Annotated in this window: 151 protein-coding genes, 2 tRNA genes, 2 rRNA genes, 2 pseudogenes and 2 riboswitches (2 of these 159 only partly in view); of the genes and pseudogenes, 82 read left to right on the plus strand and 75 right to left on the minus strand. The window is 64.8% G+C overall.

All coding sequences use genetic code 11. From position 1 onward, the window contains the following. On the minus strand, positions 1-16 hold the 5' end (the start) of the coding sequence (locus tag S58_RS13155) for a hypothetical protein (protein WP_015665812.1). 209 nt of this gene lie to the left of the window's left edge; the window shows 16 of its 225 coding nt (coding positions 1-16); its start codon is at positions 14-16; the stop codon falls past the left edge of the window. Between the two features lie 102 nt (positions 17-118). On the opposite strand from S58_RS13155, the gene S58_RS13160 reads away from it, so the two are divergent. After that, positions 119-934, plus strand: coding sequence for a helix-turn-helix domain-containing protein (locus tag S58_RS13160; RefSeq protein ID WP_042340727.1), 816 nt, complete (start codon positions 119-121; stop codon positions 932-934). A 67-nt stretch (positions 935-1,001) separates the two neighbouring features. Continuing rightward, the gene (locus S58_RS13165; RefSeq protein WP_015665814.1) at positions 1,002-1,667 is read left to right on the plus strand and encodes a DsbA family oxidoreductase; all 666 of its coding nucleotides are present in this window, start codon (positions 1,002-1,004) and stop codon (positions 1,665-1,667) included. On the opposite strand, the gene S58_RS13170 is transcribed toward S58_RS13165, so the two are convergent. From S58_RS13170 to S58_RS13185, 4 genes are all read right to left on the minus strand, one after another. Continuing rightward, positions 1,645-2,868: a GNAT family N-acetyltransferase gene (locus S58_RS13170; RefSeq protein ID WP_377812871.1), complete on the minus strand. Its 1,224-nt coding sequence runs from the start codon at positions 2,866-2,868 to the stop codon at positions 1,645-1,647. The two genes, S58_RS13165 and S58_RS13170, sit on opposite strands and share 23 nt — an antisense overlap. A gap of 146 nt (positions 2,869-3,014) precedes the next feature. Then, positions 3,015-4,061 (minus strand): HD-GYP domain-containing protein, encoded by a 1,047-nt coding sequence (locus S58_RS13175; protein WP_042340728.1) that lies wholly within the window; start codon positions 4,059-4,061, stop codon positions 3,015-3,017. 210 nt (positions 4,062-4,271) lie between these two features. Beyond that, positions 4,272-4,679, minus strand: coding sequence for a hypothetical protein (locus S58_RS13180; protein WP_015665817.1), 408 nt, complete (start codon positions 4,677-4,679; stop codon positions 4,272-4,274). 29 nt (positions 4,680-4,708) lie between these two features. Next, the gene (locus tag S58_RS13185; protein WP_042339378.1) at positions 4,709-4,897 is read right to left on the minus strand and encodes a hypothetical protein; all 189 of its coding nucleotides are present in this window, start codon (positions 4,895-4,897) and stop codon (positions 4,709-4,711) included. On the opposite strand from S58_RS13185, the gene S58_RS13190 reads away from it, so the two are divergent. The 3 genes from S58_RS13190 (at position 4,886) to S58_RS13200 (ending at position 8,977) form a co-directional block, all read left to right on the plus strand. After that, complete coding sequence (locus S58_RS13190; protein WP_015665818.1) at positions 4,886-6,400, plus strand: caspase family protein; 1,515 nt, start codon at positions 4,886-4,888, stop codon at positions 6,398-6,400. The two genes, S58_RS13185 and S58_RS13190, sit on opposite strands and share 12 nt — an antisense overlap. Before the next feature lie 147 nt (positions 6,401-6,547). Next, entirely contained in the window at positions 6,548-6,775 is a 228-nt protein-coding gene (locus S58_RS13195; protein ID WP_015665819.1) for a hypothetical protein, read from the plus strand. A 225-nt stretch (positions 6,776-7,000) separates the two neighbouring features. Further along, a complete protein-coding gene (locus S58_RS13200) occupies positions 7,001-8,977 on the plus strand; it encodes a pyrroloquinoline quinone-dependent dehydrogenase (protein WP_015665820.1) in 1,977 nt (658 codons plus the stop codon). A 10-nt stretch (positions 8,978-8,987) separates the two neighbouring features. Here S58_RS13200 and S58_RS13205 read toward each other — a convergent pair whose 3' ends face one another. Then, positions 8,988-9,242, minus strand: a complete 255-nt coding sequence (locus S58_RS13205) for a PilZ domain-containing protein (RefSeq protein ID WP_015665821.1) — start codon at positions 9,240-9,242, stop codon at positions 8,988-8,990. Positions 9,243-9,388: 146 nt separating this feature from the next. Further along, positions 9,389-9,844 (minus strand): PaaI family thioesterase, encoded by a 456-nt coding sequence (locus S58_RS13210; RefSeq protein WP_015665822.1) that lies wholly within the window; start codon positions 9,842-9,844, stop codon positions 9,389-9,391. A 234-nt stretch (positions 9,845-10,078) separates the two neighbouring features. Between S58_RS13210 and S58_RS13215 the strand changes: the two genes are divergently transcribed. Together S58_RS13215 and S58_RS13220 are read left to right on the plus strand one after the other, a co-directional pair. After that, positions 10,079-10,375 (plus strand): hypothetical protein, encoded by a 297-nt coding sequence (locus S58_RS13215; protein ID WP_015665823.1) that lies wholly within the window; start codon positions 10,079-10,081, stop codon positions 10,373-10,375. Between the two features lie 114 nt (positions 10,376-10,489). After that, positions 10,490-10,720, plus strand: a complete 231-nt coding sequence (locus S58_RS13220) for a hypothetical protein (protein ID WP_015665824.1) — start codon at positions 10,490-10,492, stop codon at positions 10,718-10,720. Positions 10,721-10,735: 15 nt separating this feature from the next. Here the strand turns inward: S58_RS13220 and S58_RS38295 are convergent, their stop codons facing one another. The 3 genes from S58_RS38295 to S58_RS13230 all read right to left on the minus strand — a co-directional run bounded on the left by S58_RS38295 (position 10,736) and on the right by S58_RS13230 (position 13,042). Further along, positions 10,736-10,873 (minus strand): hypothetical protein, encoded by a 138-nt coding sequence (locus S58_RS38295; RefSeq protein WP_162472343.1) that lies wholly within the window; start codon positions 10,871-10,873, stop codon positions 10,736-10,738. A gap of 182 nt (positions 10,874-11,055) precedes the next feature. Continuing rightward, positions 11,056-11,295 carry a DUF6894 family protein gene (locus S58_RS13225; RefSeq protein ID WP_015665825.1) on the minus strand — a complete coding sequence of 80 codons (240 nt, stop codon included), beginning with the start codon at positions 11,293-11,295 and terminating at the stop codon, positions 11,056-11,058. 1,453 nt (positions 11,296-12,748) lie between these two features. Continuing rightward, on the minus strand, positions 12,749-13,042 hold the full coding sequence (locus tag S58_RS13230) for a hypothetical protein (RefSeq protein ID WP_083938806.1): 294 nt from the start codon (positions 13,040-13,042) through the stop codon (positions 12,749-12,751). Positions 13,043-13,619: 577 nt separating this feature from the next. Between S58_RS13230 and recA the strand changes: the two genes are divergently transcribed. Both recA and S58_RS13240 read left to right on the plus strand, forming a co-directional pair. After that, the gene (recA, locus tag S58_RS13235) at positions 13,620-14,708 is read left to right on the plus strand and encodes a recombinase RecA (protein ID WP_042339383.1); all 1,089 of its coding nucleotides are present in this window, start codon (positions 13,620-13,622) and stop codon (positions 14,706-14,708) included. Between the two features lie 284 nt (positions 14,709-14,992). Beyond that, complete coding sequence (locus S58_RS13240) at positions 14,993-16,117, plus strand: DUF1835 domain-containing protein (RefSeq protein ID WP_244440758.1); 1,125 nt, start codon at positions 14,993-14,995, stop codon at positions 16,115-16,117. Here the strand turns inward: S58_RS13240 and gcvP are convergent. The 3 genes from gcvP to gcvT form a co-directional block, all read right to left on the minus strand. Continuing rightward, a complete protein-coding gene (gcvP, locus tag S58_RS13245; RefSeq protein WP_015665829.1) occupies positions 16,096-18,984 on the minus strand; it encodes an aminomethyl-transferring glycine dehydrogenase in 2,889 nt (962 codons plus the stop codon). The genes S58_RS13240 and gcvP overlap by 22 nt on opposite strands. Before the next feature lie 147 nt (positions 18,985-19,131). Continuing rightward, entirely contained in the window at positions 19,132-19,497 is a 366-nt protein-coding gene (gene gcvH / locus S58_RS13250) for a glycine cleavage system protein GcvH (RefSeq protein ID WP_015665830.1), read from the minus strand. 25 nt (positions 19,498-19,522) lie between these two features. Further along, the gene (gene gcvT, locus S58_RS13255) at positions 19,523-20,680 is read right to left on the minus strand and encodes a glycine cleavage system aminomethyltransferase GcvT (protein ID WP_015665831.1); all 1,158 of its coding nucleotides are present in this window, start codon (positions 20,678-20,680) and stop codon (positions 19,523-19,525) included. A gap of 145 nt (positions 20,681-20,825) precedes the next feature. Further along, positions 20,826-20,936, minus strand: a riboswitch (glycine riboswitch). A 181-nt stretch (positions 20,937-21,117) separates the two neighbouring features. Between gcvT and alaS the strand changes: the two genes are divergently transcribed. Together alaS and S58_RS13265 are read left to right on the plus strand one after the other, a co-directional pair. Further along, positions 21,118-23,793, plus strand: coding sequence for an alanine--tRNA ligase (alaS, locus tag S58_RS13260; RefSeq protein ID WP_042339386.1), 2,676 nt, complete (start codon positions 21,118-21,120; stop codon positions 23,791-23,793). 2 nt (positions 23,794-23,795) lie between these two features. Next, entirely contained in the window at positions 23,796-25,025 is a 1,230-nt protein-coding gene (locus S58_RS13265; RefSeq protein WP_015665833.1) for a cyclic nucleotide-gated ion channel, read from the plus strand. 162 nt (positions 25,026-25,187) lie between these two features. On the opposite strand, the gene S58_RS13270 is transcribed toward S58_RS13265, so the two are convergent. Genes S58_RS13270 through S58_RS13290 form a run of 5 tightly spaced genes read right to left on the minus strand, consistent with a single transcriptional unit; the run spans position 25,188 to position 31,204 of the window. Further along, a complete protein-coding gene (locus tag S58_RS13270) occupies positions 25,188-25,430 on the minus strand; it encodes a formate dehydrogenase subunit delta (RefSeq protein WP_015665834.1) in 243 nt (80 codons plus the stop codon). Further along, positions 25,420-26,268 carry a formate dehydrogenase accessory sulfurtransferase FdhD gene (gene fdhD / locus S58_RS13275; RefSeq protein ID WP_173424425.1) on the minus strand — a complete coding sequence of 283 codons (849 nt, stop codon included), beginning with the start codon at positions 26,266-26,268 and terminating at the stop codon, positions 25,420-25,422. The genes S58_RS13270 and fdhD overlap by 11 nt, the downstream gene beginning before the upstream one ends. A 1-nt stretch (position 26,269) precedes the next feature. Further along, positions 26,270-29,149, minus strand: coding sequence for a formate dehydrogenase subunit alpha (gene fdhF, locus S58_RS13280; protein ID WP_015665836.1), 2,880 nt, complete (start codon positions 29,147-29,149; stop codon positions 26,270-26,272). A gap of 25 nt (positions 29,150-29,174) precedes the next feature. Continuing rightward, on the minus strand, positions 29,175-30,731 hold the full coding sequence (locus tag S58_RS13285; protein WP_015665837.1) for a formate dehydrogenase beta subunit: 1,557 nt from the start codon (positions 30,729-30,731) through the stop codon (positions 29,175-29,177). Further along, the gene (locus tag S58_RS13290) at positions 30,728-31,204 is read right to left on the minus strand and encodes a formate dehydrogenase subunit gamma (protein ID WP_042339388.1); all 477 of its coding nucleotides are present in this window, start codon (positions 31,202-31,204) and stop codon (positions 30,728-30,730) included. Before S58_RS13290 ends, S58_RS13285 begins: the two co-directional genes overlap by 4 nt. A 262-nt stretch (positions 31,205-31,466) precedes the next feature. Here S58_RS13290 and S58_RS13295 point away from each other — a divergent pair, with 262 nt between their 5' ends. Next, positions 31,467-32,360: a LysR family transcriptional regulator gene (locus S58_RS13295; RefSeq protein WP_015665839.1), complete on the plus strand. Its 894-nt coding sequence runs from the start codon at positions 31,467-31,469 to the stop codon at positions 32,358-32,360. Positions 32,361-32,596: 236 nt separating this feature from the next. Here the strand turns inward: S58_RS13295 and S58_RS13300 are convergent, their stop codons facing one another. The 14 genes and pseudogenes from S58_RS13300 to S58_RS13355 form a co-directional block, all read right to left on the minus strand. Then, positions 32,597-32,920 (minus strand): hypothetical protein, encoded by a 324-nt coding sequence (locus tag S58_RS13300; RefSeq protein ID WP_015665840.1) that lies wholly within the window; start codon positions 32,918-32,920, stop codon positions 32,597-32,599. 112 nt (positions 32,921-33,032) lie between these two features. Then, a complete protein-coding gene (locus S58_RS13305; protein WP_015665841.1) occupies positions 33,033-33,545 on the minus strand; it encodes an isoprenylcysteine carboxyl methyltransferase family protein in 513 nt (170 codons plus the stop codon). 343 nt (positions 33,546-33,888) lie between these two features. Next, positions 33,889-36,213 (minus strand): sensor histidine kinase, encoded by a 2,325-nt coding sequence (locus S58_RS13310; protein ID WP_015665842.1) that lies wholly within the window; start codon positions 36,211-36,213, stop codon positions 33,889-33,891. 207 nt (positions 36,214-36,420) lie between these two features. Further along, positions 36,421-37,809 (minus strand): cation diffusion facilitator family transporter, encoded by a 1,389-nt coding sequence (locus S58_RS13315; RefSeq protein ID WP_015665843.1) that lies wholly within the window; start codon positions 37,807-37,809, stop codon positions 36,421-36,423. A gap of 108 nt (positions 37,810-37,917) precedes the next feature. Next, positions 37,918-38,886 carry a quinone oxidoreductase family protein gene (locus S58_RS13320; RefSeq protein WP_015665844.1) on the minus strand — a complete coding sequence of 323 codons (969 nt, stop codon included), beginning with the start codon at positions 38,884-38,886 and terminating at the stop codon, positions 37,918-37,920. 137 nt (positions 38,887-39,023) lie between these two features. After that, positions 39,024-39,443 carry a CBS domain-containing protein gene (locus S58_RS13325; protein ID WP_015665845.1) on the minus strand — a complete coding sequence of 140 codons (420 nt, stop codon included), beginning with the start codon at positions 39,441-39,443 and terminating at the stop codon, positions 39,024-39,026. 207 nt (positions 39,444-39,650) lie between these two features. Beyond that, the gene (gene oxlT / locus S58_RS13330) at positions 39,651-40,967 is read right to left on the minus strand and encodes an oxalate/formate MFS antiporter (RefSeq protein ID WP_015665846.1); all 1,317 of its coding nucleotides are present in this window, start codon (positions 40,965-40,967) and stop codon (positions 39,651-39,653) included. 249 nt (positions 40,968-41,216) lie between these two features. Then, the gene (gene oxlT / locus S58_RS13335; RefSeq protein ID WP_015665847.1) at positions 41,217-42,503 is read right to left on the minus strand and encodes an oxalate/formate MFS antiporter; all 1,287 of its coding nucleotides are present in this window, start codon (positions 42,501-42,503) and stop codon (positions 41,217-41,219) included. A gap of 205 nt (positions 42,504-42,708) precedes the next feature. After that, entirely contained in the window at positions 42,709-44,208 is a 1,500-nt protein-coding gene (locus S58_RS13340; protein ID WP_015665848.1) for a tripartite tricarboxylate transporter permease, read from the minus strand. Positions 44,209-44,241: 33 nt separating this feature from the next. Further along, on the minus strand, positions 44,242-44,736 hold the full coding sequence (locus S58_RS13345; protein WP_015665849.1) for a tripartite tricarboxylate transporter TctB family protein: 495 nt from the start codon (positions 44,734-44,736) through the stop codon (positions 44,242-44,244). Between the two features lie 9 nt (positions 44,737-44,745). Beyond that, a complete protein-coding gene (locus tag S58_RS13350) occupies positions 44,746-45,744 on the minus strand; it encodes a Bug family tripartite tricarboxylate transporter substrate binding protein (protein ID WP_015665850.1) in 999 nt (332 codons plus the stop codon). Positions 45,745-46,139: 395 nt separating this feature from the next. Further along, entirely contained in the window at positions 46,140-46,277 is a 138-nt protein-coding gene (locus S58_RS38130; RefSeq protein ID WP_015665851.1) for a hypothetical protein, read from the minus strand. A gap of 359 nt (positions 46,278-46,636) precedes the next feature. Continuing rightward, a pseudogene (locus tag S58_RS36405) lies at positions 46,637-46,820 on the minus strand (formyl-CoA transferase); the annotation flags it as partial. 33 nt (positions 46,821-46,853) lie between these two features. Beyond that, the gene (locus S58_RS13355; RefSeq protein WP_244440759.1) at positions 46,854-47,939 is read right to left on the minus strand and encodes an alpha/beta fold hydrolase; all 1,086 of its coding nucleotides are present in this window, start codon (positions 47,937-47,939) and stop codon (positions 46,854-46,856) included. A gap of 164 nt (positions 47,940-48,103) precedes the next feature. Here S58_RS13355 and S58_RS13360 point away from each other — a divergent pair, with 164 nt between their 5' ends. Both S58_RS13360 and S58_RS13365 read left to right on the plus strand, forming a co-directional pair. Continuing rightward, entirely contained in the window at positions 48,104-48,721 is a 618-nt protein-coding gene (locus S58_RS13360; protein WP_015665853.1) for a TetR/AcrR family transcriptional regulator, read from the plus strand. A 628-nt stretch (positions 48,722-49,349) separates the two neighbouring features. Next, positions 49,350-49,871: a protein phosphatase CheZ gene (locus S58_RS13365; RefSeq protein WP_015665854.1), complete on the plus strand. Its 522-nt coding sequence runs from the start codon at positions 49,350-49,352 to the stop codon at positions 49,869-49,871. A 210-nt stretch (positions 49,872-50,081) separates the two neighbouring features. Here the strand turns inward: S58_RS13365 and S58_RS13370 are convergent, their stop codons facing one another. Beyond that, positions 50,082-51,656, minus strand: coding sequence for a winged helix-turn-helix domain-containing tetratricopeptide repeat protein (locus S58_RS13370; protein WP_015665855.1), 1,575 nt, complete (start codon positions 51,654-51,656; stop codon positions 50,082-50,084). 138 nt (positions 51,657-51,794) lie between these two features. Between S58_RS13370 and S58_RS13375 the strand changes: the two genes are divergently transcribed. From S58_RS13375 to S58_RS13385, 4 genes are all read left to right on the plus strand, one after another. Further along, on the plus strand, positions 51,795-52,544 hold the full coding sequence (locus S58_RS13375; protein WP_015665856.1) for an SDR family oxidoreductase: 750 nt from the start codon (positions 51,795-51,797) through the stop codon (positions 52,542-52,544). Positions 52,545-52,594: 50 nt separating this feature from the next. Next, positions 52,595-53,548, plus strand: a complete 954-nt coding sequence (locus tag S58_RS13380; protein WP_015665857.1) for a helix-turn-helix domain-containing protein — start codon at positions 52,595-52,597, stop codon at positions 53,546-53,548. 91 nt (positions 53,549-53,639) lie between these two features. Then, positions 53,640-53,765, plus strand: a complete 126-nt coding sequence (locus tag S58_RS39310; protein WP_015665858.1) for a hypothetical protein — start codon at positions 53,640-53,642, stop codon at positions 53,763-53,765. 83 nt (positions 53,766-53,848) lie between these two features. Further along, positions 53,849-54,802, plus strand: a complete 954-nt coding sequence (locus S58_RS13385) for an MBL fold metallo-hydrolase (protein ID WP_015665859.1) — start codon at positions 53,849-53,851, stop codon at positions 54,800-54,802. 318 nt (positions 54,803-55,120) lie between these two features. Here the strand turns inward: S58_RS13385 and S58_RS13395 are convergent, their stop codons facing one another. The 8 genes from S58_RS13395 to S58_RS13430 are packed head-to-tail and all read right to left on the minus strand — an operon-like array spanning position 55,121 to position 62,492. After that, positions 55,121-56,038: an NAD-dependent epimerase/dehydratase family protein gene (locus tag S58_RS13395; protein WP_015665861.1), complete on the minus strand. Its 918-nt coding sequence runs from the start codon at positions 56,036-56,038 to the stop codon at positions 55,121-55,123. Positions 56,039-56,041: 3 nt separating this feature from the next. Then, a complete protein-coding gene (locus S58_RS13400) occupies positions 56,042-57,043 on the minus strand; it encodes a fumarylacetoacetate hydrolase family protein (RefSeq protein WP_015665862.1) in 1,002 nt (333 codons plus the stop codon). Further along, positions 57,043-57,618, minus strand: coding sequence for a cupin domain-containing protein (locus S58_RS13405; protein WP_015665863.1), 576 nt, complete (start codon positions 57,616-57,618; stop codon positions 57,043-57,045). The genes S58_RS13400 and S58_RS13405 overlap by 1 nt, the downstream gene beginning before the upstream one ends. Before the next feature lie 17 nt (positions 57,619-57,635). After that, positions 57,636-58,793 (minus strand): MFS transporter, encoded by a 1,158-nt coding sequence (locus S58_RS13410; RefSeq protein ID WP_042340730.1) that lies wholly within the window; start codon positions 58,791-58,793, stop codon positions 57,636-57,638. Between the two features lie 49 nt (positions 58,794-58,842). Further along, positions 58,843-59,973 (minus strand): FAD-dependent oxidoreductase, encoded by a 1,131-nt coding sequence (locus S58_RS13415; RefSeq protein WP_015665865.1) that lies wholly within the window; start codon positions 59,971-59,973, stop codon positions 58,843-58,845. A gap of 38 nt (positions 59,974-60,011) precedes the next feature. Continuing rightward, positions 60,012-60,374 (minus strand): Rieske (2Fe-2S) protein, encoded by a 363-nt coding sequence (locus tag S58_RS13420; protein ID WP_015665866.1) that lies wholly within the window; start codon positions 60,372-60,374, stop codon positions 60,012-60,014. Beyond that, positions 60,358-61,311, minus strand: coding sequence for a VOC family protein (locus tag S58_RS13425; protein ID WP_015665867.1), 954 nt, complete (start codon positions 61,309-61,311; stop codon positions 60,358-60,360). The genes S58_RS13420 and S58_RS13425 overlap by 17 nt, the downstream gene beginning before the upstream one ends. A 23-nt stretch (positions 61,312-61,334) precedes the next feature. Continuing rightward, positions 61,335-62,492: an alpha/beta hydrolase family protein gene (locus S58_RS13430; protein WP_015665868.1), complete on the minus strand. Its 1,158-nt coding sequence runs from the start codon at positions 62,490-62,492 to the stop codon at positions 61,335-61,337. 146 nt (positions 62,493-62,638) lie between these two features. On the opposite strand from S58_RS13430, the gene S58_RS13435 reads away from it, so the two are divergent. Beyond that, complete coding sequence (locus S58_RS13435) at positions 62,639-63,547, plus strand: LysR family transcriptional regulator (protein WP_015665869.1); 909 nt, start codon at positions 62,639-62,641, stop codon at positions 63,545-63,547. An 86-nt stretch (positions 63,548-63,633) separates the two neighbouring features. Here the strand turns inward: S58_RS13435 and S58_RS13440 are convergent, their stop codons facing one another. Beyond that, positions 63,634-64,617, minus strand: coding sequence for a SphA family protein (locus S58_RS13440; protein WP_015665870.1), 984 nt, complete (start codon positions 64,615-64,617; stop codon positions 63,634-63,636). 443 nt (positions 64,618-65,060) lie between these two features. Further along, positions 65,061-65,487, minus strand: a pseudogene (locus S58_RS35995) (CoA transferase); the annotation flags it as partial. Between the two features lie 72 nt (positions 65,488-65,559). Between S58_RS35995 and S58_RS13450 the strand changes: the two are divergent. Further along, the gene (locus S58_RS13450; protein WP_015665872.1) at positions 65,560-66,147 is read left to right on the plus strand and encodes a hypothetical protein; all 588 of its coding nucleotides are present in this window, start codon (positions 65,560-65,562) and stop codon (positions 66,145-66,147) included. A gap of 323 nt (positions 66,148-66,470) precedes the next feature. Here the strand turns inward: S58_RS13450 and frc are convergent, their stop codons facing one another. The 3 genes from frc to S58_RS13465 form a co-directional block, all read right to left on the minus strand. Then, on the minus strand, positions 66,471-67,748 hold the full coding sequence (gene frc / locus S58_RS13455; protein WP_015665873.1) for a formyl-CoA transferase: 1,278 nt from the start codon (positions 67,746-67,748) through the stop codon (positions 66,471-66,473). 64 nt (positions 67,749-67,812) lie between these two features. Further along, a complete protein-coding gene (gene oxc, locus S58_RS13460) occupies positions 67,813-69,546 on the minus strand; it encodes an oxalyl-CoA decarboxylase (RefSeq protein ID WP_015665874.1) in 1,734 nt (577 codons plus the stop codon). A gap of 72 nt (positions 69,547-69,618) precedes the next feature. Continuing rightward, the gene (locus S58_RS13465; RefSeq protein WP_015665875.1) at positions 69,619-70,314 is read right to left on the minus strand and encodes a GntR family transcriptional regulator; all 696 of its coding nucleotides are present in this window, start codon (positions 70,312-70,314) and stop codon (positions 69,619-69,621) included. A 221-nt stretch (positions 70,315-70,535) separates the two neighbouring features. Here S58_RS13465 and S58_RS13470 point away from each other — a divergent pair, with 221 nt between their 5' ends. The 8 genes from S58_RS13470 to S58_RS13510 all read left to right on the plus strand — a co-directional run bounded on the left by S58_RS13470 (position 70,536) and on the right by S58_RS13510 (position 81,393). Then, on the plus strand, positions 70,536-72,680 hold the full coding sequence (locus S58_RS13470) for an acetate--CoA ligase family protein (protein WP_015665876.1): 2,145 nt from the start codon (positions 70,536-70,538) through the stop codon (positions 72,678-72,680). A gap of 124 nt (positions 72,681-72,804) precedes the next feature. Further along, positions 72,805-73,638 carry an IclR family transcriptional regulator gene (locus tag S58_RS13475; protein ID WP_015665877.1) on the plus strand — a complete coding sequence of 278 codons (834 nt, stop codon included), beginning with the start codon at positions 72,805-72,807 and terminating at the stop codon, positions 73,636-73,638. 125 nt (positions 73,639-73,763) lie between these two features. Next, a complete protein-coding gene (locus S58_RS13480) occupies positions 73,764-75,566 on the plus strand; it encodes an adenine deaminase (RefSeq protein WP_015665878.1) in 1,803 nt (600 codons plus the stop codon). A 171-nt stretch (positions 75,567-75,737) separates the two neighbouring features. Continuing rightward, the gene (gene gcl, locus S58_RS13485; protein ID WP_015665879.1) at positions 75,738-77,525 is read left to right on the plus strand and encodes a glyoxylate carboligase; all 1,788 of its coding nucleotides are present in this window, start codon (positions 75,738-75,740) and stop codon (positions 77,523-77,525) included. 32 nt (positions 77,526-77,557) lie between these two features. Further along, a complete protein-coding gene (gene hyi / locus S58_RS13490; RefSeq protein WP_015665880.1) occupies positions 77,558-78,349 on the plus strand; it encodes a hydroxypyruvate isomerase in 792 nt (263 codons plus the stop codon). Between the two features lie 325 nt (positions 78,350-78,674). Then, positions 78,675-79,652, plus strand: a complete 978-nt coding sequence (gene argC, locus S58_RS13495; RefSeq protein WP_015665881.1) for an N-acetyl-gamma-glutamyl-phosphate reductase — start codon at positions 78,675-78,677, stop codon at positions 79,650-79,652. A gap of 90 nt (positions 79,653-79,742) precedes the next feature. Continuing rightward, positions 79,743-80,150 carry an NAD(+)--rifampin ADP-ribosyltransferase gene (gene arr, locus S58_RS13500; protein ID WP_015665882.1) on the plus strand — a complete coding sequence of 136 codons (408 nt, stop codon included), beginning with the start codon at positions 79,743-79,745 and terminating at the stop codon, positions 80,148-80,150. A 319-nt stretch (positions 80,151-80,469) separates the two neighbouring features. Beyond that, positions 80,470-81,393 carry a LysR substrate-binding domain-containing protein gene (locus tag S58_RS13510; protein WP_015665883.1) on the plus strand — a complete coding sequence of 308 codons (924 nt, stop codon included), beginning with the start codon at positions 80,470-80,472 and terminating at the stop codon, positions 81,391-81,393. 156 nt (positions 81,394-81,549) lie between these two features. Here the strand turns inward: S58_RS13510 and S58_RS13515 are convergent, their stop codons facing one another. Continuing rightward, a complete protein-coding gene (locus tag S58_RS13515) occupies positions 81,550-82,968 on the minus strand; it encodes an ABC transporter substrate-binding protein (RefSeq protein WP_042340731.1) in 1,419 nt (472 codons plus the stop codon). 230 nt (positions 82,969-83,198) lie between these two features. Between S58_RS13515 and S58_RS13520 the strand changes: the two genes are divergently transcribed. Further along, positions 83,199-83,453: a hypothetical protein gene (locus S58_RS13520; protein ID WP_144058310.1), complete on the plus strand. Its 255-nt coding sequence runs from the start codon at positions 83,199-83,201 to the stop codon at positions 83,451-83,453. 190 nt (positions 83,454-83,643) lie between these two features. Here S58_RS13520 and S58_RS13525 read toward each other — a convergent pair whose 3' ends face one another. Next, positions 83,644-84,462: an alpha/beta fold hydrolase gene (locus tag S58_RS13525; RefSeq protein ID WP_015665885.1), complete on the minus strand. Its 819-nt coding sequence runs from the start codon at positions 84,460-84,462 to the stop codon at positions 83,644-83,646. Positions 84,463-85,198: 736 nt separating this feature from the next. Between S58_RS13525 and S58_RS13530 the strand changes: the two genes are divergently transcribed. Beyond that, entirely contained in the window at positions 85,199-85,555 is a 357-nt protein-coding gene (locus tag S58_RS13530) for a hypothetical protein (protein WP_015665886.1), read from the plus strand. A gap of 303 nt (positions 85,556-85,858) precedes the next feature. Here S58_RS13530 and S58_RS13535 read toward each other — a convergent pair whose 3' ends face one another. Next, on the minus strand, positions 85,859-86,116 hold the full coding sequence (locus S58_RS13535; RefSeq protein ID WP_015665887.1) for a hypothetical protein: 258 nt from the start codon (positions 86,114-86,116) through the stop codon (positions 85,859-85,861). A 488-nt stretch (positions 86,117-86,604) separates the two neighbouring features. Then, complete coding sequence (locus S58_RS13540; protein WP_244440761.1) at positions 86,605-86,982, minus strand: DUF7674 family protein; 378 nt, start codon at positions 86,980-86,982, stop codon at positions 86,605-86,607. Between the two features lie 224 nt (positions 86,983-87,206). On the opposite strand from S58_RS13540, the gene S58_RS38820 reads away from it, so the two are divergent. Continuing rightward, entirely contained in the window at positions 87,207-87,515 is a 309-nt protein-coding gene (locus S58_RS38820) for a hypothetical protein (protein WP_015665889.1), read from the plus strand. Positions 87,516-87,682: 167 nt separating this feature from the next. Here the strand turns inward: S58_RS38820 and S58_RS13545 are convergent, their stop codons facing one another. The 3 genes from S58_RS13545 to S58_RS38135 all read right to left on the minus strand — a co-directional run bounded on the left by S58_RS13545 (position 87,683) and on the right by S58_RS38135 (position 89,623). Continuing rightward, on the minus strand, positions 87,683-88,078 hold the full coding sequence (locus S58_RS13545) for a hypothetical protein (protein WP_144058311.1): 396 nt from the start codon (positions 88,076-88,078) through the stop codon (positions 87,683-87,685). Positions 88,079-88,346: 268 nt separating this feature from the next. After that, positions 88,347-89,324, minus strand: a complete 978-nt coding sequence (locus tag S58_RS13550; RefSeq protein WP_042339405.1) for an alpha/beta hydrolase family protein — start codon at positions 89,322-89,324, stop codon at positions 88,347-88,349. 143 nt (positions 89,325-89,467) lie between these two features. After that, positions 89,468-89,623, minus strand: a complete 156-nt coding sequence (locus S58_RS38135; protein ID WP_160167596.1) for a hypothetical protein — start codon at positions 89,621-89,623, stop codon at positions 89,468-89,470. Positions 89,624-90,236: 613 nt separating this feature from the next. Between S58_RS38135 and S58_RS13560 the strand changes: the two genes are divergently transcribed. Next, a complete protein-coding gene (locus tag S58_RS13560) occupies positions 90,237-90,626 on the plus strand; it encodes a DUF1236 domain-containing protein (RefSeq protein ID WP_015665892.1) in 390 nt (129 codons plus the stop codon). Between the two features lie 56 nt (positions 90,627-90,682). Here S58_RS13560 and S58_RS13565 read toward each other — a convergent pair whose 3' ends face one another. From S58_RS13565 to S58_RS13575, 3 genes are all read right to left on the minus strand, one after another. Beyond that, positions 90,683-91,036 carry a VanZ family protein gene (locus S58_RS13565; protein ID WP_015665893.1) on the minus strand — a complete coding sequence of 118 codons (354 nt, stop codon included), beginning with the start codon at positions 91,034-91,036 and terminating at the stop codon, positions 90,683-90,685. Positions 91,037-91,165: 129 nt separating this feature from the next. Then, entirely contained in the window at positions 91,166-91,765 is a 600-nt protein-coding gene (locus S58_RS13570; RefSeq protein ID WP_015665894.1) for a thiamine pyrophosphate-dependent enzyme, read from the minus strand. Then, positions 91,762-92,310 carry a thiamine pyrophosphate-binding protein gene (locus tag S58_RS13575; RefSeq protein ID WP_015665895.1) on the minus strand — a complete coding sequence of 183 codons (549 nt, stop codon included), beginning with the start codon at positions 92,308-92,310 and terminating at the stop codon, positions 91,762-91,764. The genes S58_RS13570 and S58_RS13575 overlap by 4 nt, the downstream gene beginning before the upstream one ends. 124 nt (positions 92,311-92,434) lie before the next feature. Between S58_RS13575 and S58_RS13580 the strand changes: the two genes are divergently transcribed. After that, positions 92,435-93,484: a hydroxyacid dehydrogenase gene (locus S58_RS13580; protein ID WP_015665896.1), complete on the plus strand. Its 1,050-nt coding sequence runs from the start codon at positions 92,435-92,437 to the stop codon at positions 93,482-93,484. 430 nt (positions 93,485-93,914) lie between these two features. Then, the gene (locus tag S58_RS13585; RefSeq protein ID WP_015665897.1) at positions 93,915-94,127 is read left to right on the plus strand and encodes a hypothetical protein; all 213 of its coding nucleotides are present in this window, start codon (positions 93,915-93,917) and stop codon (positions 94,125-94,127) included. 8 nt (positions 94,128-94,135) lie between these two features. Here the strand turns inward: S58_RS13585 and S58_RS13590 are convergent, their stop codons facing one another. Continuing rightward, entirely contained in the window at positions 94,136-94,708 is a 573-nt protein-coding gene (locus tag S58_RS13590) for a GNAT family N-acetyltransferase (protein WP_015665898.1), read from the minus strand. A 15-nt stretch (positions 94,709-94,723) separates the two neighbouring features. Then, entirely contained in the window at positions 94,724-97,081 is a 2,358-nt protein-coding gene (locus tag S58_RS13595) for an Orn/Lys/Arg family decarboxylase (protein ID WP_015665899.1), read from the minus strand. A 205-nt stretch (positions 97,082-97,286) separates the two neighbouring features. Between S58_RS13595 and cobT the strand changes: the two genes are divergently transcribed. Genes cobT through cobS form a run of 3 tightly spaced genes read left to right on the plus strand, consistent with a single transcriptional unit; the run spans position 97,287 to position 99,651 of the window. Further along, on the plus strand, positions 97,287-98,342 hold the full coding sequence (gene cobT / locus S58_RS13600; protein ID WP_015665901.1) for a nicotinate-nucleotide--dimethylbenzimidazole phosphoribosyltransferase: 1,056 nt from the start codon (positions 97,287-97,289) through the stop codon (positions 98,340-98,342). Beyond that, positions 98,342-98,935 carry a histidine phosphatase family protein gene (locus tag S58_RS13605; protein ID WP_015665902.1) on the plus strand — a complete coding sequence of 198 codons (594 nt, stop codon included), beginning with the start codon at positions 98,342-98,344 and terminating at the stop codon, positions 98,933-98,935. The genes cobT and S58_RS13605 overlap by 1 nt, the downstream gene beginning before the upstream one ends. Then, positions 98,932-99,651, plus strand: a complete 720-nt coding sequence (gene cobS, locus S58_RS13610; protein WP_015665903.1) for an adenosylcobinamide-GDP ribazoletransferase — start codon at positions 98,932-98,934, stop codon at positions 99,649-99,651. The genes S58_RS13605 and cobS overlap by 4 nt, the downstream gene beginning before the upstream one ends. Here cobS and cobD read toward each other — a convergent pair. Further along, positions 99,648-100,679 carry a threonine-phosphate decarboxylase CobD gene (cobD, locus tag S58_RS13615; RefSeq protein WP_015665904.1) on the minus strand — a complete coding sequence of 344 codons (1,032 nt, stop codon included), beginning with the start codon at positions 100,677-100,679 and terminating at the stop codon, positions 99,648-99,650. The two genes, cobS and cobD, sit on opposite strands and share 4 nt — an antisense overlap. Before the next feature lie 39 nt (positions 100,680-100,718). Here cobD and cbiB point away from each other — a divergent pair, with 39 nt between their 5' ends. Continuing rightward, positions 100,719-101,690, plus strand: a complete 972-nt coding sequence (cbiB, locus tag S58_RS13620; RefSeq protein ID WP_015665905.1) for an adenosylcobinamide-phosphate synthase CbiB — start codon at positions 100,719-100,721, stop codon at positions 101,688-101,690. Here the strand turns inward: cbiB and S58_RS13625 are convergent. From S58_RS13625 to cobU, 3 genes are read right to left on the minus strand one after another with little or no spacing between them, the layout of a single operon-like run. Then, entirely contained in the window at positions 101,677-103,170 is a 1,494-nt protein-coding gene (locus S58_RS13625) for a cobyric acid synthase (RefSeq protein ID WP_015665906.1), read from the minus strand. The genes cbiB and S58_RS13625 overlap by 14 nt on opposite strands. Before the next feature lie 4 nt (positions 103,171-103,174). Continuing rightward, positions 103,175-103,783 carry a cob(I)yrinic acid a,c-diamide adenosyltransferase gene (gene cobO / locus S58_RS13630; RefSeq protein ID WP_042339416.1) on the minus strand — a complete coding sequence of 203 codons (609 nt, stop codon included), beginning with the start codon at positions 103,781-103,783 and terminating at the stop codon, positions 103,175-103,177. Positions 103,784-103,799: 16 nt separating this feature from the next. After that, on the minus strand, positions 103,800-104,336 hold the full coding sequence (gene cobU / locus S58_RS13635) for a bifunctional adenosylcobinamide kinase/adenosylcobinamide-phosphate guanylyltransferase (RefSeq protein WP_015665908.1): 537 nt from the start codon (positions 104,334-104,336) through the stop codon (positions 103,800-103,802). Between the two features lie 33 nt (positions 104,337-104,369). Continuing rightward, a riboswitch (cobalamin riboswitch) is annotated at positions 104,370-104,562 on the plus strand. 174 nt (positions 104,563-104,736) lie between these two features. Here cobU and S58_RS13640 point away from each other — a divergent pair. Genes S58_RS13640 through cobJ form a run of 7 tightly spaced genes read left to right on the plus strand, consistent with a single transcriptional unit; the run spans position 104,737 to position 113,054 of the window. Then, positions 104,737-105,126, plus strand: a complete 390-nt coding sequence (locus S58_RS13640; RefSeq protein ID WP_042339419.1) for a DUF1636 domain-containing protein — start codon at positions 104,737-104,739, stop codon at positions 105,124-105,126. Positions 105,127-105,152: 26 nt separating this feature from the next. After that, positions 105,153-106,190, plus strand: coding sequence for a cobalamin biosynthesis protein CobW (gene cobW / locus S58_RS13645; protein WP_015665910.1), 1,038 nt, complete (start codon positions 105,153-105,155; stop codon positions 106,188-106,190). Between the two features lie 20 nt (positions 106,191-106,210). After that, positions 106,211-109,633, plus strand: a complete 3,423-nt coding sequence (cobN, locus tag S58_RS13650) for a cobaltochelatase subunit CobN (RefSeq protein WP_015665911.1) — start codon at positions 106,211-106,213, stop codon at positions 109,631-109,633. After that, positions 109,630-110,910 (plus strand): precorrin-3B synthase, encoded by a 1,281-nt coding sequence (gene cobG / locus S58_RS13655; protein ID WP_015665912.1) that lies wholly within the window; start codon positions 109,630-109,632, stop codon positions 110,908-110,910. The genes cobN and cobG overlap by 4 nt, the downstream gene beginning before the upstream one ends. After that, a complete protein-coding gene (locus S58_RS13660; RefSeq protein WP_015665913.1) occupies positions 110,903-111,535 on the plus strand; it encodes a precorrin-8X methylmutase in 633 nt (210 codons plus the stop codon). Before cobG ends, S58_RS13660 begins: the two co-directional genes overlap by 8 nt. After that, positions 111,532-112,290 carry a precorrin-2 C(20)-methyltransferase gene (locus tag S58_RS13665; RefSeq protein ID WP_015665914.1) on the plus strand — a complete coding sequence of 253 codons (759 nt, stop codon included), beginning with the start codon at positions 111,532-111,534 and terminating at the stop codon, positions 112,288-112,290. The genes S58_RS13660 and S58_RS13665 overlap by 4 nt, the downstream gene beginning before the upstream one ends. Continuing rightward, positions 112,287-113,054: a precorrin-3B C(17)-methyltransferase gene (gene cobJ, locus S58_RS13670; protein WP_015665915.1), complete on the plus strand. Its 768-nt coding sequence runs from the start codon at positions 112,287-112,289 to the stop codon at positions 113,052-113,054. Before S58_RS13665 ends, cobJ begins: the two co-directional genes overlap by 4 nt. Here cobJ and S58_RS13675 read toward each other — a convergent pair. Further along, positions 113,018-113,791, minus strand: a complete 774-nt coding sequence (locus S58_RS13675) for a cobalt-precorrin-6A reductase (protein ID WP_015665916.1) — start codon at positions 113,789-113,791, stop codon at positions 113,018-113,020. The two genes, cobJ and S58_RS13675, sit on opposite strands and share 37 nt — an antisense overlap. Positions 113,792-113,805: 14 nt before the next feature. Here S58_RS13675 and S58_RS13680 point away from each other — a divergent pair, with 14 nt between their 5' ends. From S58_RS13680 to cobM, 3 genes are read left to right on the plus strand one after another with little or no spacing between them, the layout of a single operon-like run. Then, positions 113,806-115,041, plus strand: a complete 1,236-nt coding sequence (locus S58_RS13680) for a bifunctional cobalt-precorrin-7 (C(5))-methyltransferase/cobalt-precorrin-6B (C(15))-methyltransferase (protein ID WP_015665917.1) — start codon at positions 113,806-113,808, stop codon at positions 115,039-115,041. Then, a complete protein-coding gene (locus S58_RS13685) occupies positions 115,020-115,436 on the plus strand; it encodes a cobalamin biosynthesis protein (protein ID WP_042339423.1) in 417 nt (138 codons plus the stop codon). The genes S58_RS13680 and S58_RS13685 overlap by 22 nt, the downstream gene beginning before the upstream one ends. Then, the gene (cobM, locus tag S58_RS13690) at positions 115,433-116,194 is read left to right on the plus strand and encodes a precorrin-4 C(11)-methyltransferase (RefSeq protein ID WP_015665919.1); all 762 of its coding nucleotides are present in this window, start codon (positions 115,433-115,435) and stop codon (positions 116,192-116,194) included. The genes S58_RS13685 and cobM overlap by 4 nt, the downstream gene beginning before the upstream one ends. On the opposite strand, the gene S58_RS13695 is transcribed toward cobM, so the two are convergent. Continuing rightward, entirely contained in the window at positions 116,164-117,294 is a 1,131-nt protein-coding gene (locus S58_RS13695; RefSeq protein WP_015665920.1) for a cobalt-precorrin-5B (C(1))-methyltransferase, read from the minus strand. The two genes, cobM and S58_RS13695, sit on opposite strands and share 31 nt — an antisense overlap. Positions 117,295-117,341: 47 nt before the next feature. Between S58_RS13695 and S58_RS13700 the strand changes: the two genes are divergently transcribed. Together S58_RS13700 and bluB are read left to right on the plus strand one after the other, a co-directional pair. Next, positions 117,342-118,682, plus strand: coding sequence for a cobyrinate a,c-diamide synthase (locus S58_RS13700; protein ID WP_015665921.1), 1,341 nt, complete (start codon positions 117,342-117,344; stop codon positions 118,680-118,682). Next, a complete protein-coding gene (bluB, locus tag S58_RS13705; protein WP_015665922.1) occupies positions 118,679-119,335 on the plus strand; it encodes a 5,6-dimethylbenzimidazole synthase in 657 nt (218 codons plus the stop codon). Before S58_RS13700 ends, bluB begins: the two co-directional genes overlap by 4 nt. Before the next feature lies 1 nt (position 119,336). On the opposite strand, the gene S58_RS13710 is transcribed toward bluB, so the two are convergent. Together S58_RS13710 and S58_RS13715 are read right to left on the minus strand one after the other, a co-directional pair. Beyond that, positions 119,337-120,062, minus strand: coding sequence for a formyltransferase family protein (locus tag S58_RS13710; RefSeq protein WP_015665923.1), 726 nt, complete (start codon positions 120,060-120,062; stop codon positions 119,337-119,339). A gap of 19 nt (positions 120,063-120,081) precedes the next feature. Continuing rightward, positions 120,082-121,416 carry a hypothetical protein gene (locus tag S58_RS13715; RefSeq protein ID WP_015665924.1) on the minus strand — a complete coding sequence of 445 codons (1,335 nt, stop codon included), beginning with the start codon at positions 121,414-121,416 and terminating at the stop codon, positions 120,082-120,084. Positions 121,417-122,128: 712 nt separating this feature from the next. Between S58_RS13715 and S58_RS38140 the strand changes: the two genes are divergently transcribed. The 14 genes from S58_RS38140 to cyoB all read left to right on the plus strand — a co-directional run bounded on the left by S58_RS38140 (position 122,129) and on the right by cyoB (position 136,474). Continuing rightward, the gene (locus tag S58_RS38140; protein ID WP_160167597.1) at positions 122,129-122,338 is read left to right on the plus strand and encodes a hypothetical protein; all 210 of its coding nucleotides are present in this window, start codon (positions 122,129-122,131) and stop codon (positions 122,336-122,338) included. Further along, entirely contained in the window at positions 122,335-123,036 is a 702-nt protein-coding gene (locus tag S58_RS13720) for an RNA polymerase sigma factor (protein WP_015665925.1), read from the plus strand. The genes S58_RS38140 and S58_RS13720 overlap by 4 nt, the downstream gene beginning before the upstream one ends. A gap of 138 nt (positions 123,037-123,174) precedes the next feature. Next, a complete protein-coding gene (locus S58_RS13725; protein WP_015665926.1) occupies positions 123,175-123,999 on the plus strand; it encodes a flagellin in 825 nt (274 codons plus the stop codon). 61 nt (positions 124,000-124,060) lie between these two features. Next, complete coding sequence (fliD, locus tag S58_RS13730; RefSeq protein WP_150112232.1) at positions 124,061-125,773, plus strand: flagellar filament capping protein FliD; 1,713 nt, start codon at positions 124,061-124,063, stop codon at positions 125,771-125,773. Next, on the plus strand, positions 125,773-126,198 hold the full coding sequence (locus S58_RS13735; protein WP_015665928.1) for a flagellar export chaperone FliS: 426 nt from the start codon (positions 125,773-125,775) through the stop codon (positions 126,196-126,198). The genes fliD and S58_RS13735 overlap by 1 nt, the downstream gene beginning before the upstream one ends. 233 nt (positions 126,199-126,431) lie before the next feature. Beyond that, positions 126,432-126,704 (plus strand): hypothetical protein, encoded by a 273-nt coding sequence (locus tag S58_RS13740; RefSeq protein WP_015665929.1) that lies wholly within the window; start codon positions 126,432-126,434, stop codon positions 126,702-126,704. A gap of 448 nt (positions 126,705-127,152) precedes the next feature. After that, positions 127,153-127,818, plus strand: coding sequence for a flagellar hook assembly protein FlgD (locus S58_RS13745; RefSeq protein ID WP_042339430.1), 666 nt, complete (start codon positions 127,153-127,155; stop codon positions 127,816-127,818). Positions 127,819-127,840: 22 nt separating this feature from the next. After that, on the plus strand, positions 127,841-129,079 hold the full coding sequence (flgE, locus tag S58_RS13750) for a flagellar hook protein FlgE (protein WP_015665932.1): 1,239 nt from the start codon (positions 127,841-127,843) through the stop codon (positions 129,077-129,079). A 2-nt stretch (positions 129,080-129,081) separates the two neighbouring features. Beyond that, positions 129,082-129,351, plus strand: coding sequence for a hypothetical protein (locus tag S58_RS13755; protein ID WP_015665933.1), 270 nt, complete (start codon positions 129,082-129,084; stop codon positions 129,349-129,351). Between the two features lie 16 nt (positions 129,352-129,367). Then, positions 129,368-129,820 carry a hypothetical protein gene (locus S58_RS13760; RefSeq protein WP_015665934.1) on the plus strand — a complete coding sequence of 151 codons (453 nt, stop codon included), beginning with the start codon at positions 129,368-129,370 and terminating at the stop codon, positions 129,818-129,820. 27 nt (positions 129,821-129,847) lie between these two features. Continuing rightward, positions 129,848-131,605 (plus strand): flagellar hook-associated protein FlgK, encoded by a 1,758-nt coding sequence (gene flgK, locus S58_RS13765; protein WP_015665935.1) that lies wholly within the window; start codon positions 129,848-129,850, stop codon positions 131,603-131,605. A gap of 15 nt (positions 131,606-131,620) precedes the next feature. Further along, a complete protein-coding gene (locus tag S58_RS13770) occupies positions 131,621-132,529 on the plus strand; it encodes a flagellin (RefSeq protein WP_015665936.1) in 909 nt (302 codons plus the stop codon). Positions 132,530-132,688: 159 nt separating this feature from the next. Beyond that, positions 132,689-134,458 (plus strand): SDR family oxidoreductase, encoded by a 1,770-nt coding sequence (locus S58_RS13775; RefSeq protein WP_015665937.1) that lies wholly within the window; start codon positions 132,689-132,691, stop codon positions 134,456-134,458. Between the two features lie 15 nt (positions 134,459-134,473). After that, positions 134,474-136,474 (plus strand): cytochrome o ubiquinol oxidase subunit I, encoded by a 2,001-nt coding sequence (cyoB, locus tag S58_RS13780; protein ID WP_015665938.1) that lies wholly within the window; start codon positions 134,474-134,476, stop codon positions 136,472-136,474. A gap of 51 nt (positions 136,475-136,525) precedes the next feature. Here cyoB and S58_RS13785 read toward each other — a convergent pair whose 3' ends face one another. The 7 genes from S58_RS13785 to S58_RS13815 form a co-directional block, all read right to left on the minus strand. Then, positions 136,526-137,053 (minus strand): hypothetical protein, encoded by a 528-nt coding sequence (locus S58_RS13785; RefSeq protein WP_015665939.1) that lies wholly within the window; start codon positions 137,051-137,053, stop codon positions 136,526-136,528. A gap of 143 nt (positions 137,054-137,196) precedes the next feature. Further along, positions 137,197-137,595, minus strand: a complete 399-nt coding sequence (locus S58_RS13790) for a BA14K family protein (protein WP_015665940.1) — start codon at positions 137,593-137,595, stop codon at positions 137,197-137,199. A gap of 194 nt (positions 137,596-137,789) precedes the next feature. Beyond that, entirely contained in the window at positions 137,790-138,572 is a 783-nt protein-coding gene (locus S58_RS13795) for an alpha/beta fold hydrolase (protein WP_015665941.1), read from the minus strand. 3 nt (positions 138,573-138,575) lie between these two features. Then, positions 138,576-139,871, minus strand: coding sequence for an O-acetylhomoserine aminocarboxypropyltransferase (locus S58_RS13800; RefSeq protein WP_015665942.1), 1,296 nt, complete (start codon positions 139,869-139,871; stop codon positions 138,576-138,578). Positions 139,872-140,046: 175 nt separating this feature from the next. Next, positions 140,047-140,667, minus strand: coding sequence for a nitroreductase family protein (locus S58_RS13805; RefSeq protein WP_015665943.1), 621 nt, complete (start codon positions 140,665-140,667; stop codon positions 140,047-140,049). An 80-nt stretch (positions 140,668-140,747) separates the two neighbouring features. Then, a complete protein-coding gene (locus S58_RS13810; protein ID WP_015665944.1) occupies positions 140,748-141,704 on the minus strand; it encodes an aliphatic sulfonate ABC transporter substrate-binding protein in 957 nt (318 codons plus the stop codon). Positions 141,705-142,529: 825 nt separating this feature from the next. Further along, on the minus strand, positions 142,530-143,186 hold the full coding sequence (locus tag S58_RS13815; RefSeq protein WP_015665945.1) for a TetR family transcriptional regulator: 657 nt from the start codon (positions 143,184-143,186) through the stop codon (positions 142,530-142,532). 106 nt (positions 143,187-143,292) lie between these two features. On the opposite strand from S58_RS13815, the gene S58_RS13820 reads away from it, so the two are divergent. Both S58_RS13820 and S58_RS13825 read left to right on the plus strand, forming a co-directional pair. After that, positions 143,293-143,964, plus strand: a complete 672-nt coding sequence (locus S58_RS13820) for an O-methyltransferase (protein WP_015665946.1) — start codon at positions 143,293-143,295, stop codon at positions 143,962-143,964. Between the two features lie 240 nt (positions 143,965-144,204). After that, positions 144,205-144,855: an aspartate/glutamate racemase family protein gene (locus tag S58_RS13825; RefSeq protein ID WP_042339435.1), complete on the plus strand. Its 651-nt coding sequence runs from the start codon at positions 144,205-144,207 to the stop codon at positions 144,853-144,855. Between the two features lie 19 nt (positions 144,856-144,874). Here the strand turns inward: S58_RS13825 and S58_RS13830 are convergent, their stop codons facing one another. After that, a complete protein-coding gene (locus S58_RS13830; protein ID WP_015665948.1) occupies positions 144,875-146,233 on the minus strand; it encodes an LLM class flavin-dependent oxidoreductase in 1,359 nt (452 codons plus the stop codon). A 186-nt stretch (positions 146,234-146,419) separates the two neighbouring features. On the opposite strand from S58_RS13830, the gene S58_RS13835 reads away from it, so the two are divergent. Beyond that, positions 146,420-148,084 (plus strand): tannase/feruloyl esterase family alpha/beta hydrolase, encoded by a 1,665-nt coding sequence (locus tag S58_RS13835; protein WP_015665949.1) that lies wholly within the window; start codon positions 146,420-146,422, stop codon positions 148,082-148,084. Between the two features lie 142 nt (positions 148,085-148,226). Beyond that, entirely contained in the window at positions 148,227-148,436 is a 210-nt protein-coding gene (locus tag S58_RS13840; RefSeq protein WP_042339439.1) for a photosystem reaction center subunit H, read from the plus strand. A gap of 54 nt (positions 148,437-148,490) precedes the next feature. On the opposite strand, the gene S58_RS13845 is transcribed toward S58_RS13840, so the two are convergent. Then, entirely contained in the window at positions 148,491-148,910 is a 420-nt protein-coding gene (locus S58_RS13845) for an NUDIX hydrolase (protein ID WP_015665951.1), read from the minus strand. Between the two features lie 271 nt (positions 148,911-149,181). Between S58_RS13845 and S58_RS13850 the strand changes: the two genes are divergently transcribed. The 14 genes from S58_RS13850 to S58_RS13915 all read left to right on the plus strand — a co-directional run. Further along, positions 149,182-149,409 (plus strand): hypothetical protein, encoded by a 228-nt coding sequence (locus S58_RS13850; protein ID WP_042339444.1) that lies wholly within the window; start codon positions 149,182-149,184, stop codon positions 149,407-149,409. A 293-nt stretch (positions 149,410-149,702) separates the two neighbouring features. Continuing rightward, on the plus strand, positions 149,703-150,863 hold the full coding sequence (locus S58_RS13855; protein WP_015665953.1) for a transporter substrate-binding domain-containing protein: 1,161 nt from the start codon (positions 149,703-149,705) through the stop codon (positions 150,861-150,863). Further along, positions 150,860-151,525, plus strand: coding sequence for an ANTAR domain-containing response regulator (locus S58_RS13860; protein ID WP_015665954.1), 666 nt, complete (start codon positions 150,860-150,862; stop codon positions 151,523-151,525). The genes S58_RS13855 and S58_RS13860 overlap by 4 nt, the downstream gene beginning before the upstream one ends. A gap of 9 nt (positions 151,526-151,534) precedes the next feature. After that, on the plus strand, positions 151,535-152,773 hold the full coding sequence (locus S58_RS13865) for an urea ABC transporter substrate-binding protein (RefSeq protein WP_015665955.1): 1,239 nt from the start codon (positions 151,535-151,537) through the stop codon (positions 152,771-152,773). A 92-nt stretch (positions 152,774-152,865) separates the two neighbouring features. Further along, positions 152,866-153,738 carry an ABC transporter permease subunit gene (locus S58_RS13870; RefSeq protein ID WP_015665956.1) on the plus strand — a complete coding sequence of 291 codons (873 nt, stop codon included), beginning with the start codon at positions 152,866-152,868 and terminating at the stop codon, positions 153,736-153,738. 11 nt (positions 153,739-153,749) lie between these two features. Next, complete coding sequence (locus S58_RS13875) at positions 153,750-154,814, plus strand: branched-chain amino acid ABC transporter permease (RefSeq protein ID WP_015665957.1); 1,065 nt, start codon at positions 153,750-153,752, stop codon at positions 154,812-154,814. Beyond that, positions 154,814-155,530, plus strand: coding sequence for an ABC transporter ATP-binding protein (locus S58_RS13880; RefSeq protein WP_015665958.1), 717 nt, complete (start codon positions 154,814-154,816; stop codon positions 155,528-155,530). The genes S58_RS13875 and S58_RS13880 overlap by 1 nt, the downstream gene beginning before the upstream one ends. Next, entirely contained in the window at positions 155,523-156,239 is a 717-nt protein-coding gene (locus S58_RS13885; RefSeq protein ID WP_015665959.1) for an ABC transporter ATP-binding protein, read from the plus strand. Before S58_RS13880 ends, S58_RS13885 begins: the two co-directional genes overlap by 8 nt. Before the next feature lie 39 nt (positions 156,240-156,278). After that, positions 156,279-157,268, plus strand: coding sequence for an acetamidase/formamidase family protein (locus S58_RS13890; RefSeq protein WP_015665960.1), 990 nt, complete (start codon positions 156,279-156,281; stop codon positions 157,266-157,268). Positions 157,269-157,279: 11 nt separating this feature from the next. Beyond that, entirely contained in the window at positions 157,280-159,019 is a 1,740-nt protein-coding gene (locus S58_RS13895; protein WP_015665961.1) for a nitrilase-related carbon-nitrogen hydrolase, read from the plus strand. A 577-nt stretch (positions 159,020-159,596) separates the two neighbouring features. Further along, positions 159,597-161,085 (plus strand): 16S ribosomal RNA (locus S58_RS13900). Between the two features lie 261 nt (positions 161,086-161,346). Beyond that, positions 161,347-161,423 (plus strand) — tRNA-Ile (locus S58_RS13905). 141 nt (positions 161,424-161,564) lie between these two features. After that, positions 161,565-161,640, plus strand: a tRNA-Ala gene (locus tag S58_RS13910). Between the two features lie 520 nt (positions 161,641-162,160). Continuing rightward, a 23S ribosomal RNA gene (locus tag S58_RS13915) occupies positions 162,161-162,189 on the plus strand (it continues 2,815 nt past the right edge of the window). The 16S and 23S rRNA genes sit together here with 2 tRNA genes alongside, the layout of an rRNA operon.

Below are 162,189 nucleotides of genomic sequence, written 5' to 3' on the forward strand. Positions count from 1 at the left end.
GGGGTTGCGTGCTCATCGTCACCTCCTATGCGACGACCATGCGCGGGATCGGGAGGCAATTCGATTACCTCACACGTCATGGAGGCGCTGACGTCCGCGTGATAGGTTTTCGGTCATGATGATCCAGCTCGCTTCGGCGCGTGCCGACCGCGTCAAACCCGTTCATGTCGGCGAACATCTGCGGCAGTGGCGGCAGCGCCGGCATCTTTCCCAGCTCGATCTGGCGCTCGATGCCGAGATCTCGGCGCGCCATCTGAGTTTCGTGGAGACCGGACGGGCCGCGCCGTCCCGCGACATGGTCCTCAAACTGGCGGAGCGATTGGACGTGCCATTGCGTGAACGCAACGTGCTGCTGGTCGCCGCCGGCTATGCGCCGGCGTTCCAGCAGCGCCCGCTGGATGATCCGGCGCTGAAGCCCGCCCGCGAGGCGATGAACCTGGTGCTCAAGGCACATGAGCCCAACCCCGCGCTCGCCGTCGACCGGCACTGGAACCTGGTCGCAGCGAACCGGATGATTGCGCCGCTGCTGGCAGGCGTGCCGGAGCGGCTGCTCGCGCCGCCGCTCAACGTGCTCAGGGTGGCGCTTCATCCCGAGGGACTGGCAGCGCAGACCGTCAACCTCGCCGAATGGAGTGGACATCTGCTGGAGCGGCTGCACCGGCAGTGCGAAGCGACCGCCGATGCCGAATTGCTGAGGCTCTATGAGGAGCTGAAATCCTATCCGTTCCCGGCGCGCTCAGTGCCGCTCGCGGCCGACAGCGTCGCGATCCCGCTGCGGCTGCGGGTCGGCGGGGACGTGCTGAGTTTTTTCTCGACCACCATGGTGTTCGGAACGCCGGTCGACATCACCTTGTCGGAGCTGGCGCTGGAGACGTTCTTTCCCGCGGACGAGCTCACGGCCACCAGGCTGAAGGAGATGGTTACCTCGCTGTGACCCGGCTTGTGCTGGCCGTCGACGGGTTTATCTTGGGCGGATCCAACGCGAACCTGGAGCGACGCGCATGAGCACGTTGAAGCCGCTGACCATCGATGTCGTCTCCGACGTCGTCTGTCCCTGGTGCTACATCGGCAAGCGGCGCATCGAGGAGGCGCTGAAGCTCGCGCCGGACGTGCCGGTCGAGATCCACTTCCGGCCGTTCTTTCTCAATCCCTGGGTGCCGCGCGAGGGCATCAGCCGTGACGAGTATCTGACCACCAAGTTCGGATCGGTCGAAGCCTACAAGGGCATCGCGGGCCGCGTGGTCGCGGCCGCGGAGCAGGAGGGTCTCAGCTATCATCCGGAGCGCGTCGCGCGCCAGCCCAACACCACCGATTGTCACCGTCTGATCCATTGGGCCGGCGCGATCGGCAAGGCGCCCGAGATGAAGCAACGGCTGATGGAATTGTATTTCCGCGATGGCGGCGATCTCACCGACGTCGATGTGCTGGTCCAGGCCGCGGCGGATTGCGGCCTCGATGCCGGCGTCGTCCGCAAGATGCTTGCGAGCGACGACGATGTGGCGCTGATCTCCGCCCAGGCGCAGGAGGCGGCCGAGAAAGGCATCTCCGGCGTGCCGACCTACGTGTTCGCGCAGAAATACGCGGTGTCAGGCGCGCAGGATCCGCAGATGCTGGCGCGGGCCATTCGCCAGGTGTCGGCCGAGGTCAACGCCGAGGCTGCGGAGTAGCCGTGCGGTTCTTCGCCAAGTCGCGAATCGCGTGGACGGCGCGCCGCGCAAAGCCGAGGCCCTCGCGTCGCGCGATCAAGGCAGCGTGGATGATCTCGACGACGGGATCGCTCTTATAGAGCGGGACCAGCACGTCGCCGATCGCCAGCCGTCCGCGCCAGATCGGGTTGATCATCGGATGATCGGGCCCGGCGGTCGAATCCGCGGAGCTGATCGCGGGGTCGTTGCAGAGATGCCGCGTCAGATCGAGCGTCAATTGCACGCCCGGCGAATATTTCGCGAAGCGCTCGTCGACGCCGAGCTTGAAGAAGAAGGCGCGGCGCTGGTGGCGCAGCACGATGCCAGATGCGACTGCGGTCTCTCCGGCCAGGAGACTGACGATCTCGCAGGCATTGTCCTGCGCGAGCAAAGGCGCCGCGCGCCGGATGAAGGTTGCGTCGCCATCGTGCTGGATCAGCGCCGTGCCGCGCCGTCCTTTCCAGCCGCTCGCCTCCAAGTTCAGAAAGATCTCGAGCGCTGCGGAGACCTCTCCAGCCGCGCGCGCCACCTCGAAACGGACCTCGACGTGCTCGGCGAGCCGATGACGCTGGCGGCGCAGCTCCTTCAGCTTCTTGGCGCCAAGGGCGTCTTGCAGCACCTTCTCGCCATCGCTGGTCGCATCGAGGTAGGCGCGCTCATAGGATTGCACGACGCGTGAACGCAGGCCCTCGCGCCGGAGCACGCTGTCGAACGCCTGCATCACGGGGCCTGCGACCGACATGTCGCGCAGGAGCACGGCGCGTGCACCCGTTCGTCGGGCTTCGCCGAGCAGGCGCGCCAAAGCCGGCTCCGCACTGGCCGCATCGAGCAGGGGCGTGCACAGCGTGCCGTAAGGATGGCCGCTGGCAAGCGCAGGCAGCGGCAGCTTGCAGGCGCGCCACAGTGACGTGACCGGCATCAGGCCGATGAGGTGGGAGGGCTGAGCGTCATCCCATGCGCACAGAACCGACGTACCGGTGCGGCCGCGCGCCGAGGCGTTCACCGCGCGCTCCCACCCGGGGAGATAGTAGCCGTTTGGCTCCAGCGCGCGTTCGGCGAGATCCTGCCAGGCCTGCGGTGCTACCGTTTCAAGCGGAACCCATGGTGTCGTCCGCGCGGGCATGGGATCCGCACCCCGACGATCCGCGGTGGATGAGGCAGGTGCCATTGCACGATCGATGATCTCGGCCACGTCCCGATGGTCCCCTTGCTGCACACGGTCGCGCAACGCGGTCGAATGGTAGGGCAAAGCTGACAAGATAGGCCTTGCCGGTCAGCTAAGATTCGAAGGGCGCCGTTAAGTCGCCATTCACCACGTCGGAAGCCGGTTCAGCGGATCAGCGCAACGTCGCGGAAGGCGCCGACCAACGGCTTCTCGAGCTTGCCGTCCATGCCTTGAAGGATCTCGTAGGCCTTCTCACGTGCCATCACCGGTTTGTAGCTGCGATATTCGATCAGCGCCGAGAAGATGTCGGAGATGGTGAGGATCCGCGTCAGGTCCGGGATGTTGTCGGCCATCAGCCCGTCCGGATAGCCGCTGCCATCCAGAAATTCGTGATGGTGGCGGACCGCGTTGAGGACCTCCGCGGTGATCGCTGCGTTGTCCTTCAGCGCGTCATATCCCGCCGTCGGATGGGTCTCGACCAGCGCGCGCTCCTTGACGTCCAGCCGGCCAGGCTTGTCGAGGATGGTCAGTGGGATCCTCGCCTTGCCGATGTCGTGGAACATCGCAGCCATGTACAGCCGCTCCAGATCCGAACTGTGAACGCCGAGGCTCAGGCCGAAATCGACGGTGATGCCGGTCACCAGCAGGCAGTGCTGATAGGTGCCTTCATGATGACGGCGAACTGTTGCGAGCCAGTCGGACAAGCCGTTTTCGGCGATGCAGTCGGCAATGCGCTTGCCGGCACGTCGCGTCTCCTCGACATCGATCGCGGCGCCGCCGAGCACCGCTGCGAACATCGAGGCGATGCAGGCGGCGCCTGCAAAGGCGGCCTGGCGATCGTCGGCGGCAACGCTCTTGGTGTTGGATTGGGGCCGCGCATCGAGCAGTTTTCCAAGCAGCTGATTGCGGCTCGGCGTACTCGACAAGACGCTGGTCGCGCCGAGCGCGTAGGCCTGCACGGTCGAGAGACGCGACTTGTGATTGGTCAGAAAGATGCGGCGAGGAATGCGCGCCAGGCGGTCGGAGATTTCCTTCAGCGCCGTGATGTTGTCGACGTCGCGCAGATCTGCAGCCACGACGATCGCGTCGATGTCGCCGCCTCGGATATCGGCGTCACCGATCAGTTCAGATGTGAGCGAGCAGCGCTCAGCCAGCATGCCGCGAAGCAAAGCAAGCTTGGCCGTATCGTCGCCAACGAGGTGAACGTTCATGAATAACCAGACCCAGGTCGTCATTCCGCGTTTCGGGACCCGATGTTCCGCAGGAATCGTTAAATTTGCGCCATTCGTTCGCTCGTCGGTCGCGGGTTTGCGTTAGCTAAGAACTAACACTCTCCAGCCGAGTGGTAGCGGGTTCCAGGGTGAGGCGGCGCATGATCCGCTCCGATCGACTCTGTCGATCCGGATCAGCTCAGGGTTGAATCATTTCGTCGGCAGGATGGGTTTGAAATCTTGGGACAAACAATCGCTTGCGGTCGCACGGCGCCGGTCGATGATCTCACTTTGCTTGATCGTGAGCCGATAGGTCTGACGCCGGAGCGGAGCGCCGGCCACCGAGATGATCTGGGCGCGCACGCAGGCGGTCCATGCATCGCCGGCATCCGTGCGCTTGGGCGGCGAGGCCTCGAGGTCGCGCGGCTGTGTCGTGGGGACGAAGATCATGTCGAGATTTTTGCGCACGAGAAGCGGAACGTCGGGCGCAGCTTCCGCAGGCGGCGGCTCGGGGTCCCTGACGCGCATGAAAGCGGGAAGACGCGATTGGCTGTCCGCGGCACAGCCGGCGAGAAGCAGAGCCGCGAGCAGCCCCACGCGCGACGCCATCAGCGGCATTTTCGACCGATCCCCATGCGGCGCGGACGCTATTTCGCGATCGCGGCATTGCTGCGGGAATCTCGTGCAGCAACGATGTCGGCGTTGCGTACACGCTGCGGCAGATCCAGGTCGGGCGCCGGTTGTGCGGCATTATGCGCTTCGAAATGAACCGAGCCGAGAACCGGCTCGACCAACTGGCACATCATGAGCAGATTGGAGATGCCATGTTTCGCCACGCTCTCAGGGCCGCAGTGTTTGCAGGCGGCCTGCTCGCCGGTTTGACGCCCGCGTTGGCCGAAAGCAGCCGGCTGGCGCTGGTGATTGGCCAGTCGGCCTATCGTTCGGTGACGCCGCTGCCGAACCCCGCAAACGACGCCAAGGCGATGGCGAAATTGCTGGGCGAGGCGGGCTTCGACGTGACCACGGCCGCTGATCTGTCGCAGCGGGATCTCAACCGCGAGGTTGGTGAGTTCGCGGCCAAGGTCGCGGCCAAGGGCGCCGATACGGTGGCGCTGGTGTTCTATGCCGGCCACGGTCTGCAGATCGATGGTGAGAACTATCTGGTTCCCGTCGATGTCGATCCCCGCCGCGAAGCCGACATTCCGTTGCAGGCCGTGCGTCTCAACGATCTGCTCAACACCCTCAACTCGGTGCCGAGCCGGATGCGCATTCTGCTGCTCGACGCCTGCCGCAACAATCCGTTCCCCGCGATCAGCCCGAGCGCGGGCCGCGGTCTGGCGCTGCTCGACACCAAGAGCGGAGCGCCGGGCACCTTCCTGTCCTACTCGACCTCGCCCGGCGCGGAGGCCGAGGATGGCAGCGGCGCCAACAGCCCTTACACCACGGCATTGCTGCAGGCCGCGCGCGAGCCGGGGCTGCCGATCGAGGAGGCTTTCAAGCGCGTGCGCGTCGCCGTCAACAAGGCAACCGAGGGCCGGCAGACGCCGTGGGACTCGTCCTCGCTGACCGAGGATTTCCGCTTCGTCGGCGCCACCGATGCGAGTGCCGCCAATGCCGGGCCGCGGCCCGTGGTCGCCAAGCGCAGCGTCGAGGAATGGAAGCGCAGCCTGCAGGGCAAGCCGATCGAGGCCGCGAACGAGATCATCGTGGGGGATGGCAGCGTCGAAGCCTATGAGGCGTTCGTGACGCTCTACACCGCGCCGCCCTATGGACCGCAAGCGCGGGAATGGCTCGATCTGCACAATCGGATGGCGGCGTGGAACGAGGCGGTGCTGATCAACACCGTCGCGTCCTATCAGGGCTTTCTCGAGCGCTATCCCAGCAGCGATCTCACCCCGACCGCGCGCAAGCTGATCGAGCGGCTGCGTAACCGCCCGGTCGTGACGCCGGTGGTGGCAGCCGCCAATGCCGCGATCCCCGCCGTCAGCACTGCGCCGCCGGCAGCCCCGTCGATCGCGCCGATCAATGCCGCGGTCGGACCGACCTGCCCATGCACGCAGACGCCGCCGTCCCGGAAGTCCGAGACGCCGAAGCGGGTGGAGGAGAAGCCGGTGAGGAAGCGTGACGACGATCCGCCGAAGCGCGCCAGCCGTCCGCCGCGCCGTGATCCTGGCGACGATGTCGTAGTCTATGAACCGCCACCGCCGCGGGAGTATTATGGACCGCCGGTGCGGGTGGTGCCGCCGGTCAGCATCGGCATCGGCGGTGGCTTTGGCGGCGGTTTTGGTGGCGGCTACGGGCGGGGCCCGACGAACTATCCGACGCGGCGCGGCTACTAGGTCCGACTGTCGCCACATTCCCCGTCACGGCCGCTCCGAGAGGGCGGCCGTATCCGTTCTGAAGATCTTTGCCTTTCCGGCGCCGGGATCTTGCACTCTAATCCCGACCGCGTAACCTCGTGCGCAGAGCGGTAGGAGTGAGACATCATGCGGATCGTGATCGCCGCCATGGCGCTGGTGCTGATGGCTTGGCCGGCACAGGCGCAGATGGGGGGCCGACGGCCGCCGTCCGAAGACAAGGGCGGACAGCCGCCGAAACCGCAGGTGGATGAGAAGGCCTACAAGGCGGCGCTCGAACGCATCCCCGAGCCCAAGGACAAATACGACCCGTGGAGCGGGGCGCGCCCAACGGTGCCGGATCGCAAGTCGAAGTAGATCGGCGGCGCCGCACCGAAATCGTACGGCCCCACGCATCCGCCGCGCGCCCCATTCGAACTTCCTTCGTCCCGCCGGCGCCACCGCCTGTCCCATTCGCCTCGACCTGGTCGCCGCCGCTGCTTTCATGTCCCGGTGCGTCGTTCGGATGTACCTGGCGGGAAGGGGAAGCTCATGTCGTTGCATCGGGGTGTCGTTTGCGCGACCGTCATCTGCAGCCAATGGATGGTGGCGCCGGCCCTTTCCTGGCAGCATTGGGGCGGCGATGCCGGCGGCACGCGGTTCTCGCCCCTGGAGCAGATCACGCCGGCGAATGTCGACAATCTCGTGCGCGCCTGGACCTATCACACCGGCGACATCGAGAGCCGGCCCCCGGCTGCGTTCGCCCGCACCAAGTTCGAGGCGACGCCGCTGCTGGTCGACGACAGTCTCGTGTTCTGCACGCCGTTCAACGAGGTCGTCGCGCTCGATCCCGGCACTGGCGTGCAGAAGTGGCGCTTCGATCCCAAGGTGGACACCGGCCGGCGGCCGGCCAATCGCTACGCTTGTCGCGGCGTTGCTTATTGGGTGGACGAGCGTGCGGCGCTCGATGCGGCATGCCGCAGCCGGCTGTTCATGGGCACGGTCGATGCGCGGCTGATTGCGCTCGATGCGCGGACGGGACGACGTTGTCCGGAATTCGGGACTGATGGCGAGGTGCGCATCGAGGTCGCCAAGGCGCTGCTATGGCCCGGCGAGTTCCAGATCACCTCGGCGCCGGTTGTCGGCCGCGACGTCGTGGTGGTCGGCTCCTCGATCGGTGACAATGCGCGCGTGGATGCGCCTGAAGGCGTCGTGCGCGGCTTCGACGCCCGCACCGGGCAGCCGCGCTGGAGCTTCGATCCGCTGATCCATGACGGCATCACGGCCGGCCACGCCAATGTCTGGGCGCCGATGTCGGTCGACGAGGATCGCGGCCTGGTGTTCCTGCCGACGTCCTCGCCGAGCCCCGATTTCTTCGGCGGCGCGCGTCCGGGCGACAACCGCCATTCCGATTCCGTCGTCGCGTTGCGGATCGAGACCGGCGCGCTGGCATGGTCGTTCCAGACCACGCATCATGACGTCTGGGATTACGACCTGCCGGCGCAGCCGACCCTGGCGCGGCTCGAAACCGGGCAGGGCGCGCGCGACGTCGTGATGCAGCCGACCAAGCAGGGTTTTGTGTTCGTGCTCGACCGCAATACAGGAGCGCCGATCTGGCCGGTGGAGGAGCGCGCGGTGCCGCAGGGGGCCGTCGAGGGCGAGCAGCTGTTGCCGACGCAACCGTTCCCGACCCATGTGCCGCCGCTGCTGCCGCAGCACTTCGCATCGGAGGACATCTTCCATGCTGTGCCGCGCGTCGTCGATTCCTCCTGCGACGACCAACTCGGAGCCTTGCGCAATGATGGGCTCTACACGCCGCCGACCACCCGAGGCACGCTGCTCTATCCGATGACCGGCGGCGGCGTGAACTGGGGCGGGGCGGCGTTCGATCCCGTCCGTCAGATCCTCTACGCCAATGTCAGCCGCGCCGTTCACATCGTCAGGCTGATCCCGCGCGACGAGGCCGACCGGATGACGCCGCCGCGCGGCGTCGATTTCGGATTGCAGCGCGGCGCGCCGTTCGCGGTGACGCGGGTGGTCGCGATGTCGAGGCTCGGCCTGTTGTGCAACCGGCCGCCCTGGGGCGAGATGGTCGCGGTCGATCTCAAGGCCGGCAAGATCCTTTGGCGCGCAACGGTCGGTACCACCGAGGACCGGGCGCCGCTGGGGCTCGCGTTCAAATGGGGCACACCACTGGTCAACGGCGTCGTCGTCACCGGCGGGCTCGTCTTCACCGGCGCGATGGACGCCTATCTCCGCGCCCTCGATGCCGGCACGGGAGAGGAGCTGTGGCAGGGCCGGCTGCCCGCACCGGGCGTTGCCAATCCGATGACCTATGAATGGAAGGGCGAGCAATATCTGGTGATCGCCGCCGGCGGCCATTCCGAGGCCGGCACGTCGCTCGGCGACAGTGTCGTGGCGTTCCGGCTGGCGCGGGCCGGCGAGGCGCCGTCGTGGTGGTCACGGACGATCGATCGTCCGGGCGGGCGGCTGAGCGGCGGTGCCTTGGTGGTAACTCTCGTGCTGGCCGCGCTGGCGTTCTCAGGGTGGCAATGGCGCGTGCGGGGGCGGCGGGTCTAGCCGCCGCATCTCAGTCGAATGCGACGCCGATCCGCTTGTCGTGGCTCCACACCGCGTGGCAGCGCCGCGTGAACTTGTCGGCGGGAATCACGAGCGTGAATGCCTCGGGAAGGCCGACGGGGTTGACCACCTCGACCCGCGCTCCGGTGTCCGACATGTTACGGACCATGCAGTCGACCGCGCCGCCGCCGTCGAACGCCAGCCTGCCCTGCTTGAGCACCCGGTGTCGGGGTGCAATACGCTTGTCGTCTGATGTGTCGCTCATTGCCCGTAACCCGATGCTCTGTGGCGTCACCTTTCGCGTCAAAAGCGCGTAAAATAAATCATGCCCGGGTTTCATTGAGATGAATCCGGCCCGCGAAGGCCGGAGCAATATGTTCACCTTTCATTAAAGTTCCGTAGTCTTGCGGGTCAGAGCATCGCGAACGCGCTCGATACCATCGCCACCGGCTTGGCGTCGGCGGCGCTGGTCAGCGTGACCCGGCCAAAGCTCATGGTCCGGCCGAGCCGGATGACGCGCGCATCCGCAACGACATCGGAGGAGGCGACGGCGCGCATGAAATGCGTGGTCTGGTCGACCGTGGTCATCGGCCGGTAGCCGCCGCTCGCCGTGACCATCGCGATCACCATCGCGGTATCGGCAAACGCCATCAGCGCTTGGCCGCACACGACGCCATTGTCGCGGCACAGTCGGGGAGAGAACGGCATGCGCAGGATCGCGCCGGGCTCGCCTTGCGGTGCTGGTGAGATGTCCTCGACGATCAGAGCGAGATCCCTGATCCAGGGCGCGAACACGTCATCGAGGATGCGCCGGGCCTGATCGATGGTGAACTCCGGAGTGTCATTCACGAACGAGATTCCTCCCATGTCTTGTTATTGGCTTATTGGCGCGCTCCTGGCGGGGCGGCCGGCCTATCGCCGCAGGCTTGAAAAGGCCGGAGTTGGAATCCTATGATGAATGCCGGTTCGGCGACAGCCCGACGCCGCGGCCGAGGCCCGGCGGTGAGCGATGTCGCGTTGCGGCCGCGCTGCGCGGCGGCGCGCCCCACTTGGCGCATGGCGAAGCAATGGTATAAGGCGGCCGATACCGGGGAGTAACCAATGAAGAAGCTGATCGTGACGATGGCGGTCGCCATGCTGACCGGCTGGGCCGTTCCGGCGCTGGCGCAGATGCCCAACATCAACCTTCTCGCCGATGGTCCTTCCAAGACCCCCGAGGAGAAGGAGGCCGAGGCGGCGCGCGACAAGGCCTACAAAGATACCATGCGCAAGATCCCGGACGCCAAGTCGAGCTCCGATCCCTGGGGCAATGTGCGCACCGTGGAACAGCCGAAGGCGACGCCCCCGGTGAAGACGACGGCGGCCAAGAAGTCGAAATCAGGCGCCAGCACCAACTGAGCGCGCGCGGTCGCGCTTCTTGCGCGGCCGGGATGCCCGAGCCCCGGTGGCCGGACTCGGATTCCTCGCGGCCTCGTCTATATTGACGGGGTGGCAACGCGTTGGAGTTCGTCGATGGGGTCGCGCCCGCGGGACATAGCCGACCGGATGGCGGCCCGTCGCCGAAAGGGCGACGGCTATGTGCGCGACACGTTCACGCTGCCGCGCGAGGATGCGCGGGCCAAGGCCCGTGACTATCTCACTCGCTATCCCAAGGCTGGCTATATGAGCGCCGTCGAAAGCTGGCGTGAGCTTCCCGATGGCGCCATCGAGTTTACGATGCGGCGATTGCCGAGCGCGGACTGAGCCGGCGCCAGCTGCTCATTCCTTCTCGCCGAGAAGCTTGCGTGTGTTGCGGTTGATGAAGTGAAGCCGGGTGCATGCCTTGCACACCACGGTTTCATACGCGGATGTCGGATCGGCGGCCTTCGGCTCTTCAAGCCAGTGCTGCACGTTCATCCCGGTTCGCGGACATTTGAAGATCAGATTACCCATACAAATTTAAGTATTGGCCAGAACGGGAACCCGCCCTTTGATCTGAATCAAGGGCGCTCGCCCAAATGACAGGCAATCGCAGCTTCTGACGCAATCAATGGTTGAGGTGATTGCGTATGATTTATTCAGGGTAGCGAAGGCAGGCGTCAGGCCTGATCCAGCGACTCGGCGACGATGCGGATGCGGAAGACCGGCTGGCGCGTCTCATCGAGCAACTCCATCTGCCATTCGGAGTTCTCGGCGAGCTTGCGGGAGATGCTGCTGGCCATGTCGGCGCAGACCGTGGTCATCTCTTTCCAGGCTGCATTGCGGTCGGCGCATTCTGTCCCATACTCGGACGCGCCTGAGAAGTGGCCGTTACGGATACGAAAGAAATAGAGCGGCATTGCCAAAACCGGTGAGCCCTGACCGCCCCAGGCCGCTGGGTTTGATGAACGCAGCGTAAATGGATGCGCAAACGCGAATGGGATCAATTCCGGTAAAATACGGTCGGTCGTTCGGCCGTCCCCAAGGGCTCCTCGTTGCCGACGTTCAAGCAGGACCGCGCGTCACCTGCGCAGCGCAACGGACGTCTGGAGAAAACCAGTGAGCCCCGGACCGCCGCAGTCCGAGGCTCTGGGTCAACGTCGTAGCTTCCCGCCAGGGGCAGTTCGGCAATGACAAACATGATCCTATTGCAGAGGTTGCGCCCATGCCTTGCGGCAAGTCAAAGGTCTAGGCAATTCGCTTGTCGCGGCGTCGCGCTGTCGCGCGCGTCGACGTCGTTGCGCTGCCGAGCCTGCGATCAACGATCGAAGATCCGCTCCGGCGCGACCGTGAGGCGGTAGGCTACCGCGGTCGAGCCGTCCAAGGTTTCGAGCAGCGCGTCGCACAGCGGACAGCGGAGGTCTCCTGGTGGACAAGGGGGCAGCCGCAATTCGAGGCGCCGCAAACCGGCCTTGCAGGAGGAGCATGTCACATCATCTCGTTTCATCCTCTCATGATGCACAACGGGTCTGATCCGTTCCGCCGCCGTCGTGCCGAGGGGATGACAACACCGTGCGCGCGCCGGCGACGACGCCGACGTCAAAAGCCCCGGACATCGTCCGGGGCTTTCTTTCGGCGCGGATGGTTTCAGGGCCGTGCGCCTACAGGTGACGGAGCCCGCAGCCGGAGCCTGCAGGCAGCATCGAGAGGTAACGGCACATCATCTGCTGATATGAGCCAGATGCAAATATGAGCCAGCTGATGTGAGCCGACCATCATCGCAACGAACAAACAAATTCGGGGCTGGTCAAAATTTGGTTTGGCGTCCGACAACCTTAGATTTATATCGCAACCCAAAGTCTATCACAAGCCTCGTGGTTGGCGACAGCACCACGGCCGCGTTCCGTGACCCGCATCACGCGGGGACTTCGCCGAACTGATTTCATCCTTAAGACTATCGGCACGTGCGATGTGCGATGTCATCGATACCGCCTCGGCGGTCCCGCCGCGGTCCTGTTTATCTGTCGACCATCATATCGGCGCAATTGAACGGCTCGCTGATCGTCTGCGGTGGGCCCGTATTGCAGCGGCCGGATGTTGATGCGTGGATGATCTCGCTTGTCCTCGCACCCTCAGGGTGTTCCCGCATTCGTGGCATTGCATGCCATGACGATCGCGCCACCAGAGTGCGGTCGCGGAACTCGCGCGCATCCTGCCAAGGTCGGAGCGGCTTCATGCCCGGACCGTTGCCCGAAAGGCGTGCGCCTGCACTTCCGATGAGCCGAACAAAAGCAGAAGAGCGCAGGGAACTTCGTTCCTGTCAGGAGAACCACGGAGGTGCGGTCTCCGCACTCGTGTAGGAGTTTGGTAGTTTCAAGGAAAAGTTTTGACGAGCACGATCGGGCCGACGATGGCGGCGTTGAGATCCGCGAGATGCTCGCTCGGAATCCAGTACTCCAGATGTTCGCGTCCGCCCGCCTCGTGCACGTCGTAGCGGTCGATGAAACGCCGAAACACCTCGAAGCGCAGCACATGGCCGCAGCCGCTGGCCGGCACGTTCCAATCTCGTGCGATCTTCACTGCGTAGTCTTCGGTCAGCACGGGATAGAATATCGGCTGCTCCGGCAGGCGCGGCGGAAATGCGCGCATGCCCGACGCCTCGATCAAGGCGAGTTCTGTCGGGCCCACCGGGCGCCACAGGGTGATCGTCTGTTCGGCGTTCGAGGTCGACATGGGGTTTCATGCACAAGCGGCAGCGGCGGAATTCAGGAAGCAAAATCAGGGCGGCTTTGCAAGGTCCTGAAGGTCTCTACAATTTCTGATTGAAGGAAACGGGCCGCAGCGAGGAAGGCGACGTTGGAGAGCCTGAATGGTCTCGGCGCGATCGGTGCCGATCGCCGGCGGGCCGCTTCGCCGTTTTCGAATATGGTTCGACCGCCGGCCGGATTGATCCTGCACGGCCGCGGCCCGCGCGAGAAACGGGGCGGCTGGCGCCTGGTCAGGGTGTCCAGCTGCTGATCCTGGCATTCCCCCCGGTGGGGCCCATGCGCGACGAGACCCAGCGGTGCCCGCATGTATCCGTCCAGGGCTCACGCGGACGCTGTGAAGAGAAGCTGCAAACGTCCGAAGGGCACAAAGAACATATTGCGAACAAAGAACGGATCGAGTACATTCATCTCAAGATTGCTGACCGCCCTCGTTAACCGTTTGTCCATCCCGCGAATCCCCGTCATAAGGAGCGCCAATGTCCGCCACTGCCCTGCGTATCGTCGAAGGTTCCTCAATGGATAAGAGTAAGGCGCTCTCCGCTGCGCTGTCCCAGATCGAGCGTCAGTTCGGCAAGGGCTCGGTGATGAGGCTGGGCAAGAACGACCGCTCGATGGACGTGGAGACGGTCTCGACCGGCTCGCTCGGTCTCGACATTGCGCTCGGCATCGGCGGCCTGCCCAAGGGGCGGGTTGTCGAGATCTACGGACCGGAATCGTCGGGCAAGACCACCCTGGCGCTGCACACCGTGGCCGAGGCGCAGAAGAAGGGCGGCATCTGCGCCTTCATCGATGCCGAGCATGCGCTGGATCCGGTCTATGCGCGCAAGCTGGGCGTCAACATCGACGAGCTCCTCATCTCGCAGCCTGACACGGGCGAGCAGGCGCTGGAGATCTGCGACACGCTGGTGCGTTCGGGGGCGGTCGATGTGCTGGTGGTCGACTCGGTGGCGGCGCTGGTGCCGAAGGCCGAGCTCGAAGGCGAGATGGGCGAGTCGCTGCCGGGCCTGCAGGCCCGCTTGATGAGCCAGGCGCTGCGCAAACTGACCGCCTCGATCAACAAATCCCACACGATGGTGATCTTCATCAACCAGATCCGCATGAAGATCGGCGTGATGTATGGTTCGCCGGAGACGACGACCGGCGGCAACGCGCTCAAGTTCTATGCTTCGGTGCGCCTCGACATCCGCCGTATCGGCGCCATCAAGGAACGCGACGAGGTGATCGGCAACTCGACCCGTGTCAAGGTCGTGAAGAACAAGCTGGCGCCGCCGTTCAAGCAGGTGGAATTCGACATCATGTACGGCGAGGGCGTGTCCAAGATGGGCGAAATCCTCGATCTCGGCGTCAAGGCCGGCATCGTCGAGAAGTCCGGCGCCTGGTTCTCCTATGACAGCCAGCGGCTCGGGCAGGGCCGTGAGAACTCGAAGTCCTTCCTGAAGGCCAATCCCGACATGACCGCGAAGATCGAGGCCGCGATCCGCCAGAACTCCGGCCTGATCGCCGAGCAGATCCTGGCCGGCAATCCGGAGCGCGACGCTGACGGCGAGGAGCCGGCGGAAGAATAGGGATTACCACGGCAGCGGGGCGCCGTGGACGTTGAGTTGCCGACGTCCGGCGCCCGCTTGCAGATGTAGTCTGCTCCGCGAAGATCTGTGGGTCTAACCTCCGCGTCTTGAGCTGCTGCATTCCCGAATGCAGCGAGCATGATTTTCCGAGCGCCGGATACGGTGTTCAACTCGAATAGCTGAAAACGCATGCGCGGATGTGCGGGCCTGGAGCCAGGCGTCGGCGCGCGTTCCATCGCCGATCCCTTGCGCCGTGATCCGATCGCGAACGTGTCGATGGAGCCGTGAGCCAATCGGGCTGTGCGGGAGCGAACAGCATGACGCGTTTGATTCTAGCGGCCGATGATCCCACCGCCGGAGCGCTTCGGAGGGGCGGCTTTGCCGACCTGGTGGTGCCAATCCTGCACCGTTTCGTATGGGGACCGCTGCCATCCGATGCCGGGCTGTCCGCCTATCTCGCCCAGCGCACCGGGCTGCAGACGAGGGGGCACTGGCTGGATTTTGCGTCGCGTCGCGACTTCATGGTAGTCGGCGGGCGGAGCCACGGTTTTCTCGAACTTGTCGACCGCTGCGATAGCGTCGAGCTGTGGATGGGGACCCGTCCGAACGACCAGTTGGTCCTGATCTGGCTCTTGGACTATCTGCGCTCTCACGCGGAGATCGCGACCAAGATCATCTTGCGGCATGTCGATGTACCGCTATTCGAGGTCCCGGCGGGGCACTTCGCCGGCCGGACCATTGCCGGCGTTGCGCTCGCACGTGAGCACCTCGACCTGGGTCATCTGGCGTGGCAGGCGTTTCGCGCGCCGACGCCCCAAGCCTGGTTCGATCTGTTGAAGCAGGATCTCAGTCCACTGCCGCAGCTTCGCCGCTGCGTGCAGGAGATGCTCGATGAGCTTCCCGGTGCAGCCACGGGCATCGGAGCTTCGGAGCTGAGACTCCTCGAATTGCTGTCAGCCGGCTACCAGCACCCATTCGATCTGCTGCCACATCATCGGGAGCGCTTTCAACGCCGCGTCTATGACTATTGGGAAGGCGGCTCGTTGCTCGACGGTCTCGCACTGGCGCCGCTGCCTGCAATTTCGGGCCTCGCCGAATGGCCATTCTCGGTTGAGATGCACGACAGCCGTGAACGCCGCGAACGCTACAAGGCGAGCACGCTGTTGCTGACGCCGTTCGGCAGGGCGATCCTGGCCGGCGAGGAGGATTTCAGCAGCCAAAATCCGATCCAGCGTTGGTGGGGCGGCACCAGATTGGCCAACGCCAATCTCTGGCGCTGGCATGCGGTGCTCATTGCTCCGGACCTGGACACGGCTCACGACATTGAATGTCGCGAGGAATGTTGCGAGCCATGGCGCCCGATCGATTGGAGCATGCGCGAGGCGGCTTACTCCGCCGCCTGCGCGTAGTCCGCGACCGGTGGGCACGAGCACACCAGATTGCGATCGCCATAGACATTGTCGACGCGCCCCACCGGGCACCAGTATTTGTCGGTGCGCGAGGTGCCCGCGGGGAAGCAGCCCTCGCTGCGGCGATAGGCCCGGTTCCAGTCGTCATCGGCGATGTCGTGCACGGTATGCGGCGCGTGGCGCAGCGGCGAGGCCTCGATTGTGAAGCGGCCCTGTTCGACCTCGGCGATCTCCTTGCGGATCGCGATCATGGCGTCGCAGAAGCGGTCGAGCTCCGCCTTGGATTCCGATTCGGTCGGCTCGATCATCAGCGTGCCCGCGACCGGGAAGCTCATCGTCGGCGCGTGGAAGCCGTAGTCGATCAGCCGCTTGGCGATGTCGTCGACGGTGACGCCGCTGGTTGGCTTGAGCGGCCTGGGATCGATGATGCATTCATGCGCGACACGGCCGCGCTCGTTGCGGTAAAGCACAGGGAAATGCGGATCGAGCCGAGCCGCGACGTAGTTGGCGTTGAGAATCGCAATCTCGGTGGCGCGCGTCAGGCCGTCGCCGCCCATCAGCAGCATGTAGATGTAGGAGATGGTCAGGATCGAGGCCGAGCCGTAGGGCGCCGCCGAGACCGGGCCGACCGGGTGCGCGCTCGCGCGATCGGTCGCGGGATGACCATTCGTTCGATGGCTTGGCAGGAACGGCGCCAGATGCGCCTTGACCCCGATCGGGCCCATGCCCGGGCCGCCGCCGCCATGCGGAATGCAGAACGTCTTGTGCAGGTTGAAATGGCTGACGTCGGCGCCGTAATCGCCGGGGCGGGAGAGGCCGACCTGCGCGTTGAGATTGGCGCCGTCGAGATAGACCTGGCCGCCATGAGCATGGACGACGTCGCAGATGTCGCGGATGTGCTCCTCGAACACGCCATGTGTCGAGGGATAGGTGATCATGATGGCGGCGAGCTTGGCGCTGTGCGCTTTCGCCTTGGCCTCGAGATCGGCGAGGTCGACATTGCCGCCGGCGTCGCAGCCGACCACGACCACCTCCATGCCGACCATGTGTGCGGACGCCGGATTGGTGCCGTGGGCGGAGGAGGGGATCAGGCAGATGGTGCGGTGGCCCTCGCCGCGCGCCGCGTGATAGCCGCGGATCGCCAGCAGGCCCGCATATTCGCCCTGCGCGCCCGAGTTCGGCTGCAGCGATACGGCGTCGTAGCCGGAGATCCGGCATAGCCAATCCTCGAGATCAGCAAACATCGTCTCATAGCCGGCCGCCTGCGCGCGCGGAACGAACGGGTGCAGACTGCCGAATTCCTGCCAGGTCAGCGGGATCATCTCGGTCGTCGCGTTCAGCTTCATCGTGCACGAGCCAAGCGGGATCATCGCGCGGTCGAGCGCAAGATCACGGTCGGCGAGCTTGCGCAGATAGCGCAGCATTTCGGTCTCGGAGCGATGCGCGTGGAACACCGGATGGGCGAGATACGGCCGCTGCCGCTTGAGCTCCGCCGGCAGCGCCTCGCGCGCCTCGGCCTCGATCGTCGCATAGGAGAGCTCGCCGCCGAAGGCGCGCCAGACCGCTTCGACGACATCGGCCGTCGTGGTCTCGTCGAGCGCGATCCGCAGCCGGCTGCCATCACGCCCGAGATTGATCCGCTCGCCTTCCGCGCGGGCGATGATCGACTCGGCCTTGGCGCCGGCTTCGATCGTGACCGTGTCGAAGAAGGTCTCGCTTTCCGGCGCAAAGCCGAGCTTGCGCAATCCAGCCGCCAGCATCGCCGTCCGGCGATGAACAGTGCGCGCGATCGCCTTGAGCCCCTCGGGACCATGATAGACCGCGTACATCGCAGCGATCACCGCCAGCAGCACCTGCGCGGTGCAGATGTTCGAGGTCGCCTTCTCGCGCCTGATGTGCTGCTCGCGGGTCTGCAGCGCCAGCCGATAGGCGGGAGCCCCGCGCGAATCGACGGACAGGCCGACGATGCGGCCGGGCAGCGAGCGCTTCAGCGCATCGCGCACCGCCATGTAGGCGGCATGCGGCCCGCCATAGCCCATCGGCACGCCAAAGCGCTGCGCCGAGCCGATCGCGATATCGGCCCCGAGCTCGCCTGGTGAGGCGATCAATGTCAGCGCCAGCAAATCGGCGGCCAGGATCGCCAGCGCACCCTTGTCGTGCAGTTTGGCGATGGCGGCGCGCGGATCGCGCACGGCGCCGGTCGTGTCGGGATATTGCAGCAGGCCGCCGAACACCTCGGCGCCGTCCAGATCTTTGGCCGGATCGCCGACGATCAGCTGCCAGCCGAGCGGCTCGGCCCGGGTGCGCAGCACGGCGAGCGTCTGCGGGTGGACGTTCTGATCAACGAAGAACGCCTTGGTCTTGGCCCGCGCCGAGCGCTCGGCCAGTGCCATCGCCTCCGCCGCCGCGGTCGCCTCGTCGAGCAGCGATGCGTTGGCGACGTCAAGGCCGGTAAGATCGCAGATCATGGTCTGGAAGTTGAACAGTGCTTCCAGCCGGCCTTGGCTGATCTCGGGCTGATACGGCGTATAGGCCGTGTACCACGCCGGGTTCTCCAGGATGTTGCGCTGAATCACCGCCGGCATGATCGTGCCGGAATAGCCTTGGCCGATCAGCGAGGTGAAGACCTGGTTCTGCGCAGCGAGCGCGCGCATGTGCGACAGCGCTTCGGTCTCGCTCAAGGCCGGACCGATGTCGAGCGGCGCGGCCTGACGGATCGTGCCGGGCAGCGTTTGCGCCATCAGCTCGGCGACGCTCTTGGCGCCCACTGTCTCCAGCATCGCCGCGACGTCACGCGGCGAGGGACCGATATGGCGGCGGGCGAAACTGGTGGCGGCATCATCGAGCGGCTTGAGCGGCGTGGTCATGAGCAATCCTCTATGCCTCGTCATGCCCCGCGAAGGCGGGGCATCCAGTAAACATTGCTGTGGAGATCAGACCGAGAGAGCGCGGCGTACTGGATCGCCCGGTCGAGCCGGGCGATGATAGCGGTGGATATCGCCGCACTGCGCATCTCACGCCGTATGCGCCTTGTAGGCGGCCTCATCCATCAGCCCGCCGAGCTCGCCCTTGTCGGCGATCTTGAGCTTGAAGAACCACGCCTTCCCGCCGGCGTCGGTGTTGACCAGCGCCGGCTCGTCGACGATCGCCTGGTTGACCTCGACCACCTCGCCGGTGATCGGAGCGTAGACGTCGGACGCCGCCTTGACCGATTCGACCACGGCGGCGGCCTCCGCCTTCTTCAGCGCGCGGCCGACCTGCGGCAGCTCCACGAACACGACGTCGCCGAGCTGGGCCTGGGCATAGTCGGTGATGCCGATGGTGGCGACGTCACCATCGATGCTGAGCCATTCATGGTCCGAGGTATAGAGCGTGGTCATGGACGTCCTTCAGCGCTTGTGAGGGTCAACGTTTGTAGGTGTTGGGAACGAACGGCATCGCCGCGACGCGCAGCGGCAGTCGCTGGCCGCGCACATCGGCGAACAGCTTTGTGTCGAGGGCTGCCAGCGCCATCGGCACGTAGCCCATCGCGACCGGCGCATTCAGCGTCGGCCCGAAGCCGCCCGAGGTGACCTTGCCGACCGGCTCGGCCGCATCGGCAGTGGCGAACAACGTGGCCCCCTCGCGCACCGGCGCGCGGCCCTCGGGCCTCAAGCCGACGCGGCGGCGTGCCGCACCATGGTCGAACTGTGCCAGGATCCTGTCGGCGCCAGGGAAGCCGCCGGCGCGCGCACCGCCGTTACGGCGGACCTTCTGCACCGACCATTCCAGCGCGCCCTCGACCGGCGTCGTCGTGGTGTCGATGTCGTGGCCGTAGAGGCAGAGCCCGGCCTCCAGCCGCAGGCTGTCGCGCGCGCCGAGCCCGATCGGAAGGACGTCCTTGTCATCGGACAACAGCGCGTCCGCCAACTGCTCGGCCTGGTTGGCGGGAACCGAGATCTCAAAACCGTCTTCGCCGGTATAGCCCGAGCGCGAGACGTAGCAGGCGAGCCCGTCGACCGTGCGCGGGCCGGCATCCATGAAGCGCATGCCCTCGGCCTCTGCACAGAATTTCGCCAGCACGGCTGCCGCCTTCGGACCCTGCAGCGCCAGCAGGGCGCGGTCGTTCAGCGGTTGCACCTCGCAGGCGTCCGACAGCGCGTCCTGGAGGAGCTTGATGTCGGCGTCCTTGCAGGCGGCGTTGACCACCAGCACGAGGTGCTCGCCAAAATTCGCCACCATCAGGTCGTCGAGGATGCCGCCGTCGGGGTTGGTGAACTGGGCATAGCGCTGGCGGCCCGGCGGAATGCCGATGATGTCCTGCGGCACCAGCCGCTCCAGCGCCGCCGCGGCGTCAGCGACCTTCCCGGATTTCGGCACCAGCGCGACCTGACCCATGTGGGAGACGTCGAACAGTCCGGCCGCGCTGCGGGTATGGAGGTGCTCCTTGAGCACGCCGGGCGCGTATTGCACCGGCATCTCATAGCCGGCGAACGGCACCATCTTGCCGCCAAGGCTGACATGCAGCGCATGCAGCGGCGTTCGCTTGAGTGAAACAGAGGGAGCAGCAGCGGGTTCAGCCATCGATCAGGGGTCCTCGCGCGGTTCCTCGGGACCAGTCCCGAAAAACGCCACCGAAGCCCCATCTGTCGCTGTGCCTGAGAGTATTATCCCGTCGGCGGACGCGTCCCGGTCAAAGCCGGACGTGCGTCTCTTTCCAGATGCAGTTGCAGTCGCGAGGGTCCTTTTGCCTGAGAGTTTCCGGGGCGGTTGCTCCTTCGGCGCCGACCCTTGAAGTTCAACCAGAACCTCAAGAGACGGTCTCTCCCGACGCGACTGTCGTCTATGACCCGGACAAAACACCAGCCGGTGGGTGCTGTCAACGCGTCACGCGGGCTTTCAACCAGCTTTAGGAGCCGTGCAGCAAGCCCATGATGTTTCTGCACAGTTTCTGGACACGCGAAGTCCCCTTGTCTAAAAGCGTTTCCGCCGAATTCCCGGACTTCTTCGATTGGATTGCTATGAGCGGCGTCAACGAGATCAGGTCGACCTTCCTCAACTTCTTCGCCGCGAACGGCCACGAGATCGTGCCGTCCTCGCCGCTCGTGCCGCGCAACGACCCGACTTTGATGTTCACGAACGCTGGCATGGTGCAGTTCAAGAACGTCTTCACCGGCGTCGAGAAGCGGCCCTACAGCCGCGCCACCACCTCGCAGAAATGCGTGCGCGCCGGCGGCAAGCACAACGACCTCGACAATGTCGGCTACACCGCCCGGCATCACACCTTCTTCGAGATGCTCGGCAACTTCTCCTTCGGCGACTACTTCAAGGAGAACGCCATCGAGCTCGCCTGGAAGCTGGTGACGAAGGAGTTCGGGCTGCCGAAGGACAAGCTGACGGCGACCGTCTATGTCGACGACGACGAGGCGTTCGGGCTGTGGAAGAAGATCGCCGGCCTCCCGGAATCGCGCATCATCCGCATCGCGGGCTCGGATAATTTCTGGCAGATGGGCGACACCGGCCCGTGCGGCCCATGCTCGGAGATCTTCTACGACCACGGCGACAAGATCTGGGGCGGCCCTCCGGGCTCGCCGGAGCAGGACGGCGACCGTTTCATCGAGATCTGGAACCTCGTGTTCATGCAGTATGAGCAGCACGAGGGGGGAGGGCGCGTCAGCCTGCCGAAGCCGTCGATCGACACCGGCGCAGGCCTCGAGCGCGTCGCCGCCGTGCTGCAGGGCAAGCACGACAATTACGACATCGACCTGTTCGTCGCGCTGATCCGCACCATTGCCGACCTCACCAATGCCGATCCCGGGGGGCCGCAGAAGGCAAGCCTGCGCGTCATCGCCGACCACCTGCGCGCCTCGTCGTTCCTGATCTCGGACGGCGTGCTGCCGTCCAACGAAGGCCGCGGCTACGTGCTGCGCCGGATCATGCGCCGCGCCATGCGCCACGCCCAGCTGCTCGGTGCCCGCGAGCCGCTGATGCACAAGCTCGTCGGCACGCTCTCGCGCGAGATGGGCCAAGCCTATCCGGAGCTGATCCGCGCCGAGGCGCTGATCAAGGAGACGCTGCGGCTGGAAGAGACCCGCTTCCGCAAGACCCTGGAGCGCGGCCTCACCATCCTCGACGAGAAGTCGGCCGGCTTGCAGAAGGGCGACATGTTCGACGGCGATGTCGCCTTTACCCTGTACGACACCTATGGCTTCCCGCTCGACCTGACCCAGGACGCGCTGAAGTCGCGCGGCATCAGCGTCGACCAGGCCTCCTTCACCGACGCCATGGACCGCCAGCGGGCCAAGGCGCGGGCGGCGTGGGCGGGAAGCGGCGAGGCGGCGACGGAGACCATCTGGTTCCCGCTGCGCGAGAAGCTCGGCGCCACCGAATTCCTCGGCTATGACACCGAGATCGCCGAGGGCGCGGTCACGGCCTTGATCAAGGACGGCGCCGAGGTCGACAGCCTCAAGGCCGGCGAGAGCGGCGCCATTGTGCTCAACCAGACACCGTTCTACGGCGAGTCCGGTGGTCAGGTCGGCGATACCGGTGTGCTCTCCGGCGACGGCATCAAATTCCGCGTCACCGACACCCAGAAGAAGGCCGGCGACCTGTTCGTGCATATCGGCACGGTGGAGCAGGGCACGCTCAAGCTCGGCTCTGCGCTGCAGCTCGACGTCGATCACGGCAGGCGCTCGGCGATCCGCGCCAATCATTCCGCGACCCACATCCTGCACGAGGCGCTGCGCCAGGTGCTCGGCGACCACATCGCCCAGCGCGGCTCGCTGGTGTCTCCCGACCGGCTGCGCTTCGACTTCGTCCATCCGAAGCCGATCTCTCCCGAAGAGCTCGCCCGCGTCGAGGACATCGCCAATGACGTCGTGCTGGAGAACGCCGAGGTTACGACCCGACTGATGGGGCTCGACGACGCCCGCGAGGCCGGCGCGCGCGCGCTGTTCGGCGAGAAGTATGGCGACGAGGTCCGCGTCGTCTCGATGGGCCATGCGGCGCGCGAGCTGGGCTCGAATGCAATGGGCTGGTCGGTCGAGCTGTGCGGCGGCACGCACGTCAAGCGCACCGGCGACATCGGCCTGATCGCGGTCACCTCCGAAAGTGCGGTCGCGTCGGGTGTCCGCCGCATCGAGGCGCTGACCGCGCGCGGCGCGCGCGCCCATGCCAACCACAATCTCTCGCTCGCCAAGGCCGCCGCGGCCGAGCTGCGCACCACGGTCGAGGACGTGCCGGCGCGCATCACCGCGTTGATGGAGGAACGCAAGAAGCTCGAGCGCGAGCTGTCGGATGCGCGCAAGAAGCTCGCGATGGGTGGCGGTGCCGCGGCCGGCGGAGCCACCTCCGGCATTCGCGAGGTCGCCGGCATCAAGCTGATGGCCCGTGCAGTCGATGGCGTCGAGGTGAAGGACCTCAAGTCGCTCGTCGACGAGGCCAAGAAGCAGCTCGGCTCCGGCGTCGTCGCCATCGTCGGCCGCGCCGAGGACGGCAAGGCGGGCGTGGTGGTCGGCGTCACCGCCGACCTCACCGCGCGCTTCAACGCGGTCGACCTCGTGCGCGCGGCCTCCGAGGCGCTTGGCGGCAAGGGCGGAGGCGGCCGTCCCGACATGGCCCAGGCCGGCGGCCCCGACGGCACCAAGGCGGAGGCAGCGCTGGCCGCGATCGAGAGCGCGATCGGCAAGGCAGGCTGATCGTGCCCGCGCTCGGGCCGGGCGAGAGCGTTCGCGATCCCGATCTGCGCGACCGGTTGTACGAGCTGCTCGAGCACGATCATCTGCCGAGCACGCACGGCTCGCGCTTGGTCCAGCTGATCGTGCTCGTCATCACGCTCGACGTGCTGGCGGTGGTGCTGGCCTCGGACCCGGACATCGCGGCCGCCTTCGGCCTGCCGCTACGGGCGATCAAGGTCGGCGCGCTGATCGTGTTCGCCGCCGAGTACGTCGCGCGGCTGTGGAGTGTGGCCGGGCACATGCCGCGGCGCCAGTCGCCGCGCCAGGACCGCGTTGCCTACGCGCTCTCCGCGCTCGGATTGGTCGACCTCCTGTCCTTCGTGCCGGCGGCGATCGCGCTGGCGCTCGGCGATCGCACCTTGGAAGCGCTGTGCATCGTGCTGCCCTTCCTCAAGCTGGTGCGCTATTCGCCGGCGCTGCGCTCGCTGCTGTCGGCGGTGCAGGCCGAGCGGCGTACCTTGATCGGCTGCCTCGTGATCCTGGCCGGCGCGGTGCTGCTGTTCGCCTCGCTGCTCTACGCGGTCGAGCACGACGTCCAGCCCGACAAGTTCGGCACCATCCCGCACGCGATGTGGTGGGCGATCGTGACGCTCGGCACCGTCGGCTATGGCGACGTCGTGCCGGTGACGGCGCTCGGCCGCGTCATCACGGTGTTCGCGATCATCTGGGGTTTTGCCATGATTGCGTTGCCGGTTGCGATCATCTCGACTGCGTTCGCTGAGGAGATCAAGCGGCGCGATTTCGTCGTCACCTGGGGCATGCTCGCCAAGGTGCCGCTGTTCGCCCATCTCAACGCCTCTGAGATCGCCGACATCATGCGGCTGTTGCGCGCGCGCACGATCGAATCCGGCGAGGTGCTGGTGCGGCGCGGCGACGCGGCGTCATCGATGTATTTCATCACCGCGGGCGAGGTCGAGATCGAACTGCCGACGCAATGCGTGAGGCTCGCCGACGGCACTTTCTTCGGCGAGATCGCGCTTCTGCACCGGACCAAGCGCTCCGGGACGGTGAAGGCGACGCGCAAGACCCGGCTGCTGGTGCTCGATGCGCAGGATTTCCACGCCTTGATTGCGCGCATGCCGGCGCTCGCCGCGCATGTCACTACCATCGCGAAAGCGCGCATGGCCGATTCCGGCGACCTTGCCCTCGCCGAGCTGTCACAGGCCGAGCACGACGATCAGCCCGGCGGGTAGGGCGAAAGTAGCCCGGATGAGTTCGTAGCCCGGATGAGCGAAGCGACATCCGGGTTCAAGTATGCGCTCGGTGTGTGGTGACGGCGGCCCCGCATGTCGCGCCGGCCTACGCCCTTCGGGCTACGGCGACCGCTCATGCGGGCTACGAGAGACGGTGCCTCGTTACGCCTTTTCCTTCGCCACCGCGGCGTCCTTCAGCTTGCCGATCGCTTCCTTCACGGCCGGGTCGAGGCCGGCGCCGCCGGCATCGTGATGCGCATAGATCGTCTTGAGCATGCGCGGGTCCCAGAACTTCTTGATGTGCTCGGCGACGCCGGCGACCTCTTTTTCCTGGCCCTGGCTCTGGAAGAACTTGCCGATCTGGTTGGCCATGTAGACGAGGCGATCTTGGGGGTTATGCGACATGGGTGTTGTCCGTCTGTGTTGATCGCGCGCCGGTGTCGGCGCTCGCGACGATCCGTTCGGGATGGGTGAAGATTTCGAAGCCGTCGTTGCGGGCGACGGCAATGAGCGTGATGCCGGCGGCTTCCGCCATGCGGATGGCGAGCGCGGTCGGCGCTGACACCGCGACCATGACGGGCGCGCCCATCGCCGCCGCCTTCTGCACAAGCTCGACCGAGACGCGGCTCGTCAGGATCACGATTCCCTCGTTGGCCGCGCAGCGCGCCTGGGCCAAGTGGCCGGCGAGCTTGTCGAGCGCGTTGTGGCGGCCGACATCCTCGCGCAAGCCAACGATGCCGCGCGCCGGCGTCCAGAACGCCGCGGCGTGCACGGCGCGGGTCTCGTGATTGAGCTTCTGCAGCGGCTCGATCGCCGCCAGCGCCGCCATGATGTCGCGCGGCGCGAAGCGCCGGCCGTCGGGGACATGCGCCGCCGGCCGCACCGCTTCGCTGATGGAATCGATGCCGCACAGGCCGCAGCCGGTGGGGCCGGCGATGTTGCGGCGGCGCTCCGCCATGCGTTCGGCGAGCGCATCGGGCAGCCACATCCTGAGCTCGATGCCGTCATCCAGCTCGACGACATCGAGCGAGATGATGTCGTCGCGGCTTTTGATGACACCCTCGTTGAGGCTGAAGCCGATGGCGAAGTCCGCGAGGTCCTGCGGCGTCGCCATCATGACGGCCTGGGTGCCGCCATTATAGGTCAGCGCGACCGCGGTCTCCTCCGGGACGCGGCGGGTGCCCTCGGAGAGGGCCCCGTCGCGCCAGACCAGACGATCCGCGATGCGCACTGCATCTCGCATGCTACTCCGCCGCCTCCACGATCGGGGCGATGCGGCGCGAGTTGCGGGCCTGCTCGTCATAGGCCTTCTGCCAGTCCGACGGGCCGTTGGACTGCGACACCTGCACCGCCGTGACCTTGTACTCCGGACAATTGGTCGCCCAGTCGGAGTAGTCGGTGGTGATGACGTTGGCCTGCGTCAGCGGATGGTGGAACGTGGTGTAGACCACGCCCGGTGCCACGCGCTCCGAGATCAGCGCATGCAAGGTGGTCTCGCCGGCACGGCTGGTCAGCCGCACCCAGTCGCCGTCACGGATGCCGCGCTGCTCGGCGTCATGAGGATGGATCTCCAGCACGTCCTCGCCATGCCACACCACGTTGTCGGTGCGCCGCGTCTGGGCCCCGACATTGTACTGCGACAGGATGCGCCCCGTCGTGAGCAGGAGCGGGAAGCGCGGGCCGGTGCGCTCGTCGGTCGCGACGTATTCGGTGACCACGAACTTGCCCTTGCCGCGGACGAAGCCGTCGACATGCATGATCGGCGAGCCCTCCGGATACTTCTCGTTGCAGGGCCACTGCACCGAGCCCATCTCGTCGAGCTTCTGATACGACACGCCGGTGAAGGTCGGCGTCAGCGCCGCAATCTCGTCCATGATCTCGGACGGGTGGCTGTACTTCATCTCGAAGCCCATCGCCTTGGCGAGCCCGATCGTGACCTCCCAGTCGGCGAGGCCGTTGCGCGGCGTCATCACCTTACGCACGCGCTGGATGCGGCGCTCGGCGTTGGTGAAGGTGCCGTCCTTCTCCAGGAAGGTCGAGCCGGGCAGGAACACGTGGGCGTAGTTGGCGGTCTCGTTCAGGAACAGGTCCTGCACGATGACGCATTCCATCGACGACAGCGCCTGCACCACATGAGTGGTGTTGGGATCCGACTGCAGGATGTCCTCGCCCTGCACGTACAGGCCCATGAAGGTGCCTTCGATCGCCGAGTCGAACATGTTCGGGATGCGCAGGCCCGGCTCAGGGTTGAGCTTGACGTTCCACATCGCCTCGAACTGGTCGCGCACCGCGTCGCCCGAGATGTGCCGGTAGCCCGGCAGCTCGTGCGGGAACGAGCCCATGTCGCACGAGCCCTGCACGTTGTTCTGGCCGCGCAGCGGATTCACGCCGACGCCGCGGCGGCCGATATTGCCGGTCGCCATCGCGAGGTTGGCGATCGCGATCACCGTGGTCGAGCCCTGGCTGTGCTCGGTGACGCCAAGGCCGTAATAGATCGCGCCATTGCCGCCGGTGGCGTAGAGCCGGGCGGCGCCGCGGATCGCTTCCGCATCGACGCCGGAGATCTTGGCAATCGCTTCGGGGCTGTTCTTCTCCAGCGAAACGAACTCGGCCCAATCCTGGAATTCACTCCAGTCGCAACGCTCGCGCACGAAGGTCTCATCGACCAGGCCTTCGGTGACGATGACATGCGCCATCGCGGTCAGGATCGCGACGTTGGTGCCGGGCAGCAGCGGCAAATGATAGTCGGCCGCGACATGCGCCGACTTCACGAGGTCGATCTTGCGCGGATCGACCACGATCAGCCTGGCGCCTTCGCGCAGCCGCTTCTTCATGCGCGAGCCGAACACCGGATGCGCATCGGTCGGGTTGGCGCCGATCACCATGATGACGTCAGAGTCCTCGACCGAGTCGAAGTCCTGCGTACCGGCCGAGGTGCCGAAGGTGGTGGCGAGGCCATAACCGGTCGGCGAGTGGCAGACGCGGGCGCAGGTGTCGACGTTGTTGTTGCCGAAGCCGGCGCGGATCAGCTTCTGCACCAGATAGGTCTCTTCGTTGGTGCAGCGTGAGGAGGTGATGCCGCCGATCGAGTCGCGACCGTATTTGGCCTGGATGCCGCGCATCTTCTGCGCCGCGAACGTGAACGCCTCGTCATAGGAGACCTCGCGCCAGGGCTGGTCGATGGTCTCGCGGATCATCGGCTTGAGGATGCGCTCCTTGTGGGTGGCATAGCCCCAGGCGAAGCGGCCCTTGACGCAAGAATGGCCGCGATTGGCCTTGCCGTCCTTGTAGGGCATCATGCGCACGACTTCCTCGCCGCGCATCTCCGCCTTGAAGGTGCAGCCGACGCCGCAATAGGCGCAGGTGGTGACAGCCGAGTGCTCGGGCTGGCCGATCTCGATCACGCTCTTCTCGGTCAGGGTGGCGGTCGGGCAGGCCTGCACGCAGGCGCCGCAGGACACGCACTCCGAGCCCAGGAAGCTCTCGCTCATGCCCGGCGACACCCGGCTGTCGAAGCCGCGGCCGGAGATGGTCAGCGCGAACGTGCCCTGGACTTCCTCGCAGGCGCGGACGCAGCGCGAGCAGACGATGCACTTGGAAGGATCATAGGTGAAATAGGGGTTCGACTCGTCCTTCGGCAGCCAAGCCGGATTGGCCTCGCCGCAGGCGTCGGCGAACACGTGGTTCTCACCCTGGTTGCCGTAGCGCACGTCGCGCAGGCCGACGGCGCCGGCCATGTCCTGCAGCTCGCAATCGCCATTGGCGGCACAGGTCAGACAGTCGAGCGGGTGGTCGGAGATGTAGAGCTCCATCACGCCCTTGCGCAGCTTCTTCAGCCGCTCGGTCTGGGTGTGGACGACGAGGCCAGGGGCCACCGGCGTGGTGCACGACGCCGGCGTGCCGGCGCGGCCTTCGACCTCGACGAGGCAGAGGCGGCAGGAGCCGAACGCGTCGACCATGTCGGTCGCGCACAGCTTCGGGATCTGCGTGCCGGCCTCCATGGCCGCGCGCATGATCGAGGTGCCCTCGGGAACGGTGATGCTCTCGCCGTCGATGGTGAGCGTCACCATCTTTTCGGACTTGGAGAGCGGCGTGCCGTAATCGGTTTCGTGGATGAGCGACATGGTCGGTGTCCTTGTTCCCGATATCTTATTCCGCAGCCTGCAGGCGCGGCTGCTGAGGTCCGAAATCTTCGCGGAAATGCTTGAGTGCCGAGAGCACGGGGTAGGGCGTGAAGCCGCCGAGTGCACACAGCGAGCCGAGTTTCATGGTGCCGCAGAGGTCCTCGACCAATGCGATGTTCTCCGCGACGCGCTCGCCGCGGCGGATCTTGTCGATGGTCTCGGCGCCGCGGGTCGAGCCGATGCGGCAGGGCGTGCACTTGCCGCAGGACTCGATGGCGCAGAACTCCATCGCGAAGCGCGCCTGCTTCGACATGTCGACGGTGTCGTCGAACACGACGATGCCGCCATGGCCGATCAGGCCGTCGCGCGCGGCAAACGCCTCGTAGTCGAATGGCGTGTCGAACAGGGCGCGCGGGAAGTAGGCGCCGAGCGGCCCGCCGACCTGTACCGCCCGCACCGGACGGCCGGTGAAGGTGCCGCCGCCGATGTCGTCGACGAGATCGCCGAGCGTGACGCCGAACGCGGTTTCGAACAGGCCGCCGAACTTGATGTTGCCGGCGAGCTGGATCGGCATCGTACCGCGCGAGCGGCCCATGCCGAAATCGGCATAGGCCTTGGCGCCCCCGTCGAGAATGAAGGGGATCGCCGCGAACGACAGCAGGTTGTTGACCACGGTCGGCTTGTCGAACAGGCCATGATGCGCCGGCAGCGGCGGCTTGGCACGAACGATGCCGCGCTTGCCCTCGAGGCTCTCCATCAGCGCGGTCTCTTCGCCGCAGACATAGGCGCCGGCGCCGGTGCGGACCTCGAGATCGAACGTATAGTTGGAGCCCGCGATCTTGTCGCCGAGCAGGCCGGCTTTCTTGGCGATGTCGATCGCCTTGGTCATGGCCGCGATCGCGTGCGGATATTCCGAGCGCGTGTAGATGTAGCCCTTGGTGGCGCCCACCGCGAGGCCGCAGATGGTCATGCCTTCGATCAGCACGAAGGGATCGCCTTCCATCAGCATGCGGTCGGCGAAGGTGCCGCTGTCGCCCTCGTCGGCGTTGCAGATGACGTATTTGCGGTCGGCGGCCGTCTGCGCCACCGTCTTCCACTTGATGCCGGTCGGGAAGCCGGCGCCGCCGCGGCCGCGCAGGCCCGACGTCGTGACCTCGGCGATCACGGCATCGGGCGTCAGCGTCAGGGCGCGGGTCAGGCCCTTGTAGCCGCCATGGGCGCGGTAGTCGTCGAGCGACAGCGGATCGACGATGCCGCAGCGGGCGAAGGTGAGGCGGGTCTGCCGCTTCAGCCACGGGATCTCCTCGGTCAGGCCGAGCGAGAGCTTGTGCGGCTTGTCGGCGATGATGGCGTCGAGCAGCGACGGCACGTCATCAGTGGTCACCGGGCCGAACGCGAACCGGCCCTGCGCCGTTTCCAGCTCGACCAGCGGCTCCAGCCAGTACAACCCACGCGAGCCGTTGCGGACGATCTCGATGGCGACATTGCGCTCCAGCGCCGCGCTGTGCAGCGCCTGCGCGACCTCATCGGCGCCGACGGCGAGCGCGCCGGCATCACACGGGACAAAAAGACGCATGCTCATCGCTGTGCCTCCGAGACGAGGGCATCGATCCGGGCTTCGTCGAGACGGCCGACCAGGCGTCCATCCAGCATTGCCGACGGTGCGGTGGCGCACAGGCCGAGGCAGTAGATCGGCTCAAGAGTAACGCGCTCATCGGCGGTTGTGTTTCCAATGGAGATGCCGAGCTTCGCTTCGGCGCGCGCGGCAAGCGCATCACCGCCGGCAGCCTGGCAGGCCTCGGCGCGGCACAGCTTCAGCACGTGGCGTCCGGCCGGTTTGGCGCGGAAATCATGATAAAACGTGAAGACGCCATACACCTCGGCGCGCGACAGGTTCAGCGCGGAGGCGATCATCGGAATTGCCTCTTCGGGCACATGGCCGAACGTCTCCTGCAACGCGTGCATGATCGGCAATGTCGCGCCCTCCATCTTGGAGTGCTCCGCGATGATCTCGGCGCCGCGCGCCGTCTCCCAAGTCTCGTACACCGGCGTCATCCTGATCCCGATTGATGCGTTGCGATCGTTTCGCACATCAGAATTGGAATTGCTCGAAATATCAATAAAGCAGTCCCGTGCTGCGATAGCGAAACGCAATCGTCGAATAGCTAAAAAGAGACGAAAAACAGGCCTTCACGCGACGGGGATGCGGCGCGTTTTACCATGTCGGGGACCCCCTCGTCATGGTAGAGTTTCGCTATCGCCGGTTACCCCGGAAACGTGCGGAACCAGGCTGTTCAACTGCTGGAAGGCCTACCTCTTGATCGACAAGCTCGAACTGCTGCTGGCCCTGGCCAAGGAGCGCCATTTCGGCCGCGCCGCGGAGACCTGCGGGGTCACCCAGCCGACGATGTCGACCAGCATCAAGCAGCTCGAGGAGATTCTCGGGGTCATGCTGGTGCAGCGCGGCTCGCGGTTCCAGGGGTTCACGCCCGAGGGCGAGCGCACGCTGGACTGGGCGCGCCGGATCGTTGGCGACTTCCGGGCCATGCGCCAGGAGATCAACGGCCTCAAGGACAAGCTGTCGGGCGAGATCCGCATTGCGGCGGTTCCGACCGTGCTCGGCATGGTGGCGTCGTTGACGACGCCGTTCCGCGCCAAGCATCCGGAGGTGCGGTTCCGGATCATGTCGTGCACCTCGGCCGACGTGCTCGGCCTGCTGGAGAACCTCGAGGTCGATGCCGGGCTGACCTACATCGAGAACGAGCCGATCGGCCGTGTCCGCACCATCCCGCTCTACAACGAGAGCTACCGGCTGCTGACGGCGCCGGATGCGATGTTCGGCGATCGCGAGCAGGTGACCTGGAAGGAAGTCGGGCAGGTGCCGCTATGCCTGCTGACGCCGGACATGCAGAACCGCCGCATCATCGACCGGGCGCTGCGTGCCGCCGGCAACGAGGTGACGCCGACGCTCACCTCGAACTCGCTGCTGGTGCTCTACACCCACGTCAAGACCGGCCGCTGGGCCAGCGTCATGCCGGCCAAGCTCGCCGAGACGCTGGGGCTCGCCGACAAGGTACGCTCGATCCCGATCATCGATCCCGTGATCAACTACCAGATCGGCCTCGTCATCCCGCAGCGCGACCCGATGACGCCGCTGATTGCAGCGCTGGTACAGGTCGCCCGCGAGGTCGCGCCCAGCCTGCAGGCGTGAGGCGCATATCCGCGGGCTGAGTTGCCGTTTGCGAGGTCACTCACAACCTGCTGAAAGCCATAGCCCTGGATTGCTTCGCTGCGCTCGCAATGACGGCGCGCAACTATTTCCATACGTGATTGCGAGCGCAGCGAAGCAATCCAGGCTGGCACCTCGGAGGCGGTCGACATTGTATGTCCACAAGTCGGATGAGCGTGGCATCCGCCCGAGCCGGGGGGCGGCGTCTTCCCGGATCCTCAACTTTGGGTCCGGCAGGGGATCCGAACCTCGTAGTGTGTCGACTGCGCGTCGTAGCGACTGAGCAGCACCTGCGCCGCCGGCGGCACGACGGCCGTGTCATGCGCCGGCCCTGCGAAGCGCGCGACTGCGTCCAGGTTGGCGAATGTCATGATGGTCATGAACTCGACCTCCGCGGCAACGGGTCTGCGCAGCAATGCGATGTCCAGAAATCCGTCGATGTTCCGAGCCTCGATACCGGGAAAGATGGTCGACCGCAGCAGGTCCTCATAGGCATCCGCATTCGCGGGGCTGGTCCAGCCGCGCCAAAGCCGCTTCAGCATCACAATGCTCCTTCGGGTACGATGATGGTCACCGAACCCTTGCACGGGCGTCGCGCGCCGGACTTGGTCAAAGTTGCGGTCCGCGCACCAGCTCGCGGAGCGGCAGCGCCGTTCAGTAGGTCGCAAACCGATCCCGCATGATCTTCTCCTCCTGCCGGATGCGCAGGGTCAGCGGCACGGCATAGGTGATCAGGCCGACCACGAGCGTGACATAGGCGTGCAGGGTCAGGGCGTAGCCGATCAGCTCGGGCAGGATGTTGAGGAAATAGTTGGGATGGCGGACCATTCGGAACAGCGGATGTGTTACGAGCGCGTGGTCGCGCGCGATCATCAGCTTGACGGTCCAGAAGCGGCCGAGCAGTTGTGACACCACCAGCAGCATCGCCGCGCCGAACAGATAGATCACGAAGCCGGTGAGGCTGACGGCGTCGACCGGCGCGTCGCGGACGAGACCCTCTACCGTCGCGGCGAGATAGAAGGCGACATGAGCGATCGCGAGCCAGCGCGACACCGAGGCGCCGTATTCGGTCGCGCCGTCGGCGCGCAGCCGCTTCTCGTTGCGGATCGAGACGGCGAGCATGGCGAAACGATAGGCAAAGGCTGCGACGATGAAGGCGATGATCACGCTCGGCACTCCAGATTTCGGAGCGATTGCCTTAGTTGCTGATGCGCAGGTGCGTCAATACCACGTTCCGCCGATGTTGCATTTCTGAAAGGACAAACTGATCGCAGACTCGGGCGTCATGTGCCGCGAGAGTTTGCTGGGGGGACAGCGGCGCTTGTCGATGCAGGCGTGCACGACGACTTTTTTGTAGCTGCCGTAGGGTGGGCAAAGAGCCGCCCGTAGGGCGGCGCGTGCCCACCGTCTGCGTTCGCCAACATCGGTGGGCACGGCGCGCGAGAGAGTACAGCTCAATGCCCGTCTCGCGGGCGCGCCTTTGCCCACCCTGCGTCGCCACGAACGCCGCTCACGCCGCGACCGAGATGTTCGCCGTGGCCTTGTACGCGTCGCGGGGCAGGGTGACGCGGACGACGGTGCCGAGCTCGAGCCGGGAGCGCAGCCGCATCGAGCCGCCATGCAGCTGGGTCAGCGAGCGGGCGATGGCGAGGCCGAGGCCGGAGCCATGATAGGTCTTGGTCATCTGGCTCTCGACCTGCTCGAACGGGCGGCCGAGCCGCGCCAGCGACTGCGCGGGGATGCCGATGCCGGTGTCGGCGATGATGAGCACGACCTTGTCCTCGAACACGCGGCTGCGCATCGTGACGCGGCCGCCATCGGGGGTGAACTTCACCGCGTTCGACAGCAGGTTGACCATGATCTGCTTGGTGGCGCGTCGGTCGGCGACGACGGGAATGCTGCCCTCGATGTCGGCGTCGAGCACCAGGCTCTTGTCCTGGGCGCGGCCGGAGACGACGCGCAGCGATTCCGCCAGCGTCTTGGCGAGATCCAGCGGCTCCATGTCGAGCTTCATGCGGCCGGCCTCGATCTTCGACATGTCGAGGATGTCGTTGATCACTTCGAGCAGATACTGACCCGAGGTCAGGATGTCGTGACAGTATTCCTGGTACTTCTCCGAGCCGAGCGAGCCGAACATGCCGCTGCCCATGATCTCGGAGAAGCCGATGATGGCGTTGAGCGGCGTGCGCAGCTCGTGGCTCATATTGGCGAGGAATTTCGACTTGGTCTGGTTGGCTTCCTCGGCCCGGGTCTTTTCCTGCGAATACTTCTCGGCGAGGTCGGCGAGCTCGATCGCCTGGCGCTCCAGCGCGCTCTGCGAGCGCTGCAGGTCGATCACGGTGGCGCGCAGCCGCAGATCATTGTCGACGAGCTTCTGCTCGTGCTCCTTGATGCGGGTGATGTCGGTGCCGACCGAGACGTAGCCGCCGTCCTTGGTGCGGCGTTCGGAAATGTGCAGCCAGCTGCTGTCGTCGAGCTGCGCCTCGAAGGTGCGGCCGCCCGGCGCATGCTGGCTGTTGTCGTGCAGCCGGGTGCGGATCTCCGGCATCTTGCCGACCTCGATGACGGTCTCGTAGGAGGTGCCGGGCAACACCGCGGAGTCCGGCAGCTTGTGCAGCTTCTGGAAGTGCGAGTTGCAGAGCACGAGCCGGTTGTTGGCGTCCCACAGCACGAAGGCTTCCGAGATCGTCTCGATCGCGTCGCGCAGGCGCAGATCGGCCTCGACGGTCTTCTCGACCAGGCTCTTCTGCTCGGTGACGTCGACAGCGATGCCGATCAGATGCAGGCCGGAATCGGTCGTGCCCTGGCTAAGCTCGCAGCGCACCCGCAGCCAGATCCAGTGGCCCTCGGTGTGGCGCATGCGGAAGCTCTGGTCGATGTGGCGGAGTTCGCCGGCGACGAGCTGGTCGGCGATCTCGAACAGGTCGATGTCGTCGGAGTTCACCAGCGCATTGACCTCGCCGAACGTCAGCAGATCGGTGCGGTTGTCGAGGCCGAGCATCGCGAACATTGAGTTCGACCAGAAGATCCGGCCGCGCGACAGGTCCCAGTCCCACAGGCCGCAGCGGCCGCGGTTCAGCGCGGTGTCGATGCGGCCGCGCACGGCGTCGTTGATGAGGTCGCCCTCGCGCGCCCGTGTCGACTGCCAGTGGAAGGCGAAGCCGAGGATCAGCACGACGAAGCCGGTGGTCGCCGACAGCGTGACCGAGAGTGCGGCGTCCGAGCCCCAGATCGGCTCGAGCTTCTCCTGGATCACGACGACGCGGCCGGGCAGCGGCTTGATCAGCTGCGAGACGGCGAAGGCGGGACGGCCGTTCGGCAGCGTGATCTCGGTGACGGCGCCCTGCAGGCCCGGCGTCGCCAAGAGCTGCGCGGTCGAGATCAGGTCGAGGATGCGGTCGTTCTCACCGAGCCCGGTGTCGACCGGAACCCGGGCAAGAATGCGGTGGTCGGCGCCGGTCACGATCACGTGCCGGCCGGGCGCCGCGCCCCAGGCGGGGATCAGATCCGGCAGCAGGCTCTGCAGGTGCTCGATATTGGCCATCCGGTCCGGGCGCATCGCCAGGAAGCCGATGCGGTCGGCGAGCAGATCGGAGATCGCGGCCAGGTCGCGCTTGGTCGCGCCGCGCTTCTGCCGGCTCTGGTCGAGCACCTGGACGAAGGCGCCGAGGCAGATGGTGACGAGAAAGGCGATGATCAAAGTAGGGACAGCACGACGCAATACCGGCTCAGCAGTCAGCAGCCTTTGATAGGCCGGTTTCGCGATCGATTGCGCCAACCCTTTGATGGAATCAGAAGATTGGACGCACGCGTTCGCGGCATGCGCACGCGCCATGCTGTAGACCCCCGAAACTTCTTGGATACCCGAATTTCGAAAGAGCCCCAGCCGCTTCCGAATCAAGTCGATTTGAATCCAGATTTGTCGGGCTGTCGAGAGTCAACGATTTGGCAAAAGCCAATAAATCTTATCCAATGCGGAATTGCAGTGGCAAAAAGCCGGCGAGACGAGTCCGAAGCGGGAACACCACGTGACTCCGCGGCTTCAACCGTGCGGCGGCTCGGCGTGACTGATGACGCGCTTCACGGTCGGGAAGGCGCGACGCACCCCGCGCTCGATGTGGTCGACGTTGTCGTGCACCTTGAGCACGCTCATCGACGGCGCGGCGCGGCAATGGAAGTTGACGATCTCGCCGGCCTCGGTGTTGCGGACGCGGACATTGTGCACGTCATACATGTCCGTTTCGGCGGCGAAGCGCTGCAGGGCGGCGGCGATCTGCTCGACGCGGTCGGCCGGCGCATCGATGCCGAACGGCAACTCGGGTTCGAGCGGCTCGATATGGGTATCGACCTCGACATCGGCGCCGAACTCGTCGCGGATGCTGCGCTCCAGATCGTGCGCGATCGCATGCGCCGCGACCAGGCTCATGTCGCCATCGACCTCGAGGTCGATGGCGACGATCAGCCGACCGCCGATGTCGTGGACCGTGACGTGATGGATCGCGAGGCCGGAATTGCGCGCGATCACCATGATGCGCTCGCGCACGCTCTCGTTGCTCAACGCGACCGGCACCGTCGTGAAAGTGACATCGGCGCCGGCAAGGCTGATGTCGACCGCGGCCTGCGCATCGCGCTTGATCTCGTGGACGCGGTCGATCGGGTAGGTGCGCGGCACCTGGACGGTGGCATCGACGAAATGCGTGGCGCCGACGAGCCGTACCCGCAAGCGCTCGACATCGACGACGCCGGCTACCGAACGGATCGCAGCATCGGCCTTCTCGGCAGCTCCTTCCGGTGCACGGTCGAGCAGTGTTTCTACGGTGGAGCGCGCGAGCCGCAGGCCGAGCACCGATATCATCACCGCGACCGCGACCGCGGCGGCGGAATCGCCCCACCAGAATCCGAGCCCGGTGAGGACGAGGCCGGCGATGACGGCGATCGAGCCGAGCACGTCGGAGGCGAAATGCAGCGCGTCGGCAGCGAGCGCCTGGCTGTGGGTCTCGTGCGCGGCCCGGTGCAGTGCGCGGGCGCGCCAGAAATTGACGGCGATGTCGATCAGCAGCACCACGAAGGGAATCGCCGAGAGCGCCGGCGGCGGCGCCGCCTCGCGGAGCCGGCTGACGGATTCGACCAGCACGCCGCCGGCCAGCACGTAGAGCAGGGCGATGACGCCGAGCGCCGACAGGCTCTCCAACTTGCCGTGGCCGTAATGATGCTCGTCATCGGCCGGCCGGTCCGATACCCGAACGACCATCCATGTGATGACGGTGGCGACGACGTCGACCGCGCTGTGCAGCGCTTCGGAGACGAGGGCGAGACTGCCGATCAGAATGCCGACGATGAACTTCGCCGCGGCCATGCTGGCGCTCGCCGCGATCGAGATCGCAGCGACACGGGCCTTTCCGGAATCGACGTGAGAGACGGCGTCCTTCATGGCCGCGGATGTAGCAGCCGATGCCGCGCCGTGAAAGCCGGCATCGCGCGGCAAATTCGTCTTTGCCGCGCACTGTTTCGATTGCGTCTAAATGTCAGAACATTGGGCTCACAAGGTCACCACGATCTTGCCGAGATGCTTGTTCGCTTCCATGTGGGCGAATGCCGCGTCGATGTCGTCGAAGGCGAAGACACGGTCGAGCGGCAGCCGCAGCGTCCGGGATTCCACGGACTCCCAGATGTCCCGCTTCACCTCGGCGAAGATCGTGCGGATCTCCTCGATCGAGCGGGTGCGGAAGGTGACGCCGACATAGGTGATGCGGCGGGCCGCGTGGAGGTCGAAGTTGAAGTCGGCATGGGTGCCGCCGAGCCGGCCGACATTGACGATGCGCCCGAGCACCTTGGTCGCGGCGAGATTCTGGTTGGCGACCTGGCCCGAGACCTGATCGACGATCAGATCGACACCCTGGCCGCTCGTCGCCTTCAGTACCTGGTCGACCCAGCCGGGGTCGCTGGAGTCGATCGCGAGATCGGCGCCGAACTCCTTGAGACGCTCGCGGCGCGCCGCATCGGTGGAGGAGCCGATCACCAGCGATGCGCCCTTGAGCTTGGCGATCTGCATTGCCATCAGGCCGACGCCGGAACTCGCGCCTTGCACCAGCACGCTCTGGCCGGGCTGCAGCGCCCCGTTGGTGACGACGGCATTGTGCATCGTGGTTAGTGCGATCGGCAGCGTCGCGGCCTCGTCGAAATTCATGTTCGACGGCGCGTGGAACAGCCGGCCATGATCGGCGAGGGTGTATTCGGCGAACGCTGCGGCACCCGAGCCCATCACCCGGTCGCCGACCTTGATGCTCTTCGCATCCGGTCCGAGCTCGGCGACCTCGCCGGCCCATTCCATGCCGAGCACGGTGCCGACGCCGCCGGCGGCGCCGTGTGCGTGGCCCTTGGTCATGCCGAGGTCGGCGCGGTTGAGGCCGCAGGCGCGCACGCGGACCAGGACCTGCGTGCCCTTCGGCGTCGGCTTGGCGACATCGGTGATCGCGGCGCCCTGGGCGCCATAGACGTAAGCTTTCATCGCAAGCAATCCTGTCGGGGCAAAATGAGCGGCGACCTTACTGTGCCGCTCCTTGTGGCGCACGGCCTAACAGGCGGCGCGCTGCTCCGACAAGACTCTCCTGCTCGCGAACCGGTTCCGCCGACCGGGCATGCGCGTCAGGCGGCGACCGGAGCTTCTGCTTCGTCGAAGGCCGAGGAGACGTCGCGCATGCTGATGACGCCGGCCAGCGCGAAGTCGACGATGACGGGGAGGTGGCGGATGTGGTGCACGTTCATCAGGTGCCGCACATGCTCGAGCGTGTCCTCGGTGCTGCAGGAGATCAGCCGCTGCGGCGAGATCAGCTGCGAGACCTTCATGGTGACGCCGGCGGCGCCGTGCTCGGCGATCGCGCGCACGACATCGCGTTCGGTGAACATGCCGGCCGCGGTATTGCCTTCGGTGCGGACGACGTCCTTGACGACGAGGGCGCTGACATTGCTGGCGCGCATCAGCTGCGCCGCCACGCCGACGGTCTCGTTCATTCGCACCGTGATCACGCGCGCTGTCTTGTTGCGCAGGATGTCTCCGACTTTCATGGCACCCTCCCGTTGGTTAATTGAATGAGCGCGAGTCTGGTATACGTTATGCCAGAAGTCAATCTGGTCTGAATGTTTTTTGTGCGCTCGGTCGGCGGTACCGGGTGGGGGCGACTGGAGCCGATCCGATCGCTGGCTCGCGTCAGCCAAAAAAAAGAGGCGCACCGTTTAGGTGCGCCTCGTCCAGTCGCGGGAAGATGCGAGAGATCACGCCGTGCGGACGTCCTGCGCCGCAGGCTCGGTCGTGGCGGCTTCCTTGCCGAGGATGAAGGCGCGGCGCAGCGGCTTGATCACGAACAGCGCCATCAGAGCCGCCGTCGCATTGAGGCCGACGCCGATCACGAACACGGCCTGCCAGCCATATTTGGCGGAGACGAGGCTTGCGAGCGGGACCAGCAGCGATGCCGTGCCCTTCGCTGTGTAAAGCATGCCGTTGTTGGTCGTTGCATACTTGCTGCCGAAGGTGTCGCCGGACGTCGCCGGAAACAGGCTGTAGATCTCGCCGAATACGCCGAAATAGACGGCGGTCGCGAGCACGAAGACCAGCGGATAGTGACCGTAGGTCGACAAGGTCAGCAGCATCAGGGCGGCCGTGCCGAACGCGATGAACATCGTGTGCTCGCGGCCGATCGTGTCCGAGATCCAGCCGAACACCGGGCGGCCGAAGCCGTCGAAGATGCGGTCCAGCGAGATGGCGAAGGTCAGCGCCGCCATCTGGAAGCCCGCAAGCGTCACCGGCTCGTTGGCGATCTTGAAGTCGTGCGCGATCGGGGCGATCTGGGCCGCGGTCATCAGGCCACCGGAGGCGACCATCACGAACACCAGATACATGATCCAGAAGATCGGGGTGCGCAGCACCTGCGGCGGCGTGTAGTCGATCTTGGTCTGCGGCAGATTGAGCTGCTTCTTGCGCGCGGGGACGGCCTTGGTCGGCGGCCGCAGGAAGATCGCGAGCACGAACACGATCAGGCCCTGTCCAATGCCGAAGGTGAAGAACGCGCTCTGATAGCCGCTCGAGGCGATCATGCTGGCGATCGGCACCACGGTGAGCGCCGCGCCTGCGCCGAAGCCGGCGGCCGTCGCACCGGCGGCAAGGCCGCGCCGGTCGGGAAACCATTTCAGCGCATTGCCGACGCAGGTGCCGTACACCGCGCCCGCGCCGATGCCGCCGATGACGGCGGCGGCATAGAGCAGCGTCAGCGAGTCGGCGTAGGAGTTGAGGATCCAGGCCAGCGAGATCATGACGCCGCCGAACATGATCACGACGCGCGGACCGTATTTGTCGACGAACCAGGCTTCCACCGGCACCAGCCAGGTTTCGGTGACGACGAAGATTGTGAAGGCCAGCTGGATCGCGGTGCGGCCCCAATGATACTTGGCGTCGATCGGGTCGACGAACAGCGTCCAGCCATATTGCAGGTTGGCGATCATCGCCATGCAGACGATGCCCATCGCAAGTTGAATCCAGCGGAAGCTGCTGGATTGTGCCTGGACAGGCGGTGTTGCCTCTGTGCTGGAAACCATGTGTCCTCCCAAAACGGCACTTTCTTGCAGCCTGTCGCTGCTGGCGGTGCGGCCGTTGTCTGTATGTCGTCGTATTCTGGTATAATATATTCCAGACGGCAATATGGCCTGCGCAGGGGATGCCGCGATGTTGCTTTGCAACCAAACGCGGCACAGGTTTCAAGCAAAAGAAAACGCTCGGCAAAATGCCGAGCGTCGTCGATTTGGAATCGTTCTATTTTATTTTTTGCTGCAGTGCGAAGCGGTGCCTTACATCATCGACTTCTCCACCACGACCTTGCGCCACGGCTTGAGCACCGCGATCGCCAGGATCGAGGCCAGGATGTTGGCGCCGGCTGCGATGATGAAGACGCGGTCCCAATTGCCGGATGATTGCTGCATGTAGTTCGCGATCGGCACCAGCAGTGCCGCCGTCCCCTTCGCGGTGTAGAGCAGGCCGGCATTGGTGGTGGCGAACTTGGTGCCGAACGTGTCGGTGCAGGTCGAGGGGAACAGCGAGTAGATCTCGCCCCAGGCGAAGAACACGAAGCCCGAGAGGATCACGAACCAGATCGGATCGTGGCCCAGCATGTACAGCGCCCAGATGCCGATGCCTTCCATGCCGAAGGCGATGAACATCGTGTTCTCACGGCCGATCATGTCCGAGATCCAGCCGAAGAACGGACGGGTCAGGCCGTTCAGCACGCGGTCGATGGTCGCGGCGAAGGTCACGGCCGTCATGGTCATGCCGATCAGCGTCACCGGAATGTTGTCGACCTTCCAGTCGCCGGCGATCGGCTTGAGGTTGGCGGTCACCATCAGTCCGCCCGCACCGACGATCACGAACATGAAGTACATCAGCCAGAAGATCGGCTGACGGATGACTTCGGTCGGGTTGTAGTTGCGGCGGCTCTGCACGAGGTTCGCGTTCTGAGTGACCGCGGGCACCTGGCCTTCCTTCGGCGCAAACAGGAAGAAGGCGAGGATCACGATGATGATGCCCTGGCCGAGACCGAAATACAGGAAGGTGGTCTGGAAGCCGGAGTCGCGGATCATGGCCTGGATCGGCGCCACGGTCAGTGCCGAGCCCGCGCCGAAGCCGGCTGCGGTGATGCCGGCCGCGAGGCCGCGCTTGTCGGGAAACCATTTCAGCGCGTTGCCGACGCAGGTGCCGTAGACGCCGCCGGCGCCGATGCCCGCGATGATCATGCCGAGATAGTAGCCGTTGAGCGAGGTGGCGTAGGCGTTGATCATCCAGCCGATCGCGCAGAGCACGCCGCCGACGAGGACGACGATGCGCGGACCATACTTGTCGACGAACCAGCCCTCGACGGGCACCAGCCAGGTCTCGAACAGCACGAACAGCGTGAAGGCCCACTGGATCGAGGCGCGATCCCAACCGAAGGTCTTGGAGATGTCGGGGACGAAGAAGGTCCAGCCATATTGGTAGTTGGCGATCATCACCATCGCCAAGACGCCGACCGCGAGCTGCGTCCATCGATAGGCGTCGCTTACTCTTGCCGATGCGGGCGCCCCCGCGTGAGCCAAGTCCGTCATGTTCCCTCCAGGCTGTCTATTTTTGTCCTAACAGCTATGCGGAGTTTGGTATATGATATGCCAATAGACAAGCAGAATCCTCAGCTCGTTCTTTTCCGCACAGCCTTGCGATCGGCAAAAAACCCCGCAGAAGCAAGGCAAAACGCTGCAGCGACAATACGACGCAGCGGCGTCTGTTTGTAGATCAACTATCGGAGTAGGGTCTTCAGGCAGTCGCTGCCCGCAGCCGACTATAACCTTCCTGAAGCGCCGACCAGAACAGCGCGATCAGTCCGAGCACCATGATCGTGCCGACGAGCGCGTTGGAAAAGAACACGGCGAGCGATCCCTGGGATCCCAGCAGCGACTGTCGGAACGCCTCCTCGGCCTTGTCGCCGAGCACGATTGCGAGCACCAGCGGGGCGAGGGGATAGCCGCATTTCTTGAACAGATAGCCGAGCACGCCGAACACCAGCATCAGCACGACGTCGAACGTGCTGCTATGCACGGAATAGGCGCCGATCGCACAGAGCACGAGGATGAGTGGTGCGACGATGCTGAAGGGAATGCGCAGGATCGCCGCGAAGATCGGAACGCAGGTCAGGACCACCAGCAGCCCGGCGAGATTGCCGAGATACATCGAGGCTATCAGCCCCCAGACGAATTCCTTCTGCTCGACGAACAGCATCGGGCCGGGCTGCAGCCCCCAGATCAGGAGGCCGCCGAGCAGCACCGCTGCTGTGGGCGAGCCGGGTACGCCGAGCGACAGCATCGGCAGCAGCGCCGCCGTGCCTGCGGCATGGGCCGCCGTTTCCGGCGCAACGACGCCCTCGATCTCGCCCTTGCCGAAGGTCTTGCCGCGCCTGGAAAGACGCTTGGCGATGCCGTAGCTCATGAACGAGGCCGGCGTGGCGCCGGCCGGCGTGATGCCCATCCAGCAGCCGATCAGGCAGGAGCGCAGCGACGTCATCCAGTATGCCGGCATCTCCTTCCAGGTGTGAAGCACGACCCGCAGATTGATCTGCGCGTTGCCGCCGCGGAAGCTCAGGCCTTCCTCCATGGTGAGCAGGATCTCGCCGATGCCGAACAGGCCGATGACGGCGATCAGGAAGTCGAAGCCGTTGAGCAGTTCGGTGATGCCGAAGGTGAGCCGGAGCTGGCCGGTGATGGAATCGAGCCCGACAGCGGCGAGCGCGAAACCGATCATCATCGCCGCGATCGTCTTGAACGGCGGCTCCTTGCTCAGGCCGACGAAACTGCAGAATGCGAGAAAATAGACGGCGAATTTCTCGGCCGGCCCGAACTTGAGCGCGAAGCTCGCGACCAGTGGCGCGACCAGCGTGATCATCACGACCGCGAACAGCGCGCCAACGAACGACGAAGTGAATGCCGCCGTCAGCGCCTCGCCGGCCTTGCCCTGCTGCGCCATCGGATAGCCGTCGAACGTCGTCGCGACCGACCATGGTTCGCCGGGGATGTTGAACAAAATCGACGTGATCGCGCCGCCGAACAGCGCGCCCCAGTAGATGCAGGACAGCATGATGATGGCCGAGGTCGGCGGCATGCTGAAGGTCAGCGGCAGCAGGATCGCAACGCCGTTGGCGCCGCCCAGTCCCGGCAGCACGCCGATGATCACCCCGAGCACGATGCCGAGAATCATCACCATGATGTTGAAGGGCTGAAGCGCGACCGCGAAGCCGTGAAACAGATTGGCGAGTTCTTCCATGCCAGCTTGGTCCTGCAACCCCTCAGCGAATTGTCATAGTCCGAGCCATTCCTCGACCGGTCCCTTGGGCAGAGGGACCATGAACCAGCGCTCGAAGATCAGATAGGTCACGACCGGCATTCCGATCGCGACCGCTGCGACCGTGAGCCAGCCATATTTGCCAAGCCATCGCATGAACCAGGCGATGAAGAGCATGGAGGCGACGTAGATGCCGGTGAAAGGCAGGGCGCCGACATAGATCGCCGTCGGCACCACCACGCTCATGACCTGGCGCAACTGGCCCCATTCGGCAAAGACGCCGCCGTCATCCTCGCGCAGCGTGTTGCGGACGTTCATCGCGCTCGCCGCGACGATGAGGAGGCCGACATAGAAGGGGAAGAACCCGGCGCGCGGCCCTTCGGCGCCCCAATTGATTCCGGCCTTGACGCTGCCGAAGATCACGATGATCCCGAACAGCGCGATGCCGAGCGTGACGCCGAGCTCGACCGATTTGCGGCTCGGGCCGGCAGATCCACCGTGGCTGCTCATGCGAACCGCTCAATTCGAGGCAAGGAAGCCGGCCTCCTTCATCAGGAGCTCGTGACGCTTCTCCTCGGTCTCGACCCATTTGGCGTAGTCGGCACCGGTCATGAAGGTGGTGTTGAAGGCGCCGGTCTTCATGAAGTCCTGCCACTCCGGGGTCTCCCGAACCTTCTTGAACAGATCGACGTAGTATTCGATCTGGTCCTTGGTGGCCCGCGGTGACATGAAGATGCCGCGCAGCATCAGATACGCGATGTCGAGGCCTTGCGACTTGCAGGTCGGAATGTCCTTCCAGGCCTTGCCGTCCATGATCTGCTCGTCATAGCCCATCGACTTGTCATCGAACACGCAGAGCGGCCGGACCTTCCCGCCGCGCCATTGCGCGACTGCCTCGATCGGATTGTTGACCGTGGAATCGATGTGGTTGCCGACCAGCTGGACGGCGACTTCGCCGCCGCCCTTGTAGGGAATGTAGGTGAACTTCGCGCCGGTGGCCTTCTCCATCGCCACCGTGATGATCTGGTCTTCCTGCTTCGACCCGGTGCCACCCATCTTCAAGGTGCCACCGGCTTGCTTGACGGCGTCGATGTAGTCCTTCGCCGTGGTGTAGGGCTTCTCGGCGTTGACCCAGAGCACGAACTCGTCGAGCGCCAGCATCGCGACCGGGGTGAGATCCTTCCAGTTGAAGGGAATCCCCGTCGCCAGCGGGGTCGTGAACAGGTTCGACAGAGTGATGATGATCTTATGCGGATTGCCAGCCGATGCCTTGACGTCGAGGAAGCCTTCGCCGCCGGCCCCACCGGACTTGTTGATCACGACCAGCGGCTGCTTCATCAGATTGTGCTTGGTCACGATGCCCTGGATCGTGCGGGCCATCTGGTCGGCGCCGCCGCCTGTTCCGGCGGGAACGATGAACTCGACGGGCCGGACAGGCTCCCAGGCCGCGAGAGCCGGGATGTGCCCCGCCGCGAGGGCGATGCCGGCCGCGACGGCCACGCGCACAGAACGCTTCATCGACTTCTCCCCTTCATTCCCAGACAGCGGCGGCTTCTTTTGGCCGCTTTGCCCGATCGAACCACTTCCCGTGTGTCGATCCCGGCCGGTGTCATTTCATCCATCGTGACGAGCCGCAGGTCGCTGCAAGCCTCGGCTTCTCCCGCAGAGCCATTGCAGCCAAAAGTTGCATTGGCGGCCGGAACCGTGCAGCAGGAGGTGCCTCCACAGCCTATCGACCGATTTGATTTTGGTATGAAGAGGTGACCGACCGCAATTGAGGAGATCGCCTGGGATCCCTCCGGGGCGGATTTGTCGCAGCCCGTGGTGGTCGCAAAAAGCAAAAGCCCCGGAGGTCCGGGGCTCTTGATTGGACTTCGGTGCTTTCTTGCGCGCGAAGGAAGCGCGCAGGGTGCTCAGAGGCCGAAATAGGGCAGGTCGCCGTTGCGGTTGGCGGCACGGGCGCTGGTCATCAGCACGCGGTCGAGGGCGGCGAGGAAGCGGCCGAACAGCGACACGGACTGAACCAGGGGGAGGGCGACGGTCTTGGACATGATTTTCTCTCCATCAGTGGGGCGGTAGGACGTTCTGACTGAGGAGAATTTACGTATACCAGATGCCAGATACAACGGATCATATTGCATAGCGGTATGAGGATTTTGCGATGCAGCAGAAATGCCACGATTGGAGTTTTGAATTGAAAACGTCATTCTTATACGGAAACAGCCGCCCAATGGTGGCTCCGGGATCGTCTATGGTATTTAGATATTGATGCGACCGATCCGCTGCCTCCTTGGGTGAGCCGGATCGGGCGCGCGCCCGAAATCGTTGTGTCGGCGACCTCGACGAGCGTTTCCTGATAATCCGGCAGCCGTTGTTTGGTTGAGCTCTCGCGATGACAGTGGGGTCTATCAACCTGACGGAGGATCTCGTCGGTGTGCTCGCCGAGCCGGGGCAACCCGTGACGTCGGCCGGGTTGTCCGACAGCTTGATCGGGTTGCCGACCGGGAGGGACTTGCCGCGGGCCGGGTGGTCGACCTGGACCAGGGTCCCGTGGTGCGCAGCTATTCGTCCGCGGCGATCTCCTTCATCGACAGATCGGCCGCAGGGCAACCACCGCAAGCTCGGGCTCAGTCTCCTGAACCTTTCAGCCAGGAGGAAATCGTCTGGTTCAGATAGTCGCTCGCTTCATGCTGAATGAAGTGGCCTACTCCGGGAACGATTTTGACCGTCAGGTTTTCGGGAGTTTCCATCCATGATTTTTCCAAATCAAGAGTGCTAAGCAAGGCATGGGTCTCCTCGAGTCCGTGCACATGCAAGACCGGGCATTTGATCAAGGCGTCGTAGATTTTCTTCAGGGTTGGATCGACGAGGTTGAGCGCAAACTGTGAGAAGCTGTAGTTGGCCTTGTAATAACTCATCATGGACAAGATCGACGATTTCGCGAAAGCCTCGATGTAGCGACGCTTGACGTCCGGATCGACGACCCAATACGCCAAATCTTCTGCTGTCAGATTGTCGCCTCCGCCTCGAGCGAAGAACCGCGTGGCGTAGGCGCTGGCCCGGGACTGTGCGACAGGATGGTTCCAGGGGAGCAATTCCTTCATGATGGCGCCGGGATGAGGAACGCTGAGGACGACGAGTCTTTCGATCAGAGCCGGATTTTGCCCGGTGAACAGCCACGACAAAGCGGCGCCCCAATCGTGCCCAATCAGGATGGCCTTGCGACCGTTCCTCTCTGCATCGATCACCGCACGGAGGTCATCGAGGAGAACCGGAATCTTGTAGTTCTCGATACCTTCCGGCCGATCGCTCAAATCGTAACCGCGCAGATCGAGAGCGACCACCTGATAATGTGCTGAAAATGTCTGGATCTGATTTCGCCAGGAATACCAGAAGTCGGGAAATCCGTGAACGAACACCATGAGCGGCTTCTTGTCGGATCCCATGGTGACGTAGTGGATTTTCGTTCCGGCGTTGTCCGCATATTTGTGCTGAAGGTTCGGATCCCTATCGATATTGACGGCAGACTCGCTCAAGGCGGCCGGGATTTTATTGTGCCAGACGGCGTCGCCCGACGTCTCCCCGGACGCAACGTGGGTGAACATCGCAGTAAACATGGCGGCTCCTAACAGCATCATCGCGCGGGATCCAACGGCCTTCTCAGTGATCCCTTTCGCCAGGACAGCCGACGAAATCGAAGTCGTTCGAACCATTTGAGGGCTTCCTTGCCGCAATCTGGGCGCGACCCCGCATCACCGGGCGCAGACGTCCGGGCTTCGGATTTTTGTCGGTTGCAGGCGGGATCGTTTTCTATGGTGATCACCATACTATGGCGATCGCCATAGAAGTGTCAAGCGAACCATGGTAGGTTGCGGGAATGCCCCGCAAGACCGACGCTCGCGCCCGCGCGATTGCCACTGCCCAGCGACTGTTTCGCATCCAAGGTTACACTGCGACCGGGTTGAACCAGATCATTGAAGAAAGCGGCTCGCCCAAGGGATCGTTCTATTTCCACTTTCCGCGCGGCAAGGCACAGCTCGCAGAAGAAGCAATCGATCACTACGTTGCCAGTCGAATTGCCGTATTGCGCAGTATCTCGGCGAATACGGCGGGTGACGCCGTGAAGTTTGTTCATCAGATTTTCAGCGCATTCGCTGCCGAAATGGTCGCCTCTGACTTCCAGTATGGATGTCTCATGCAAAACCTGGCGAACGAGCTCCCCGCGCTCGACGCCGAGCTGACCAAGCGGGTCGCGCGCGGATTTGTCGATTCGACCGAGATCGTTGCGGAGCACTTCAGGGGATGCGGTTTCGCGTCCGCGCGCGCGTCCTCCGCCGCAGCGGCATTGGTCGCCGCCGTCGAGGGCGCGCGAACGATCGCCCGCCTGGAACGCACGCCGGCGATATTCGAGGCGCTGGCGGACGTCAGCGTCCGGGGGTGGGCTGCGCCCAAAGCTGATCAAGGTTCCGGGTCAGCTCGGCGGCGCGGCTCATAGCTGCGACCCTGGACCGTCTTGCCGCTGCGATTACGGTCATCGCGTCGGCCGGGCTGTCCGAGAGCTTGATCGTCGATGATCTCCAGATCCGAAATGGGCCAAGGCGTCCAATCAACAGGACGGCGCCGAGCCATGGGCGGCTTGCCGGCGGGCATCTTCCGATGCACTTTTTGTGCTTTGCGGCGACCACGATCAGCGAGGCCGTGAGGATGTACCTCAAACGTTATCTTAAGCTCTAACCGCTAACATCGTGAACGTCACCGGCGAGCCGATAGCGGGAAATGATTGCGTCGACCTTGAAGACATCGCGAATAGCAGTCGTATCGGAGCGCTATTCCAAACGCATCAACGATAGGCCCTGGCAGATGGCAAAGCCCGTTCCAGGCCCACGGGCGACTTTGCCGTGAATCAAAACACGCCCTGAACGAAAACAGGAAGTAGCTGATCTTCACCTGCCCCTGACCACGGTACCGGTTCCAGCTTGCGCTTGATCTCGGTGGGCGCATCCCGACCTGGTCACCGCCGAAGGGAAATCCGAAATGTCATTGCAGACAAGCAGGCCGGGGTTTGCAACCACATCGTGAAGTCCTTAGAACAGAGACGCTGAAGGGAAAGCCGGGGAATTCTGATGATTGCGCCAGAAGAAGAGAAGGTGCTGAAGACGCATCTGGTCGAGATGTTCGGCCACATGAGCAGCATGCGGCGGGAATTCGCCGCTCTTCAAGGTGACAGCAAGGGCAGTTTCGCGAAGATGACAGACACCCTCGACGCGATCGTCGAGAGTACGGAGTCGGCCGGGAACGCGATCCTCGAAAGCATGGAGGCGATCGGCGCCAGCGTCGCGAAGCTGCAGAGCGTCGACGACCCGATTGCCGCGTCGGTATCCGACGAGATCATCGACAACACAAACAAGGTGTTCGAGGCTTGCGCGTTTCAGGACCTCACAGGGCAGCGGATCACCCGCGTGGTCAAGTCGCTGCAGTTCATGGAGGACCACATCAACCGGCTGGTCCGCATGTGGGGAAAAGAGGAACTGGCACGGCTCGCCGCCGAGATGGCTGTCCCAGCCGGCGCCCCAGACCTGTTGGAGGGCCCGAAGCGTCCGGGCGTGGCGATTTCCCAGGACGACATCGACAAGCTGTTCACGTGAACGGCCTCAAACCCGATGTCCATAGCGGCGAACGATCAGATCGAGGCGGCGCTCGACCAGATCGATCGGGACGAGGATTGTCCTGAGATTTCTCTGGAGGACGCGGCAGAATGAGTTGCTGCAACCTTTACTGCGCAGAATGATCAATTTTGAATGAATCGGGCACGAGGTTCGGTTCAGGTTCAAAGCTGACATCATCGACGGCGCCGATCAGTCCGGCAGGCCCGCAAGACGTAAGCCGTTCGAGAAAATGGCTCGATGTTCGGGCCGTCGGATCGGGATCCAATCCCCAAGTCGGGAAATGCGAAACTCGGGATCGAGCCTGCGCAGATGATCCGCGGCTTCCCACGCCTGGGCCTCTTGCCCCGTAAGCGCATGACAGGCGGCCATGACGAGCACTACGAACACGAAGCTCGGCAGTTGCCGAAACGACTGTTCGGCCCAGGACAAAGCCGCGTCGAAACGCCCCGCAAATAGATGCGACATGGCCATGCCGGCCTGCATCCGGAACATCTCGGGATCGAGCGGGCTGAACCGCATGGCACGGGAGAGGAACTCGATGGCAGCCTCCGGATCGCCGCGCTCGGCCCTGAGAAATCCTCCCAAGAACCAAGCGGCCGCGAGATTCGGATTGAGCAGCAGCGCCCTGTCGAGCAGTGCGATCGCGCTGTCGACGTCGCCGGCGAGATGGGCCAGCGTGTGCCCGGCCCGGGTCAGTGCCACTGCGTCATCCTTCCCCAATTCCACCGCCAGCCGCGCCAGACGGATGCCGTCGGCAAACTCTCCCGAGCGATCGATCATCCAGCCGTTGATCTTGCGCCAGCAATGACACCAGGCCGCCATGGCATGAGCCGAAGCAAACTCGGGATCGAGCGCGATCGCCTTTTGAAACAACGGCAGCGCGGCGTCGATCGCTTCCCGGGTCCCACGATGCAGATGCGGCATGGCGCGCAGATAGTGATCGTAAGCGCTGAGATTGCCGGTCGGCTTCCGCCGGGCGCGCTCGATCTCCGCGCGTTCAAGCTGGGAGGCGATCGCACCGACGATGCTGGTGGCAATCTGGTCCTGCAGTTCGAAGATGTCGTCGAGCGTCCCCTCGAACCTCTCGGCCCAGAGATGGGTGCCGGTTGCGGTGTCGACCAATTGGCCGGTGATGCGCACCCTGCTGTTGGACTGCCGCACGCTGCCTTCGACGACATAGCGCACGCCAAGCTCGCGGCCGACCTGCTTCTCGTCCACGGTTCGCCCCTTGTAGACGAAGCTCGAATTGCGGGCGATCACAAACAGCCAACGGATGCGCGACAGCGCCGTGATGATGTCTTCCACGACGCCATCGGAAAAATAGTCCTGTGCTGAGTCCCCACTGAGGTTTCGAAACGGAAGCACCGCGATCGAGGGCGACTCCGGCAGCGAAAGCATCAGCCCGGGCTGTTCGATCGCATCGTTCGACCGTACTGCTGCCTGCGCAAATGGCTCCTCCTCACGGACCTCGCCGACAAAGCGGATCCCTTTGCGCGCAACTGTCCGGATCAGGCGCTGGTCTTTGCCGGTGTCCCCGATCGCCTTGCGCACCGCATTGAGATGGGTCGTCATCGTCGACTCGGAAACGATCCGGCCATCCCAGACGGCCGCCAGCAAGTCGTCACGCGTCACCACCTGATCCCGGTGGCGAACCAGATGGAGCAGCAGGTCGAACACCTTCGGCCCCACCGCGACGAACTGTTTGCCTCGGGTGAGCTCGCGCCTTTCGGCATCCAGGCAATAATCTTCAAAGAGAAAACGCACGCCCGCTCCGCTTGGACGAGAAGCCAACGAGAATTGAAGGCCAATTGAAGCCTGCTGCAAGGCTTTTCTACCTGGATACACGCATCATCGCTTCAGCAACAAGGCCGTCCCTCGGCCGACACATGCGAGGAAGTGATCATGAAAATCGTCATCATGGGCGGGACTGGCCTGATCGGAACGAAGCTTGCTGGTATCCTTCGCGACAAGGGCCACGATGTCCTTCAGGCCTCCCCCAGCAGGGGCATCAATGCCGTCACCGGAGAGGGGCTCGACAGGGCGCTTTTGGGCGCGGACGTCGTTGTCGACGTGGCAAATTCTCCGTCCTTCGAGGACCAGGCGGTCCTGGCGTTCTTCGAAACGTCGAGCCGCAATCTCCTTGCCGCTGAAGCGGCCGCCAAGGTACGTCACCACGTCGCGCTGTCCATCGTCGGAACCGACGATCTTCCGGAATGCGGCTACTTCCGCGCCAAGCTCGCACAGGAGAATCTGATCCGGGGCTCGAAAACGCCCCACAGCATCCTGCGCGCCACCCAGTTTTTCGAATTCGTCGGCGGAATCGTCGATTCCTCATCCGATGGACAGATCGTCCGATTGTCGCCTGCCTTGTTTCAGCCCGTGTCATCGGATGACGTCGCCACCGCTCTCGCCGATATTGCGCTCGGCACCCCGCTCAATGACGTCGTTGAGTTGGCCGGCCCGGAAAAATTCAGCCTGGATGAATTCGCACGGAAATACCTGACTGCGACCAAGGACCATCGAAAGGTCGTCGCCGACATTCACGCCCGCTATTTCGGCGCGGAGCTGAACGATCGATCACTTACGCCGGCCGGCAATCCCCGGCTCGGATCCGTGCGCTTCGAGGACTGGCTGAGCGGGCGCCTCCAGTAAGCGCAAGCAAGACGCGATCATTCCATAGCCGACGATGCGAGAGCACCCGTATGAGCAAGCCTCCCGTACAGGATTCCTTGCAAGGGGCACCGCGCGGCGACGCCGGGCGGCGTCAGGATACTGCGCCTGCCGCCGATCGACGGCCGGCCGACGCGGAAATGGCCCGCGTGCTTGGGACCGAGCCGCTTCGCATGGCCCTGGATGAATCCGGCGGCGGCATCGCACATTGGAAGCATGCCCCGCTGCACGACGTCGTCGAGCCGATGAACCATCATGTGATCATGGCCTATAACGGCACGGTGCAGCGTGTGGAGCGGCGTTCCGAAAAATTCGTTTCGTCGGGAACGTTTCGTCCCGGGGTCGTGATCATTATTCCCGAGGGAGCGAGCTCCAGGTGGGATATTCCAAAACCCGTCGATGTCGTTCAGCTCTATCTTCCGCACAGAACGCTGGTGCGCGTGGCCTATGAAGCCGACACGGCCCAGCTCATCGATCTCCAGGAGCGAACGGCGCATCCCGACCCCATTACGTCCCGGCTGCTCCTGAGCGCTGCGGATGTCTTGGAAGGCAACGCGACACTGGATGCGCTTTTCAGGCAGCAACTCACGGACCTTCTCGCGACCCGGCTTCTGGTCGCGCATACAGGCGCGCCAACTGCCGTCCAGCCGGTCGTCGGCGGCCTGGCACCGAAGGTGCTGCGGCGCGCTATCGAGCGCCTCCGCTCCGAGAGCGACGCGGATGTTTCGCTTGCAGCACTCGCCGCGGAAGCCGGTCTTTCGCGCTTCCATTTCTGTCGCGCGTTCAAGGAAAGCACCGGGCTCTCTCCCCATGCCTGGCTTCGCCAGCTTCGGCTGGAGCAGGCGATGCAGATGTTGCGCGAGGCGGACGTGTCGGTCGCGACCGTCGCGGCCGCGCTCGGCTACGCCTCGCAGACTGCGTTTGCCGCGGCATTCAAACGACTGACCGGCGACACCCCGACTGATTGGCGCCGGGACGCGCGCTGACAGCAATCTCTCTGCAACTGCCGCAACGGCGCTGGCGCATCGGCGCAGCCGGCTCGCTAGATCATCAGCGTACCCAGCCAACCGAACGGAGATGACGAATGGCCTGGTCGCCAAGAAGACCAAGCGCGAGATCAACACCATCTGGATCTATCCGCCGAACGCCGAGCGCGCCGCCGCGCTTGCTTCGGTTGATCCGGAACGCGTCACCAATCTCTGAACAACCCGTCAACAAGCCGATACGTCCCTGGCGGGGAGCGCACCCGCTCGGGACGAAAGGCCAACCGTGCGCAGGAGCCCAACATGAACCAGACAATTCACAAATCGCAAGAGAAGAACATGATACTGGAACGCACCGTATCAGCAGATAGTCCGCGACAGGACGAGTTGGTTCCGTCACGCTATGCCCTGAAGGTCGGCGAGATCGACGTGATGGTGATCAGCGACGGCGTGCTGCCGCTGCCAACCAAGATGTTGGGGCATAATGCTGACTCGGCCACCCGGGCGGCATGGTTTAGCGACATGTTTCTGCCCGCTGACGCTTTCGACTGGGCGCTGAATGCGGTGGTGGTGAGGAGTGGTGGCAAGACGATCCTGATCGATGCGGGGTTGGGGTCTGATCCGGACCTGCACCTGCCGCGGGCAGGGCAATTGATCAAGCGGCTGGAGAGCGCCGGCATCGATCTCGCATCCGTCACCGACGTGGTGTTGACGCACATGCACATGGACCACGTCGGTGGACTGCTCGTCGATGGTGTCAAGGACCGGCTGCGTCCGGACCTGCAAATCCATGTGGCGGCTGCCGAGGTCAAATTCTGGGAAGCGCCGGACTTCACCCGCACCGACATGCCGCAAGGATTCCCGGACGCTCTTCGCGCGGCGGCCACCCGGTTCACAAGGGAATATCGCAACAACTTGCGTCAGTTCGACAACGAGCATGAAGTGGCACCGGGCGTCGTCGTCTGCCGGACTGGCGGCCATACTCCAGGCCACAGTGTGGTCCGCCTGAGCTCCGGCGGTGAGGCGCTGACGTTTGCCGGCGACGCCGTGTTTACCGTAGGCTTCGATCATCCCGACTGGCACAACGGTTTCGAGCACGATCCCGAAGAAGCGGCCCGCGTCCGCGTCCGGCTTCTGCGGCAGCTCGCGGAAACCGGCGAGATGCTGGTTGCCACGCACATGCCGTTCCCGTCCATCGGCCGGGTCGGGATCGATGGCGACACCTTCCGATGGGTGCCTGCGTTTTGGGATTACTAACAAAGGCATTCCAAGGTTTGACCTGGCTGTGGGCGTGCACTCTCAATCTCGAGTGCACGCCTTGACGGGGTAAGCCAGTTCAACCGGGCAACGTGCAGGATCTCGTCGGTGTGCTGGCCGCGCTTGATGACGACCACAACGGTGTCTTGACCGGCAATGAGCTTGCCGGCCTCGCCCTGTGGCATGATGCCGACGGTAATGGGGGCGCCGACCCGAACGAGGTCAAGCCGCTATCGGCCCGCGCGGCACGGGGGCGCCGAACGACACGTCCTCGCCATCGCCAAATTCGGAAAAGATCTCATTCCCTCTGAACCCGTTTCAGGCTCGAAGCGCATTCCTAATGAGCTCCACCGGCGATCCATCGTGAGAGAAACCCAGCGCCAGCTCGGCTCTGACGTCCAACATGGGATAACGACCGAATACGGCCTCGATCGCTTTGTCGGGATCGAACGTCACGAGCGCGGACCGCTCTGGACCGTAGAGCCGCGCCAAGCCGGCCACGACTTCGGCGATCGAAAGACGAAGCGCCGGAAGCTGCAACGTACCGCAGCAATCGATCCGACCGGCCAGCAGCAGATTGTCGACGGTGGCCCGCGCCGACAGCCACCACGCGGTTGCAGCCGGCGAGACCGGACAGACATAGCGTTCGCCCGCCGCGAGCGCGTGCAGCAGCTCGCTCATGAAGGCGGAGCCGAAGCCGCTCACGGGTCGCGGTCGCGCAACGATGCCGGGCAGCCGCAGCGCGATCCCGGACAGGTCTCCGCGCCGCGTGTGATCGGCAAGCGCGATCTCCACCATCCGCTTGTGCGCGCCATAGGTGATCGCGGGCCGGGCCTCCGTCTGCACGCCGACTGGCGCGTCGGAGAGCGCACCGTAGACGGCGACGCTGCTGGCGTAGACCACGCGCGGCCGATTTCGGCTCTGCGCCAGCAACTGGAACAGATCGAGCGATGCATCGAGATTGACGCGCCGGCCGAGCACGGGCTCGGCTTCGGCGCGGCTACCGGGAACGCTGGCGAGATGAAACGCGAGGTCGAACGGCGCGGCGCCGAGCTGCTCGAGCACGGCCCGGTCATCGAGGCCGCCTCTGATCCAGGACAGGCGACGACCGGACGCCGCGGGCGGCGCATCGCCGAGATCGAGTCCGGTGACGTCGCCGCTGTCCACATCACTCAGCAACCGACACAGCAAGGCGCTGCCGATAAAGCCTGCGGCACCGGTCACCAAAATACGCATCGTTCAATCCGGGCGGCCGGGGCGGGGCGCGTGAACCACGCGCTGGTCGATGCGTCCAAACGGACCCGGTCGGCCATCGGCGAAGCTGGCCTGCATCGCCACCTCGTCACCGAAGCGCAGGAACGGCGTCCGTGGCTCGCCGTGTGCGATCATTTCGATCGCCCTGACCTCGGCCAGGCAGCTCGATCCGGCGGCGCGATCGGCATTCGAGACCGTGCCCGAGCCGATGATCGTGCCGGCCGTCAACCGGCGCGTCCGCGCGGCATGGGCGATCAGCTGCGGAAACGAGAACGCCATCTCGCGGCCCGAGGCTGCGCCGATCCGCTCGCCATTGCGCTGGATGTGCAGGGTCAAGTCGAAACGGCCGTAGCGCCAGGCGTCTCCGACCTCGTCGGGCGTCACCGCGATCGGCGCGAAGCTCGTCGACGGCTTTGCCTGCAGGAAGCCGAAGCCGGTGCGAACCTCGCGCGCGCCGACCGCGCGCAGGCTCCAGTCGTTGATCTGCACCAGCAGCCGGATATGCCGTGCTGCGTCCTCGGCGGAGACGGCCATCGGCACGTCGTCGACGATCACGCCAAACTCGCCCTCGAAGTCGATGCCATCCGCCTCCGTCACGAACGGAACGTCGGCATGCGGCCCGAGGAAATCGTCGCTGGCGCCCTGGTACATCACCGGGATGGTGTCGAAATCGGGGATCGGCGGCTTTTTGAAGGCAACGTCCATCAGCCGTCCATGATTGAGGAAGGCCGAGCCGTCCAACCATTGCGGCGCGCGCGGCAGCGGTGCGAGGCATCGCGTGGGATCGAACGCGACCGCGCCGGCGGCGGATCCGTCGGCGAGGCTCTCGGCGAGCCGCCGCAGCGCCGGCTCGGCCTGCGGCCAGTTCCGCAGGGCCGTCAGAAGATCAGGCGCGACGGTGCTGGCGTCGACCGCACGCGCCTGATCCCTGGAGACGATGACGAGGCCGCCATCGGGGCTGCCGTTCTGATAGGTTGCGAGCTTCATCAGCTGTCCCTGGTCGGATTGGCTTCGGGACCGAACTTGCCGTCGACCAGGATGAACAACATCCGGCACGGTCTGTCACTGCGATTGGCCCATGCGTGATTGGTGCCGCGCTGGATCACAACATCGCCGGCCTTGAGATCCGCGGTGCCCTTGTCGAGCACCAGCGTGACCTCGCCGGAGATGACGATGCCGTAGTCGATCGTCTCGGTGCGATGCATCAGCGGATGCGGCGATTCCGTCGTCACCGTCGAGGCATGCGGGTCGCCGATCTCGCTGAACGCAGCTTTCATTCGCGTCGCGCCGTTGCGGAGAAAATCCTCGGTGTCCGGCGGAATGTCGACGAACCGGATACGGCTGCCATTCGGCGGTGGCGGCAGCCGCAGCGGTCCGATCGTCGGATCGGGACCATTGTCGATGCGCGCCGGCGCCGCCTGCGTGCTCCAGATCTCATGAAAGAAGGTGCCTGGGATCGCCGCCAGCTCGGAGACGGTCGACAAGGGCCCGTCGGACGAGATGATGGCGGCGCCCTGCTGATCATGTCCGGTGACGACGCGGCGGATCTGCGGAAGGGTCATGTGGGAGGTCTCCTGGGTCAGGCGATTTCGAGCGAGGCGGCCGGCGCTGCGCCGCGCGCGACGAACACGCGCGAGAACAACAGGACGGCGATGGAGGAGATGATGACGGCGCCGAGCCCGAGCGCGGGATAGCCGAACAGCTGCACCAGGGTGCCACCGAGAATGGGGCCGATCGCGGCCCCGATCATCAGCATCGCCGGCGTGCCGGCGAGCGCGCGCGCGGTGGGATCGAGCCTCGACAGCAGACCGAACGCAAAGGTGTGAGTGAAGATCATCACCGCGGCAAACATCGCGGTCGGAACGGCATAGGCGGCGAAGCCGGTGCCGAATGTGACCGTCACGGCGATCAGCGCCTGGCAGACCGGGCCGGCCAGCAGAACGTGTCGCGCCGGCAGCCGCCGCTCCAGAAAGGCGGCGAGCGGCGCCGGCAGCAGGTTGACGAAGCCGAGCGCGATCAGCACGCCCGTGACCGCCTCAGTGCCGAAGCCGCGGTCGGCTCCGATGCGTTCGATGAAGCTGAACAGCATCGCCTGGGTCAGCGCCATGCAGCTGATGCCGGCAATGCCGAACCAGACGGCGCGCGGCAAATGGCTGACCTCGGTGATGAGATCCTCGTCGCCGCGCACCACACCTTTCGGAAACGACAGCGCCGCCGCCAGCGCCGCGACCGCCATCACGCCGGCGAACACGACGAACAAGGCCGGGCCGCCGAAGCTCGCCACGAGATGGGGCGTCAGGCCGAGAAAGAGGATCGCAAACACGCCGAGCGCCATTCCGACGATCGCGAACAGCCGATGCGGGTTGGCGCTGCGGGCAATGGTGCCGTGGGTAAAGCTCAGCCCGCAGGCCGCCGTGGCGCCGCCCAGCGCGTGCAGCATCGCAAGCAGCGAGAACTCCGACGTCCGGCTCGCGGCCAGGAACACCAGCGTGGCTGCAGCGTAGCCCGCAACCGCCGCGAAGCGGGCGTTCATGCGGTTGAAGCGGGGGGCAAAGACCAGGCTGCTGAGCACCGCGCCCAGCAGGAACAACGTCGCCAGCAGTCCCGCCTGCTGCGGGCTGAATTTGTAGCGCTCGATCAGCGCGCCCACCCAGACCGGCAGCGCGACGAGATCGACCATCCCGGCACAATGCGCGACCATCAGCGCGATGCGCCCGCGCCACGTCTCCGTCGTCACCGTCATTGCTTCCTCCCCTTGGGTAATGTTGTTGTTCGTTGATGTCGGCTCAGATCGGCTGCGTCAGCCCGACGATCGATTCGCGCATGATCCTCGCGTGCTCGGCCTTGTCGCCGTTCTCCATCTCGATGCGGCAGAGCTGGGCGGAGTTCTCGATCACCATGCGGCAGCGCTCCCAGCGGCGCGCATGGAAGCGGTCGAACGCCTCCTGCAGGGTCGCCGCCCGTGCCAGCTCCTCGGCCAGCACGATGCCGCTCTCGATGCCGATGCCCGCGCCGGAGGCGAGATGCGGCGTGGTCGCGGCCACGGTGTCGCCGATCAGGATGACGCGGCCGCGATTCCACGGCGCCGGCACCAGCAGGTTGGCGAGCGGCCGATAGTCGATCGCGGCATCGGGAGCGAACAGATGCGGCCGCAGCGCCACCAGCACGGGATCGCTGAACGGCGCCAGCAGGTCGGCGACCAGCTGCGGCCAGGACGCGCGCTCCGCCTGCAGCTTCTCCGGCCGCGCCTCGGTCACGAACATGTACATGTGGCTGGGCGACACCGGGTTGACACCGGCCTTGACCGCGCCGCCCAGCCACATCCGCGGGCGCACGATATCGGCCGGCCGCGGCAGCACGGCGCGCCAGACCACCTGGCCGATATATTGCGGCGGCTTGATCTCGGGAAACAGCAATGCTCGCGTTTTCGAATGCACGCCATCGGCGACCACGACGAGATCATAGCGGCCGGTCGTGCCATCGGAGAAGGCGACCTCGACATCGTCGTCGTACTGGGTGATCTGCGTGGAGGTGCAGCCGACGCGCACGTGAACGCCAGCGGCGCGTGTCGCATCCGCGAGGATGCGGCCGAGTTCGGGCCGCATGATGCCGCCGCCGCCGGGCACATCGGATCCCGCAGCCTTCGGTGTCGGGATCTCGCCGATCCGATGCCCCGCTGGCGTGACCAGATCGACGCCGTCAGCGGTGTGGCCGCGCCGCGCGAACTCCGCGAACACGCCGATCGTCTCGAGCGCGCGCAAGGTCGGCCCGCTCACCGTGATGCCGGCGCCCTCCGGCCGCCAGTTGGCGTCGACCTCGACGAGATCGACCGCGATGCCCGCCTTGCGCATCTGGATCGACGCGGCCATGCCGGAAAACCCGCCGCCGATCGTCAGCACCCTGCTCACCACTGCCATGGTGCTTCCCCCCTCTGCAATCCGCCCTTGCGAGCGTGTTATGACTTCACGAACAACTCGCCGTCGACGACGGCGAGCGCGATCCGGCTCAGCCGCTCGCCGCGGCACGGCCCCTGCACGCACAGCCCGGTGTCGGGCATGAACTCGGCACCGTGCGCGTGACAGACGATACGCGTGCCCTCGGCGTTGAGATACGCGTCCCTGCGCCAGGCCATCGGCGCGCCGTCGATATGCGGACAGGCGTTGCGCCAGCCGTGCAGGTCTCCCTGCCATCGCACGATGAACAGGCTGTCCTGCCCCTCATGGTCCGGATCGAAGCCGCGCGATTGCGCTTCGCCGATCTCGTCGGAGCGGCACAGCCGAGCCCACCCCGGCGGCCCGACCTCACGCGTAGTCGCCATTCTCGGGAATTCCTGGGCCGGGGTACCATTTGCTGCGCATCTTCAGCAGGAAGGCCTGCGAATTGTCGGCCGAGGCGGTCGCCTCGCGCGGCTGCCAGCTCGCATCATGCTGGTCCATGTCGGCATCCATCTCGATGTGGCAGCCGAACGGGCTGTTGAAGTACCAGAACCAGTTCGATCCCAGAATGTGACGACCGGGACCCCAGAACGCCTGATAGCCCTTCTCGACGAAGCGATAGCCGTTGGTGATCATTTCGGAAGGACCGCCGAAATGGAACGTGAAGTGCTCCACGCCGTGCATGTGCGGCGGCGCGCCGATCAGGAAATGGGTGTGATGGTCGAGCGAGCCGCCGGGCTGCAGGAACGGCCCGGTGCCGGTGAAGCGGTCGGTGCAGCGGAAGCCGAGGCGGTTGACGTAGAAGGCTTCCGCCTTCATCACGTCGGGCACGAAATAGACCACATGCGACAGTGAGCGCGGACGGATCACGCTGCCCGGCGGCGGCACGCCGAGACTGTTGATCGGCCGGAACACCACGCCGCCCGGCGCATTCGAGAGCTCGCCCGGCAGCACGAAAGGCCGGCGCGCGGTCAGTTGAAAGCCGATCACGAAGCCGGAATCGTCGATCGACTCGATCGCGCCGTCGGGCAGCCGCCGGACCTCGCGATCGCGCCGCAGCTCGGCCGCGATCGCGCCCAGCGTCGCCTCGTCGGCCACGCCCATCACCGTCTTGCGCAGACGGCAGCCCGGCACGGGCGCCGGTGGCAGCGCCGGATCGTCCTGCTGCGCGATCACAACGGCCGTCCCGTCGATCGCCTCGAAGCGGCCGCCGCGATCGGAAACCGCAACGGGCGCAAGCCCGTAGTCGACGAGAAAACGCGACGCGCCATTGACGTCGTCGACACCGAATACCAAGCTTTCCAAACCAACGATCTTCATGATCAGCTCCTTGATGCCCGATCTCAGGCGACGCGTGCGCCGAGCGTCTCCGCCACCCAGTCCGCGATGTAGTGGCCGGCATTGATGCTGTTGTCGAAGCTCGCATGCTGCGCGCCGCCCTCACGGTCGGTGAAGACCTTCAGCTCGCGCTTCGGCGAATTGACCAGCTGCTCATAGGTCCGCTCCGCCCAATGCAGCGGGATCTGCGAGTCCTTCTCGCCATGCGTCACCAGGAACGGCACCTTGATGCGGTCGAGAATGCCGTCGAGGTGAACCTGCTCGGCGATCCGCATGAAGTCGTCCTGATCCTTGGCGCCCCACACCCAGCGCACATGCGCCCAATAATGCGGGACCGGAAAACTGCCTTCCTTCTGCAGACGCTTCTTCTGCACGTCGCGCCAGTCGTGGTTGGCGCCCCACGCGACGCCGCAGGCGAAGCGCGGCTCGAAAGCCACCGCGCGCGGACAATAATAGCCGCCCAGCGAGACCCCCTCGAGACCGATGCGCTTCGGGTCGACATCGCCGCGGGTCTCGAGCCAGTCGACGACACGGGATGCCCAGTGCTCGCTGTCGTAGCGCGCGGTGAGGCCCTGCAGCCGCAGCGCCTCGCCCGATCCGGGCTGGTCGATCACCAGCGACGACACGCCGCGCCTGGCGAGCCACGCGGGCAGGCCGACGCGGTATTTCATCTCCTTGGTCGAATCCAGGCCGTTGACCTGCACCAGCAGCGGCGCAGGACCGTCGCAGCCTTCGGCGCGAACCAGGAGACCGGCGATGTGCGAGCCTTCATAGGGGATCTCGACGCGCTGGCAGTTCTCCCGCGCCAGCGCAATTGCCTTGGCGAAGACATCGAGACATCTGCGGTAGAGCGCCAGACGTCCGGGCGCATCATGGGCCTGCAGACGCTCGCAAGTGATGAGATAGCTCGCGGCGCGGCCATATTTCTCGCCAGCGGACAGCAGCCGTCCGTTCGCCTCGTCTTCGGCGGCGAGCGAACAGAGCTTGTCCGCCATCCGCACCCAGGTCTCACGAAACGCTTGCGTGCCGCTGGCATCGGACTGCCGCGCGGCCTCCTGCAGCGGCGCGCACATCTCCTCGATTTCGCCGATCCGGGCGCCCATCTCGATCGCGAGATCGACCGAGAGATTCCAGACGTAGTTCGTCGGAAAATACTTGAACATGATTGCACTTCGACGCGCCCACCGGGCACGCGTCCCCTTCGAGGTTTCTTCCCGAGGTCTGGCATAGCGTCATTTGACCATTTCGAAAAATTGATTATCAAGATCGATTGCATTGATCTCTTGAATACCTCGAGCGGAGGCCGCCGATGCGCTTCAACAACAAGTTCGACCTCAATCTGCTGGTCGCGCTCGACCATCTGCTGCATCTGCGCAGCGTCAGCGGCGCTGCCGCGCGCATGAACATGACGCAGTCGGCGATGAGCAACGCTTTGCTGCGCCTGCGAACCTATTTCGATGACGAACTGCTGGTGAAGATCGGCCGCAGGATGGAGCTCACGCCGCGGGCGGAGGTGCTGAAGGACTCGATCAGGGACCTGCTGGTGCGGGTCGACTGGGCCATCGCCTCGTCTGCCCAGTTCGATCCGGCGCAGTCCGATCGCTGCTTCAAGATCCTGGCGTCGGACTACACGCTGGTGACGTTGATCCCACGGCTGCTGGCGCGCAGCGAAGCCCTCGCGCCCGGCATCCGCTTCGACTTCCTGCAGCAGGTGCAGCGGCCGGAGCGCGCGCTCGAGCGCGGCGACGTCGACCTTCTGATCATCCCCGAGGAATTCAGCTCCAAGCTGCATCCGTCGGAGCCGATCTTCGAGGACGATTTCTGCGTCATCGCCTGGAGCAAGGGAAAGTATGGCAGGGGCAAGCTGTCACGGCAGGATTTCGCCGACGCGTCCCACGTCGTGATGCGACCGGCGATTGCGGCGCAATCGCTCGAAACGCATTATCTGGAGCAGCGCAATACCAACCGCCGCGAGGACGTGTCCGTCTACGCGTTCACCGCGCTCCCGCATCTCGTCGTCGGCACGAACCGGATCGCCACCGTGCACCGGCGGCTTGCCACCGCCGCACTGCGCAGTCTGCCACTGCGCATCATCGAGCTGCCGATCGCACTTCCGGTTCTGCGGCAGCGCGTGCAGTGGCATCGCTATCGCTCTAACGATGCCGGCCTGCTGTGGCTGCGCAAACTGATGCACGAGGTCGTGGCCGAGCTCCCATGATCGTCATCCGCCCGTACGCATGACAAACGGCCGGCGCAGGGCGCCGGCCGCTTGTCGTTCGCGAGCGATCGGATCCGTTGCGCCAATCAGCGCTTGACCGGCCCGGCGCCAGCCGGCGGCGCTGGCACCCAAAGCGGGAATGCCAGATTGGCCCAGACCGTGTCGCCACGGCTGCCGTTCTCGACGTAGAATGTATGCTGGTAGTTCACGTTGATCTGGAAGCGTCCCGCATTATAGGTCAGCGACGGACCTGCATTGATCGAGCGCAACCGGTTGCCGTCCTGCACCCCGGCGAAATTGAATGCCTTGACACCGTTGATCTTGTCGTCCTGATACTGATGCGTATAACCGCCGACGACGCCGAGCTTCCAGTCGCCGATATTGTAGCCCGCATTGAAGTCGACCACCAGCGCATCGCCGCTGCGGTACTGCTGTGTCAGCTGCGTGAAGGCGTTGACCGAGTCGGTATTGGCGTTGTTGAGAAGCAGACGCGGCGAGACGGCGAATTCAAAGCCCCTTGGATCGGCATAGCGATAGGCGAGAACGGGCGAGATCGTCGTGTAGTTTGTGCCAACATTGAGCGGCTGCCGCGCCGAATAGGTGCCGGTGTTTGGCATGATATCCAGCCCGACCGTGAAGGTCTGAACGGGGGACAGCGCCCAGCTCAGGATGATCGGCGAGAAGGTGATGTTGGCAAGACCGTTGGCCTGGAACGATCCGCCGGGATTGGTGCTTTCGAGGTGGACGAACGGGACCACCAGCTGCGAATAGACGTGGGCTCCGAAAAAGTCGCCCGGATAGCTCGCGAGAAACCGCATCGTCTCCGACACCGCGGAGAGCTTGAAGTTGATCGGCAGCTTGTTGCCCTGTCCGTCATACAGGCCGTTGGCGCTGGTGTAGCTGGTCTGGCTGATCGCGAACAGGCCGGGGATCGGCGGGAATGACGCAATGAACACGCCGGGCGACCCCGCTGGATAATTTGTGGCTCCGTTCTCGGCAGCCCAGGCGCCCTGGATCATCCCGGCCAGAATCAACGCTACGGAAGCGGACCGCTTCAGTCCTCTCGTCATAAATCCCCCCTTGGCGGCGCGTTTTCTGCGAAACGAGCTTGCCCCGACCGACCTCATGGCGACGCGCCCGCGCCCGACCGATCACGTCATTGATGAGCGATCCCCGAGTATTCGTAAAATTGATCGTTTTGATCTGAGATATTTACAGGGTTGATATTCTGATTGTGGCGCTGTCCTGCGTCTGGCAGACGTTTGACGGCAGCGCCGACAACATCGCCTTCAGCCCGAACGGAGCGGTCTTCCAGAACGGCACACGACGCGCCCCAGCTTCGATCTGAAGGCGCAGCCTGATTCCCAGGTCACATTCGTGCTGTAAAGGCATCTGGCGACAGGTTCTTTCAACATGAGGGCCGCCGATCACCGTGGATGAGACTGGTCTCGCGGCAGGCATGGCGCGAGGCAGATGCGGCGAGCAGTCCACGCCGCACCTGTTGTATTTGGCGTCAGCCGACCCCTTGCTCCGCGGCTTCCTTGCGCGGCGGATCGAGTGCGCCGGAGTCGTGGATGTCGGTGACCTGGTGGTCGCTGAAGCCGAGGACCTGGCGCAGGATCTCGTCGGTGTGCTCGCCGAGCAGCGGCGAGCGTGTCACGTCGGCCGGGCTGTCCGACAGCTTGATCGGGTTGCCGACCGAGAGATACTTGCCGCGAGTGGGGTGGTCGACTTCGATCAGCGTGCCGGTCTTGGGCGAGCCAATCGTCCTCGGCGATCTCCTTCATCGACAGGATCGGGCCGCAGGGGATGTCGGCCTCGTTGAGGATGTCCATAATCTGTTTCAGGCGCGGCAGGCGGGCGGCCGGCTTGGCATAGTTGGGAGCGGTCATCCATATCGGCTCGCCGATCACGCCGCAGATCTCGTCCCAGGCAGGAGCTGAAGCTTGTGCGTGACGAGTTATGACATCAATGCTAGGTTGTGCTTAGAGTGCCAATCAGGGGGCGATCGAATGGATGCCCAAGAGATTGCTATCAAGCACCGCGAGTACAAGCTTGAGTTTTTGAAAGTAATTCTTTCTATACTGACGCCGTTGGTTTTGGTTGCGCTCACCTTCGTAGTGAACAACGCGATCCAGGAACGTGGAGCCCTCCTCAAACGCGAGGAGCAAATACTTGCCGAGAAGCAGAAGATATACGCCGAACTCGGTCGACGGTTAAACATCATTTATATTTACATCGCCGATGTCGGGGACTTTAGGTCCTATACTCCTCCAGGCGTTGTCGAAAAGAAGCGGGAGTCGGATCGACAATTCTTCATGTATCGACCTTACTGGTCAGATATGACGGAGCAGCGATACAACGAATACATGAAAGCCGCCTTCCTGACCTATGTAGGTGCGGGTATGCCGGCGAAGATCAATGCGTTCAAATCGGAGAAGGTCGCGGCGTATGACGTAGACAAGCTCAAATGGGACCCGACGTGGGACACGTATTTCACAGAGCAGGCGGATTCTGAGATCGCGACGAAATACTATGCTTTGGTGAGTTCGCTCCTCGCTGATACAGTGAAGGCGGACTTGCGAAAATTGGATCGCTAGAAATCCAAGGCCCGACATGTGCCGACCATTCTCAGGTACCGGCAGGATGACTTTCGTATATGGGACCGCAATCTTTTGGCGAACAGCTGGTTGGTTTGTGTTCCGTAGTGGGGCAGAGGCAGTTGAAAAGCTAACGACTGCGCTAAGTCCGCTGTGTCTCTTATGCCGGACGGTCTCGATACGGGAGCGATCGTCGGGTTGGCCGTAGGCCGAGAGGGCTTCTAGATGCGAGGGGCAAAAAGCCGCCGGAGATACCGGCGGCTTAATGTCGATAGGAGGCAGGTTCGGCGTCGATCGCGCCGCTCCCGGGGGTAGTTCGCCGCTTACTCCGCGGCTTCCTTGCGCGGCGGATCGAGCGCGCCGGAGTCGTGGATGTCGGCGACCTGATGGTCGCTGAAGCCCAGCACCTGGCGCAGGATCTCGTCGGTGTGCTCGCCGAGCAGGGGCGAGCGGGTGACGTCGGCGGGGCTGTCCGACAGCTTGATCGGGTTGCCGACCGAGAGGTACTTGCCGCGGGTCGGGTGGTCGACCTCGACCAGCGTGCCGGTCTTGCGCAGCGACTCGTCCTCGGCGATCTCCTTCATCGAGAGAATGGGACCGCAGGGGATGTCGAACTCGTTGAGGATGTCCATGGCCTCGAACTTGGTCTTGGTCATGGTCCACTGCTCGATGCGGCCGAAGATCTCGTTCAGGCGCGGCAGGCGGGCGGCGGGCTTGGCGTAGTTCGGATCGGTCTTCCAGGTGGGCTCGCCGATCACGTCGCAGATCTTCTCCCAGACCGGGGCCTGGGTGATGAAGTAGATGTAGGCGTTCGGGTCGGTCTCCCAGCCCTTGCACTTCAGGATGCGGCCGGGCTGGCCGCCGCCGGAATCGTTGCCGGCGCGCGGCACGGCGTCGCCGAACGGAATGCCTTCGCCGAACTGGCTGTATTCCTTCATCGGGCCGTGAGCGAGGCGCTGCTGGTCGCGCAGTTTGACGCGGCACAGGTTCAAGACGCCGTCCTGCATCGCGGCGGTGACGCGCTGGCCCTTGCCGGAATGGGTGCGGTGATACAGCGCGGTGACGATGCCGAGCGCCAGATGAAGCCCGGTGCCGGAATCGCCGATCTGCGCGCCGGTCACCAGCGGCAGGCCGTCACGGAAGCCGGTGGTCGAGGCGGCGCCGCCGGTGCACTGCGCGACGTTCTCGTAGACCTTGCAGTCCTCGTACGGTCCGGGGCCAAAGCCCTTGATCGAGGCGACGATCATCTTCGGGTTGATCGCCTGGATCTTCTCCCAGGGGAAGCCCATGCGATCGAGCACGCCGGGGCCGAAATTCTCGACCAGCACGTCGCACTTCTTGATCAGCTCGGTCAGGACTTCCTTGCCCTTGGGGTTCTTGGTGTCGAGCGTGATCGATCGCTTGTTGTGGTTCAGCATCGTGAAATAGAGGCTATCCACGTTCGGAATGTCCTGCAGCTGGCCGCGGGTGATGTCACCCACGCCCGGCCGCTCGACCTTGATCACGTCGGCGCCGAACCAGGCCAGCAGCTGGGTGCAGGTCGGTCCGGACTGGACGTGGGTGAAGTCGAGAATGCGAACGCCCTCGAGCGCCTTGGTCATTTGTTGCTCTCCGTAACGAATGGTCATCCCGCATTGGCGGGCAGGTGATGTCTTGCGGGTGGCCTTACTTCTTCTTGGTCAGCACGCTCTGCGGATTGAGGTTGCCGATACGGCCGCTCTCCGAGCCCGCAGCGGGATCGATCACGGCATTGATCAAGGTCGGCTTGCCGGAATCCATCGCCTCGTTGACGGCGCGCTTCAGCTCGTCCGGCGAGGTCGCGTTGACGCCGACGCCGCCGAAGGCCTCCATCATCTTGTCGTAGCGGGCGCCCTTGACGAACACGGTGGTGGCCGGATCGTCGCCCGCCGAGTTCTGGTCGGTACCGCGATAGATGCCGTCATTGTTGAAGATGACGACGCAGATCGGCAGATTGTAGCGGCAGATCGTCTCGACCTCCATGCCGGAGAAGCCGAAAGCGCTGTCGCCCTCGATCGCCAGCACCGGCTTACCGGTCTCGACGGCCGCGGCGATCGCCGAGCCCATGCCGATGCCCATCACGCCCCAGGTGCCGACGTCCAGGCGCTTGCGCGGCTGGTACATGTCGATGACGCCGCGGGCGAGGTCGAGCGTGTTGGCGCCCTCGTTGACCAGGATCGCGTCCGGACGCTCCTTGATGATGGTGCGGAGCACGCCGAGCGCGCCGTGATAGTCCATCGGCGAGTTGTTGTTCATCAGGCGCGGCGCCATCTTGGCGACGTTGTCCTCGCGCTTCTTCTGCACCGCGCTCAGCCATTCGACCGGAGCCTTGGTCCAGTTGCTGCCCATCGCCTCGGAGAAAGCCGTGACCACCGAGCCGATGTCGCCGACCACGGGGGCCGCGATCTCGACGTTGGAGTCCATCTCCTTCGGCTCGATGTCGACCTGGATGAATTTCTTGGGCGCATCGCCCCAGCTCTTGCCCTTGCCGTGCGACAGCAGCCAGTTGAGGCGGGCGCCGATCAGCATCACGACGTCGGAGTCCTTCAGCACCGTCGAGCGCGCCGCGCCGGCGCACTGCGGATGCAGGTCGGGCAGCAGGCCCTTGGCCATGCTCATCGGCAGGAACGGCACGCCGCTCTTTTCGACGAAATTCTTGATCGCCTCATCGGCCTGCGCATAGGCGGCACCCTTGCCGAGGATGATCAGCGGACGCTTTGCGCTCTTGAGAACATCGAGCGCGCGCTTGACCGAGTCGGGGGAGGGGATCTGGGCCGGCGAGGGATCGATCACCTTGACCAGCGAGGCGGCGCCGGCCTGGGCGTTCATCACCTGGCCGAACAGTTTTGCCGGCAGGTCGAGGTACACGCCGCCGGGACGGCCGGAGACTGCGGCGCGGATGGCGCGGGCGAAGCCGATGCCGATGTCCTGCGCGTGCAGCACGCGGAACGCCGCCTTGCACAGCGGCTTGGCGATCGCGAGCTGATCCATCTCTTCGTAGTCGCCCTGCTGCAGGTCGACGATCTCGCGCTCCGAGGAGCCCGAGACCAGGATCATCGGGAAGCAGTTGGTCGTGGCGTGGGCCAGCGCCGTGAGACCGTTGAGGAAGCCAGGCGCCGAGACGGTGAGGCAAACGCCGGGCTTCTTGGTGAGGAAGCCGGCGATCGCAGCGGCATAGCCTGCATTCTGTTCGTGGCGGAAGGAGAGCACGCGAATGCCTTCAGCCTGCGCCATGCGGCCGAGGTCGGTGATCGGAATGCCCGGCACGTTGTAGATCGTGTCGATCCCGTTCAGCTTCATCGCGTCGATGACGAGATGGAAGCCGTCGGTGAGCTCCTGCTGGGTGTCCGGTGCCTCGGTCTTGATCGCAGTCTGCGCCATGCGCCTCTCTCCCTGGTCGTCCATGAAGGCGCCTTCGGCGTCTTCTTCTGTTTGAAAGTGCCAGCTGAAGGATCAGCTGAATAATTCCTGCCCGTGCGTCTCGACATAGGTCGCAAGGCCAAGCGTATGATCGCGCGCCCGCTTCTCGGCGAGTTCGGTGTTGCGTTCCTCCAGCGCCTCGATGATCGCGAGATGCTCGGGCAGGGAGGCCGCGATTCGGTCGGTGCGTCCGATGGTGAGCTGGCGATAGCCGCGCACGTGCAGGAGAATGTCGTTGGTCATGTCGACGAGCACGGGGGATTCCGACAGCGAGATCAGCGCCTGATGAAACGCGATGTTCGCCTTCGAATATTCCTCGATGTGCTCCTGCGGCGGACGGTCCTTGCCGAAATCCTTGAAGAAGTCGCGCAGCGCGGTGATGTCCTTCTTGCGCGCGATCGTCGTGATCATGCGCGCGGCCATGCTTTCCAGCGCAGCCCAGGCGCGGATCATGTCGACGATCTCGCTCTTGGTCCGGCGCACGACGACGATGCCACGCCGCGGCACGGTCTTCACGAAACCGTCCTGCTCCAGCATCGCAATCGCTTCGCGAATGGGCGTGCGGCTGACACCGAGACGCTCCGACAACGCACGCTCGTCCAGCATCACCGGCTCCGGCGACGCGTAGATGTCCATCTTCAGGATCGCTTCCCGCAAGGCTTCGTAAGCCTTGTTCTTGAAGCTTGTCTCCGGGGCGATGCGAGTGATCGCGATGTCGGCCTCGGCCATGATGGGCAATGCCTTGCTTGTTTTCTCTGTCGACAAGACCGATCTCCTCTCCTTGGGAGATCACTCTTTACAGCATTTTACGTCGAATATTTTTGGCATGCCAGATGCCAGACTGTCAACTGCGTGCTTTTTCAGCGTTTCCACACCTTCGATGCGCTTGACAAAGTTTGCTTCTGGCATACCAAATGCCATAAAATATCTGTCCCTCAGGAGGAAGCCCCATGTCTGACGCCGCGATCCCCAATGCCAAGGCCACGATTCGAGAAGTTCTCGATCGGGTGAAGGCCGATAAACGCAGCAGCCTCACCGCCCCCGAGGGCAAGGTGGTCTGCGACGCCTACGGCATTCCGGTGCCGAAGGAGGGATTGGCCAAATCCGCCGCCGAGGCGGCCAAGTTGGCCGGCGACATGGGTTTTCCGGTCGTTATGAAGATCGTCTCCCCGGACATTCTGCATAAGACCGAAGCCGGCGGCGTCATCGTCGGCGTCAAGACCGCTGACGATGCCAAGGCTGCCTACGAGACCATTCTCGCGAATGCGAAGAAGTACAAGGCCGACGCCAAGATCGAAGGCATCCAGGTGCAGCAGATGCTGACCGGCGGTACCGAGGTGATCGTGGGTTCGATCACCGACGGTTCGTTCGGCAAGCTGGTGGCCTTCGGCCTGGGCGGCGTGCTGGTCGAGGTGTTGAAGGATGTGACATTCCGCCTCGCCCCCGCGACCAAGGATGACGCGCTGTCGATGCTCGATGGCATCCAGGCGCATGAGATGCTCAAGGGCGTGCGCGGCGGCGATGCGGTCAGCCGCGAGGCGCTGTCCGACGTCATCGTCAAGGTGTCGCAGCTGGTCAGCGACTTCCCTGAGATCGTCGAGCTCGATCTCAACCCGGTGTTCGCAACCAAGAACGGCGCGATTGCCGCCGACGTCCGCATCGTCGTCGATTTCGACTACAAGCCGCGTCCGGCGCCGCGCTCGAACGAGGAAATCGTGACCGCCATGAAGCGGATCATGATGCCGAAGGCGATCGCCGTGATCGGCGCCTCCGCCGAGGACGGCAAGATCGGCAACTCGGTGATGAAGAACCTGATCAACGGCGGCTACAAGGGCGAGATCTATCCGATCCACCCCAAGGCGTCCGAGATCCTCGGCTACAAGGCCTATAAGAGCGTCAAGGACGTCGCCGGCGTGATCGACACCGCGGTGTTCGCGATCCCCGCAAAATTCGTCGCCGGCGCGTTGATCGAATGCGGCGAGAAGCAGATCCCCGGCGCGGTGCTGATTCCCTCGGGCTTTGCCGAAGCCAACGAGCCCGAGCTGCAGGCCGAGATCGTCGAGATCGGCAAGAAGTACAATGTCCGCCTGATGGGGCCGAACATCTACGGCTTCTACTACACGCCGGCCAATCTCTGCGCGACCTTCTGCACCGCCTATGACGTCAAGGGCCACGCGGCGCTGTCGTCGCAGTCGGGCGGCATCGGCATGGCGATCATCGGTTTTTCGCGCTCGGCGAAAATGGGTGTGTCGGCGATCGTGGGCCTCGGCAACAAGTCCGATATCGACGAGGACGATCTGCTGGCCTTCTTCGAGCAGGACCCCAACACCAACCTGATCGCGCAGCACTGCGAGGATCTCAAGGACGGCCGCGCCTTCGCGGAAGCTGCCAAGCGCGTCTCCAAGAAGAAGCCGGTCATCGTGCTCAAGGCGGGCCGCACCTCGGCCGGCGCCAAGGCTGCCTCGTCGCACACCGGCGCGCTCGCCGGCAACGACAAGATCTATGAGGACGTGCTGAAGCAGTCCGGCGTCATCCGCGCCCGCTCGCTGCGCCAGCTGCTCGAATTCGCCCGCGGCGTGCCGGTGCTGCCGACGCCGAAGGGTGAGAACGTCCTCATCATCACCGGCGCCGGTGGTTCGGGCGTGCTGCTGTCCGACGCCGTCGTCGACAACGACCTGTCGCTGATGGCGATGCCGGCCGATCTCGATGCGGCCTTCCGCAAGTTCATCCCGCCGTTCGGTGCCGCCGGAAATCCGGTCGACATCACCGGTGGCGAGCCGCCGATCACCTATGTGAACACGGTCAAGCTCGGCCTGTCGGACGACCGCATCCACGCGCTGATCCTCGGCTACTGGCACACGATCGTCACCCCGCCGATGGTGTTCGCGCGCAACATGGTCGAGGTGAAGAAGGAGATGGAGGCCAAGGGCTTCGTCAAGCCGATCGTCGCCTCGCTCGCCGGCGACGTCGAGGTCGAGGAAGCCGCCGAATATCTCTACCAGAACGGCATCCCGGCCTACGCCTATTCGACCGAGCTGCCGGTCGAGGTGCTCGGCGCCAAGTACAAGTGGGCGCGCGGTGCGGGCCTGCTCTGATTGATCTCACGCGAATGCCGCTCCGGCCACAAGCCGGAGCGGCACTTTCTTGTAAGGTTACGAAGCAAGATCCGTCCGTCCTGCAACGGCGCCGCCTCGAGATGGTGGTGCGAAGAGGCGCCACGTGATCCGTCGCAAGACGATTGAGCCACGCGCAGATGCCGCGGCCGAGCCCCGCGACGGCGGCGTGCAATCCGTCGGCCGTGCTTTGCAGATCCTGGAAATTCTCGCCGAAGACGATGAGGGCTATCGCCTCAGCGATCTCGCCGTGCGTGCGGGCTTGTCGACCTCCACCGTGCATCGCTTGCTGACGACCCTGGAGAAGCGCCGCTTCGTCCAGTTCGACCGCATGGAGTCGAAATGGCACGTCGGCGCACAGAGCTTCGCGGTCGGCGCGACCTTCACCCGGCGGCGCAATTTCGTCGCGCTCGCGATCCCCTATCTGCGCCGGCTGCGCGACCAGACGCGCGAGACCGCCAATCTCGCCGTCGTCGACGACGAATCACTGATGGTGCTGATGCGGCTCGACAGCCGCGAGATCATGCGCTCGCTGACCAAGGTCGGCGGCCGCCTCCCGATGGTTGCGTCCGGCATGGGCAAGGCGGTGCTCGCGACATATTCCGACGACGACGTCAATGCGATCATCCACCGCCAGGGCATGCCGCGCCTGACCGAGAAGTCGATCATCCGCGCCAGCGACCTGTTCCGCGAGTTGGAGACCATCCGCCGCCAGGGCTACGCCGTCGACGACGAGGAAGCCCGCCTCGGCCTGCGCTGCATCGCCGCCGTCGTTCACGATTCCTGCCGCGAGCCGCTGGCCGCGATCTCGGTGTCCGGCCTGGCGAGCCGGTTGACGGAGGAGCGGGTGCCGGTGGTCGGGGGCATGGTGCGGGACATCGCGGCGGAGCTGACGGCGGCGCTGAGTGGTGCCACCGTGCAGGCTCAGGATGGGAATTGACGAGGCGGCCCTGCCGTCTTGCCTAAGGGGTGTGCATTCAGCCGGGCCTATTTGAGCTTGCTCCAGGCATACCTTGGCGCGACCATTGCGGCGGTAATTATCCACTGCTGCCGCGAGAGGCCCGCATGACCAAATTGACCCGCTTCTCTGTCGCCCCTCTACACACGATGACCCGCCGTTTGGCCGACGTTGCGTCGGGCCGCATAACGCCCGACCTCGTCATCACCGGCGCGCGCGTGCTGTCGACCTATTCCGAGCGCATTCACCCGAACCGCGAGCTCTGGATCACCGGCGGCCGTGTCGCGGCGGTGAAGCCGGCTGGCGCGCACAAGGCGCTGCCCGGCGGTTTTGCGATCTACGACGCGGCCGGCGGCATTATCGCGCCCGGCCTCGTCGATCCGCACATCCACATCGAATCCTCGATGGTCACGGCCTGCGCCTATGCCGAGGCCGCGCTGCTCAACGGCACCACGACGATCTTCTGCGACAGCCACGAGATCGGCAATGTGATGGACGTCGCCGGCGTCGAGGCGATGCTGGAGGACGCGCGGCAGGCGCCGCTGTCGATCTTCCTGACCGTGCCTTCGACCGTGCCAGCGACATCGGCGGCGCTGGAGACGGCGGGCGGCGACCTCACGCCGGACAAGATCGCCGGGCTGTTCGATCGCTGGCCGGAGGCGGTCGCGCTCGGCGAGAAGATGGATTTCGTGCCGGTCGTGATGGGTGACGAGCGCAGCCACGCCATCCTCGCGGCGGCCCTGCAGCGCGGGCGGCCGGTGTCGGGCCACGTCTATGGCCGCGAGTTCGTGGCCGCCTATGCCGCGAGCGGCGTCACCGACACGCATGAGGCAATCGACCGCGACATCGCCGACGACCTGCTCGATGCCGGCGTCTGGATCTTTCTGCGCGGTGGTCCGCCCACGACCCCGTGGCACAGCCTGCCGCAGGCGATCCGCACCATCACGGAGCTCGGCGCCTCGCACAAGCGCACCGCGGTCTGCACCGACGATCGCGACGCCGATGATCTGATGCTGTTCGGGCTGGACTGGGTGGTGCGCGAGGCGGTGAAGGCCGGGATGTCGCCGGAGCAGGCGTGGTCGATGGGCTCGCTGCACGGCGCGACGCGCTTTGCCATGGATGGCGAGATCGGCGGCCTCGGCGGCGGCCGCCGCGCCGACCTCGTGCTGCTGAACGACGGCCTCAAGCCGCAATCGACCTGGTATGGCGGCGAGCTGGTCGTCGACAAGGGCAAGATCACCGCGCGGCTCGATCAGGCGCTGTCGCAGCGCTATCAGTATCCGAAGGCGGCCTATGCCACCGTGAAGCTGCCGGCGCATATGAAACTGACGCCGGTGCTGCCGACGAAGGCGTGCACGGTGAATGCGATCAAGACAGCGCTGCCGGGCATCACGCTGATCCACGACAAGGTCGCGATCGAGCCGGCCAGCGACTGGGAGACGCTGTTCGCGCGCTACGGCCTGTGCTTCGTCGCTGTAATCGAGCGTCACGGCAAGTCGACCGGCAACGTTGCGCACGGGCTCTTGAAGGATTTCGGTTTGAAGCGCGGCGCCGTGGCGTCCAGCGTCGGCCACGATAGTCACAACATCATCGTGGCCGGCACCAACGAGGCGGATATGCAGGTCGCCGTGGCTGCGATCGGCGACCAGCAGGGCGGTGTCTGCGTCGTCGCCGACGGCCAGGTGAGGGCGATGGTTCCGCTGCCGATCGCCGGGCTCCTGTCCGACAAGCGCATCACCGAAGTCGCGGAGCAGGTGAAGCTCCTTAAGACCGAATGGGTGGATGCCGGCTGCACCATTCCCTACATGGGCTTTAATTTGATTCCCCTATCGGTCATTCCGGAAATTCGTATCACCGACAAGGGCCTCGTGCTGGTGCCGCAGATGGAGCTGGCGCCGCTGTTCGAGTAGTCCGATCGCGCGACGAACTTGTTAGGACATGTCAGCGTCGTTCTGTCCTAACTAACTGAGGCCGCCGGTGTTTTGCGGAGCATGCCGCATCGTGGGAAAAATCGACGAGTGAATTGAGATCGCAGCTCTCAGCAGCGAAGCTCGCGCATCAACCAAAAGGGGAAGCGCGAGATGGCGAAGATGCGGGCGATCGATGCTGCGGTGCGTATCTTGGAGAAGGAAGGCGTCGATTGCGCCTTCGGCGTTCCCGGTGCGGCCATCAACCCGCTGTATTCCGCGATGCAGCGGCGTGGATCGATCCGCCACATTCTCGCCCGTCACGTCGAGGGCGCCTCGCACATGGCCGAGGGCTACACCCGCGCCAAGGCCGGCAACATCGGCGTGTGCATCGGGACCTCCGGTCCGGCCGGCACCGACATGATCACCGGGCTCTATGCGGCGATTGCAGATTCGATTCCGATCCTCTGCATCACCGGGCAGGCGCCGCGGGCGCGGCTCTACAAGGAAGATTTCCAGGCCGTCGACATCGAGCAGATCGCCAAGCCCGTGACCAAATGGGCGGTGACGGTGCGCGAGCCGGGCCTCGTGCCGCGCGTGTTCAGCCAGGCCTTCCACATCATGCGCTCCGGCCGTCCGGGGCCGGTGCTGATCGACCTGCCGCTGGACGTGCAACTCGCCGAGATCGAGTTCGACGACGACACCTACGCGCCGCTGCCGGTTTACAAGCCCGCGGCCACGCGCAAGCAGATCGAGAAGGCGCTGGAGATGCTCAACGCCGCCGAGCGTCCGCTGATCGTCGCCGGCGGCGGCATCATCAACGCCGATGCCAGCGATCTGCTCGTCACCTTCGCCGAGACCGTCAACGTGCCGGTCGTGCCGACCCTGATGGGCTGGGGCGCCATTCCGGACGATCACGTGCTGATGGCCGGCATGGTCGGCCTGCAGACCAGCCATCGCTACGGCAACGCCAATTTCCTCGAGTCCGATTTCGTCCTCGGCATCGGCAACCGCTGGGCCAACCGCCATACCGGATCGATCGAGACCTACACCAAGGGCCGCAGCTTCGTGCATGTCGACATCGAGCCGACGCAGATCGGCCGCGTGTTCAATCCCGATCTCGGCATCGTCTCCGATGCCAAGGCCGCGCTGGAGATGTTCATCACGGTCGCCCGTGAATGGCGCAAGGCGGGCAGACTGCGCGAGCGGCAGGCGTGGCCGGCCGCGTGCCAGGACCGCAAGCGCACGATGCTCCGGCGCAGCGATTTCGATCAGGTGCCGATCAAGCCGCAGCGCGTCTATCACGAGATGAACAAGGCGTTCGGCCGCGACACCTGCTACATCAGCGTCATCGGCCTGTCGCAGATCGGTGGCGCCCAGTTTCTCAGCGTCAACCGTCCGCGCCACTGGATCAATGCGGGGCAGGCGGGTCCGCTGGGCTGGACCTTGCCGGCCGCGCTCGGTGTGCGCGCCGCCGATCCCAAGCGCGAGATCGTCGCGCTCTCCGGCGACTACGACTTCCAGTTCCTGATCGAGGAGCTCGCGGTCGGCGCCCAGTTCAACCTGCCTTACATCCATGTCGTCGTGAACAACGCCTATCTCGGACTGATCCGGCAGGCGCAGCGCGGCTTCTCGATGGACTATCAGGTGCAGTTGTCGTTCGAGAACATCAACGCGCCGGAGGTCGGCGGCTACGGCGTCGATCACGTCGCGGTCGCGCAAGGCCTCGGCTGCAAGGCCATCCGCGTCACCGATCCGCGCGATGCCCAGGCGGCGTTCGCGACCGCGCGCGAATGGATGGCGGAGTATCAGGTGCCGGTCGTCGTCGAGTTCGTGCTCGAACGCGTCACCAACATCGCGATGGGCACCGAGATCGACAACGTCATGGAATTCGAGGAGGTGCTCGATTTGCCGGTGGACGACACGCCGGTCGAGCCGCCGCGCATGCTTCTCCCGGCCTGATCGCAGCAACCCCCATAGTCGAGGACCAGGACATGCCGCGCTTTGCCGCCAATCTCACGATGCTGTTCAACGAGCTGCCGTTCATGGAGCGCTTCGCCGCCGCCAAGGCGGCCGGCTTCAGCGGCGTCGAATATCTGTTCCCGTACGATTTCGACAAGGCGGAGCTACGCGAGCAGCTCGCACGCCATGGCCTGACCCAGGTGCTGCACAATCTGCCCGCCGGCAACTGGGCCGCGGGCGAGCGCGGCATCGCGATCCTGCCGGACCGCGTCGACGAATTCCGCGACGGCGTCCGCCGCGCCATCGAGTATGCGCGGGCGCTCGACTGCCGCCAGCTCAACTGCCTCGTCGGGATCGCGCCCGATGATGCCGATCCGCGCGAGCTCAACCAGGTGCTGGCGCGCAATTTGCGCTTTGCCGCCACCGCGCTCAAGGCGCAAGGGATCAAGCTGCTGATCGAGCCGATCAACACGCTCGACATCCCCGGTTTCTTCCTCAACCGCACCGCCCAGGCGCTGCAGCTGATCGCCGAGGTCGAGTCCGACAACCTGTTCGTCCAGTACGACATCTACCACATGCAGATCATGGAAGGCGATCTCGCCCGCACCATGCAGAAGCATCTCGCCCGCATCGCCCACATCCAGCTCGCCGACAACCCCGGCCGCCACGAGCCCGGCACCGGCGAGATCAACTACGCCTTCCTGTTCCGCCACCTCGACGCCATCGGCTATTCCGGCTGGATCGGCTGCGAGTATAAGCCGAAGGCGGGAACGGTGGATGGGCTGGGATGGATGATGGATCGGACGATGGTCCTGGCCGGATGAGTTTCGCCTGATGCGCATTGTCCCAAGCTGTTTCTGACGGCGGTGCGACGTGAACGCCATCAGCAGCGAACTCTGGCGCAGAGCGCAGTGCGCTCCCTCTCCCCGTTCTTCACGGGAGAGGGGCGGGGTGAGGGGCAGCCGTGCGGGAGGTGCAGGCGGCACGGTGACCGCGCCCGCCAGGGCAGCAGTCGCTTCGCCGCGCCTGGTGCTGATCGTCGCCGTCGCGGGGGCTGCTTGACATGCCCGACGAGCTACGTAATTGGCTGTCGCTCATGCAATGCGCGCTTTCGGCTCACGCCGCCGCGCCAGTACGAGGACAACTCTCATGAGCATCCGCGTCGGCATCGTCGGCATCAGCGGTTTTGGCGGCGGCGAGGCGATGCGCCTGATTGCGGGCCATCCGTCGTTCGAGCTCGTCTATGCCGCGGGGGAGGGCAGCGCCGGCAGCCGGTTGGTGGACCGCTTTCCCGGCGTGCCGGCGAGGCTGGCCGAGCTGGTGATCGAGAAGTGGGACCCGGCCACGCTGCCGAAGCTCGACGTGCTGTTCGCGTCGCTGCCCACGGGCACCTCGGCCGAGGCGCTGGCGCGCGTCCCCGGGAACGTGAAGATCGTCGATATCGGCGGCGACCATCGCTACGTCGAGGGTTGGGCGTATGGCCTCGCCGACGTCTGGCCGGCGGAGATCGAGGGGCGGAGCCGCGTCGCCAATCCCGGCTGCTTCCCCGCGGCGACCCTGACCGCGCTGGCGCCGCTGCTGGCGGATAAACTGATCGAGCCGGGCAACATCGTGATCGACGCCAAGACCGGCATCTCCGGCGCCGGCCGGGGCGGCTCCGACAGCAGGTTCGGCTACGCCGAGAGCAACGAGAACCTGGTGCCCTACGGCCTGCTCAAGCACGTCCACATGCCCGAGATCGAACGGACGATCGCGCGGCTGAGCGGCGGCAGCGCGGCCGGCCTGGTGTTCACGCCGCATCTGGTGCCGATGACCCGCGGCATCCTCGCCACCATCTACTGCCGCGGCCGCGCCACCACCGACCAGTGCCTCGCCGCGGCCCGCCGCTTCTATGCCAACAGGGCCTTCGTCCGCGTCACCGACAAGCCGCCGCAGACCAAATGGGCCACCGGCTCGAACCTCGCCTTCGTCAGCTACGCGGCTGATCCGGAGCGCAACCTCGTGATCGCGATGGGCGTGGTCGACAATCTCGGCAAGGGCGCGGCCGGTCAGGCGGTGCAGAACGCGAACCTGATGTGTGGCCTGCCGGAAACCGCGGGGCTGGAGGGCGGGCCGGTGTGGCCGTGAGATATCTTGCGAGGCCGTACTGTCGCCGCTGTGAGGGTCCGACATCCGTCGCGTGATCCTACGCGCTGCAAAATTCACCCGAGGTCACTGATGTCATTTGTCGCGACCGTGTTTGCACAATCCTTCTTCCACGGCACACGCGCCGATCTGCGGCCGGGTGATTTGATCGCTGTCGGATTTCCCTCCAATTTCACCGAGGCGGAGCCGCTGTCCTGGGTCTACTTCACGGCGACGCTGGACGCGGCGATCTGGGGCGCCGAGCTGGCTGTCGGCAGCGCACGGGAACGGATCTACGTCGTGGAGCCCACCGGCGACATCGTCGACGATCCGAACGTGACCGACAAGAAGTTCGCAGGCAATCCGACGCGGTCCTATCGATCACGTGCGCCGCTGCGCGTCGTCGCCGAGGATTGGCAGGGGCACGCACCGGACGTGCTGGCCAAGATGAGGGAGAACATCGCGCGTGTCAGGGTCGAGGGGCCTGGCATCATCGATTGAATGCCAGATCGATTGCTGTCGCCCCCCGATGTTCATGAGACCGTCCAGAGCGAGCTCGACAAGTATCCGACCGAGATCTTCTCCCAAATCGAGGTCGCGGGCGGACGCGTCTGGATCAAGCCGGAAGGCGTCAGGTATTTCGCGGGAGACCTGTCAAGCAGGAGCAGAAGCTGGTCTGGGCGACCGACTATCCACCCGCCGTCGACATTGTTTCTTGTCCTATTTTGGGTTGCAGACGGCGCGACGGTAAATCTCTCCTTTTGCCGGTGACTAAGACCTTGTAAGCTTCCAGCTATGCTTGAAAGATATACGAGGGGGCATGGAGCTCAGGCATCTGCGCTATTTTGTTGCCGTTGCTGAAGAAGGCGGCCTGCTGACCGCCGCCCAGCGGCGATTGAACACCTCGCAGCCATCGCTCAGCCGGCAGATCCGCGATCTGGAGTCCGAAGTCGGCGTTCCGCTGTTGGAGCGCCAGGCCCGCGGCGTGACGCTGACCTCCGCCGGACGCGTGTTTCTCGATCACGCGCGATTGGCGCTGCTTCAGGTCGAGGCGGCGACCGAGGGGGCCCGGCAGACGGCCCGTCCGCAAAAGCCTCTCCTCTCGATGGGATTCCTCGTTGGCTTGGAGGTCATGTGGCTGCCGCAACTTCTGCGCATCCTGCGCGAGGAAGCCCCGGACGTCGACGTCACGCTCAGCACGCAATCCTCGCCGGAACTCGCGCTTGCTTTGATGCGGGGGAAGCTGGACATCGCCTTTCTTCGTCCCGAGAAAAACATCGAGGGTGTCGTCTTCAAGGTGCTGGCGAAGGAGCCGTTGATCGCGGTGCTGCCGGCCGACCATCGTCTGGCATCGCGCAAGAAGATTCGGCCGCAGGATCTCGCCCGCGAAATCTATGTCAGTTCGGCGCGGACTTCCCCCGTGTTGCAAGAGGTCATCCAGGACTATGCCTCGCGCGTCGGCATCACCCTGGAGCCGAAGTACGCGGGCGAGAACATCTCGTCCGCCATGTCGCTGGTGGCATCGACCGGCGGGATCAGCCTCGTTCCCCTCTATGCGCAGAACATGCTCGCACCCAACGTCGTCGCGCGAGCGCTCGACGGCGGCACGCCAACGGTCGACCTGGCCCTGGGATACAATCGGGCCAACCCGTCGCCGTTGCTGCGCCGGCTCTTGTCGCGCGCCGACGAACTGGTCGCGAACGTCCAGAACCAGAGCATCATTCGCTACGTTGAACCCGAATAGCGGGGACGATAGACGGTTGTGCAGGTCAAAAGCAGCCTTCGGGCAGGCGCCTGCTGCTTCGGCTTCGGCCTGACCTTGGGACCGTCCCGCCGCGCATATCAAGGCGGAAGGCCGCATTCGCAGCGCTTCGCCGTAACCCAAGGCGCCGATGAGCACTCATTGGCCGGGCGCGCCTATCGAAGAGAGCCGAGCGTTACCCGTCGTCCGCGGTTGATCGGTGGGACCGCCCAGCAGCGTCGTTCGCCTTTCGGCCATGGCATGGTTGAACAATTCAACGGCGAGACCGAATGCGGACAAGTCCTCTGGCTCGATTGCTCCATCGTCATAGCCCTTGAGAGTCTCGCTGATGATCGCGTCGACTTGCCGTTGCCATGTCAGCAGATCCTGTTCGGACCCAGCCTTGCGAACCTCCGACATGGCCTCGACAACGCGGCTGCGGCAACTGGTGCTGTCGTTCGTTTCGTCCCGATTCAGATAGCGACGCAGCCAGGCGGCGGCCGAACCGATGCCGGACAGCGCAAGCAGGGCAAACCAGAAGTAGTCGCTGTACTTGTCCAGAAAGGTTCGCTCCGTGCCGTTGATCACTGCCGCGGCGCCCCGATGCACGGAAGGTTCGGTCTCCTTCTCTGTGTCGGGCTTCATGATGCGCGAAGCACCGGCTGTGCCTTGCGTGATCGTGTCGCGGACCGCAAACAGCTGCCGGTAGAACGCAGCCGCCTTGGCCTCGGAGAGTTCCTTTCTTGCCAGGATCAGATGGTTGACGCTGACAGTGTCGATCTTGTCCGCCGGCCAGGCCGGTCTCGCGCTGAAGACGCTCGGCGGAATCTCCTCGGCCTCGTAGCGGGGGTGCTTCAGCGCAATAGCCTCGGATGCATCGATCGGAAGAAAAGTGGGAGCTCCGCGCTCCCGGGAGGTGGTGGTGATCGCGTCCGCGGTGATTTTGCTGTCGAGCGGACCGACCGCGAGATACGCATCGAGGGTGGAATCTTGCGCAAGCTTTTGGACCTCATCTGTCCCGAATTGCGCCGTGGCCACCTTGTCGGGCTGCACGCCGGAGCCCTCCAGAATGGTCTGGAGGACTGCGACATTTGCTCCGGTCCTCCCGATAATTCCGACCTTATGACCCGCCAGACTGGCGATCTCTTTGATATTGCCGGTACCCTTCTTCTTGGGATCGCTGCCGTGTCGTCCCGACGGAGACCACAGGACGACGTAGTTCTTCCGCAGGACCGCCAATGTCTGCGCATCGGGCGGCATGCTGAGATCGCCACGGCCGACCGCGAGGTCAGTTTTATCGGCGGCCAGGAGTGCGAGAGATTCAGCGGCTCCCCCGGTCGTGATCGGAGAGAGCCTGACTGTCCTGCTTTCCTCGCCGAAAGCGTCGGCCATGGCTTGGACCACCCGGTGGTCGTCGCTGCCGGCCGGTCCCACGGCGATCCGGAGAGTCTCGGGCTGCAAGACGTAGACGAGGGCGGTCGCTGCGGCGCCAAACGCAACGAATCCCAAAGCCAACACGATCAGCAACCTTCGTTGCCGACCATCGTGAGCACTTTTGACGGGATCGAGCGATGACATCAGCAGACCCTCTGAGAGCAAACGCCTGCAGGGCTACAAGCGCAATGGGAACTTGGGGGAACCGGTCGCGGCGCGCAATGTTCCGCCACCCTCGGCGAGTTCACAAAGGCGAATGGCTGTGCAGATGCGACCCCAAAGCGTCCCGAAGTCTCCTTTGGGTCACTAGCCGACGTCCCGTTTCTCGCCTGATATGAACGACGCCGCGAGCTGAGGCGGTCCGGGAGAACGAGATGGCAGCAATTCTTAGCTACCGGATGACGGCGACCCTTCGCTACCGAACGATGTTCGTTCTGGCGGTGTCTGGTTTCTGTTGTGGCATCGGGGCCAGCCTGGCTTGGGCATATGTCCTCTGCAGTCGAGAGGTACCCGATCTCGACTCAAGGGTGACTGTCATCCTGATCCTGATGTTGGCCTTGACGGGCGCGTCTTTCCTTCTGGCCCGGTTTGCCAAAAAGCGGCTTAGGACAATCGCATCAGCAAAATAAGGTACCGTAAGCCGAAATCAGTCATGGTCGTTTTTGGTCAGCTAAGGGTCAACACCGGATCCGTCGGTCGGCCCCAAAGCTCGGCTTTGGGCCAAAAGCGGCTGTCGCATGCCGTCTCTTAAACTGGAAGGAGAGGCCGCCTTGCAAACGGCATCTCCTTCGGGAAGGCGATGGTGGATGAAAGATGTCGTCAAGACCTGATGAACGAGAGCAGGTCGGGATTGAGGACATCTGCATGCGTGGTCAGCATGCCATGGGGATAGCCCGGATAAGTCTTCAGCGACCCGTTCTTGAGCAGGTTGACCGCACGCGGCACGGTGCTTGCGAAGGGGACGATTTGATCGGCCTCGCCATGCATAATCAGCACCGGCACGGTGATCTTCTTGAGGTCTTCTGTATAATCTTCCAACCAGGAGGCGACAGTCGCGTAGTGAGCCAGAGCGCCACCGGCCATGCCCTGACGCCACCAGTTCGCAATGATCGCCTCCGAAGGCTTGGCCCCGTCGAGGTTGTAACCGTAGAACGGGTTCTCAGGGACGAACCGATAGAACTGCGACCGGTTGGCCAGCATGCCCGCACGAACCCCTTCGAACCAATCCAGCGGCTGACCGGACGGGTTTTCCTCGCTCCGATACATGTTCGGCGTCAAGGAAGCGACCAGGACCGCCTTCGCGACCCGCTCCTGGTGGCGCGCGACATAGCGAGCCACCTCACCGCAACCTGTGGAGTGACCGATGTGGATCGCGTCGCGCAGGTCGAGGTGCTTGGTCAGGTCCGCGAGGTCGGCAGCCCAGGTATCCATGTCGTTGCCGGTGCTGGGCTGGTCGGACCGTCCGTGCCCACGACGGTCATGCGCGATGACGCGGAAACCCTGCTGCAGGAAGAACATCATCTGGGCATCCCAGTCGTCTGCTGTCAGCGGCCAACCGTGGCTGAAGACGATCGGCTGACCTGATCCCCAATCCTTGTAGAAGATGTTTACACCGTCTTTAGTCGTGATCGTGGACATCGTGTCACTCCATCTGCGCTGTCAGACGGCGATTGATCGATCATTGAGCCACTCGTTACTCAATTTCGCTGGCAGGGTTTTAGAACTGAGGCCCTGGAGACCCTTGCCTTGGCAACACCAACCGCCGACGCGTTACCGTTGCGAAGGTAATTCCTGCTTCTGCTGGAAACAAATACCTACTAGGCTGCGATGTATGCCTTGGAAGCATATGGGGGCGAATGGACCTCGGCAGCGCTCGGAGACCAAAACGCGGCAACCTTCGACATATAGATCGAGAAATGACTGCAAGTCCGAAAATTCATCGGCCGCGCGAAGTGCTTCGGGGCGATCCCACTTGAGGTCAATACCATTGCGCTTTCGCCAGGGCGAACATCATCTCTGGCTCGATACTGCCCTCGAGGTGCCTATGTAATTCGGTCTTCGGAAGTTTGCGGATGAATGGCGCCAAGTCTTGTATTCAGGATCACCCATCTCTTTGAGAGCTGTTTTTCTTTGAGAGCTGTTTTCGCTCGGGCCGTACAACGAACCCGTTCTGCTGTCGAAAGCAAAGCCGGAACGATTCATGTGGAGTCAGCTATGGGCCATTAACGGAACATTATGACTCCGGCTCTCCTTACGAAGGTTTGTTGGTCAAAAACGAATATGCTGGCTACCGGCCCAGCGAAGCACCGCAAGAGGCAGACTTCGAGGTAGGAGCTACAGGCGGCTCTGTTTGCGCTAGAAAGTTGGTGAGGGAATGGAACGTAGCACCGCATTGATGTCCCTCGTCGAAGGAAGCATCTTTCACGCTACGACACCCAATGGCGCGAGCTACATCTGCTTGGTTACGTTGATCGCGAACGGCCAGATTTGGGCTAGGCGGGTAACGACGCAGGAGCCGCTCGTGTTTGATCGCACGACGGGCATAGCCGAGGTCGGCGACGACTCGGTGATGTGCACAATCGACTCAACCGCGCCATTGCCGACCGACATTCATGAGGTCTTGCTCCAGCTCGATCGGAGATACGGAGCTGGGCACGATCCACGCCTGCGCCGGGAGGAAATGAACGCTTTGCTGTTCGTTGGCCCGTTCTGGCGCGCCCATCCGCTATGATTTGAGGGGTTGGTCGGATGTTCGCTCCGGGTAAAAAGCGGCCGATCGGTCGCGGGGCCGTTTATTTCGGGTCGACGCCGGGAAGCCAACATTGGGGGCGCAGACCGGTAGGTCCGGGACACCGGAGATTTCGCCGCACGCGCTCGAAAAGGCGGCGAACGACATGAGAGCCGCGATCAGGGGGGCGTCGTGGCGAGTCACGAGGAAAGACATCCCCCAGCTCCGGAAATGCTCCGTGCGGCCCAGCATTTACGTTCCGGGCCAGGAGCTGAAATTATGCGCGGTCAACTGAGGCGGCTTTGCTCATCCAAATAACGCCACAAGAGGTCCTATTGCAAAGATCCAGAAGCTGAAGGCTGTTTCATTTTTTATTGCCCAGGCGCGATATTTCTGCCCCTCTCCATTAAACAACTCCTTGTCTACTTGCGCTGCAAACCTTCGGAGGAAGATCACGTCTTTACGTTCGACGCCGGGAGCTAAGTTCCGCCGGGCTTGCGTTAGGAGATAAAGCTCGAGTCCGCCGAAGACCACGACACCAAAGAACCAGATATAGCGTGCCATCGAACCGGCTCCCCTGCTGTCTAAATCTTAAAGCGCCGGCGGTCTGTCTGCTATGGGTCAGAAGCTGACCCGTCCCAATTGCTCAATTTCTAAGAATTTGGTCGGATGGAGTTTTTAGGAGACGAGACTAATGCTGGGACTATAATGCTGAAACATTATCCTATCCCTTGGATCAAGCGATGAGATGGCTTAGCTGGCAGTTCACGCGCACCGACGTGCTCAGCGGCCTTTTTGCCGTTATTCTATTAGGTATCTGTGCCGTTATTCTTGTTCGCCATCCGTCCGTTCATCAGTCAACGGGCTTCGACCCAGATTGGGAATGCAAAAGCATCCCCGACAGTGAGCCAGTTTGCATGAAGAAGATTAGCCATTAAGACGGTCGCTATGGGTCGGTCGCCTCGATCCGGCTCCTCGCGGGCGGTTTAACCCGGGAGAGCAGACGTTGCCGGCGCCGACTGGAAAGTCCGCATTGGGCCACAAACGGACATTCAATTCGGGATATCTTCGCCGTTCCAGAAGCGATTGAGCGTCTCCCACCAGCGCTTCGATTCTGATTTCAACCAAAATTCGAACCTCCTCGGGTCGATGCCTCTATTCAAGGAAACATTCTGAATACCCTCGAGTAGACCAATCGTTGCCGCCTCCTTAACGTATTGATCCCCCTCGCAATGCCATCGCTCAACCACATCGAAGACCACTTCGAAATGCTTGGTCTCGCCGGCGTGGAGCTGCTCCACGAGATGGTGAGCTAAATCTTGAAGCGCCAAGTAGTATGGCAGTCCCTCTTTGCTATCTTCCCAATGATTGAGGAAAGCGCGCCAGGCCGGTACGAACGTCGGGCACGCGGCGAGCATTGGGTCGAACATGTCATTCTTACTGATCATTGTCGGGAGAGCTTAGTTCATCCAGGGACAAATGTCTCCAATGGGTCAAAAGCTGCCCTGAGCCGCTCCGGCGGTTCACTTCCGGTCGATCCTCGAGAGCGGACATTCTTAGCGTCGCTCCGGAAGGTTCGAGATGGGCCAAAAGGCGAAATGACTGATACAAGGCGAGGCCGGCACTAAGGTGACCCAAAATCCGCGAGACATGCATGCCTTCTGACAAACCGCTTCCTCGCCTATACGTCGATTTCAACGAGATGTTGGCTCCAGACTTGGTTCTCTTGTCGCGGCACGGTGCGAAGCGAGATGCAAATGGCGAGATGATTCATTTGTATGAAGGGCTCGTAGTCGCGATCTTTTCCGACGACCTAGATGACCAAGGGCAACCGGATAACCTCGTCGCGGTGGGAGTTGTTGAACGCAACCATGACGAAGGTTGGTCGAAACACGTCAAATGGTGTTGCCGCATTGGACCAGAGGGAATCCGGCACGAATCTGACTTCAAGACCAACTCCTAGCCGCTAACCAAAATGGTCCGCTTCGGGTCAAAAGCCGGCTTGTTGCACGAAAATTGCTTGCTTCCGCTTTGAGATCCTGGAGCAGACATTGCCGGAGCTGAGCCGAAGGTGGCCACCGTACGAGGACCGATTTGGAACGGCGGTCATACGCCGTTCGCCGCTCAGGGCTACCGTGCCCTATGGCGGGCGCTCAGGTATCCGCCAAACGCCGTGACCGCGGGGCTCAGCAGCAGAGAGACGAAGTACAGTGCTTCATGACCCGCCGCACCGCCTCTGACCAGGGCGTATACGGTGGCTCCGACCGAAAGGATCGACGACAAGCCCCCGTTGAGAACGTCATCGTGCCTGGCCATGCGGGCCGCGACGTAGCCACTAAGCACGGAGCCGAGTGAGCCCAGGAGGGTAGACCAGAACCAGAAGACGCCGCTCGCCAGCACGAACTGGTTGGCGGCGTCCATATTGTTCGTGGAAGCTGCCGATGACTTCAGGACATAGATCGCCGCCAAGAAGCCCGCGATGGAAGACAAAACGATGTCGACAATGTTGCCGACCGCAACAGCCATGAGAGATATGCGGTTCATCCCGTCCTATGCACTTTAGGTCACTGAACGTAGCAACCTACACTTAAACGGCGCTATCAAAAAGCGGTACGAGGGAGCAAGGTTGCGAACGTGCTTAGGCGGTTGGTCCGCTCCGGGTCAGAAGCAGCCTTCCGGCGGTCCTACGACTTACTTCCGGTTGAACCCCGAACGCGGACCTGTCCGGTGCCGGCCGGAAGATCTGGGATGGATCAATCAGCGACGCCGGCAGGGGGCGCAGCCATGCCAGATGTCACTGGCTTCCAGCGAGATGCTGATGGAAAAACCCGATCATCTCAGCGTGAAGGTGTTGATGAAAATCGTGACGGTCGAAGCCCGGCGCGTCGGTGCAAGCCGACGGGTTACCCTGCGCTTCCTTCGGTGTGCAGGTTGCAAGGAAAGAGAAGTGTTTGGCGTTTGTCACGAAGTGACAATCCGGGCTTGGAAGCCCTTGTTTGATCGCTGCCGCGCAGCAGCCTGACAGGCCATCAGCATTCTGTGCAGGATCGGAGCTCCATAACTGCACCGGAACCGCAACTTCCTTCAGGTTCTTCTCGGGGAACACAAATGCCGGATATGGATCAATGATGACGGCAGCCCTCACGCGCGGATCAGTCGTGACTGGCTGACCGGGCGCCTCACCGTTTTCCAGCTGCTTGCAGGCCAACAGACTGGACGTTGCGCAATTGGGCAGGCCCTTTCGCAAATCGGGATGACCACCGATGACGGCAAGACCCGTATAGCCGCCAAACGAAAATCCGTAGAGACCAATACGCTGAGCGTCGATGCGTGCCGCGTCGGGCCAGCCATCGAGCATGTAGTCGATCAGCCGCTTGATATCCGCAGGGCGCTCCACCAGCACCGAAAGGCTGTCGGTACGGCTGGCGTCGCGCCAAGTGTCACCGGGATGATTGAGTGCAGCGACGACAAAGCCCGCGTCGGCCAAGGCCGCCGCAGTATCATGGTGACCGCCGAACCAGCCTCGTCTGCCGTGCGATATCACGATGAGGGGAAGCTTTTCCCCTGTCACGGCGCATCCGGGGACTGCAAGGAAGATGGCACCACGTGCATCCATTTCTCGCGGGGGCTCCGTACAAGGTGTCCAAACGAGCAGTCTGATCCCCGGTCCCACCCCGTCAGCGGGAATGTCAAAATTTCTCACACCCGCCGCGTTCGCCACTGTCAGTTCAAGGAAGAAGCAGAAAGCAGATAACAAAATAACGAGACGCATTACTGGCTCCTGCGGGAAAAACGGCCTGCACAATGGGGAGTTGAACCAACCGATTATGTCGCCTTCGGGTCAAGAGCGGGATCAGCCGTTGTGGCCGAAAACGTTGGTTCTCCGGTCGGTCGTCGACGTGCTCGTCGGGCAAATCACCCCCGATCCTGCCCGCAGCCATCGGTCTCTGCACCCGCAGCGCGCGAAGCATGCCATCGATGGAGGTCGAAATTCTTTCGTCGAAACAATCCGATGTCGCGCGCGTCGCTGAAGAGACAAAAATCACTTTCTTTTTTCCAGAAATCATGCATGATGCGCGCATCCTGTCCCGCCGAGAGGGGCGTTGCGCGCGATCGTCACGACACGTGGGGCAGGGATGCGGTGGCCGTGGAGTGTCGCAGCGTGCGCTTGGCGCATGCGGACGAACGACGCTTTGCGGACGTGAAGTCGTGTGGTCCTGGCCTCCCGGTGCCGAGGTCAAGTTCGCGACGAGGGCTTGTGCTCTCGCGCGATGCGACGGGGTCAATCAGCCGGTCCCCGAGGAGAGCGCGAAAGAAGCGTTAAGACCGCCGCGCAGGGAATGCCGGTTGATCGGCACCACCTGTGGTACCTGCCGCCTGCATTTTTTTCGCAGGCGGGCCATGGGTGAGGCCTTCACCCGGCATTCCCTGCGCCCTCTCGATTCGTCGAAGGGCTCGACCATCCGCATGACTCGGGCGTGATCCGCCGCGAGACAGCGAACGCGCGCCTGGCTGTTTGAAAACGTGGAATGGAAACTTTGCAACCTCTCCGTCATCTCCCGAGATGGTGCGGAGATCCAGGATTAGTTCCCGTGGCGATGATGAAGTTTAGGCCATTTGGAACCGGAACCGCCGGTGATCCTCGTTGTTGATTGGCATCTTGAAACCACTGGAGGAGAAAATGATGAGGACCCGTCTTGCCGTCTCGCTGATCGCCACCTCGCTGCTGGCGTCGACCGCAGCGTTTGCTCAATCGACCACCGTTGAAGGTGCCGCCAATGGCGCAGCGGCCGGCGGCGCCGTGGCCGGTCCGGTTGGCGCCATGGTCGGTGGCACGGTCGGCGCTGCTGTCGGCGCAGCCGTGGAAATCCCGAACGCCGTGATCACCTCGATCGATGCCGAGCGTGCGCCGTCGGTGGTGGTGCGTGAGCGCGTCGTGGTCGGCGAGCCGCTGCCCGACACGGTCGAACTGCGTCCGGTGCCGCGCTACACCGAGTATCGCTACGCCGTCGTCAACGATCGCCGCGTGATCGTCGATCCGCGCACCCGCCGCGTCATCAAGATCATCGAGTGATCTGACGTCATCGTATCGGAAGGCCCCGTCGCAACCGTGGCGGGGCCTTCTGCGTTTCAGGTCGTCTGCGTGCGGATCTGGCGCGCGAGCCAGTCCAGCGCGGCGGCCAGTCCGAAGCCGATGCAGGCCGTGGTGGCGTCGACGATGAAATCCTCCAGCCGGGCATGACGCCCGGGCGCCACGAATTGCGCCAGCTCCAGCGCCCCGATCAGGACGACCGCGATCGCCGTCGTCAGCAGCCGATGGCTCCGATAGGCGAGACCGAAGGCCAGCCCGATCAGCACGAAGGCGAGGGCGTGCTCGCCGTCCTGTCCGAGATGGGAATGCGGCCGGTAGTTCGGCGGGCCCAGCGTTGCGAATGCGACGGCTGCGGCGAGCAGCCAGGCCGAGAGGCGGAATACGATCTTCATGAGCTCTGCTTAGCACGATCCGGGCTGCGGGCCGGGCTCACAGCGGCTTGAGCCCCTAGTGTAGTTAACGCAGCGCGGGCCGAGGTTCATGGCGTCTCATCTTACCGCACGGCGTCGTCGCCGGGCGCTTCAGATCGGTTGCCGCACGCCCAGCCCCTGCATGAAGCGCTCGCGGATCTGGGCGGGATCGCGCCGCGTCGCGCCCACGCCGGGCTTGTCGTCGATCCGCGCCGCGATCAGCGTTGGGCCGGCGGTCTCCAGCACCGCATCGACCAGGCGTTCGAAATCCTCCTCGTCAGCGGCCCAATGGCTCGCAGCAATGCCGCAGCCGGCGGCAATGGCCACGATGTCGGCGTTCCGGGCCGGCGTCGGCTGGTTTCCGGTGATCTGGTAGATGCCATTGTCCATGACGATGATGGCGAGATTTTTGGGGGCGAGCGTCGCAATCGTGGTCAGGCAGCCCAGCTGCATCAACAGCGAGCCGTCGCCTTCGAGCGCGAAAACCCGGCGCTGCGGCTGCGCCAGCGCGACGCCGAGCGCGATCGGGCAGGCCAGCCCCATGCTGCCGAGCATGTAGAAGTTCTGCGGCCGCTGGCCTGCCGCCCACAGGTCGAAATTGGTGTTGCCGATGCCGCCGATCACCGCCTCCTCGTGGGTCAGTTTCGCGACCAGCCGGCAGGTGAGGTCGGTGCGGTTCATGACCCTGGTGTTGCGGATGGCGGCGCTCATGCGAACACCTTTCCGCCGGTGAGCAAAGGCGACAGGATCAGTGTCACCGGCGCCTGCGTCGCGACCGCCTGCTTGATCGAGCGGTCGACGACGAATTCGAGCTCGTCGAGGCGGGTCATGGTGTGATGCTCCATCGCCAGCGCATCGAGCACCGGCCGCATCGTCCGGCAGACCAGCGACTGGCCGTAATTGAACTCGCCGAGCGTGCCGCGCTCGGACACGATCATGGTCAGCGGGATCTGGCAGGGCACGACCAGCGAGGCCAGCACGTTGGCGAGCGTGGCGAAGCCGGACGTCTGCATCAGCAGTGCGCCGCGCCGCCCGCCCATCCAGGCGCCGGCGAGAATGCCGACGGCTTCCTCCTCGCGCGCCGTGGCGAAGGTCGTAAAGAACGGGTCGTCGTGCAGGCTCTGGATCAACGGTGTCAGGACGCGGTCGGGAACATAGGGGACCAGATCGACCTCGTTGCGCTTGAACGTGGCCAGGATGATCTCGTGCCAGCTGGGCGTCGATGCTGGTCGCGCCGCATCGGCTTCGATGGCCATTCTCGTTCCTCCCGGTCGCGTCTCGGCGGCTCGCGAGCTTGACGTGACCGGGACGATTGTCAACATGCCGGCCCCGCCGAGTTGAGTCCGAAATCAAGAGCAAGAACCAGGAGGTCGCCTCACCATGGCCGCGAATTCGAAGCGCGTCTTCTACGTCAAATATCTCGCTCACCCGATCTTCAGCGAGCTGCTTGCAGGCCGCGCCGACGTCCGGCTGGACCGGCTGGAGAACGAGAGCCCGGAGGACGCATGCGCGCCCATTCTGGCCGCGGCCCACGCTTACCAGATTGGCGCGGCCCGCGACGAGCTCGCGCCCCGCTTCCATGTCGATGCCGACCTGCTGCGCCGCGCGCCGAACCTTCTGATCGTCTCCAGCAACGGAGCCGGCTACGACCCGGTCGATGTCGAGGCCTGCACGACGGCCGGCGTCCTGGTGGTGAACCAGTCCGGCGGCAATGCGCATTCGGTGGCCGAGCACACGCTCGGCATGATGCTGACCTTGTCGAAGCGGATCATCCAGTCCGACCGCCGGCTGCGTCGGGAGCACCACGTCAACCGCAACGACCTCATCGGCAACGAGGTGCAGGGCCGCACCATCGGCATCGTCGGCCTCGGCAATGTCGGCCGTCGGGTCGCCGAGCTGTGCCGCGGCCTGCTTGGGATGACCGTGCTGGCCTACGACCCCTATCTCTCTTCCGAGGAGATCGCCGCGCGCGGCGCCGAGAAGATGGAGCTCCATGACCTGCTGCGGCGCTCCGATTTCGTCTCGATCAACTGCCCGCTGACGAAGGACAGCCGCGGCATGATCGGTGCGCGGGAGTTCGCGCTGATGCCGCCGCATGCCTATTTCGTCACCACGGCCCGCGGCTTCATCCACGACGAGGAGGCACTGCTTGCGGCGCTCCGCGACAAGCGCATCGCCGGTGCCGGGCTCGACGTCTGGTCCAAGGAGCCGCCGCCGCCCGAGCATCCGCTGTTGCAGTTCGACAACGTGCTGGCGAGCCCGCATACGGCCGGCGTGACCCGGGAGGCCCGGCAGAACATGGGCCAGATCGCCGCCGAGCAGCTGCTGGGCGCGCTCGACGGCGGCCGGCCGCCCCGCCTGATCAACCCCGAGGCCTGGCCCCGCTACAGCGCCCGGTTCCGCGAGGCGTTCGGAGTGACGCCGGCCTAGGCCGGCGGGGAGCAAAGGGCCTGAGAAGATTTCATGCGTCGGAGGCCGCAACGCAGCAGCGTTTGTTCTCTCCAGGGCGGCTTCGACGAAGCGGACATTGCTATTTTTCGGCGCGTCTCGACAGCCACGCGGGCACTGATCATTTTTCCAACAGCGCCATGAGCTTAAGCCTGCCTTTTCGCTCGGCGCCGAAAGGAAAGCGGTCCGATGCGCCGGCTCAATTCGATCTTGAAGTCCACCCATGGTCGCGTCAGCCGCGCGGTGTCGAAGTTCGTCGCCATCGCTGCGGCGAGCCTGCCATCCGTCGGCGCCTGAGCGCCGGTTCCGTTGCTCCGTCAAATATTTGCGTCGTCCGTTTGATATCAGTCAACAGCGGACCGCCAAGCGCGCTAACATCGCTTTCAGTACTGCTTGAGAGGCAGGAGGTTGCATGTCGCGCTATGTCATCCATTTCATGAAGGACGTGCTGGGCGAGAACGGCCGCCAGTGCGAGATCTGCCAGGGCACGCTCGAAGTCGAGGCCGACGACGAAGGCCAGGCCGCCGAGATCGCCAAGACGAAGTTCTGCGAACAGCAGGAGTTGCGCGACTGGTCGCTGCATGCCGATCGCATCCAGGTGGAAGCGGCCGACTTTCCGTCCTGACCTGCCGTTCAGCGGCCCATGCCGGCCGGTGCGTCGCTTGCGCCTGGGCCGAGCGAGCGCTGCACCATGACGGTGTCCGACCAGCGGCCGAAACGATACGCGACCCCGGGGAGAAGCCCGACCCGGGCGAACCCGAACCGCTCGTGGATGCCGAGGGACGCGATGTTGTCCGCGTCGATATAGCCGATCATTTGCCGATACCCCGCAGCAGCACAGGCATCGATCAGCGCCTGCATCAACAGCCTGCCGACGCCGCGGCCCAGATGCTCGTGATGGACGTAGATCGAGTGCTTGACCGCAAACCGGTAGGCCGGCCGTTTCCTGAACTGCACCACATAGGCATAGCCGACGACCTCGCCGCGGAACGTCGCCACCAGATGCGGCAGGCGCTGGTTGCGCAGGTTCTTGCGCCGCTGCTTGAGATCATCAGGCTCCGGCGCGCCCGAGCCGGCGGCGCTCTCCTCGATTCCCCGGCGGATGTGCCGTCGGTAGATCGCAAGCATCGCGTCGACGTCCTCGTCGCGGGACGGTCGGACCAGCACTGGCGGTTCGGTCTCGAGAACGGTCGTGGTGCTGTCCATGGTTCGAATTACTCTTTACTCTGCGCAAACATAGGTATGGAGCCGGATCCGGCCAGATTCGTCGATCTCCTTGTACAATCCTTGAATCTCGACGTCGAAACCCGGGAAGGCGTTGAAGGCGCGCTCGAACATCTTGAGATAATCGATCATCGGCTTGGCGCGCTCGGATAGCCGCTCGCCCGGCACGATGGTCGCGATGCCCGGCGGATAGACCACGAACGGCGTCGTCGCGATGCGACCTTCGATCCGGTCGATCGGCAGGTAATCGACCTCGTTGCGCATCAGCGCGCGCGCGGCCTCGCGCGGCGACATCGCGATCTCCGGCATGTGCTGCGGCTGGAACTGTTTCGCCTGCAGCGCGCTCACATCGGCCTCGCGATAGAAGCGGTGCATCTCGCCGCAGAGGTCGCGCAGCCGCAGCTTGCCGTAACGCCCAAAGCGCTTGCGCGTGAACTCCGGGATGGCGTCCTCCAGCAGCACGTTGTCGTCATGCAGCCGCTTGAACGCGACGAGACCGCTGATCAGGGTGCCGGCCTTGCTCGCCTCGACGCCGGGCGTCAGCAGGAACAGCAGCGAGTTGAGGTCGTTCTTCTCGGCGACGATACGATTCTCGCGCAGATATTGCGCGACCACGGGCGCGGGGATGCCGTGATCGGCATAGCCGCCGGTGGCGCGATCGAAGCCCGGGGTGAGCAACGTCAGCTTGTTCGGATCGGTCATGGTGAAGCCGGCGGCGAGATCCGGAAAGCCATGCCATGCTGCCTCGGGCGCGAGCTGCCAGAGCGAGGCGTCGGTCGCGAGCTGGTCGGTCGAGATCGCTTCCCAGGCGACATCATGGCTCGCCCCGGGATTGGCCGCATCGGGGATCGACACGCGATCCGGAACGAACGGCTCGAAGAACCAGCGCCGTGCCGGATCCTTCTCCTTCTCGTCGAATTCCCTGCGCATCGCCCTGATCTTCTTGCGCAATTCGATGCCGAGCCGGATCGTGTCGTCCCACAGCACCTCACCGGAGCGGCCCTTCATCATCTGCGCGCCGACGTCGAGCGAGGCGAACAGCGGGTAGAACGGCGATGTCGAGGCGTGCTGCATGAAGCTTTCGTTGAAGCGCCGATGCTCGATCCGCCGCCGCTGACCCTTGATGTGGCGGTCCTTGACGTGGATCTGCGACGCCTGGGAGAAGCTCGCGAGCTGCTTGTGGGTCGATTGCGTGGCGATGATGCCGGGAGCTTCGGGGCCGAGCTCGCCGAGGCCCATGGCGAAGCGACCGGCATAGAGCGGGTGAAATTTCATGAAGCCCGCCCAGGCCTCGTCGAACATGATGTAGTCGCAGAGGTGGCCGATCCGCTTGAGGATCATCTCGGCGCTATGGATCGTGCCGTCATAGGTGCACTGCTCGACCACTGCGACGCGGAATGGGCGCGGCTTGCGCCAGGCGTCGGGGTCCTTGACCAGCGGGTTGTCACGGATCTGCTGCCGCAGATGCTCTTCGTCCAGCAGGTCCCAGCGCATCGGACCGATAAGGCCCCAGGGATTGCGAACCGTTGGAATATAGATCGGGAAGCCGCCCGAGATCAGCAGCGCGCCATGATGGGCGGCCTTGTGGTTGTTGCGATCGAACAGCACGAGGTCGCCGTCGGTGACCAGCGCCCCCAGCACCACCTTGTTGGACGTCGAGGTGCCGTTGAGGACGAAATAGGTCTTCTCGGCACCGAAGATCTGCGCTGCTTCCTTTTGCGCGCGCAGAGCAGGTCCCTCATGGGTGAGGAGATCGCCGAGATCGAGCACGGAATTGTCGAGGTCGTCGCGAAAGACGGCTTCGCCGAGATGCTCGACGAAGATCCGGCCGATCGGGCTGCGGCTGTAGAACACGCCGCCATTGTGCCCGGGGCAGGTCCAGAGCTGGTTGCCTTCCTCGGCATAGTCCACCAGCGTGCCGAAGAACGGCGTCTTCAAGGTCTCGGCATATTGCTTCAGCCGGCTGATCAGGTTCTTGGCGATGAAGGCGGGCGTCTCCTCCGACAGGAAGACATAGCCGTCGATGAAATCGAGCACCTCGACCGGCAGATCCTCGAACCGCTTGCGCCGGATCAGGAGGATGATCGGGAAGTCCAGGCCGCGCCGGCGCATCAGGTTGATCAGCGCCGCGGTCTTGCCTTCCAGGCCCTTCTTGCCCCAGTCGACGATCATGCAGCCGATCGCGGCGTCCGTTTGCACGGCGATCTCGGCATCCTCCAGCTTCCGCGCCCGCACGACCTCGAAGCCGGATCGCTGGATCTCCTCGATGATCTGGTTGAAGCGGACGCCGGCGAGGTCGTCGGTCTCGAACACGGGCGCGGCGAACAGGAAGGTGAAGCGGCGGAAGTAATCCATGAGAGTCTTTCGGGCTGGAAGGGCAGCCAGCTGTCGACGCGTTTCATGACAGTTGGATGACAATCGCGTAGTCGGCGCGCACAGGTTCCGCCAATGGGCCTGCTTTGTTCGCCTCCTGCTCCTTGAGCCGATCGCGCCTTGCGCTTGTCTTGGCCGCGCCGCGGTGGCAATCGTCCAAACCCGACCACAGCGAAAAGGATCCGCGGTGCTCCCTGAATGGATCAGCCTTGATTGCGCGGCCCCATCCGAGACCCATCGGCAGGCGGCCCTGGCGCGGCAGGCGCAGCTGACGAAGCCGCTGGGTGCACTCGGACGGCTGGAGGATGTTGCGGTCGAGCTGGCGGCGCTGCAGGCGACCGAGACGCCTGGTGCCGATCGTGTGCCGGTGGTGCTGTTCGCAGGCGATCACGGCATCGCGCGGCAGGGGATCTCGGCCTATCCGCCGGAAGTGACCGTGCAGATGCTGCACAATTTCGCCGGCGGCGGCGCGGCCATCTCGGTGCTGGCGCGCAGCCTCGGCTGTCCACTCGAGGTCGTTGATGCAGGCACACTGGCTGACGCCCGTGTGCCTGGGGTCGTCGTCGACAAGCCGTGCCGTGGCACGCGCGACTTCAGCGTCGAGCGAGCGCTGACGCCGGCGGAGGTGGCATTCGCGTGCGAGGCGGGCGGCCGCGCTGTCGCCCGGCAGGCCGATCACGCGCCGCAGCTCATGATCTTCGGCGAGATGGGGATCGGCAATACGACGTCGGCCGCGGCGATCGCCGCCGCGCTGCTGACCTGTGCGCCTGCGGACATTGTCGGCAGCGGAACGGGTCTCGATGCAGCCGGGCGGACCCGAAAGGCTGGGATCATCGGCGATGCGCTCGCGCGCCATGGGCTGGTATCGCCGACGCCGGTCGCCGAGATCCTGGCCGCCGTCGGCGGCCTCGAGATCATTGCGATGGCTGGCGCGATCATCGCCGCCGCGCAGCGGCGCTGGCCGGTGCTGGTCGATGGCTTCATCGTCTCGGTCGCGGCGCTGGTCGCCATACGCCTCAATCCCTCGTGCCGTCCGTGGCTGCTGTTCTCGCACCGCTCGGCCGAACGCGGCCACGCCATTGTGCTCGACGCGCTCGGCGCCCGTCCTCTCATCGACCTCGATCTGCGGCTCGGCGAGGCCTCGGGCGCCGCAACTGCGCTGCCGATCGTCCGGCTGGCCTGCGCGCTCCACGGGGGCATGGCGACCTTCGCGGAGGCTGCCGTATCGGGACGCGAGTCCTGATGCGGATCGATCTGCTGCGGCACGGGACGACGGGACGAGACGGCTATCTCGACGGCCGAACCGATCCGCCGCTCAGCGAACTCGGCTGGGATCAGGTCCGGCGGCAGACGCAAGGCCGGATCTGGCGCAGAGTTGTGAGCTCGCCGTTGGCGCGCGCACGAGTGGCAGCGGAGGATTATGCGCGGCAGACCGGCTGTGCGCTGGACATCGATGCGGATTGGAGCGAGCTCGATTTTGGGCGCTGGGACGGACGAAGCCGCAGCGACATCGCCGCCGCGCCCGGAGGCGAAGCCTCGCTCAACGCCTTCCATGCTGATCCCACAATCCGGGCACCGAACGGTGAGAGCTGGGTCGATCTGCGAGCGCGTGTCACGCGCGCGACTGATCGCATGTTAGCGAAGTCCGAGCCTGCGCCGGTTCTGGTGGTGACCCATGGCGGCGCCATGCGCGCCGCGCTATCGCATCTGCTCGGCTGGCCGCTGCGCCAGCTGTGGAGCCTGCGCATCCGTCCCGGTACGCGGATCACGCTCGAATCCGGGCAGGGCGATGATGGTGTAGCTTGGGGCGAAATCGTCGAGATCATCCAGCCATGATGCTTCGTGAATTCTGGATCGCATTGCAGTTCCTGACACGGCTGCCGACACCGCGGGTCACAGAGTCGCGACCGGACGATCTCGCGCGGGCATCGGTCTGGTTTCCGGCAGCCGGCCTCGTGGTCGGTGCCTGTCTGGCGTTGGTCGCCCGTCTTTTTCATGATGTCGATCCATGGATCGTCGCGCTGGCCGTGCTGGTCGCCTGGATCTGGATCACCGGCGCGCTGCACCTCGACGGGCTCGGCGATGTCGCCGATGCGTTCGGCGCCGCGCATGGCAAGCCCGAGCGCTTCATCGCCGTGCTCGGCGATCCCCATGCCGGCAGCTTCGCCGTCGTCGCGATCTCCTTGCAGATCGCCGCCAAGCTCGTGCTGATCGCCGAGCTGGCGACGGGCCCGACGGCCTGGGCTCTGGTGCTGATCCCGGCCTGGGCGCGCTGGGGGACGCTGATCTGCAACAAGACGCTGCTGTCCCTGAAGCCGGGGTTGGGGGCGAGCATCTCGAACAGCGTCGGCTGGAACGTCATCGTTGCCTGGGGCGGCGCGCTCGCGATCGGCGCGCTCGCGGGCGCGGTGCCGACGCTGATTGCGATCGTTCTCGTTCCGGTGATCGCGTTCTATTGGCAGTGGCGGCTCGGCGGCATCACTGGGGATTGCCATGGCGCCAGCATCGAGGTCACGGAGACGCTGCTGCTCGCCGCCTGCGTGCTCGGCTAGGACGCGCTGCCGAGCGCCTGCGCCAGCCGCTGCCAGGCGGCCTCGTCTCCGGGCAGGCCGAAGCGCAGCCAGTCTGGCTGAGCCGGAAAACGGCGGACATGGATGCCATGCCGGGCGAGCCGCTCGGCAATGTCGGATGCGCTCGGCGATTTGATCAGTCTGAACAGGGGCGTGCCGCCGATGACGGTGCAGCCTAAGGTGCTCAGAAGGTCGTCGATGCGTGCGCAATCCTTCGCGAGCCGGGCGCGTGTCTGCTCGAGCCACGTAGTATCGGCCAAGGCCGTCGTTCCGATCGCGAGCGCCGGTCCGGACACCGCCCAGGGCCCGAGCGCATCATGGAGTTGCCGTACAATGTCTACGGAGCTGATTGCGAAGCCGAGGCGGACGCCAGCGAGGCCATAGACCTTGCCGAACGAGCGCAGCACGATCGTGGCCGGCGGCAGGTCGGACGCGAGGCTGGCATCGGTGGGGGAGAGGTCGACGAATGCTTCGTCGACGATCAGCAGGCCGTCGCGCCGGCGCAGAGTCGCGGCCAATCTGACCAGCGCATCGCGGGTAAGCAGGCGGCCGGTCGGATTGTTGGGATTCACGATGACGGCAACATCGGCACCAGCGAGCGCATCGACGTCATCGACAAGATCAACGCGATGACCGCAGCGGCGCCAGCACAGCGCATGCTCCTCATAGGTCGGGGCGAGCACGGCGACGGTCGCGCGTGGGCGCAGCCGCGGCAGGATCTGCAACAGCGCCTGCGTGCCCGGCGCGGCAACGATCATGTCGGGCTCTGCCACGCCATAGCGTGCCGCGGCCGCGGCGCGCAGCGCGTCGTCTTCGGATTTGCCGGGCAAGCGCGTCCAGCTCGCGGGCGGGATCGTCGGCACTGGGTAGGGTATCGGATTGATACCGGTCGACAGATCGAGCCACGGCTGTGGCGCATCCGGATAGCGACCGCTGATCGCAGCGAGATCGCCGCCGTGAAGGATCGCTTCCGGCGCGTCCGCGCGCATGCTAGTCGCTCTGTCGTCCATCTCTTTCCTCTACATGTCTTTAATCTTCAGCGGAGATCGATGTTCGTCTCTCTCGCGTTCACGGCGCTCCTCGTCGAGGCGGCGGTTGGCTATCCCCAGGTGCTGGTGCGGCGGATCGGTCATCCCGTGATGTGGGTGGGCGCGCTGATAGCATGGGGGGACCGCCGCTGGAACAGGGCAGGAGACAGCTTCGCCGCACGGCGGGCGCGCGGCGTCGCGCTCGTTGGTCTGCTCGTTGCCGGGATGATGGCCATCGGGCTCGCCGCAACCTGGGTCATGCAGGCATTCGTCGGCGAGCCGGCCGCGACCATCACCCTCGGTCTGTTGGCGAGCAGCCTGCTGGCGCAGCGCAGTCTCGATACGCATGTCGCAGCCGTCGCCGAAGGATTGGAACGGGCGGGACTCGACGGCGGCCGCCAAGCGGTGGCGATGATCGTCGGCCGCGATCCCGAGCGGCTGGATCAGGCCGGTGTCGCGCGCGCGGCCATCGAAAGCCTCGCGGAGAACTTCTCCGATGGCGTGGTGGCGCCGTTGTTCTGGCTCGTGGTCGGCGGGCTGCCGGGCGTCATGACCTACAAGGCTCTCAACACCGCCGACAGCATGATCGGTCATCTCTCGGACCGTCACCGCGCGTTCGGCTGGGCGGCGGCGCGGCTCGACGATCTCGTCAACCTGCCGGCCTCGCGCCTCTCTGCACTGTGGATCGCAGTCGCTGCAGCCTGCGTTCCGGCCGCCTCGGCTTCGGCCGCGCTGCAGGCCGTAGCGCGCGATGCGTCGAAGCATCGGTCGCCCAATGCCGGCTGGCCCGAAGCGGCCATGGCGGGGGCGCTCGGATTGCGCCTGGCGGGGCCGCGCGTCTATCACGGTCATCTCGTCACCGATGCCTGGATGGGGAACGGGCGCGCCGATCTCGACGCGTCCGACATCCGGCGCGCCTTGCGGCTTTATCGGCTGGCGTGCCTGATCCAGGCCCTGGTCGTCGCAGGACTCGTTCTGATCAGGATCGTGTAGCCGCCACTGGGCGCGCGGGCGGGCTCGCCAGCGCCAGGATGCGGTCAACGTCGACGTAGCGCTCGAGATGCGCCGCGAATGCATCCAAGGTCGCGTCCACATCGGTCTCGTAGGCCAGGCCGCTGGTCGTCGCGCCGAGGCCGCGCAGCCAATGGGCGCGCAGGCCGTCATCGGCGAACAAGCCATGCACATAGCAACCGGCGACCCGGCCGTTGGCCGCAATGGCACCATCGCGCCGGCCGTCGGAGAAGGTCAGGAACGGGCTCTGCGTCGCCGGCCCTTCAGTGCGGCCGATGTGCATTTCGTAGCCGCGGAACGACAGTTGATCGTCCATCAAGGTGCCCTGGACCTCGCGCAACGCCTTGTCATCGGCCAGCGTCGTTTCGACGTCGAGCAGGCCGAGTCCCGCGACAGAACCTGGCGCACCCTCGTGTCCGTCGGGATCGCTGATCACGCGCCCGAGCATCTGGTAGCCACCGCAGATGCCGAGCACGCGGCCGCCGCGGCGCAGATGCGCCAAGAGATCGATGTCCCAGCCGGTCTCGCGCAGGGCGGCGAGATCGGCGATCGTGGCCTTCGAGCCCGGCAGGATCACAATCGATGCGTCGCCGGGAATGGGCGTGCCCGGCCGCAGGAATTGCAGATCGATCCCATCCTCCAACCGCAACGGATCAAACTCGTCGAAATTCGAAATGCGCGGATAGGCGAGGATGACGACCTTCGGTCGATGCCCTCCGGGCGATCCGCGTTCGGCCAGGCCCAGCGCATCCTCCGCCGGCAGGCGGCGCGCATCCGAAAAATGCGGAATGAGGCCGAGCGATGTCCAGCTCGTTCGCTCCGCAATCTCGTTCATGCCCGACGCGAACAAGGCGGGATCGCCCCGAAACTTGTTGACGAGGAAACCTGCGATGCGCGCGGCATCCTCGGGCGCGAGCACCGCCTTGGTGCCGACCAGGCTCGCAATGACGCCGCCGCGGTCGATGTCGCCGATCAACACCACCGGAATCTGCGTCGCCTGCGCAAAACCCATGTTGGCGATGTCGCCGGCGCGCAGATTGATCTCGGAGGCGGAGCCCGCGCCTTCGACCAGCACGATGTCGGCATCAGCAGCCAGATGATGAAAACTGTCGAGCACGGCATTCATCAATTGCGGCTTCATCGCCTGATAGGCGGACGCCTTGGCGTTGCCGATGACGCGGCCCTGCACCACGACCTGCGACCCGATCTCGCTTTGCGGCTTCAGCAGCACCGGGTTCATGTGCACCGTCATCGGCCGCCGCGCCGCGCGCGCCTGCAGCGCCTGGGCGCGGCCGATCTCGCCGCCATCCGTGGTGACGGCGGCGTTGTTCGACATGTTCTGCGGCTTGAACGGCGCCACCTTCAGGCCGCGCAATGTCAGCGCACGCGCGAGCCCTGCGACGACCAGCGATTTGCCGACGTCGGAGCCGGTGCCCTGGAACATGATGGCGCGCGCGCTCATGAGCCTAGTACTCGATGCCTTCCTGCGCCTTCACACCGGCCGCGAAATGATGCTTCACGAGGTTCATCTCGGTGACGAGATCGGCGGCCTCGATCAGCTCCGGCTTGGCGTTGCGGCCGGTGACGACGACGTGCAGGTCGGGACGCCGCCCTGCGAGCGTGGCGACGACGTCGGCGATATCAAGGTGATCGTAGCGCAGCGCGATGTTGAGCTCATCGAGGACCAAGAGCCGGATCGACGGATCCGCCATCAGCTCCTTTGCCTTGGCCCAGGCGCGCTCGGCCGCGGCGACGTCGCGCGCACGATCCTGCGTTTCCCACGTAAAGCCCTCGCCGAGTGTGTGCCAGGAGACCTGATCACCGAACGTCTCGATCGCCTTGCGCTCGCCGGTCTCCCACGCACCCTTGCCGAACTGCACGACGCCGATGCGAAAGCCGCGGCCGATGGCGCGCAGCATCAGGCCCCACGCTGCGGTCGATTTGCCCTTGCCCTTGCCGGTGTGAACGATCAGCAGGCCCTTCTCGACGGTCTTCGAGGCGACCTCGGCATCCTGAACCGCCTTGCGGTTCTCCATCTTCGCCTTGTGGCGTGAATCGTCGGCGCTCTCGGTCATCGGCATCTTCTCCTCGTTACTTCAACGTCAGCGGCAGTCCTGCCGCCATCAGGATCACGCGATCCGCCAAGGCCGCGACGTTCTGGTTCAGTCGCCCCTGCGCATCGCGAAAGGCGCGCGCGAGCGCGTTGTCGGGCACGATCCCCAGTCCGACTTCATTGGACACGGCGACGATGGGGCCATGCGCGCTCCCGAGCGCATCGATCAGCTCGGCACATCTGGCCGGAACGTCCATGTCGGCGAGCATCACATTGCTGAGCCAGAGCGTCAGGCAATCGATCAGCATCGGCGTGTCCGAATCTCCACTTGTCCGGACGAGGCCGGCGAGATCATGCGTCGTCTCCAGCGTCCGCCATCCCTCGGCGCGGCGCGCCTTGTGCTGGGCGATCCGGTCGGTCATTTCGGCGTCGAACGGCTGCGCCGTGGCAACATAGGTCCAGGGCGGAGGAAGGGCGGTGACGAGGGCCTCGGCATGGCGGCTCTTGCCCGAGCGCGCGCCGCCGAGCACCAGCGTCAGGCGCGGCAGGGCGGGATGCGGCGGGGCAGGGGCCATGGGACGATTCCGATTGACGGGCTTGGACTCGACCCGTATCTAACAGATGACGGTTCTCCGAAAGGAGAGATTTAGGGAACACGGTGCGGGTTCTTGACCCAAGGCCGTGGCTGCCCCCGCAACTGTAATCGGCGAGTGTGAGGCCAAGACACCACTGGGAAACCGGGAAGGTGGCCCCATGCAGCGACCCGAAAGCCAGGAGACCTGCCGTCGAGATTGCTGTTGGCCGACCCGTCGCGCGGGGAGTCGCGATGCTGGTTCTGATCCCGCCGGGATGGGTGGGATGCCGTCGGATGCAGCGCATTTTACGGAACCCTCCCAGGGTCCGGAAGCGACGGAGACGGCCATGCTCTGCAGCCCTTCCAGGTTCATCAAAGCCCGCGGCGTGATCGTCTGACGGATGTCGGTATCAGCGAAGAACGAGACGACATTGTTCGTCTGCATCACCTGTCGCGCGCAAGCCGGCGAAAACACGTCGGATGATCAGCCGCGGGCCGGAGCCCGGCTGCTCGCGGCGATCGAAGCGGTGCCATCGGAGCTGCGGCCGTCTCTTGCGGTCGTTCCGGTCGAATGCCTGTCGAACTGCAATCGCGCCTGCACGGTTGCGGTGACCGCGCCCGGCAAGTGGACCTATGTGCTCGGCGCGCTCGATCCGGACGTGCACGCTCAGGACGTGCTGGCCTTCGCGCGGCTGCATCAGCAGCACGAAGCGGGCCTGCCGGCGTGGCGGGAACGTCCCGAATACATCAGGAAGAACACCATCGCGCGCGTTCCGGCAACGCTCGCTTGAAGCCCGATACGAGAGGCATCGCTGCCATGACGAAATCGTTCGCCAAGACGCCCTGCACCATCGTCACCGGTTTCCTCGGAGCCGGCAAGACCACGCTGGTGCGCAACCTGATCGAGACCGCCAACGGACGGCGCCTCGCGATCATCGTCAACGAGTTCGGCGATGTCGGCATCGACGGCGACATCTTGAAAGGATGCGGCGTGCCGGATTGTCCGGAGGATCGCATCGTCGAGCTGTCCAACGGCTGCCTGTGCTGCACCGTGGCCGATGATTTCGTGCCCGCACTCCGGAGTCTGCTCGATCAGAAGGAGCCGCCCGAGCACATCGTGATCGAGACCTCGGGGCTGGCGCTGCCGAAGCCACTCGTGCAGGCCTTCAACTGGCCGGAGATCGCGACGCGCGTCACCGTCGATGGTGTCGTCGCAGTCGTGGATGGCCCGGCTGTGGTTGCTGGCCGCTTCGCCGATGATCCCGAGGCGCTCGCTGCGCAACGCGCCAGCGATGCTTCGCTCGATCACGACAATCCGCTCGAGGAGGTCTACGAAGACCAGCTGCTGTGCGCCGACCTCGTCGTCATGAACAAGAGCGACCTGATGAGCGAGGAGCAGCGCAAGAATGTCGCCGCCGAGATCGCGGCGAAGGTGCAGCGCGCCGTCAAGGTGATCGCGACGGAGCACGGCAAGCTGTCCGCATCGGTGCTGCTCGGACTCGGTGCCGCGGCGGAAGGCGATCTCGCGGCGCGCCCCTCGCATCACGACAACGAGGCCGAGCACGATCACGACGATTTCGAGAGTTTCGTGCTCGACGTGCCAGCGCAGGCCTCGCCGGATGCGCTCGTCGAACGAATCGCTGCGGCCGTCGATGCGCACGACGTGCTGCGGGTGAAGGGCTTCGTCGAGATCGCGGGAAAGCCGCTGCGCCTGCTGGTTCAGGCCGTCGGCAGCCGCATCCAGCACCAGTTCGAGCGCCCGTGGCGCGCAGGCGAATCGCGGCAGGGACGGCTGGTGGTGATCGGCGAGCGCGGCCTCGATGCGGCCGCGATCCAGAGCCTGATCACGGGATAGGCCAAGGGAGGTCAAGGGCGATGCACCTCCTGGCGACATCCGGCGCTGATCTCGACGACCTCGAACAGGCCGTCGATCTCGCGCAGTCGCCGGCCGAGATCGTCCTGCTGTCGTTCTCCGATAGCGATCTGTCGGCGCTCGCGGAGGCCTGGACCGCATCTTCGACCGAGCTGCCGAGCTTGCGCCTCGCAAGCCTGAAGCGGCTGAAGCATCCGATGTCGGTCGATCTCTACATCGACAAGGTCGTGCTCGGCGCGCGCGCGGTCGTCGTGCGCTGCCTCGGCGGGCTCGACTATTGGCGCTACGGGCTGGAACGCATCGCCTCAGCCTGCCGCAGCCGCAACATCGTGTTTGCAGCGTTGCCAGGCGATGACCGCGCCGATGACAGGCTCGATGAGCTCTCGACCTTGCCGCAAGACGCAACGTCGCGGCTCTACGGCTACCTGCACGAGGGCGGCGTCGGCAATGCGCGCGAGGCGCTGCGCTATCTCGCCACGCTGCTCGGCCGTGACACGCAATTCGCCGAGCCGGTCGCCATCGGGTCGATCGTCGGCTTCGTGCCGGACTGCGGTGCTGTCGCCATCGACGATCTTTGTTGGACCGAGGATGGACGGCGGACCGCGCTGATCGTGTTCTATCGCGCCAGTCTGCTGGCCGCCGACACGGCGGGCATCGCCGAGCTGATGCGGGCGCTGGAGCGCGAGGGGGTTGCCGCCGTCGCGGTCGCGGTGACCAGCCTGAAGGATCCCAGCATCGTCCAGCCGCTGGCGCGCTTGATCGCGCAGCGGCGTCCCGCGGTCATCCTGAATGCCACTGCGTTCTCGGCGTTGCGCGATGATGGCACCACCGTCCTGGATGTCGCCGATGCGCCGGTTCTGCAGATCGTGCAGGCGCAGAGCAGCGAAGAGGCGTGGGCGTCCTCGCTGCGCGGGTTGTCGCCGACCGATCTCGCTATGAATGTCGTGCTGCCCGAGCTCGACGGCCGGCTGCTGGCGCGCCCGATCGCGTTCAAGGGCGAGGCCGCGGTGGATGACCGCTTGCAGTTCGGCGCCGTGCGCTATGTGCCGCAGCCCGATCGCATATCATATGTCGCGCGGCTCGCGGCGCGATGGGCGCAATTGCGGGTGCTGCCTGCGAGTGAGCGCCGCGTTGCGCTGATATTGTCGGATTATCCGGCGCGCGGCGGCCGCCGCGGCTATGCCGTCGGACTCGACACCAGCGAAAGCGCGGCTGGCATTGCGCGGCTGCTGGCGGAGGCGGGGTACGATCTCGGCGACGCAGCTCCCGCCGCCGGAGATGTCGAAGCGCTGCTGCGCGGCGACGCAGACGAGTTCATCGTGCCGCTCGCTGACTATCAGCACGCTCTGGCGCTGTTGCCGGATGATCTGCAGCGCGCCTTGCGTGACAATTGGGGCGAGGTGGAAGCCGATCCGGCGTTTCGCGATGGCGCGTTTCGCTTTCCGGTGCGGCGCGCGGGAAAGCTCTCGATCCTGCTGCAGCCTGATCGTGGCAGCCGTGCCGATCGCAAGTCCGGCTATCACGACACGACCGTGCCGCCGCGACATGCCTATGTCGCGCTCTATGCGTATTTGCGCGAAGTCGAAAAGATCGATGCGCTGATCCATCTCGGCGCCCACGGCACGCTGGAATGGCTGCCGGGCAAGGCGCTGGCGCTGTCGCGCCATTGTTGGCCTGAGGCTGTGCTCGGTCCGCTGCCGGTGATCTATCCCTTCATCGTCAACAATCCCGGCGAGGCGATGCAGGCCAAGCGGCGGTTGTCGGCGCTGACACTCGGGCATCTGACGCCGCCGCTGGCGCAGGCCGGTCTGCATGGTCCGCTGCTCGAACTGGAGGGGCTGGTCGAGGAATATGCCGAGGCCGACGGTCTCGACAAACGCCGCCTGAGACTGCTGGAAGACGAGATCATCGCCAGGGCCTGGCAGAGCGGCCTGGCTGCCGATTGTGGGCTCGACCGCACGATGAGCGGCCGCGAGGCGATCGCGCAGCTCGACGCCCAGCTCTGCGACATCAAGGATCTGGCGGTGCGCGATCGTCTGCACGTGTTCGGGCAAAGGCCGGACGCCGCAGCGGCCGGTCTGCTCACCGATGCGATCACGGCGGCGGCCGGGCAGGCGGGCGGCACTATTGATCGTGTCGACGTCGCATGCCGGATCGAGGCGAGTGCCGCCGCTGAGGGCAGCGCCTTGCTCGCCGCGCTGGACGGCCGTCGCGTCGCCGCTGGTCCTGCCGGCGCACCAAGCCGCGGCCGGCTTGATGTATTGCCGACCGGGCGCAATCTGACCGCGATCGATCCGCGGGCAATCCCGACCCGCACCGCCGCTTTGGTCGGCGTACGCGCGGCCGACGAGGTGATCCGGCGTTATCTGCAGGATCACGGCGAATACCCGCGCTCCCTGGTGCTCGATCTCTGGGCGTCGGCGTCGCTGCGCACGGGGGGCGACGATCTTGCCCAGGCGCTGGCCTATCTCGGTGTGCGCCCGCGCTGGGATCTCAACTCCAATCGTGTCACCGGCGTCGACGTGCTGCCATTGGCGATGCTGGACCGGCCGCGCATCGATGCGACATTGAGAGTGTCGGGGCTGTTCCGCGATCTGTTCGAAGCGCAGATCGCGCTGTTCGATCTCGCCGTGCAGAAGGTGGCGTCACTCGACGAGGACGATGCCGACAATCCGCTGGCCGCGGCGCGGCGGCGTGGCGAGAGTCTCGCGCGCGTGTTTGGCGGCGCGCCCGGCAGCTACGGCGCCGTGGCCGCCGACCTCGCGCTGGGGATGACCTGGAAAAGCCGCTCGCAGCTCGGCGAGGCCTATCTCGATGGCACGGGTTATAGTTTCGGTGGCGCGCATGAGGGCCTCGCTGCCGCCGAGACGTTCCGCGACCGAGTCCGCGTCGCCGATGCGCTGGTGCATGCGCAGGACGACCGCGAGCGCGATCTGCTCGACGGCGAGGAGGTCGCCGATTTTGCCGGTGGCTTTGCGGCTGCCGCTGAAGTGCTCGGCGCATCACCTGCGCTGCTGCATCTCGACACCAGCCGTCCCGAGGCGCCGAAGGCGCGCAGCTTCAGCGAGGAGATCGCCCGCGTGGTGCGCGGCCGTCTCACCAATCCGCGCTGGATCTCCGGCATGCTTGCGCATGGCTACCGCGGCGTCGCCGAGATCGCGCAAGGGATCGACGCGCTCTACGCCTTCGCCGCGACCTCCGACACGGTTCCCGAGCATCTGTTTGATCTGGCGCATGGGGCGCTGCTGTGCGACGAGGCGGTGCTGGATGGCATGGTCGCGCGCAATCCGGCGGCGGTCGCCGCCATCGTCTCGCGGTTCGAGGATGCGCTGCGCCGGCAATTGTGGGTGCCGCGCCGGAACGCAGTCGCTGACGAGCTCGCTGTCGCGCGCGCGCGCCTGATGCAAACGGGGAGGGTGCCGTGACCGTAGCGGTGGAGATCAAGGGCTGGTGTCCGGGGGCGCGCAGGCCGATGCCGAGCGGCGACGGATTGATCGTCCGCGTCCGGCCGCATGGCGGGGCCTTGAAGGTCGCAGCCTTGCGTCAACTTGCCGAGGCGGCGCAGCGCTTCGGCAACGGCCAGATTGATCTGACGCGCCGCGCCAATCTGCAAATTCGTGGCGTGTCCCCGGAGACCCTGGCGCCGTTATGGGAGCTGATGGCCGCGCTCGAACTGCTCGACGACAGCGCCGAGTTGGAGGCGATCCGCAACATCGTCGTCAACCCGCTGGCAGGAATGGATCCGGAGGAAATCGTCGACATGCGCCCGGTCGCTGCCGCGCTGGAAAGCCGGCTCGCGGCGGACAAAGGGTTGCGTGCGCTGCCGGCCAAATTCAGTTTTGCGCTGGATGGCGGCGGCAAGCTGCCGCTGACCCGGCTCGCGGCGGATGTTCGTCTCGTGGCTTGCGGCCAAGGCGATCAACGTCGCATCGCCATTGGCTTTGCTGGTCCGGATGGGGGCACGTGGCTGGGGAAGACAGCTGTCGCCGAGGCTGCGCCTGCAGCGGCAAAGCTCGCGGCCATCGTGCTCCAGCGCAGCCCGACGCGCCGTTCGTCAGCACTGCCATCGGATGCGTTCGCCGCCATTGGGGCCGAGCTTGGTCTGGATGCTTCCGAGCAAACCGCCGGGGCTACATCCGCTGCCTCGCCGCGGCGCCTGGGACTCATTCCTTTGACCGAGCAGAGCTGTGCCGTCGGTCTCGGCGCACCGTTCGGCCGGATCGACAACGAGAGCTTGGCGCGGCTCGCGGCTCTGCTCGCGACCTACGGGATTTCCGAGGTTCGCTTGTCGCCGTGGCGCACGCTGTATGTCGCGGCGAACCCGGGCAGCGCGGAACGGCTCGTTGCGGATGCGACCGAGTTCGGCCTGATCGTCGACGACGCCGACCCGGTGATGCGCGTCGATGCCTGCTCCGGCGTTGGCCGTTGTCCGTCGACCGCGCTTTCCACACGGCAGCACGCCCGAATGCTCGCCGGCGCAATGGCTCGCACGGGTTTCGCAGGCAGCCTGCACGTTTCCGGCTGCGCCAAGGGCTGCGCGCGCTCGGCGCCCGCCGATGTCGTCCTCGTCGGTGAGGGCGACGGTTATCACGTCGTACGGAACGGCACCGTGAAGAGCGCGCCCTGCGGCATCCTCGATCCGGCCGGCCTCGACCTGACGGGAAATGGGCTGTTCGAAGCCAATGAGAAGGCCCATGTCTGACCTGCGCGACTACATCAAGGATGGCGCGGAGATCTATCGCCGCTCGTTTGCGACTATCCGCGCGGAGGCCGACCTGTCGCGCTTTCGCGGGCTGGAAGAGAAGATCGCCGTGCGCATCATCCATGCCTGCGGCATGGTCGAGATTACCTCCGACATCGAGATCTCCGAGCACTTCGCCAAGGCGGCGCGGGCCGCGCTCGATCGCGGCGCGCCGATCCTGTGCGATGCCAAGATGGTGGCGCAGGGCATCACCCGCGCCCGGCTGCCGGTGAAGAACGAGATCATCTGCACGCTCGATGATCCCAGCGTGCCTGCGCTCGCGGCGCAACTGGGGACGACGCGGTCCGCGGCCGCGCTCGAGCTGTGGCGCCCGCATCTTGCCGGCGCGCTGGTCGCGATCGGCAATGCGCCGACCTCGCTGTTTCATCTGCTCGACATGCTCGACCAGGGCGCGCCGCGGCCGGCCGCGGTGATCGGAACGGCCGTCGGCTTCGTCGGCGCGCGGGAATCCAAGGAGGCGCTCGCGGCCGATGGCCGCGTGCCGTATCTGATCGTGAAAGGCCGCAAGGGCGGCAGCGCCATGGCCGTCGCCGCCGTGAATGCCATCGCGAGCGACGTCGAATGAGCCTGCTCGAGACCATCGCTGGCGGGGCTAACGCCGGCACGCTCTACGGCATCGGAGTCGGTCCGGGAGATGTACGTTATCTGACGCTGCGCGCGGCCGGACTGATCCTGTCCGTCGATGTCGTGGCGTTCTTTGCCAAGCGCGGCATTGAGGGCAACGCGCGGCGGATCGTGGCGCCCCTGATGAGAACCGGCCGTCACGAGCTGCGGCTGGAATATCCTGTCACCGAAGAAGTCCCGGTCGCCGATCCGTCCTACCAGGCACAGATCGGCGACTTCTATCATCGCGCATCCGACAGCATCGCGGCGCATCTCGTTGCAGGCCGATCCGTCGGCCTGCTCTCCGAAGGCGATCCGTTCTTCTATGGCTCGTTCATGCATATGTGGCGGCGGCTGGAGCGCGATCATCCGGTCGAGGTCGTTCCCGGCGTGACGGGAATGTCCGGCTGCTGGACCAAGGCCAACGTTCCCATCACCTGGGGCGATGATATCCTCTCGGTGCTCCCGGGCACCTTGGCCGAGGACGTGCTGCATGATCGGCTGACGCGCTGCGAGGCCGCCGTGATCATGAAGGTCGGGCGCAATCTCACCAAGGTGAAGCGTGCGATCGTCAGCGCCGGATTGCTCGATCGCGCCGTGTATGTCGAGCGCGGGACCATGGAGGCGCAGCGCGTCTCGCCATTGGCCGAGGTGGAGCAGGAGCGCGGGCCGTACTTCTCGATGATCCTGATCCCCGGGCAGGGGCGCCGGCTGTGACGGGCACGCTCACCATCGTCGGCGTCGGCCCCGGTCGTCCCGAACTGATGACGCCGGCGGCATCGGCCGCGATCGCCGAGGCGACCGATCTGATCGGCTACGGGCCTTATCTCGACAGGGTGGCGACGAGCCATCCGGGGCAGATCCGTCACGCCAGCGATAATCGCGTCGAACTCGATCGCGCGCGCCATGCGCTTTCGCTTGCAAGCGATGGACGGCATGTCGCGGTGGTGTCAGGCGGCGATCCCGGCGTGTTCGCGATGGCCGCCGCCGTGTTCGAGGCGGTCGAGGCGGGTCCTTTAGAATGGCGAGATCTCGACATCCGTGTCGAGCCTGGCGTCACGGCGATGCTTGCCGCCGCGGCCGAGGTCGGGGCGCCGCTGGGCGGCGATTTCTGCGCGATCTCGCTGTCCGACAATCTCAAGAGCTGGACCACGATCAGGCGTCGGCTGGAGGCTGCGGCTGCGGCCGACTTCGTCATCGCGCTGTACAATCCGCTGTCCAAGGCGCGGCCGCATCAGCTCGGCGAGGCCTTCGCACTGCTGCGGCAGATCAAGCCGCCGTCGACCGTGGTCGTCATGGTGCGCGCCGCGGGCAGCGGCGATGTCAGACGGATCATCACGACGCTGGGCGAGGTCGATCCCGACAAGGCCGACATGCGCACGCTCGTCCTGATCGGATCGACGGCGACGCGCCTGATAGCGCGCGACGGCAAGTCGCCGTTCGTCTACACCTTGCGCCGCGAAGTCGAGGGCGGTGCATGAGCAAGCTGGTCCTCCAGCCAGAGCAAGGCGCCGCGCGCATTGTCGAGCGCAACGCCATGCGGTTTGTCGGGCCGTGCGATCATGACAATGGGAATGCCGAGCCGCCGCGCGGCTGCGATCTTCGGATAGGTCGCAGCTCCGCCGGAGTTCTTCGAGACGATGAAGGCAATGCGCTCGCGCGTGAGAAAATCATGCTCCTTCGCTTCGTCGAACGGCCCGCGATCGTAGACGAAGCGAATCTCCGGTGGCAGTTGGATGTCGCCGGGCGGATCGATCGTGCGGGCGATGTAGTGATGCTGCGGAGCTGCGGCAAAGGCGGCGAGCTCCAGCCGGCCAAGACTCAGGAACACGCACGCAGCGGCGGCTCGGAGCGCGGAGGCCGCGGCTTCCGCGCTGTCGACCTCGATCCAGCGATCACCGTCCTGGCGCTGCCATGCTGCGCGCCGGATCGAAGCCAGCGGCACAGAGGTCGCGCGACACGCCGCGACGGCATGCCGCGAGATCTGGTCGGCATAGGGATGCGTCGCGTCGATCACCGCCTCGATCGCATGATCGCGCAGCCACGCCTCCAATCCGGAGATGCCGCCGAAGCCGCCGATGCGCGTCGGCAGCGGCTGTGGCTTGGGCGAGACCGTGCGGCCGGCGAGCGAGAGCGTCGCCTCGAAACGATCGTCGCCGGCCAGCAGCCGCGCCAGCTCCGAAGCCTCGGTCGTCCCGCCGAGAATGAGAATGCGCATGCGGGGCACGGTCCATGGTGAATCCGGCCGCAACTTGCAACGTAGCGCGTTGGCTGTCCATCATCGGCATCGGCGAGGACGGCGTCGACGGTCTCGCGGCGCCGGCGCGCCGTCTCATCGCGCAGGCGGTACTGGTGGCCGGCGGAGCGCGTCATCTCGAGCTCGCGACGTCGCTGATCGAGGGCGAGCGGCTGCCATGGCCAAGCCCGTTGCAGCTGGCGTTCGATCAGATCGCGTCGCGCAGGGGGGAGCCGGTCGTCGTGCTGGCGAGCGGTGATCCCTTCAACTATGGCGTCGGCAAGCAGCTCATGCAGCGTTTCGAGCCCGGGGAGATGCTGTGCCTGCCGCAACCTTCGGCCTTCAGCCTCGCAGCGGCCCGGCTCGGCTGGCCGCTGCAGGACGTGGCTCCGGTCACGCTGCATGGCCGCGCGCTCGAAGGCATCATCCGTCATCTCACACCGAGCGCGCGCATCCTGGCGCTGGCCCGGGACGGGTCGACGGCGGCGAAGCTTGCGGCATTGCTGACATCACGCCGCATGGGACGCTCGCGTTTGACGGTGCTGGAAGCGATCGGCGGCCCGCACGAGCGTGTGCGCAGTGCATTGGCCGATGAATTTGATCTGTCCGATATCCATCCACTCACGACGCTCGCGATCGAAGTCGAAGCCGGGCCCGATGCGCCGCTGATCCCGCTCTCATCTGGCCTTGCCGATGATCTGTTCGAACATGACGGCCAGATCACCAAGCGCGATGTTCGCGCCGTGACGTTGTCGGCGCTGTCGCCACGTCCAGGTGAATTGTTGTGGGATGTGGGATTGGGGTCGGGGTCGGTCGCGATCGAGTGGCTGCTGCGCCACGGCTCGCTGTGCGCTGTTGGCATCGAGGCACGGCAGGACCGTGCCGATCGTGCCATGCGCAACGCGCTTGCGCTCGGGGCTCCCGAGCTGAAGGTGGTGGTCGGTCGCGCACCTGACGTGCTGGCCGATATCGCGCCACCGGATGCGGTCTTCATCGGCGGCGGCATTTCGGAGGAGGGTGTGTTCGAAGGCGCCTGGTCGAAATTGAAGTCCGGCGGCCGGCTCGTGGCCAATGTCATCTCGCTCGAAGGCGAGGCGCGGCTGATCGATCTGTTCAACCGGCACGGCGGTGAGTTGATCCGCGTCGCCGTGTCGCGCATAGAGCCGGTCGGCCGGATGCATGGTTGGCGGCAGGCCATGCCGGTGACCCAATGGCGGGTGACGAAGCCATGATCGCGCTCGGGATCGGCTGCCGCCGCGATACGAGTGCCGATCTCATCGAGGCGGTCATCGCTGAGGCGCTGACGGCGGCGCGTCTTGCCGCCGGAGATGTTGCCGTGATTGCAACCGCCGGAGACAAGATGCGCGAGCCGGGCGTGATCGAAGCCGCGAAACGGCTGGGTCGGCCTCTCCGTGGCATTGCTGAGAATGATCTGATGGCGGTCGCTGATCTCGCCGTCACGCGGAGCGATCTTGTGCAGCGTCTCAAAGGCGTGCCCTCCGTCGCCGAGACCGCAGCGCTCGCTGCGGCCGGCCGCAATGCAAGGCTGATCCTGCCGCGGCTGGCCAATGCGTCCGCGACCTGTGCATTGGCAGCGGGTGAGGGCGCAGCGGAGGACGGCCGATGACGGTGCATTTCATCGGCGCCGGCCCCGGCGCTCCGGACTTGATCACCGTGCGGGGCCGCGACCTGATCGCACGCTGCCCCGTGTGTCTCTATGCAGGCTCGCTGGTTCCGAAGGCGCTGCTCGATCACTGTCCGCCGGGCGCGCGCATCGTCGACACGGCGCCGCTGTCGCTCGACGAGATCATGGCCGATATCGTGCGGGCGACCGCCGCTGGCGAGGACGTCGCGCGGCTGCATTCCGGTGACCTCTCGATCTGGAGCGCGCTGGGCGAACAGCTGCGGCGCTTGGATGAGTTGAAGATTCCCTACACGGTCACACCGGGCGTGCCGTCATTCTCGGCGGCAGCAGCCGCGCTCGGGCGCGAGCTGACCTTGCCGGGGCTTGCACAATCGGTGGTGCTGACGCGCACCTCCGGCCGCGCCTCCGCGATGCCCGAGACCGAACAGCTGTCGCTGTTCGCGCAATCGCGCGCCACGCTGGCGATCCATCTTTCGATCCATGTCCTGGACAAGGTCGTGGATGAGCTCCGCCCACATTATGGCCAGGACTGTCCGGTCGCGATCGTCTATCGCGCGAGTTGGCCGGATCAGCGCATCGTCACCGGCACGCTCGCGACGATCGTCGATCAGGTCGCAGCAGCCGCGATGGAGCGCACCGCGTTGATCCTGGTCGGCCGCGCGCTCGCGGCCGAGGATTTTCGCAACAGCGCGCTGTACGATGCCGACTATCAGCGGCGCTTTCGCGGGAGGGCCGAATGAGCCTGGCCGTGACTTCGTCCGACCAGCCGTCCGTCGCGGTCGAACACCGCGACATCGAGCGCAATCTCGTTGTCGCCCAGCGCACGGCGCGCCGTCTGCCACGCGGCCTGCGCAACGACCTCGCCGGCGGGAAATCCGGCCCGGTCAGCTTCCTGCAGCACCTGCAGCGCGGTGTTGGCCGTGCGTGCGGTCGTGACCAGTGCGGCCGGCGCGCCCGCGTCATGCAGCGTGTTCGCGAGCCAGCCGAGATCGACCTCGCCGGCGCGCGAATGCAGGTCGAGCAGGCCCTGTCCGAGCTTGGTCATCTTGGCGAAGCCGCCGGCCACCGTCACGCGGGGCACCGGATGGCGGCGCAGATATTTCAGCATGCCGCCGGCGAAGTCGCCCATGTCGATCAGCGCAGTCTCCGGGAGTTCGTAGAGCCGCTGCACCGCCTTCTCCGACGTGCTTCCCGTCGCGCCGGCGATGTGCGGCAGGCCGGCGGCGCGCGCGACATCGATGCCGCGATAGATCGAGTGGATCCAGGCCGCGCAGCTGAACGGCACGACGATTCCCGTGGTGCCGAGGATCGACAGGCCGCCGACGATGCCGAGCCGCGGGTTCAGCGTCTTCCTCGCGAGTTCCTCGCCGCCGGGAATGGAGATCTCGACAGTGACGTCGCGCGCCCCGCCGAGCGCTGCGGCGGCTTCGTCGATCGCCGCCGCGATCATCTCACGCGGCACCGGATTGATCGCCGGCTCTCCCGGCCGCAGCGGCAGTCCAGGCCGCGTAACGGTACCGACGCCCGGGCCTGCGCGAAACGTCACCCCGGAGTTGTCTGCACCGCGCCGCAACGTCACTTTGACCAGCGCGCCGTGCGTGACGTCAGGATCGTCGCCGGCGTCCTTGATCACGCCCGCGGTCGCGCCGGCGCCGTCGGCCTCATGCATTGCCACCGCAAAGCTGACACGACGTCCGCCGGGCAGGGCGATCTCGACCATGGTGGGACAGTTGCCGGTGACCAGCAGCTCATAAGCGGCGCGCGCGGCCGCAGTGGCGCAGCTGCCGGTGGTCCAGCCACGCTTCAGCGGTCGGTTCGACGGATCCGCGGTTCCCATCATGCCCGTTCGCATAGCACATTTTGCCGGGACATTGCGGAGCCCCGGCCATGACCATGGCGGCACCCAATGGGATCATCGTCGCCGCGCCGCGTTCGGGCGCCGGCAAGACGACGGTGACGCTCGGGCTGCTGCGGGCTCTCAGCCGGCGGGGCACGCGCGTGCAGCCGTTCAAGTGCGGGCCCGACTACATCGATCTCGCGTTTCACACGGCCGCTGCGAATCGGACGAGCTACAATCTCGACGGTTGGGCGATGTCGCGGCCGCAGCTCCTGGACCTCGTCTGCGGCGTTGCCGCCGACTCGGACATCGCGGTCGTCGAGGGCGTGATGGGCCTGTTCGACGGCGCACCCCGGCCCGGCCGCGCGGGCCGAGGCTCGGCCGCGGATCTCGCGGCTTTGACCGGCTGGCCGGTGGTGCTGGTTCTCGATGTCAGCGGGCAGACCGAGACCGCCGCTGCCGTCGCGCTCGGCTGCGCGCGTTTTCGCGACGATGTTCACGTGGCCGGCGTGATCCTCAATCGGGTCGCGAGCGAGCGGCACCGGGCGCTGATCGAGCCGGCCTTCGCGACCGTCGGGATCAGGGTGCTCGGCGCGCTGGCGCGGGACGAGCAATTGACGTTGCCGGAACGGCATCTCGGCCTGGTCCAGGCCCAGGAGATCACGGCCATCGAGGCCCATCTCGAGCGTCTCGCAACCTGCATGTCCACATCCGTCGATCTGGACGCGGTGCTTGCACTCGCGCAACCGATACGCTGCACCGCCGCTGCCGCGCAGACATCCGGCTTTGGCATCAGGCCGCCCGGACAGCGCATCGCGCTGGCCTCGGATGCGGCGTTCTCGTTCAGCTATCCGCATCTTCTGCGGCATTGGCGCGCCCAGGGCGCGGAGATCATTCCGTTCTCGCCGTTGAACGACGAGGCTCCTGATCCCGCAGTCGATGCGGTCTGGCTGCCGGGCGGCTATCCCGAATTGCATGCCGGACGGTTGGCCTCGGCGCAGTCGTTTCTCCATGCTCTCAACGCAATGGCCTCGCGCGGCGTGCCGATCCATGGCGAGTGCGGTGGCTACATGATGCTGGGGGCGGGCCTCGAAGATGCCCACGGAGTCCGGCACGCGATGGCCGGGCTGCTGTCGCTGGAAACCTCGTTCGCCCGCCGCCGCCTGCATCTCGGCTATCGCCAGGCGACCCTGTTGGCCGACTGCCCCCTCGGCCAGGCGGGGGCGCGTGTCCATGGTCACGAATTTCACTATGCAACGATCCTGAGCGAGGCTGACGATCCCTTGATCGATTGCCGCGATGCCTCGGGTCATGCCACTGCCGAGCGTGGCGCTCGCCGCGGGTCGGTGACGGGATCGTTTCTGCATGTCCTGAGCGGCGAGGGCGCATGAGCGACCAGAACCAGACCCCTCCGCAATTCGACGCCACCTTTAGGCAACGCTTTGCCGAACTGGTGCGCTGGCGTCGCGACGTGCGGCGTTTCCGCTCCGATTGGGTTTCCCCCGAACTGATCGAGCAGTTGCTGGCTCTTGCATCCCATGCGCCATCCGTCGGCTTCTGCCAGCCCTGGCGTTTTGTGCTGGTCGAGAGTCCCGAACGCCGCGCGGCGATCATCGAGAATTTCAAGCGCGCGAACCAGGCCGCGCTCGCCGGCTATGCTGGTGAGCGCCGCGCGCTCTATGCGAGCCTCAAGCTGGAAGGCCTGACGCAGGCGCCCGTCCATCTCGTCGTCTGTGCCGACGAGGGCGCCGCGACCGGCCATCGTCTTGGCCGCGCCACGATGCCGGAGACGCTGCGCTACTCGGTCGTGGCCGCGATCCAGACGTTCTGGCTCGCGGCGCGCGCAGAAGGATTGGGGGTCGGCTGGGTGTCGATCCTTGATCCGGCGGCCGTCTGTCGGGAGCTCGAGCTGCCGCCCGACTGGAGCCTGATCGCCTATCTCTGTGTCGGCTGGCCGCAGGAAGAGCATGACGATCCCGAATTGGAACGTCACGGCTGGGAAACGCGGCTCGACCAGACGGTGATCAAGCCGCTCAGGCGCTAGGTCATGATGCCAGCGCCAATGCCGGCGCGTCCACCGTGATTGGCTCGGCCATTGCGGCTTCGGCGCCAGCGAGCTGAAACCGCATGCCGTGCAGATTGATGGTGAGCGGAATGCCGCGGAAATCGTCGTGGAAGGCGCGGATGCGGCGCGTCATCTCGGCGGCGTCGATGTCGGCGGGCATGTCGCACATGGCGGCATACGACCGCCGGGTGCTTCTGATGCCGCTCCAATTGGCGGAGAGCGCCGGCAGCGGGCCGGCGTGGCAGGCGAGATCGTGCGACATCCGCCAGAACAAATAGGCGAGCCGCACGAACGTCATCTGCTCCAGGCCGCGAACATCCACGCCGCGGGGGATGTCGAACGTCTCGACGCCGACGATCGCGCCGCAGTCGACACGCGGTTCCATCACATGGGCCGTCGCGCCAAAGCTCGTCGCGCCGTCATACATCGCGAAATGCGCCGGTGCCCAGCCCGGATAGTCCGGCGAGGCCGGATGAAAATTGTAGGCGCCGTAACCGAGCGCCGGAAGGATGGCCGCAGGAACGATCACGCCGGTCGTGAAGGCAAGCAGGCGGGATCTGCCGAGCACGTCGCGCTCGATGGCTTCGAGGTCCTGCAGACTGACCGCGAAGCGAAACGCGAGTGCAGAATTGTGCGCCCTCAGGAGTTCGGTGAGCGCGAGCTGCTGGTCGCGGCTGCCGGTGAGAAGAATGATGGTGTCGAACATGATCGGCCCTTCGTTGGCGTCAGCGGCGGGAGGTCTGGATGTTGTCGCGGTGGCGTGCTGCCTCTGCGGCGGCCATCGCTTGAAACAGGTTGGCCGGCAGCTCCTGACCGGGAACGATCTCGAACACGGTGTTGTCCGCGCGGAAAGCGGCTTCCCGCGCGATACGGACCTCCGGCTGCCACGAACACAGCGAGAGCTCGAGGCGGGCGAAGCCGCCGCAATCCGCGACGAAGGCACTCGTCAGCCTCTCGATGCTGTCAGCTGTGGCGCGCGCGCCGCTGCTTTCGACGTCGCGCAGGATCACCGTGACGGCCTTGTCGGATTCCGCTTTGGAGCTGACGACGAGCAGCGACTCCAAAGCGCCGACGCGCCCCGCTCGCCTGGGTGATCGGACCACCGCGGCGAAGTCCGGATCTGGACCAAGGTCGGCATTCGCCGGCTTCAGGTTGTGGACGATGGTCGCGTTCCGGACGCCGGCTTCACCCGCAACGGCATGGTAGGAGCGGGGAAGCCAAACCGTGTCGAGCGCGATCTGGGACGTCACGGCGCTCCAGGCCTGATCGATCAGGTAGCCGTCCCAGACGTCCGGGCATGAGGAGGCGAGGTCGTGCCAGGTCGTCAGCACGGCCTCGGCAGCCTTCGAGCGGCCGAAATAGAGGGTGCGCGCCGACATCTCCCAACCGTTCCACTTGTGGACGGCAAGATCGCAGCCTGTCAGGCGAGGAATGTCCGGGGCGGACTGAAACATCACGTCCGCGTCGACATACAGCAGCGGCTCGCGGTGCCGCTGCCACATCCGCGCGATGAAGTCGGCCTTGTCTGCAGCGGTCAGCCGTCCACTGGAGTGACCATCGACCGCTTCGATGTCGAACGCGATCCCGAGCCGCTCGAGCGAGCGCCTGAGATGATAGGTGTGCAAGTCACCGACAGTCCTGGGATGGCACGACACGACACGCAATGCATCCGCCGCGGGCGCTGCGTCCGGCACATGCCAGTCGAGGCCACCCCACCATAATTCGTGCGGGCCGTCTGCCGATGCGCCGACGGTGCCGAATTCGGTCAGCTTCGATTTCAGGAAGTCGAAGGCGGGATTTTCGCCGAACGGGATCACGATTGCGTCGTAAGCCGTCAGCGCGTTGTAGAGCAACTCGGCACCTGCGCCCGTCGGCGGATCGATGACGATGATGGTACGCCCGCCACGAGGCGGAGCATCGCCGCTCCAGTGGACTATCGGGCCGAACGTCTGCGAGAGCCATTGCAGGCGACGTCCCTGTTGCCTGCCGAGCCTGATGCCGTCAGCGCGCAAGGCTCGCACCGGATCGTCGTCGAGGGCGTTCGAAACTTTCCGCGTCATGCCGGGTCCTCCTGCACTATAGAACGGACAATGGCGGCCAATCAGGCGCGTCGATCGCGGACTCATCGGTGGCGTTGCGCTCGCATGAGTGTGATTCCGGTCATCGGCACGGAACGCGCGTGTTTCGTTTCGCAATGTTGCCGGCGTGTTGCTCGAGGCAGTCGCAAACAATCAAGTTCGTGCCAGGACGTCCACCGGTTGGATGATGTGGGACCTGCCTGACAGTTATATATGGTCCATAGTCGTTGCCTCTGGTCCAGATCTTCGATTCCCTTGCTTCTGCCTGTGACGCGACATCGTATGATGCAGAACGTTACGTTCGAAACATCCAGCAACAAACAGAGGCGCAGAAGAAACGTTGCGTGTAGCTCGCATGCATTCATGGCGCTCGACACCGGGTGTCGACCGCTTCGCTTTTCATCGCTGTCAGCTACTACAACGTATGATCTCGCAAGATCAGGCGCACGACATCGCAAAAAATCGTCATGCGATTCAAAAAACGCGTCGGCGGCAACTGACAGAGTCGAAAAATGAGATAGTTTCGTCGAGGTGATTCGGAAAAAATTGCCGGGTGCGATGATCGCTCCGCGAGAGATTCTGGATTCGCACAACTGTCGTCTTTCTTGTGTCGCGGTGCGCTCCACGGATGTTGTTAGTAAGCGTTGCAGCTTGCGTTTTCTGATGAATTCGTCCTCTGGAATGAATCCCTGCCATGCCGACCATCGGCCTCTTCTCCTCCATGATCGCCGGCCGCCCGATCGACGTGCGGCAGATTTTGCCCGGTCCTAGGCAAAACATTCCACGTAAGCGTTTGAAAAATAACGCAAATACTCCGCCTGGTTCTTTCGGTCGCGCCGTTCAACGATCGGAAGCCGTCTGCGAACTGCGCCGTCGGCATTGCGGGTTGGAGATTCGGAAATGAGCTACGCGCTGGACGTCTGGGCCCCGGCCGATGGCGTATCTTCGAAAGAGCCGGCGTCACCGGACGTTGCGACGGTGCCGTGGAGCGAGTCGGCCAGCACCGTTCCGGACTCCGTGCCGAGCGACACCGCCGTCTTCGACGAGGACAAGGAGTTGCTCGACCGGTTGGCAACCGGGGAGGAGCTCGCATTTCGTCTGCTGGTCGAGCGTCATATCGATCGTGCCTATGCGATTGCGCTCCGCATCGTCGGCAATGCCGCTGACGCCGAGGACGTCGTTCAGGACACGATGCTGAAGGTCTGGACGCATCGCGGACGCTGGCAGCATGGTCGCGCCAAGTTCTCGACCTGGCTGTATCGTGTCGTCAGCAACCGCTGCATCGATATCCGCCGCAAGCCGCGTACCGAGAACGTCGATGTCGTGCCGGAAGTTGCCGACGGCAAGCCCGATGCCGCGAGCGTCATCGAACGTGCCGAGATGAACAATCTGCTGGAAGCTGCGATGCAGCGCCTCACGGAGCAGCAGCGCATCGCCGTGATCCTGTCGTATCACGAGAGCATGAGCAACGGTGAGATCGCCGACGTGATGGACACGACGGTGGCCGCTGTGGAGTCGCTGTTGAAGCGCGGACGCCAGCAGTTGCGCGACATGCTGCGGCGGCACGAGCGCGACATTCGCGGCGCCTTTACCGATTGCTAACTATAAAGTTCGCGTTGCATGAGAAATCCCGCCTGATCCTGGCAGGCGCTTCCGTTTGATCGATCAGACGGGGCTGATCCGCACCGTCAGTCCTTCCACGATCCGGCGTGTCCTGCCGATCACTCAGGAGTCCTCACCGTGCCCGCAATTTCCACCAACATCGCGGCCAACTCGGCCGTCCGTTATCTGAACATCAATTCAAGCCAGGAAACGAGCTCGCTCTCGAAGCTGTCGAGCGGTTCGCGGATCACCTCGGCCTCCGACGATGCCGCAGGTCTTGCGATCTCGACCCGCATCTCCTCCGACATCACCACGCTGCAGCAGGCCGCGACCAACGCCGCGCAGGCGACCTCGATCCTGCAGACCGCCGATGGCGGCGCCTCCAACATCAGCGACATCCTGGCCCGCATGAAGTCGCTGGCCTCCGAGTCGGCATCGGGCACCACGGTCGGCACCAGCCGCACCTACATCCAGTCGGAATTCTCGCAGCTGACCAGCGAAATCACGTCGATCGCGACCGGCACGCGCTATAGCGGCCAGAGCCTGCTTGACGGCACCAGCACCTTCTCGTCGGGCGTCTCGGTCCTGGTCGGCTCCTCCGCCTCCGACACCATCAACATCACGCTGTCCGACCTCACTGCGAGCACGCTCGGCGTCTCCTCGCTCGACGTCAGCACCCAGACCGGTGCGACCGCGGCCGTGACCGCGCTGGACACCGCGATCGACACGGTCTCGAAGGCCCGCGCCGACATCGGTGCGCAGGAATCGCGCTTCAACTTCTCGGCCGACTCGATCTCGACGCAGACGCAGAATCTGCAATCGGCCAACTCGGCGATCAAGGACGTGGACATCGCCTCGGAGCAGGCGAAGCTGTCGTCGGCCCAGGTCAAGACCCAGGCCGCCGTGTCGGCGGAAGCCGCCGCGAACCAGATCCCGCAGTACCTCTTGAAGCTGCTGGGCTGAGACGTGATCTGCCGGGCCGGCGCCGTGCCGGTCCGGCCTTTGTTTTGGAGGACGTCGACGAATGACCGTGAGCAGCGCGACCTCGAGCACGAGCAGCACGACATCGTCTTCCTCGTCCTCGTCGAGCTCGACGAACTCGCTCACCACGTCCGGAACGAGCACCACGAGCACGATCGACTGGACCGCATTGATCCAGTCGGCGGTGAATGCCAAGCTCACGGCGGCAACCCAGATCTCGACCAAGATCACGACGAACGAAGCCAAGATCACGGCCTATCAGACGCTGCAGACCGCGCTGAAGACGCTGTCGTCGGGATTGTCGTCGCTGGCGACGGCGATGGTGAATTCGCTCGCGACCAATGCTTTTGCAACGCGGGCAGCCACGATCAGCGCAACCGGCGACGTCAGCGCCTCATCGGCTCTGTCGATGTCGGTGAACAATGGCGCGGCGACCGGAAGCCACACGCTGACGATCAGCCAGGTCGCAACCGCACAGAAGGTGACCGGAACTGCGCAGTCGAGCCAGACCTCGGCGCTCGGCTATTCCGGCACGTTCTCGCTCGGCCTGTCCGGCGGCAGCACGGCCGACATCACGATCACCAGCGGCATGTCGCTGCAGGATGTCGTCGATTCCATCAACGCCCAGACCTCCACCACGAATGTCGAGGCCTCGATCGTCCAGGTGTCGAGCGGATCCTATCAGCTGGTGCTGACAGGCACGCAGGACGCGGCCGACATCACCTATGCGAGCTCGTCCGGCGACGACATCCTCAACAAGCTCGGGGTGACCGACAGCTCGGGAGCATTCGCCTCGGTGCTGCAGACGGCGCAGGCCGCGCAGTTCACCCTCGACGGCATCAGCCTGACCCGCAACACCAACGACATCACCGACGTGCTCAGCGGCGTCACCTTCGATCTGCTGCAGGCGACGCCGTCCGGAACGACGCTGAACATCAGCATCGGCACCGATACGAGCCAGATCTCGTCGGCGCTGCAGACCTTCGTCACCAACTACAATGCGTTCCGCGATGCCGTGATCGCGCAGCAGACCACCAACTCCGACGGGACGGCCTCGTCCAGCTCGGTGCTGTTCGGCGACGGCACCATGCGCGACATCATGAACACGCTTCAGGCCGTGCTCGGAACCTCCGTCGGCGGGCTGACGATGGCGGACCTCGGCCTGTCGTTCAACGAGAAGAACGAGCTCGCGCTCGATACGGGGACCTTGTCGACGATCCTCAGCACCAATCTGAGCGGTGTGACGACGCTGCTGTCGGCGCAGACGACGACATCGTCGAGCCAGCTCAGCGTCGTCAATACCGGCACGTCGCCGCAATCCTTCACGCTGGATCTCACGGTGGATTCGTCGGGCAGCCTGACGGCGGCTTCGGTCGGCGGCGACAGCTCGCTGTTCACCGTCAGCGGCAACACGATCGTCGGCAATTCCGGGACGATCTATGCCGGCATGGCTTTCACCTACACCGGCTCGACCTCGCAATCGATCACGGTGACCTCGACCCAGGGGCTCGCCACGCAGATCTACCAGATTGCGAAGACCGCCTCGTCCAGCACCGGCTCGCTGCAGACGCTGATCGACAGTCTGACGTCACAGGACGAGACGATGACGGCCAAGGTCAACGACATCAAGAGCTCGGCTGCGACGTTTCAGACCCAGCTCACGGCGCAATACGCCAAGTATCAGGCGGCGATCGAGAGCGCGAACAACACGCTGACCTATCTGAAAGCCCTTCTCAATTCGAGTTCGAGTAACTGATGACCCAGAGTTCGATGGCGCAATTTGCAAGTCAGGCCTATCGCGGCGCGGCCGTGGCGGTTCCGCCGCTACGCGCCGTGATCATGCTGCTCAACGGGGCGATGAGCTACCTGCAGAAATCCTTGCAGGCGCAGGAGGCGCGCCGCTTCGAGGAGGGGCACGCCCATCTGACCCGGGCAACAGCGATCCTGCGCGGATTGAGCCTGCACCTCGATTCCGTGCGTGGCGGAGCGGTCGCCGACCAGCTGTTCGGGACCTACAACGCCCTGATCGTGGCAGCGTTGCGGGCCTACGGCCGACCTCACATGCGGGAGAATTTCCAGCGGATCACCGAAAGCCTGTTGGAGTTGCGGGGGGCCTGGGAGGCCGTCGACGCGGCCGCACGGGGCGCGCGAACGACGGGTGATTCGGCCAACCGCCGGTAGTTTCGGTCGAATCGCGTGGCTGCTGCGGTGCGGAAATCTCGGGAAACCGATCAGAAATAGGCTGCATTGGCTCGCATGTTCGGTATCTCGTGCAGCGCTGGGTGCATACGCGTCCCGAAAATTACGGAGTTTGCCGCGTCTGGCCGCGATCGATCGTCATAATCGCCGATATCAATTTCGTTTGCGGGCTGAATGCTTTATGACGATCCTGGAAACGCTGGATTGAGCGGACGATGGACGTCAGGGAATTCGAGGATCTGATCGACCGGCTGGGTGAGGACATCTCGCAATGGCCGGCGGAGCAGCGTCAGGCGGCGACCGATCTGCTTGCGTCCTCTCCCGAAGCTGAGCGCTTGCTGTCGGAGGCTCGCCTCGTTCGCGAGGCGCTGTCGTCCCCGCCGGTTCGCGCACCGGCCGGCCTGGCCTCCCGCATCCTGGCTGCGGCCAACCGTTTGACCCCGGACGACGCGACAACCGCCTCGGCTGACGCCCACCAGCCCGGCTGAGCCCTAGCCGGGGCCGTGCTCCCGCCGGCTGGATCTGAGCGGCTGGGCGTCGAAACCCGATCACGGCTGTCATCTCCTAAAATCGTCGAACTCGTCTGCGCACGAAACCATCGCGCGCGGGAGCAATGACGCGAGCCGTGACGACTCGATCGTTGCCGCCGGTCTGAAGCGGTCACGCCGCCCATGTTCTCTGCTGGTCTCGTCCTGTCCATAGCGGGGCGCGCCGCCAGGCCGCGCTGCCGATGCAGATCGGTGCCTCGGACCAGGCGATTTTTGCCGCCTCTGCCTAACTGCGTGGCGGCAAATTCTGCCGTCGGATCAACTAATTCGACCGACTAATTGTGCGCCTGGATTCGGCGCTCCGGCCGTTTGATCAGCAAACGCCTTCACGACCGCGTGGTCGTGCTGTGTCCCGCCGATGTTCGCGGCGAGAGCCGGAGTTTCTGCCATGAACGTTTCCGCTGCGAGTTCGTCGACCGCGACCACCTCATCTACCTCATCATCCAGCGATACGTCGCGCACGACGCTCAGCTCGAGCGACTTTCTGACGCTGCTGGTGAGCGAGCTGCAGAACCAGGATCCGCTCAACGCGACGAGCGTGACCGACTTCATCAACCAGATGACGTCGTACGCAAACTACACCTCGCAGCAATCGCTCAATACCAGCATGACTTCGCTTGCCAGCTCGTTCTCCAGCCTGGTGACGCTCAACTCGGTCAACTACATCGGCCATACCGTCGAGGCCAAGACGGACACCGCCGTCCTGTCCAACGGCTCGGCGACGTTCGGCTATTCGCTCTCGTCGGCCGCGTCGAACGTCTCGATCTCGATCAAGGACTCCTCCGGAAGCACGGTCTGGACCGGAACCGGCACCGGCAACAAGGGCTCCAATTCGATCACCTGGGACGGCAAGGATTCGAGCGGCAATCAGCTCAGCGACGGCGGCCAGTACACGATCTCGGTCACCGCGACGGACTCCGCCGGAAATTCGGTTCTCAACTACACGACGATCACCGGGACTGTCACCGGCATCGACACCTCGACCAGCACGCCCTCGCTCACCGTTGGCGGCGTTCCGGTCAGCGCCAGCAACATCATCGGCGTCACCTCCTGACGATTTCATTCGGAGTACAATCATGAGTCTTTCTGGGGCCCTTTCATCGGCGATCTCGGCGCTCAACGCGCAGAGCTCGTCGCTCGCCATGATCAGCGACAACATTTCCAATGCCGACACGACCGGATACAAGACCACATCCGGAATGTTCGAGCAGCTGGTGACGGCGTCGAGCAGCTCGAAGGCCTATTCGTCCGGCGGCGTGTCGGTCTCCGGCCGGTCCAACATCACCCAGCAGGGACTGCTGGCGACCACGACGAATGCGACGGACGTCGCCATCCAGGGCTCCGGCTTCTTCGTCGCCACCAACTCGACCTCGGCAGGCGGCGAGACCTTCTATACCCGCAATGGTGCCTTCACGACCGACAATGCCGGCTACCTCGAGAACAACGGCTATTATATCGAGGGATGGCGCACCGATGCGAGCGGCAATGTCGTCGGCAACGGGCTCGAATCGATCAATACCAAGGTCGCGCTGACCAATGGCGGGGCGACCACCAAGACGTCGCTGGCGGCCAACCTGCCGGCCGATGCTGCAAGCGGGGATACGTTCAGCAGCTCGATGACGGTGTACGATTCGCTCGGCCAGTCGCACACGCTCAACGTCACCTGGACCAAGTCGGCGACGGCGAACGAATGGACCGCCGATGTCGCGCCGGCCACGGCTTCGGACGGGACCGTGACGAGCGGCACCTATACGATTGATTTCAACTCGGACGGCTCCCTCAGCACGGTCTCCTCGACCAATCTCGGCATCACCTGGAACAACGGCGCGGCGGCGAGCTCGATCGCGCTCAGCTTCGGCACGACGGGCGGCGGCACTGATGGTCTGACCCAGCTGTCGTCCGGCAGCACGACGCCGAGCGTTTCCAATTTCAGCGCCAATTCCGACGGCATCTCGTTCGGCACGCTGAGCAGCATTTCGGTCGGCAAGAACGGCCTCGTCGAGGCGACCTATTCCAACGGCCAGACCGTCCCGATCTACAAGATCGCGGTGGCGACGTTCTCCGATCCCAATGGTCTCGTGGCACATAGCAGCGGCATGTACACGTCGACGGCGACGTCGGGCAACGCGACCCTGCAGGCATCCGGCGAGAATGGTGCGGGAACCATCTACGGCAGCGAATTGGAGTCGAGCACGACCGACACCACGGGCCAGTTCAGCAACATGATCTCGGCCCAGCAGGCCTATTCGGCGGCGTCGCAGGTGGTCTCGGCCGTCAACAAGATGTACGACACCCTGATCTCGTCGATGAGGTGATCATGGCCGACCTGAAGAGGGAGCGGCTCGGCGAGGGCGAGGCGCTGTTGAAGAAGCTGCGTCGGTTGAGACTGCGCGCCGCGACCGCCGGCAAGGATGACCGCGCGCAGCTGTTGGCCCTGATGGACGACATCGAAACGGTACGGCGAAAGCTGCTGCGCGAATGTGCGCTGCTCGACGAGGAACTGAAGGTCGCGGCCGTCAGGGTGACGGCGGCGAACACCTATGCCCGCGTCGCGCAGACCAGCCGCCGGCCGCAGCGTGAACATTGAGAGTGGGAGCGACAGGATGAAACACGCAAGCCAGGCCGATCGACGGCCCGCAAGCGAGGACGAGGTGCGGACCTTGATCGCGCTGATCGACGAGCTGATCGCGGTGGTCTCGGAAGAGAATGTGGAGCTCGCCAAGGGGCTGCCGGCCTCGCGCTCGAAACAGCTCGACGACAAGAACCGGCTGGCCGGGCTGTTCGAGCAGCGGGTCGCCGAATGCGCCAGGCAGACGGCAAGCCTCGACGTGCGCGACCGCGTCCTGCGCGAGCAGCTCATGGAGCACATCCTCAACCTGCGTGGCGCGATGGACGAGAACCTCGTGCGATTGCGGGCCGCGATCGAAGCCAGCAATCGCCGCATCGAAGCGGTCATGCAGGCCATCCGCGAGCAGATCGCCAATGCCTCGCCCTATGGCGCCGGCGGGCGTCGCACCGCGCGTGCGACCTCTTGCGGAACCAATGTCAGGGCATGATGGCCACCCAGCAGCGGGAGTAGGGCGATGTCGCTCGATATAGCACGGCTGGTCGCCTTCAGCGGCATCTCGACCACGGAGCTGCAGATCAGCGTGGCGTCGTCGAACATCTCGAACGCCGACACGAAGGGGTATACGCAGAAGACGGCCAACCAGGTCACGAACGTGACCGGGGGAATTGGAACCGGCGTTTCCATTACCGGCATTTCGAGCAATGTCGACAAGCTGTTGCTGAAATCGCTGATCGGAGCCAATTCCGAGCTCGGCGCGGCCGACACCACGAACAACTACCTGACCCAGCTGCAGCAGCTGTTCGGCAGCGCGTCCACGTCCGGCACCTCGACGACGGGAACGTCGCTGGCAAATTCGCTGGCATCGCTGGAGTCCGCCTTGTCGTCGCTGGCGAGCTCGCCCAGCAGCGTATCGCTGCAATCGGCCGTCGTCAGCGCGCTGGATGATTTCGCAAGCCAGCTGCGCAGCACGTCGAGCGGTGTGCAGACGTTGCGGGCCAACGCCGACAAGGACATCGCGTCGTCGGTCCAGAGCGCCAACGACGACCTGCAGCAGATCGCCGATCTCAATGTCGAGATCCGCAAGATGGCGGCGTCCGGCCAGTCGACGGCGGACCTCGAGGACGAACGCAATTCGGCGCTGCAGGATCTGTCGTCCTATATGAACGTCAGCTACTACACGGCGTCGAACGGCGACCTCCAGGTCTACACCTCGTCGGGCAGGGCGCTCGTCGACAGCTCGGCCCACACGCTGAGCTATACGGCCTCGGCGAATGTCTCGGCGGCGTCGAGCTACGCGTCGGGCGGCTTCAGCGGCATCATGGTCGACGGCCTCGATGTCACGTCCCAGATCACGTCGGGCAAGATCGGCTCGCTGGTCACGTTGCGGGACGAGACCCTGCCGGCCGCGCAGACCCAGCTCGACCAGTTGGCCTCGCAGCTGAAATCGGCGCTGAATTCGATCACCAATGATGCGTCGGCCGTTCCACCTCCGACCACCCTGACCGGAACGGCAAGCGTCAGCAGCACGACGGCGCTGTCGGCGTCCGGAACGGTCCGCATCGCCGTGGCTGACCAGAGCGGCAATCTCGTTTCGTACCAGGATCTCGATCTGTCGTCCTACGCGACGGTGGGCGATCTGGTCACGGCGCTCAACGGCATCTCCGGGGTCTCCGCTTCGATCGATTCCAGCGGACACCTGTCGATCAGCGCCACGTCGTCGTCGAACGGCATCGCGATCAACGACATGACCAGCGCGATCGGCGGCAGCGGCTTCTCCGACTATTTCGGCATGAATGATCTCGTCACCGGGACGAGCGCCGCCAATTTCGCCGTCAACAGCAGCATTCTGAGCGGCGCTGCCGGCCTGCCGACCGGCACGCTCGACGGCTCCGCGACCTTGACGACCGGCAGCCAGGTGCTGACGGCCGGCTCGGCGACGGTCATCAATGCGCTCATCGACAAGCTGACCGGCTCGACCAGCTTCGCCTCGGCCGGAGGCCTGAGCGCAACGACCGGCTCGTTTGCCGACTATGCCGCGGCGATCGTCGCCAATGTGGCCAGCAAGGCTTCGCAGGCCTCGACCGCCTACACCGCGAAATCGACGGCCCAGTCGAGCTATGCCAGCTCGCTGTCCTCGCAATCGGGCGTCAACCTCGACGAGGAGACGGCGCGGCTGAGCGCCCTGCAGAACAAATACGCCGCCGCCTCGCAGCTGATCTCCGTGGTCAACAGCATGTTCTCGTCGTTGCTCACTGCCGTGCAATCGACCTAGTCTGGAGCGGATGTCATGACGATGCGGATCGCGACCTTTGCGAACTCCGACCAGATGATCACGAGCGCGCTGCGAACGCAGGCGACCATGGCCAATCTTCAGGTGCAGGAGGCCTCGGGACTGAAGACCGAGTATCTCGCCGGTTACGGCGCCGACACCCAGCACGTCGTCAATCTGCAGGTGTCGGTCACGCGGGCGCAGTCCCATATCGATGCCGCGACCCTGGCCGACAGCAAGGTGCAGGTCATGTATTCTGCCGTGGGGCAGGTGTCGGACATCGTCAGCCAGCTGCGCACGGCCTTGAGCGCCGCGAGCTCGGGCAGCAGCACGGGAACCACGTCCGCAATCAGCACCGCGCAGCAGTTGCTGCAGCAGATGTCGGGCATTCTGAACACCCAGTATGACGGGCAATACCTGTTCGGCGGCGGGCGGACCGCGACGGCGGCGGTCGACACGTCGAGCTTCGCCTCCGGCGCGGGATCGCTGACCACGACGGATGCCAGCTACTATCAAGGCGACAGCGAGCTTGCCTCGGTCCGGGTCTCCGATGGCCAATCCGTCACCTATGGCGTCACCGCCGACAACTCGGCCTTTGAGGAGGTCATGCGTGTCCTGAAGTTCGTCGCCAACAGCTCGACCCTGTCCGGAACCGACATCACCTCCGCGCTGACGCTTGCCGATCAGGCGGTGGACGATGTCGCCACGGTGCAGGCGAAGCTTTCCGATGCGGCGTCCCGGATCGAGAGTGCCAAATCGCAGCAGACCGATTACAAGAGCTATGCCGAGAGCCTGGCGACCGACCTGACCAGCGTCGACGTCGCCGCGGTCACGGCGCAATTGTCGACTTATCAGGCCCAGCTCACGGCGAGCTATACCGCCATCTCTAAGATCCAGAGCTTGAATCTGGCAAGCTATCTGCGGTGATCCTCGGCCCTTCACCTCGCGGGGCAGGGCGGCCACGCCGACATGTCGGGCCAGCATTGACGCTTCCGGCCAGGGCTGCAGGGAACCCGCTCGCGTTCAATTGAAACCATGGGCCGCCCCGGAGGTTTGTTGACGGGCAACTCGTCGGGCGGACCTCTCATGGATCAAGCAACTCAGCCTCGAACGATCGGTCATGGCGCGCGGCCGGTTGCGGATAATGTCTGGATCGTCGACGCCGGCCGGATCAAGGCCGCCGGCCTGCCGCTTCCGATCCGCATGACCGTGATCCGCCTGTCCAGCGGCGACTTGCTGCTGCATTCGCCGACGCGCTTCTCGCATGCGCTGCGGGAGGAGTTGGAACAGCTCGGGCCGATCAAATATCTGCTCGCCCCCAACGTGGCGCACTGGATGTTCCTGCCGGACTGGCAGGCGGCACTGCCGAATGCGCGGGTCTATGCGGCGCCCGGCCTGGCGGAACGCCAGCAGGTCCGCCGCAGCGGTCTGCGCATCGATCGCGAGCTGACCGATGTCACGCCCGACGAATGGTCCGAAGATATCCAGCTCGTGCTTCTTGCCGCCCCTCTGTTCACTGAGATCGAGCTGTTCCATAAACCCAGCCGGACGCTGATCCTGACCGACCTGGTGCAGAACCTGGCACCGGAAGGTCTGGGCATCGTGTCGCGCACGGCCGCGAATCTGCTCGGGATCACCGCGCCTGATGGCAAGGCGCCGACCTATCTGCGGATGCTGCTGCGGCTCGGAGGCCGTGCCGTCCGGCTCGCGGCGGCACGGTTGATCGCGCTGGCGCCCGAGCGCGTCATCTTTGCCCATGGCCGATGGTTCGATACCGGCGGCACTCAGCAGCTGCGCCGCTCGCTCGGCTGGTTGCTGGACTCCGCGCCCGAGGCGCGGCGGCTGATGCGTGACTTGAAGGGAACACGCGTCGTGATTACCGGCGCCTCCAGCGGCATTGGCCGTGCAACGGCGCTCGCCCTTGCACGGGAGGGGGCGACGGTCGTCCTGGCAGCCCGCCGCGAGGCCGTCCTCCGCGACGTTGCCGCCGCATGCGAGACGCTCGGCGGGCGCGCCATCGCCGTCCGCACCGATGTCACCGACTCCGAAGCGGTCAAGCATCTGGCTGAGCAGGCGGTGCAGACCTTCGGCGGTGTCGATGTCTGGATCAACAATGCCGGAACCGGCGTATTCGGCGCCTATCAGGATGCCGACATGGCGCTCCACCGCAAGACCATCGAGGTCAACCTGCTGGGTACGATGAACGGCGCCTACGCCGCGTTGCCGATCTTTCTTCAGCAGCGGCGCGGCACGCTGATCAACAACATCTCGCTCGGCGGCTGGGCGCCGACGCCGTTCGCGGCGGCCTATACGGCCAGCAAATTCGGTCTGCGCGGCTTCTCGGCGAGCCTGCGCCAGGAGCTTGCCGCGCACAAGGACATCCATGTCTGCAGCGTGTTTCCCGCGATGGTCGACACGCCCGGCTTCGTGCATGGCGCCAACATGTCGGGCCGCAATCTCGATCCGGGACCGTTGTTGTATCGTCCCGAGGACGTCGCCGAGACGTTCGTGCAACTGATCCATGCACCCCGCGACGAGGTTGCGGTCGGCTGGCCGGCGCGGCTCGGCCAGATCTCCTATGCCCTGGCGCGCCGGCCGACCGAACGCCTCATAAGCACGGCCTGCCGTTTTCTGTTGTCGCGCGCCAAGGGGGCGCCGCGCACCACGGGTGCCGTGCTGGCGCCGATCGCTGCAGGCACTGCGGTGAGCGGCGGCTGGCTCGGGCGCAAGAAGCTGCCGCCGGCAGGCCAGCTCAGCAAGATTGGACTCGCAGTCGGGCTCGGAGGTGTCGCCTTGCTCGCTCTCGCGCGGGCACGCCGGCCAGCGCGGCCGCCTCGCCCGCGCAGCACTCGCTGATCCCCGGGGGGCGTCATGCTCGGCAAGCTCGATTGGTCGGCAATCCCGTTCGGCCAGCCCATCCCGCTGGTCGCCGCAGGCCTTGTGCTGGTCGCTATTCTCGGCGTCCTCGTTTGGGTGTCCGCGAAAGGCCATCTCCCTTATCTCTGGCGTGAATGGATCACGAGCGTCGATCACAAGCGGATCGGCGTGATGTACATGCTGCTCGCCTTCGTCATGCTGCTGCGCGGCGGCACCGACGCGATCATGATGCGGACGCAGCAGGCGGTGGCGTTTCATTCCAACGGCTATCTGCCTCCGGAGCATTACAACCAGATCTTCTCCGCGCACGGCACCATCATGATCTTCTTCGTGGCGATGCCGTTCGTGATCGGGCTGATGAATCTCGTCGTGCCGCTGCAGCTCGGAGTGCGAGACGTCGCATTTCCGACGCTGAACTCGGTCGGGTTCTGGCTCACCGCGACCGGCGCACTGCTGGTCAACGTCTCGCTCGTCGTCGGCGAGTTCGCCCGCACCGGCTGGCTGCCGTTCCCGCCCTTGTCCGAGCTGACCTACTCGCCGGGAGTCGGCGTGGACTATTATATCTGGGCGCTCGAGATCTCCGGCGTCGGGACGCTGGTCAGCGGCATCAACCTGGTCACCACCGTGCTGAAGCTGCGTACCAGGGGCATGAGCTATCTGCGCATGCCGATGTTCTGCTGGACGACGCTGGCGTCGAACCTGCTGATCGTCGCGGCGTTCCCGATCTTGACCGCAACGCTGACGATGCTGATGCTCGATCGTTATTTCGGCTTCCACTTCTTCACCAACGAAGCCGGCGGCAACATGATGATGTTCATGAACCTGATCTGGGCCTGGGGGCATCCCGAGGTCTACATCCTGGTTCTGCCGGCATTCGGCATCTATTCCGAGGTTGTCGCGACGTTCTCCAGCAAATCGCTGTTCGGCTATCGCTCGATGGTGCTGGCGACGATGGCGATCTGCGTCATCTCCTTCATGGTCTGGCTGCATCATTTCTTCACGATGGGAGCGGGGCCCAATGTGAACGCGATCTTCGGCATCGCCAGCATGATCATCGCGGTGCCCACGGGCGTGAAGATCTATAATTGGCTGTTCACGATGTATGGCGGCCGGGTGCGCTTCACCACGCCGATGCTGTGGTCGGTCGGGTTCATGATCACCTTCATGATCGGCGGGCTGACGGGTGTGCTGGTCGCTGTGCCGCCGGCGGATTTCCTCCTGCACAACAGCCTGTTCCTCGTCGCCCACTTCCACAACGTCATCATCGGCGGTGTGCTGTTCGGCGTGTTCGCGGGCGTCACCTACTGGTTTCCCAAGGCGTTCGGCTTCCGCCTGTACGAGAGCTGGGGCAAGGCCGCATTCTGGTTCACCTTGATCGGCTTCTACGTCACCTTCATGCCGCTTTATGTCGTCGGGCTGCTCGGCATGACCCGGCGGATGCAGCACTACGATGTCGCCGAATGGCGTCCCTGGCTGGCGGCTGCGACGTTTGGAACGGCTCTGCTCGCGATCGGCGTCATTCTCCAGATCCTCCAGCTCGTCTTCAGCATCCGGGATCGCGAGCTCCTGCGTGACACCACCGGTGATCCCTGGGACGGCCGCTCGCTCGAATGGGCCACGTCCTCTCCGCCGCCGGTTTTCAACTTCGCGGTGCTGCCGAATGTGACGGGGCAGGATGCGTATTGGGAGATCAAGGAAAACGCCAAAAACCAGCAGCTCCACAGGCAGGAAAAGGACTATCAGGACATCGAGCTGCCAAGGAATTCCCCCACGGGATTCGTCTGCGCGTTCTTCGCCACCATCATGGGCTTCGCGTTGATCTGGCATATCTGGTGGATGGTCGCGCTCGGCGCAATGGGAGCGTTGGCGACATTCGTGGTGTTCGCCTGGCGTGATCACGATGAATATGTGATCTCTGCGGCCGAGGTGGCGCGGATCGATCACGGCATCATCGACGCGCGGCAGGGAGTCTCCCCGGCGGCGGGCGATGCCTGAGTAAAGCCGGTGCGGGCGGACGCGCCGCTCGCACCGGTCCTCATCTCCTGATCACCAGCGGTGATGTGTGCGGATGATGCCGTGGCCGTGGCGATGTCCGTGCCAGCCGTGATTGTGACCCCAGCCGGGACCGCGATAGTAGCCGTAGCTGTGGCGCCACGGCCGCGGGCCGTATGAATAGCCGTAGCTGCGATAGACGCGGCGTGGGGCGTAGCCATAGCCGTAACCGCCGTAATACGGCCGATACGCGTAGGCCGGAGTGTAGCCGCCATAATAGCCGTAGGGCCGGCCGGCGTAGCCGTAGCCGCCGTAATAGGGCGAGTAGCCGCCGTAATAACCGGGTGCGGCGATGGCCGACCCGATCACGGCGCCGGCCAACAGGCCCGCGCCGATCGCGGCGCCGCCGCCCCAACCCCCATGCCAGCCGCCATAGCGGATCTGCACCGCATGCGAGGTCTCGGCGCTCGGCTTGGCCGCTGCCGACAACGCGGTCAGCGGCGCTGCGGATGCTGATTGCAGCGTGGACAATGAGATCGCGCCGGCGAAGACAAGTGTCGCGGCGGCTTTGAGAGTGACCATCCTGAATCTCCCGTTGATGGAGGGGTTCGGCTCAACCGGGCAGGATGACCTTCGTTGCAGTTGTCGCAGAGGACGTATTGTCGCGCGCCCTTGGTATGAAGCAGCGGTCGATGCCGGAGTTCCGGCATCGACCTTGTCGTGCATCACGGGCAGGACCGGCGCATGCCGTCATTGGCGAGATAGGTGCCGGAGCCCGGGTCGTAGGAGCGGAAACGCTGGGCGCAATAGGCCTGGGCGTTGGCTGCCTCGGCGCGGCTGTTGGCGATCGCGCCGCCGATGATCGCGCCGGCGGCGAGGCCGCCGAGGGCGGCTGCTCCCGGACCGTAGCCGTGGCGATGGCCGTAATGTCCGTAGTGACCGTGACGGTGACCATAGCCGCCGCGTCCGTAGCGATACTGCACCTGCTGCAGCTCCGTCGCATTCTGTGTGGCTGCCATCGGCGCCGCCTGTTTCGTCTGCAGCGGGGCGGCTGCGAGAGGCGAGGCGGCCGCGAGCGTCATCGTGCCGATGGTGGCGACCGTCAAGAATTTGCGCAGATCCATCTGCGTGCTCCTTTTTGCTTCGTTGGCGATGCGGGGCAACGGATCGCCATCGTTGTCCGTTCCGCGCCGCGAAGGAGCATGTCGGTGGCACAAGGTCGCAGCGGCCTGTCGAGATGAGGCCGCTGGTTTCGTTGCGCATGCCGGGCGGGCTCGATGCGCCTTGGCCGCCACGGAACCGCGACCTCGGCCATCAACTAATCGATCAGCGCATCGAGCAGCGCATCCGGACATTCCGCCATCATCGTATGTCCTGCGCCGGGCAGGACCGTCGTGCGCGATGACGCGATCGCGGCCGCGAGCGCCTTGCCGGCTTTCACCGGCGTCATCATGTCCTTCTCGCCGAGCACCAGTCGGGTCGGCACCTTGACCTTGGCCGCCGACGCCAGCGCATCCTGATAGTTGTTGCAGGCGGAGAGATCGTTGAACAGCACGCCCGGCGCGCAGCGCTCCAAGGTCGCCTGCGCGCCGCCATGCATCCACAGCCCAGGCGCGCGGCTGCCGCCGAGCTCGGCCGCGAAACCGAGACCCCAGATCGAGACCATGTCGATCGCGCTGTGATCGTTGGCTTCAGCGGCCTTCAACAGATCAGGCCCGACCGTCATCGTCGCTGCCGCGCCGATCAGGCTCAGCGCCGAGACGTGATCTGGGTGGCGCGCGGCGGCGTCGAGCGCGATCAGCGAGCCCATCGAATGGCCGATCAGATGCGCGGGCCTGGCATTGACGGCGTTCAAGAGCGCGGCGATCCAGTCGGCCATCTCGGCGATGGTCGGCAGCGCCGGTCCGGCCGAGCGGCCATGGCCGGGCAGATCGGGCGCCAGCACCGCAAAGCCGTGATGGGCGAACCATCGGCTGTGCAGCGCCCACACTGAATGGTCGAAGCCCGCGCCATGCACGAACACGGCGGCGGGGAGGGAGGGGTCGAAGTCGCGGCCGCCGGTGGCGACGAAGACTTGGCGGTCTCTGATGGACAGCTGCATGGCTCACACCTTCTGCGACGCGCGCAGCGCCTGTCCGAGATCGTCGATGATGTCGCTTGCCGCCTCGATGCCGACCGACAGCCGGATCAGCTCCTCGCCGATGCCGGCCGCCGCAAGCTGCGCTGCGTCCATCTGCTGATGCGTGGTCGAGGCGGGATGGATGACCAGCGTCTTGGCGTCGCCGACATTGGCGAGATGGCTGATCAGCTTCAGGCTCTCGATGAACTTGCGGCCCGCGGGCCGTCCGCCCTTGATGCCGAAGGAGATGATCGAACCGGCGCCGCGTGGCAAAAGCTCCTTGGCGAGCGCATGGTCCGGATGGCTCTCCAGCGCGGGATGCAGCACCCAGTCGACCGCCTTGTTGGCGCTGAGCGCCTCCAGCACCGCGCGCGTGTTCGCGACGTGCCGCTCCATGCGCAAATGCAGCGTCTCGACGCCCTGCAGCAGGTGGAACGCATTGGTCGGCGACAGGCAGGCGCCGAAGTCGCGCAGGCCTTCGGTGCGCGCGCGCATGATGAAGGCGGCCGGACCGAACTGCTCATCGAAGACGATGCCATGATAGCCGGCATAGGGCTCGGTGAGCACAGGGAATTTGCCGGAGCCACGCCAGTCGAACCGGCCGCCATCGATGATGGCGCCACCAATCGCGATGCCGTGGCCGCCGAGCCACTTGGTGACCGAGTGCATCACGATGTCGGCGCCCTGCGCGATCGGCTGGCTCAGATAGGGCGTGGCAAACGTGTTGTCGATCAGCAGCGGTACGCCGGCCCCATGTGCGATCGCTGCGACCTTGGGGATGTCCAACACTTCGAGACCGGGATTGCCCAGGGTCTCGCCGATCAGCAGCCGCGTGTTCGGCTTGATCGCGGCGCGGAAGCCGTCGTGGTCCCTGGGCTTGACGAAGCTCGTGGTGATGCCGAAGCGCGGCAAGGTGTGCGCGAGCAGATTGATGGTGCCGCCGTAGAGCGACGACGACGCAACGATGTGATCGCCGGCATTGAGCAAGGTGGCGATGGCGAGATGCAGCGCGGCCTGGCCACTCGCGGTGCAGACGGCGCCGACGCCACCTTCGAGCGCGGCCAGCCGCTCTTCGAGCACGGACGTGGTCGGGTTCGAGATGCGGGTGTAGATGTGGCCGGCACGTTCAAGGTTGAACAAAGCGGCGGCGTGCTCGGTGTCGTCGAACACATAGGACGTAGTCTGATAGATCGGCACCGCGCGGGCGCCGGTCGCGGGATCCGGGTGCTGGCCGGCATGCAGGCTCAGCGTTTCGAAGGCGGGCGGTTTCGGCGGCGGCATGCGGGTCAACTCCCTTCGGGCGGATCACGTCTTCTGCCACAGATTTCTCTGGTCGTCAGGGCGCGGGGCGCGCCTTGAAGGATGGCCGCGAGCACCGGATCATACGACCGTCCCCTCATCGTCCTCCGTCCGTCGGGGCGGCGCGATCACGCCGCCCCTGGGCCCCTTGAATTCGTCAGCCCCCGAAGCTCTTCGGGAACAGGCCGGATGCGGCGATCTTGGCCACGGCGAGACGCGGGCTCGGCTTCTCGCGCTCCTTCAGCATCGCCGGCAGCTTGTCGCCATCGCCCTTGCGACCGACGGCGATCGCGATCTCGACGGCAAAATCATCTGGCACGCCCAGTGCCGTCTGCGCGGCCGCCACGTCGAAGCCGCTCATGCCATGGGTCGCCCAGCCGGAGATCGCAGCCTGGTTGGCGAAATTGGCCCACGCGGCACCGGCGTCGAAGGAATGCGTGCGCGTCGGCGCCGGCTCGGTCTTGCCGGCCGGGATGAAGGTCTTCTTCGACAGCACATAGACGAGCGCTGCGGCATGCTGGGCCCAGCCGCGGTTGAACTCGACCAGCGGCGCCAGGAAGGTGTCGAATTCGGCCGAGCCGCGCAGCGCGTAGAGGAAGCGCCACGGCTGGGAATTGTAGGAGGAGGGGGCCCAGCGTGCCGCCTCGATGAAGGTGAGCAGCTCCTTCTCAGGAAGCGCCTCGTCGCTGAAGCCGCGCGGCGACCAGCGATCGACGAACAGGCGGTGCGCCGGATGCTCGGTGGTGCGGTCGGTCGGCGGCAGAAGATGGGCAGTCACGGTGGTCTCCTTCGTTCAGGCTCGTCGTCGGCCTCGTGCCCGGCTTCGTTGCAGAGCACAATCCTCGGCTTCTCTGTGGCTCACGGCGCCTTCGGAGTCCAGATCGCCAACGCAGATGTGTCCAGCTTCGCCGGCAGCACGCGCTCGGCGAGGAAGGCGTCGGCGATCTTCTGCTGCTCCGACAGGCCGGCAGCCGTGACCGCGCCGACCTGATAGGAGCGGTGGCTGTTGGCCTCCTCGACGGTGGCGGCATCGATGCCCCAGAGGGCGGCGAGCTGGCTCGCCGCCGCGGCTGGATTGGCCTTCACCCATCTGCCGGTCTCGACGAGCTTGCTGTAGATGACGTTGAGCGCGTCGCCATGCTTGGCGGCATAGTCGGCCGAAGCGAGGTAGTAGCGCTTGTAGCTGGCGAGCCCCTCGCTGCCGTCGGCGAGCACGCGCGCGCCCGACTGACGGATGGTGCTGGAAAGGAAGGGATCCCACGCCACCCAGGCCTCGACATTGTTGCTGACGAAGGCGGTGCGGCCGTCCGCCGGCGGCAGATAGGCCGGCGTGATGTCCTTGAAGGTGAGCCCGGCCTTGGCGAGAGCTGCGAGCAGCAGATAGTGGCTACCGGCGCCCTTGGTCACCGCGATCTTCCTGCCTTTCAGATCGGCCAATGCCTTGAGCGGAGAGGACGTCGCGACCAGGATCGCCTGCGCGGACGGCGAGGCCGCCTCCTCGGCGACATAAGCGAGCTTGGCGCCGGCGGCCTGCGCGAACACCGGGACGGTGTCGGCGACATCGGCGCCGAAATCGATGCTGCCGATGTTGATCGCTTCCAAGAGCGGCAGGCCGCTGGAGAATTCGTGCCAGGAGATCTTGATGTCCAATGGCGCGAGCACCTTTTCCAGCTCGCCGTTGGTCTTGAGCAGCGCGATCAAAGTGGAGGATTTCTGGTAGCCGATGCGCAGGGTCTCGGCCGCTTCGGCGCGGGAGGCCGCAAGCGCGCCGAGCAGGGCTGCGGCCGTCACCATCAGGCCGCGACGGCTGAGCATCGAGGGGCGCGAACGGCGAGTGAAGCCGCTGAAGGATGATGTCATTCGAAGTTCTCCCAAGGCCGATGGAGGCAATTCTGGTTGGATCATTCGCAGGATCGGTTGTCCTGCGCAATTTTGCAGATCAGCTTGGACGGAGACGAAAATTCCTCATTCGGGGCGGCCTCGAGAAATCTGTTTCGTGCGGAGGGGCATTCGACCGGGCAGCCGCCCCTGGGCTCGCGACGCGCCGGGCGCCCGAGATATGCTTGCCTTTCGTCCCCCTTCGGAAGGAGAGGGCACAGGGAAGGCCGGGTATCGACCGATACCCATGGCCCGCCTGCAGAAAAAATGCAGGCGGCAGGAACCACAGGCTCAGCCGGATATCCGGCCTTCCCTGTGCGATGGGCTTACGGCTTATACGCGATCTCCCCGGTGCGCCGTGCTTTCTGGCCACCGTCATCTGCGCGAAGCGAGCTTCGTCGCAAACTTGATACTAGCGTCGGAGTATCAGGACCACGCGATTTCGCCGTCCGGCTCCCATCGTTCGTCCGCGCGCTTGACGCACGCTGCGACGAGAACCGGCCATCGCATCCCACACCAACGTTTCGTGACGTTCGCGAAAGCGCCCCTCGATCGGGCGGGATGGGGAGATACAATCATGAATTCTGAAAAAAAGAAAGTGAAATATTTTTCGCGACGGGACTGGACAGGGCAAATCAGCTTGAGAAAGCTGGGGAAGTTCGGATTTTGGCGCAGGCGGCCGCGCGCCCGGCGGGATCAGAACGTGCGCATCCTACCTGTCGACGATGTATGAAAAGATCGTGTCACGCGAAGCCCGACCGCCTAGCTTCTCGACCGCGCACTCTTCCGCAGCGTGCCTGCCTTCTCCAGATACGCACAAAACATGTCCGCCATCGCGTCGGCATAGGCCGTGATGTCGGCCCGGCTGCGCGGGGTTTCCGAGAAGTGCTTGCCGACCTGGCTGAGCGTCGTCTTGATCAGCTCGGCGGCACGCGCGCGCTCGGTCTCTCCGGCTTCGGGCAGCACCTCGCGCATGAACGCCAGCATGGCGCGGCGGCCGCTCGCCTTGGCCTGAATGGCCTCCGGCGCGTCGCGATAGAGCGGGGCGGCATCGTCCAGCGCGCCGCGCACCGCGGCCTCGTCGCATTCCGATTGCAGGAAGGCGTGGACCAGCGCGCGCAAACGTTCGAAGGGCGGGCGGCGTCTGTCCTCGAGGATGCCGTGCAGGAGGCGCGTCGTCTGCTGCCACTCGTCGCTCTGCAGCCGGAACAGGATCGCCGCCTTGTTCGGGAAGTACTGATACAGCGAGCCGACGCTGACGCCGGCCTTCTCGGCGACCCGTGCGGTGGTGAAACGCTGCGCGCCCTCCTTCTCCAGAACCTGAACAGCCGCTTGCAGAATGGCCGCGACGAGGTCGGTCGAGCGCGCCTGTTGCGGCTGTTTTCGTGCGGAAATCGGGGCTTTTCGACGCGGCGCCATCAGGTGTTCCGAAATGCGATTAGCGAATGCGAATGATTATTCGTATTTTGGCTCGGACGCAACGACACGTCCCAAACGACACGTCCCATGAGCACCGGAGACTCCCATGATCACCTTGACCACCCAACCGCTGGCACCACTGCTGGATCGCCTGCTCGCCGAGGCGGCGCTGGCGCGCCCGGAGTCGAACCCGATATTCGCAGGGATGGCCGAACGGGCCAGCGAATTGATGCGCAGCAAGTCCGGCCACATCGAGCTCTACACGCAATTGAGGGACTATCCGCTTCCTGTCTCGCGTGAGACCGGCGTGCTGCTCTACATGCTGGCGCGCCGCTTCGAGGCGCGCGCCATCATCGAGTTCGGCACGTCGTTCGGCATCTCGACGCTCTTCCTAGCTGCAGCGCTGCGCGACAATGGCGGCGGCCGGCTCATCACCACCGAGTTCGAGCCGTCCAAGATTGCGCGCGCGCGCAAGCATCTGGCGGAGGGCGGTCTTGCCGATCTCGTCGAGATCCGCGAAGGCGATGCGCTGCAGACGCTGAACGCGGATCTGCCCGACGCAATCGGCCTGGTCCTGCTCGACGGCGCCAAGCCGCTGTATCGCGACGTTCTCGCGCTGCTGGAGAGCCGCCTCAGCCCGGGCGCATTCATCGTCGCCGACAACGCCGACGACAGCCCCGAATATCTCGCTTACGTCCGTTCGCCTGATAACGGCTATCTCTCGGTGCCGTTCGGCGACGACGTCGAGCTGTCGATGCGGATCGGACGACTCCCGTAGCTCGCATGAGCGCCAGCGACATGCGGGTTCGGCACCGGCGTGAGAGCGCGGCGGCGGGAAGACTGTCCCCGCATATCGCCGCCGCTGGCGCCGAGAGGCGCCCGCGACGGCTCATGCGGGCTACGAGACCGCGCCTCGACTGCGCTCATCTGCACACATGGTCGAAAGCGGCGGGGAGTTGACGGGCGGGCGGCGATTGGCCAGGAGGAGAGTCCCGTCATCATGCGCGACCGAGCCTGCATGCCTCGCATCCTCCTGATCAATCCGAACAGCTCCGCCGCAACTACCGCGATGATGGTGTCCATTGCGGCCGCCTGCTGTGCCGGCCGGGCGGAGGTGTTCGGCGCGACCGCGACGCGGGCGCCGGCCATGATCGTCGATGCCGAGGCGCTCGCGGCGTCGGCGGCGGAGGTCGTCGAGATCGGCCGCGCGCATCGCGATCTCTGCGATGGCATCATCGTCGCTGCGTTCGGCGATCCCGGTGCGGAGGAGCTTCTCAGCCTGTGCCCGCTACCGGTGGTGGGCATTGGCGAGGCGGCAATGCGCGAGGCCGCGCAAAGCGGACGCCGCTTCGGCGTCGCCACCGTGACGCCGGCGCTGGTCGCGAGCATCGCGGGTCTGGCAGACAGGCTCGGGCTGACCGCACAGTTCACCGGGACGCGGCTGACCGAGGGCGATCCCACGGCACTCGCCGCCGATCCGGCAAGGCTGGCTGCTGCGCTTGCGGAAGCCACCCGCGCTTCGGCCGCGGAGGACGGCGCGGAGGCCGTCATCATCGGCGGCGGGCCGCTCGCCCAGTCCGCCGATCAGCTGCAGTCGCAATTCGCCGTGCCGATCATCAAGCCGATCGCGGCGGCGATGTCGCAACTGCTGCAGCGGCTTTCCGCCTGAGCCACGGCGCGCGCCGGGCCTACGGCCGGTAGCTGGCCGCCGGATGCGGCGCGGCGAGCCGGGCGCGGCCGAACATCTTTTCGCGCAATGTCCCCGGCTGATACGCCTGCTTGTAGCGGCCGCGTCGCGTCAACTCCGGCACCAGCATGTCGGCGACATCGGCAAAGCTCTCCGGCGACAGCGCAAAGGCGAGGTTGAGGCCGTCGACGCCGGTCTGCTCGATCCAGCTCTCGATGGCGTCGGCAACCTTGGCAGGCCCGCCGACGAACACCGGGCCGATGCCGCCGATGCCGACATGCTCGGCGACCTCGCGTACGGTCCAGACCCGGTCAGGATCGGCGCGGGTGACGTTGTCCATGGCGCTGCGGCCGGCATCGTTGAGGACGTGGCGGACCTGCTGGTCGAGGTCGTAGGTCGAGAAGTCGACACCGGTCCAGCCCGACATCAGGGTCAGCGACGCCTCGTGGTCGATGTAGCGGCGGTAGTCGGCGAACTTCGCTTCGGCCTCGGCGTCGGTCTCGCCGAGCACGACGGTGGCGATGCTGAAGATGACGATGTCACGGCCGTCGCGCCCGGCCTCCACGGCCGCCTGGCGGATCGCTGCGACGCGCGGCGCGATGATCTTGGCCGACGGTCCCGACATGAACACGCATTCGGCATGGCGGCCGGCGAACACGCGGCCGCGCGGCGAGGTGCCCGCCTGATAGAGCACCGGCGTCCGCTGCGGCGACGGCTCGCTGAGATGGATGGCGTCGAGCTGATAGTTCTCGCCGTGATGGCTGACGCGGTGGACTTTGGTGGGATCGGTGAAGATGCCGCTGGCGCGGTCGCGCTTGACGGCGTCGTCCTCCCAGCTGCCTTCCCACAGCTTGTAAACCACCTCCATGTATTCGTCGGCGACATCGTAGCGGTCATCGTGGCCGGTCTGGCGCTCCTTGCCCATGCCGCGCGCGGCGCTGTCGAGATAGCCGGTGACGATGTTCCAGCCGATGCGGCCCTCGGTGAGATGGTCGAGCGTCGACATCCGCCGCGCGAACGGGTAGGGCGGCTCGTAGGACAGCGTGCAGGTGACGCCGAAGCCGAGATGTTCGGTGACCGCGGCCATCGCCGAGACCAGCATCATCGGGTCGTTGACCGGCACCTGGATGGCATGGCGCAGCGCCGCGTCCGGATTGCCGCCATAGACGTCGTAGACGCCGAGCACGTCGGCGAGAAACAGGCCGTCGAAGCGGCCGCGCTCCAAGGTCTTGGCGAGGTCGAGCCAATAGGGCAGGCGATTGTAGTCGCTGGAGCGGTCGCGCGGATGCCGCCACAGGCCGGGCGACTGGTGCCCGACGCAGTTCATCGCAAACGCATTCAACCGGATGTCCGCAGCCATGGTGGTCCCTCGACGCTTTCGTGCACGAGCAGATGGCACGCTTCGGCGCTGGTTTTCAATCGCGTCGATGCGCACGGCCGCTTGCGGCATGCGCAGGCTTGGTTATGGTCTGAGAGGATCCAGCGTGCCGCGAAGCAACGACGGCGCGAGACGGGCAGCCGCCCGGATGTCGGGAGGACGAGATCGATGCAGATCCGGTTGACGGCGCTGGCCGCGTTGGTGTTGAGCGCGTCGGCGATGGCATCCGCCCATGCCGAGGATTTCAAGGCGAGCTGCGCCGCGCTGGCGCAAGGCTTCTCCGGCAGCGGCCGTGTCGTGACGGCGGAGTTCGTCGCCGCCGGTGGCGTACAACTGGCACCGCCGGCGCCGGCCGGCGTGACCGCGCCCGTGCCGGATCACTGCCTGATCCGCGGCAAGATCAACGAGCGCACCGGCATCGACGGCAAGCCCTATGCGATCGGCTATGAGCTGCGGCTTCCCGCGACGTGGAATGGCAAGTTCGTCTTCCAGGGTGGCGGTGGCGTCGATGGCGTGCTGCGTCCGGCGCTCGGCCTGCTGACAGGCACCACGCCGCCCAATGCGCTGTCCAACGGCTACGCTGCGGCTTCCACCGATTCCGGCCATCTCGAAGAGCCGGGGCCGCTCGGGCCGTATCTGTTCGGCCTCGATCCGCAGGCGCGGCGCGACAAGGGCTATAGCTCGATTCCGCCGGTTGCGGCAGCGGCCAAGGCCGCCGCCGAGAAGCTCTATGGCACCGCGCCGCGCCGCTCCTATTTTGCGGGCTGCTCCAATGGCGGGCGCCAGGCGATGGCGGTGACGCAGCGTTTTCCGGAGCTGTTCGACGGCGTCATCGCCGGCGCGCCCGCCTATCGCGTACCGCTCGCCGGCATCGACGTGATCGCGCAGGAGCAGGCGCTGCTGGCGATCGCGCCGCCCGGCGCCGACGGCAAGGCCGATGTCGGCAGCGCGTTGACGGATGATGATCTGAAGCTCGTCGCCGACGGCGTCACTGCCGCGTGCGATGGCGCCGACGGCGCCAAGGACGGAATGGTGCAGGATGTGATGGCCTGTCGTTTCGATCCTGCCGTGCTGGCTTGCAAGGAGGGCGAAAGCGCGCAATGCCTCTCGGCGCCCAAGCTCAGGGCCGTCAAGCTGATGTTCGACGGCAGCCGCAATGCGATGGGCGGGCTGATCTATGCACGCTGGCCCTACGATCCCGGCCTCGCCGCGCCGGGCTGGCGCGCCTGGAAGCTCGGCACGCCCAAATCGAGTCCGCCCAACGCGCGCAATCTCACGCTGATCGCCGGCGGCGTCCCCTATGATTTCATGAGCCCGCCGGAGACGCCGACTGATCTTGTCGCCTGGGTGCGCAATTTCGATGTCGACCGCGACGTGCCCAAGGTGATGAAGGGCGCCGATGGATTCGACGCCGGCATGGAATATGAGGCGGCGACCTCTACCGATCTCGACACCTTCAAAGCGAAGGGCGGCAAGATGCTGTTCTATCATGGCACGGCCGACCCGATCTTCTCGGCGCTGGATACGATCGACTATGTCGACCAGCTCAAGAAGAAATATGCCGACGCCGACCGCTTCGCGCGGCTGTTCCTGGTTCCCGGCATGAACCATTGCGGCGGCGGACCGGCGACCGATCAGTTCGACCTGCTGACCGCGCTCGACACATGGGTCGAGGGCATGGCGGCGGCGCCGGAGACGATCCGCGCCACGGCACGGCGCGCGCCCGACGTGCCGTGGCCGGGCCGCACGCGGGACCTCTGCGCGTTCCCGAAGGTTCAGACCTACAAGGGCAGCGGCAACCTCGAGGATGCCGCGAATTTCGCGTGCCGGTGAACGGCTCGTGCACGCGGTCGGTGCGGCGTGCACGATCGCTTGATGAGCGGTTGACGCGGGACGTTGGAGGGCCGATCTACCGGCCAGCGCCGGCGTGTCCCGCAGCGTCGCGGCCCCTCCCATCAGCCCACACCGTTCCCTTATGGTTGCCGTCAAGACGCGAGCCTTCACCATCCTGTGCGAGTTCGAACATGCCCAGACGGAGCTGATCGGGAAGGCCGTGGCCTTGAGCGACGGCAAGGCCGGAACCGTGGAGCAGGTCTATCTCGACGAGCTGCACGGCCTGCGCATCACGATCAGCGGTCATGACGGGCGCTGGCCGGTGTCGACGATCAAGTTCACGCAATCCTGAGCGGCGTCGGGATGAGGGCGTGGCGTGCGGCTCATCACGCCGATGCCGTACATCTCAGTGCCGCTTGGCGTGCACTCTGGCGAAGCTTTCGATCAGCCGCCGCAGCTTGCCCCGATGCACGCGCCGCGCAGCCTGAGATGCCGGCAGCCAGATCAGCTTGCGCTGGCCGCGCTCGGGAAATCGCCCGTGCTGCTTCTTCACCTGGAGCGGGTAGAGCGCGACCTCGCACAGGATCCTGCGCTTGCCCTTGCGCTTGCTGTGCTTGAAACGGCCGAGCGCCTGGCGGCCGATCTTGCCGCGCAATCCGGCCTCCTCATAGGCCTCGATGGCCGCGACCCGATGCGGCCGCTTGCACAGCATCGGTGATCCCTTCGGCACCGACCACCGCCGCTTTCGCCGCGTCGTGATCAGGAGGATGCTGAGCTCGGACGCCTCGACGCGAAAGGGCAGCGCGGCAAACTGCTTGTACTTCATGGGGAGCCCCCTTCGTGTGGGCTTTCAAACCGGCCATGAGACCGGTTGGTTCCTCCGCGTCGTTCCCGTCGCGATGCGAACGTCCGAATCTCATTTGATACGCGATGCGCTGTCAGCCAGGGCTATTTTCCGTGCTGTCCTGCAGCCGCGCGCGCCGGGGCTTGAAACGCCGAAGCATGTCGCGGGCAGCAGATTCACATATGTGGATGCGCATGTAGGATCGTTATTTAAGGTTGAGTGTGCGTCAAAAACGAAACGGGTCCAGGCTTGCATGGAAGTAGATGTCGAGAAGAAACGAAGACGCCGCGTCAAGCAGACGATGTCGCTGGGCGAGCGACTGCTCCAGACGGCGCGTGAGGCGCGCGAACTGGCGAAGCGCCTGCCGCCGGGAATGGAACAGGCCCGACAGCTGAGGCGAGCGCGCGAGGCGGAAGCGATCGCCGAGCTCGATCGCTTCCTGACCGGTCCGGCGCGCAGCGCTCCGCCGCGGTCACGTTGAGGTTGCGGCCGCGGCGTATGAAAAGAAACGCGACGTCGCATGGCGATGATGTCGCGCCTGCTTAGTTTTGCTGCATGCAGGCACGGAATTGATGCACGCGCCGCTGCAACAACGCGCTTGACAGGATAGGCGTTCTAAGGGACCGTAATGTCCATGCGTTGGGCAAGGCAGCCCTGAGACGCAAGACGATCAAACCATTTCCAACGCCGCGCTGCTCGAAGCGTGTTTGGTTGGTGGCGAGGGCGCCCTCGGCTTGACAGCCGATGGGCGCTTTTTTTGTTTTGGGACGCGGGATGACACGGACGACGTTTCGCATCGGGGTGATGTTCTCGACGACCGGCTCGTACAGCGTCGTCGCACGCTCGATGCTGAACGGCGCGCAGCTCGCGCTTGCCGAGGTCAACGCCGCCGACGGCCCGATCACGCTGGAGCCGGTCGTGGTGAACCCGTCCGGCGATCTCGCGCAATATCGCGCACTGGCGCGGGAGCTGTTGAGCTCCGGCATCCGCCAGGTGGTCGGCTGCTACACCTCGTCGAGCCGCAAGGAGGTCATTCCCTGCTTCGAGAAGTTCGATGGGCTGCTCTGGTATCCGTCGCACTATGAGGGTTTCGAGAGCTCGGACAACGTCATCTATACGGGGGCTGCGCCGAACCAGCATGTGCTGCCGCTGGTGGATTTTCTGGCGTCGCGGACCGGCAAGCGGGCTTTTTGCGTCGGCTCGAACTACATCTGGGCCTGGGAGAACAACCGCATCTTCCGCGAGGCGCTCAGCGCGCGGGGCGGGGTGGTGCTGTCCGAACGCTATCTGTCGATCGGCGATACCGAGTTCGACCAGGTGATCGCGGCGATTCTCGACCAGCGCCCGAATTTCGTCTTCAACAATCTGATCGGCACCAGCGCCTATGCCTTCTTCCGCGCCTTCCGCGCCGCCTGTCGCGCCGCCGGAATAGACCAGGCCAAGGAGATTCCCGTCGCGAGCTGCACGCTGTCGGAGCCGGAGCTGCAGGAAATCGGCGCCGAAGCGGTCGACGGACACCTGTCGTCAAGCGTGTACTTCTCCTCATTGAGCTCTTCCGAGAATGCGGCCTTCATGCAGGCCTACAGCAACGCCTTCCCGAATGGTCCGGTCGTCTCGGCCGATGCGGAGGCGTCCTACATCGCGGTGAAGCTGCTCGCCGCGACGCTGGCGCAGGCCGGCAGCGACGAGTCGAGGCTGGTCCGCTGCGCCGTCGCCAATCAGCGCCTGCTGGCGCCGCAGGGCGAGGTGCGTATCGATCCGCAAACCTTCCACGCCTGGCTGACGCCTCGCATCGGCCGCTCCTGCGCCGATGGCCAGTTCGAACTGCTGCTCGAAGCGCGCCAGCCGATCGCGCCGGATCCCTATCTCGTGCAGTCGTCGCCGCGCTTCGCGACGGCCATGCGTCCTCCGCTGCTCCGAATGGTGAAGTCATGACCTTCCGACTGCTGCAGAATTTCAAAGGCGGCCGCGCGCTGGTGATCACACGGCGGGCAGGGTGGGAGACCACCTTGGAGACGACGCTCGCGAAGCTCGGTGTCGCCTGCGAGTACCCCGAGATCGTCGACGGCCGTGCCCGGATCGATGTCGGCACATTGTTGCCGGAGCGCGACATCCTGTTCGTCGACGGCGATCTGGAAGGCGCCGTTGCGATCGAGGTCAACCCCGCATCGAAACTGCCGCCCGTGCCGGTGATCGGCCTGGTTGGTGTCGAGGCGCCGAGCCGGCTCAAGGCGCTGGTCAATCTCGGCGCCACCTCGTTCCTGCGCAAGCCGGTACATGGCGGCGCCGTCTACACCGCGCTGTTCCTCGGCATCAACCAGTTCCTGCTGCGCACCGAGATGTACGAGAAGCTGCAGGATCTCGAGAGCCGCCGCCGCGGCCGCCGCGCGGTGATCCGCGCCGTCGTGGCTCTGATGCAGGAGACCGGCCTCAACGATGACGACGCCTATTCCGCGCTTCGCCGCGACAGCATGCGGGCGCGGCAGAGCCTGGAGCTCTACTGCGAGGAGTTCCTGAAGAGACGGGCGAGGCCGCCCGATACGCCGGACCGCACGCGCAGCGTCACGCTGCAAGGCGGCAACAAGCAAGCGATGTAGGAGCATCACATGACCAGATCTGTATTGCGGGGGCTGCGCGCCGCGGCCCTCACGGGGACGCTTGTCTTCGCGTCAGGCGCTTATGCTGCGGAAAACCCGATCAAGCTCGGCGTGCTGGAGGACCAGTCCGGCGACTTCGCCGCCGCGACCATCGGCAAGGTGCATGCCATCCAGCTGGCCGCCGAGGAGATCAACAAGGCCGGCGGCATCATGGGCCGGCCGCTGGAGCTCGTGACCTACGACACCCAGTCGGACAACACGCGTTACCAGGAGTTCATGCGCCGCGTGCTGCAGCGGGACAAGGTGGACGCCGTGTTCGCCGGCTTCTCCTCGGCCTCGCGCGAGGCCTACCGGCCGATCGTCGACCAGTTCAACGGCTTCGCATTCTACAACAACCAGTATGAAGGCGGCGTCTGCGACGGCCACATGGTGGTGACCGGCGCCGTGCCGGAGCAGCAGTTCTCGACGCTCATCCCGTACATGATGCAGACCTACGGCAAGAAGGTCTACACGCTCGCCGCCGACTACAATTTCGGCCAGATCTCGGCCGAGTGGGTGCGCAAGATCGTCAAGGAGAACGGCGGCGAGATGGCCGGCGAGGAGTTCATCCCGCTCGGCGTGTCGCAGTTCTCGCAGAGCATCCAGAACATTCAGAAGGCCAAGCCCGACTTCGTCGTGACGCTCCTGGTCGGCACCGCGCAGGCGTCCTATTACGAGCAGGCGGCGTCCGCCAACGTCAACCTGCCGATGGCCTCGTCCGTCAACGTCGGCCAGGGCTATGAGCACAAGCGCTTCAAGCCGCCGAGCCTGAAGGACATGTACGTCACCACCAACTACATCGAGGAGATCGACAGCCCGAAGAGCAAGGAGTTCTACGCCAAGTTCAAGGCCAAGTTCCCGAACGAGCCCTATGTGAACCAGGAGGCCGAGAACTCCTACCTCGCGCTGTATCTCTACAAGCAGATGGTGGAGCGGGCGAAGTCGACCAACCGCGACGAGATCCGCAAGGTGATCGCGATGGGCGACGTCTGCATGGACGCGCCGGAAGGCAAGGTCTGCATCGACCCCAAGAGCCAGCACATGTCGCACACGATCTATCTCGCCAAGGTCGGCGCCGACCATTCGATCTCGTTCCCGAAGGTCTGGGAAGACATCAAGCCGTATTGGCTGGGCGACGCCGGCTGTGACCTGACCAAGAAGGATCCGATGGCGCAGTACACGCCGTCGAATCCGCCGCCGAAGCCCTGATCGGCGGAAGCGGCTGTCCCGGCGTCCCCTCACGCCGGGGCAGCTCGCTCCTTCATCGCCTTACGCATCCGAACCCCACATCGATCGAAGACATGGACATCGCAACCCTCGCATTCTCTGCACTCTACCAGTTCGGCGACGCGTTCGCGTTCCTGGTGCTGTCGGCCTGCGGGCTCGCGGTGATCTTCGGCATGATGGGCGTGATCAATCTCGCCCATGGCGAGTTCATCATGTGCGGCGCCTATGTCACGGCAGCGACGGTGCATGCCGGCCTGCCGCTGCCGCTCGGCATCCTCTGCGGTACGCTGGCTTCCGCCTTCGTCGGTGTTCTCGTCGAGCTTCTGGTCATCCGGCATCTCTACGAGCGGCCGCTCGACACCATCGTCGCGACCTGGGGTCTCAGCCTGATCGCCACGCAGGGAACGCTGATCCTGGTGGGATCGACGATGGCCGGCGTCGGCACGCCGTTCGGCAGCTTCCAGGTCGGCGCCTATTCTTATTCGATCTACCGCATCGTGCTGTTTGCAGCCGCGCTGGGCGTGCTCGGCGCGCTCTATGCGCTGTTCAACTGGACACGGTTCGGCGTGCTCGCGCGAGCGACAATCCAGGTGCCGCATATGGCCGCCGCGTTGGGCGTGGATACGCGGCTGATCTACAGCCTCACCTTCGCCTGCGGAGCAGGCCTCGCCGGTCTCGCCGGCGGGCTCTACGCGCCGACCATGACCTTGGTGCCGACCATGGGCGCGACCTTCATCATGGAGGCGTTCGTCACGGTGGTGATCGGTGGCGCCGACGTATTCCTCGGCACCGCGCCGGCCGGCGGCATCCTCGCTATCGTGAAGTCGGGGATGACCTCCTGGCAGGGCCAGCTGTTCGGCCAGATCGGGCTGTTGATCGCCGTCATCATCGTCGTCCGGGTGCTGCCGAAGGGCATCTCCGGCTTCGTGCTGCGCGAGCGGACCTGAGGAGCGGCGCCGTGACCGGATTTCTCGCATTGTTCCGCCGCCTCGAAGGCCCGCAGACGCTCGGCCGCGGCCCTGGCTTCTGGGCGCTGTTCGCGCTCGTGCTGGCGGGAGCGCTGGCCTATCCGCTGTTCAGCGACGGCTACACCGTCGGCAACACCGTCTACTTCTTCGTGTGGGTGTTCATCGCGCTCAGCCTCAGCCTGATCTGGGGCTATGGCGGCTCACTGTCGTTCGGCCAGACTGCGTTCTTCGGCATCGCCGGCTATGGCTACGGCATTCTCACCATCAATTTCGGCGCCGCCTACGGCTTCACGTTCATCGCGCTGCTGCTCGCGGTCGCCATGGCCGCGCTGGTGGCGGCGCTGCTCGGCTATTTCATGTTCTTCGGCCGCATCAGCGGCGTGTTCCTCGGCATCGTCACGCTCGCGGTGACTCTGATGCTGGAACGCTTCATGGCGCAGACCGCGGGCCCCGAATGGCGTATCGGCGCTGCCAGGCTGAACGGCTTCAACGGCATGAGCGCGATGCCGCCGCTGACGATCCCCTGGTTCGGCGGGCCGATTCCGCTGTTTGCCGATATCGGCCTGTATTATGTCGTGCTCGGCATGCTCGTGCTGGTCTATCTCGCCCTGCGCATGCTGATGAACTCGGCGTTCGGCAACGTCATCGTTGCCATCCGGGAAAATCCCGAGCGTGCGGAGATGCTCGGCTACGACATCAGAAAATATCAGCTGATCACCTTCGTGATCGGAGCTGCGCTCGCGGGGCTTTCCGGCGTGCTCTACACGGTGTGGGGGCAATACATCACGCCCTCCAGCATGGGCATGACGGCGGCCTCGCTGCCGCTGATCTGGGTCGCGGTCGGCGGCCGCAGCGATCTCACGGCCACCGTGATCGGCACGCTCGTGGTGCTCTCCGGCTTCCAGGCGCTGACGATCTATGGGAGCCAGTATGCGCTGGTGTTCATGGGCGTGCTGCTGGTGCTCACCGTGCTGATCGCGCCCAACGGCCTCGTGCTCGGGATCATCAACTGGATCGCGAAGCTGGTGACGCGGCGCAAGCAGGAGGCGGCGTGATGGCGCTGCTGCAATTGCGTGACGTCAACAAGCATTTCGGCGGCCTGCACGTCACCAACGCCGTCAACCTCGTGCTGGAGCAGGGCGAGATCCATTGCCTGATCGGTCCGAACGGCGCCGGCAAGAGCACTCTGTTCCGCCTGATCCTCGGCGAGCATCATCCCGGCAGCGGCCAGATCTGCTTCGCGGGCGAGGACATCACCGCGTTGAAATCCTTTGCGCGCATCCGCCGCGGGCTGTCGGTCAAGTTCCAGGTGCCGGGTGTGTTCAAGGGTCTGTCGGTGCGGCAGAACCTGGAGATCGCGCTGCAGAGCCGGCTGCACGGCGTCACGCTCGGACGCGAGATCGACCGTCTGCTCGCCTTTCTCAATCTCGAAGCCGAGCAGGCGCAACTGGCCGGCAATCTCAGCCACGGCCAGAAGCAGTGGCTGGAGATCGGCATGGCAATCGCGCTGAAGCCGCGGCTGCTGCTGCTCGACGAGCCGACCGCCGGCATGTCGCCGGAGGAGACGCACATGACCGGCGAGATGGTGCGGCGGCTGAATGCGGCCGGCATGACCGTGCTCGCGATCGAGCACGACATGGCGTTCGTGCGCCAGGTCGCGCAGCGCGTCACGGTGCTGCATCTCGGTCAGGTGTTCGCGCAAGGCTCGATCGACGAGATCGTGGCGGACGAGCGTGTCGCGGCGATCTATCTGGGGCAGGCGCATGCGTAAGGAAGTCATCCTCACCACCCTGGGGCTTCGCGCCGGCTATGGCGGCAAGCCGGTGCTGCAGGGCCTGGAGATCGAGGTGCGCGAAGGCGAGATCGTTGCCGTGATCGGTCGCAACGGCGTCGGCAAATCGACCCTGATGAAGAGCCTGATCGGGCTGGTGCCGGCGATGTCCGGCTCGATCGTCTATCGCGGTGAGGCGGTCGAGCATCTGCCGGCCCATAAGCGCGCCCGGCTCGGAATGGGTTACGTGCCGCAGGGCCGCGACGTGTTTCCGCGGCTGACGGTCGGCGAAAACATCGCGGTCGGTGCGGCGATCAAGGGCGGCGGAATTCCGGAGGTGGGGCGTCAGCGCGTCGTCGGCGCATTTCCCATTCTCGGGGAGCGCTGGAGCCAGCGCGCCGGCACGATGTCCGGCGGCCAGCAGCAGCAGCTCGCGATCGGCCGGGTGCTGATCGCCGATCCGCACATGATTTTGCTCGATGAGCCCTCGGAGGGCATTCAGCCAAACATCGTTCAGGACATCGCCCGCAACATGGTCGAGCTCAACCGCCGGACCGGCGTCACCATCATCCTGGTCGAGCAGAATCTCGACATGATCCGCGCCATGGCGCAGCGCGCTTACGTCATGGACAAGGGCCGCATCACCGCAAGCCTGACGCACGAGGCGCTCGACGATGCCGCCGAGATGCGCCGGCATCTCGCGGTTTGACGCAAAGAAACTTCAACAACGAGCACAAGGAGAACGAGCATGGCCTGGCAGTCGGAGTCGATCATGGCCCGCAGGGGCATCGCCAAGGGTGCGCGCGGGGCGCATCATGTCATCACCGAGAAGGACCAGGGCAAGTATCACTATGTCTACGGCCCCTATGTCGAGCCGGTGCTGACCATCGACCCCGGCGCGGTGGTCTCCGCCGAGACGCATGACGCGTTCGAGGGCGCGATCAAGCACGAGACCGACAGCCCGTCGAAGATCCTGAACTTCCCGTTCCTCAATCCGCAGAACGGCCCGATCTACGTCAACGGTGCCGAGAAGGGCGACACGCTCGCGGTCTACATCGAGAGCATCGTGCCGCGCGGGCCGCAGCCGCGCGGCACCACCGTGGTCATGCCGGAGTTCGGCGGGCTGGTCGGAACGGGGAACACCGCATTGCTCAATCCGGCGCTGCCGGAGCGGGTGAAAAAGCTCGAAATCACGGCCGAAGACGGCACCAGATGGAACGACAAGATCACGTTGCCCTATGAGCCGTTCATCGGCACCATTGGCACCTCGCCGGAAATCGAGGCGATCTCCTCGCTGGTCCCGGACTACTATGGCGGCAACATGGATCTGCCGGATGTCGGCACCGGCGCGGTGATCTATCTGCCCGTCAACACCAAGGGGGCGCTGCTCTATCTCGGCGACTGCCATGCTGCGCAGGGCGACGGCGAATTGTGCGGCGTCGCGATCGAGCATCCGACGGTCACGACCGTGCAGGTCGATCTGATCAAGGGCTGGCCCATCGCCTGGCCGCGACTGGAGACGAAGGACTTCATCATGACCATCGGCTCTGCCAGGCCGATGGAGGATGCCGCGCGCATCGCCTATCGCGAGCTGTGCCGCTGGATGGCGGCGGACTACGGCTTTGAGGAGATCGACGCCTACATGCTGCTGACCCAGGCCGGGCGCGTCCGCCTCGGCAACATGGTCGATCCGAAATACACGCTTGGCGCCTCCATCAAGAAATCGTTCCTGGTCTGAGGCAGCAAGCGATGTTGTCGAAATACAAGGTCGCGACCGTCCAGTTCGAGCCGACTTTGGGCGAGAAGGAGCGCAATATTTCCGGCCTGCTCGAGCTCTGCGAGCAGGCCGCGCGAGCGGGCGCGAAGCTGATCGTGACGCCGGAAATGGGGACGACCGGCTATTGCTGGTACGATCGCGCGGAGGTGGCGCCGTTCGTCGAGACGATTCCAGGCTCGACCACGCATCGCTTCGCCGCGCTCGCCAAGCGCCATGGCTGCTTCATCGTGATCGGCATGCCCGAGGTCGATGACGACGACATCTACTACAACAGCGCGGTGCTGATCGGGCCCGACGGCGTCATCGGCCGGCACCGCAAGACCCATCCCTACATCTCCGAGCCGAAATGGGCGGCGGCCGGCGATTTGCACAATCAGGTGTTCGAGACGCCGATCGGCCGGATCGCGCTTCTGATCTGCATGGACATCCATTTCGTCGAGACGGCGCGGCTGATGGCGCTCGGCGGCGCCGACATCATCTGCCACATCTCGAACTGGCTCGCCGAGCGCACGCCGGCGCCCTACTGGATCAGCCGCGCGTTCGAGAATTCCTGCTACGTGATCGAGAGCAATCGCTGGGGGCTGGAGCGCACGGTGCAGTTCTCGGGCGGCAGCTGCGTCATCGCGCCCGACGGCACACTCGCGGCTGTGATCGACAAGGGCGACGGCGTTGCTTTTGCAGACATCGATCTCGCGGTCGCGAGGGCGAGGCGCGTGCTCGGCGAGCCCGTGTTCGCGCAGCGCCGGCCTGAGCTGTATCCGGAACTCCTCACCAATACCTACAGCTGGAACCCGCGCGATTTCTTCGGGCTGTACGGTCGTGAACCCTGGCCGGTCGGCAAACGCTCCCGCGTCAGCGTGGCGCAATTCGCGCCGACATCTGACGTCGCTGCCAACCTGGCGCGCATCGCCGCCCTGGCTGTCGCGGCCACGGCCGATGGCGCCGAGCTGCTGGTGTTCCCGGAGCTTGCGGCAACAGGGCTGACCAATCCGGCGGCAGCGGCCGAGCCGATCCCAGGCCGCATCACGGCCGAGCTCGCCAGGATCGCAGCCGGGCAGGGGATCACACTCGTCTGCGGTCTTGCAGAACGGGACGGGAACACCATCTATAATTCCGCCGTGCTGGTTACCCCGGACGGTAAAATCTCCACCTATCGCAAGACGCATCTGACAACGGCCGATCGCAACTGGGCCAGCGCCGGAGACACGTGGACCGTGGTCGACACGCCGGTGGGACGGATCGGCATCCTGATCGGGCACGACGCCGTGTTTCCGGAAGCGGGCCGGGTGCTCGCACTGCGTGGCTGTGATCTGATCGTCTGTCCTGCTGCCGTGAAGGGCAGCTTCAGTGCGGCGCATGCGGGGACGGAGGTGATGCAGCCTGCGCCGATCCCGACCGGCGCCGATCGGCATCATTGGCATCACTTCCGTGTTCGCGGTGGCGAGAACAACGCCTACTTCGCATTCGCGAATGTGTGCGATGCCGCGAATGGATATGCCGGGCTCAGCGGCGTGTTCGGTCCGGATACGTTTGCGTTTCCGCGCCGCGAGGCGATCATCGATCGCGAAGAGGGGATTGCGACAGTCGAGATCGACACCAGCAATCTCGACAGTGTCTACCCGACCAACGTCGTCAGGCGGAAAGATCTGGTCTGCATGCGCATGCCGCACGCCTATCGTGCGCTGGTGCAACCGAAACCGAGCAACTTCTGACGATGCGCGCGCGATCCGTTCCAAAATGGAACGGAAACGGCGTGTGACGGGGCGGAGAGTGGGGTGCGACAGCGCTATCCACAATTCTGCACAGCCGTCGCAAAAAGTTCTTGCGCGGGATGCGGCATCGCACTATCTCACCACCACGCCAGCCGGACATCACTGATGACTGAGGCCCCCGACTTTCGGGACCGATGTTGTTTTTTCTTCCGGTTGGCTCCTGAGTTTTTCTTCAAGAAATGCTCTTGACGCTCTCTGAAAATCAGCTATGTGAAGCGCCCCGGACATCGGGACTTCTTCGGCGAAACAGAGATCGAAGATGATGCACTAAGTAGTTCGAGCGAACTAACAAGTGCGGGCTGTTTGACAAGTGAAGATGAAGAAAGAGAAACGTGGACGGCGGAGTCCTTGCGGGTCTCGGGATTGAGGGCTTCGGCTTTTGGTTCTGGGATCGGACGAGAAGACTTCGGCGGACAATGTTTCAAAGGTAACACCATGGTATTTGCGCTGTGAAGCGTGGGTACTGATTGGTGGGACCTCGTCAAACGTTGTGATCAGCCGGTTTAAGCTTCAAGTTCAACTTGAGAGTTTGATCCTGGCTCAGAGCGAACGCTGGCGGCAGGCTTAACACATGCAAGTCGAGCGGGCGTAGCAATACGTCAGCGGCAGACGGGTGAGTAACGCGTGGGAACGTACCTTTTGGTTCGGAACAACACAGGGAAACTTGTGCTAATACCGGATAAGCCCTTACGGGGAAAGATTTATCGCCGAAAGATCGGCCCGCGTCTGATTAGCTAGTTGGTGGGGTAATGGCCCACCAAGGCGACGATCAGTAGCTGGTCTGAGAGGATGATCAGCCACATTGGGACTGAGACACGGCCCAAACTCCTACGGGAGGCAGCAGTGGGGAATATTGGACAATGGGGGCAACCCTGATCCAGCCATGCCGCGTGAGTGATGAAGGCCCTAGGGTTGTAAAGCTCTTTTGTGCGGGAAGATAATGACGGTACCGCAAGAATAAGCCCCGGCTAACTTCGTGCCAGCAGCCGCGGTAATACGAAGGGGGCTAGCGTTGCTCGGAATCACTGGGCGTAAAGGGTGCGTAGGCGGGTCTTTAAGTCAGGGGTGAAATCCTGGAGCTCAACTCCAGAACTGCCTTTGATACTGAAGATCTTGAGTTCGGGAGAGGTGAGTGGAACTGCGAGTGTAGAGGTGAAATTCGTAGATATTCGCAAGAACACCAGTGGCGAAGGCGGCTCACTGGCCCGATACTGACGCTGAGGCACGAAAGCGTGGGGAGCAAACAGGATTAGATACCCTGGTAGTCCACGCCGTAAACGATGAATGCCAGCCGTTGGTGGGTTTACTCACCAGTGGCGCAGCTAACGCTTTAAGCATTCCGCCTGGGGAGTACGGTCGCAAGATTAAAACTCAAAGGAATTGACGGGGGCCCGCACAAGCGGTGGAGCATGTGGTTTAATTCGACGCAACGCGCAGAACCTTACCAGCCCTTGACATGTTTGGGACCGGTCGCAGAGATGTGACCTTCTCTTCGGAGCCCGAAACACAGGTGCTGCATGGCTGTCGTCAGCTCGTGTCGTGAGATGTTGGGTTAAGTCCCGCAACGAGCGCAACCCCCGTCCTTAGTTGCTACCATTTAGTTGAGCACTCTAAGGAGACTGCCGGTGATAAGCCGCGAGGAAGGTGGGGATGACGTCAAGTCCTCATGGCCCTTACGGGCTGGGCTACACACGTGCTACAATGGCGGTGACAGTGGGAAGCTAAGGGGCAACCCTTCGCAAATCTCAAAAAGCCGTCTCAGTTCGGATTGGGCTCTGCAACTCGAGCCCATGAAGTTGGAATCGCTAGTAATCGTGGATCAGCACGCCACGGTGAATACGTTCCCGGGCCTTGTACACACCGCCCGTCACACCATGGGAGTTGGCTTTACCTGAAGGCGGTGCGCTAACCAGCAATGGAGGCAGCCGACCACGGTAGGGTCAGCGACTGGGGTGAAGTCGTAACAAGGTAGCCGTAGGGGAACCTGCGGCTGGATCACCTCCTTTCTAAGGATGGCTCTTCAGCCTGGTCTTTAAGGTCGCAAGATCTTGGGACCACGATCTTCGGATCGCGCGCTATCGAGCTGTTTTAGAAACATCAGGGACCGACACGATCGCCAGATCGGGTTGAGTTCCATTGGCGGGATTTCGCCGTCTTCGTTTCTCTTTCTTCGCGGACGAACACGCTGCCTGGGGCTGCGCGGTTGCTGCTTGGCCTTTGCGGGTTTGACCTGCGCGGGCAGGGTGGTGACGAGCTTCGAGCGTTAGGGGCTTGTAGCTCAGTTGGTTAGAGCGCGCGCTTGATAAGCGTGAGGTCGGAAGTTCAAGTCTTCCCAGGCCCACCACGCTTCGCCTGCGGCTACGCGTGGCGCGGCCTCGCTCTTCAATGAGCGAAGCGTGCCCGGCGAAGCCACTTGGCGAAGACGGGCAGCCGTCGGTCAACATCGTCTCGACGATCAGCTCATTGCATTCGTCTTTCCGGGTATGGGGCCTTAGCTCAGCTGGGAGAGCGCGTGCTTTGCAAGCATGAGGTCGTCGGTTCGATCCCGACAGGCTCCACCAGCCTTCGCGCCTGCGGCGCTTCGGCTCGGCAAGCCAGCCGATCGAGCCCGTGCATTTCGACTGAATGAGGTCGAGGATGCGCGAAGGCTGCCGCGCCGAAGCCCACTTGGGCGTAGGCGGGCTATCGTTAGCGTGTTCAATTCGTCCGCGAGACAACATTTCGCATCTTCTGGTCCTCACCGGGATTACAGAAGACTGCGTGTTATCTGACATCGTGAAGAGGAGATCGATCCGAGTAGGGTCGTGCAATGAAGGGCCACCGCGCAAGCGGTCCGCTCGTCGACTTTGCACCGACGCCTTCACTATCTCCGGGTCATTTCGGCGCAAACATCGAGCTGTGAAGCTTGTCGTTTGTTGTAAATGACTCTGTTAGCTGCGCTTGACCGCACGGCTATCGGTTCGATCTTAAGAAGCAAGCTGGTCTTTCTAATCAGTGTCCGCGCTGCTCTACGCCTTGTCCTTCGGGGCAGGTGAGGGCGGTGAACATTCTGCCGAGTGTGTGGACATTGATAATGAGAGCAATCAAGTGCCTTAAGGGTGTTCGGTGGA

It is taken from the genome of Bradyrhizobium oligotrophicum S58, from assembly GCF_000344805.1.
Classification (GTDB): domain Bacteria; phylum Pseudomonadota; class Alphaproteobacteria; order Rhizobiales; family Xanthobacteraceae; genus Bradyrhizobium; species Bradyrhizobium oligotrophicum.

What these genes read in the sequence shown, in the direction of transcription:
- S58_RS13160 (WP_042340727.1), top strand. Translation starts at nt 119, where the DNA reads ATGATCCAGCTCGCTTCGGCGCGTGCCGACCGCGTCAAACCCGTTCAT.
- S58_RS13165 (WP_015665814.1), top strand. Translation starts at nt 1,002, where the DNA reads ATGAGCACGTTGAAGCCGCTGACCATCGATGTCGTCTCCGACGTCGTC.
- S58_RS13175 (WP_042340728.1), bottom strand. Translation starts at nt 4,061, where the DNA reads ATGAACGTTCACCTCGTTGGCGACGATACGGCCAAGCTTGCTTTGCTT.
- S58_RS13180 (WP_015665817.1), bottom strand. Translation starts at nt 4,679, where the DNA reads ATGCCGCTGATGGCGTCGCGCGTGGGGCTGCTCGCGGCTCTGCTTCTC.
- S58_RS13190 (WP_015665818.1), top strand. Translation starts at nt 4,886, where the DNA reads ATGTTTCGCCACGCTCTCAGGGCCGCAGTGTTTGCAGGCGGCCTGCTC.
- S58_RS13195 (WP_015665819.1), top strand. Translation starts at nt 6,548, where the DNA reads ATGCGGATCGTGATCGCCGCCATGGCGCTGGTGCTGATGGCTTGGCCG.
- S58_RS13200 (WP_015665820.1), top strand. Translation starts at nt 7,001, where the DNA reads ATGGTGGCGCCGGCCCTTTCCTGGCAGCATTGGGGCGGCGATGCCGGC.
- S58_RS13205 (WP_015665821.1), bottom strand. Translation starts at nt 9,242, where the DNA reads ATGAGCGACACATCAGACGACAAGCGTATTGCACCCCGACACCGGGTG.
- S58_RS13210 (WP_015665822.1), bottom strand. Translation starts at nt 9,844, where the DNA reads ATGGGAGGAATCTCGTTCGTGAATGACACTCCGGAGTTCACCATCGAT.
- S58_RS13215 (WP_015665823.1), top strand. Translation starts at nt 10,079, where the DNA reads ATGAAGAAGCTGATCGTGACGATGGCGGTCGCCATGCTGACCGGCTGG.
- S58_RS13220 (WP_015665824.1), top strand. Translation starts at nt 10,490, where the DNA reads ATGGGGTCGCGCCCGCGGGACATAGCCGACCGGATGGCGGCCCGTCGC.
- S58_RS38295 (WP_162472343.1), bottom strand. Translation starts at nt 10,873, where the DNA reads ATGAACGTGCAGCACTGGCTTGAAGAGCCGAAGGCCGCCGATCCGACA.
- S58_RS13225 (WP_015665825.1), bottom strand. Translation starts at nt 11,295, where the DNA reads ATGCCGCTCTATTTCTTTCGTATCCGTAACGGCCACTTCTCAGGCGCG.
- recA (WP_042339383.1), top strand. Translation starts at nt 13,620, where the DNA reads ATGTCCGCCACTGCCCTGCGTATCGTCGAAGGTTCCTCAATGGATAAG.
- gcvP (WP_015665829.1), bottom strand. Translation starts at nt 18,984, where the DNA reads ATGACCACGCCGCTCAAGCCGCTCGATGATGCCGCCACCAGTTTCGCC.
- gcvH (WP_015665830.1), bottom strand. Translation starts at nt 19,497, where the DNA reads ATGACCACGCTCTATACCTCGGACCATGAATGGCTCAGCATCGATGGT.
- gcvT (WP_015665831.1), bottom strand. Translation starts at nt 20,680, where the DNA reads ATGGCTGAACCCGCTGCTGCTCCCTCTGTTTCACTCAAGCGAACGCCG.
- alaS (WP_042339386.1), top strand. Translation starts at nt 21,118, where the DNA reads ATGAGCGGCGTCAACGAGATCAGGTCGACCTTCCTCAACTTCTTCGCC.
- S58_RS13270 (WP_015665834.1), bottom strand. Translation starts at nt 25,430, where the DNA reads ATGTCGCATAACCCCCAAGATCGCCTCGTCTACATGGCCAACCAGATC.
- fdhD (WP_173424425.1), bottom strand. Translation starts at nt 26,268, where the DNA reads ATGCGAGATGCAGTGCGCATCGCGGATCGTCTGGTCTGGCGCGACGGG.
- fdhF (WP_015665836.1), bottom strand. Translation starts at nt 29,149, where the DNA reads ATGTCGCTCATCCACGAAACCGATTACGGCACGCCGCTCTCCAAGTCC.
- S58_RS13285 (WP_015665837.1), bottom strand. Translation starts at nt 30,731, where the DNA reads ATGAGCATGCGTCTTTTTGTCCCGTGTGATGCCGGCGCGCTCGCCGTC.
- S58_RS13290 (WP_042339388.1), bottom strand. Translation starts at nt 31,204, where the DNA reads ATGACGCCGGTGTACGAGACTTGGGAGACGGCGCGCGGCGCCGAGATC.
- S58_RS13300 (WP_015665840.1), bottom strand. Translation starts at nt 32,920, where the DNA reads ATGCTGAAGCGGCTTTGGCGCGGCTGGACCAGCCCCGCGAATGCGGAT.
- S58_RS13310 (WP_015665842.1), bottom strand. Translation starts at nt 36,213, where the DNA reads ATGGCGCGTGCGCATGCCGCGAACGCGTGCGTCCAATCTTCTGATTCC.
- S58_RS13315 (WP_015665843.1), bottom strand. Translation starts at nt 37,809, where the DNA reads ATGAAGGACGCCGTCTCTCACGTCGATTCCGGAAAGGCCCGTGTCGCT.
- S58_RS13320 (WP_015665844.1), bottom strand. Translation starts at nt 38,886, where the DNA reads ATGAAAGCTTACGTCTATGGCGCCCAGGGCGCCGCGATCACCGATGTC.
- S58_RS13325 (WP_015665845.1), bottom strand. Translation starts at nt 39,443, where the DNA reads ATGAAAGTCGGAGACATCCTGCGCAACAAGACAGCGCGCGTGATCACG.
- oxlT (WP_015665846.1), bottom strand. Translation starts at nt 40,967, where the DNA reads ATGGTTTCCAGCACAGAGGCAACACCGCCTGTCCAGGCACAATCCAGC.
- oxlT (WP_015665847.1), bottom strand. Translation starts at nt 42,503, where the DNA reads ATGACGGACTTGGCTCACGCGGGGGCGCCCGCATCGGCAAGAGTAAGC.
- S58_RS13340 (WP_015665848.1), bottom strand. Translation starts at nt 44,208, where the DNA reads ATGGAAGAACTCGCCAATCTGTTTCACGGCTTCGCGGTCGCGCTTCAG.
- S58_RS13345 (WP_015665849.1), bottom strand. Translation starts at nt 44,736, where the DNA reads ATGAGCAGCCACGGTGGATCTGCCGGCCCGAGCCGCAAATCGGTCGAG.
- S58_RS13350 (WP_015665850.1), bottom strand. Translation starts at nt 45,744, where the DNA reads ATGAAGCGTTCTGTGCGCGTGGCCGTCGCGGCCGGCATCGCCCTCGCG.
- S58_RS38130 (WP_015665851.1), bottom strand. Translation starts at nt 46,277, where the DNA reads ATGTCCAAGACCGTCGCCCTCCCCCTGGTTCAGTCCGTGTCGCTGTTC.
- S58_RS13355 (WP_244440759.1), bottom strand. Translation starts at nt 47,939, where the DNA reads ATGGTTCGAACGACTTCGATTTCGTCGGCTGTCCTGGCGAAAGGGATC.
- S58_RS13360 (WP_015665853.1), top strand. Translation starts at nt 48,104, where the DNA reads ATGCCCCGCAAGACCGACGCTCGCGCCCGCGCGATTGCCACTGCCCAG.
- S58_RS13365 (WP_015665854.1), top strand. Translation starts at nt 49,350, where the DNA reads ATGATTGCGCCAGAAGAAGAGAAGGTGCTGAAGACGCATCTGGTCGAG.
- S58_RS13375 (WP_015665856.1), top strand. Translation starts at nt 51,795, where the DNA reads ATGAAAATCGTCATCATGGGCGGGACTGGCCTGATCGGAACGAAGCTT.
- S58_RS13380 (WP_015665857.1), top strand. Translation starts at nt 52,595, where the DNA reads ATGAGCAAGCCTCCCGTACAGGATTCCTTGCAAGGGGCACCGCGCGGC.
- S58_RS39310 (WP_015665858.1), top strand. Translation starts at nt 53,640, where the DNA reads ATGACGAATGGCCTGGTCGCCAAGAAGACCAAGCGCGAGATCAACACC.
- S58_RS13385 (WP_015665859.1), top strand. Translation starts at nt 53,849, where the DNA reads ATGAACCAGACAATTCACAAATCGCAAGAGAAGAACATGATACTGGAA.
- S58_RS13395 (WP_015665861.1), bottom strand. Translation starts at nt 56,038, where the DNA reads ATGCGTATTTTGGTGACCGGTGCCGCAGGCTTTATCGGCAGCGCCTTG.
- S58_RS13400 (WP_015665862.1), bottom strand. Translation starts at nt 57,043, where the DNA reads ATGAAGCTCGCAACCTATCAGAACGGCAGCCCCGATGGCGGCCTCGTC.
- S58_RS13405 (WP_015665863.1), bottom strand. Translation starts at nt 57,618, where the DNA reads ATGACCCTTCCGCAGATCCGCCGCGTCGTCACCGGACATGATCAGCAG.
- S58_RS13415 (WP_015665865.1), bottom strand. Translation starts at nt 59,973, where the DNA reads ATGGCAGTGGTGAGCAGGGTGCTGACGATCGGCGGCGGGTTTTCCGGC.
- S58_RS13420 (WP_015665866.1), bottom strand. Translation starts at nt 60,374, where the DNA reads ATGGCGACTACGCGTGAGGTCGGGCCGCCGGGGTGGGCTCGGCTGTGC.
- S58_RS13425 (WP_015665867.1), bottom strand. Translation starts at nt 61,311, where the DNA reads ATGAAGATCGTTGGTTTGGAAAGCTTGGTATTCGGTGTCGACGACGTC.
- S58_RS13430 (WP_015665868.1), bottom strand. Translation starts at nt 62,492, where the DNA reads ATGTTCAAGTATTTTCCGACGAACTACGTCTGGAATCTCTCGGTCGAT.
- S58_RS13435 (WP_015665869.1), top strand. Translation starts at nt 62,639, where the DNA reads ATGCGCTTCAACAACAAGTTCGACCTCAATCTGCTGGTCGCGCTCGAC.
- S58_RS13440 (WP_015665870.1), bottom strand. Translation starts at nt 64,617, where the DNA reads ATGACGAGAGGACTGAAGCGGTCCGCTTCCGTAGCGTTGATTCTGGCC.
- S58_RS13450 (WP_015665872.1), top strand. Translation starts at nt 65,560, where the DNA reads ATGGATGCCCAAGAGATTGCTATCAAGCACCGCGAGTACAAGCTTGAG.
- frc (WP_015665873.1), bottom strand. Translation starts at nt 67,748, where the DNA reads ATGACCAAGGCGCTCGAGGGCGTTCGCATTCTCGACTTCACCCACGTC.
- oxc (WP_015665874.1), bottom strand. Translation starts at nt 69,546, where the DNA reads ATGGCGCAGACTGCGATCAAGACCGAGGCACCGGACACCCAGCAGGAG.
- S58_RS13465 (WP_015665875.1), bottom strand. Translation starts at nt 70,314, where the DNA reads ATGGCCGAGGCCGACATCGCGATCACTCGCATCGCCCCGGAGACAAGC.
- S58_RS13470 (WP_015665876.1), top strand. Translation starts at nt 70,536, where the DNA reads ATGTCTGACGCCGCGATCCCCAATGCCAAGGCCACGATTCGAGAAGTT.
- S58_RS13480 (WP_015665878.1), top strand. Translation starts at nt 73,764, where the DNA reads ATGACCAAATTGACCCGCTTCTCTGTCGCCCCTCTACACACGATGACC.
- gcl (WP_015665879.1), top strand. Translation starts at nt 75,738, where the DNA reads ATGGCGAAGATGCGGGCGATCGATGCTGCGGTGCGTATCTTGGAGAAG.
- hyi (WP_015665880.1), top strand. Translation starts at nt 77,558, where the DNA reads ATGCCGCGCTTTGCCGCCAATCTCACGATGCTGTTCAACGAGCTGCCG.
- argC (WP_015665881.1), top strand. Translation starts at nt 78,675, where the DNA reads ATGAGCATCCGCGTCGGCATCGTCGGCATCAGCGGTTTTGGCGGCGGC.
- arr (WP_015665882.1), top strand. Translation starts at nt 79,743, where the DNA reads ATGTCATTTGTCGCGACCGTGTTTGCACAATCCTTCTTCCACGGCACA.
- S58_RS13510 (WP_015665883.1), top strand. Translation starts at nt 80,470, where the DNA reads ATGGAGCTCAGGCATCTGCGCTATTTTGTTGCCGTTGCTGAAGAAGGC.
- S58_RS13515 (WP_042340731.1), bottom strand. Translation starts at nt 82,968, where the DNA reads ATGTCATCGCTCGATCCCGTCAAAAGTGCTCACGATGGTCGGCAACGA.
- S58_RS13520 (WP_144058310.1), top strand. Translation starts at nt 83,199, where the DNA reads ATGGCAGCAATTCTTAGCTACCGGATGACGGCGACCCTTCGCTACCGA.
- S58_RS13525 (WP_015665885.1), bottom strand. Translation starts at nt 84,462, where the DNA reads ATGTCCACGATCACGACTAAAGACGGTGTAAACATCTTCTACAAGGAT.
- S58_RS13530 (WP_015665886.1), top strand. Translation starts at nt 85,199, where the DNA reads ATGGAACGTAGCACCGCATTGATGTCCCTCGTCGAAGGAAGCATCTTT.
- S58_RS13535 (WP_015665887.1), bottom strand. Translation starts at nt 86,116, where the DNA reads ATGGCACGCTATATCTGGTTCTTTGGTGTCGTGGTCTTCGGCGGACTC.
- S58_RS13540 (WP_244440761.1), bottom strand. Translation starts at nt 86,982, where the DNA reads ATGTTCGACCCAATGCTCGCCGCGTGCCCGACGTTCGTACCGGCCTGG.
- S58_RS38820 (WP_015665889.1), top strand. Translation starts at nt 87,207, where the DNA reads ATGCCTTCTGACAAACCGCTTCCTCGCCTATACGTCGATTTCAACGAG.
- S58_RS13545 (WP_144058311.1), bottom strand. Translation starts at nt 88,078, where the DNA reads ATGGCTGTTGCGGTCGGCAACATTGTCGACATCGTTTTGTCTTCCATC.
- S58_RS13550 (WP_042339405.1), bottom strand. Translation starts at nt 89,324, where the DNA reads ATGCGTCTCGTTATTTTGTTATCTGCTTTCTGCTTCTTCCTTGAACTG.
- S58_RS38135 (WP_160167596.1), bottom strand. Translation starts at nt 89,623, where the DNA reads ATGCATGATTTCTGGAAAAAAGAAAGTGATTTTTGTCTCTTCAGCGAC.
- S58_RS13560 (WP_015665892.1), top strand. Translation starts at nt 90,237, where the DNA reads ATGAGGACCCGTCTTGCCGTCTCGCTGATCGCCACCTCGCTGCTGGCG.
- S58_RS13565 (WP_015665893.1), bottom strand. Translation starts at nt 91,036, where the DNA reads ATGAAGATCGTATTCCGCCTCTCGGCCTGGCTGCTCGCCGCAGCCGTC.
- S58_RS13570 (WP_015665894.1), bottom strand. Translation starts at nt 91,765, where the DNA reads ATGAGCGCCGCCATCCGCAACACCAGGGTCATGAACCGCACCGACCTC.
- S58_RS13575 (WP_015665895.1), bottom strand. Translation starts at nt 92,310, where the DNA reads ATGGCCATCGAAGCCGATGCGGCGCGACCAGCATCGACGCCCAGCTGG.
- S58_RS13580 (WP_015665896.1), top strand. Translation starts at nt 92,435, where the DNA reads ATGGCCGCGAATTCGAAGCGCGTCTTCTACGTCAAATATCTCGCTCAC.
- S58_RS13585 (WP_015665897.1), top strand. Translation starts at nt 93,915, where the DNA reads ATGTCGCGCTATGTCATCCATTTCATGAAGGACGTGCTGGGCGAGAAC.
- S58_RS13590 (WP_015665898.1), bottom strand. Translation starts at nt 94,708, where the DNA reads ATGGACAGCACCACGACCGTTCTCGAGACCGAACCGCCAGTGCTGGTC.
- S58_RS13595 (WP_015665899.1), bottom strand. Translation starts at nt 97,081, where the DNA reads ATGGATTACTTCCGCCGCTTCACCTTCCTGTTCGCCGCGCCCGTGTTC.
- S58_RS13605 (WP_015665902.1), top strand. Translation starts at nt 98,342, where the DNA reads ATGCGGATCGATCTGCTGCGGCACGGGACGACGGGACGAGACGGCTAT.
- cobS (WP_015665903.1), top strand. Translation starts at nt 98,932, where the DNA reads ATGATGCTTCGTGAATTCTGGATCGCATTGCAGTTCCTGACACGGCTG.
- cobD (WP_015665904.1), bottom strand. Translation starts at nt 100,679, where the DNA reads ATGGACGACAGAGCGACTAGCATGCGCGCGGACGCGCCGGAAGCGATC.
- cbiB (WP_015665905.1), top strand. Translation starts at nt 100,719, where the DNA reads ATGTTCGTCTCTCTCGCGTTCACGGCGCTCCTCGTCGAGGCGGCGGTT.
- S58_RS13625 (WP_015665906.1), bottom strand. Translation starts at nt 103,170, where the DNA reads ATGAGCGCGCGCGCCATCATGTTCCAGGGCACCGGCTCCGACGTCGGC.
- cobO (WP_042339416.1), bottom strand. Translation starts at nt 103,783, where the DNA reads ATGACCGAGAGCGCCGACGATTCACGCCACAAGGCGAAGATGGAGAAC.
- cobU (WP_015665908.1), bottom strand. Translation starts at nt 104,336, where the DNA reads ATGGCCCCTGCCCCGCCGCATCCCGCCCTGCCGCGCCTGACGCTGGTG.
- S58_RS13640 (WP_042339419.1), top strand. Translation starts at nt 104,737, where the DNA reads ATGTCGGTATCAGCGAAGAACGAGACGACATTGTTCGTCTGCATCACC.
- cobW (WP_015665910.1), top strand. Translation starts at nt 105,153, where the DNA reads ATGACGAAATCGTTCGCCAAGACGCCCTGCACCATCGTCACCGGTTTC.
- cobN (WP_015665911.1), top strand. Translation starts at nt 106,211, where the DNA reads ATGCACCTCCTGGCGACATCCGGCGCTGATCTCGACGACCTCGAACAG.
- S58_RS13660 (WP_015665913.1), top strand. Translation starts at nt 110,903, where the DNA reads ATGTCTGACCTGCGCGACTACATCAAGGATGGCGCGGAGATCTATCGC.
- S58_RS13665 (WP_015665914.1), top strand. Translation starts at nt 111,532, where the DNA reads ATGAGCCTGCTCGAGACCATCGCTGGCGGGGCTAACGCCGGCACGCTC.
- S58_RS13675 (WP_015665916.1), bottom strand. Translation starts at nt 113,791, where the DNA reads ATGCGCATTCTCATTCTCGGCGGGACGACCGAGGCTTCGGAGCTGGCG.
- S58_RS13680 (WP_015665917.1), top strand. Translation starts at nt 113,806, where the DNA reads ATGGTGAATCCGGCCGCAACTTGCAACGTAGCGCGTTGGCTGTCCATC.
- S58_RS13685 (WP_042339423.1), top strand. Translation starts at nt 115,020, where the DNA reads ATGGCGGGTGACGAAGCCATGATCGCGCTCGGGATCGGCTGCCGCCGC.
- cobM (WP_015665919.1), top strand. Translation starts at nt 115,433, where the DNA reads ATGACGGTGCATTTCATCGGCGCCGGCCCCGGCGCTCCGGACTTGATC.
- S58_RS13695 (WP_015665920.1), bottom strand. Translation starts at nt 117,294, where the DNA reads ATGATGGGAACCGCGGATCCGTCGAACCGACCGCTGAAGCGTGGCTGG.
- S58_RS13700 (WP_015665921.1), top strand. Translation starts at nt 117,342, where the DNA reads ATGACCATGGCGGCACCCAATGGGATCATCGTCGCCGCGCCGCGTTCG.
- bluB (WP_015665922.1), top strand. Translation starts at nt 118,679, where the DNA reads ATGAGCGACCAGAACCAGACCCCTCCGCAATTCGACGCCACCTTTAGG.
- S58_RS13710 (WP_015665923.1), bottom strand. Translation starts at nt 120,062, where the DNA reads ATGTTCGACACCATCATTCTTCTCACCGGCAGCCGCGACCAGCAGCTC.
- S58_RS13715 (WP_015665924.1), bottom strand. Translation starts at nt 121,416, where the DNA reads ATGACGCGGAAAGTTTCGAACGCCCTCGACGACGATCCGGTGCGAGCC.
- S58_RS38140 (WP_160167597.1), top strand. Translation starts at nt 122,129, where the DNA reads ATGCCGACCATCGGCCTCTTCTCCTCCATGATCGCCGGCCGCCCGATC.
- S58_RS13720 (WP_015665925.1), top strand. Translation starts at nt 122,335, where the DNA reads ATGAGCTACGCGCTGGACGTCTGGGCCCCGGCCGATGGCGTATCTTCG.
- fliD (WP_150112232.1), top strand. Translation starts at nt 124,061, where the DNA reads ATGACCGTGAGCAGCGCGACCTCGAGCACGAGCAGCACGACATCGTCT.
- S58_RS13735 (WP_015665928.1), top strand. Translation starts at nt 125,773, where the DNA reads ATGACCCAGAGTTCGATGGCGCAATTTGCAAGTCAGGCCTATCGCGGC.
- S58_RS13740 (WP_015665929.1), top strand. Translation starts at nt 126,432, where the DNA reads ATGGACGTCAGGGAATTCGAGGATCTGATCGACCGGCTGGGTGAGGAC.
- S58_RS13745 (WP_042339430.1), top strand. Translation starts at nt 127,153, where the DNA reads ATGAACGTTTCCGCTGCGAGTTCGTCGACCGCGACCACCTCATCTACC.
- flgE (WP_015665932.1), top strand. Translation starts at nt 127,841, where the DNA reads ATGAGTCTTTCTGGGGCCCTTTCATCGGCGATCTCGGCGCTCAACGCG.
- S58_RS13755 (WP_015665933.1), top strand. Translation starts at nt 129,082, where the DNA reads ATGGCCGACCTGAAGAGGGAGCGGCTCGGCGAGGGCGAGGCGCTGTTG.
- S58_RS13760 (WP_015665934.1), top strand. Translation starts at nt 129,368, where the DNA reads ATGAAACACGCAAGCCAGGCCGATCGACGGCCCGCAAGCGAGGACGAG.
- flgK (WP_015665935.1), top strand. Translation starts at nt 129,848, where the DNA reads ATGTCGCTCGATATAGCACGGCTGGTCGCCTTCAGCGGCATCTCGACC.
- S58_RS13770 (WP_015665936.1), top strand. Translation starts at nt 131,621, where the DNA reads ATGACGATGCGGATCGCGACCTTTGCGAACTCCGACCAGATGATCACG.
- S58_RS13775 (WP_015665937.1), top strand. Translation starts at nt 132,689, where the DNA reads ATGGATCAAGCAACTCAGCCTCGAACGATCGGTCATGGCGCGCGGCCG.
- cyoB (WP_015665938.1), top strand. Translation starts at nt 134,474, where the DNA reads ATGCTCGGCAAGCTCGATTGGTCGGCAATCCCGTTCGGCCAGCCCATC.
- S58_RS13785 (WP_015665939.1), bottom strand. Translation starts at nt 137,053, where the DNA reads ATGGTCACTCTCAAAGCCGCCGCGACACTTGTCTTCGCCGGCGCGATC.
- S58_RS13790 (WP_015665940.1), bottom strand. Translation starts at nt 137,595, where the DNA reads ATGGATCTGCGCAAATTCTTGACGGTCGCCACCATCGGCACGATGACG.
- S58_RS13795 (WP_015665941.1), bottom strand. Translation starts at nt 138,572, where the DNA reads ATGCAGCTGTCCATCAGAGACCGCCAAGTCTTCGTCGCCACCGGCGGC.
- S58_RS13800 (WP_015665942.1), bottom strand. Translation starts at nt 139,871, where the DNA reads ATGCCGCCGCCGAAACCGCCCGCCTTCGAAACGCTGAGCCTGCATGCC.
- S58_RS13810 (WP_015665944.1), bottom strand. Translation starts at nt 141,704, where the DNA reads ATGCTCAGCCGTCGCGGCCTGATGGTGACGGCCGCAGCCCTGCTCGGC.
- S58_RS13815 (WP_015665945.1), bottom strand. Translation starts at nt 143,186, where the DNA reads ATGGCGCCGCGTCGAAAAGCCCCGATTTCCGCACGAAAACAGCCGCAA.
- S58_RS13820 (WP_015665946.1), top strand. Translation starts at nt 143,293, where the DNA reads ATGATCACCTTGACCACCCAACCGCTGGCACCACTGCTGGATCGCCTG.
- S58_RS13825 (WP_042339435.1), top strand. Translation starts at nt 144,205, where the DNA reads ATGCCTCGCATCCTCCTGATCAATCCGAACAGCTCCGCCGCAACTACC.
- S58_RS13830 (WP_015665948.1), bottom strand. Translation starts at nt 146,233, where the DNA reads ATGGCTGCGGACATCCGGTTGAATGCGTTTGCGATGAACTGCGTCGGG.
- S58_RS13835 (WP_015665949.1), top strand. Translation starts at nt 146,420, where the DNA reads ATGCAGATCCGGTTGACGGCGCTGGCCGCGTTGGTGTTGAGCGCGTCG.
- S58_RS13840 (WP_042339439.1), top strand. Translation starts at nt 148,227, where the DNA reads ATGGTTGCCGTCAAGACGCGAGCCTTCACCATCCTGTGCGAGTTCGAA.
- S58_RS13845 (WP_015665951.1), bottom strand. Translation starts at nt 148,910, where the DNA reads ATGAAGTACAAGCAGTTTGCCGCGCTGCCCTTTCGCGTCGAGGCGTCC.
- S58_RS13850 (WP_042339444.1), top strand. Translation starts at nt 149,182, where the DNA reads ATGGAAGTAGATGTCGAGAAGAAACGAAGACGCCGCGTCAAGCAGACG.
- S58_RS13855 (WP_015665953.1), top strand. Translation starts at nt 149,703, where the DNA reads ATGACACGGACGACGTTTCGCATCGGGGTGATGTTCTCGACGACCGGC.
- S58_RS13860 (WP_015665954.1), top strand. Translation starts at nt 150,860, where the DNA reads ATGACCTTCCGACTGCTGCAGAATTTCAAAGGCGGCCGCGCGCTGGTG.
- S58_RS13865 (WP_015665955.1), top strand. Translation starts at nt 151,535, where the DNA reads ATGACCAGATCTGTATTGCGGGGGCTGCGCGCCGCGGCCCTCACGGGG.
- S58_RS13870 (WP_015665956.1), top strand. Translation starts at nt 152,866, where the DNA reads ATGGACATCGCAACCCTCGCATTCTCTGCACTCTACCAGTTCGGCGAC.
- S58_RS13880 (WP_015665958.1), top strand. Translation starts at nt 154,814, where the DNA reads ATGGCGCTGCTGCAATTGCGTGACGTCAACAAGCATTTCGGCGGCCTG.
- S58_RS13885 (WP_015665959.1), top strand. Translation starts at nt 155,523, where the DNA reads ATGCGTAAGGAAGTCATCCTCACCACCCTGGGGCTTCGCGCCGGCTAT.
- S58_RS13890 (WP_015665960.1), top strand. Translation starts at nt 156,279, where the DNA reads ATGGCCTGGCAGTCGGAGTCGATCATGGCCCGCAGGGGCATCGCCAAG.
- S58_RS13895 (WP_015665961.1), top strand. Translation starts at nt 157,280, where the DNA reads ATGTTGTCGAAATACAAGGTCGCGACCGTCCAGTTCGAGCCGACTTTG.